This window comes from Algoriphagus sp. (assembly GCF_039969895.1).
GTDB lineage: Bacteria > Bacteroidota > Bacteroidia > Cytophagales > Cyclobacteriaceae > Algoriphagus.
On sequence record NZ_JBDVMZ010000026.1, the window covers coordinates 1 to 230686 of the forward strand.

Annotated in this window: 192 protein-coding genes, 2 tRNA genes and 3 pseudogenes (1 of these 197 cut by a window edge); 83 read left to right on the forward strand and 114 right to left on the reverse strand. The window is 41.9% G+C overall.

All coding sequences use genetic code 11. From position 1 onward, the window contains the following. Positions 1-193, forward strand: a pseudogene (locus ABJH64_RS18305) (hypothetical protein); the annotation flags it as partial. A 207-nt stretch (positions 194-400) separates the two neighbouring features. On the opposite strand, the gene ABJH64_RS18310 reads toward ABJH64_RS18305, so the two are convergent. From ABJH64_RS18310 to ABJH64_RS18320, 3 genes are all read right to left on the reverse strand, one after another. Next, positions 401-2236, reverse strand: a complete 1836-nt coding sequence (locus ABJH64_RS18310) for a PQQ-binding-like beta-propeller repeat protein (RefSeq protein WP_348275659.1) — start codon at positions 2234-2236, stop codon at positions 401-403. Between the two features lie 97 nt (positions 2237-2333). Beyond that, positions 2334-4040, reverse strand: coding sequence for a RagB/SusD family nutrient uptake outer membrane protein (locus ABJH64_RS18315; RefSeq protein ID WP_348275660.1), 1707 nt, complete (start codon positions 4038-4040; stop codon positions 2334-2336). A gap of 103 nt (positions 4041-4143) precedes the next feature. Further along, positions 4144-7395: a TonB-dependent receptor gene (locus ABJH64_RS18320; protein ID WP_348275661.1), complete on the reverse strand. Its 3252-nt coding sequence runs from the start codon at positions 7393-7395 to the stop codon at positions 4144-4146. A gap of 466 nt (positions 7396-7861) precedes the next feature. On the opposite strand from ABJH64_RS18320, the gene ABJH64_RS18325 reads away from it, so the two are divergent. From ABJH64_RS18325 to ABJH64_RS18345, 5 genes are all read left to right on the forward strand, one after another. After that, entirely contained in the window at positions 7862-8497 is a 636-nt protein-coding gene (locus tag ABJH64_RS18325) for a response regulator transcription factor (RefSeq protein ID WP_348275662.1), read from the forward strand. Positions 8498-8676: 179 nt separating this feature from the next. Further along, positions 8677-9534, forward strand: coding sequence for an N-acetylglucosamine kinase (locus ABJH64_RS18330; protein ID WP_348275663.1), 858 nt, complete (start codon positions 8677-8679; stop codon positions 9532-9534). A gap of 258 nt (positions 9535-9792) precedes the next feature. Further along, the gene (locus ABJH64_RS18335) at positions 9793-13908 is read left to right on the forward strand and encodes an AAA family ATPase (protein WP_348275664.1); all 4116 of its coding nucleotides are present in this window, start codon (positions 9793-9795) and stop codon (positions 13906-13908) included. A gap of 590 nt (positions 13909-14498) precedes the next feature. Next, a complete protein-coding gene (locus tag ABJH64_RS18340) occupies positions 14499-17663 on the forward strand; it encodes a PAS domain S-box protein (RefSeq protein WP_348275665.1) in 3165 nt (1054 codons plus the stop codon). Continuing rightward, positions 17632-18024: a response regulator gene (locus tag ABJH64_RS18345; RefSeq protein WP_348275666.1), complete on the forward strand. Its 393-nt coding sequence runs from the start codon at positions 17632-17634 to the stop codon at positions 18022-18024. The genes ABJH64_RS18340 and ABJH64_RS18345 overlap by 32 nt, the downstream gene beginning before the upstream one ends. Positions 18025-18251: 227 nt before the next feature. Here ABJH64_RS18345 and ABJH64_RS18350 read toward each other — a convergent pair. Beyond that, positions 18252-18325: transfer RNA gene (locus tag ABJH64_RS18350), tRNA-Arg, on the reverse strand. 38 nt (positions 18326-18363) lie between these two features. Further along, positions 18364-19578, reverse strand: a complete 1215-nt coding sequence (gene sucC / locus ABJH64_RS18355; RefSeq protein ID WP_348275667.1) for an ADP-forming succinate--CoA ligase subunit beta — start codon at positions 19576-19578, stop codon at positions 18364-18366. A gap of 244 nt (positions 19579-19822) precedes the next feature. On the opposite strand from sucC, the gene ABJH64_RS18360 reads away from it, so the two are divergent. Further along, positions 19823-20473: an ABC transporter ATP-binding protein gene (locus ABJH64_RS18360; protein ID WP_348275668.1), complete on the forward strand. Its 651-nt coding sequence runs from the start codon at positions 19823-19825 to the stop codon at positions 20471-20473. A gap of 170 nt (positions 20474-20643) precedes the next feature. On the opposite strand, the gene ABJH64_RS18365 is transcribed toward ABJH64_RS18360, so the two are convergent. Beyond that, positions 20644-21093 carry a peroxiredoxin gene (locus tag ABJH64_RS18365; protein WP_348275669.1) on the reverse strand — a complete coding sequence of 150 codons (450 nt, stop codon included), beginning with the start codon at positions 21091-21093 and terminating at the stop codon, positions 20644-20646. A gap of 142 nt (positions 21094-21235) precedes the next feature. Between ABJH64_RS18365 and ABJH64_RS18370 the strand changes: the two genes are divergently transcribed. The 5 genes from ABJH64_RS18370 to ABJH64_RS18390 all read left to right on the forward strand — a co-directional run bounded on the left by ABJH64_RS18370 (position 21236) and on the right by ABJH64_RS18390 (position 25882). After that, on the forward strand, positions 21236-22051 hold the full coding sequence (locus ABJH64_RS18370) for a DMT family transporter (RefSeq protein ID WP_348275675.1): 816 nt from the start codon (positions 21236-21238) through the stop codon (positions 22049-22051). A gap of 53 nt (positions 22052-22104) precedes the next feature. Further along, entirely contained in the window at positions 22105-23601 is a 1497-nt protein-coding gene (locus tag ABJH64_RS18375; RefSeq protein ID WP_348275670.1) for a nicotinate phosphoribosyltransferase, read from the forward strand. A gap of 55 nt (positions 23602-23656) precedes the next feature. Further along, complete coding sequence (pncA, locus tag ABJH64_RS18380) at positions 23657-24298, forward strand: bifunctional nicotinamidase/pyrazinamidase (protein ID WP_348275671.1); 642 nt, start codon at positions 23657-23659, stop codon at positions 24296-24298. 108 nt (positions 24299-24406) lie between these two features. Further along, positions 24407-24916: an acyl-CoA thioesterase gene (locus ABJH64_RS18385; RefSeq protein ID WP_348275672.1), complete on the forward strand. Its 510-nt coding sequence runs from the start codon at positions 24407-24409 to the stop codon at positions 24914-24916. A 381-nt stretch (positions 24917-25297) separates the two neighbouring features. Then, positions 25298-25882 carry a copper resistance protein CopC gene (locus tag ABJH64_RS18390; RefSeq protein ID WP_348275673.1) on the forward strand — a complete coding sequence of 195 codons (585 nt, stop codon included), beginning with the start codon at positions 25298-25300 and terminating at the stop codon, positions 25880-25882. A gap of 118 nt (positions 25883-26000) precedes the next feature. On the opposite strand, the gene ABJH64_RS18395 is transcribed toward ABJH64_RS18390, so the two are convergent. Both ABJH64_RS18395 and ABJH64_RS18400 read right to left on the reverse strand, forming a co-directional pair. Beyond that, positions 26001-27245 (reverse strand): ADP-ribosylglycohydrolase family protein, encoded by a 1245-nt coding sequence (locus ABJH64_RS18395; protein WP_348299639.1) that lies wholly within the window; start codon positions 27243-27245, stop codon positions 26001-26003. Further along, positions 27242-28243 carry a phosphotransferase gene (locus ABJH64_RS18400; RefSeq protein WP_348276370.1) on the reverse strand — a complete coding sequence of 334 codons (1002 nt, stop codon included), beginning with the start codon at positions 28241-28243 and terminating at the stop codon, positions 27242-27244. The genes ABJH64_RS18395 and ABJH64_RS18400 overlap by 4 nt, the downstream gene beginning before the upstream one ends. 134 nt (positions 28244-28377) lie before the next feature. On the opposite strand from ABJH64_RS18400, the gene ABJH64_RS18405 reads away from it, so the two are divergent. Both ABJH64_RS18405 and ABJH64_RS18410 read left to right on the forward strand, forming a co-directional pair. Beyond that, on the forward strand, positions 28378-29535 hold the full coding sequence (locus tag ABJH64_RS18405; protein ID WP_348276369.1) for an acyl-CoA dehydrogenase family protein: 1158 nt from the start codon (positions 28378-28380) through the stop codon (positions 29533-29535). 157 nt (positions 29536-29692) lie between these two features. After that, the gene (locus tag ABJH64_RS18410; protein ID WP_348276368.1) at positions 29693-31378 is read left to right on the forward strand and encodes an AMP-binding protein; all 1686 of its coding nucleotides are present in this window, start codon (positions 29693-29695) and stop codon (positions 31376-31378) included. A gap of 100 nt (positions 31379-31478) precedes the next feature. Here ABJH64_RS18410 and ABJH64_RS18415 read toward each other — a convergent pair whose 3' ends face one another. The 3 genes from ABJH64_RS18415 to ABJH64_RS18425 form a co-directional block, all read right to left on the reverse strand. Beyond that, positions 31479-32342: a PfkB family carbohydrate kinase gene (locus ABJH64_RS18415; RefSeq protein ID WP_348276367.1), complete on the reverse strand. Its 864-nt coding sequence runs from the start codon at positions 32340-32342 to the stop codon at positions 31479-31481. Positions 32343-32345: 3 nt separating this feature from the next. Next, positions 32346-33677 carry a sugar porter family MFS transporter gene (locus tag ABJH64_RS18420; RefSeq protein ID WP_348276366.1) on the reverse strand — a complete coding sequence of 444 codons (1332 nt, stop codon included), beginning with the start codon at positions 33675-33677 and terminating at the stop codon, positions 32346-32348. An 86-nt stretch (positions 33678-33763) separates the two neighbouring features. After that, positions 33764-35056 (reverse strand): acetyl-CoA hydrolase/transferase C-terminal domain-containing protein, encoded by a 1293-nt coding sequence (locus ABJH64_RS18425; RefSeq protein WP_348276365.1) that lies wholly within the window; start codon positions 35054-35056, stop codon positions 33764-33766. Positions 35057-35287: 231 nt separating this feature from the next. Between ABJH64_RS18425 and ABJH64_RS18430 the strand changes: the two genes are divergently transcribed. Genes ABJH64_RS18430 through ABJH64_RS18450 form a run of 5 tightly spaced genes read left to right on the forward strand, consistent with a single transcriptional unit; the run spans position 35288 to position 43234 of the window. Next, complete coding sequence (locus ABJH64_RS18430) at positions 35288-38665, forward strand: methylmalonyl-CoA mutase family protein (RefSeq protein ID WP_348276364.1); 3378 nt, start codon at positions 35288-35290, stop codon at positions 38663-38665. A gap of 31 nt (positions 38666-38696) precedes the next feature. Further along, positions 38697-39110, forward strand: a complete 414-nt coding sequence (locus ABJH64_RS18435) for an OsmC family protein (protein WP_348276363.1) — start codon at positions 38697-38699, stop codon at positions 39108-39110. After that, on the forward strand, positions 39110-39349 hold the full coding sequence (locus ABJH64_RS18440) for a hypothetical protein (RefSeq protein ID WP_348276362.1): 240 nt from the start codon (positions 39110-39112) through the stop codon (positions 39347-39349). The genes ABJH64_RS18435 and ABJH64_RS18440 overlap by 1 nt, the downstream gene beginning before the upstream one ends. A gap of 22 nt (positions 39350-39371) precedes the next feature. Then, positions 39372-40379, forward strand: coding sequence for a cysteine protease (locus ABJH64_RS18445; protein WP_348276361.1), 1008 nt, complete (start codon positions 39372-39374; stop codon positions 40377-40379). Next, a complete protein-coding gene (locus tag ABJH64_RS18450) occupies positions 40379-43234 on the forward strand; it encodes an ATP-binding protein (protein ID WP_348276360.1) in 2856 nt (951 codons plus the stop codon). Before ABJH64_RS18445 ends, ABJH64_RS18450 begins: the two co-directional genes overlap by 1 nt. Before the next feature lie 80 nt (positions 43235-43314). On the opposite strand, the gene ABJH64_RS18455 is transcribed toward ABJH64_RS18450, so the two are convergent. The 7 genes from ABJH64_RS18455 to ABJH64_RS18485 form a co-directional block, all read right to left on the reverse strand. Beyond that, positions 43315-44613 (reverse strand): dihydrolipoamide acetyltransferase family protein, encoded by a 1299-nt coding sequence (locus ABJH64_RS18455; RefSeq protein ID WP_348276359.1) that lies wholly within the window; start codon positions 44611-44613, stop codon positions 43315-43317. Positions 44614-44708: 95 nt separating this feature from the next. Continuing rightward, complete coding sequence (locus ABJH64_RS18460) at positions 44709-45959, reverse strand: competence/damage-inducible protein A (protein ID WP_348276358.1); 1251 nt, start codon at positions 45957-45959, stop codon at positions 44709-44711. Positions 45960-45963: 4 nt separating this feature from the next. Continuing rightward, the gene (locus ABJH64_RS18465; protein WP_348276357.1) at positions 45964-46749 is read right to left on the reverse strand and encodes an SDR family oxidoreductase; all 786 of its coding nucleotides are present in this window, start codon (positions 46747-46749) and stop codon (positions 45964-45966) included. Then, positions 46742-47251 (reverse strand): dihydrofolate reductase, encoded by a 510-nt coding sequence (locus ABJH64_RS18470; RefSeq protein WP_348276356.1) that lies wholly within the window; start codon positions 47249-47251, stop codon positions 46742-46744. The genes ABJH64_RS18465 and ABJH64_RS18470 overlap by 8 nt, the downstream gene beginning before the upstream one ends. 113 nt (positions 47252-47364) lie before the next feature. Further along, positions 47365-48294, reverse strand: a complete 930-nt coding sequence (locus tag ABJH64_RS18475; RefSeq protein ID WP_348276355.1) for a DUF4412 domain-containing protein — start codon at positions 48292-48294, stop codon at positions 47365-47367. 97 nt (positions 48295-48391) lie between these two features. Then, positions 48392-49318, reverse strand: coding sequence for a methionyl-tRNA formyltransferase (gene fmt / locus ABJH64_RS18480; RefSeq protein WP_348299218.1), 927 nt, complete (start codon positions 49316-49318; stop codon positions 48392-48394). Between the two features lie 48 nt (positions 49319-49366). Next, a complete protein-coding gene (locus ABJH64_RS18485) occupies positions 49367-50554 on the reverse strand; it encodes a DUF1343 domain-containing protein (protein ID WP_348299219.1) in 1188 nt (395 codons plus the stop codon). 39 nt (positions 50555-50593) lie between these two features. Between ABJH64_RS18485 and ABJH64_RS18490 the strand changes: the two genes are divergently transcribed. After that, entirely contained in the window at positions 50594-51811 is a 1218-nt protein-coding gene (locus ABJH64_RS18490) for an FtsX-like permease family protein (RefSeq protein ID WP_348274089.1), read from the forward strand. Here ABJH64_RS18490 and ABJH64_RS18495 read toward each other — a convergent pair. Continuing rightward, positions 51795-52541, reverse strand: a complete 747-nt coding sequence (locus ABJH64_RS18495) for a polyprenol monophosphomannose synthase (protein WP_348274088.1) — start codon at positions 52539-52541, stop codon at positions 51795-51797. The genes ABJH64_RS18490 and ABJH64_RS18495 overlap by 17 nt on opposite strands. A gap of 100 nt (positions 52542-52641) precedes the next feature. Between ABJH64_RS18495 and ABJH64_RS18500 the strand changes: the two genes are divergently transcribed. Next, a complete protein-coding gene (locus tag ABJH64_RS18500) occupies positions 52642-53520 on the forward strand; it encodes a glutathione synthetase (protein ID WP_348274087.1) in 879 nt (292 codons plus the stop codon). Here the strand turns inward: ABJH64_RS18500 and ABJH64_RS18505 are convergent. From ABJH64_RS18505 to ABJH64_RS18535, 7 genes are all read right to left on the reverse strand, one after another. Further along, positions 53517-54329: a tetratricopeptide repeat protein gene (locus ABJH64_RS18505; protein WP_348274086.1), complete on the reverse strand. Its 813-nt coding sequence runs from the start codon at positions 54327-54329 to the stop codon at positions 53517-53519. The two genes, ABJH64_RS18500 and ABJH64_RS18505, sit on opposite strands and share 4 nt — an antisense overlap. Before the next feature lie 119 nt (positions 54330-54448). Further along, positions 54449-55546 carry a bifunctional histidinol-phosphatase/imidazoleglycerol-phosphate dehydratase HisB gene (gene hisB, locus ABJH64_RS18510; protein ID WP_348274085.1) on the reverse strand — a complete coding sequence of 366 codons (1098 nt, stop codon included), beginning with the start codon at positions 55544-55546 and terminating at the stop codon, positions 54449-54451. Positions 55547-55549: 3 nt separating this feature from the next. Further along, positions 55550-56617: a histidinol-phosphate transaminase gene (hisC, locus tag ABJH64_RS18515; RefSeq protein WP_348299556.1), complete on the reverse strand. Its 1068-nt coding sequence runs from the start codon at positions 56615-56617 to the stop codon at positions 55550-55552. Beyond that, entirely contained in the window at positions 56614-57909 is a 1296-nt protein-coding gene (gene hisD / locus ABJH64_RS18520) for a histidinol dehydrogenase (RefSeq protein ID WP_348274083.1), read from the reverse strand. The genes hisC and hisD overlap by 4 nt, the downstream gene beginning before the upstream one ends. Positions 57910-57951: 42 nt before the next feature. Next, positions 57952-58812 carry an ATP phosphoribosyltransferase gene (gene hisG, locus ABJH64_RS18525; RefSeq protein ID WP_348274082.1) on the reverse strand — a complete coding sequence of 287 codons (861 nt, stop codon included), beginning with the start codon at positions 58810-58812 and terminating at the stop codon, positions 57952-57954. A gap of 454 nt (positions 58813-59266) precedes the next feature. Continuing rightward, complete coding sequence (locus ABJH64_RS18530; RefSeq protein ID WP_348274081.1) at positions 59267-60352, reverse strand: hypothetical protein; 1086 nt, start codon at positions 60350-60352, stop codon at positions 59267-59269. A 116-nt stretch (positions 60353-60468) separates the two neighbouring features. Next, positions 60469-61626, reverse strand: coding sequence for an alpha/beta hydrolase-fold protein (locus ABJH64_RS18535; RefSeq protein WP_348299555.1), 1158 nt, complete (start codon positions 61624-61626; stop codon positions 60469-60471). 562 nt (positions 61627-62188) lie between these two features. Between ABJH64_RS18535 and ABJH64_RS18540 the strand changes: the two genes are divergently transcribed. Next, positions 62189-62776, forward strand: a complete 588-nt coding sequence (locus ABJH64_RS18540) for a hypothetical protein (RefSeq protein WP_348275953.1) — start codon at positions 62189-62191, stop codon at positions 62774-62776. A gap of 90 nt (positions 62777-62866) precedes the next feature. Here the strand turns inward: ABJH64_RS18540 and ABJH64_RS18545 are convergent, their stop codons facing one another. From ABJH64_RS18545 to ABJH64_RS18555, 3 genes are all read right to left on the reverse strand, one after another. Further along, positions 62867-63508 (reverse strand): DUF2306 domain-containing protein, encoded by a 642-nt coding sequence (locus tag ABJH64_RS18545; protein WP_348275954.1) that lies wholly within the window; start codon positions 63506-63508, stop codon positions 62867-62869. A 62-nt stretch (positions 63509-63570) separates the two neighbouring features. Then, positions 63571-64149, reverse strand: a complete 579-nt coding sequence (nudK, locus tag ABJH64_RS18550) for a GDP-mannose pyrophosphatase NudK (RefSeq protein WP_348275955.1) — start codon at positions 64147-64149, stop codon at positions 63571-63573. A 207-nt stretch (positions 64150-64356) separates the two neighbouring features. Further along, the gene (locus ABJH64_RS18555; RefSeq protein WP_348275956.1) at positions 64357-65463 is read right to left on the reverse strand and encodes an alanine racemase; all 1107 of its coding nucleotides are present in this window, start codon (positions 65461-65463) and stop codon (positions 64357-64359) included. A gap of 404 nt (positions 65464-65867) precedes the next feature. Here ABJH64_RS18555 and alaS point away from each other — a divergent pair, with 404 nt between their 5' ends. The 3 genes from alaS to ABJH64_RS18570 all read left to right on the forward strand — a co-directional run bounded on the left by alaS (position 65868) and on the right by ABJH64_RS18570 (position 71254). Then, positions 65868-68492 (forward strand): alanine--tRNA ligase, encoded by a 2625-nt coding sequence (gene alaS, locus ABJH64_RS18560; RefSeq protein ID WP_348275957.1) that lies wholly within the window; start codon positions 65868-65870, stop codon positions 68490-68492. A 190-nt stretch (positions 68493-68682) separates the two neighbouring features. After that, entirely contained in the window at positions 68683-70140 is a 1458-nt protein-coding gene (gene gatB, locus ABJH64_RS18565; RefSeq protein ID WP_348275958.1) for an Asp-tRNA(Asn)/Glu-tRNA(Gln) amidotransferase subunit GatB, read from the forward strand. 16 nt (positions 70141-70156) lie between these two features. Further along, positions 70157-71254: a TlpA disulfide reductase family protein gene (locus ABJH64_RS18570; RefSeq protein ID WP_348299553.1), complete on the forward strand. Its 1098-nt coding sequence runs from the start codon at positions 70157-70159 to the stop codon at positions 71252-71254. A 280-nt stretch (positions 71255-71534) separates the two neighbouring features. Here ABJH64_RS18570 and proC read toward each other — a convergent pair whose 3' ends face one another. Next, positions 71535-72338, reverse strand: coding sequence for a pyrroline-5-carboxylate reductase (proC, locus tag ABJH64_RS18575; RefSeq protein WP_348274758.1), 804 nt, complete (start codon positions 72336-72338; stop codon positions 71535-71537). A 204-nt stretch (positions 72339-72542) separates the two neighbouring features. Here proC and ABJH64_RS18580 point away from each other — a divergent pair, with 204 nt between their 5' ends. The 6 genes from ABJH64_RS18580 to rfbB all read left to right on the forward strand — a co-directional run bounded on the left by ABJH64_RS18580 (position 72543) and on the right by rfbB (position 77172). After that, on the forward strand, positions 72543-72959 hold the full coding sequence (locus ABJH64_RS18580; RefSeq protein ID WP_348274759.1) for a hypothetical protein: 417 nt from the start codon (positions 72543-72545) through the stop codon (positions 72957-72959). A gap of 17 nt (positions 72960-72976) precedes the next feature. Further along, the gene (locus ABJH64_RS18585) at positions 72977-73429 is read left to right on the forward strand and encodes a hypothetical protein (RefSeq protein WP_348274760.1); all 453 of its coding nucleotides are present in this window, start codon (positions 72977-72979) and stop codon (positions 73427-73429) included. Next, entirely contained in the window at positions 73426-73626 is a 201-nt protein-coding gene (locus ABJH64_RS18590; protein WP_348274761.1) for a helix-turn-helix transcriptional regulator, read from the forward strand. Before ABJH64_RS18585 ends, ABJH64_RS18590 begins: the two co-directional genes overlap by 4 nt. 146 nt (positions 73627-73772) lie before the next feature. After that, complete coding sequence (locus ABJH64_RS18595; protein WP_348274762.1) at positions 73773-74939, forward strand: glycosyltransferase family 4 protein; 1167 nt, start codon at positions 73773-73775, stop codon at positions 74937-74939. A 126-nt stretch (positions 74940-75065) separates the two neighbouring features. Then, positions 75066-76118 carry an NAD-dependent epimerase gene (locus ABJH64_RS18600; protein WP_348274763.1) on the forward strand — a complete coding sequence of 351 codons (1053 nt, stop codon included), beginning with the start codon at positions 75066-75068 and terminating at the stop codon, positions 76116-76118. Position 76119: 1 nt separating this feature from the next. Beyond that, positions 76120-77172: a dTDP-glucose 4,6-dehydratase gene (gene rfbB / locus ABJH64_RS18605; protein ID WP_348274764.1), complete on the forward strand. Its 1053-nt coding sequence runs from the start codon at positions 76120-76122 to the stop codon at positions 77170-77172. Positions 77173-77279: 107 nt separating this feature from the next. Here the strand turns inward: rfbB and ABJH64_RS18610 are convergent, their stop codons facing one another. Further along, positions 77280-77882 carry a hypothetical protein gene (locus ABJH64_RS18610; RefSeq protein WP_348274765.1) on the reverse strand — a complete coding sequence of 201 codons (603 nt, stop codon included), beginning with the start codon at positions 77880-77882 and terminating at the stop codon, positions 77280-77282. A gap of 10 nt (positions 77883-77892) precedes the next feature. Further along, positions 77893-80199, reverse strand: a complete 2307-nt coding sequence (locus ABJH64_RS18615) for a TonB-dependent receptor (RefSeq protein WP_348274766.1) — start codon at positions 80197-80199, stop codon at positions 77893-77895. Between the two features lie 353 nt (positions 80200-80552). On the opposite strand from ABJH64_RS18615, the gene ABJH64_RS18620 reads away from it, so the two are divergent. Then, a complete protein-coding gene (locus tag ABJH64_RS18620) occupies positions 80553-81917 on the forward strand; it encodes an exonuclease domain-containing protein (protein WP_348274767.1) in 1365 nt (454 codons plus the stop codon). A 5-nt stretch (positions 81918-81922) separates the two neighbouring features. On the opposite strand, the gene ABJH64_RS18625 is transcribed toward ABJH64_RS18620, so the two are convergent. Further along, on the reverse strand, positions 81923-82822 hold the full coding sequence (locus ABJH64_RS18625; protein ID WP_348274768.1) for a neutral zinc metallopeptidase: 900 nt from the start codon (positions 82820-82822) through the stop codon (positions 81923-81925). A gap of 97 nt (positions 82823-82919) precedes the next feature. Here ABJH64_RS18625 and ABJH64_RS18630 point away from each other — a divergent pair, with 97 nt between their 5' ends. Next, entirely contained in the window at positions 82920-83693 is a 774-nt protein-coding gene (locus ABJH64_RS18630) for a DUF1080 domain-containing protein (RefSeq protein ID WP_348274769.1), read from the forward strand. A gap of 422 nt (positions 83694-84115) precedes the next feature. Here ABJH64_RS18630 and ABJH64_RS18635 read toward each other — a convergent pair whose 3' ends face one another. Then, positions 84116-84583, reverse strand: a complete 468-nt coding sequence (locus tag ABJH64_RS18635; protein WP_348274770.1) for a histidine phosphatase family protein — start codon at positions 84581-84583, stop codon at positions 84116-84118. A gap of 155 nt (positions 84584-84738) precedes the next feature. On the opposite strand from ABJH64_RS18635, the gene topA reads away from it, so the two are divergent. Next, positions 84739-87066, forward strand: coding sequence for a type I DNA topoisomerase (gene topA, locus ABJH64_RS18640; RefSeq protein ID WP_348274771.1), 2328 nt, complete (start codon positions 84739-84741; stop codon positions 87064-87066). Between the two features lie 50 nt (positions 87067-87116). Further along, positions 87117-88283: a carboxypeptidase-like regulatory domain-containing protein gene (locus ABJH64_RS18645; protein ID WP_348274772.1), complete on the forward strand. Its 1167-nt coding sequence runs from the start codon at positions 87117-87119 to the stop codon at positions 88281-88283. A 6-nt stretch (positions 88284-88289) separates the two neighbouring features. Here the strand turns inward: ABJH64_RS18645 and ABJH64_RS18650 are convergent, their stop codons facing one another. The 3 genes from ABJH64_RS18650 to ABJH64_RS18660 form a co-directional block, all read right to left on the reverse strand. Continuing rightward, positions 88290-90686: a 7TM diverse intracellular signaling domain-containing protein gene (locus ABJH64_RS18650; protein WP_348334704.1), complete on the reverse strand. Its 2397-nt coding sequence runs from the start codon at positions 90684-90686 to the stop codon at positions 88290-88292. A 92-nt stretch (positions 90687-90778) separates the two neighbouring features. Next, on the reverse strand, positions 90779-91657 hold the full coding sequence (locus ABJH64_RS18655; RefSeq protein WP_348274774.1) for a 3-hydroxyacyl-CoA dehydrogenase: 879 nt from the start codon (positions 91655-91657) through the stop codon (positions 90779-90781). A gap of 242 nt (positions 91658-91899) precedes the next feature. Further along, positions 91900-92667 carry a glucose 1-dehydrogenase gene (locus tag ABJH64_RS18660; protein ID WP_348274775.1) on the reverse strand — a complete coding sequence of 256 codons (768 nt, stop codon included), beginning with the start codon at positions 92665-92667 and terminating at the stop codon, positions 91900-91902. 479 nt (positions 92668-93146) lie between these two features. Between ABJH64_RS18660 and ABJH64_RS18665 the strand changes: the two genes are divergently transcribed. The 3 genes from ABJH64_RS18665 to fabF all read left to right on the forward strand — a co-directional run bounded on the left by ABJH64_RS18665 (position 93147) and on the right by fabF (position 96000). Continuing rightward, entirely contained in the window at positions 93147-94127 is a 981-nt protein-coding gene (locus tag ABJH64_RS18665; RefSeq protein ID WP_348274776.1) for a zinc-dependent alcohol dehydrogenase family protein, read from the forward strand. A gap of 71 nt (positions 94128-94198) precedes the next feature. Beyond that, complete coding sequence (locus ABJH64_RS18670) at positions 94199-94621, forward strand: hypothetical protein (protein ID WP_348274777.1); 423 nt, start codon at positions 94199-94201, stop codon at positions 94619-94621. Positions 94622-94743: 122 nt separating this feature from the next. Beyond that, positions 94744-96000 carry a beta-ketoacyl-ACP synthase II gene (gene fabF / locus ABJH64_RS18675; protein ID WP_348274778.1) on the forward strand — a complete coding sequence of 419 codons (1257 nt, stop codon included), beginning with the start codon at positions 94744-94746 and terminating at the stop codon, positions 95998-96000. Positions 96001-96476: 476 nt separating this feature from the next. On the opposite strand, the gene trpS is transcribed toward fabF, so the two are convergent. Then, entirely contained in the window at positions 96477-97451 is a 975-nt protein-coding gene (gene trpS / locus ABJH64_RS18680) for a tryptophan--tRNA ligase (protein WP_348274779.1), read from the reverse strand. Positions 97452-97521: 70 nt separating this feature from the next. On the opposite strand from trpS, the gene ABJH64_RS18685 reads away from it, so the two are divergent. After that, positions 97522-98616 carry a DUF1573 domain-containing protein gene (locus tag ABJH64_RS18685; RefSeq protein WP_348274780.1) on the forward strand — a complete coding sequence of 365 codons (1095 nt, stop codon included), beginning with the start codon at positions 97522-97524 and terminating at the stop codon, positions 98614-98616. Between the two features lie 201 nt (positions 98617-98817). Further along, complete coding sequence (locus ABJH64_RS18690; protein ID WP_348274781.1) at positions 98818-102585, forward strand: T9SS type A sorting domain-containing protein; 3768 nt, start codon at positions 98818-98820, stop codon at positions 102583-102585. A 175-nt stretch (positions 102586-102760) separates the two neighbouring features. Here the strand turns inward: ABJH64_RS18690 and ABJH64_RS18695 are convergent, their stop codons facing one another. From ABJH64_RS18695 to ABJH64_RS18725, 7 genes are all read right to left on the reverse strand, one after another. Beyond that, positions 102761-103105, reverse strand: coding sequence for a hypothetical protein (locus tag ABJH64_RS18695; protein ID WP_348274782.1), 345 nt, complete (start codon positions 103103-103105; stop codon positions 102761-102763). Continuing rightward, complete coding sequence (locus tag ABJH64_RS18700; protein WP_348274783.1) at positions 103080-103811, reverse strand: serine hydrolase domain-containing protein; 732 nt, start codon at positions 103809-103811, stop codon at positions 103080-103082. Before ABJH64_RS18700 ends, ABJH64_RS18695 begins: the two co-directional genes overlap by 26 nt. 700 nt (positions 103812-104511) lie before the next feature. Then, the gene (locus ABJH64_RS18705) at positions 104512-105279 is read right to left on the reverse strand and encodes an SDR family oxidoreductase (RefSeq protein ID WP_348274784.1); all 768 of its coding nucleotides are present in this window, start codon (positions 105277-105279) and stop codon (positions 104512-104514) included. 574 nt (positions 105280-105853) lie between these two features. Then, complete coding sequence (locus tag ABJH64_RS18710) at positions 105854-106228, reverse strand: DoxX family protein (protein WP_348274785.1); 375 nt, start codon at positions 106226-106228, stop codon at positions 105854-105856. Next, a complete protein-coding gene (locus ABJH64_RS18715) occupies positions 106225-106734 on the reverse strand; it encodes an SRPBCC domain-containing protein (RefSeq protein WP_348274786.1) in 510 nt (169 codons plus the stop codon). The genes ABJH64_RS18710 and ABJH64_RS18715 overlap by 4 nt, the downstream gene beginning before the upstream one ends. Beyond that, positions 106731-107051, reverse strand: a complete 321-nt coding sequence (locus ABJH64_RS18720) for a metalloregulator ArsR/SmtB family transcription factor (protein WP_348274787.1) — start codon at positions 107049-107051, stop codon at positions 106731-106733. Before ABJH64_RS18720 ends, ABJH64_RS18715 begins: the two co-directional genes overlap by 4 nt. Positions 107052-107500: 449 nt before the next feature. After that, a complete protein-coding gene (locus ABJH64_RS18725) occupies positions 107501-108706 on the reverse strand; it encodes an acyl-CoA dehydrogenase family protein (protein ID WP_348299460.1) in 1206 nt (401 codons plus the stop codon). A 119-nt stretch (positions 108707-108825) separates the two neighbouring features. Between ABJH64_RS18725 and ABJH64_RS18730 the strand changes: the two genes are divergently transcribed. From ABJH64_RS18730 to ABJH64_RS18755, 6 genes are all read left to right on the forward strand, one after another. Then, a complete protein-coding gene (locus tag ABJH64_RS18730) occupies positions 108826-109785 on the forward strand; it encodes a tryptophan 2,3-dioxygenase family protein (RefSeq protein ID WP_348276088.1) in 960 nt (319 codons plus the stop codon). A gap of 250 nt (positions 109786-110035) precedes the next feature. Then, complete coding sequence (locus tag ABJH64_RS18735) at positions 110036-111424, forward strand: MATE family efflux transporter (protein WP_348276089.1); 1389 nt, start codon at positions 110036-110038, stop codon at positions 111422-111424. A 259-nt stretch (positions 111425-111683) separates the two neighbouring features. Further along, the gene (locus tag ABJH64_RS18740; RefSeq protein ID WP_348276090.1) at positions 111684-112397 is read left to right on the forward strand and encodes a 6-phosphogluconolactonase; all 714 of its coding nucleotides are present in this window, start codon (positions 111684-111686) and stop codon (positions 112395-112397) included. 114 nt (positions 112398-112511) lie between these two features. After that, positions 112512-113891, forward strand: a complete 1380-nt coding sequence (locus ABJH64_RS18745; RefSeq protein WP_348276091.1) for an MATE family efflux transporter — start codon at positions 112512-112514, stop codon at positions 113889-113891. Positions 113892-113953: 62 nt separating this feature from the next. Beyond that, the gene (locus tag ABJH64_RS18750) at positions 113954-114238 is read left to right on the forward strand and encodes a hypothetical protein (RefSeq protein ID WP_348276092.1); all 285 of its coding nucleotides are present in this window, start codon (positions 113954-113956) and stop codon (positions 114236-114238) included. Positions 114239-114426: 188 nt separating this feature from the next. Beyond that, entirely contained in the window at positions 114427-114867 is a 441-nt protein-coding gene (locus ABJH64_RS18755; RefSeq protein ID WP_348276093.1) for a VOC family protein, read from the forward strand. A gap of 146 nt (positions 114868-115013) precedes the next feature. Here ABJH64_RS18755 and ABJH64_RS18760 read toward each other — a convergent pair whose 3' ends face one another. After that, positions 115014-115559: a fasciclin domain-containing protein gene (locus ABJH64_RS18760; protein WP_348276094.1), complete on the reverse strand. Its 546-nt coding sequence runs from the start codon at positions 115557-115559 to the stop codon at positions 115014-115016. A 171-nt stretch (positions 115560-115730) separates the two neighbouring features. Between ABJH64_RS18760 and ABJH64_RS18765 the strand changes: the two genes are divergently transcribed. Next, complete coding sequence (locus ABJH64_RS18765; protein WP_348276095.1) at positions 115731-116213, forward strand: DUF1456 family protein; 483 nt, start codon at positions 115731-115733, stop codon at positions 116211-116213. Here ABJH64_RS18765 and ABJH64_RS18770 read toward each other — a convergent pair. From ABJH64_RS18770 to ABJH64_RS18790, 5 genes are all read right to left on the reverse strand, one after another. Then, a complete protein-coding gene (locus tag ABJH64_RS18770; RefSeq protein ID WP_348276096.1) occupies positions 116203-116901 on the reverse strand; it encodes an SCO family protein in 699 nt (232 codons plus the stop codon). The genes ABJH64_RS18765 and ABJH64_RS18770 overlap by 11 nt on opposite strands. A 4-nt stretch (positions 116902-116905) precedes the next feature. Then, on the reverse strand, positions 116906-117556 hold the full coding sequence (locus ABJH64_RS18775; protein WP_348276097.1) for a formylglycine-generating enzyme family protein: 651 nt from the start codon (positions 117554-117556) through the stop codon (positions 116906-116908). 125 nt (positions 117557-117681) lie between these two features. Next, positions 117682-119136 carry a copper-containing nitrite reductase gene (nirK, locus tag ABJH64_RS18780; protein WP_348276098.1) on the reverse strand — a complete coding sequence of 485 codons (1455 nt, stop codon included), beginning with the start codon at positions 119134-119136 and terminating at the stop codon, positions 117682-117684. 201 nt (positions 119137-119337) lie between these two features. Continuing rightward, positions 119338-119547, reverse strand: a complete 210-nt coding sequence (locus ABJH64_RS18785) for a YwbE family protein (protein WP_348276099.1) — start codon at positions 119545-119547, stop codon at positions 119338-119340. 106 nt (positions 119548-119653) lie between these two features. Then, positions 119654-119902 (reverse strand): acyl carrier protein, encoded by a 249-nt coding sequence (locus ABJH64_RS18790; protein ID WP_348276100.1) that lies wholly within the window; start codon positions 119900-119902, stop codon positions 119654-119656. A gap of 267 nt (positions 119903-120169) precedes the next feature. Between ABJH64_RS18790 and ABJH64_RS18795 the strand changes: the two genes are divergently transcribed. Then, the gene (locus ABJH64_RS18795; RefSeq protein ID WP_348276101.1) at positions 120170-120766 is read left to right on the forward strand and encodes a hypothetical protein; all 597 of its coding nucleotides are present in this window, start codon (positions 120170-120172) and stop codon (positions 120764-120766) included. A 146-nt stretch (positions 120767-120912) separates the two neighbouring features. On the opposite strand, the gene ABJH64_RS18800 is transcribed toward ABJH64_RS18795, so the two are convergent. The 7 genes and pseudogenes from ABJH64_RS18800 to ABJH64_RS18830 form a co-directional block, all read right to left on the reverse strand. Further along, positions 120913-121179 (reverse strand): hypothetical protein, encoded by a 267-nt coding sequence (locus tag ABJH64_RS18800; protein WP_348276102.1) that lies wholly within the window; start codon positions 121177-121179, stop codon positions 120913-120915. A gap of 198 nt (positions 121180-121377) precedes the next feature. After that, the gene (locus tag ABJH64_RS18805; protein ID WP_348276103.1) at positions 121378-121611 is read right to left on the reverse strand and encodes a hypothetical protein; all 234 of its coding nucleotides are present in this window, start codon (positions 121609-121611) and stop codon (positions 121378-121380) included. After that, entirely contained in the window at positions 121598-121819 is a 222-nt protein-coding gene (locus ABJH64_RS18810) for a hypothetical protein (protein WP_348276104.1), read from the reverse strand. Before ABJH64_RS18810 ends, ABJH64_RS18805 begins: the two co-directional genes overlap by 14 nt. Then, positions 121820-122416 (reverse strand): annotated as a pseudogene (locus ABJH64_RS18815) (sodium:calcium symporter); the annotation flags it as partial. A gap of 162 nt (positions 122417-122578) precedes the next feature. Further along, positions 122579-123055: a hypothetical protein gene (locus ABJH64_RS18820; RefSeq protein WP_348335146.1), complete on the reverse strand. Its 477-nt coding sequence runs from the start codon at positions 123053-123055 to the stop codon at positions 122579-122581. Positions 123056-123142: 87 nt separating this feature from the next. Continuing rightward, positions 123143-123487: a hypothetical protein gene (locus ABJH64_RS18825; RefSeq protein WP_348276106.1), complete on the reverse strand. Its 345-nt coding sequence runs from the start codon at positions 123485-123487 to the stop codon at positions 123143-123145. A gap of 65 nt (positions 123488-123552) precedes the next feature. Continuing rightward, positions 123553-125040, reverse strand: a complete 1488-nt coding sequence (locus ABJH64_RS18830) for a glycoside hydrolase family 32 protein (RefSeq protein WP_348276107.1) — start codon at positions 125038-125040, stop codon at positions 123553-123555. Positions 125041-125160: 120 nt separating this feature from the next. On the opposite strand from ABJH64_RS18830, the gene rfbA reads away from it, so the two are divergent. After that, a complete protein-coding gene (rfbA, locus tag ABJH64_RS18835) occupies positions 125161-126021 on the forward strand; it encodes a glucose-1-phosphate thymidylyltransferase RfbA (RefSeq protein ID WP_348276108.1) in 861 nt (286 codons plus the stop codon). Between the two features lie 6 nt (positions 126022-126027). Here rfbA and ABJH64_RS18840 read toward each other — a convergent pair whose 3' ends face one another. The 5 genes from ABJH64_RS18840 to ABJH64_RS18860 form a co-directional block, all read right to left on the reverse strand. After that, positions 126028-127050, reverse strand: coding sequence for a hypothetical protein (locus ABJH64_RS18840; protein WP_348276109.1), 1023 nt, complete (start codon positions 127048-127050; stop codon positions 126028-126030). Between the two features lie 2 nt (positions 127051-127052). Beyond that, entirely contained in the window at positions 127053-127370 is a 318-nt protein-coding gene (locus ABJH64_RS18845) for a DUF3817 domain-containing protein (protein ID WP_348276110.1), read from the reverse strand. Beyond that, positions 127370-127936 carry a hypothetical protein gene (locus ABJH64_RS18850; RefSeq protein ID WP_348334546.1) on the reverse strand — a complete coding sequence of 189 codons (567 nt, stop codon included), beginning with the start codon at positions 127934-127936 and terminating at the stop codon, positions 127370-127372. The genes ABJH64_RS18845 and ABJH64_RS18850 overlap by 1 nt, the downstream gene beginning before the upstream one ends. A gap of 97 nt (positions 127937-128033) precedes the next feature. Further along, positions 128034-128555 carry an acyl-CoA thioesterase gene (locus ABJH64_RS18855; protein WP_348276112.1) on the reverse strand — a complete coding sequence of 174 codons (522 nt, stop codon included), beginning with the start codon at positions 128553-128555 and terminating at the stop codon, positions 128034-128036. 116 nt (positions 128556-128671) lie between these two features. Continuing rightward, entirely contained in the window at positions 128672-129334 is a 663-nt protein-coding gene (locus tag ABJH64_RS18860; RefSeq protein WP_348276113.1) for a protein-L-isoaspartate(D-aspartate) O-methyltransferase, read from the reverse strand. 110 nt (positions 129335-129444) lie between these two features. Here ABJH64_RS18860 and ABJH64_RS18865 point away from each other — a divergent pair, with 110 nt between their 5' ends. Next, positions 129445-130041 carry a riboflavin synthase gene (locus tag ABJH64_RS18865; RefSeq protein WP_348276125.1) on the forward strand — a complete coding sequence of 199 codons (597 nt, stop codon included), beginning with the start codon at positions 129445-129447 and terminating at the stop codon, positions 130039-130041. Positions 130042-130198: 157 nt separating this feature from the next. Here ABJH64_RS18865 and ABJH64_RS18870 read toward each other — a convergent pair whose 3' ends face one another. The 4 genes from ABJH64_RS18870 to ABJH64_RS18885 form a co-directional block, all read right to left on the reverse strand. Next, positions 130199-131296: a formylglycine-generating enzyme family protein gene (locus ABJH64_RS18870; RefSeq protein ID WP_348276114.1), complete on the reverse strand. Its 1098-nt coding sequence runs from the start codon at positions 131294-131296 to the stop codon at positions 130199-130201. Between the two features lie 73 nt (positions 131297-131369). Beyond that, on the reverse strand, positions 131370-132380 hold the full coding sequence (locus ABJH64_RS18875; RefSeq protein WP_348276115.1) for a hypothetical protein: 1011 nt from the start codon (positions 132378-132380) through the stop codon (positions 131370-131372). A gap of 202 nt (positions 132381-132582) precedes the next feature. After that, positions 132583-133125 (reverse strand): ferritin, encoded by a 543-nt coding sequence (locus tag ABJH64_RS18880; RefSeq protein ID WP_348276116.1) that lies wholly within the window; start codon positions 133123-133125, stop codon positions 132583-132585. 98 nt (positions 133126-133223) lie between these two features. Continuing rightward, complete coding sequence (locus ABJH64_RS18885; protein WP_348276117.1) at positions 133224-134570, reverse strand: M28 family metallopeptidase; 1347 nt, start codon at positions 134568-134570, stop codon at positions 133224-133226. 68 nt (positions 134571-134638) lie between these two features. Here ABJH64_RS18885 and ABJH64_RS18890 point away from each other — a divergent pair, with 68 nt between their 5' ends. The 4 genes from ABJH64_RS18890 (at position 134639) to ABJH64_RS18905 (ending at position 138312) form a co-directional block, all read left to right on the forward strand. After that, the gene (locus ABJH64_RS18890) at positions 134639-135154 is read left to right on the forward strand and encodes a DinB family protein (RefSeq protein WP_348276118.1); all 516 of its coding nucleotides are present in this window, start codon (positions 134639-134641) and stop codon (positions 135152-135154) included. A 93-nt stretch (positions 135155-135247) separates the two neighbouring features. Beyond that, positions 135248-136042: a PhzF family phenazine biosynthesis isomerase gene (locus tag ABJH64_RS18895; RefSeq protein WP_348276119.1), complete on the forward strand. Its 795-nt coding sequence runs from the start codon at positions 135248-135250 to the stop codon at positions 136040-136042. Further along, positions 136043-136744 (forward strand): potassium channel family protein, encoded by a 702-nt coding sequence (locus ABJH64_RS18900; protein WP_348276120.1) that lies wholly within the window; start codon positions 136043-136045, stop codon positions 136742-136744. Between the two features lie 86 nt (positions 136745-136830). Further along, entirely contained in the window at positions 136831-138312 is a 1482-nt protein-coding gene (locus tag ABJH64_RS18905) for a carboxypeptidase (protein WP_348276121.1), read from the forward strand. 240 nt (positions 138313-138552) lie between these two features. Here the strand turns inward: ABJH64_RS18905 and ABJH64_RS18910 are convergent, their stop codons facing one another. Then, entirely contained in the window at positions 138553-139431 is an 879-nt protein-coding gene (locus ABJH64_RS18910) for a glutamate--tRNA ligase family protein (RefSeq protein WP_348276122.1), read from the reverse strand. A gap of 36 nt (positions 139432-139467) precedes the next feature. On the opposite strand from ABJH64_RS18910, the gene ABJH64_RS18915 reads away from it, so the two are divergent. Together ABJH64_RS18915 and ABJH64_RS18920 are read left to right on the forward strand one after the other, a co-directional pair. Beyond that, positions 139468-140139 carry a DUF6503 family protein gene (locus ABJH64_RS18915; protein ID WP_348276123.1) on the forward strand — a complete coding sequence of 224 codons (672 nt, stop codon included), beginning with the start codon at positions 139468-139470 and terminating at the stop codon, positions 140137-140139. Between the two features lie 85 nt (positions 140140-140224). Then, positions 140225-140959 (forward strand): carboxypeptidase-like regulatory domain-containing protein, encoded by a 735-nt coding sequence (locus ABJH64_RS18920; RefSeq protein WP_348299099.1) that lies wholly within the window; start codon positions 140225-140227, stop codon positions 140957-140959. On the opposite strand, the gene ABJH64_RS18925 is transcribed toward ABJH64_RS18920, so the two are convergent. Beyond that, positions 140956-141462 carry a DUF4442 domain-containing protein gene (locus tag ABJH64_RS18925; RefSeq protein WP_348275806.1) on the reverse strand — a complete coding sequence of 169 codons (507 nt, stop codon included), beginning with the start codon at positions 141460-141462 and terminating at the stop codon, positions 140956-140958. The genes ABJH64_RS18920 and ABJH64_RS18925 overlap by 4 nt on opposite strands. 82 nt (positions 141463-141544) lie before the next feature. On the opposite strand from ABJH64_RS18925, the gene ABJH64_RS18930 reads away from it, so the two are divergent. Beyond that, the gene (locus ABJH64_RS18930) at positions 141545-142336 is read left to right on the forward strand and encodes a M48 family metallopeptidase (RefSeq protein ID WP_348275805.1); all 792 of its coding nucleotides are present in this window, start codon (positions 141545-141547) and stop codon (positions 142334-142336) included. A 120-nt stretch (positions 142337-142456) separates the two neighbouring features. Here the strand turns inward: ABJH64_RS18930 and ABJH64_RS18935 are convergent, their stop codons facing one another. Beyond that, positions 142457-143260 carry a 3'-5' exonuclease gene (locus ABJH64_RS18935; RefSeq protein ID WP_348275804.1) on the reverse strand — a complete coding sequence of 268 codons (804 nt, stop codon included), beginning with the start codon at positions 143258-143260 and terminating at the stop codon, positions 142457-142459. A gap of 3 nt (positions 143261-143263) precedes the next feature. Next, on the reverse strand, positions 143264-144619 hold the full coding sequence (locus ABJH64_RS18940) for a Mur ligase family protein (RefSeq protein ID WP_348275803.1): 1356 nt from the start codon (positions 144617-144619) through the stop codon (positions 143264-143266). A 143-nt stretch (positions 144620-144762) separates the two neighbouring features. Between ABJH64_RS18940 and ABJH64_RS18945 the strand changes: the two genes are divergently transcribed. Continuing rightward, positions 144763-145467 carry a DUF2927 domain-containing protein gene (locus ABJH64_RS18945; protein ID WP_348299102.1) on the forward strand — a complete coding sequence of 235 codons (705 nt, stop codon included), beginning with the start codon at positions 144763-144765 and terminating at the stop codon, positions 145465-145467. Between the two features lies 1 nt (position 145468). On the opposite strand, the gene ABJH64_RS18950 is transcribed toward ABJH64_RS18945, so the two are convergent. Next, the gene (locus ABJH64_RS18950) at positions 145469-146593 is read right to left on the reverse strand and encodes a hypothetical protein (protein WP_348274282.1); all 1125 of its coding nucleotides are present in this window, start codon (positions 146591-146593) and stop codon (positions 145469-145471) included. A 301-nt stretch (positions 146594-146894) separates the two neighbouring features. Here ABJH64_RS18950 and dnaB point away from each other — a divergent pair, with 301 nt between their 5' ends. Both dnaB and ABJH64_RS18960 read left to right on the forward strand, forming a co-directional pair. Next, positions 146895-148475 (forward strand): replicative DNA helicase, encoded by a 1581-nt coding sequence (gene dnaB, locus ABJH64_RS18955; RefSeq protein ID WP_348274281.1) that lies wholly within the window; start codon positions 146895-146897, stop codon positions 148473-148475. Positions 148476-148658: 183 nt separating this feature from the next. Beyond that, positions 148659-149657, forward strand: a complete 999-nt coding sequence (locus ABJH64_RS18960; RefSeq protein WP_348274280.1) for a zinc-binding dehydrogenase — start codon at positions 148659-148661, stop codon at positions 149655-149657. A gap of 5 nt (positions 149658-149662) precedes the next feature. On the opposite strand, the gene ABJH64_RS18965 is transcribed toward ABJH64_RS18960, so the two are convergent. Further along, complete coding sequence (locus ABJH64_RS18965) at positions 149663-150148, reverse strand: hypothetical protein (protein WP_348274279.1); 486 nt, start codon at positions 150146-150148, stop codon at positions 149663-149665. Between the two features lie 328 nt (positions 150149-150476). Further along, a complete protein-coding gene (locus ABJH64_RS18970; protein WP_348274278.1) occupies positions 150477-150809 on the reverse strand; it encodes a tetratricopeptide repeat protein in 333 nt (110 codons plus the stop codon). 74 nt (positions 150810-150883) lie between these two features. On the opposite strand from ABJH64_RS18970, the gene ABJH64_RS18975 reads away from it, so the two are divergent. The 4 genes from ABJH64_RS18975 to ABJH64_RS18990 all read left to right on the forward strand — a co-directional run bounded on the left by ABJH64_RS18975 (position 150884) and on the right by ABJH64_RS18990 (position 154856). After that, positions 150884-151621 (forward strand): electron transfer flavoprotein subunit beta/FixA family protein, encoded by a 738-nt coding sequence (locus tag ABJH64_RS18975; protein ID WP_348274277.1) that lies wholly within the window; start codon positions 150884-150886, stop codon positions 151619-151621. 35 nt (positions 151622-151656) lie between these two features. Next, positions 151657-152625 (forward strand): electron transfer flavoprotein subunit alpha/FixB family protein, encoded by a 969-nt coding sequence (locus tag ABJH64_RS18980; protein ID WP_348299019.1) that lies wholly within the window; start codon positions 151657-151659, stop codon positions 152623-152625. 6 nt (positions 152626-152631) lie between these two features. Further along, positions 152632-153228, forward strand: a complete 597-nt coding sequence (locus ABJH64_RS18985; RefSeq protein ID WP_348274275.1) for a bifunctional nuclease family protein — start codon at positions 152632-152634, stop codon at positions 153226-153228. A 341-nt stretch (positions 153229-153569) separates the two neighbouring features. Continuing rightward, a complete protein-coding gene (locus ABJH64_RS18990; RefSeq protein WP_348274274.1) occupies positions 153570-154856 on the forward strand; it encodes a nucleoside transporter C-terminal domain-containing protein in 1287 nt (428 codons plus the stop codon). A 281-nt stretch (positions 154857-155137) separates the two neighbouring features. On the opposite strand, the gene ABJH64_RS18995 is transcribed toward ABJH64_RS18990, so the two are convergent. The 4 genes from ABJH64_RS18995 to ABJH64_RS19010 all read right to left on the reverse strand — a co-directional run bounded on the left by ABJH64_RS18995 (position 155138) and on the right by ABJH64_RS19010 (position 159894). Next, on the reverse strand, positions 155138-156610 hold the full coding sequence (locus ABJH64_RS18995) for a M28 family peptidase (protein ID WP_348274273.1): 1473 nt from the start codon (positions 156608-156610) through the stop codon (positions 155138-155140). 164 nt (positions 156611-156774) lie between these two features. After that, on the reverse strand, positions 156775-157494 hold the full coding sequence (locus tag ABJH64_RS19000) for a pseudouridine synthase (protein WP_348274272.1): 720 nt from the start codon (positions 157492-157494) through the stop codon (positions 156775-156777). Between the two features lie 238 nt (positions 157495-157732). Next, on the reverse strand, positions 157733-158947 hold the full coding sequence (mnmA, locus tag ABJH64_RS19005) for a tRNA 2-thiouridine(34) synthase MnmA (protein WP_348274271.1): 1215 nt from the start codon (positions 158945-158947) through the stop codon (positions 157733-157735). Between the two features lie 272 nt (positions 158948-159219). Next, positions 159220-159894 carry an ROK family protein gene (locus tag ABJH64_RS19010; protein WP_348274270.1) on the reverse strand — a complete coding sequence of 225 codons (675 nt, stop codon included), beginning with the start codon at positions 159892-159894 and terminating at the stop codon, positions 159220-159222. 249 nt (positions 159895-160143) lie between these two features. Here ABJH64_RS19010 and ABJH64_RS19015 point away from each other — a divergent pair, with 249 nt between their 5' ends. The 3 genes from ABJH64_RS19015 to ABJH64_RS19025 all read left to right on the forward strand — a co-directional run bounded on the left by ABJH64_RS19015 (position 160144) and on the right by ABJH64_RS19025 (position 167022). Beyond that, a complete protein-coding gene (locus ABJH64_RS19015) occupies positions 160144-163488 on the forward strand; it encodes a transglutaminase family protein (RefSeq protein WP_348274269.1) in 3345 nt (1114 codons plus the stop codon). 40 nt (positions 163489-163528) lie between these two features. Then, the gene (locus ABJH64_RS19020; RefSeq protein WP_348274268.1) at positions 163529-166069 is read left to right on the forward strand and encodes a circularly permuted type 2 ATP-grasp protein; all 2541 of its coding nucleotides are present in this window, start codon (positions 163529-163531) and stop codon (positions 166067-166069) included. 71 nt (positions 166070-166140) lie between these two features. Next, complete coding sequence (locus ABJH64_RS19025; RefSeq protein WP_348274267.1) at positions 166141-167022, forward strand: transglutaminase family protein; 882 nt, start codon at positions 166141-166143, stop codon at positions 167020-167022. 25 nt (positions 167023-167047) lie between these two features. Here ABJH64_RS19025 and ABJH64_RS19030 read toward each other — a convergent pair whose 3' ends face one another. The 9 genes and pseudogenes from ABJH64_RS19030 to ABJH64_RS19070 all read right to left on the reverse strand — a co-directional run bounded on the left by ABJH64_RS19030 (position 167048) and on the right by ABJH64_RS19070 (position 174820). Further along, complete coding sequence (locus ABJH64_RS19030) at positions 167048-167935, reverse strand: EamA family transporter (protein WP_348274266.1); 888 nt, start codon at positions 167933-167935, stop codon at positions 167048-167050. A 12-nt stretch (positions 167936-167947) separates the two neighbouring features. Next, a complete protein-coding gene (locus ABJH64_RS19035) occupies positions 167948-168298 on the reverse strand; it encodes a DUF1801 domain-containing protein (RefSeq protein WP_348299129.1) in 351 nt (116 codons plus the stop codon). A gap of 82 nt (positions 168299-168380) precedes the next feature. Further along, on the reverse strand, positions 168381-168731 hold the full coding sequence (locus ABJH64_RS19040) for a translation initiation factor (protein WP_348274264.1): 351 nt from the start codon (positions 168729-168731) through the stop codon (positions 168381-168383). 154 nt (positions 168732-168885) lie between these two features. Beyond that, positions 168886-169737, reverse strand: coding sequence for a universal stress protein (locus tag ABJH64_RS19045; protein ID WP_348274263.1), 852 nt, complete (start codon positions 169735-169737; stop codon positions 168886-168888). A 62-nt stretch (positions 169738-169799) separates the two neighbouring features. Beyond that, positions 169800-170720, reverse strand: coding sequence for a 1,4-dihydroxy-2-naphthoate octaprenyltransferase (menA, locus tag ABJH64_RS19050; protein WP_348299127.1), 921 nt, complete (start codon positions 170718-170720; stop codon positions 169800-169802). An 18-nt stretch (positions 170721-170738) separates the two neighbouring features. Next, positions 170739-171326 carry a glutathione peroxidase gene (locus ABJH64_RS19055; protein WP_348274261.1) on the reverse strand — a complete coding sequence of 196 codons (588 nt, stop codon included), beginning with the start codon at positions 171324-171326 and terminating at the stop codon, positions 170739-170741. Between the two features lie 202 nt (positions 171327-171528). Beyond that, positions 171529-173319, reverse strand: coding sequence for an arginine--tRNA ligase (gene argS / locus ABJH64_RS19060; protein WP_348274260.1), 1791 nt, complete (start codon positions 173317-173319; stop codon positions 171529-171531). A gap of 63 nt (positions 173320-173382) precedes the next feature. After that, a pseudogene (locus ABJH64_RS19065) lies at positions 173383-173778 on the reverse strand (GxxExxY protein). Positions 173779-173869: 91 nt separating this feature from the next. Further along, entirely contained in the window at positions 173870-174820 is a 951-nt protein-coding gene (locus ABJH64_RS19070; protein ID WP_348274259.1) for an arginase, read from the reverse strand. Between the two features lie 358 nt (positions 174821-175178). Between ABJH64_RS19070 and ABJH64_RS19075 the strand changes: the two genes are divergently transcribed. The 4 genes from ABJH64_RS19075 (at position 175179) to ABJH64_RS19090 (ending at position 181631) form a co-directional block, all read left to right on the forward strand. Next, a complete protein-coding gene (locus ABJH64_RS19075; protein ID WP_348274258.1) occupies positions 175179-176327 on the forward strand; it encodes a methionine aminotransferase in 1149 nt (382 codons plus the stop codon). 132 nt (positions 176328-176459) lie between these two features. Continuing rightward, the gene (locus tag ABJH64_RS19080) at positions 176460-176894 is read left to right on the forward strand and encodes a hypothetical protein (protein WP_348274257.1); all 435 of its coding nucleotides are present in this window, start codon (positions 176460-176462) and stop codon (positions 176892-176894) included. Between the two features lie 118 nt (positions 176895-177012). Next, a complete protein-coding gene (locus tag ABJH64_RS19085; RefSeq protein WP_348274256.1) occupies positions 177013-178398 on the forward strand; it encodes an arginine decarboxylase in 1386 nt (461 codons plus the stop codon). Positions 178399-178868: 470 nt separating this feature from the next. Further along, complete coding sequence (locus ABJH64_RS19090; RefSeq protein ID WP_348274255.1) at positions 178869-181631, forward strand: TonB-dependent receptor; 2763 nt, start codon at positions 178869-178871, stop codon at positions 181629-181631. Between the two features lies 1 nt (position 181632). Here the strand turns inward: ABJH64_RS19090 and ABJH64_RS19095 are convergent, their stop codons facing one another. Beyond that, positions 181633-182193, reverse strand: coding sequence for a DUF664 domain-containing protein (locus tag ABJH64_RS19095; RefSeq protein WP_348274254.1), 561 nt, complete (start codon positions 182191-182193; stop codon positions 181633-181635). Between the two features lie 233 nt (positions 182194-182426). Continuing rightward, positions 182427-183509 (reverse strand): serine hydrolase domain-containing protein, encoded by a 1083-nt coding sequence (locus tag ABJH64_RS19100; RefSeq protein ID WP_348274253.1) that lies wholly within the window; start codon positions 183507-183509, stop codon positions 182427-182429. 207 nt (positions 183510-183716) lie between these two features. Between ABJH64_RS19100 and ABJH64_RS19105 the strand changes: the two genes are divergently transcribed. Then, complete coding sequence (locus ABJH64_RS19105; protein ID WP_348274252.1) at positions 183717-185795, forward strand: DPP IV N-terminal domain-containing protein; 2079 nt, start codon at positions 183717-183719, stop codon at positions 185793-185795. A 332-nt stretch (positions 185796-186127) separates the two neighbouring features. On the opposite strand, the gene ABJH64_RS19110 is transcribed toward ABJH64_RS19105, so the two are convergent. The 4 genes from ABJH64_RS19110 to ABJH64_RS19125 form a co-directional block, all read right to left on the reverse strand. Beyond that, the gene (locus ABJH64_RS19110; protein WP_348274251.1) at positions 186128-186940 is read right to left on the reverse strand and encodes an amidohydrolase family protein; all 813 of its coding nucleotides are present in this window, start codon (positions 186938-186940) and stop codon (positions 186128-186130) included. Between the two features lie 459 nt (positions 186941-187399). After that, positions 187400-188818 (reverse strand): ectonucleotide pyrophosphatase/phosphodiesterase, encoded by a 1419-nt coding sequence (locus tag ABJH64_RS19115; RefSeq protein ID WP_348335564.1) that lies wholly within the window; start codon positions 188816-188818, stop codon positions 187400-187402. A gap of 123 nt (positions 188819-188941) precedes the next feature. Beyond that, complete coding sequence (locus ABJH64_RS19120) at positions 188942-192112, reverse strand: carboxypeptidase regulatory-like domain-containing protein (RefSeq protein WP_348274059.1); 3171 nt, start codon at positions 192110-192112, stop codon at positions 188942-188944. Between the two features lie 136 nt (positions 192113-192248). Further along, entirely contained in the window at positions 192249-192872 is a 624-nt protein-coding gene (locus ABJH64_RS19125; RefSeq protein WP_348274058.1) for a Crp/Fnr family transcriptional regulator, read from the reverse strand. A 527-nt stretch (positions 192873-193399) separates the two neighbouring features. Between ABJH64_RS19125 and ABJH64_RS19130 the strand changes: the two genes are divergently transcribed. Together ABJH64_RS19130 and ABJH64_RS19135 are read left to right on the forward strand one after the other, a co-directional pair. Continuing rightward, the gene (locus tag ABJH64_RS19130) at positions 193400-194512 is read left to right on the forward strand and encodes a hypothetical protein (protein ID WP_348299321.1); all 1113 of its coding nucleotides are present in this window, start codon (positions 193400-193402) and stop codon (positions 194510-194512) included. A 57-nt stretch (positions 194513-194569) separates the two neighbouring features. Next, positions 194570-194926, forward strand: a complete 357-nt coding sequence (locus ABJH64_RS19135) for a hypothetical protein (protein WP_348274056.1) — start codon at positions 194570-194572, stop codon at positions 194924-194926. Positions 194927-195030: 104 nt separating this feature from the next. On the opposite strand, the gene ABJH64_RS19140 is transcribed toward ABJH64_RS19135, so the two are convergent. The 3 genes from ABJH64_RS19140 to ABJH64_RS19150 are packed head-to-tail and all read right to left on the reverse strand — an operon-like array spanning position 195031 to position 196926. Further along, positions 195031-195612: an NAD(P)H-dependent oxidoreductase gene (locus ABJH64_RS19140; protein WP_348274055.1), complete on the reverse strand. Its 582-nt coding sequence runs from the start codon at positions 195610-195612 to the stop codon at positions 195031-195033. A 59-nt stretch (positions 195613-195671) separates the two neighbouring features. Then, positions 195672-196238 (reverse strand): Crp/Fnr family transcriptional regulator, encoded by a 567-nt coding sequence (locus ABJH64_RS19145; RefSeq protein ID WP_348274054.1) that lies wholly within the window; start codon positions 196236-196238, stop codon positions 195672-195674. 28 nt (positions 196239-196266) lie between these two features. Further along, positions 196267-196926, reverse strand: coding sequence for a metal-dependent transcriptional regulator (locus tag ABJH64_RS19150; RefSeq protein WP_348274053.1), 660 nt, complete (start codon positions 196924-196926; stop codon positions 196267-196269). Between the two features lie 111 nt (positions 196927-197037). On the opposite strand from ABJH64_RS19150, the gene ABJH64_RS19155 reads away from it, so the two are divergent. Next, on the forward strand, positions 197038-199320 hold the full coding sequence (locus ABJH64_RS19155; RefSeq protein WP_348274052.1) for a TonB-dependent receptor: 2283 nt from the start codon (positions 197038-197040) through the stop codon (positions 199318-199320). 105 nt (positions 199321-199425) lie between these two features. Here the strand turns inward: ABJH64_RS19155 and ABJH64_RS19160 are convergent, their stop codons facing one another. The 7 genes from ABJH64_RS19160 to ABJH64_RS19190 all read right to left on the reverse strand — a co-directional run bounded on the left by ABJH64_RS19160 (position 199426) and on the right by ABJH64_RS19190 (position 208311). Continuing rightward, entirely contained in the window at positions 199426-199983 is a 558-nt protein-coding gene (locus ABJH64_RS19160; RefSeq protein WP_348274051.1) for a DUF3347 domain-containing protein, read from the reverse strand. Positions 199984-200009: 26 nt separating this feature from the next. Beyond that, the gene (locus ABJH64_RS19165) at positions 200010-201797 is read right to left on the reverse strand and encodes an efflux RND transporter periplasmic adaptor subunit (protein WP_348274050.1); all 1788 of its coding nucleotides are present in this window, start codon (positions 201795-201797) and stop codon (positions 200010-200012) included. 25 nt (positions 201798-201822) lie between these two features. Next, positions 201823-202278 (reverse strand): DUF305 domain-containing protein, encoded by a 456-nt coding sequence (locus tag ABJH64_RS19170; protein ID WP_348274049.1) that lies wholly within the window; start codon positions 202276-202278, stop codon positions 201823-201825. A gap of 2 nt (positions 202279-202280) precedes the next feature. Further along, entirely contained in the window at positions 202281-203510 is a 1230-nt protein-coding gene (locus ABJH64_RS19175; RefSeq protein WP_348274048.1) for a TolC family protein, read from the reverse strand. A 2-nt stretch (positions 203511-203512) separates the two neighbouring features. Next, entirely contained in the window at positions 203513-207331 is a 3819-nt protein-coding gene (locus ABJH64_RS19180) for an efflux RND transporter permease subunit (RefSeq protein WP_348274047.1), read from the reverse strand. Between the two features lie 95 nt (positions 207332-207426). Beyond that, complete coding sequence (locus ABJH64_RS19185) at positions 207427-207843, reverse strand: hypothetical protein (protein ID WP_348274046.1); 417 nt, start codon at positions 207841-207843, stop codon at positions 207427-207429. A 39-nt stretch (positions 207844-207882) separates the two neighbouring features. Then, positions 207883-208311 carry a CHY zinc finger protein gene (locus tag ABJH64_RS19190; RefSeq protein ID WP_348274045.1) on the reverse strand — a complete coding sequence of 143 codons (429 nt, stop codon included), beginning with the start codon at positions 208309-208311 and terminating at the stop codon, positions 207883-207885. Positions 208312-208651: 340 nt separating this feature from the next. On the opposite strand from ABJH64_RS19190, the gene ABJH64_RS19195 reads away from it, so the two are divergent. Then, a complete protein-coding gene (locus ABJH64_RS19195; RefSeq protein WP_348274044.1) occupies positions 208652-209869 on the forward strand; it encodes a DUF2254 domain-containing protein in 1218 nt (405 codons plus the stop codon). 717 nt (positions 209870-210586) lie between these two features. On the opposite strand, the gene ABJH64_RS19200 is transcribed toward ABJH64_RS19195, so the two are convergent. The 3 genes from ABJH64_RS19200 to ABJH64_RS19210 form a co-directional block, all read right to left on the reverse strand. Then, positions 210587-210796: a hypothetical protein gene (locus ABJH64_RS19200; RefSeq protein WP_348274043.1), complete on the reverse strand. Its 210-nt coding sequence runs from the start codon at positions 210794-210796 to the stop codon at positions 210587-210589. 202 nt (positions 210797-210998) lie between these two features. Continuing rightward, positions 210999-213221: a heavy metal translocating P-type ATPase gene (locus tag ABJH64_RS19205; protein ID WP_348299320.1), complete on the reverse strand. Its 2223-nt coding sequence runs from the start codon at positions 213219-213221 to the stop codon at positions 210999-211001. Between the two features lie 570 nt (positions 213222-213791). Beyond that, positions 213792-214370: a YceI family protein gene (locus ABJH64_RS19210; protein ID WP_348273811.1), complete on the reverse strand. Its 579-nt coding sequence runs from the start codon at positions 214368-214370 to the stop codon at positions 213792-213794. A gap of 228 nt (positions 214371-214598) precedes the next feature. Here ABJH64_RS19210 and ABJH64_RS19215 point away from each other — a divergent pair, with 228 nt between their 5' ends. Beyond that, entirely contained in the window at positions 214599-215369 is a 771-nt protein-coding gene (locus ABJH64_RS19215; protein WP_348273810.1) for a cupin domain-containing protein, read from the forward strand. A gap of 334 nt (positions 215370-215703) precedes the next feature. Here the strand turns inward: ABJH64_RS19215 and ABJH64_RS19220 are convergent, their stop codons facing one another. Both ABJH64_RS19220 and ABJH64_RS19225 read right to left on the reverse strand, forming a co-directional pair. Next, positions 215704-216816, reverse strand: coding sequence for a site-2 protease family protein (locus ABJH64_RS19220; protein ID WP_348273809.1), 1113 nt, complete (start codon positions 216814-216816; stop codon positions 215704-215706). Beyond that, entirely contained in the window at positions 216809-217438 is a 630-nt protein-coding gene (locus ABJH64_RS19225) for an HAD family phosphatase (RefSeq protein ID WP_348273808.1), read from the reverse strand. The genes ABJH64_RS19220 and ABJH64_RS19225 overlap by 8 nt, the downstream gene beginning before the upstream one ends. 99 nt (positions 217439-217537) lie before the next feature. Here ABJH64_RS19225 and ABJH64_RS19230 point away from each other — a divergent pair. Continuing rightward, a tRNA-Ile gene (locus tag ABJH64_RS19230) sits at positions 217538-217611 on the forward strand. 215 nt (positions 217612-217826) lie between these two features. Here ABJH64_RS19230 and ABJH64_RS19235 read toward each other — a convergent pair. The 6 genes from ABJH64_RS19235 to ABJH64_RS19260 form a co-directional block, all read right to left on the reverse strand. Continuing rightward, positions 217827-218123, reverse strand: a complete 297-nt coding sequence (locus ABJH64_RS19235; protein ID WP_348273807.1) for a rhodanese-like domain-containing protein — start codon at positions 218121-218123, stop codon at positions 217827-217829. A gap of 4 nt (positions 218124-218127) precedes the next feature. Beyond that, positions 218128-219969 carry a T9SS type A sorting domain-containing protein gene (locus tag ABJH64_RS19240; RefSeq protein WP_348273806.1) on the reverse strand — a complete coding sequence of 614 codons (1842 nt, stop codon included), beginning with the start codon at positions 219967-219969 and terminating at the stop codon, positions 218128-218130. A gap of 4 nt (positions 219970-219973) precedes the next feature. Further along, the gene (locus ABJH64_RS19245) at positions 219974-220630 is read right to left on the reverse strand and encodes a PASTA domain-containing protein (RefSeq protein WP_348273805.1); all 657 of its coding nucleotides are present in this window, start codon (positions 220628-220630) and stop codon (positions 219974-219976) included. A 230-nt stretch (positions 220631-220860) separates the two neighbouring features. Further along, positions 220861-223938 (reverse strand): M43 family zinc metalloprotease, encoded by a 3078-nt coding sequence (locus ABJH64_RS19250; protein ID WP_348273804.1) that lies wholly within the window; start codon positions 223936-223938, stop codon positions 220861-220863. Between the two features lie 14 nt (positions 223939-223952). Beyond that, entirely contained in the window at positions 223953-224201 is a 249-nt protein-coding gene (locus ABJH64_RS19255) for a NifU family protein (protein ID WP_320902480.1), read from the reverse strand. A 5-nt stretch (positions 224202-224206) separates the two neighbouring features. Continuing rightward, a complete protein-coding gene (locus tag ABJH64_RS19260) occupies positions 224207-225301 on the reverse strand; it encodes an Mrp/NBP35 family ATP-binding protein (RefSeq protein ID WP_348273803.1) in 1095 nt (364 codons plus the stop codon). A 150-nt stretch (positions 225302-225451) separates the two neighbouring features. Here ABJH64_RS19260 and dnaG point away from each other — a divergent pair, with 150 nt between their 5' ends. From dnaG to ABJH64_RS19285, 5 genes are all read left to right on the forward strand, one after another. Then, positions 225452-227389, forward strand: a complete 1938-nt coding sequence (gene dnaG / locus ABJH64_RS19265) for a DNA primase (protein WP_348273802.1) — start codon at positions 225452-225454, stop codon at positions 227387-227389. 85 nt (positions 227390-227474) lie between these two features. Beyond that, complete coding sequence (locus tag ABJH64_RS19270) at positions 227475-228686, forward strand: bifunctional 3,4-dihydroxy-2-butanone-4-phosphate synthase/GTP cyclohydrolase II (protein ID WP_348299871.1); 1212 nt, start codon at positions 227475-227477, stop codon at positions 228684-228686. A gap of 91 nt (positions 228687-228777) precedes the next feature. Further along, the gene (locus ABJH64_RS19275) at positions 228778-229419 is read left to right on the forward strand and encodes a hypothetical protein (RefSeq protein ID WP_348275603.1); all 642 of its coding nucleotides are present in this window, start codon (positions 228778-228780) and stop codon (positions 229417-229419) included. Positions 229420-229425: 6 nt separating this feature from the next. After that, positions 229426-230211: a 5'/3'-nucleotidase SurE gene (gene surE, locus ABJH64_RS19280; protein WP_348275604.1), complete on the forward strand. Its 786-nt coding sequence runs from the start codon at positions 229426-229428 to the stop codon at positions 230209-230211. A 79-nt stretch (positions 230212-230290) separates the two neighbouring features. Continuing rightward, positions 230291-230686, forward strand: partial view of an ATP-binding protein gene (locus ABJH64_RS19285; RefSeq protein ID WP_348275605.1) — the 5' portion only. Its footprint extends 1554 nt past the window's final position; the window shows 396 of its 1950 coding nt (coding positions 1-396); its start codon is at positions 230291-230293; the stop codon falls past the right edge of the window.

Below are 230686 nucleotides of genomic sequence, written 5' to 3' on the forward strand. Positions count from 1 at the left end.
ATACTTGAATGCAAGAGGTATCGAAGACAGCAGAATGGAAGAGACCTGGTTTGGGGAGACCAAGCCGATCAACGACTGCAACGTAGTATCCTGCACCGAGGCCATGCATCAGCTCAACAGACGTACCGAACTCAGAGTAGGTAAATCCTCCTACACCTACTCAGGCAGAAAAAAGAAAGTAGATACCCTCTAATACCCACTTGATGTGAATAGTAGAATGCAAAAAGAGGCTGCCAATTGGTAGCCTCTTTTGTGTTTAGAGTGCTTGAAGTAGATTTTTAGTGTCTAATGTAGTTGATTTTTCATGACCTCATGTGCACCAAAATTGAACTTATATTAGTCTGTGAACTTACCCCAAAACGACTTCAACTTATGAAAATTCACAAAGAATAGATCAGGCTTAGAAATCCAGCCATTCCACTTTTCCATCCATAGTCGCTACTACCAGCGATTTATCAGCTAACACATTCACTGTGTTGGCCATAGAGTTATCGATTTTATGCGCCCAGTTTATTTGTTGCGTTGTGGGATTGATACTATAAACCGTAGAGTTTTTCGTTCCAAAATAAACACTTCCATTTTTCTCAATCAACATAGAGGGAACATGCTCATAGCCGAAGCCCACGTTCATTCTCCATGCTATTGGCGACTTAGTACTTCCCGCGTTAAATGCTACAATCTCGTCATTCATGGTCTTGCCATAAACCAATTTTCCATCCGCCGAAATACCTATAGATTCCCGCACAGTTACCTCGTTACTTCGCCATAATTCCTCTCCTGAGTCTATAGCTAGCGCAGTAATGTATCGGTCTGGGGCAACTATATATACTATTCCATCAGCTGTAACTGGTATGCACATCGCCGGAGAAAACATCCGATTCGCTGAGCCATTGTCCCAGCTCCATTTTAACTTTCCCGTTTCCTGATCCAACCCATACAACTTGGTGTCCCAAGCTCCAAATACCACCACTCCATTTGACACCAAGGGCTGACTGACCACGGGGCCTTGAATACCTGAAAACTCCCAACTCACACGACCGGAAGAGGCGTCAAGAGCCCTGAATACGCCATCGCTACTGCCAATATAAAGTTTATCTCCATCCAGCACAGGAGAGCCCAGCACCGCAGCATTGGTGACAAGCTTCCATTTCAGTGAACCATTTTCTGAATTCACCGCATATATGGAACCATCTCCAGATCCGAAAATCACTAAGTCTTGATAGGCAACAGGAGAAGAAAAGATCCCACCTTTGGTTTGGAAGTCCCACTGGGATTTTCCGGTACTCGCGTCCAATGATTCAAATTTCCCTAGGCTATTCCCAAAAAACACACTGCCATTTTTCACTAGCGGAGTGGAGATTACATTCGCATCTGAGTGGTAGCTCCACCTAACTTTTACTTGTGGGTATTGGTCATTTATGCTAAAATCAGGACGTTCATAGCCCGCTGATGCTGTATAATCTCGCTTCCCTAAGGCAATTTCTCTCCATGGAGCAGCTGTTTTTATTCCTGGAGTTCTCTCTGAGAAAAGCGCTTTGTCACCTGTGATCTCAACAATAGTAAACCCTCCAACGTCATCTTTCGCTCGGAGATTGGATCTTCCCATTGTTCCAGGGATTCCTTCAAAATTATAGGCCTTGTTGGTATGCCCATGCCCACAGATCGAAAATTGAGTATTGCGAGTTTTCAACCGATCTGTCATCTCAAACCAATTGTCCAAACTGTTGTCTAGGGGATAATGGTTCGCATTGATTATGGGTTGATCGGCAGGGGTAGCGGCAAGTACGGAATCTAACCAAACTACTGCATCTCTGGGAATATGTCCGTCAGACATACGGACATAGGGACCAGATGCTGTTCCAATAAATTTGAAACCCTTGTGTTCGAATACAAATTTATCGTACCCAAAGGTTTGGATGAAGCTCACTCCTCCGGATTCGGACCAACCGGTATCATGATTGCCGGGAGTGACATAGTAGGGGATCTCAAGCTCATCCAGTAATTCCTTAGCTTTTTTGATTTCCTCATTGGTTCCCATTTCGGTGATGTCACCGGTGATGATGGCAAAGTCTAATCCTCCGAGAGAATTGATGTCTGCTACTGTCCTCATTAAGTCTTCTTCTGCAACTCCATTCGGTGAACCTATGTGCGTGTCTGTAATGAAGGCAAATTTGAAATTCTGAGCAGATGCTAGACCTATTTTCAATAGGAAAATTAGTAGGATTAATTTCTTCATGGTAGGGTGAAATTTCTGTGAGTAGGATAGTTTCTTAAAAAAATGTCCCTCTCTCTAGTGAAGAAAGAAGGACATTTTTAAGGAAATGGTAGGTTGCTTACCAACCTGGGTTTTGGGTCAACGTGACACCATTTTGCTCATAGAGCGTGATCTGATCCAACGGTACAGGATCCAGGTACACCTTAGGATCTACAAATAAACGCTGCGATACTGCTGCTGTGGATGGTATGATGTATCCCTCTTCTCCATCTGTCAGCGTCACACTGCTCTGTAGTTTAGGATAATCAGATTTTTTGATCCAAGCACCTCTGTTGATATCTGAATTTGCCTCGGTATCTGAGTATTCCAGTTTTTCCCAACGCATCAAATCATCAGTTCTAAAACCTTCCATCATCAGTTCTATTCTTCTCTCACGGCGAATTTCCCAGATGATCGGAGATACTTCTTGATCTCTTGCAGGATCGTCATAGACCATGCCGTTCACTGCTGAGGCTTCACCTACTACTTCCAAATGTGGAAGCTTAACACCTGGTCGATCTCTAAGCACGTTGACAGACATGTCTAGATCTGCTTGAGTAAGTGCAGGTCCACCTACGGTAGCCAGTTCAGCTACAGCTTCAGCATAGTTGATCAATACCTCACCAAATCTCATCACAGGTGAATCTGTATAGTTTAGGTTAGAACCACCTTCTGGCTGATTTTTGATTACTTCATTTAGGAATTTCAAGGTAGCATATCCGGTCGTACTGTAATTAGAAGCAATACCGTTCAATCTCAACTCATCTGTCACTAAGGTTCCAACGATACGAGGATCTCTGTTGGCCATCACGTTTTCAATCCCTCTGTCTCCTTGATAAAGAGAAGAAAGACCGATTGGCAATCCGTCGCTTAATAAATAGGATTCTACAGCATCTTTAGATACACCCGTCTGAGGCTCCAGGTTGTTGTAGGAGTTAAGCGCATGGGTAAGAATTCCTGGCTCATAGTGTCTGTATAGAATCACTTCAGGGTTGCCTGCTAAATTCAGTGAGTTGAAAACTTCTCTATAATTCCCAAGAGAAAATCCACCTGTATTCATCAGTTCAAGTGATGCTTTCTTAGAAGCTTCCAAGTACTGCTTGGCTTTTTCTGAATTGCCTTTGTGGTATTTCTGCCAAGTGCCTTCATACAAGAATACTCTTGACATAAAAGCTAGAACTACTGCACGATTTACACTCAGACCTTTGTTTCCGTCATTTACCCGCACATTTTTCATGGCAAATTCGAAATCTTCTAAAACTCTATCCATCACAAACTCTCTAGAATCTCTAGGTTTGTAAAGTGCTTCTGGATCTGTTTCGCTGAGTTCTTCATCATACCAAGGCACATCACCAAACTGCTTTACTAGCTCGTGATATTCCAATGCTCTGAAGAATCGAGCTACACCTGACCAGTGAAGGATTGCTTCATCACTCATGGGCACTGTCTGAATTCTATCAAGGAAAATATTGGCCTTTCTCACATAAGAGAATGTCCAATAGCTACTTGTAGCTGCAGTTGGGACGGTTCGACGGAACTGTGTAGGGCTAGTGGGAGCGAAGTCGTCATTGAGGGTTTGCCCGGAGAAGAATTTTCCCCAAGTAAAACCAGAGCCATATCCACTGAAATAGGCTGTGTAAAATCCCCATGAGAAGCTTCTCACATTATTTTCTGAAGACCAATAGGTCTCATCAGTAAGGCTGTCTAAAGGCGGTTTTTCCAGAAAGTCTTCACAACTGGAAAGCGCAAATATGCCGAGAGCGAGTGCTATTATTCTTAGTTTCATTTGTTTATAATTTGATTTTTGAGGACAAATGGAATCTCGCATGGTTGATAGTCATTTCAGTCATTGAAATAAATGCCACGCTCGATTTCATTGTTCTATCAATTTAGAATGTTACCTGTAATCCAAATGACAGGGTTCTGCTGTATGGGTAAACTCTACCGAAAGTATTTGAGTCATTTCTACCCGCAGACGTATAATCTACTTCTGGATCCAATGGGATGTCTAGCTTGTCAAACTCAAATAAATTCTCACCACTTACATAAACTCTTACTTTGTCCAGGCTGATCTTTGAGATTAGAGACGCAGGTAGCGCATAGCCCAACGTGATATTTTTCATCCTTACATAGGAGAGATCAAGTAGGTAGCGAGTCTGAGGAAGGAAGTTTCTGGAGTTGTTAGAAGCGCCTGCATCTGTAGGACGTGGATAGAATGCATTAGGATTGTCTTCAGACCAGTAATCCAACTGATGCTCAAACCATGCTTCACCTGGTCTGTAACCTGGAATCATGATTGGGCCGTTAGCCCATAGGTCTCTTTTACCTACACCTTGCACGAAAAAGCTCAAGTCGATTCCTTTGAAGTCCATTCCTAAGCGCACTCCGTACTGATATCTTGGCGTGGAATTACCGATTACTTTCAAATCTCCATGATCGTCCACGGTGTTTTTACCGAAGGTGATTTCACCATCACCATTCAAGTCCTTGTATTTCACGTCACCAGGACCATAGTAGAACCAGCCGCTTTCGTACAGTTGCTGAGATGGAATTCCTTCATTGAGGACATATTTACCTTTGTCCAATACAAACTCTCCGTTTGCATCTTTCACGAAGTCATCGCCAGTGAACAGTCGATCTGTTTCATAGCCCCAGATGTCTCCGATCACTCTTCCCGGACGATTTGAATTGATTCCTTTGTTGTCTGCGAATTCAGTGATCGTTTCTGTGTAATCAGATAAAACCACCGTTGCATTTAAGTTTAGCCCATTGTTGAATTTTTGATTATAATCCAAAGCCAATTCCCAACCCTTCGTCTCTAGCTCACCGAAGTTTTGCTTGGTAGCAGATGTACCATAGGAAGCAGGTAGAACCTCACCCGCGCTGTGCATGTCACTCGTGGTACGATTGTACCAATCGAAAGCAATTCCAAAACGATCCTTAAAGAATCTGGCATCAAAGCCTAAATCCAGCGTGGTCACTGTCTCCCAAGTCAACGAGGTAGGAAGTGCACCCGGCGTGCCGAAGGTCAATTGATTGTTTGCACCAAGCAACCAGCCTGATGAGTAGGAATTCATAATTCTATAAATGTCACTTTGGAAGGCATTCTGATTGCCAATAGCTCCCCATGATCCACGAAGTTTGAAGAAGGACATCACACCTACAATAGGCTCGAAGAAGGATTCTTCAGAAATCACATATCCTGCAGACATAGAAGGGAAAAACGCCCATCTTTCAGTAGGAGAAAGTCTGGATGAGCCGTCATAGCGTCCGTTCACCTCCAAGAAATATTTGCCTTTGTAGTTGTAGTTGATTCGACCAAAAGCACCGGCGGTTGACCACTGATTTCTGGCTCCATCTACGAATTGGTCGCCGGAGGCAAGGTCTAATTCACCTCTGTCCAAATCCATCAACTCTCTTCGCTGAGAGCTTTGATACCAAAACTCATAGGTCTCAGCATCGCCACCTATCATCGCTTTCAGGGAATGATCACCGATCATTTTGTCGTAGGTAGCAAACACTTTCCCTACATTTCTATTGCTCCAGGAGGATGCATACTGTACTCTATTATAAGATGCACTGGTGTAAGGGGCATATTGAAGGTTAGCTCCCGTGGACCAGAAGTTATAGGCAGATACCACACCACCAGTCTGATGATCGTGAGAATTTTGAGAATCAAAGGTGTAATTAGCTACTATAGAGAGGTCCTTAATCGGAGTGATTGTCGTCCCAAGATTTATTCTGGTCAAGCCAGTGGTTTCCTCGTTCATTTTGGCCTGCTGTACTTCTGTGACCGCACTTCTGAAAGGATAGCCTTCGTATGTTCCGTATGGGTAGGTTTTTGGCCATCTCATCAGGTAATACCATGGATCATAAGTCTCACTTGAGAAATAGAACGGTCTTGTGAATTTGGTATTGCTGAAAAGCACGCCGCCTCGCATCTCTAGCCATTCCGTCACCTGAGTACTCAAATTCAAATCTGCTGAATAACGATTGAATTCGTCTGGATTTACTTTTAAAACTCCGTTCTGACCTAAGTAACCAAGACCGAGTCTATAGGTAGTTTTATCAGTTCCTCCAGCTACAGAGAGGTCATGCTTTTGTTGTGGAGTCCAGTTTTTCATAAACTTGTCCCCAGCATCCCATGGACGATAGAAGAAGAGTCTTCCAGATCTTATTTCGAAATCTCTGCCCAAGACCATTTCGTCGCCAAGGTCTTGACCACCATATTGTGCTTCCCAATCACGCATTTTTTGTATTCCCTCTCTATCGAAATACATACCTACCACACCAAAGACATTGGTAGATGGATTGGTGCGCTGAAGTGCCTGGAAGGCCATTTCTGCACCATCTGCAGCTCCAGCTATCGTAGGTGTGACTGTGGGAGTAGCCCAGGCAAAGTTGTTGGAGTAGTTGATTTTCGGAGCTTCTCCTTTTTTACCTTTCTTAGTGGTGATCAGAATTACGCCCCAAGCCGCTCGTGAACCATAAATCGAAGATGCTGCCGCATCCTTCAGTACTGATATAGATTCTATATCCTCTGGATTTACTAGCTGGAGATTAGGGATCTCTACGTTATCCACCAAAATCAATGGTTGCGCACCTCCCGAATTACTCAAAGTTCCTACTGATCCACGAAGACGAATAGTTGGATTCTGACCAATCTGCCCACTTGGGGTAGTGATCGTCAGACCCGGAGTAGTTCCTTGAAGACCGCGACCCACGTCTGTGATAGGTCTAGACTCCAAGACTTTGGTATCGATGGTGGACACAGCGCTGGTCACATCATTTCGTTTTTGGGTACCATAACCCACCACAACTACTTCATCCAGCGATTGAGCATCTGGTTGAAGCGCGATATTTAGCGTTTCATTCGCATTGACTGTATGCTCTTGGCTGAGCATTCCAATAAAACTAAAAACTAGCACCTGGCCTTTTTCTGCAGTTACCTGATACTTTCCATCGATGTCTGAAGTGACACCTTTCGTAGTTCCCTTGATCAAAATGCTCGCTCCCGGCAAGGTCAATCCATCTTCAGTACTGGTGATCGTACCCGAGACAGTCAGGGTTTGAGCACTTACTTGAAAATGAAAAAGCAGAAAGCACATCGTTGCAAAAGAACAATGTAGAAGTTTTTTCATGTTGTGATTAAAGTTTGTTGTGATGAATAGAAATGCGTAATAACTAGTGATCTCCGCAGCTAGCCTAACTCCTTGAAAATTGGCCAATGCACATGTCCCCATTTATTAACTCTCAAATCTTTTTAAAAATGCAGCCTATTCAATCCCTGAAAACAGGGATATTTACAAATCACTAATGCTATTTAGTTCAAAGCTTCCTATTTTAGAGTAACCACTTGCTTTATAATCTATTGCTGCTTGGATGACGAAATACATGCTTTTAAAAGTGATAGGAAGCAAAAAAGTAAGTTTTGCCATGGGATGAAAAATACCTTCGGAAGGCTTTTCACCTGAAAAGAAAAGAAATCCTTATTTCTAATTCAGACTAGTAATGCTCCATTGATGGAATTTCTGACAGTATAATTGATAGCAGTAGCCACTTTTGTAAAGTGACAGCTTAGTAAACCATAATATAAATCCCACGCATATGATTAATGTCCTTATAGCCGATGACCATCAGATGTTCATAGATGGTATAAAAGCCTTACTTCGAGATATTCCTGGGGTAAAAGTGGTCGGTGAAGCTAGCAATGGCAAAGAAGCTATTTTGCATTGCAACTCCACAGCGGTCGATGTGGTAATCATGGATGTGAATATGCCGGAAATGGATGGGGTGGAAGCGACTAAAGAGCTCTGCAAAACCAATAAGAAAATCAAGATTCTGGGATTGTCCATGCATAGAGACAGACATTTTATAGCGGATATGCTAAAAAGTGGTGCGAGTGGGTACATTCTGAAAAATACGGGTAAGAAAGATCTCGTAGATGCAATTCACACCTTGCATAGTGGTGAAGCTTATGTGAGCGAGGAAGTTAATCGGATTTTATTGTCTAGTTTTTTGAAGGATTCGGCAAAGTATGAATTGAATGAACGACTCTCTGGCAGGGAGACGGAGGTTTTGGAAAGTATTGCCATTGGCCTGACCACCCTGGAAATAGGAGAGAAACTTTTTATTAGTAAAAACACAGTGGAGACTCACCGCAAAAATCTGCTGTATAAGTTAAAAGCAAAAAACACAGCCGAACTGGTCAACAACGCATATAAGCGAGGGTTGATTAATTAAGTGCCACTTTTTCAAATCCTTTTTTATATAATTTCCACTGCATACTTGGGGCTAGTATTGCCATTGGTGATTATGACAAATCCCTATTTTCAGGGATAGTGAAAGCATTTTTTAAAAACATATTTGTAGCAAATAAAGCATTGGAATAACCAAAGCTCTCCCTATTAAAATGATGTTGAATGCTTTTATTGGCCGATAGTGGATCCACTAAGACAGACTGGAGATTAGTAGATAAATCTGGTGAAGAGGTGATTGCCCTTAAATCAAAAGGGTTAAATCCTTATTTTCTCGGTGCCGAGGCTATCAAAAAAGAACTAGCCAAAAAACTACTGGGCAATATTTCTGACGTAGATCAAGTGATTTTCTATGGGGCAGGTTGTGGTCATCCTGAGAAGGCGGCAGAGGTCGCAGCCGTATTGGATGCGATGTTTCCCGGCGAGATTCCTGCCGAGGTAAATGGAGATATTCTTGGTGCTGCTCGAAGTTTGTTCCAAAATGAGCCAGGAATTGCATGCATTTTGGGTACAGGAGCCAATTCTTGCGCTTACGATGGGAAAAAAATTGCGGGGACGGTTCCTTCTTTGGGATATATTTTGGGAGACTATGGCAGCGGAACTGTTTTGTGCAGAGATTTGATCAGAGAATTACTGCAGGGTAATCTAGGAGAGCAGCTGAAAAGCGATTTTTTGGAAAAACACAATCTTGACCAGCGGATGATCTTGGACAAGATTTATAATCAGCCATTGCCCAATCGTTTTTTGGCGTCATTTACCCCGTTTTTATTGGATCATGCTTCATGCCCAGAGATTCAGCATATCATCCTGTACAACTTCCGGAAGTTTTTTGAGTACTACATTTTACCATTTAGGAAAAGGGGATTGGCCACACCGATTTCTTTTACTGGATCTATCGCTTACCATTTTTCACCTTTCTTAAGACAAGTATCCAATGAATTTGGAGAAACGATCCAGGCAATCGAGCAACATCCAATGAACGGGCTTGTGAATTATCATAGCCATACCTTCGCCAGAATTTAAGCATTGCTTCTAAGTAAAACTGCTGGATATTTCTGCAATTGAATAGGTAGCTGCAGCGGAAATAGAATTGTTTGACCGCATGTAACCAAGGTCATTGGCTTATTTCTTCAGTGCATAGACCTATTTTAGGTCAGTTCCCATGATTCCTTGAGGAGATTTGTAAGGGACTTAGGGGCTTTGGAAAGGTAGTTTGTTATTTTAGCGAGGAAGTAAAACTCTTTGCTCTATAGCTCTTAAAATCACCACACCTAGTTTCCCATGAAAAGTAAGACAGTAGCGGAAGTCTCCATCCATAAGTTGCTTCTGGATCAGCTTGACGGCTATCTGAAAAAAATGCTTCACTCTACGAATACGCAGTGGACAGGAGCTGTGATCATCGGGAAAACAGGTGCAGGCAAAACGTTTTTGATCGAAAAGTATCTGAAAAACACGCCCTTCGATGTTCTGATCAGCAATCAATCCCAGCAATTGCAAAACGTACCTTATGCGGGTTTGAAAATGGCTCTTGGGAATTACCTGAGGGAGAAATTCAGGGCGATGGACTCGGAAACCTTCGAAAAATTTTCGACAGGACTCACCACCATATTGGGCGATGATTATGCCTTGCTCTGCGACTACGTGCCGGAGTTGACCGTCCTTCATAGGCCTGTCACTTCTCCAGCCAATTCCAGGTTACCAAAAATTGAGAATCAACTCTACTCTTTATTCAAAATTCTCTTCGAATTCATCAGTGATTTTTCGAATCAAGTGACCATCCTTTTTACAGATGATTTACAGTGGATGGATGGGTCCACAGCCAATTTGTTGGAGTATTTACTCACTCATTTGCCACCTTCCAAATTGCTGTGGTTTGGTGCCGTACGCGATACCAAGGAGGATCTGGGTCAAGTAAATCAGCTGATTAGTTCGTTAGGTTTTGACCAAAAACACATTCAACGCATAGAATTGGATGGATTGAATTGGCAGCAAAGCAAGCTTTTCGTAGAGCATATCCTTCAAGGAACCTGTGATCCGCAGTTAGCTTCTCAGCTTCACGAACTCGGTAAAGGTAACCCAGCCTTACTCACCTCCCTGGTGGAAGCACTGGTTCAAGATCAATTGCTGATAGAAAAAGATGGCAAATGGGTAGGGGACCAAAAAGAGATCCGTGCTCGCTACCAAGGTGTGAATCCCACTCAGTTCCTATTGGAACGATTTCAGTCTTTGGATTCCTCCAGCAAAAAGCTGCTTCAACTCATCGCCTGCGCAGAGATTATTACTGAAAAAGACTTGCAATTCCTTAGCGAAAATAGGAGCGAGTATCCTGATTCGTTGATTCTGCTGATTTCAGCAGGGATTTTGGAGCGGAATGGAACCAGTTATTCTTTCGCTGAAGGCTCATTTGGAGAGTTTGTCTATTCTCTACTCAGTCCGGAAGACCGATCGACAAACCATTTCCAGCTTGCTACCTCGCTACTTTCCGCTGGATTAGAAGAACTTACTAATTCTCAGAAAGTCATTATTGCGCAGCATTTGCAAGCATCTGTTGAACATCCTAGGAGTAAGGAAGAGCTTATCCAAGCTACCGAATTGATTTTGGAAGTAGCTCGCTTCCAGAAATATGAACAAGCCTTCGGTCAGGCCAAGTCTTTCATCAAAGTAGCGCACTCGTTTATCAAGGGGCTTCGATGGGATGATGCCGATGAGGTGTTTTTTCAGGTTTATTTGGAGGGAGCAAAAATTGAATATTTAATGGGTGAGTATGACCTAGCAGAAGTGCAATTGGACTTTTTGATTGAGCATTTGGTGTTGGAAAATCAGCGCGCCGAGGCATTTGAATTTAAGCTTGTCATCAACAATCACTTGGGTCGCTATAGAAAAGCGTTGGTTATTCTCAAGGAAATTTTATTGGAGCTTGGCGTGTCCTTACCCGTGGATGAGACTCAGTTGGGAATGGAAATTCCATCTTTGCAAAGCGCAATTTCCAATGATCAGGGAAATTTATCGCTGGTTTTTGGGAATCAAAACTCGAACAATCAAGCTGCTATTTTGCGCTTGCTCTATGTGGGAGGAATGGCCATGCATCATACGTCAGAATCACTGATGACTTGGGCGGCACTTCAACTCATTTTGCGATCCCGCCATTTTGATCTGCAAAACGTCAGTACCATCGGATATGTCAGTTATGGCCGGATGCAGATCATTGCCGGAAATCTAGACGAAGGAGTTGAGTTTGGTAAAAAGGGAGTTGAAGTCAATACCTCTCTTCATGATCTTCAATACCGATGCAGGGTATTGGGGGTTTTTGCATTCTATATTCAGCCGTGGAAAAAAGCTTTTGAGGAAAGTGCCTCTTTGCTATTGGAAGGAATGGAAGTGGGTCGGAAGTCCGGAGATTTGATAGGCTTGTATATTTTGAAAACCCACCTGTTTAACTTACACTTCATAAGTGGGAAACCTATTTCAGGGTTGTTGTCCTTTGAGTTTAGAGAGTCATACCCAGGCATGGAGTTGACGTACTATATCACGCACTATCAGAAGGAGTTGATTCGCTATTTGACTACTGAGAGTCCATTTTTGTCTTTGCCAAAGCATGAGCCCGGCGGACTGGCGGGGACGCTTACCCTTCAAGAGGAAATTTTCTATCGCCACTACGTGCTGGCGAGGTACTATTTTCTATTTGGGTATTATGGCTTAGCATGCCAAAGTGCTCTGATCGCAGACCGCAATAAAAACCTGCAGCAGGGCTCTCCTTTGGTCCCAGCTAATTTGCTGACTTTAAGCTTTGCTATAACTCAGAATTGGCAAAATTTCAATGAAACTGAAAAAGAGGAAAATAAAATTCAACTGGATAAGATTTTTGAAAATCTAGGCGTTTGGTACAGGTATGCACCGGTCAATTATGCCAGTGATTATTGGTTGCTCCGAGCCGAACTGGGAAGAATCAGCGGGCATGAATCAAACGAATTGATCTCTGCCTATGATAGTGCACGTCAAGCTGCCGGTACTAACTTATACCAGGCTGCACTAAGCCAGGAGCTTACCGGTAAGTACTATCTATCCATCGGAGACTTGAAGAATGCAAAGGATCACATGGCTGAAGCGGTGAGGTTTTATGAGCTTTGGGAGGCAAAAAGGAAAGCAAGACAACTTATCAGGCAGTATTCCTTTCTTTTTGATTCTAAGACTAGAATAAGCAATCCTGTCGATATTGAAAACGTCCTGAGAGAATTGGGCGGTGATATGGATGCTGAACTAATCACCAAAAAGCTACTGACTATTCTCATCAGAATCTCTGCCTCCAGTGGGGCTGCCATTCAATTGATGGAGTCTTCCGGCCAGCTCGGAGTCAATACTAAAATGCAGCTACTTTGTCCTCCTGCAACTAACTACCCAGATTCGAGCAAAGTGGATTTATCAGGGTTGTTCTTGATGGCCCTTAGAACAAAATCTCGGTTCGTTTATGAGGAATTGACGAGTGATACGGGGTTTCCAGAGATTGTGCAACTGAGACAATCGGGGGTCAAATCTTGCTTGATTTTTCCAGTTGGGGTTTCGGAGTCACTTTCTATGGTCGTCTATTTGGAGAGTCGTTTTACTGAGAAAAATTACCCTGCTGAAATTGTCCGATGGATCAGAATCATCGCAAGCCAGGGTGGGATTATTTTGGAAAATGCCAAGATCTATCAAAAAAGTCTGCTGCTCAATGAAGAGATCAAATTAGAAGTGCAGCAAAATCGAGAATTGGTCAAGCTCATCGAGCAACAGAAAAATGCCTACAGCCTCGATCTACTGAAAGTTCAAGAGCATGAAAGGGAAAGAATAGCTGGGGAATTGCATGATAGCCTAGGCTCTCAGCTCTCTACGATCAAGATTCGCCTGGCCAACTTATTTGAGAAATACGACGCTACAGAACTCACCACTGAAGGAGGAGAAACTTTGGACAAGTTAGACAATGCGATTAGCGAAGTAAGGCGCATCGCTCATCACATGTCCCCTGTTTCCTTGAGGCGCTTTGGGTTGGCTATTGCGTTAAAATCGCTGATTGAGGATATCAACGATTCTACCAAAATTAGCGCTGATCTGCAGATTCTTGGTTTTGAAGGACGATTGGAAGATCAGCTTGAGCTTACCACGTATAGAATTTGTCAAGAGCTCATCCAGAATGTACTTAAGCATTCTCAAGCTTCACAGCTTCGTCTTCAACTCATCCATCATGGGGATTCACTCAATGTCACTTTAGAGGATAATGGGATAGGTTTGCAAAAAGAAAGGAGGCTTTGGGGGATGGGACTGCTAGGAATAGAGGCGAAAGTACAATTGCTCAATGGTACTTTCGAGATCGAAAGTCAGCCTGGAAAAGGCTTTTTGGCAGTAATTGATTTTCCTGTTTAGAAGTATCTTAAATCCTAAGTAAGCTTTGAAAGGCTTTTAAAAGCTTAATCAATTCAGAATTACTAATCCATTTGGAGAAAAGCGTAGCTATAATACCAAGAGCTGGTATTTCTCACTTTTATGGAGTTTTTGAATATTTGAGGATCAGAAGAAACTCTTTTAGGGCATTTGAGGGCTGGAAAGTAGTTGCTTGTAAACTACTCCAAAGTCCAAATAAGCGCTTTAATTGATGCTTCTTATTAGAAAGGATTTTTATACAAAAGCTTTCCCTTTTTATCTGGAAAGGATAGGACCTAGAATTAACTCTTCTTCTTCACAAAAGCTCGGGGAGCGTCTATTTTGAAAGGTTCCTGAATAAGGGGAATGATCAATGCAGGGTTTTTTAAACTTGAAAATTGAGGATGCCCTAGTCATCTGTCTTCAAGGTATATAAATAAAGAATCCAAGGTGACTGGCACTCGTTTGGATTGGCAGAAAGTAATAGAATGATAAAAAAATACTACTGGAAGCCGCTTTTTGGTCTAACGGTTTAGTTGTTTTTTTCTGATATTTTAGTTGCTTTAGTCCAATTGAAATGCTACATAGAAGAAATGACAGCTTTGCAATCTTCTTTTTCAAACCAAGATGTAGATAAAGTAATATTCGATCTTGTTCCATTTCCCATGTGGATATATGATCGAAATACGCTCACTTTTCTGGCTGTAAATCAGGAAGCTATATCCCACTATGGTTATAGTAGAGATGAGTTTTTGAAGATGACGCTGATCGATATTAGACCAGCAGAGGATATTCCTTTATTAAAGAAATCTGTAGCAGAAATCCGTCAAAATGCGCCTGTTATGGATAAGGATCGACTTTTTCGCCATCAAAAGAAGGATGGAAGTATTATCTACGTTCATATTAATAGCAACCAGATAAATTATCAGGGAAAAGAAGCTCAGATTGTCACTGCGGTTGATTTGACTGACAGGCATGAAAAACGGGAAGAAATTGAAAGGCAAAGAGGAGTCCTGGCATTAGTAGGAGAGATTAATCAGATTTTTCTTAAATCAGATAATTATAAAAATGCATTGGAAGATAGTTTCCTGCTTCTCGGGGATTATCTGCAAGTTCACAGGCTATGTTTTTATTTGAAGTCACCGAGAAAGGCGATTAGGTCAGCAAAAGTCACCTGGTGTAGCAATGATGAATCGAGTAATGGCTTGATTGAATCTAATATTTTTGAAGTTCTGCTGGAAGAATACCCTCGATATAGGGATGACCTACTGTCCGGCCATGTTGTTGATTTCCTAGTTGAAGAATTGCAAGCGTCTCAGACTAAATCAGAATTCATGGGACAAAGCGTAAAAAGTTTCTTGGCAATCCCACAGAAAATTAATTCAGAATTGGATGGTTTCCTGACGTTAGAGGATGTTCTTAATAATCGAATCTGGAAGTCCAACGAAATTCAGGTTTTGAAAACTATCCTTTCCAATTTGTCATATAAGATCAATCAGGATAAGGCGCAGCAGAAATTGAAAAATAGTGAGGCTAGGTTTCGCTCTCTGGTCCAAAATGGTTCTGACCTTATTGCCATTATCGACCTGAACGGTAATTATTCCTACGTGGCACCCACTTCCAAGAATGTTTTGGGTATTCCTGCCGAAGAGTTTGTCGGTAAAAATGCTTTTAGTTATATACATCAGGATGACATTCCGCGAATTGCGAAGGATTTGGAACTGCTAGCTTCTACTACCAGGGTATCCATAGAACCCTATCGTTTTTTGGATGGAGAGAAGAAATGGCGGTGGATACAAACTGAATTAACCAATCACCTCCAGGATCCCAATATTTCAGGTATCATCGCTAACACCCGGGAAGTTACGCTTGAGGTGGAAAAAAGATTGTCAGTGACTATGCTGGCAACATTGACCAAAGCTATCTCCCAACCAGCTTCACTTACTTTTTGTCTTACTGAGGCTATGAAGGAAATCAGCGAGATGTGTCATATCAGTGTTGCTGAAATTTGGCTAGTGGCTGAGGATAGATCCCGACTGGATTTGATCGCTAAATCAGGTAAACCCACTATTTTAAAACGATTTTATGAAGGTGTGAACATTCATTCTTTGAAAAAAGGAGAGGGACTTCCGGGGAAAGTTTGGGAGACAAAAAAATCCCAAACCTTAGAAAATATTCATCAGAGTGAGGAGTTTTTACGCACTTACCAAGTTAAGGACACCATTTTGACAACTTCAATTGGAATTCCAATTTTATATAATAAGGAATTTTTAGGGTGTATTTTATGCCTGTCTGATTTGCCAAAAAATGAACTCATCACGCAGGTAAAAATTCTCAGCGATTTGGGAATTCAGCTTGCGGCCGTACTGAAACAAAAAATCACCGAAGAACAATACAGGAATTTCTTTACAATTTCTCCGGATCCTCACGGTATTTTGGGTTTTGATGGCTACTTGAAGAAGGTAAATTACGCCTTTGCTAAAATTTTGGGATATGATAAAGATGAGTTGTTAAGCAATCCAATCTTTAAATTTCTACTTGAAGACGATGTTCCGGTTGCCCGGAAAAGGTTAGGTGAACTCACCAAAGGAGCAGAGACAGGATCATTGGAAATCAGGTTTGTCACCAAGAAAGGCAAAATTATCTGGTTAATTTGGAAAGCAACTGTCGTAATGGAATCTCAAATTATTTTTGCCGTTGCTAAAGATATTACAGCCCAAAAACTAGCTGAATTAAAGCTGAGTAATGCTAATGAAAGACTCATGCGGGCGCAAAAAATAGCCAAACTTGGGTATTGGTTTAGGAATTTGAACTCAGACCTGACAGAATGGAGTGAAGAAACCTATCAGATCTATGGTTGTGAACCGGATGTTTTCATTCCTACGATAGAAAATGTAAAGAAAACCTTCCATCCGGAAGACAGATATCTGCTAGAAGATGATCCTATAGCCCATCTTGAACCCGGTAAAGTAAATAGTTTTGAACATAGAATTATTACCTCTTCCAATGAGGTTAAATGGGTTCATCAAGAAATCCGTTTGGTGTTGGATAAAAATGAAGTCCCTTTTAGATTGGAGGGTACCATACAGGACATCACCGAAAGGAAAGAATATGAATTACAGTTGGCTTTAAGTAATGAACGTTTCCAGTTAGCCATCAAAGCTAGCAACGAAATGATATGGGAAGTAGATCATCAGAAGCAGACTATTTATAGAGGCAAAGGCTATAGTGAACTCGTGAATTACAAAGAAAATGAGCGGTTCACCATGGATAATTCCTGGTGTAGAAAACTTCCCTCTGATGAGAGGGATAGAGTATGGAAATCTCTCGAGAAAGCTCTTGAAAACAAGAATGTTTCATTCTGGTCAGCTGAATATAAAATTTGTGCTCAAAAAGGAAACATCGCCTACTTCGTGGACCGATGCTATATCCTTCGCGACAAATATGGAAAGCCTTTAAGGTCAATTGGATCAGTTTTGGATATAACTAAATCAAAGCAGCAACTTGAGCGGATCAAAAATCAGAATTCTAAGCTGAGAGAAATCGCATGGCTGCAGTCGCACGTAATTAGAGCACCCTTATCGCGGATTATGAGTCTGATCTACCTGAAAAGAGAATACGATGGAGGAGGTAAATCTAATGAAGAAATTTTTGATCTGATTTCCGTCTCTGCTGAAGAGCTGGATCGGGTGATCCTCGAGATCGTTAATAAAACTGAAGCAGTGAATGAAGAAGTTAACACAAATCCTATTAATTGATGATGACCCAATTATAAATTTTGTTCACACAAAAATTATTAATAGGAGGTTTCCTCATATACCATTAGTAGTATTTGAAAACGGGCTAGAAGGACTTAACTATATTCAATCTCATCCATCCAACTCCTATCTTGTTTTTTTGGATTTGAATATGCCAAAAATGAATGGATGGGAATTTTTAAAAGCTATCTCATTGGATGAGCATGAATTAGATTTTCAGGTCCATATTGTGACCTCATCAGTAGATCCAGAAGATCGAGAAGCTGCGCAAAAGAATGAAAATGTACAATCTTTCTTAAAAAAGCCTTTGAAAGATGAGGATCTGGAAAAGATTATTTTACCAACTTTAAAGTTCCATTGAGTTGGAATATCCGGTTTTACTTGCTCAAACCAGTAGAACAATTCAGTAGGAGTAGGGAAGAAATAAGCATTATATACATTTCGAGGTAAGCTCATTTAGGAATTCTAAACTTCCAATCCTTTAGAATTTTTTTCAGCTAAACCAATATGCAAATGGTAGAACCAATTTTTTTAGCATAAACTAAAGGTATAACATGGAAAAAGCTCAGACTTACGCCTGAGCTTTTGTGCACTCGGAAGGATTCGAACCCTCAACCCTCAGAGCCGAAATCTGATATTCTATCCAGTTGAACTACGAGTGCATGATGTACCGAGGATTGCTGTTCAGTACACTTAATAATTATCCCTCTAGGACAGACTTAACTTTGTCAGCAGCTTCTTTCAGAGTGATCGCAGAGAATACTTTTAATCCTGAATCATCAATGATTTTTGCACCTTCCGCAGCGTTTGTTCCCTGAAGTCTTACAATTATCGGCACTCTGATGTCACCGATAGATTTGTATGCCTCTACCACACCGCTCGCAATTCTGTCGCATCTTACGATACCACCGAATACGTTGATTAGGATTGCTTTTACATTTGGATCTTGAAGAATGATTCTAAAACCAGCCTCAACTGTAGTGGCATTTGCTCCTCCTCCCACATCTAGGAAGTTAGCAGGTTCGCCACCTACCAATTTGATCATGTCCATAGTAGCCATTGCAAGACCAGCTCCGTTCACCATGCAACCTACGTTTCCGTCAAGCTTCACATAGTTCAAACCTGATTCGCCAGCTTCTACTTCCAAAGGATCTTCTTCAGCTACATCTCTCAATTCAGCTAATCCTTTTTGTCTATATAGTGCGTTGTCATCGATGTTCACTTTAGCATCTACTGCCAAGATCTTATCGTCAGACGTCTTCAAAACTGGGTTGATTTCAAACTGAGAGGAGTCAGTTCCTTCATAGGCAGCATACAGTGCCGTGATGAATTTCACCATTTCTTTGAAAGCATTTCCAGAAAGGCCAAGAGCAAAAGCTACTTTTCTAGCCTGGAAAGGCTGAAGACCAACTTTAGGATCGATCCACTCTTTCATGATTTTCTCAGGAGTATGCTCAGCTACTTCCTCGATGTCCATTCCACCTTCTGTTGAGGCCATGATGACATTGCTTCCTGTAGCTCTATCCAATAGAATAGAAAGGTAAAATTCTTTCGGCTCAGAAGCACCTGGATAATAGACATCCTCAGCGATCAACACCTTATTTACAACTTTTCCTTCTGGGCCAGTCTGGTGCGTAACCAAAGTGCCACCAAGGATATTTTTAGCTTTTTCAGCTACATCTTCCAATTTCTTGGCAAGCACAACACCGTTTGAACCAGTTTCGTTGACTTTACCTTTTCCACGTCCACCTGCGTGAATCTGAGCTTTGATCACATACCAGCTAGTACCGGTTTGCTCGTTCAACTTAACGGCTGCTTCATGAGCTGCCTCAGGTGTGTCGGCGACTATACCTTCCTGAATGCGAACTCCGTAACCCTTTAATACTTCTTTAGCTTGATATTCGTGAATATTCATATATGTATGATTTTTTTCTCAAATGTCACACCTGCCTATCGGCAGGAATCTCGCATGATCGGGGGTGTTTGCCCTCTGACTTTTCAGTCATGCGTGATTTCATCCTTTGGAAATTTTTGTGCGAAGTTAAGCCCTTCAAGTCTATAAATCAAACCGGGCTTTTTCCTTTTTCGGTAAAAAAAGCTGTTAATTTCCTGTTGAGATAGGCATTTGTTCTATTTTTGACTGGATAAAAAATGTTAGCATGCTGAAAGCCAATGGAATCCATAAATCTTATGGAAGCCTTCAAGTTTTGAAAGGAGTAGATCTAGAAATTTTAACTTCTGAAATTGTTTCTATAGTCGGTTCATCGGGGGCAGGAAAAAGCACCTTGCTTCATATTTTAGGTACGTTGGATCATCCAGATCAGGGTTCTTTGGAGATGGATGGGAAAAAGCTGCTCGATCTGAAAGGCGACGAATTAGCCAAATTTAGAAACGAGCGGATTGGCTTTATTTTTCAATTTCATAACCTACTTCCTGAATTCACAGCTCAGGAAAATATTATGATACCGGGATTAATAGGGAATGCATCCCCTGAGAAACTGGCAAAGAAGTCAGGTGAACTGGCAGAACTGCTTGGTATCTCACATCGCTTGGACCATAAGCCATCCACACTTTCCGGTGGAGAGCAGCAGCGAGTGGCTGTTGCACGAGCATTGATAAATAGTCCAGCCGTAGTTTTCGCTGATGAGCCAAGTGGAAATTTGGATACTCAAAATGCAAAAAGCCTCCATGAATTATTTTTCACCCTTCGCAAAGAGTTGGGTCAGGCCTTCGTGATCGTTACGCACAATGAAGAGTTGGCTGAGATGGCTGATCGGAAAGTAGTGATGAAGGATGGGCTGATTTTATAAGATATTAGAAGCTAGATTAGGAAGGGAGATTTAAGAAAAGAGATTTCTAAGTTCCCGAAAAAGCTGGATTGAAAGTTCCTCCATAGAAATGATTCCTCATAGCATTTCAAATGTTGCGCCTTGGCGCCTTTGCGGGAGATTCAAATACGTCGAGTAGCCCTAAGAAATCCTTACTTCTCCAGTTTCTTCAGCATCGCTTCAATATGTCCTTTCGATTCGAACATATCTGAAAATACAGCTGCGATCTTATGGTCTTTATCGATCAAATACGTGATCCGCTTGGGCATTTTTATCAAAGGAATCAAGGCATCGTAGGACTTACATACCTTCCCTGTGGGATCTGAAAGCAACTCGAATGGAAGTCTGTGCTCTTTTTTGAATTTGTCGTGAGTGGGTATATCGTCCTTACTCATTCCATAAACGGGTATGTTCAGCTTGCGAAATGCTTCGAATTGATCTCTGAATTCGCAGGCTTCAGCTGTGCAGACTTTGGTGAAATCCTTTGGATAGATATAAAGTATAAAAGCCTTTCCTTTAAGATCTTTTGCAGTGTTCAGTAGAGTGATACCAGTACACGCCAAGGTGAATTCAGGGGCGATACTTCCAGTTTTTAGTGCCATACCTACTAAAGCATAAGTACTATGGAATGGTTCGGACTGTTTTTGAAATTTTGAAAAATATTTGAACTATTGACAATCGTAATGGCTTAGAAATAGATCACTTCCAAAAGCTACTATTTTGAAGATTAACAGTGTCCAGGCCATGCTTTTGGCTGGTGTATTTTTCGCTCTGATGAATGTCTCAGTCAAGTACATTCCTCATATTCCAGCCATAGAGATCATTGCATTTCGATCTGTTATTTCATTGGTAATTAGTTATATATTTCTTCGAAAGCAGAAGGTCAATGTTTTTGGGAACAACAAGAAATGGCTTGTTATCCGAGGGATTGTGGGTTCTATTGGGTTGATTTCCTTTTTCTACACCTTACAAAACATTCCGCTGGCGAGTGCTGTGACTATCCAGTATTTGTCTCCTGTTTTCACTACCATCTTCGGAATTTTTCTTTTGAAAGAAAAAGTGAAGCCGATTCAATTCCTCTTCTTTGCCATTTCCTTTGCTGGAGTTCTGGTGATTCAAGGAGTCGATGCGCGAGTAGATACATTTTGGGCGGTGGTTGGGATTATTTCTGCGATATTTTCAGGTCTAGCTTACAATGTCATTCGCAGGTTGAAAAATACTGAACATCCATTAGTTATCATTTTCTATTTCCCGCTGGTTACCTTGCCTTTTGCGCTGATCGTGTCAGCTTTTGGCTGGGTGAATCCTGAAGGTTGGGATTGGGCGATTTTGCTATTTATAGGGATTTGTACACAAACAGCGCAGTATTTTCTGACTGTGGCCTACCAAAACGCCAACGTTTCGAAGGTTGCCAGCCTCACTTATATAGGGATTGTTTACGCTTTGATCTTTGGTTTCTTCTTTTTCGGAGAAACCTTTAATGCTTTGGCATATGTAGGAATGGGGCTGGTGTTGCTAGGAATTCTCTTAAATATGAGGATAAAGCAAGTTTCATCTTAGAATTGGATAGGAGCCTTTAGGAGGTTATTTTTGAAGGAAGCTAACTACTCAAAATGAAAATCACGAAAGACCTATATCAGGGCTCTCTAGCGCTGCTGACAGATTTTTACCAGCTCACGATGGCTTATGCTTATTGGAAGTCGGGTAAGGCTGAGCAGGAGGCTGTATTCAACCTGTTTTTCAGAAAACATCCATTTCAAGGCGGATTTACCATCGCTGCCGGATTGAATTACATCGTAGATTATTGCAAGAACTTTAAGTTTTCCGAAGAAGACCTCAACTACCTAGCTACCATGAAAGGGAATGAAGGGCAGGTTCTTTTCGAAAGTGGATTCTTGGATTACCTCAAGCAAATGAAGTTCAGCTGCGATATAGACGCGGTAGAAGAGGGGACAGTAGTTTTTCCAAATACCCCTTTGATTCGCGTGAAGGGCCCATTAATCCAATGCCAGTTGCTGGAAACTCCACTTTTGAATATCATCAACTTCCAGAGTTTGATCGCCACCAAAGCTGCCCGAATTAATTTGGCGGCACAAGGTGAACCCGTATTGGAATTTGGGTTGCGTCGGGCTCAGGGAATCGACGGGGGACTGGCAGCATCCCGAGCTGCATATATTGGAGGTTGTTCTTCTACCAGCAATGTGATGGCGGGAAAACTCTTTGGAATTCCAGTGTCAGGAACTCATGCGCATAGCTGGATTATGTCTTTTGAGACGGAAATGGAAGCTTTTGAAGCCTATGCAGATGCTTTTCCTGATCAGTCCATCTTCCTAGTCGATACTTATGATACCGTCAATGGAATCAAGAATGCCATTAAAGTGGGCAATGCTTTGCGAAGCAGGGGAAAAGAGCTGGTAGGAATACGCATCGACTCCGGAGACTTGGCTTACTTCAGCAATGTCGCGAGAGAAATGCTCGACGAAGCTGGATTTGTAAATGCTAAAATTGTCGCGTCCAATGACTTGGATGAGCATATAATCACTTCTCTTAAAGGTCAGGAGTCATCGATCAATGTGTGGGGAGTTGGAACCAAACTGGTGACGGCATTTGATCAACCTGCCCTTGGGGGAGTTTATAAATTGTCGGCGATCAAGGATGATAATGGTCAGTGGATTCCCAAAGTCAAACTTTCCCAGCAATCGCTGAAGATCAATATTCCAGGTTTGCATACGGTAAAGAGGTTTTTTTCCAAGGGAAAGGCTGTCGCAGATATGATCTACCTGGAATCTCAGGAGCTGAATCCTCAGGCTGCATTGATTATTGACCCAATTGATCCGACACGGAGAAAGCGATTGATGCCGGCATTCTATCAGGAAGAAATACTACTTAAAGCAATTTTCGTCAGAGGCAAGCTCGCCTATACACTTCCGACTATTCATCAGATCAGGGAGAGGGTTCAGGTTCAGCTAGAATCGCTTGACAAGACTCATAAACGATTGGTGAACCCTCATCTTTATCCTATAGGCTTGGAGGAAAATCTACATCGATTGAGAATGGAGTTGGTCTTGAAAGCGAAACCAACTGATACCGGTAATGATACTGAAAAATAATTCGCTTTAGCAGGGAGCAAAGACACTTCATAATGCAGTACTAAACAAACAATCCATGGCAATAAATCTAAAAAATGGGGCGCTGATAATCGTAGATGTGCAAAATGACTTTATACCTGGAGGAGCTTTGGCAGTAAGGGAAGGCGATTCTATCATTCCCATTATCAATGCACTTCAGCAAAAGTTCACCTTTATTGTAGCTACCCAGGATTTTCACCCTGCGGATCATGGAAGTTTTGCTGCTAATCATGAAGGGAAAAACCCAGGGGAATTCATTCAATTAGCTGGACTAGAGCAGATTCTATGGCCAGTCCATTGCGTGCAAGGTACAGAAGGTTCAGAATTTCATAACGACCTGAATCCGATTCAGTGGAAGGCCATTTTCCAAAAGGGTAAAAATCCTGACGTGGATTCTTACTCAGGATTCTTTGACAATGCCAGAAGAGAAGATACTGGATTGGGAGATTTTCTGCAAAATGAAGGAATTATGAATGTTTTTGTAACTGGACTGGCTCAGGATTACTGTGTGAAATTCACGGCTCTGGACGCTGTCAGTCTAGGTTTTAATACTTACCTGATCACGGATGCTACCAAAGCTGTCAATCTTAATCCAGAAGATGGAGACAAAGCTTTGGAAGAGCTGAAGAGTGCAGGAGTGAAGCTTATTGAAAGTTCAGCTATTCTCGCTTCAAGTTAAGTTGGTTTTTCACCAGTCAGACTCTCCACTACGCTTGAATTGGCAATTGTAATGTCACCTTAAAAGAAATCTAACGCTCAAGTTACTCTCAGAATAAACTAATCAACCATGTTTGAATATAACCCAGAGAAGAATTACCCAAAAGAAACGGAAAGCCGAGTACTGATCCGCTTTCAAGATTGTGATCCGCTTCGTCATCTAAACAATGCGAAGTATTTCGATTACTTTTTCAACGCTCGGGAAGATCAGGTTCCCAAGCTTTATGGGGTAGAAATGATGGATTTCATCAAAAAGTATCAAGCCGCCTGGGTGATTTATAATCATAATATTTCGTATGTGAAACCTGCCCAGGTTGGTGAATGGGTGCGGATTAAGAGTCGTATCATTTGGCATAATCATAATACGGTGATCCTGGAATATTACATGACCGATGATAATGAGACGCAATTGAAAACACTGCTATGGACTACCATGCGCTATGTGACGCTGGCGGAAGGCAAGTCCACCGATCATACCGGAGCAGTCAATGAGTTCTTGATGGCTACCTCCATGAATGAGGATATCTCAGGCATACAGATCAAAGATCGCGTGAAATCATTAGCTCAGGAACTCAGGTAGTTTTGATATTTATCAAAACTTTGTATCTCAGCGAACAAGACCTGTACACCACCGTACAGGTTTTTGTTTTTTAAATAATTTAATTTCAAGGACTTACATTTTTTCAAAAAATTAATTTTTCCTAACAAAGTCAAGAAGTTGTAACCTTCAATTTTTATCCCATACCCCGAAACTGTACGACTTCAATACAGGATACTCCTAAATCGATCGATTTCTATACAGGAATTCAAGTGATGTGCTGGTTTAAACCAAATAATATATTGCGTTTGTGTTAATTTTTATCAGACAGATTAGCGGTGAAAGCTCCGCTAAAATGCTCTTATGGCACGGTTGGTACGCGGTTAGCAACTGGGAGAAGCATAACTCTAAACCAACATTATTATGAAAACTCTAATCACTTTCGCACTTGCCGGACTTTTAGCCACTAGCGCCTTTGCTGTTGATGCTGAGGATCTTAAAGCCAACTCATCAGTCCACACGAACTACAAAAAAATCTCTGTTCACCTGAATGAAGGCGTGGGCAAAGCTAAAATTGCCATTTATGACATGAACGGAAAGAAATTACATCAACGCTCAGTAAAGGCCAATGAAGACCTTCGGGTTCCTTATGACTTGAATAGCCTTCCTACGGGGAAATATCAAGTCTTTATTAGTACCGACGCGGAGGAAGTTATGTACACCGTAGAGACTGTTGAGGAGGAAAAGCCAACTCCAGCGTTATTGCCTTTGATGGCCTACGGCAAAAAAGTGGATCATTATACAGTGAATCTCCTAGTAGTGGGCTTGGACCAAGCTGGCACAGAAGTGAAAATCAAGCGTATAGCTGATGACAGAGTGGTACATGAGGAGACCGTAGAGCAAGCTGAAGGTTTTCGCAAAAACTACAGATTAAATGGATTGGACGCTGAAGAAGTTTACATGGAAGTGACAGATACACAAGGGAGAAGCCGCACGATTTATTTTTGAATTCTATACCAACCCTTAGTGCCAAAACCCTGAATCGAAAGATTTGGGGTTTTTTGTGGTTATTTTTTCTGCATGCAAAGAAATTTCTACTGAACGTTCATACAGGGATATTTCTCGATCACCTCATCCGCAATCTATGTGCGGTCAATTCCTCAGCCACCTGCTCTAAGTCTATGCCTAGCAACTCCTTGTTGACTTTCAATACTTTTTCCCGCTCGAGCTTTGGTAAGCTGTCAAAACCATAATAGGCTCCCAGAATTCCTCCAGCGATAGCTGCAGTCGTATCATTGTCCCGGCCATAATTTACCAGAAACATAAGCGTTCCCATAAAATCAAAATCTGTATAGATCATCGCTGTAAGCGTTTGAAGCCATATTTCTCCGGCATGGAATGGCATGTCTTGCAGTCGTTGGTCTAGCTGCTCAAAGGCAAATTGAAGGGATTTACTCTCTGGATGAAGTTGATTTCCCAAGCTGTCTTGTTTTGAAGCATCAGCAGAGATTGCCAGTGCATTCATCAAAATACCGTGGGCAGTTCTTCCTACCAGCCTACTCTCAAAGTAGTTGGCAGGATCTAATCGTAAGGAAGCGAGCAAGTCATCGGAATCGGCATCGATTTTCATACCAGCAGCTGTCATGGCTGCGGATAGGGCAGAGATATCTTTGGCGTAGCCAATATCGAATAGGGAAAGTCGGTAGGCTTCCTGATATGCTTTTTCTGGATTTCCGGGAAAATATGAACCCAGGGCTGGCGCATAAAGTAATCCGGCGCAAACCATTTCACCTCCATAAAATTTTCCCAGGGAATCAGCATAGCCCACTAAGTTGTCATCTATGAATGGCTGACTAACCTTGGCCCATTCTTGTAGCCACCCTAATTTTAAAGAAATAGCCTCAAATGGCTCTGGATCAGTGGCTTCTATCTCCTTAAATTCTTTGGCATAGGACTCGTAGTTCTTAAGAATGTGATTTGCAAAGTCTTTGGCATCCAATTGATTTGACTTCTGGGAAAGTAAAAATTCAGCCGTCAACATCTTCCAACGGGTATCATCAGTAGTTCCACCGGCAGGCAGATTTGCAATCCAAATTCCCTCAGGAGATACTTCTCGAATCATAGAATCTAGGCTCTCCACAAATCCATATTCCAGCTTAATCTGGTCTCTAGCCCACATTTCTGTTGGCGCTCCCATGGCATCACCTATCGCCGAACCAACTAGCATACCCAGGATTTTATCATGCAGTTGCTTCTCGGTAAGTCCTAGTTCGGGGACAGGCTCATCTGAGAAATCTATTTTGTCTGTGGAAGCAGATGGGTTGCAAGCTGCAACAAGAGCCAGTAGAAATATAAGAGGAAGGTATTTCATTGGGATAAAATAAGTAGTCTAGCTTTCTCCAAAAGGGATTTTTTCTCCTCTAAAGTTAGAGATAAAGGGAGCTGGGCAATGCCAATAAGTCTTCTCATGATTTCCATGCCTCGGTAGGCATCCACTAGCTTTTCTGAATAAGAATGTCGGTAAAGCTTCAGGAAATTCGACTGGCAGCTAGTGTCCTGCTGGGCCAAATCAAAATGAGCAAATAGCACTCCTAGATCAAATTCACAGTCTCCCATGAAAGCAAATTCTGTATCAATGAATTTCACGCCATTCTCCGTTTTCAGCCAAGAGGAAGGGTGAAAATCACCGTGTAACAGAATGGTGCCTTGGGACAAATAGCGCTTTCCTAAGGCTTCAAGAGCTGATTTTAAATCTAAATCTCTTTTGTAGGCTAAACTTAGCCCCTGCAATCCTGGCTGTATGCTGTCCAAATCAAACCCATTTTCTTCTTCAAATGGAAATTGAAAAAGGTGTTCATGATTAAGTTTTTTCATTTCCAGATTATCTGGGAAATTGCTAACCTGTAGCTCGTGCAGTGCATTGAGATACTGACTGAGTGCATTAAAATCACTGGAATCCCACGTGTAATCTTGCCCGTACATCGCGCTAAAGTCCGTTCCATTCCCAAGATCTTCTATGAGGAGGATGTGATGTTCTGCATTGTAGTTAAGAGGCCTGGGACTAAAACTGCTGAGTATTTCGTCATCTTCTATAAGCTGGTAATAGCAGAGTTCGATCTCAATTCTATCAATAGGAGCTGGGATCTGAGGGAATTTTCTTACGAACGGTTTGGATTGCTTTAGAATAACTGATCTTAAGTTGGTTTTCACACGTAAAACCAAATTCATGTTGCTTTCTCCGGCTGATGCTATCGATTCCAGTTTCTCATTTTCCTGCCAGATAGGGAGAGATTGGACGAGATGAAGGCTAGAATGCTCATTTAGGTCGATCATAGAACTTTTTGTGTTAGTAGCTTCGAAACTAGACATAAGTTTTATGACCCCGAAATGATTTTACATAAGATCGAACAGAAGTCTCCTGTGGTCTTTTCCGAATCAAAGCCGAGGTGTAAGCAGTTAATTTCTTAATTTCGAAGCGAATTAAACCCTAAAGTATAAATACCATGTTTGGATTACCCCGAACCCTTTTTACGGAACAGCATGAGCTTTTCAGAGATAGTGTCAGAGATTTTATAGCAAAAGAAATTACCCCTTATAACTCCCAGTGGGAAAAAGATAAGATGGTGTCGCGTGAAAGTTGGCGCAAGCTGGGAGAAAATGGCTTTTTGGGTATGCAGGCTCCAGAGCACCTCGGAGGGATGGACGTCAAAGATTTTCGGTACAATGCCATTTTTATTGAAGAGTTAGGATTGAGCGGATGTTCTGGCCCTGCGATAGGTTATCCGCTCCACAATGATATAGTGATGCCGTATATTTTACATTATGGCACACAGCAAGCCTTGCAAAAATACATTCCTAAAATGGTCTCTGGTGAATATATAGGTGCAGTGGCAATGACTGAGCCTGGAGCGGGAAGTGATCTGCAAGGAATGCGTACCAGCGCGATAAACAAGGGAGATCATTACCTGGTGAATGGAAGCAAAACTTTTATTACTAATGGCTATTTGTCAGATGTGGTGGTGGTAGCGGTGAAAACCGACCCTAAGAAAGGAGCCAAAGGGATAAGTTTGGTTCTGGTGGATAATTCTATGAAGGGCTTTACCAAAGGACTACCATTTGAAAAGGTGGGTTTACATGCGCAGGATACCTGCGAGCTGTTTTTTGAGGATGTCAAAGTTCCTAAGGAGAATTTGCTAGGCAAGGAAGGAGAGGGCTTCAAATACCTGATGACGGAATTGGCACAGGAGCGCTTAGTGGTGTCGCTGGCAGCAGTGGCACTTGGAGAATACATGCTAGAGGAGACAGTAAAGTATGTGAAGGAGCGAAAGGCGTTTAACCAAGCTATCTCTGAATTTCAAAACACCCGTTTCAAACTAGCAGAAATGTGCGCAGCCTTGGAGCAAGGTAGAATCTACTGCGATCATTTGGTTCAGCTGCACAATGAAGGAAAATTGGATTCTGCGATGGCATCAGCGGCCAAATACAATATGACTGAGCTGCAGTGCAAAGTAGCTGACGAATGTGTGCAATTGCACGGTGGATACGGTTATATGTGGGATTACGGTGTGGCGAGAGCCTATGCAGATGCTAGAGTTCAGCGTATTTATGCAGGGACGAATGAGATAATGAAGGAATTGATAGCAAGAAAAATCTTGAAATAGTTAAAGTTTCTTTTGACCTAAGCCGAGATTTTGATTACTTCAAAGGGAGAAGGTAGTTCGGAGATTGAAGACGAAATTCCGCGACTGAAATCTGATCACCTCGACTACAAATTAGAAATACCCAAAAAATAATCATCACCCAATAATAACACTCATCATGAAGGATTTCCCTTGGTTTGCCCATTATCCTAAATCAGTACCTCAAGAAGTAGATTGTGCCGCATATTCCAGCGTGGTTGAGCTTTTCGACGAAAGTGTAAAGAATTTCGGTGATGCAGTAGCCTATGAATGCATGGGAAAGACGATGTCATACCATGAACTCAATAAAAAAAGCGAAGACTTCGCTTCCTATTTGACCAACGTTCTCAGACTCAAGAAAGGAACTAGAGTGGCGATTCAAATGCCAAATACACTTCAATATCCGGTAGCGATGTTCGGTGCTTTGCGAGCAGGGATGATCGTAGTGAACACCAATCCGCTTTATACTGCTTCTGAGATGAAGCATCAATTCCAGGATTCAGGTGCCGAGCTTATCATTATCATGGCCAACTTTGCAGATAATCTGGAGAAAATCCTGCCAGAGATTGCTGCAAAGCATGTGATAATAACGGAGATTGGGGATTTGCTTGGGGGCTTGAAAGGTACCATTGTGAATTTGGTGGTTAAGTACATCAAAAAGATGGTTCCAGCTTTTTCGATACCAAACGCCGTTTCGTTCAAATCTGCGCTAGCGCAAGGTGCCAATCATAAATTCAAGACTGTAGAAATTTCCTTAAAGGAGACAGCTTTCCTTCAATATACCGGAGGAACTACAGGGGTGTCCAAAGGAGCAGAATTGTCTCATGGAAATATCGTGGCGAATATGCAGCAGATCTCAGCATGGATGAAGCCTAAGCTGAAGGAGCGAGAGGAAATTGTCGTTACGGCGCTGCCATTGTATCACATCTTCGCACTGACGGTAAATTGCCTCGCTATGCTCAAAATCGGCGCACATAATCTCCTGATCACCAATCCTCGGGATATGCCGGCATTCATCAAAGAGCTATCTAAAAAGCAGTTTACGGTCTTCACGGGTGTAAATACATTGTTTAATGGATTGCTCAATCAGGATTTGTTTAAGTCTTTGGATTTTAGCAAGTTAAAAATAGCAGTTGGTGGGGGTATGGCGGTGCAAAAATCCACAGCTGAAAAATGGCTTTCAGTCACTGGCACTCCTTTGGCCGAAGGCTATGGCCTTACAGAAACTTCCCCGGTGGCGTCTTGCAATCCTATTGATGGTACCGAAAGAAATGGAACCATTGGCATCCCACTTCCTAATACAGAGATGATGGTCATTGATGACGAGGGAAATATTCTTCCAGTCGGTGAACGAGGAGAGATTTGTATCAAAGGGCCCCAAGTCATGAAAGGCTACTGGCATAGACCTAAGGAGACAGCAGAAGTGATGATGGGAGAGTGGTTCAAGTCGGGCGATATAGGAGTGATGGATAAGGACGGTTTCACCAAAATCGTCGATCGAAAGAAGGAGATGATCCTAGTTTCCGGGTTCAATGTGTATCCCAATGAAGTAGAAGATGTGATCGCATCCTATTCAGGAGTTTTGGAGGTAGGAGTGATTGGTGTTCCAGATCCTAAATCAACTGAACGTGTGGTCGCTTATGTGGTGACAAAAGATCAGGGCATTACTGCCGAGCAAATAAAGGCTCACTGTCATGAATTCCTTACCAACTACAAATGTCCTAAAGAAGTACATTTCACAGATGAATTGCCCAAATCAAATGTGGGTAAGATTCTGAGAAGAAAGATCAAAGAAGCGCATTTGGCAAAGGTGGGGGAAAAGTGATTGGGATTCAGTTTTCAGTCTCAGGGATAAGTTTTAAGCATTCCTCGATAAAGAAACGGCGACCGAATACTGCGACTGAAAACTTTAAAAATTGAATACGCTATAAATCAGAAATCGCAAACCTCGGTGTACCCCCTTTCTTACTAGCCACAAATGCACCGAGTTTGCAGGCAAAATCCAGCACCTGCTCTAAAGGTTCATTGTCGAGATAAGTTTTGATAAAGCCACTGAGAAAAGCATCACCGGCACCTATGCTATCAGCGACCTTTACTTGGTAGCCCGGGTGGCGGATTATTTTTCCTGCCTTATAGAGTAAAGCGCCTTTCGAACCCTGTGTCACGCAGATCAAATCCATAGGATAGTGCTGGTCTAAATGAGCACAAACACGCTCTACGCTTGAGTCTATGTCAAAATAGTCAGCAAAAATATCCAACTCATCTTCATTGATTTTCAGAATGTCAGTGAAAGCAAGTAGGGTCTCAATAATCTCAAAGTCGTAATAAGGAGGGCGGAAGTTCACATCAAAAATCCTTAGGGTTTTGTGGTGAAGCAATTTGAGAAGGGTAGTGAGGCTTTCAGAATTCCGCACGCCTAGCGTTCCAAACACAAATGCGTCAGCGACCGCAACTGCCTTGTCCATCTCTGTGTTCCAATGGATAAAATCCCATGCCACCGGAGAGACAATGGTGTATTTAATGTTTTCAGGGTCATCGTCATTCACCAAGACCTTCGATGTCTCATGCTCCTCATTTACCTGTATGAGATCCAAAGGAAGATCAAACATTTTTAAAAAATCGATCAGCTTTTCACCGTCACTGTCATGACCAACGGCTGAAATCAGTCTGGAATCCAGTCCTAACTGGTGAAGATTCAAGGCGACGTTCATGGGAGCTCCACCAGGTACAGCACCGGCGGGCAAGCAATCCCAGAGCATTTCTCCGAATATGACGGTTTTCTTTTTCATTTGTTAGTGGATGTTCTGATGAATTTCTTCCAGAGATTTCCCTTTGGTTTCCGGCATTTTAAATCGAACCCAGAGTAACTGCCACACCATCATCACTGCAAAGAAGGAGAAGATATAGCCTGGCCCAAATTGATTGGCGAAGAAAGGAAATACATTCGCAATGACAGCGGCCAAAATCCAATGGGTAAATGATCCTATGGACTGCCCATAAGCGCGAAGGTCATTCGGGAACATCTCTGAGATAAATACCCAAATCACTGAACCCTGCCCAATGGCATGGGAAGTGATGAAGGCAAAGACGAAAAATGGAAGCCATGAGGATGGAATTCCTGTCCCGAGGAAATTGTACGCCATCAAGGAAAGGGAAATGATGTATCCGACGGAACCTATGTACATCAGTTTTTTTCTACCAATTCTATCGATTAAATACAGGCCGAGAAAGGTAGCAAACAGATTCACTACACCGATCCCAATAGTAGAAATCAACGCATTTTCTGTAGAGATTCCCGCCATTTCAAATACCCTTGGTGCAAAATAGATAATGGCGTTAATGCCTGAGACTTGATTGAAAAATGCAAACATAATCGCGAGCATAGTGGTGGGGAAAAAGCGCTTTGCGAAAATAGCTTTGAAACTGCCTCGTTCATTGATTTTCTTCTCCTCAGCTATAGCCAATCGTATTGCTTCATCTACACCTTCGGGATCAGTGCGCGTGAGTATAGCTCTAGCTTGTTCTTCATCGTTTTTCTTTGCGATCAGCCATCTAGGACTTTCTGGGATTCTGAAAATCAGAACACTGTATATCAATGCAGGAATTCCTTCCACAGCAAGCATCCATCTCCATTCCTGTGCGATTTCTGCTGTACCAATAAGGTAATTGGATACGTAAGCGATTACGATACCAAAAACGATATTGAATTGATAGAGGGCCACCAGAAGTCCACGGTTTTTGGCAGGAGCGATTTCCGAAATATACATAGGTGCGACCACTGAAGAAGCTCCTACTCCCAAGCCTCCGATGAAACGAAACACCGTAAAGGAGGTCACGTCCCAAGCCAGTCCTGATCCCACAGCCGAAATCAAATAGAACAAACCAATCCAAAGCAGACTTTTCTGCCTGCCCCACTTATCTGCTGGAATTCCGCCAAACAAAGCTCCTATCACGGTGCCATAAAGTGCTGAAGCTATAGCAAGTCCGTGCATCCAGTCACTCAATTGCCATACTTCCTGAATCGCTCGCTCAGCGCCAGAAATTACAGCTGTATCGAAGCCAAAGAGGAACCCGCCCAAAGCGGCAGTCAATGAAATGAAGAAGGCGTATTGTTTGGATGACATAAAATTTGGGATTAATGAAATTAGACTGCGCTAAACTAAGTAGAAGCCCAACAATTCAAACTATTACCCAAGGATTTGATGCATTTTTATCTAAATGGATAGATAAAGCTTCCAAATCTTTCTACTATCGCTCGTTCTAAAGTTTCTCTGTGATCTGGGTGAGCTATTCTCATGAGTTCGTAGGCACGTTGACGCAAGTTTTTCCCATAGAGATTGACCATTCCATATTCTGTGACTACATAGTGCATGTGGGCTCGGGTGGTTACTACTCCAGCGCCTTTTTTCAGAAATGGGACTATTTTGGATGTTCCCTTGCGAGTAGCGGAAGTCATCGCCATGATTGGCTTTCCACCTTCAGACAGGGATGCTCCACGCATAAAATCCATCTGTCCGCCCACGCCGGAATATTGGTAACTGCCTATGGAGTCTGCACAGACTTGTCCCGTGAGGTCCATTTCCACACAGCTATTGATCGAGATTACTTTGGGGTTTTTTCTGATCACCGCGGTGTCATTGACATAGGCTGCCTCGTGAAATGAGAACTCAGGATTGTCATGAATAGTGTCGTACAGTTCTTTCGTTCCAGTGACGAAAGCTGACACTATTTTTCCAGGATGCTTTTTCTTGTATTTGTTGGTAATGGCGCCAGACCGAAGAAGTCCCAAAATGCCATTAGAGAACATTTCAGTATGGATTCCCAAATCCTTATGTTGCTTGAGTGAATCGAGAACAGCGTCTGGAATTGCGCCAATTCCCATTTGTAAAGTAGATCGATCTTCGATCAGGGCCGCACAGTGATTTCCGATTTTACGTTCGGTGTCAGTGATTTTTTCCCCGTAATCAACAGTAGGAAGTGGTTCATCTACATGGATGGCAGCATGAAACTTCGATACATGTACCTGACCGTCTCCATGCGTTCTCGGCATTTGTTTATTGACCTGGGCGATGATAATCTTAGCCATTTCTACCGCAGGTTTGGCCACATCTACAGACGTTCCAAGAGAGCAAAAACCATGAGAGTCTGGTTCTGATACCTGTATGATCGCAACATCTAGCTGTAGGATATTCTTTCTGAATAGATGTCCAATTTCACTTAAAAAAATAGGGACATAGCCACCATGCTCTGAATTGACAGCTTGTCGTACATTTTGTGAAACGAAAAGTGAATTCATATAGAAACTTTCACAGCATTCATCCGAAACTAATGGCATTTCTCCTAGTGTCGTGATTGCTACGATTTCGACATTGCTGAGCTCATTTTTCCTTGCCGCTAAGGCATGCAATAGCACTGTAGGAGTAGCTGCGCTTCCATGAATGAAAACACGCTGATGACTTTGGATGGAAGAAACGGCAACTTCTGGGGATACGTAGTTAATCATAGGGATAGAATTGAAGGTTTACTCAAGGCCACAAAGTTCGTAAAAAATCCTCAGAACGATGGAATTAAGCCAAAAGTAGGTATCTGAGGCGGCCAAATTTTATTTTGTTTTTCGTGTAATAACGAAAGTGAAGCGTCTTTTTAATTGCTATATTTGTGTTTGAAGTGAATAACTGACATAAATCATATTTGCTTCTGAAGACTATAAACCAATATAACAATCCCCAACTCCATGACTACCATTCCTGAGAGCTATAAACCCAAAAATCACATTAGAATAGTTACTGCCGCTTCACTTTTTGACGGGCACGATGCAGCCATAAACATCATGCGCCGTATCATCCAATCCTCAGGATGCGAAGTAATTCACTTAGGGCACAATCGCTCCGTGCAAGAGATCGTAGATTGTGCCATTCAAGAAGATGTGCAAGCTATTGCGATCACTTCCTATCAAGGTGGGCACGTGGAGTTTTTCAAGTACATGTATGATTTACTTCTCGAAAAAGGAGCTGGTCATGTGAAGATTTTCGGTGGAGGAGGAGGTACTATTCTGCCTGAGGAGATCAGGGAACTGCAAGAGTATGGAATCACCAGAATCTATGCACCTGACGATGGGCGATCCATGGGATTGCAGGGCATGATCAACGACTTGGTCAGTCAATGCGATTTTCCGCTAGGAGATGAGTTGCCTGAAGGGTTTGAACTTGGAGTAGAAAATAAACATCATGTGGCACGAGCTATTTCTGCTTTTGAAAATTTCCCTGAAAAAGCCACGTCACTTTTAGAAAAAATCAGAGAGCAAAGCAAGGCATTGAAAATTCCCGTTCTGGGAATCACCGGGACAGGTGGGGCCGGAAAGTCTTCCTTGGTGGATGAGTTGGTTCGTAGGTTTTTAATGGATTTTGAGGATAAGACACTGGCTATCATTTCAGTAGATCCCTCCAAAAGAAAAACCGGAGGAGCCTTACTTGGAGATAGAATTCGTATGAATGCCATCCATCACCCTAGAGTTTACATGCGCTCTTTGGCTACACGGCAATCTAATCTTGCTCTTTCGCGCTACGTACAGGATGCCGTGGATACAGTGAAAGCCGCTGGTTTTGACATGGTAATTTTGGAAACTTCAGGAATCGGACAGTCAGATACAGAAATTATTGAGCACTCGGATCTTTCACTCTATGTGATGACTCCGGAATACGGAGCTGCATCTCAGCTCGAGAAGATAGACATGTTGGACTTTGCAGATGTGATTGCGTTGAATAAGTTTGACAAAAGAGGAGCATTGGATGCGATTCGTGATGTGAAAAAGCAGTTCAAGCGTAATCATCAACTCTGGGAAACCAAGGACGAGGACATTCCAGTTTTTGGAACTATAGCTTCCCAATTCAATGATCCGGGGATGAATCAACTCTACCGAACGATCATCACCAAAATCTCAGAAAAACATCCTGAACTTGGAAGTACGACAGAACTGACCTCCGGTAGCTCTGAGAAAATCTACATAATTCCTCCAGCTAGAACCCGCTACTTATCTGAAATTTCGGAAATCAACAGGAACTACGACGTCTGGGTGGAAGAGCAGCGCGAGATAGCGCAGCAGCTTTACAGTATCACGAAGTCTATTGAAGCGATAAAAGACCTGAATGTGGCCGATAAGGACCGCTTGATCAAAGAACTTCAGGAGGTTTATGCTCAAGTCGAACTTGAATTTGACCCGAAAAACAAAAAGTGGTTAGAAGACTGGTCTTCAGAATCGGCTAAGTATTTAGAGGATTTTTACGTGTTCAAAGTGCGCGATAAGGAGATCAAGATTAAGACTTTTTCTACCTCGCTTTCAGATACCAGAATTCCCAAAATATCCTTGCCGAAGTATGAAGCTTGGGGAGATTTATTGAAATGGGGATTGAGGGAAAATGTACCAGGTCAATTTCCCTTCACCGCAGGAGTATTTCCATTCAAAAGAGAAGGCGAAGATCCTACGCGTATGTTTGCTGGCGAGGGCGGACCAGAGCGTACCAACAAGCGTTTTCATTATGTGTCAAAAGACATGGATGCTAAGCGATTATCCACGGCATTTGATTCGGTGACCTTGTACGGAGAAGATCCTGATCACCGTCCGGATATTTATGGAAAAATCGGTAATTCTGGCGTCAGCATTTGCTGTTTGGACGATGCCAAAAAACTGTACTCAGGGTTCAATCTGGTAGATCCTATGACCTCCGTTTCTATGACCATAAACGGCCCTGCTGCTACGATGACGGCATTTTTTATGAATGCGGCAATTGATCAGCAATGTGAAGTATATATCAAAGAGAATGGGTTGGAAAGAGAAGTTGATCAGAAAATTGATCAGCTCTACAAAAGCAAAAACCTGCCAAGACCAGCTTACAATGGGAAAGTCCCAGAGGGTAATAACGGCTTAGGTTTGATGCTTTTGGGCGTGACCGGAGATCAGGTCTTGCCAGCAGAAGTGTATCAGAAAATTAAGTCTGACACGATTTCTAAAGTAAGAGGAACAGTGCAGGCAGATATTTTAAAAGAAGATCAAGCTCAGAATACCTGCATTTTTTCTACTGAATTTTCACTCAGATTAATGGGGGATGTGCAGCAATATTTCATTGAGCAAGGCATCCGAAACTTCTATTCTGTATCTATCTCTGGCTATCACATAGCAGAAGCGGGAGCCAATCCGATTACCCAGTTGGCGCTGACCTTATCCAATGGTTTTACTTACGTTGAATACTATGTGAGCCGTGGGATGGACATCAACAAGTTTGCTCCAAATCTATCTTTCTTTTTCTCCAATGGAATCGATCCTGAGTATGCGGTAATCGGTAGAGTGGCGAGAAGAATCTGGGCCAAAGCCATGAAGCTGAAGTACGGTGCAAATGAGCGTTCGCAAATGCTGAAGTACCATATTCAGACTTCGGGTCGATCGCTTCATGCGCAGGAAATTGACTTCAATGATATCCGAACTACGCTACAGGCATTGTATGCGATCTACGATAATTGTAACTCACTTCATACCAACGCCTACGATGAAGCAATCACCACACCTACTGAAGCATCAGTTCGTAGGGCGATGGCTATACAGTTGATTATCAATAAGGAACTTGGATTGGCGAAGAATGAGAATCCTATTCAAGGCTCATTTATCATCGAGGAATTGACAGATTTGGTAGAGGAGGCGGTGTATGTAGAATTTGATAGAATCACCGAGCGAGGTGGGGTGCTGGGAGCGATGGAGACCATGTATCAGCGTGGCAAAATTCAGGAAGAAAGTATGCACTACGAAATGCTAAAGCATACCGGGGAATACCCAATTATCGGTGTGAATACCTTCCTTTCTTCGGATGGATCTCCTACTGTCACTCCTGGCGAAGTGATCCGTGCTGAGACGGAGGAGAAGGAAGCTCAAATCAAAACTTTGCAAACCCTACACGCTGCAAACCCTGATCTGGTGAAGAAGCATTTGCAAGCCCTCAGAAAAGTGTCAGTGAACAATGAGAACATTTTTGAGGAACTAATGGAAGCAGCTAAATATTGCTCACTTGGTGAGATCACTCATGCGCTGTACGAAGTGGGGGGTCAGTATAGACGAAATATGTAAGCTAATTTTAAGAATGAAAACTTTATAAAAAATGGCAAAAAGATATGTAACGGTTCGCATGAAGGCGGATCACGAGTACGAGGCTGTAAATGCGCAAGGCAATGTCGTACAGATTGACATGTATGATCCGCAGGACAAAAAGGCGCAATCTCCAATGGATTTGTTGCTTTCTGCAGTTGGTTCATGTGCTTCAGTAGATGCGGTGTTGATGATGAAAAAGAAACGCAAAACGGTGAATGACCTCATCGTAGAAGTAGAGGGTGAGAGAAATGAAGGCGTTCCGGCTTTTTATACGGCTATTCATATGAAATTCATTTTGATTTCTCCAGATGCCAAGGAGGAAGAATTTGAAAAAGTAGTGGCGCTCTCTGTTGAGAAATATTGCTCTGTTGCCTCCTCGCTTAAGGCTGCTATTTCTTATTCTTCAGAAGTAAGAACTGCCTAATGAGAGTAATTCAGGAATTTGTCCAGGAGGATGTACGAATCAGTGTATTCTCCTGGAATAATAAATACATCATCAAGTTTGAGCTGGGCCCAATGGAGCAGACATTCAAGCTTTCCGAAATGGATGTGCTGGAAGAAGCCGATTTACAAACTTTTTGGAAGGGAGAATTCTTTGAGAAAGTGAAAGCAAGGTTTAAGGAAATGGGCCAATCATTTCGTGCGGAATTGGAAAATCTATAATTTCCAGATTAGCGCATACAACATGAAGTCAACTCTAGTCTGGACCTTATTATCTCTACTTGTTTTTTGTTCTTGTACTTCTTCGCCCAAGATGGCCGTTGATCATAACCTGGTTTTTGACCAGCCCATCATCATGGAGATGGAGTCTGAGCTTGCATTGCTGAATGATGAGATCATTTTTCTGAAAGATCAATTTGAGTTTTTACTGGCCAATCGTGACAGTTTGCTAGCGTATGTCGATCGAAACAAGTATAGTTTTGACGGTCCCTTCTCTACTAATACGCCCAAAGATTCAGATCAGTTAAGCTCTGTAGTGATACTAAACACCACGCGTGATTATGATAAATCACTAGAGACTGCCTGGCTCACTAATAGTATGGATACGCTTTTCAGTCAGTCCTATGAAAAGTACGGAATGCTAGCTCAAATCTATTTTAACACTGCGGATCAAGTGTCCCGAGTTTATCCAGCATACGATGCTGCGGCTTTACTTGATCCTGGGCTTGATTTGACGACCTTTAATTTTTTTTATAAAGGAGATTTGGAGCATAATCCCGAGCGTGGGCCAGTTTGGATACCAGAAGTGTATGTGGATCCTGCAGGACGAGGATGGATTCTCTCCTTGATACATCCCGTATATGAGGGAGAGGAGTTGTTTGCAGTCTTAGGAATTGATATTACCGTAGATGAACTTATCAATAGATACTTAGCTGACCAAGAAGGGGATTTTTTGATCGTAAATAATAAGGGAGATATCGTGGGAGGGAATGCTGCGGCAATAGAGGCTTTGAGTTTTCCACCTTTGCTGAATCATGTTTACCGCGAAACGATACTAGCTGATAATTTTCGTATTTCGGATTTCAATCTATTCAATAGTAAGAATAGTGAGGTAAGGGAAATGGCAAAATTTATACTTTTGGAGAAGAAAAGTCATTTTTTCTTTGAGGATGAATTTAGCCCTGAAGCAGCCTACGCTGTTCCTTTTTCTTTACTTGATTGGTATTTGATTGAAATCGAGATCAGATCCTAATGAGAACTCGAAGTATATATCCTAAAGATTTTTGGCTAACGATAATTAGCGGAGCTGCATTGGTGACCTTAGTGATCAGTCTGGGCATAAGTTTTTTCCTATCCATCACTGATGCAGAAGTTACGTCCAGAAAGAGTTTTTTGAGAAAACAAACAGAACTGGCAGCCACAGAAATAGAAATAGCTATAGATCGCTTTGAGGCCAATTCTAATGAAATTATGGATTACCTCGAAGATGAAGATTTGGATCCGGATGATTTCAGAGCTGATTTAACCAAAACAGTAAAGAAGGTTTTCAATAATTACCCCGGACTCATAGACACAGTCTGGGTGCATCTTCAGGATTCCACTATTTACATGACAAGAACGGATAGAAATGACTTCATTCGTAGTTCATTTAGTGGTGAAGTCCCTTCGGTTTTTTCCAGGGATTTTATATTTAATTCTAAAGGTCAGGAAAAGGGATTTGAGGTTACTATTTCATTGAATCCCGTTCGTTTCTCCAAAGATTTTGTTAGTCATTATTACCTGAATCCTGCAGGTGCCAAATTTCTTTTGTTGGGAAATGATTTGGAGAATTTGGATGAGGGATTTGATCAATCGCCCCCTCTTAAGATAGATCAAACATCGTTTGAGCAGATCCAAAACGATGTGGCGATTGGGGTAATTGGAATTTACGAAATCATCTGGAACAAGGGAGAAACCAAAGGCGCGGGAGTGTTGGTACAGTATCCTTTTGACTTTGGGGATTTTTATGAAAATGCTGCGCTGCTATTCATCATCGAGTCTGAACTTACCAATGGGATTTATAGCACGTACCTGTTTCTATTCATTGGATTTGTCTTTTTGCTGATAGGGATGGTAGTATTTTTTACCCTTTCTCTCCAAAACAGGATGAAGTCTCAGAAGCTACTGGAGGAGAATGCTAGTGAGATTTCGGAGTTGTTTGATCAGCAGAATATCCTGTTGAAGGAGTTACGCGGATTTGTGTTTTTTCATAATTTCAAAGGGGAAATCACCAGAGTCAGTGATGAAGTAGAGGAGATTCTCGGACATTCTAAATCAGAATTTCTGGAAGCATTCAAAGGAGAGGATGGGCATTATGATGCGTTGAATGTGAAGGGATTAGTTAAACTCGCACTGAGTCAAAATAAGTCATTCATCGATTTGGAGTATGATTTCAAAAAGCCGGACGGATCAAATGTACGTCTCAGAGTTTTTGAAAAACTAGTCTATGATGAGCTTGGAAGGTTCAATGGCGGCTTGGGAATTTGCACCGATATCACCGCACAGTTTGAGAGCAAGCAGGAACTAATAGAGAGTGAGGAACGACTTCAAAATCTGATAGGTAATATTCCTGATATCATTTTTACTTATTCCAACGATGGGGTGGTTTTAGACGCACACATTGGAGATCAGAAGTTCTTGAAAAATGTCAGTGGCTCATTCCTCGGGCAATCTTTATTTGATTTGGTTCCTGCGCAGCAAAAAGAGCAAACCCAGTTTTCATTTAATCTAGCTCGAAAAACAGAACAAATCCAAACTGTAGATCTGAGCATTGGCGATAGATACGAAAGCCAATATTTTGAAGTGCGATTTTTCCCGCTGGATGCCAATCACATGATGTCCATCGCCAAGGATATAACAAGTCAGAGGATATGGGAAAAAGGTCTGGTGGAGGCGATGAATTCCGCTGATCAGGCTAGCAGGGCTAAATCTGAATTCTTGGCCAATATGAGCCATGAAATCCGAACGCCGATGAATGGGCTATTGGGGATCATTGATTTGCTGGACCAAACTCAGCTGGATTCCGAACAACAACAATACTTGGAAATCATCAAAAATTCGGGCAATTCCCTGTTGAGCATCATTAAGGATATACTGGATTATTCTAAAATTGAAGCTGGTAAAATTGAGCTTAATACCCATGTGTTTTGCCCTGCTGACGAGTTGAACAAACAGGTTCAGATTTTTTATGGGTTAGCTCAGAAAAAAGGAGTGATCCTAGAAACTAGCTTTGATCCGCGAACCCAAGAGCTGATGGAGGGGGATGTGGAGAAAATCAATCAGGTGATTTTGAACCTCGTGGGTAATGCGGTGAAGTTTACTTCGAAAGATGGAATAGTAGCAGTTAGACTTGAGATGGAAACTATCTCAGGTGACATTAATTTCCTACGTTGCACCATTCGGGACAGTGGAATAGGGATTCCTGCTGAAGAAATCCCCAGGCTAACAGATCCTTTTTATCAGGTGGAAAGCTCCAGTAGCAGAAGTTATCAGGGAAGTGGATTGGGTTTGGCTATCGCAAAAAAAGTGGTAGAATTGATGGGCGGAGAATTGACTATTTCATCAGAATTAGGAAAAGGCTCTGTGTTTAAGTTTTCAGTAATCCTAAAAAAAGCAACTGAGAAGGATCCAATTTTGCCTTCTTCTGAGAAGCACATCCGCACAAGCTGGAACGGTATGTCCACGGAGTTTCCTGCCCGTATCCTTTTGGCAGAGGATAATGACCTGAATCTTCAACTGATGACCTTGATGCTCGGGCAATTGGGTTATGAATTTGAGTTGGCTAGAAATGGGCAGGAAGCTGTAGAGCATGTCCGCAGGCAAGAGTTTGATATCATCCTGATGGATGTACAAATGCCAGTGCTGAATGGTTTGCAGGCTGCTATTGAAATTAGAAAATTGGGTAAGAAAGGGGAGGTTTTTATAATTGGACTTTCGGCGAATGTGTTTGATGAGGATCATAAGAAAGCATTAGATGCGGGCATGGATTCTTACCTCAATAAACCTATTCGATTGAATACGCTAGCAGAGAAAATACGGGATTACTCGCTGAAGCTAAGCAGTAAATAACCAATCTGCAGCCAACGCAACAACGTTTTAGAAGTCAATCATTCAAATGAAAAAAGCCGGTCGAGAGACCGGCTTGATATTTACAGAATGGTATTGATATCGAAAGCTTCCAAATAATCCGAAACTCGCTTGACAAATTTTCCGCCAAGAGAGCCATCCACCACTCGATGATCATAGGAGTGGGAGAGGAACATTTTGTGTCTGATCCCAATCACATCGCCCGTTGGGGTTTCGATCACTGCAGGTTTTTTCACAATAGCTCCTACGGCCAAGATTGCAACCTGAGGCTGAGGAATGATGGGAGTACCCATTACATTTCCGAAGGATCCTACATTGGATACAGTGTAAGTGCCACCAGCCAGATGATCTGGAGAAAGTTTGTTGTTTCTGGCAAGATTAGCCAGTTCATTTACTTTTTTGGAAATACCAACCAAGTTGAGTTGATCTGCATTTTTGATCACTGGAACTATCAAGTTTCCACTAGGCAAGGCAACAGCCATTCCCACGTTGATGTCTTTTTTTCTGATGATTCTCTCTCCATCCACTGAGATATTGATCATCGGGAAATCACGAATAGCTTTTGCCACTGCCTCTATAAAGAACGGAGTGTAGGTGATTGACTCTCCAAACTTGGCTTTGTATGCTTCTTTATTTCGCTCGCGCCATAGTACGATGTTCGTCATATCAGCTTCTACGAATGAAGTGACATGCGCAGAAATACGCTTAGATTCCACCATTCGCTGCGCGATCATTTTACGCATGCGATCCATTTCTATGATCTCATCTGATCCAGAAATACTAACTGGAACTTTTGGGGTAGAGATTGAAGGTGCTGGGGTAGCTGCAGCACTGACCACTTCGGATTTCTTAGCGAGGTAGGAAAGCATGTCCTGCTTCGTCACGCGGGAATCTTTTCCGGTACCAGGTATATTGGCTAGTTCGGCTTTAGAAATTCCCTCCTCCTTTGCAATACTGAGCACTAATGGAGAGTAAAAACGATCATCTCCTGAGTCCTCAGACTCTTGCTTTTCGGCTGAACTTAGGATTGCTGCGGTGTTTTCAGGAGCTAAATTTACGAGCTCATCTTTCTCCGTACTAGGAGCTGTTGCTGCGGCAGGCGCGCTACTTTTAGCCTCACCGGCAGTTTCTATAATGGCAATAGGAGCACCGACGGCGATTACATCTCCTTCCTTCGCAAGAATTTCTTTCAAAACACCTGCGTGAGTGGATGGCACTTCAGTATCTACTTTATCTGTAGCTACTTCCAGTACAGATTCATCCTGCTCTATGGTATCACCTATTTTTTTCAGCCAGGTAAGTACTGTGCCTTCTGTGATACTCTCGCCCATTTTGGGCATTAGCATTTCTACAATCGCCATGGTTATGATTTAATGATTTATTGGGTTTATATTCAAGATTTAAAATTAAATTTTATAAAACTCGATCCCAAACCTTTTAATAGAAATTTTATTCGTTATTTCTCTAAAATACAAATTCTTAGCAAATTCAAAACCGCAATTGCAGTCAATTGAATATTCAACATTCGATCCTGCGTGAGTTGAAGTTTTTTAGTTTCTACAAAACCTTCTCCAGCACATGCGATCCAAATCGTGCCTACCGGCTTTTCTTCTGTTCCTCCATTTGGCCCGGCGACTCCACTACTCGCCAATCCAAAATCTGAGTGAAATAAAGCTCGAACTCCAGTGGACATTTCTTTGACAGTCTCTTCACTCACCGCACCAAATTCCTTTAAAGTTTCTGCCTTCACCGCTAGAATACCTTCCTTGAACTCATTTTGGTAAGGGATAACTGCTCCCTGAAAATACGAACTACTGCCCGAAATACTGGTGATCAAGTGAGAAATATACCCGCCTGAACAGCTTTCCGCTAAAGCAACCGTTTTATTAGTTGCTTTCAATAACTTGCCTATAGCTGTCTCAAGTGACTCGGAATCATAGCCATATACGTATTTTTCTATTTTGGGAAGGACCAGATTTATTTGTTGTTGAATGTCATTTTCGATCTGCATCTTGTCCGTCCCAAAGCCTGTCAGGCGAAGTTTCACATGTCCCAAAGAGGGTAAATAGGCCAATCTGATGGTGGAAGGAAGTGCGTTTTCCCAGTCTCTGATCAAATCTGCCAGCCAGCTTTCACCGATTCCCACGGTCTTAATCATTCGGTGAACGATTATTGGAAGAGGAAAAAGTGTAGGAAGTTTGGGTAAGACAAAGTCTGACATGAGCTTTTTCATCTCATGCGGGACGCCAGGCATGGACATCCAGTAGGTTCCGTTCCTCTCAAACCACATTCCTGGTGCCGTTCCTACTTCATTTGGCACATATGTACAGCAAGCTGGTAAGTGACCTTGAAGTATATTCAAGGGGGTCATCTCTCTGCCACGCTTTCGGAAAAATTCTGTCACGGCTTTCACGGCAGCTGGATTTTCCACGATAGGGCAATCAAAGTATTCTGCCATTAAGGGCTTGGTGAGGTCATCCTGAGTAGGGCCGAGTCCGCCCGTGATCAGGACAAGATCAGCTCGGGCCTCAGCGGAGGCAAAAGCCGCAAGTATATCTTTTCTATCATCGCCTACGGTGGTTTTGCGAACTACTTTTACCCCCATCAGATCCAGCTCCTGGCTGATCCAATGGCTATTTGTATCGACTATTTGTCCATAGAGAAGTTCGTCTCCAATGGCTATGATCTCTGCTCTGACTACTTTCATCTGCTTACCTTACTTCTGATTTTCGTAGAATCTTAGTGAAAACTGTGGGAACGAACCGTTTTAAATAAATTCCCATCGTTTCCTTTCCTCCGATATAAACTTCTTCTTTTTTATTCGCTAGTGCTTTGAAAATTTGATTAGCACATTCTTCAGCACTCATTCCATTTTCCTGTGCTTTGTCCATTTCGTTGAGTGGCGTGCCATCCGCAGTTAGGGCATTTTTGGACACATCTGTTTTGATAAAACCAGGGCAAATCATCGTCACCGAGATATTATCCTCAAAATGCTCTAACCTCAGAGATTCAAAAAAGCCGTGTAGTGCATGTTTGGCAGCGGCATAGCTCGAGCGATAGGGGGAACCAAACTTTCCGACTAAAGACGAAATCACTCCAAATTGTCCAGATTTTCTTGTGATGAAATGAGGGAGAAGATGCTTGGTGAGTGCTACGGTTCCAAAGAAATTTACCTCCATCAGTTTGCGATCTACTTCTATCGGAGTTTCTCTGATCAGTGAGCGCTGACTGATCCCGCCATTATGAAGGATGATATCTATTTGTCCAAAGGCTGCAATGGCTTCTTTGGTTTTTTCTTCGAAAGAAGCTTGATCTAGCAAGTCTAATGGAATCACCGTGCAGTTGGCTGGATGAGCGCAGGCAGATTTTACTTTTTCTAATCCTTCCTGATTCCTAGCAGAAAGAATGACCTGATAGCCTTCCTTGACGAATTTATAAACCGAAGCTTCACCGATTCCTGACGATGCACCAGTGATCCAAATTACCTTTTTAGACATGGTCCTTGTGAATTCTTTTGTAAGTAATGTAAGTGAACGCGTAGGGATGACGCTCATCTGCTGGGTGAAATTCCGAGGAGGTGACTCTCCAGTTATCTTTATCAAAAGCTGGGAAATAAGTGTCCCCTGTAGGACTCGCTTCTACTTCAGTGAGCTCTAATTCGTCGGCCATGGATAGTGTTTGCTTATAGATTTCACCGCCGCCTATGATATACAAATGATCGACTTGCTTCTTCTGGCAAAAGATGAATGCTTCCTCTACGCTTTCAAAAACGTGATGACCGGCTGGGACTTGGTAGTTTTTATTTCTGGTGATGACCAAATGGGTGCGGTTGGGTAAAGGCTTTCCAAGAGATTCGAAAGTCTTTCTACCCATCAATATATAATGACCCGAAGTGATGGATTTAAAACGCTTGAAATCGTCTGGCAACCTCCATACCAGGTCATTACCTTGGCCGATTACGCGGTTTGCCGCTACAGCTGCTATTAGTGATATCTTCATGCAAAATGCTTCTTGGCATGAAGATAACAGGCCTTATCCTCTGAAAAAATAAAATGGAACAGAATTCCTCCTGTTCCATTTTATTTGTTTTCTTTTTGAATTGAAGGGTTGATTTACTTCTGACCAGCCTGAGCCATGATGTTTGGATATTCCGCCATGGTAAACGATTTGGCCGCTGAATCATTAATTTCAGTTACTTTCATCTCCATTGTTCCAGAATCAGCAGAGGTGTAGGTAAGCTCCATGAAATTCCCTTTAGGCAAATTGCTAAAGTGATCTGCATATTTTTCTTGGGCTTTTGAAGACATCAACGGGCTGTTGCTGCTCCAGAAGGAGGAATAGCCGCCGATAGGCTCTTCGGTGATCCAATAGTACCCTTCTCCATCTTCATTTTTGACATGATACTCTTCACATTCATATCCTAAGATGTCTTTGGTTTTGCCCGTTTTCTCCAGCGTGAAGTCCATATCTTCGATTTGATCAGCCATCTCCTCGTCTAGCGCTTCGTCCATTCCATCTAAATCCAACTTGTAAGCAAAACTTGACTTTTCCCCTTTGTTATCCAGAAATACGATTGACGCTTCATTCTTTTTGTCAAAAACTAGAGCAGTGATTGCTTTAGGGTTTTTAGGATCGATGAGCTCCATGCCTGTGATGTCTGAGGATTTAGCTAAATATGATTTCATCAGAATTGGATCAGCGACTTTGCCCTTTTCGTCAGTGCTTTTCAATTCGAAAACAATATGTCCGGAAAAGTCATAAGAAGATTCTGTATCGACAGGCTCGCCTAGACCCTTCATGATCTGGTTCATGTCTATTCCGCTTGCAGTCCCGTTTTCACTAGTGCCATACATGTCGGTGAAGAGCTTCTCCAACTGTTTTTGCGTGATTTTAGTCGCTTCTTCTTCCACCTTCTGCTGTATGGCATTCTCTATGCCTCTGTTTGCAGCATTCTGGATTTTCTTGATGAACTGGGCTTCTGCTGAAAATGAAATTGTGATCAGAGAAAGCAATAAAGTGAAACTAATTCGAAGATTTTTCATGAGTTCAATGTTTAAAAATAGTTCTAAAATATAGTCTCAAGTTCCTTAAAATCAGGCTAAAAATGAAATTTATGAATGATTAAAAAATCGAAATTGCTTAGGAGAACTTATATCCCCGTAGCAAATCATCCACCTTCATTCGCTTTTTTCCTTCCAGCTGAAGCTCCAATATCTCTACTATTCCTGCACCGGTTTGGACTTTCAAATAAGTTTTATTGTCAGTTTCTAACTCACCTATAGCTTTTTTGATTTTCTGATTTGGGAAAAAATTGGTTTTGTAGATTTTGCAAATCTTCTCATCAAACTTGGTCCAGGCGGCAGGGTAAGGAGATAGGCCACGAACCAGATTATGAATGGATTCAGCGGAATTATTCCAATTGATTTCCCCTGTTTCTTTAAAAATTTTAGGAGCATGATGAATTGCTTTGGACTCGTCCTGAGGTTGAGCCACTACCTTATCCGCAGCGATATCTTCTACAGTTTTTAGCACGAGCCTCGAGCCTATTTTCATTAATTTTTCATAGATAGTTCCCAGAACATCGTCTTCGAGTATCGCCACTTTTTCCTGATGAATAATGCTCCCGGTATCGATCTCATGCTTTAGGAAAAAGGTCGTCACCCCAGTCTCTTTATCACCATTGATGATCGCCCAGTTGATTGGAGCAGCTCCCCGATAGTTGGGTAAAAGTGATGCATGAAGATTGAATGTGCCCAGCGGCGGCATGTTCCAAACGGCTTCAGGAAGCATTCGGAACGCCACCACGATCTGCAAATCAGCATTGAGTGCGCGAAGTTCTTCTTGGAATTCCGGTGATTTGAGATTGGTTGGCTGGAGAATTTTCAGGCCTAAATTCAGCGCAGCTTCCTTCACCGGTGAAGGAATCAGCTTTTGTCCTCGACCTTTTGGCTTGTCCGGCGCAGTGATCACGCCCACGATATTCCAGCCATTTTCCACCAATACTTCCAAAGCAGGCACTGCAAACTCTGGCGTGCCCATGTAGATAATTCTCAGATTCTTGTTCATCAATCGGTTTGTTTGAGGTTTGAAATTAGGAATTTGAAATTTTCAAACTCAATCGTAAATAAGGTACTTTGTGCGTAGAACTTTATATTTTTCTAAGTCACTTTCCCAGCTTGCAGTGATTTCAGCCTCAGTTTTCCCTTCCATTATCATTTTTTTGAGTTGATCTGTACCGGCTAGGGTATTGAAGAAGTTATTGAAAAATGACTGACCCTTTCCTGATTTCTGGTAAGCGTCCAGGAGATATGCTAAGGTGAATTTATGAGTCATGGATTCATTTCTCAGATCTACCCCGTAGCATTTCTGGTCCTGGTGAGGTGGCGTTTTGGACATGCCGTCAATACTCACTGGGGTGAAGGTGAAATCTCCAAAATTTGGGTCGGGATAGCCATACACCTGAAATGGAAAATGCGTGCCTCGGCCTAGAGAAATGATCGTTCCTTCGAAAAAGCAAGTACTGGGATAAAGTTTGATGGAAAGGTCGTTGGGTAGATTTGGGGAAGGTTTTATGGGTAAGCTGTAGGAATCCTGATGGTCCCAATTTGCCACGGGAATCACTTCTAAATCAGCTTTTATTCCAGCTTTCAGCCATTTTTCTCCATTGATCATTTGTGCCAGTTCACCTACGGTCAGTCCATGTACAATGGGGATGGGATGCATGCCCACAAAGCTTTCATAACCTTCTTTTCGTACTGGTCCTGCGATGTAATTGCCGTTAGGATTTGGTCTGTCAAAAATGAGAACCTTCTTGCCGTTTTCCGCGGCCGCCTCCATCAGGTAATGCATTGTACTGATATAGGTGAAAAAGCGAATGCCTACATCCTGAAGATCAAAAATCAATATATCGAGATCCTGAATTTGCGCTGGCGTAGGTTTTTTGTTGTTGCCATAAAGTGAAATTATAGGTAGGCCAGTTTTGGAGTCCACGGTATTGTCCACTTTTTCGCCAGCATCCGCATTTCCTCTAAATCCATGCTCTGGCACGAATACTTTTTCCACCTGCACACCTCTTGACAAAAGATAATCAACCACATGAGTGTTGTCACTTTGGGGAAGGATGCTGGTTTGATTGGCTACTATCCCAACTTTCTTTCCTTCAAGTAGCTTTAAGTAAAGCTCGGGACGTTCTGCACCTGTCAGTAGGGAGGACTCCTGCGCCCTAGTGGCTAGAGAATTTCCTAGAATTAGAATGGCTATGTTCAAAAAGTAAATAAAGGGCGAAAGTTTCGTTTGCTTCATGCTATTTTGCGGTCTGAATGAACAAATAAAAGCAGTCCTTTGAACCTTTCCTATTTCATCGCCAAAAGAATCAGTTTTAAAAAAGCTGGGGGATTTTCGGCCACCATACACAAAATCGCAGTAGGAAGTCTTGCCTTGGGCTTGGCCGTTTCGCTTGTTTCCTTCATGGTTTTGGGAGGTTTTCAAAGCACGGTGTCGGAGAAAGTCTATGGGTTCACAGGGCATTATCAGGTGCAGCGATTCACTATGAGCAATGCTTTTGAAGAAGCACCCTTTTCCCTAAATTCTGAATTCTATAACACCTACAAAGAACTTCCATTCATCACCAAAGCACAGGCATTCGCTCACAAAGCGGCCTTGATCAAAGGCGAAGATGAAGTGGAAGGCATACTGATGAAGGGTGTGGGGCAGGATTTTGATTCCGCTAGTTTCAAAAAATATGTGATTGAAGGCCGTATGCTTCAGATTCCTGATGAGGGAACTAGCAACGAAGTGATGCTGAGTCAGCATATTGCTAACAAGCTCTTACTAAAAGTAGGGGATAAAATCACGTTGTATTTTGTACAAGATCCCCCACGCTATAGGCGAGTGGAAGTGGTGGGGATTTTTCAAACCTACCTAGAAAACTTCGACGAAAAAATCATCATTGGTGAACTACAGACGATCAGAAATCTGAATGATTGGACCAAAGATCAAATCGGAGGCTTGGAGATTTTCGTGGATGATTTCACCAAAATAGAATCCTATACTCCAAAAATGGAGGAATATATGGACTATGACCTGAAGCTAATTAGCAGCGAAGATAAGTTCGTAGAGATTTTCGATTGGCTGAAACTTCTGGATAACAATGTGTATGTTTTCATAGGATTGATAGCCTTCGTTGCGATCTTCAATATGGGCGCGATACTTTTTATTCTGATCATGGAGCGTACTCAGATGATCGGCCTTCTCAAAGCCCTAGGCTCAACAACTAGTCAAATTCGAAGGATTTTCTTTTGGAATGGAATGAATATCCTGCTGAGAGGTATGATGATCGGGAATGTGCTAGGTTTGGGAATAGGCATGCTACAGGATCAGTTCAAACTCATTCCGTTAGATGCGGCTAGTTACTACATGAGCTATGTGCCTATAGATTGGAATTGGCCAGCTTTTGTACTGATAAATCTGGGAATCGTCGCGCTGACAGCAGCAGTATTGCTGATCCCTGTGATGGTGATCTCGAGAGTAGATCCTATCCGGTCTATACGTTTTGATTGAGTTGATACGGGCTGAAAATGCTTTTAATTTTCATCCAAATCACACCAAAACCTGCTTCTTTGAAAATTCCAGCACTCATTTTTGAAGTTCCTTTGGTGCGATCAGTGAAGATGATAGGTACTTCCACGAGTTTAAATCCAAGTTTCCAGGAGGTAAATTTCATTTCAATCTGGAAAGCATAGCCCACAAATCGAACTTCGTCCAACTTAATCCCAGCGAGTACAGATTTATGATAGCACTTGAATCCCGCTGTGGCATCTTTCACAGGCAGACCAGTGATGAATTTGACATAAACACTGGCAAAGTAAGACATCAAGACTCTTCCCATCGGCCAGTTTACCACGTTCACTCCGGTGATGTATCGGGATCCAATTGCCACATCGAAGCTACCATCTGCACAAGCTTCATAGAGTCGGATCAGATCAGATGGATTATGTGAAAAATCAGCATCCATCTCAAAAATAAAGTCGTAGTCCTTTTTCAAAGCCCATTTGAAACCAGCGATGTAAGCCGTTCCTAAGCCCAGCTTCCCTTTGCGCTCTATCAAGTGAAGCCGGGATGGAAAAGCGATTTGCTGGCTTTTCACCAAGTTTCCCGTTCCGTCTGGACTTCCATCATCAATTACCAAAAGTTCAAAATTTCCTTCCAGATTCATCACCGCATGGATTATCTCTACGATGTTTTCTTTCTCATTGAATGTAGGAATGATGACGAGTTTTCGATGGGTCATATTTTGAATAAAGGCCAAAAGTAACGCTAATGACCGATTTTAGGAGAATTGAGCTTGATAATTTTGGTTAAAGTATAGCTTTGCGGAAAAAAAATAAGGGATGACACCACACATTGCAATAGTCAGTTACTTTTCTACTGGGGCCTACGATACCAATACTGTTGACGAGAACCTCCTCCTCTCTTCCATTCTCGAAAAGCTAGGTATTTCGCATCAAATCGTAGCCTGGTCTGATCCTGCTGTGGATTGGTCGAGCTTTAGCTGTTTGCTCATTAAATCCACCTGGGATTACTTTGATTTTTATGAGGAGTTTAAAAGTTGGATGAAGGCGATGCGTAAGCTTGGCGTTCCCGTGTTGAACAGCTTGGATACGCTGGAGTGGAATTCTTCGAAAAGGTATTTGTTGGAAATAGAGGCTAAGGGATTTCCGGTGATTGCTGGGTTGATTTTGGAAAAAGGAATGGAGGTTTCTACTTCCACGGTTTTAGAAAAAATTACTTCTGAAATTCTAATAGTCAAGCCATTAGTGAGCGGAGGTGCCAAAAACACATTTAAGATAGCCAAGAAGGATTGGGCTAGCAATCAAGTCAAAATCCAGAACCTTGTAAATGAAGAAGCTTACCTGGTTCAGCCCTTTGTCAAAGAAGTGCAGGAAGTGGGAGAGTACTCACTTATTTTTTTCAATGGAAAATTCTCTCATGCTGTTCTCAAGACGCCAGCAACTGAGGATTTCAGAGTGCAGCATTACTTTGGAGGGACGATCCATGCAATTGACCCTACCAGCCAAATGCTTGATTCTTGCCAAAAGTTGGTAGCTAACTTTGGTAAAGATTCCCTGTACGCACGCGTGGATGGCGTTGTCTGTGGTGGTGAATTTTATCTGATGGAATTGGAAATGATAGAGCCTTACTTATTTCTGACTAGTTCCACCGAAGCCTTATCAAACTACGAAAAAGCCATTGCAAGTCGTTTGCTTTAGGAGTTGCAGAATTCCAGTTGTGATTTTGCATAATCACTTCCCTTGTTGGCGGCAGTTTGGATAAGCTGGCACCCTTCCATATTTCCAAGAGAAGCCATGCATAAGCCTTTACGAGCCAATGCTTCCAGGTGATTTGGGTTTTGCTGTAGTACTGCATCGAAATCTTCTAATGCCCACTCCAAGGCTCCTGGTAAAAAATTCACATTCATCAAGGCAAAACCTCGGTTATACCGTCCTACCATGTTGTCTGGTTCACGATTGACATACGAATTAAAAAGAGCGGCACTGCCTAAAGCATCCCCTTGATAGGCAAGGGCTATACCGGTATAAAAATATACCTTAGCATGATCGGGATTTAAATCTGCGGCTAGCCTTAGGAATTCTTCAGCTTTTCTGAATTTTTTGGTCATGATCATCGTGCGACCAAGCAGGTATATGATGTTAAAGTCTTCTGAATCAAGCGTAGCAGCCCTGAGCAGTAGCAATTCTGCTTTTTCGTACTTCTTTTGCTCAAACAATAATTTGCCCAAACCAGCATAGGCCTGGGCATACTGATCGTCAAGCATGATAATTTTTTCATAGTCTTTTTTAGATTTTTCCAGTTCGCCTATTTCCTCATAAGATCGTGCACGGAGGTGGAGTGCTTTGACGTCAGCGACGTGGAAAAAAAGGTACTGATTCAGTTCTGAGATTACAGTTTCATATTTCTGAGCGATAAAAAGTTGCTCAATAGACTGAATACTACTGGAGCAGGAGCTAGCAATAGATATTAATAAGACAATAGTGAATGTACGTAAAAGTCGTTTCATTACTAAAAGAACAAAAAAGTAGGGATTAGGAAAAATAAATCTACTATTATTTTCCTAATCCCTACGAAATTTTCATAAACATCCTTTTCTAATGAGAAAAGGACTTAATCAATTGAATTTTAAAGCACTCCCTTCGTGCTTGGAAGTTGATTGATGTTTCTAGGATCACGCATGACAGCCATTTTAATAGCCCGTGCCAAAGCCTTAAACATCGCTTCGATCTTGTGATGCTCATTTGCACCTTCGGCTTTGATATTCAGGTTGCATTTTGCCGTATCTGAGAAGGACTTGAAGAAATGATAGAACATCTCCGTTGGCATATCGCCTACTTTCTCCCTCTTGAATTCAGCATCCCAAACGATCCAAGGTCTTCCACCAAAATCTATCGCTACCTGCGCCAGGACATCGTCCATGGGTAAAAGAAACCCATAACGGTATATGCCTTTTTTATCACCCAATGCTTTCAAATAAGCCTCTCCCAAAGCTAGCGCAGTGTCCTCGATCGTGTGATGCTCGTCGATATGCAAGTCACCTTTTACTTTGATTTCAAGATCTGTGCTGCCATGCTTGCCTAGTTGCTCCAGCATATGGTCGAAGAAGTGCAATCCAGTTTGAATATCACAGTGCCCATTTCCATCCAGATTTAGCTTGATGAAAATGTCGGTTTCAGATGTTTTTCTGCTTACTTCAGCTGTCCTAGGAGGCATTTGCAAAAACGAATAAATCTCATCCCAATCCCTAGTACTCAATGCGGCTCTATCCGTAGGTTCACCAATGAAGATTGCTTTGGCTCCCAGATTCTCCGCCAACTTTACGTCTGTCATACGATCCCCGATCACGTAGGAATTGGCCAGGTCATATTCCTCAGAGAAGTACTTGGTCAGAAGTCCTGTTTGTGGCTTTCTGGTAGGGGCATTCTCATGCTCAAAAGTCCTGTCCACCAGGATTTCTGAGAAGAAAATATTCTCCTGCTCCAGGGTTTTCAGCATTTTATACTGAGCTGGCCAGAAGGTTTTCTCGGGAAAGGAATCCGTTCCCAAACCATCTTGATTAGTCACCATCACCAATTCATAAGCTGCTTCCTCAGCGATTTTGCGAAGGTTAGAAATTGCTTTTGGCAAAAACTCTAATTTTTCCAAGCTATCTACCTGAAAATCAGTTGGTGGTTCCTTGATGATGGTTCCATCCCGATCTATAAAAAGTACTTTCTTTTTCATGATTTATAGGTTAAAACTTTCAGCGTAGATTTTTTTCAATGCTTGGATAAATGCCTCATTTTCAGGGCGAGTTCCCACGGTAACTCTCAGGCATTCTTCACAAAGCTGTACTTTGGATCTATTCCTGACAATGATTTTCTCTTCGATCAGATCGTCATACACATGGCTGGCATTTGGCATTTTGATCAAAAGGAAATTAGCATGCGTGTCATGTATTTTTTCGATATAATCGAGCTGAGCAAGTTCAGTTCTCAAGTATTCCCGCTCCTGAAGAATATCTGCGATCATCGCATTGACTTTATCTACATTTTTGATAGCAGCCAGCACCGTCTGCTGAGTCAATCCCGAAATGTTGTATGGAGGCTTGATTCGATTCAGAATCTTGATCAGTTCTTTGCTTGCAAAGGCCATCCCCAACCTCAGAGAAGCCAATCCCCACGCTTTGCTGAAGGTCTGCATCACCAGAAGATTCTTATAGTCGGATAGATGTGTGGTGAAGCTTGGTTCATCGCTGAAGTCTATGTAGGCCTCATCTACGACCACCAGTCCATTGAATTCCCGAATTAGCCTCAGGATGTCTTCTCGATGCACCTTGTTGCCACTTGGGTTGTTAGGCGAGCAGATGAAGATAATCTTCGTGTGCTGATCCACAGCCTCCAGAATTAGATCTGGCTGGAGCTGGAAATCCGCAGTGAGCGGAATCTTTCTAGTTTCCACATCATTGATTCCTGCGCTTACTTCATACATTCCATACGTAGGCGGGAGGAGGATGACATTGTCTTTGCCGGGATTGCAAAAAGCTCTGAAAAGCAAGTCTATTGCTTCGTCTGAGCCATTTCCCAGAAAAATTTGGGAAGTTTTTACTTGCTTTATTTTAGCTATTTCAGCTTTGAGTTCTAACTGATAAGGATCTGGATAGCGATTGAAATCCTCGTCAGTGACAGAACCGTAGGGGTTTTCATTGGCATCCAGAAATATGCCCTCCTTGCCGGTATATTCATCGCGTGCGGATGTGTAAGGCTGGAGATTCACTAGATGTGGGCGAAGTAGCGGAGTTAGGTCAAACTTCATTTTTTTTGTTTTTTGAGGTAATTGAGTCGGATAGTAACTGCGTTTTTGTGCGCATCGAGCAACTCATTTTCAGCCATGATTTCTATCGTAGGGCCTAGATTTTTAAGGCCTTCAGAAGAGATTTTTTGATAGGTGATTTTTTTCAAAAAGCTATCAAGAGACACGCCACTGTAATTTCTGGCGTAGCCGTAGGTAGGCAAGGTGTGATTGGTACCAGAGGCATAATCGCCCGCTGACTCAGGGGTGAAGTTGCCAATGAAAACTGATCCGGCATTAGTAATGGCGTTGACCGCTGCGTCTTCGTCTCTCACATTGATAATTAGGTGTTCCGGCGCGTAGAAATTGATCAGCTCTATTGCCTCTTCCGGATCTTCCATGATCACCGCTTTGGAGTTGGCCAAAGCTTTCTTAGCGATATCTTTTCTAGGAAGTTCTTCCAGTTGCTGGTCAATTTCATTGATTACCTGCTTCACAAATTTCTCTGAATCACTGACCAAGATAACCTGACTGTCCACACCATGTTCGGCCTGAGAAAGTAAATCCGCCGCTACAAAAGCAGCGTTGGCAGAGTCATCCGCATAGACTAACACTTCAGAAGGACCAGCGGGCATATCTATCGCCACGCCGTATTTGGTAGCTGTTTGCTTGGCCGCGGTCACAAATTGATTTCCAGGACCAAAGATTTTGTCCACCTTGGGTACGCTTGCTGTCCCAAAAGTCATGGCCGCAATAGCCTGCGCCCCGCCCGCTTTCACGATTTTGGTAATACCGACCAAACTAGCGGTATAAAGTATTGCAGGATGGATTTTTCCTTCTTTATTGGGAGGGGAGCAAAGCACGATCTCCTTGCATCCTGCCAATACAGCAGGAATTCCAAGCATTAGCACTGTACTGAAAAGTGGAGCCGTTCCACCAGGAATGTACAGGCCTACCTTTTGAATTGGGACACTTTTCCTGCTGCATACCACACCAGGCATTACTTCCTCTATCAATTCAGGGGTAGTTTGCGCGATATGGAAACGCTCAATGTTGGCTTTAGCTATATGGATCGCTTCTTTCAATTCCTGAGAAACTGAAGCTGCGGCTGATTGAATTTCTTCTTCCGTTGGAAAAAGCGATGTCAACTCTACGTGATCGTATTCCATCGCAAATTTGAAAAGGGCTTTATCGCCATTTCTTTTCACCTTTCGAAGGATAGGCTTCACGATCTTATTGATTTGTTTGGTTTTGAATGTCGGCCGGGCCAACTTCTTTTCCCAAGTTTCCTTTTTAGGATTATCTAGGATTTTCATCAGAGTTCTATTCTAGGTGGGTTCAACTAGCTTGTGAGAGGATTACAATATCATCTTTTCGATAGGCACTACTAAAATGCCTTCTGCTCCAGCTGCTCTGAGTTCTTCTATGTTTTCCCAGAAAGTATCCTCGTTCAAGACAGAGTGGACGGAGGACCAGCCTTTCTGTGCAAGTGGCAATATGGTAGGGCTTCGCATGCCAGGGATCAGGCTAGTGATTCTTTCTATAGATTCGTTGGGAGCATTGAGGAGGACATATTTGCTGCTTTTACCTTGCTGCACGGCATTGATTCTGAAAAGCAGTTTTTCTGCGATTTCTTTTTTCCAGTCTGGAAGTTCATTATTAGCGATCAAAACTGCCTCGGATTTGAAGATTTCTTCGACTTCCTTAAGTCCATTCATCATCAGTGTGGAGCCGGAGCTTACGATATCGCAGATTCCTTCTGCCAAACCTATACTAGGCGCAATCTCCACAGATCCAGAAATTTCATGGATATCTGCATTGATATGTTGACTTTTCAGGTAATCTCCGAGGATTTTCGGGTAGGAGGTAGCGATGCTTTTTCCTTCAAAAAACTGAACCCCATCGTAGGCTTGGCCTTTGGCAACGGCCAAGGATAAGCGGCATTTGGAGAATCCCAGAGCTTTCAATGTGGTGACATCTTTGTCTTTCTCTACCACCTCATTTTGGCCGACAATTCCGAGATCAGCGACTCCATCGGCCACATATCCCGGAATATCATCATCGCGGAGAAACAAAAACTCTATTGGGAAATTGGTGGAAGTGGATTTGAGTTTACCCGTTCCATTATAAAATTTGATGCCACATTCTTTGATGAGGCTGAGTGAATCGTCAGATAGTCTGCCGCTTTTTTGCACGGCAATACGTATAATTTTTTCCATGATCGTAAGTTACGCTAAGAAGTAAAATGTAAATGAAATTGTTGGCAAAAAGCGGAATCCCTATCATCGGCTTCACCGGGTATGTGCAACTATTCCTCAGGAGGAATGATGGAAATGGTGCACCAAGTTGCCTTGCTGTGCAGTTGCTAAAAAGTCAATATTTCTATTGGTGTTTTCCATTGTCGTTGGCAAAGATAGAAGGTGAGAAAGAATATGCAAATTGAGGGTTAAATTTTTAAGTATTAACTTTTTTAACCACAGAGATGCTCAGAGTTTTACGCAAAGAGCGCGGGTTTCTATTCTATTGATGCCATTCATGAGATATGTATTTGGCGTAGCTCTTAGTTTATGTTTGTTCATTTATTCATACCTGTCTCACATTAGACAGGCTTGGACAGTATTTGCATTGATGACTGGAAACTGGGACTGACAACTGCCAATGCTTATTTGAAACTTATTTAAACATCTTTTCCAAATCGCCCATATTTCCATCTAATGCCTTGCTGATGGCTTGATTCCATATCGCTTGCTTAGTGGTGTTTATCCCATTATTAGTATCGTCATCGTACGCTTCTTGAAACCTGTTCATTTCTCGATAGGCGTCCAAATAGATGTCGTTGAGGGTTGCTTCGAAAAGTCTAGGCTCCAATTCTACAGTTTTCAATCGCTCAATCATTCGATCCGCTGCAATCCTCGTGAGGTCAAAATGCCTTTGCTCATGGTTGCTGGCATAATCATCAGCTTTTTTTACCCACGATTGATCTGGGATCATATAGACTTTGATATCAATGGTTTGTACTATTTCTCCATTTTGCACAGAGGCATTTCCCTGAATGGACATGCTGCTGTAGATAGTAGCATTGTAGGTACTCGTGCGATCTGGGTTATCTGTAAAGTCTTCCCAGGTGAGCGGTCTGTCGCGATCATAGAAAACGGTGTCTTTTGAGCTTGGGCGTATGGGGTCGAGGATCTGTAATTTGACTTTTTTTGTTAGAGATCTATTGCTGAGATATTGGCTATTGAGCCAACTATCGAAGAATTCCCAGCTATTTTCAAAGAGATTTTGAATAGAGATTTCTACATTTTGCTGTTGAGTTGCTGGTCGCCCATAGGTTGCTTTTCCATTAAAATCCACCAGATGTACTGGCTCATTTTGTCCCAACAGGAATAAACCCAAACTTAGCTGTACTTCTCCTTTGTAGCCTTTTTGTGCTACCTGGTAGATTTCCTTCATATCAAGGTTGTAAATTTTTACCTCAAAGCTATAAGAGGGTTGAGCACTAGAAGTGCTACGGGATTGATAGAATGAAAGTGCCTGCTGAGGAAGTTTTTGATTGTAGCTGGCAGAACGCTTGGTTCGGTCGGCATCATAAATCTGACCTATCGCCTGCTGTACTCGAGCGTCTTTTACTATTTTGTAAGTGTAATCACGGATTTCCGTTGCTTTTTTACTTGGGTTCAGTTTCAAAATCACCTCTTGCCCAGACACAGTGGAAGCATACAGGAGAAAAGTTGAGAAAAGGAAAATCCATAGTTTCATGAGGTGAAAAACGATGAAGTATTCAAAAAGTTAATTTGTATCCTCAGCGATAGCTGGTGAAAGCATAAAAAAAGCGCAGCTTTTGGCTACGCTTTCAAAGAATCACGTTTGCTAGGCTAAAATAACTGCGGAGCAAAAATAACCAAGTAGTCCCTCCAATTTGCCCAAGTATGACCTCCTTCACTTTCATGGTACTCGTGGTCAAAGTTTGTTTTGTCTAAAACCGCTAGCAATCTTTTGTTTGAAGACATGAGAAAATCGTCTTTTCCGCATCCCACCCAATAAGTATCCACACCACTATTTTTCAAGGTAGTAAACTTTTTCTCAAGCTCTACCATGTCGGCATTCGCATCAAAAATCCCAGAGCTAAACACGCCGATGTAGCCAAAGGTCCCTGGGTATTCGAGGGAAGCGGTGATGGTATGAGCTCCACCCATGGATAATCCGGCTAGAGCACGACCTTCTTTGTTAGCCTGCACTCTATAGTTTTTTTCGATGTACGGGATCACATCTTCCACCAGACTCTTTTCGAATTTCCCTTGAAACTGTGCTCGGCTTTCCCGCGTCATTGCTCCTATGCCAGGTATATCCTGAAGCGTACTGCTTTGCCAGGCATTGCCATTGGTCATGACCACCAGCATAGGTTTTGCTTTACCCTCGGCAATGAGGTTATCCAAGATATAATTGGCTCGGCCAAGCGCGCTCCAGGCATCCTCGTCGCCCCCAGATCCATGCAATAAATAAAGCACGGGATAGGAGTCCGTCCCCGCTTCATAGCCAGGAGGTGTGTACACGTACATTCTTCTGTTCATATTCAGGGAAGGAGATGGATACCAAACTTTGGAAATATTACCATGCGGCGTATCGTTCATTTCGAATACTTTGGCCTGATCACCAGGAACCATCAGTAGGCTAGCGTAGCGAACCCCATCTCTTAGCGCGTGAGCATTGGCAGGATCGATGGCCGTGACGCCATCTATGAGGAAGTTGTAGTGATACATATTCGAGGCTAACGGCTCAGTGGACGCAGACCAAACGCCTTGATCGTCTTTCTGTAAAGTCAGTGATTCTCCATAATTCAGCCAGCTACCATTTACAGCGATGGATTCTGCGTTAGGTGAGAATACCCGAAAAGTAACTGAGTTGTCAGCAGAGATTTCTGGAGAGATTACCGTGGGCGCTTGCATGGCACTTCGCTCTTGTGCTTTTGCGATAGTTACGAATGCTATCAGTGACAAGGCCAATAGTCTTGATTTTAGGTTTGAAAGATTCATAGAAAAGGGTTTGATTGCTTGAAAAGCTACTAGGTTATAGATCAATTGGTAAGTCAGCGTTCTTTATTGTGTCCTGATGACAATTACAGTAAAAATGAAGGGGATTCCAAAGATAGGTTTGGTGGAAGGGGCTGATTTTCTATTTTAAAAGAGATGGTTTATGTATTGCCAACTTATTTTCCCTACATGTGATCTTCAAAATGATTCTTTTCGGACGTAGTATGTACGGATCTGTACAGAAAGTATTCAGGCCTCATTGGCATTGATTTTTTCCTGATAATTTTTCTGAAATAAAACCTGTAGCACCGATAGAAATTGGCGCAGTGATTGAAAGTTCGTCTCAAAACTAAAAACTGTTCGGTTACAATACATTCAGCAAAGCAGGTGGTCAGTATTTGTACAGGTTTGCGTGATTATTTAGCGTTTTTTTAGACTTGGGAAAATGTGCCTTTGGTAAAAATTGGCCCGGATATAAAATTTTACAATTTGGTAACTAAGGTGATTTTTGAGTTGGTATGCGCTTGGCAACAGACAAAACACAACATACCTAAACCAACAAGTCATGAAAACTTTATTCACAGTAGCATTAGCCAGCGCATTATCATTCAGTTCATTAGTAGCCAGCGCCAGCGAAGATTTGAAAGCACTTTCGGCAGTAAGTGCAAAACATAAGAAGATCAATGTCACGCTCAACGAGGGACTTGGCAAAGCAAGAATTTCGATTTTGGACGAGAATGGCAAACACCTAAAAAGCACGAATGTGCAGGTAAAAGGTGAGAACCTGATGGTACCTTTCAATATGCAAAGCCTTCCAGCCGGGGATTATCAGGTCAAAATCGCAACAGAACAGGAGGAAGTTACTTACGAGGTAGTTACGACGGATTTTTCAGCGCCATTGACTTCCGCTCCATTGATGGCTTACACTACCACAGTAGATGAAAATACCGTGAGTCTATTGGTAGTAGGATTAGAAAAGCCAGGCGTGGAAGTAGAGGTGTTTTGGAAAGAATCTAACCAACTGCTCTACAGAGATCAAATCGACGAAGTGGGCGGTTTTAGGAAGGCTTATTCCTTTGGAAAAAAGGAGTTAAAGGATCTCTATTTCAAAGTCAGTGATGCCCAAGGAAGAACAAAGACCCTCTATTTATAAATATGCCACTTCGCATTCAGAGCCTTGATTTTCGGATCAGGGCTTTTTTGTGGAGAAGTGACAGGGTGATTTCGTAGAAATGTTTGGACCTCAGTTCTTTTGTATCAAAAAAACTGGCGACTTCTTACTCTTTACCATCCAATAAGCCACTATCATGTTTGGAACCCAGCAAAGCCATGCGACTATTTGGTAGGCCGGAATGAATTCGCCTTGATGAAGAATAATCAGGATAGGCAGCCAAATTCTAAGTGTAACAGCTGCAAAACATGCCGCATAACTGAAAATCATCCAGTCTTCGTGAGCCTCGAAATTATGTTTTTTTGCAGTGAACCAACCCATCATGGTGGTGAATAACCAACTAATTCCCAAGGATAGGAAGCCGAGCATACTGACTATGCCTCCCGTGGCATAAAAGCCAATGTAGATTCCGGCCAGGCTACTAAAGAATGCGGCCGTGACGTATGCCATGCCGATTTTCTTGTGAAGCTTCCTGTTTCTTTCTCGAAATCCTTTCGGAAATTGTGTCCAACCTATAAGCAGTGCAATGCCTCCAAGGATGATGTGCGTGTAGAATCCCGCATTCCAGAGATTCGCATTGAGAAGTTCATCGGACTTGGATTGCAGCAGGCCGAACCTTCGGTCAATCAAAAAATAGATCGCTGGATAAAGTCCAATGATGGAACACAAAATCCCAAACACCCACCAACTGATCCTCTTAATAGCACGAGTCATAATCCTGTCTATGTGAAAACCTAAACTATAATTTGCCTTCTGTAAAGGCTTTCGGGTGCTCTTTAAAGAATTCCCTGCAACCTCAGATGCTGAATTAGCATAATCGTTTTGGCGTCTTTGATTTCGCCAGTTCTGAGCATCTCTAGTACTTCTTCAAAAGGCAACTCCAATACTTCTATATTTTCCTCCTCATGATCCACTCCACCACCCTCGCTGACTTTCATGTCATGGGAGTAAGCTGCGATAAAGAAATACAGAATCTCAGTCACTGAACCTGGAGACATGTAGGCTTCAAAAACCTTTTTTACGTGTTGTATCAAATAGCCAGTCTCCTCCTCTGTTTCTCTTCGAATGCAATCCTCCGCATTATCCTGATCCAGAAGTCCAGCGCATGCTTCGATCATCATACCAGTTTCATTGCCGTTGGTATAGGTAGGAAGGCGAAATTGCCGCGTGAGAATCACTGATTTTTTTTCCTGATTGTACAAAAGAATAGTAGCTCCATTGCCTCTATCATAGGCCTCCCGGGTTTGGCTGACGACCTCTCCGTTTTTCTTTTTGTATTCAAAAGAAATTTTGCGAAGCGTGTACCAATTGTCTGACAGGACTTCTGTTTTGGTGATTTTTACGTCTTTGATCATATGATTGAAAAGAATTGGAAATTAGCTTAGCACTTTTTTCATCAGATCTTCGCTGATAAAAAGTGCTTTTGCGCAAAGTAGAATGTATGAAGTTCGCTCAAAAGGAGCTAAGGAATCGTGACTTTTTTGATGATTGCTGATTATCTCTTGGCAGATCGTGAGGATACAAAATGCGGAGAGGGAAAGTTGACTGCAAATAGAAACTGCCTACCTAACTCTGCCTTCAGCGTGATCTACCATTTTTCCATCCAGTGTCATGTATTCACCCATGCAATCGGCCGTCATGCAGGAATGCACAGGTAGAATGCCCAACAGATCGCCAACTTTTACTTTAGCCAGTAATTCTTCCGAAGCTTTTATAATGCCATGCTCTTGAGAAATGCTTTTTAAGAAGGATTTTTCTACAGGGATTGTCCAACCATTATCATTAAGGTAAACTACCTCACCGAAGTTTTTTAAGCCATTTTCTCCGACCAGAACGTCTTTTGCCAGGTGGACACCGCCGCCATGAATTAGAATTTCCTTTCGATCTTTTTTGATATCCACTACAGGCACAGCTAGACAAACTGCGATATCCTCTCGGTCACACCCGCCAAGTTCAGCTTGCATCAAATCATAGAAAACAAAATTCCCAGGCCCCATCTCATCAATATCGCCAAAGTCTTCCATCACGGCGCAGCCCGGTGTATCTCCCGTTCTTGTGACCAAATTCGGGTATTCAGAAATGTACTTATGCTTTAGCATGCTGAGGGCATTTCGCGTTTGCTCATAAAGCGCCGGGATATCCGGCATATAGTAGGAGTGACCCGCATGCAGATAAAAGCCTTTGAAGTTAAGTTTGTCGCACTTTTTTGCGATCAGCAAAATCTCCTCGATCAAGCCAAAATCTGATACTTCCACACCAGTTCTTCCATAACCCGCATCGATTTCTATGAAAAACCCTACCGGATGCTCCAATTGGTCAGCAAGCATTTGGGTAGTTTCAGCATTGATCAACTGAACAGAAATAGACTGTCGCTCCGCTATAGTATTGAGTTTGGGGATTTCGAGTGGATTGAAAGGAAAAGCGATATGTATATTGACCCAGCCTTGGCCAGCGAGATATTCTGCCATTTTGATGGAAGAAGCAGTCACTTCTGTGATGTTATATTCCTTGGCCCAGTCGCCAATTTGGTGAGATTGAGCAGTTTTGAAATGAGGAACCAGCTTCATGTGGTGGCGGGCGGCCTTGTCAGCCATACGTTTGATGTTTGCGCGGCAGATTTTTTCGTCGAGTAAAAGTGTAGGGGAGGTTATCTGATCTAGGTAGCTCATGAGTAGGGTTTGAGTTATTTAAAATTTTTATGAAAGTAAGAAAGATTTACGAAGTGAGAAATACGATTTACGAGATTCCCGAGGAGTTGAATGGGTTTGGTTTTGCTCGCGGCGGCGCAGCGGCGCAACGAGAATAGACATTAGTGAAAACCTCAAAGTTTATATTTAAGAAATTCGAGTTACGATTTACAAGATTCCCGAGTAGGTGAGGTATGGTTTTAAACTCCTTCATTTTTTAGGCAATAGAGATTAGAAAATTGCGCCTTTGCGCCGTTGCGGGAGGTATGACCTTAGAGAAATTCTCACCGCAATGCAGGTAACACCACCAATTCTATTAATTTTGTCACCCAACAAAAACGGTCAAAATTGGCCGAAATAGCATTCTTAATTGCCTCAAAATCTTCATGGAAGCAAAGAAAATACGGAGCACCTTTATAGAGTTTTTCCAATCCAAGCAACATCACTACGTTCCATCATCACCTATCGTGGTCAAAAATGACCCCACACTGATGTTTACCAATGCGGGTATGAACCAGTTCAAAGACGCATTTCTTGGGAATGAAATAGCCAAGTATCCCCGTGTTGCTAACTCCCAAAAATGCCTGCGCGTCAGTGGTAAGCACAATGACCTAGAGGAAGTGGGAGTAGATACCTATCACCACACCATGTTTGAGATGCTAGGTAATTGGTCCTTTGGAGACTATTTCAAAAAAGAAGCAATAGAATGGGCCTGGGAATTATTGACAGAGGTTTATGGTCTGGACAAAGATAGGTTGTATGTTTCTGTATTTCAGGGTGATGCCGGGGACAATCTCGGCATGGATCAGGAAGCGTATGATCTTTGGAAAGCCATCGTCCCAGAGGATAGAATCATCATGGGTTCCAAAAAGGATAACTTTTGGGAAATGGGTGATGTGGGACCTTGCGGCCCATGCTCTGAAATCCATATAGACCTCAGGTCTGATGCGGAGCGTGCTCAACTAGCTGGAAAAGACTTGGTGAATAATGACCACGAGCAAGTGATCGAGATCTGGAATCTGGTCTTCATGCAGTTCAATAGAGTTTCGGATGGATCATTGAAGCCGCTACCAGCTACACACGTAGATACAGGAATGGGGTTTGAGCGCTTGGTAAGGGCAGTTCAGCACAAATCCTCTAACTACGACACTGATTTATTTGCACCGTTTTTGGCAGCTTTAGCTAAAAAATCTGGCAAGGTGTATGGCGAAGATTTGTCCACTGACATTGCTTTCCGCGTGATCGTGGATCACATCCGTGCCATTTCATTTACTATTGCCGACGGACAATTGCCTTCCAATAACAAGGCAGGATATGTGATCCGAAGAATCCTCCGACGAGCTGTTCGTTATGGATACACATTTCTAGGTTTTCACGAGCCGTTTTTACATGAACTGACACCGCTTATTGCGGCTAATTTTGGAGATATTTTCCCAGAAGTAAGACAGCAGCAAGAATTTATTGCTAAGGTGATTTTTGAAGAAGAAGCTTCTTTCCTTAGAACACTGGATAATGGTTTGAAAATGCTTGATCAGATCAAAGCAGACTTGAAGGCGACTAATGAAAATGTTATTTCCGGAAAAACTGCATTTGACTTATATGACACGTTTGGATTTCCGCTGGATTTGACCTCTTTGATTGCTCGGGAGAACGGACTTTCGCTGGATGAAAAAGGTTTTGCGGTAGAAATGGAAGCTCAAAAAACACGTTCCAGAGCTGCTTCAGAATCTGAAACAGGCGATTGGGTAATGGTGAATGAGGATCAGGGAGTTGAATTTGTAGGTTACGACTACCTCAAAGCGCATTGCCAGATCATCAAATACCGAGTGGTTTCAGACAAAAAAGGAGATAAATATCAACTAGTTTTAGATAAAACGCCTTTCTATGCTGAGAGTGGTGGACAGGTAGGCGATACGGGTTGGTTGATTTCTGAGACTGAAAAAGTCAAAGTTATCGACACCAAAAGAGAGAATGATCTGATTGTTCATTTTGTGGAAAATCTTCCAAAAAACCCAGAAGCTCAGTTTGGGGCGGAGGTAGATGCAGCGAAGAGATTTGCTACGGAAAATAACCACACGGCGACGCACCTGCTTCAAGCCGCTCTCAAAGAAGTGCTAGGAGACCACATTCAGCAGCGTGGATCATTGGTGAATCAGAACCTGCTTCGCTTTGATTTTTCACATTTCAGCAAATTGTCTGATGACGAAATCACTAAAGTAGAGGCTATCGTGAATGCTAAAATCCGCGAGAATATTGCTTTGTCCGATCAGCGTAATGTACCAATCGAAGAAGCAAGAGCTCAGGGAGCTACTGCGCTTTTTGGTGAGAAATATGGAGACTTTGTGCGTGTAGTCACATTTGATAAAGATTTCTCAGTAGAGCTTTGTGGAGGTACACATGTTCCTCAAACAAGCAAAATCGGTTTGTTTAAGATTATTTCAGAGGCTTCGAGCGCATCTGGCGTTCGTAGAATCGAAGCCATTACGGCGCAAGCGGCTGAGAATTACTACCGCGAACAGGAGGTTTTAGTGAAGGAAATTCAGGAAATCCTGAAGAACCCCAAGGATTTGAAAAAGTCTATTGAAGGATTACTTCAGGAAAGAAATGAGCTAAAAAAAGAACTAGAAGCTGTTCATCTAGAGAAAGCTTCAGGAGTGAAAGTGGAATTGCTCAAGCAGTTTGTAGCTGGAGATGGGATCAATACCTTGATCGCCCAGGTCGAACTTCATAATGCAGATTCATTGAAAAAGCTAGCCTACGAGCTCAAGAATGAAAAGGAGAATGCTTTCGTTATTTTGGCAGCAAAAATCGAAGATAAGCCTCAGATCGCAGTGATTATTGAAGATGAGTTAATCAAAAGCAAGAATCTAAACGCCGGTCAAATCGTCAGAGAATTGGCCAAAGAGATACAAGGCGGAGGCGGGGGACAGCCGTTTTTTGCTACTGCAGGAGGAAAAAACCTAGCTGGACTAGAAAATGTAGTGGCAAGGGCAAGAGAAATGTATCTTTAAAACTACCTTTTGGGCGGGGAATTAACAGAACTCGGTAGTGCTCACAGGTAGCAGTTAGAAACTGCATTGTTGAGATCAAGCCTGCCTATCGACGGACAGGTGTGAAGATTTGATCCAAGTGAGTTGTGTACTCCGCCTTATCCTTTGCGTCCACCAAGGTTAAATAGGACTTTTAGAAAAATAAACGCGAATGCTAAGCGAAGAATTAAGGAATAAGTATCAGTTGATCATCGGACTTGAGGTTCATGCACAGCTTTTGACCCAAAGCAAGATGTTTGCTGCTGATGCAAATGAGTATGGCAAATCGCCAAATACGCAGATCTCAGCGATCACTCTAGGTCATCCGGGCACTTTACCGAAGGTTAATAGAAAGGCGATTGCTTTTGCAGTTAAGATGGGATTGGCCTGCAATTCTGAAATTACCAGATACAATGTCTTTGCTCGTAAAAATTACTTCTACCCGGATCTTCCAAAGGGGTATCAATTGACGCAGGATAAAGGTCCGATTTGCGTAGGAGGAAGGGTTCCAGTTCAATTGCCTGACTGGACTAAAAAGGAAGTAATTCTGAACCGTGTTCACATGGAAGAGGATGCGGGAAAGTCCATCCACCTGGCAGATGAGCCGGATACCTTAGTTGACTTCAATCGAGCGGGAACTCCTCTTATTGAGATTGTAACAGAACCTGTTCTGACTAGTCCAGAGGAAGCTTATGCATTTCTATCAGAAGTGAAAAAGCTAGTCAAATACCTTGATATCTGTGATGGAAATATGGAAGAGGGCTCTCTTCGCTGTGATGCCAACGTATCTGTGATGCTGAAAGGCTCCGCTGAACTGGGCAAAAAGGTAGAAGTGAAAAACATGAATTCTTTCCGAAATGTGTTTCGCGCCATCGAACATGAGCACGAGCGATTGGTAGGATTACTCGAGGCCGGAGAAGAGGTGGTTTCTGAAACACGAACTTTTGATGCCGATTCTGGCACCACTGCCAGCATGCGAACCAAAGAGGATTTGAATGATTACCGCTATTTTCCCGAGCCAGATTTGAGTCCCGTGGTGATCTCGGATGAATGGCTGAATGCGGTGAAAAGCACCATGCCTTTATTGCCAAGAGAGCTTTACAAGAAGTTCGTGGAGGAATTCGGATTACCTGAATACGATGCGAGTTTTTTGACGGAGTCTAAGGACGTGGCGCTTTGGTTCAATAAGCTTTGTACCAAAACCCAAAACTACAAAGCCGCGTCTAACTGGATGATGGGTCCTGTGAAATCTACTTTAGGTGACTATAGCCTGTCGGATGATTATCCAATTAGTCATGAAATTTTGGCTGAGCTGATTGCTTTGGTAGAAGATGGCAAGGTAAGTTATACCGCAGCTTCGCAAACCCTATTTGCTGAGCTTATGAAGAGTCCGGGTGAAAGTCCGATGGACCTCGCAGAAAGGTTAAATCTAATCCAAGAAAGTGACGAGTCTTCACTTAGGCCAATTGTAGAAGAGGTGTTAGCATCCAATACCGCTAAGGTGAAAGAGTATAAATCGGGCAAAAAAGGCCTTATGGGGTTGTTTATGGGGCAGGTAATGCAAAGATCGCATGGCAAGGCTGACCCTAAAGTTGCCACAAAATTATTGACAGAATTACTTGAAAAATAAATCTATGTTGAATCGAATGAATGCAATCATTTTACTCGTCCTCTTGTCTTTTTTTTCCTGTGAGGAAAAACAATCTGCGGACGGAAAAGTGGAAATATCCGGAAAAATAGAAAATCCTCCAGCTGGAGCTATCATTTTGTCCCAGTTTACTGAAAGCCGTCCCAAAGTATTAGATACGCTTCAATTAGACGACCAAGGTAAATTCAACTATGAAGTTGCTGTGGATTCCCCGACGTTTTATGAGTTGAATCTCTACGGGCAGAGATCTATACGTTTAGCGCTTTTGAATGAAGATGTGGAAATCTCCTATGATTTCTCCGATCCTGAAAGCTTAGAGATAGAAGGATCGAAGGATACTCAGGAGATGGTGAAGATTGAGAAATTGATGGAATCGTATCAGACTAAGGTAAATGCACTCAATGAGGCTTATTATAAAGCGATGAGCGAAAATAATACAGAAACTATCAAGCAGATTCAGACGGATGCGATGGCTTTGGAAAATAACCAGGCCAATGAAGTGAAAAATGTAATCAACAGCATGGGAGATAGTTTTGCTTCGCTCGCTGCTATTGGCTTGTTGAATCCCAAAAATGAATTTCAGTTTATGGATAGTTTGATAGCCAAACTGGACGAGAATTATCCTAACACAAAATCTATCGTGCTGATGAAGCAACAGCTGGATGAAATGAGGGCACTTTCTATGGGGCAAATAGCACCTGAGATAACGCTACCCAATCCTGAAGGGGAAATCATCAAGCTTTCTGATTTGAGAGGGAAATACGTAATGATTGATTTCTGGGCGGCATGGTGTAAGCCTTGTCGTGAAGAAAATCCAAACGTAGTCCAGTTATACAGTGAATACAAGGCCAAGGGATTTGAGATATATGGAGTGTCACTGGATCGCACCCGTGAAGCTTGGGTGGAGGCTATAGCTGAGGATGGGTTGACCTGGCCACAGGTATCCGACTTGCAATATTTCAATTCTGAAGCAGCCGTGTTATATCAGATTGCAGCTATTCCAGCTACATACCTTATTGATCCAGATGGTAAAATCGTAGGCAAAGACCTTCGGGGTCCAAGTTTGAGAGCGAAGTTAGAGGAGATTTTCGACTAAAATCTGATTTTATACCTCATCAAAAAAGCCTTTCCGTTTAATTCGGAGAGGCTTTTTTGATTTATGGTTATAAAAGGAAGGAAGAAAAAGTACCAAACAGTCCTTCCTTTAAAAATCGAGTCTTTGAAAAAGGAATAGTAAAAGTTGTTTATCACCCTTGACAAAACTACTAAAAAGATTCAAAAGAAAAACAATCTTAAAGTTATTCTCACGGCTTTAAATATTAATTTTTTCTGATTTAAATTTAATATTCCTTGAAAATCCATAATGGTTTTTCAAATCAATTTTTAGCTATTTTCTCGTAACTGGCGAGTACTCCTCTTACCATAGCGGAACTGAAGCCTTGGTGTTCCATCTCATTTAAGCCCACGATTGTGCAGCCTTTTGGCGTAGTGACTTTGTCAATAGCAGCTTCTGGATGCATGTTTTTTTGAATCATTAATTCAGCAGCTCCTTTGACAGTTTGATTGACGATCTTGCTGGCGGTGACTGAGTCAAAGCCAATCTGAATTCCACCCTGGATCATGGCTCGCATGAATCGCAGCACATAAGCAATTCCACAGGCTCCAAGTACAGTAGCAGCTTCCATGAGATTCTCGTCTATGGGGATAGTGAACCCAATTCCGTCAAATAGTTCGGAGACCAGCTGAATCTGATCCAGATTCGCATGTTGAGAACACACACAAGTCACGGATTCCTGGATATCTGCTGCGATGTTAGGCATAGCCCGGAATGCGATACTAATCGGGTCAATCACCTTATACATTTCTGCTAGGGTTATTCCTGTCGCCAGCGAGATGATGATTTGTTTGCTGGGCTTTAGGTTTTGTTTGATTTCGGCCAGGATAGGAGTGATGTTATAGGGCTTCACACCAAGGATAATAATGTCAGCATGTGCTGCCGCGGTGGCATTGTCAGTTTGTACTTTGACTCCCAAAGCGGCAAAATCACTAAGACTTTCCAGATGTCTCTTAGTTAGCGTTAGATTCTTTGGGTCAAAATCATCCCGTTTCAATAGACCGTTTGCGATGGATGCTCCTAGATTACCACAACCTATGATGGCAATTTTTACTTTCGAAATCATAGAAAATATAATTTTTGATTGGATTTGTTGCTTAAAGGTAAACAAATAGCCTGTTTTTCTGTGAATTCATAAAATATTGTATCAGTATCGTGTCTATTCTTAAAGATAATGCTCAAATTAATAGACAAAATTTTTTGACAAAAGGACAAGTTTACTTTACATTTGGTAAAATATACTTTGCCATAAAAATTAATCTTTGTACACATGAAAGAGAAATCAATTTTAACGGTGCCCTTACTTTCTCCTGGATGGAAGAAGTTGGCTATTGTGTTTTTTCCACTTCCAGTATTCCTGGTTATAGGAATGGTAATGGTACGAATGGATATCAGCCCGGATGAATCCGCTCAGATAATTTATGGATTTTGGGCGATTGGCTTGGGTTTGTTGAATTTATCTAGGGAGAAAGAGGAAGATGAGATGATCAAATCTTTCAGACTTCAGGCATTCCAAACTGGTTCATACTGGTTGATTTGGGGCTTGGCGGCTTTGATGCTGATCAATTATGTGAGATTTGAAAGAATTACCTCCGAGATATTTACGGCCTATCTAGTTCTCTTTTTGCTAAACGCCTACATCTACGCTGCATTTCAGTATCAGAAGTACATGGCTACAAAAGACTAATCTAAACCGACTATACCATGCTTACTAAAATACTTTTGCCATACCAATTCCAGAAAATAGGATGGCTTTTATTTGTTCCAGTTGCTTTGTTGGCATTTTTGGCTCTTTCTATTGAATTCGAATTTGCCTGGCTTCAGCTCAATGGAATCAGAGAATCGAGTCTATTAGATAGTGCTGATGAAAACTTCACGAATGAACTTGCCATCGTAGGCTTATTTCTAAGTTTGTTTTTTATCGCTTTTTCAAAAGAAAAATTGGAGGATGAATATATCCAGAAAATACGACTGGATTCTATTCTTTTTGCTTGCTATGGCTATTTTATTCTCAATGTAATAGGAGCGGTCGCATTTTATGGATTGGGATATTTCTCGTTTATGTTGTTTAACATGTTTTCCATTCCTGTCCTATTTATCGTTCGGTTTCGCTGGATCATGTTTCGTCAGCGAAGCTCTTTGTCTTTGGCAGTATGAAAAACACCATCAAAGTCGAGCGGGCTAAGAATAATATGACGCAACAGGATCTGGCAGAAAAAGTCAGCGTTTCCAGACAAACGATAAACAGCATAGAAGCAGGAAAGTATGTGCCTTCTACAGTCCTTTCGCTCAAGATTTCTAAGGTTTTTGGAGTAGGATTGGAGGAGATTTTTGAGTTGGAGGAAGGGGATTAAGCAATTTCAGATTTGAAATTTCAACTTGCTCAATCCCTTGGTTTACTAGTGTTGCGTTAAGCTTTTTTGGAATACCATTTGCATTTTATCAGGGATAAAATACCCAAAAGTCGTACCTTCGGCGTTTTAGAATGAACCCCTTTTTAATGCCTAAACTTATTCGAATCACTACCGTTCCGATTTCTTTGAAATTATTGCTAGCAGGGCAAATGAAGTTTATGCGAGAGCAGGGATGGGACGTCTTGATGGTGAGCGCTGATGGCAGAGAGCTTCCCCAAGTGGTCAAAGCGGAGGGAGTACGACATGAAGTCATTCCTTTTACGCGCAAAATCACTCCCTTTCAGGATCTGAAATGCCTCTGGTTATTATACCAATTGTTTAAAAGTGAGCAGCCCGATATAGTGCATACACATACCCCAAAAGCGGGACTTCTGGGGATGATAGCTTCAAAACTCGCTGGCGTCAAAGTGCGAATTCATACCCTGGCAGGAATTCCTTACATGGCTGCTGAGGGGGGAAAGAAAAGCCTTTTGGAAAATATGGAAAAGCTTACCTATAGCTATGCTACACATGTGTGGCCAAATTCTAACGGCCTTAAAAACTTTGTAGTAGAGAATGAACTTTGCGCCTCCGAAAAACTAACTGTGATCGGAAAAGGCTCATCCAATGGGGTAGATCTGGAGAAGTTTAATCGGGGAGTTTTGAAGGAAAATCACTTAGTAGCGGCTACGATGCGTATTCTTCCGGGGGAGGAAGATTTTATTATTTTGTCAGTAGGTAGATTGGTGAAGGATAAAGGAATCCAGGAATTAGTGGATGCATTTTTGGGATCCAAGATTGTCAGTAAGTCGAAGCTGGTTTTGCTAGGAAGCTTTGAGCAAGAGTTGAATCCTCTTTCGCCAGAAACTATAAAAATAATCAACGATCACCCGAGAATCGTTCAGATTGATTGGTCAGATCACGTGGCGCATTACTTAGCATTAGCAGATGTCTTGGTTCATCCGTCGCATCGTGAGGGTTTTCCAAATGTTCTATTAGAAGCGGGAGCGATGCATCTTCCTGTTATTTGCTCAGATATAATTGGCAACACAGATGTGATCACACAGCAGAAAACGGGGTTGATTTTCCCAGTCAAAAACGTGGAAGTGCTCAAAGAAGCGATGGAGTTTGCCTACGTGAAGCGAGATAAAATGGCGGAGCTAGCAGATAATCTCTACAGGGAAGTTTGTGACAATTATGAACGAACTCAAGTTCAACAGGAAATTTTTGCGCATTACCAGCAGGTGTTAAAGGCCGCTAGTACCACAGAATGACTTATATTTGGGCTCAAATAAACTTAAATTTTACCCATGAATTTCAGCATAATGCATGGCATACCTTCCTGTGTGACTTTTAATTTTGCGAAACTCCATTAGACTAAAAAAACTAATTATTAATAGATGAAATACCTAGTTACTGGAACTGCCGGATTTATCGGATTTCACGTTGCACAGCAACTTTTGGATAGAGGAGATGAGGTAGTTGGACTTGATATTATTAACGACTATTACGATGTCAACCTGAAATATGCCCGATTAGAGCACATGGGTATTCGTAGAGAAAATATTGTTAAGGGTGAATTGAGTCAGTCGGAATCTCTACCAGCTTACCGATTTATACAGCTAGATCTTTCAGTTAAAGAAAGCTTGTTGGAGTTGTTTTCTACTGAGAAATTTGACAAAGTAATCCATCTCGCAGCGCAAGCTGGAGTTCGTTATTCATTGACCAATCCAGAAGTCTATATTGAAAGTAACATTGTAGCTTTTCTCAATATTCTGGAAGCCTGTCGTTTTCATCCCGTTCAGCATCTGGTTTATGCGTCTTCGAGCTCGGTATATGGGTCAAATGAGAAAATGCCATTTTCTACCTCAGACTCAGTAGATCATCCGATTAGCTTGTACGCTGCCTCTAAGAAATCCAATGAGCTGATGGCTCATACGTATAGTCACTTGTTCAATATCCCGACAACTGGCTTAAGGTTTTTCACCGTTTATGGTCCATGGGGAAGGCCTGATATGGCATTGTTCCTTTTTACAGAAGCAATTTTAAAAGGTGAGCCTATTCAGGTGTTCAACTATGGCAATATGAAGCGGGATTTCACTTATATAGATGACATAGTAACGGGTGTGATCAAAGTAGCTGATAGAGCAGCTAGTCCAAACCCAGATTTTGATGCACAGAATCCTGACCCTGGAAGCTCAAAATCCCCCTATAAAGTTTACAATATCGGAAACTCAGCGCCGGTGCTATTGATGGATTATATCCATGCGGTAGAGAAAGGCTTGGGCAGAGAAGCGAAGATGAACATGCTTCCTCTGCAGCCGGGTGATGTGCCGGCCTCCCATGCTGATGTGTCTGATTTGGTGAGAGATACAGGATATCAACCTGCCACTCCGATAGATCAAGGAGTCAAATCATTTACCGACTGGTACCTAGATTATTACAAGAAATAAGATGAAAAAGTCACTTTTGATTACCGGTGGAGCCGGATTTATTGGTAGCCACGTAGTACGATTATTCGTAGAAAACTACCCAAGCTATAAAATTGTCAATTTGGATGCCCTGACTTATGCTGGGAACCTGGAAAATTTGAAGGAGGTAGAGGGAGCCTCTAATTATGTGTTTGAAAAAGCAGATATTCAAGATGAGGCGGCACTCCAGGCTATTTTTGCGAAGCATCAAATCTCTGATGTAATCCATCTCGCTGCGGAGTCTCACGTAGATCGTTCGATCTCAGACCCGTTGGCTTTCGTCAAAACAAACGTATTTGGTACAGTAAATTTGTTGAATGCCTCTAAGGAATTCTGGAAAGATGACTTGGATTCGCATTTATTCTACCATGTCTCTACGGACGAAGTCTATGGTTCTTTGCACGATGGAGGCTTCTTTTTGGAAACAACCCCGTACGATCCTCAGTCTCCCTATTCGGCTTCGAAGGCATCTTCAGATCATTTCGTACGAGCATATGCGAATACGTATGGTATGAAAACGGTGATTTCTAACTGCTCTAATAATTACGGGCCGAATCATTTTCCTGAGAAATTAATCCCACTTTGTATTCATAACATCAAGAATAATAAGCCTTTGCCTGTGTATGGAAAAGGTGAAAATGTACGGGATTGGCTGTTTGTAAAAGATCATGCGAGAGCTATCGATACGGTTTTTCATCAAGGAAAATCCGGAGAAACTTACAACATCGGTGGATTCAATGAGTGGAAAAATATTGACATCGTGAAGTTGCTCTGTGCTAAAATGGATCAAAAACTGGGGCGAGAGGCCGGTAGCTCTGAAAAACTAATCACCTACGTGAAAGACCGAGCCGGACATGATTTGCGCTATGCGATCGATGCTACCAAGATTCAAAAAGAATTGGGCTGGGAGCCAAGTTTGCAGTTTGAGGAAGGAATAGAGCTGACGATCGATTGGTATCTGGCCAACCAAGATTGGCTGGATCATGTCACTTCAGGAGCGTACCAAGCGTATTATGCTCAACACTACGATAATTAACCAATAAAAAAACCCGATGATGAATCGGGTTTTTTTATTGGTTAAGCTTAGGTTCTTCTAGCCATTACCTAGATGAAACGTAAAGGGCAGAAGAATCAATAATTAGCTTAATTGCTAACTACTACCGGGAATGTGATGTCCAAATCAGATTCACCACCCGCCATAGCGAAATCCTGAAAATTTGGATTGTCAGCACCTGGATAATTTTTGTCCAAATCATGTCTTAGAATCACGCGCATATTTGCGTTGTTAACTCCAGGATTTAATTGTACAGTTACTATTCCTTTTAGTCCGATCAATTCACTTCCTTCGTCATCATACACATAAGTCATGAATGGAGAGCTGGTTAAAGCTGAACCCAAGAAATAGAACTGATGCTCGTCTGCTTCCTCTCTTATTTCCTCAGTGATGTCTTCTCCTTCGATGGAATTGAGTACATCGATCGTCATCTGATAAGTTTTTCCTTTAGTTAATTGTACAGTTTCTATAGTCGGAGTTGTTCCAACTTCTATTCCTTCTGAATCAGAAGCAGTGAAGTCAAATGCAGTTCCTACAGGGTTTCCACTTGCATCGAGTTCCTGAAAAGTAAGTGTGACATCGGTGATTAATTCTCCATCATTTTCCGGAACTGGATCATCACTGTCGCAGCTGGCGAAAGAAAATGAAACTAATGCGAGTGCAATGAGGTAGAGTTTGTTTGTCGTTTTCATAAGTAATTGGTTAGAATTCATAGTTTATTTTAAGTAGAAGATTTGTTCCCATATCATAGGTGAAATATCTAAAGCGATTCATATAGTCCTTATATCTCGTATTGAAAAGGTTGTGAACCTGCAGGCCTATATTGAGCTTGTCCTCAGCCACGTTGAATTGCTTTTGATAAGACAAATTGAATAGTGCATACGCCGGCGGAGGTGGCGCAATATCGAAGTCAGGCTCTCTGTTTTGCTGGGCTACGAGTACATTACTCAGCGTGATTTTATTTGTCAGGGCAGCTGCATTTTTGGATAAATCATAAGAAATGCCCCAGTCCATTCTGTTGGCTGGGATGAATGGGAAGTAACTATCCTTATCCGTATTTTTAGCCTGCACGATAGATCCCTTCAGATACCCACTAAGTCTATCTGTGAATTCATAACTTCCCGCAAAGTCAAACCCGTAGAAAAATGCATTTGCCTGCAAGTATTCATAGACATTGAAGGTGCCTCTCAGGCTGACAAACACTTCACCGGTAGGATTTAGGTAGATGTAATCATTGATTGGATTGAGGTAAGCAGTGAATTCCAAATGGGTTCTTCGACCGTCGTATTGTAGCTCATTGATCCATTTGAGAGATTTTTCAGACTTCAAATTTGGGTCCCCAATCTCCACAGCCGCAGCTCCATGATGAAGCCCCTCACTGAATAATTCATTGACGTTTGGCGGTCTCCACGCGGAACCTAGGTTGGAGTTGAAAGTCAATTCTGGGGTAATATGGTAAAGACCTCCTATAAAAGCAGAGAAATTCTGATAGTCCAATTCCGCAGTTTGAAGCTCTTGACTAATGTATCTTGCCGTACTCACATTTCGTAGATCGTATCTTATCCCTGCTTCAACTTCCAATGGCCCTTTGGAGTATTTTTCCATGACATAGAAACCCACATTTAGCATGTCGTAATTTGGAATCAGCGGAGTCACGCCTGTGCCGGGTACATTACTATTGGCCTGTTGAATCAGGTTAAATCCCCATGTGCCACTGAATTCATTTTTGTGGGTGTGGTTCATAAATAAGTCCACAGTGTTCGTATAAAGCTCCAAATCCAAACTTGCTTTCTCATTCAAATCACCACGTCTTTTGTCAAATTCCTGTCTGTGGTTGAGTTGAAAACCATACTGGAAGTTTACTTTCCAGTTTTCTGAGAGATGGTAGTGGGACTTCAGCTTTGCCAAGTGATGCGTGACACGTTGCTTCGGATTTATGATGTCATAGGTGAATTCTCCATCACTGAAGGGTCTGCCGTTGGCTATGATAGCCTCCAAATCCGAGAGATTGCCGGTATGGGATTCAGTTAGAATTCCTAATTCCGTATGGAAAAGACTGTAGTAGGCCTCTACACCTAGTTTTTTATTACTGTACCCAAGAGAGCTGCTCAAGTTAAGCTCGCTTACACCTGTATTTCGCTGAAAGTATCCTGGCGATTTCACGTTGCCGGATCGCTTTGCTGATCCTTGAATTCTATATCCCAGGCCTTTGACCTTTTCAGAGCCTCCTACATGCGCTACGTTAATGTTGCCCATTCTTCCATTGGACGCTCCTATGACACTAAGGCTGGTTTTACTCGTTTTGCTCGTTGGCAATGGCGCTGGATTGACTAATATCAGGCCTCCCATAGCCTCAGGCCCATATCTGACGGTTTCAGCACCTTTGACAACTGTTATTTCATCTGCAAGAAAAGGATCAATTTCCGGTGCATGCTCAGCACCCCATTGCTGCCCTTCCAGTCTGATTCCATTATTCATGATCATGATCCGGTTACTGTGCATACCATGAATGACAGGTTTTGCAATACTATTTCCTGTGGAAAATGTAGATACGCCGGAGATTCGCTTCAAACTTTCGCCTAGATTTTCACCTCTTGCCTCTAGCAAAGCTTCCCCATATAATGCAGAAACCGCAGTAGTGGTCGTCACCGCATCCCGGTGACCATGCACTTCTATGCTTTGTAGCCCAAGGGCTTCTTCTTCCAGCCTATACGTCTTGGTATAGTTGCCCGAGGTTAATTCGACTGTATCTCTTATTGATTGATGTCCTAGGTATTGGATGGTAAGTGTGTAGGTACCTGGACATAGATTTTTTACCACGAAGTTGCCATTCTGATCACTCACAGCACCTTCTTCGGCCTCAATCACCCATATATACGCAGCCTCTATCGGTTCATTATTTTCCAAATGAATGATCTTTCCCCGAATGATAAGTTTGCAATCCTCAGCTTGTACTACATGCCCGATCAGCAAACTAATCAGTAAGAATATTCCTGTTTTTAAATTCACAATGCAAAAATAGAAGGCTTTGAAGTTTTAAACCAGAATAAATGAAACAAAGTTGCATTAATAGGATGAGTGGTCAAAAAATGAAACGAGTCAGTCTATTTGTCGAGCCTTGAAGCAAATAAATTATCTGAAATGGGAGCGTATTCAAGACCGAAGCGGCTTCAATTCTTAAGTTTAACATTTGCTAATTACTTATTCCACCTTACTGGTAGAAAAGCGGATAATCATAAAACATATACGTACAATTCCTTTTCTTTGAATTGATTTCATGTAGGGAAGGTGTATCTCATCTAAAGTTTGTCATTCTCTGACAAGCATGCCCATGTCAACATCCTAATTCCTATTTTTGAGCAATGGAATTTGCCATAGTAGATATAGAGACCACCGGAGGCGCACCCAAATACGGTGGGATTACAGAAATAGCTGTTTTGATTCATGATGGTGAACAAATCATCAGAGAATACGAAACCCTCCTCAATCCTGAGCAGGCAATCCCCACCTACATTACCGGTCTGACTGGTATCGACAATTTCATGGTCAGGCATCAGCCTACTTTTTCAGACATTCAGGATGAGCTATGGGAACTGTTGAACGATAAGGTCTTCGTGGCTCATAATGTCAGCTTTGATTTTGGCTTTATTCGTGAGGCATTTTTGAAGGTAGGGAAGGAGCTGAAAAGCCCGAAACTTTGTACGGTTCGATTGAGTAGAAAAGTATTTCCAGGTATGAAATCCTACAGTCTTGGACGGCTTTGCGAAAGTCAAAAAATTCCTATCGAAGCACGTCACCGGGCAATGGGCGACGCGAGAGCTACAGCAATTCTTTTCGATCGAATGATCAAATCGAATTACCAACTCATCAATCAATCGCTCAAAAAAAACACGGGTGAGGCTTTTCTTCCTCCCAATTTCCCTCATTCCAAATTCAAAGAAATTCCTGACAGCTGCGGCGTGTACTACATGCTGGATGAGCGAGGTAAGGTGATCTATGTAGGGAAAGCTATCAATATCCGGGAGCGATTTAAGAATCACTTTTCAGGCCAGGTTCTGCCTAAGTTGAAGTCCAAACTCAAGTCGGAAGTCTTTGATCTGCGGTGGGAATTGACGGGAACTGAATTTATGGCACTGCTATATGAGGCATTGGAAATCAAAAGATTATGGCCAAAATATAATTCTGCCTTAAAGCTGCCCAAGCAACTGTATGGTTTGTTTCATTATGTGGATAATTCAGGGTATGGAAGATTTCAGATCTCGAAAATCACGAAGCTTTTCAAGCCACTCGAATCATTTTTTTCCATGGAAGAAGCAAATCTATTTTTGAAAACAGGAATCATAACCTACGGTCTTTGTCCCAAATTATGTGGACTTAGAAAAGTAAATTGTTCCTCCGAAGATGAATTGCCCTGCGAAGGAGCCTGCGATTTCTCTGAAGAGCCTAAGTATTACAATCAGCGCGTGGCTGAATTCATGCACAAAATCAAGGATAGCCAACAAGAAATTTTAATCAAATTGGACGGGCGGACTGATTCAGAATATGCCTATTGCCTGTTTGAACAAGGGATGCTGAGTAAGTTTGCCTATCTAGAGGAAGGTCTGATTTCAGCTGCAATTCCAGCTCTCCTTGAGCCAGTGCCCCAAGTCCCTGAGACGTATTACCTGCTGAGGCAATACATCCATCAGATTAGTTCAGATCAGATTTTGGTGCTTGAACCTAGTTAATCTAGTCATAGATCAGTTGCATTGAAGGTATCGCCTTGCGAGATATCGCCAGTTTCAAAGCCTTTCCTGAACCATTTCATCCGCTGAGCAGAGGTGCCATGCGTGAATGAATCTGGCATCACACGACCCGTTGATTGCTTCTGAAGTCGGTCATCTCCGATAGCATTGGCGGCGTTTAGGGCTTCTGCTAGGTCTCCTTTTTCCATCCAACCGACTGATTTCTGACTGTGATGTGCCCAAACTCCCGCTAAAAAATCAGCTTGTAATTCTAGTTTCACCGAAAACTGATTGTATTCTTTTTCGCTTACCTGACCTCTCAGCCTGTCCATTTCTGAGGTGATTCCCATGATTTTCTGGATATGATGACCTACCTCATGAGCGATGACATAGGCCTGAGCAAAATCGCCTGGAGCTTTTAGCTTTACTTCCATTTCTTTGAAAAAACTTAAATCTATGTAGAGTTGCTCATCACCGGGACAATAAAATGGTCCTGTAGCACTCGATGCCATACCGCACGCAGAAGATACCTGACCACTGAAAAGCACCAGAGTAGGTTCACGGTAATTTTCCAAAAGTGCATTCCAAACGTCCTCCGTGTCTGCGAGGATTGTCTCACTAAATGCAGCCAGGCGATCTTCCTCAGCAGTAGGTGTGTAATTGGTCTCGGTGGTGAAGCCTTGACTGCCACCACCCATGAAATTGCCTAAGAAGGTAAGTGGGTTGGTGCCGGTAAATACTGATATCGCTATGACAATTCCGACGATAATAAGACCTGTTTTCGAAAAAAGTATTTTTATCAGCGGACCGATCAGCATAGGGTTAAAACCTCCACCTCGTGAACCGCCTACTCGTTGACCCCGTCTATCATCTACATTCGAACTTCTTCTTCTACCTTCCCATTTCATATCATAAAAGAGTTTATTTTGCCTAAAATTAACCAAATTGAACTATCGTAAATTGCTTAAGAATTCATTTTATAAGAAAAACTTAAACCTAAAATCTATGAACTACAAAACAATTCAAAGACTATCACTTAGTCTCGCATTAATCGGAGTTGTCTCTTTAGCGCAAGCACAGACTGGAGTAGGAGCCAAACCCGAAAAAGGTGCCAAGGTCTATTTAGATGGCTCAAAAAAGTCTTTGGACAAAAATTGGGAGTATTGGGAAGGCCCACGCTTCTCTGCTGAAAACCCTATAAAATGGCCGGAAGTGACCGATCCGGTGACTGGTGGAAAAGCAATCAGCAGTAACGATCCAGCAGGAGCGGGAGGAAAGTACGGTGCAGCTGATATCGTAACTAAAGAGAAATTCGAGGATTTTCGTGCCCATGTAGAGTTTTATGTAAAGGATGAAGGAGGTAACTCTGGAGTTTATCTTCAGAATCGTTACGAAATTCAAATCTTAGATGGTGACTACGGAGACCATGGTTTGGCGGCGCTGATCAACGAGCATGTTCCCACTTCTGAGGAATATTATGGCATTGGCAAATGGAATGCTTATGATATCGTCTTCAAAGCAGCGCGATTTGAAAATGGAAAGCTAGTAGCTAAGCCTCGTGCGACTGTTTATTTTAATGGAGTGAAAATTCATGAGGACAAGGAAATACAGCAGGTTTGGGGAGGACCAAATTCAGGTCTTGACGGCGGTAATGATGGTGGAAAAGGAATAACCGACACTCCGGGCGGACTCAAGCTTCAGGCTGAGGGGCACGATGTGTTTTTCAAAAATATCTGGATCAAAAAACTTGACCTGGATGGGAAATCAACAGATTTCTAAGACTAACACTAAGAATACAAAAAGCCCAGAATTTTAGAGTTCTGGGCTTTTTGCTTTTCAATTCTCTTTTTTTTTCGGGTCACTAGCTCAGAATCGTAAAGATTACTGGGATAATCAAAATTTGGGTTGGTATATTCTCAAAAGGGTAATCAATGCCCGCACTAGGAGACTTTTTTAGCAAGGGCTTTATTCGAACATTTTGGGCTAGGCTTCGGGGTATGGGTCCGAATAGTGAGCGGGTTATTTACAATCGAAGAAAATTGAAAATAAGAAATACTGGTTTCTAATCTTCGAAAATTTCTTGAATATTGTGTGAATATAGGGATACTTGGTTTTTATTTTCATAGTATGGGTAAGGTTTTTAGGAGAAATTTACAAATAGGGTTTTAATCCCTGTTGAACAGTTAATGCCAGTGAAGCACCTATTGAAGAATTTCCTTTAAGATACCCGTTCCGAATCCGATCATTTGCCAATCGGAAAGTTCAAGGTCAAGTATCGCCATCATTCCTGGCTGCATTCCAATATAATTTTCCCCCGAAATATGAGAAAGTAAGAGACTAATCGTAGGATTATGTCCTACCAAGAGACAAGATGTGACCGTATTGGTAGTGTTTTCCAAGAGAGAAATCAATTTCTTAAGGTCTCCATCATAAATATCTTTAGTAAAAAAAGTATCCTCTATAGCAAGATGATTTCCGAGAAGTTCAGCTGTCTCCCGGGTACGCGTGGCAGTAGAACAGTACATCAAATCAACAGATTTTAATTTCCCTTCTAAGGTTTTACCCAGCCTAGAGATAGCATCTCTACCTTTTTTGGTGAGTTGTCTCTGAAAATCGGACTCTCCAGAAAAACTTGCTTCTCCGTGTCTAAGTAAAATCAATTGCTTCATGATAAGTGATTTAGCTACACTCAAATCTCCCCAACTTTAATCAAAAATCCATCCAAATCAGCTCTGTGCTTTTTTAATTATTTGGACGAGAAAACAATGCCGTCTATTTTTAGCTTTTCTAAACGGGCTTTAAAACCCAGAAAATTCGCCTTTCTATGTCAAAAAACCTTGTTATCGTCGAGTCACCTGCCAAAGCCAAAACCATTGAAGGGTATCTGGGCAAGGACTATAAAGTAGCATCCAGCTACGGTCACGTGCGGGATCTTCCAAAAGGCGATAAAGCAATCGATATTAAAAATAGATTCAACCCAACCTACGAGGTCACTGCTGATAAAAAAGAGGTGATCAAAAATCTGAAGGCACTGGTGAAGAACGCTGAGACAGTGTACCTAGCAAGTGACGACGACCGGGAGGGGGAAGCTATTTCTTGGCATCTCAAGGAGGTTTTGAAACTCAAGGATGATACTACACGAAGAATTGTTTTCAGAGAAATCACCAAAAATGCGATTACCAAAGCGATAGAAAATCCCCGAGGGATTGATATTGACCTGGTAAATGCCCAGCAGGCAAGACGTATTCTGGATCGTTTGGTAGGTTTTGAGCTTTCACCTATTCTATGGAAGAAAATCAAGACGGGGCTTTCCGCAGGTAGAGTTCAGTCTGTGGCAGTACGGTTAATCGTAGATCGAGAGCGCGAAATAGAGCAGCACAAGGCCAAATCTAGCTTTCGAATTACAGCGATTTTCGAAGTTGAAGGAAGAACTTTTCAAGCCGAACTTCCAAAGAAATTCGATACCAAAGCTGAGGCAGAGGAATTCCTAAAGAATTGCCTAGCGGCTACTTTCTCTGTAGCCAACCTTGAGAAAAAGCCTGGAAAAAAGACGCCAGCGGCACCTTTTACCACTTCTACACTTCAGCAAGAGGCAAGTAGAAAGCTGTATTTCTCAGTGGCTCAGACCATGTCAGTTGCCCAGAAGCTATATGAAGCGGGTAAGATTACTTACATGAGAACGGATAGTGTGAATCTATCGGATGATGCTATGGCTTCCGCCAAAAAGGCTATCTATGATTCATACGGAGAGAAATACCATAAATCAAGAAAATATAGTTCTAAATCCGAAAGTGCTCAAGAGGCTCACGAAGCCATCAGGCCTACGGATTTTGCCAACTCATCTGTGGGTGGAGAACGTAACGAACAGCGGCTCTATGAGCTGATCTGGAAGCGTGCAATTGCTTCGCAAATGGCCGATGCAGAATTGGAAAAGACTGTGATTACCATCGATATTTCCAATCAGCCTCAAAACCTAGTCGCAACAGGTGAGATCATCAAGTTTGATGGCTTTCTAAAAGTGTATCTCGAAGATACAGATGACGAGCCTGAAGAGGATGATAGCAACGAAGGCAAAGCGCTGTTGCCTCCATTGACTATAGGACAAAGCTTGGCGCTACAAGAAATGAAAGGTCGGGAGACATTCTCCAGAGCCTCGCCTAGATACACAGAAGCTTCCCTTGTGAAGAAACTAGAGGAACTGGGAATCGGTCGTCCTTCTACCTATGCGCCTACGATCTCTACCATCCAACGACGTGAATATGTAATCAAGGAATCCAGAGATGGAACTCCGAGAGATTATGTGGAAATGCTGATCAAAAATGGCTCCTTCAAAGACACGACTAAAACTGAAAATACAGGAGCAGAGAAGCAGAAGCTTTTCCCTACCAACATCGCGATGGTGGTGAATGACTTCTTGGTGGAGCATTTTCCAAATGTAATTGACTTCAGCTTTACCGCTAGGGTAGAGAAGGAGTTTGACGAAATCGCGTCTGGAGGACAAGTGTGGCAGGATATGCTGGATTCTTTTTATGGCAAATTTCACAAGAATGTAGAGGATACGGAGCAAATAGCCAGACAGGACATCAACTCAAGCCGAGAGCTGGGTAACCATCCGGTGAGTGGCAAGCCGATGATCGTACGTCTTGGGAAATTTGGGCCATTGGTTCAGATCGGTGATTCAGAGGACGAAGAGAAGCAATTTGCCAGTTTGAAAAAGGGGCAATTCATCGAGAATATCACGATGGAAGATGCGCTTGAATTATTCAAATTGCCGCGTGATATCGGGATGTTTGAGGACAAAAAGATGGTGGCGGCGATCGGTAGATTTGGTCCTTATGTACGACACGACGGTAATTTTGTCTCCCTTCCAAAGGAGATGGATCCATTGAGCATCACTGAGGAAGAAGGGATTCAACTGATCAAGGATAAGCGAGAGGCAGATGCAAAGAAGCATATCAAAACCTTTGATGAGAATCCTGAGATCCAAGTTTTGAATGGAAGATGGGGGCCATACATTAAGATGGGTAAGAACAACTATAAAATCCCTAAGGATAAGGAGGCTGAAAAGTTGACTTATGAGGAGACGCTTCATATCATTGAAAATCAGCCTGAGCCCAAGAAAAAAGGGGGGCGATTTGCGAAGAAAAAATAAGGATGAGAAGTTGATGCGTTAGGGCGGAAGTTGATTCGCTAGGGCGAAAAATGTTTCGCCCCTACTTATTTGCACTGATGAGTTTGAACAAGGCAAGATCTATTTTGTTACTACTAATTATAGGATTCTTCTTGCTGGGAGGAGGCGTTTCTACCCATGCCCAGGCAACCTTCAAGGGCACTATTGTTGATTTAGAAACAGAATTACCCATTCCCAATGCCTCGGTTTTTTTAGCAAACACTACTTTTGGGACCTCTTCAGATGAGCAAGGGAAATTTACATTGACTATCCCTGATGGGAATTATGAGGTGATTATTCGGATTTTAGGGTATGAAGGACTCACATTTAATCTTCCTTCTTCCATGGTTCAGCCGCAGGGATACCGATTTAAGCTGGTGGCTGTAGAGGAAGATTTGGAAGAAATGGAGGTGAGTGACGTTCGTGATCCTTCTTGGTATAGAAATTTGGATGAATTCAAACGGTATTTCTTAGGAACTTCTGAGAATAGTATGAAGACGGAAATCTTGAATGAGTTGTCTATGATCTTGGACGATCAGTCCGTCCCAGGTTCGCTGATAGCTTCCTCAAGGGATATTCTAAAAATTGATAACATCAATCTAGGCTATCGACTGGAGTATTTGCTCGATCATTTTCAAAATGATTATAAAAGTGGGATAGTGACTTACAGCGGTTTCCCACTTTTTATTCCTGATTCAAAACTTTCCAAGGGAAAACTTCGAAAGGTGGAAAGAAATCGTCAGGAAGCGTACTATGGGAGTTTGCAACATTTTTTGAAAGCTGTATATCTTGGAAAAACTGTCTCGGAAGGATTTGAGATGAGGAAATTATTTAGAGAAGCTGACCCTGACCGTCCTGGTAAATTTAAAGATAGAGTCGATACCATTCCGATTACCTCAGTTGCTATCCTTGAAAACAGGGAAAAGAGAGAGTTTTTGGAGTTCTCGGATTATATTCTAGTGACCTACCTCAGAGAAAAAGAGAGCTTTTTATATGCGAATGGATTGGGTAGAGGGCCTCGTGATGTCCAAACATCAATCATAAGAATGATGAATGATTCTGTGGAGATTTTTGAAAATGGAAGCCTGTCCGATCCTTTTGGAATTGTAGTAGAAGGCTACATGGGCTGGGAGCGAGTTGCTGACCTTTTGCCTATAGATTATGTCCCATCAGTGGAGCCAAACAAGGGAGTGCAGTAACTCTTATCACTCTATATTCAACTTAATTTTTTCCAAGTAAAGGGCTTTTTCTACGCTTGCATAAAGTAACTCTGCATCAATAGGCTTAGTGATATAATCGTCCATTCCTATGGCAAAAACCCGCGATTTCGTCTTTTCCGTAGTGTCAGCTGTCACCGCAATTATGGGGATATTCGCTGAATTAATTCCTGAATTTCCGGCACGAATGAGCTCGGTTGCTTCGTAACCATCCATTTCGGGCATTTGCAGATCCATGAGAATGAGGTCGTAAGGTTTTATCTTCACAGCCTCTAATGCTTCCAGCCCGTTATTCGCAAAGTCAAAACTAACACCTTGCCATTTTCTCAAGATGGATTTGATCACCAGTTGATTCACGGTGTTGTCTTCTACCACTAGGAAATGTCTGCCTTTCATAAGCTTCTCAGCCTGTGCAGGCGTCATTAATTCCTGAGGTTTTTGGGATGAAATTGCCTTGTCCAGTTCTAGGCTGATGTGAACCACAGTCCCTTCATTCTTCGCACTACTTACTTTTATAGTGCCTTGGTGCAGGTCCACTAGGGCTTTTACGATACACAATCCAATTCCAAATCCTCCGTAATTTCTTTTGTCATTGATCTGCTCCTGGCTGAATGAATCGAAAATTCGGTTGATTTTTTCTTTTGCAATACCTACGCCTGTGTCCTCTACATCAAGAGTCAATAGAAGTTTGTTACCCGCTATCTCTTCTGTATTGACTAGTAATTTCACCTGACCTTTTTGGGTGAATTTGGTAGCGTTGTTCAGCACATTTGATAGGATCTGTTTTAGCCGGATAGGATCACCCACCAGTTTTGTATTGATCGTGTTTCGCTCTTCATAGATAAACTCCAGCCCTTTCTCACGAGATTTTTGATTGGTGATGAGCTTCAATTCCTGGATTATTTTCTGAAGATCAAAATCTACCTGTGCTAGTTTGAGCTCTCCTTTTTCTATTTTGGAATAATCCAAGATATCATTGATTGAGCCAAGAAGCGACATGGATGAATATTGAATGACTTCCAGATTATTTTTGATAGTGGTATCATCCGTGTTGCTCAGGATAGATTTGGAAAGCCCCAAAATGGCATTGAGGGGAGTTCTCAGCTCATGACTCATATTGGAGAGAAAGAATGTTTTGATGTCATTGGATTCCTCCGCTCTTAACAAAGCGATTTCTTGCATTTCTTCTTTTTCGCTTTTCAGCAATCTAATTCTATTTGCCATGGACAGGGATAGAAAAATGATCTCAGCTCCAGTGCCTAGTTTGGATGCGTTGGAAGTCAAAAATGAATTAGGAATCAGGGAAAAATTATTTAGTATAAAAATCACGAAACCTAAAGTCAGACAGGCTATACCGACGCTGAAGAAAATATCTACCCGTTTGCCGGATCGGTAGCTTTGGACTATCGTGAGAATGATGAGAATAAGCAGAAGAAAACCTAAAGCATTGACAATAGGGTAATAATACGCTTGTCCTACGGAATAGGTCAGAATAAAAATCAGGAGTATTACATTCGCACCAAACATAAACTCGTAGGATTTTTTGATAAACCTGGTGGTTGTGACTGCCTTCAAGTAGAAATAAGCGTAAGCAGTGAGGGCCAATGAACTGAAGGTGGCAAAGATTAGTAAGGAGCGGTTGGCGAACCAACCTGGTTCTTGGGTGATGAATTGAAAAAAGTATCCATCAAGATTCATGTGAAGAAAGGCTATTGACACCACGTATGCGACATAATAGAGAAAGCTCGACTCTTTCATTCCAAAATAAAAGAACAGATAGGTAGCCCCTGCTAAAAATAATACTCCATAGAAAAAGCCAAAAATCAACTGGTTGAAGAAGGAAGTAGCTACTAGCGAGGAGGTGTCATTGAGCTCCAGCGGGATACTGATGACCTCTCCATCACTTTGGTATTTGATGTAAAACTGAGACGAAGAGCTAGCCGGGATGGTTATAGGGAAAATGATTTTTCGATGATTGAAGGGTCTATCGGCAAAGTTTACCAGGTCTCCACTCAGTTGATCCGAGATGATTTGACCGTTATGGATCTGAAAGAGATGGACTACATCTGTGATAGGACGGGCAGTTTCCAAATAGAAAGTCAGAGGCAACTTGGAATCATTAGAAAGGGCAAACCTGAGCCAATACGTTTGGTCGGTAAACCCCAAGTCGGTGATGGGGTTTTCCAGAGCATTATATTCCAGTGAATTCCCTTTTTGAATGATATCCTCCAAGGTATATTCGGAAGAATCTACCTGCACGATTTCAGCGATGGAATGCAGGGAATAAGGCAAGTTTAATTTTTGATCAACAGAAATCTGTGAAATGCCTTGATCTACTTGTATAAAAAACAAGCTCAACGTAATGCATAAATACAATGGATTCATGGGTTGGATTAAGCGTGAGGTAATCTTTAGGGCATCGTAAAATACGAGTTACTTATCGCTCGTAGATCATTCGAGCATGGAGTTTTCTGAATTTACTTCAAAAAGTCTGAGTCTTTGTATTTCGGGTGAGGATAGGTGTAAAAGCCTTCACCTGATTTTGTGCCAAGCTTACCTTGATCCACATAGGTTTTGAGAAGTGATGCAAAAGCCCGTGAAGCTGGATTTCTTCTTGCATTGGTGATGTGCCAAGCCGTATCAAGACCCACATTATCCAGGATGCCAAAAGGTCCAGCCGACATCCCGAAGTTGATCATCCAGGATTTGTCAATTGCTTCTACCTCGGCAATTTCCCCAGTAAGTAATCTGCCGGCTGCATCTATCCAAGCTATCAATAATGTATTGAAAATATACCCGGAATGCTCCTTCTTGACCAAAATTGGGACTTGATTCAGTCTTCTGCCCAAGTCCTCCAAAAGATCTAGTACTGCATCGGATGTTCCTGCATGCGGCATTATATCGACGACTCTGGAGTGGAAAACGTCATGAAAATGAAAGGCGCAAAACTTCTCTGGTCTGCCGGAAATTTCAGCAAACTGAGAAGGAAGAAGATAGGAAGTATTGGTGGTGAAAATAGTAGGTGCTGGTGCAAGTTCGCCGATTTTCTTCCACACGCTGGTTTTGATAGCCGCATCTTCAACCACACTTTCACTGACTAAATCAGCGTATTCAAGTGCTTCCTTTAAACTCAGCGTAAAAACCACCTTTTCCAATGCTCGCTCGCCTTCTTGCTCCAAGATATAGTTTGTCCGCACTAAATGAGCTAGAAGTTTTTTCATAGCAGCAAGAGATCGTGTCAAACTCTTTTCATGAATGTCATAGACCTTCACTTCAAAACCTGAAATGGCCGCCTGAAGGCCTATTCTTGTTCCAAGATTTCCAGCCCCTATGATCGTTATTTTACGAATTTCCATGCGTGTAAAAATTTCTGCCTTGTAGTGTTTAAGTATATCTCTTGCTCTATTTTCCTTGCTTGATAGGCTGGGAGACCGATGAGCGATGACCGATGCGACTAAATTTTATGAGTTTGTCATTTCTTCAGCTGCTTCGAATACGTGCTGACAGAGAAGTTGATAATCAGAATTTTTATTTTGATTACCAGCCACACTTTGGTCGCTCATTATCAAACATCGGTCATCCAGCACCGGTCATTTTCTTAAATAGTAAAGCCACCATCAGCTGTGAAGACTGAACCCGTCACGTAGGCTGCGGCAGGAGAGGCGAGGAAAAGTGCCATTGCTCCGATTTCCTGAGCAGAACCTACGCGTTTGATTGCCAGCTTTTTCATGACCATGCTCATGATTTTTTCATTGTTCCAAAGTGGCTCAGAGAACTTAGTTTCGATCAAACCCGGACAGATAGCATTGACGCGAATCTCAGCTTCTCCCCATTCTTTAGCGAGTACTTTGGTCAAGGAAATCAAAGCAGCTTTGCTCACGCTATAGATACCCAGTCCATGTTCTGGAGAAATTCCGCCTATGGAGCTGATGTTGATTACGGAGGCATTTGCGGATTTTCGGAGATGCGGCCGACAGAGCTTTGCGAGTTCGAAAGGTGCTTTGAGGTTCACATTCATGATTTTATCGAAGGCATCGGGGCTAGTTTCATGCACTGGACCGAAGACAGGACTTGTAGCCGCATTGTTGACAAGGATGTCCAATTGTCCGTATTGGGCTACAGTTTTGGCTACCAAATCGGGAAGTTCATCCATGTTTCCCACATTGCAAGCAATGCCTGTCGCTTCATAGCCTTTGGATTTCAGTTGATTAGCCATCTCATCGAGCGCCTCTTGTTTTCGACTACAAATCACCACTTTTGCGCCAGCGGCTGCAAAAACTTCTGCGATACTAAAGCCAATTCCTTTACTTGCACCTGTGATAAGCGCGACTTTTCCTTCTAAGGAGAATAATGTGGAGAGATCCATACGTAGGTTAGTTTTCTAGCTTCAAGATAAAAAAAGAAAGATAGTATGCCCGAACGATTGCAGATTATTCTTAGTTAAAAGATTGTTGTCGGATGTTGGATGTCGGGTGCCGGGTGTCCGATGATAGATGTCCGATGGTGGATGTTAGGTGTCTGATGCTGGATGTTAGCTGTCTATTGATTAATAATGATGATAATTATCCAAGCGAAACTATATTGTTGCAAAGCCATCGTCCAAAGAATGATATCCGGTAACATGTATTTTGTCAAGCTGCTTTACTATTGGAAATTCATATTAAACTTATATGATTATCCGCAATAATGCCATTCACCTTATATTCCTTGCTTATCTGGTTGGAAGTCCGGTGACCGAAGCGGCCTCAATTCTTAAGTTTAACATTTGCTACATTGCTTGTTCCACCTTACTGGTAGAAAAGCGGATAATCATATAAACTTATTTAAACTAAATAGCCACACACGATGATAGAAGTAATTTTTGAAAAAACTGGACTACCTCAGGATGTTTTACAGGTAAGAGAATCTCCTGCGCCTGAACCAAAAGCGGATGAAGTTCAGATCCAAGTAAAAGCTAGAAATATTAATCCATCTGACCTGATGTTTATCCAAGGTAGGTATGGGATACAGCCTACGTTACCCAGTAGTGCAGGTTTTGAAGCGGCTGGAGTCGTGAGTAAGTCGGATGCTGACGGCAAAATCCCGGTGGGTACTCGCGTGATGTTTACTGCTCAAGGAACCAATACAGGGACTTGGAGAGAGTACATTACCCTTCCTTCCAAGCAGGTGATTCCTATGCCGGATGGGATGTCATTTGAAGTAGCTTGCCAGGCATTTGTCAATCCTGTGACAGCGGTGGCGATGGTTCAGAAATCTAAGTTGAAGGCAGGAGAATGGCTTTTGTTGACTGCTGGAGCTTCGGCTTTTGGTAAGTTTGCCATACAGGTAGCCAAATCAAAAGGTATCAAAGTAGCCTGTACCGTTCGCCACGATGAGCAGAAAAGCTACCTAACCAACCTAGGTGCTGATTTGGTGATTAATACTGAGAAAGAGGACTTGAGAAAAGAGATATCCGATCAAATCGGCGAAGGAGTTTCGGCTGTGTTTGATGCGGTGGGAGGTGTGCTAGGAGCCAAAGCACTGAATTGCCTAAAGCAATCAGGAACCATGTACGTCTTTGGATTATTGAGTATGCAAAACATGCCTGTCAATACAGGAATGATGATTTTCAAGGAAATTACGATAGAGGGATTTTGGTTGACTAGTGAGTTGCAGCGAATTTCGAAGGAAGAAAGAGCGCAACTTTACAAAGAAACTCAAGCCTTCTTGATGAGTGATGATTCGACTGCGGAAGTGGCTGAAACCTTCCCTTTGACAGAAATCAAAGCTGCCATAGAGGCTTACAATACTCCAGGTAGAAATGGAAAAATCCTTCTGGTGAGTTAATTTCTCTGAAATAGTTCTTCATAAAAAAAGGGAATTGCCATCTTTGCAGTTTAAATCAAAAATTAAAAGGAATGAATTGGGATACGCTGGATAAGGAGCTTACCGAAATAGTAGAAAAACGAAATCAATTGGCCGCAATGGATTATAGCGACGCCAGCTACGACGATCTGGAAGAAGCACTTCATGATTTGGAAGATGATTTCAATGATAAATACGAGGACAGGCTAGAGGCGGAAATTGAAAAAATTCAAGAGAAGTTGAAGTCTGATACAGATATTTTGTTGCCTACAGCTTATATCGCTAATGCCTACAAACCACTTCTTCCTGATGCCAATGGTGTCATCAGCTACGAAGTCTCTGGAAGTCAGGGCGTTCCTATTGAGTCCGAGCAATTTGATAAGCAAGACGTGAGGATAGTCTTAATTCCCAATCCAGCGCGATTTGTGATGCTGATCAACGGAAGACAGCTGAAGGATCTTTGGAGAAGCAGGTAGTTTTTCAGTAAAAAGATATCAGTAGTAAGACATTAGATTTTTATAGTTATCTATAGAAAAAACCCGGTGAGTAGCTGGGTTTTTTCATGAGAATGGGAGTTTTTTCCCCTGAATAAAAAAAAATGATAAATTCAAGAAGAGTGGTAATCACTGGTTTGGGAGCTTTGTCTGCTCTTGGGAATGATGTGAAATCTAACTGGCAAAACGCCAAAGAAGGAAAAAGTGGAGCAGCAGCAATTACCTATTTCAATACTGAGAAATTCAAAACTCAGTTTGCCAGCGAACTTAAAAATTGGGACCCTAGCCTGAGATTGGACAGAAATGATATCAAGCGATCAGATCTTTACACCCAATACGGTTTGTATGTGGCTGCTGAAGCTATGGAAGACGCAGGTTTGGATGTAAGTCAACTTGCATCACCATTTGATGGGGGAGTGATTTGGGGTTCTAGCCAAGGCGGAATGGGTACTTTCGAGCAGGAGATGAAGGAATTTGTGGGGAATGACCTCAATCCACGATTTAACCCGTTTTTTATCCCAAAATACCTGGTGAACATGGCATCTGGAGTGATCTCAATGAAGCATGGCTTTATGGGAATCAACTACACGCCTGTCACAGCTTGTGCTTCTTCGAACTCCGCGATCATGGATGCTTTCAATTACATCAAGTGGGGAAAAGCGAAGGTAATTATTACAGGAGGCTCAGATGCGCCGATCACGGAGGCCGCTATGGGAGGTTTCAGCGCCTTGAAAGCACTTTCTACCAAAAATGAAAATCCTGCGTCCGCTTCTAGGCCATTTGATGCTGAGCGAGATGGTTTTGTAATGGGAGAGGGAGCAGCAGCTTTGATCCTGGAGGAATATGAGCATGCGAAAAAGCGTGGTGCCAAGATCTACGGAGAAGTGGTAGGTGCTGCGATGACAGCTGATGCGTATCATCTCACTGCAACACATCCTGAGGGCGAAGGAGCTTACATGTGTATGAAGTTTGCACTTGAGGAAGCTGGTCTTAGTATTCAGGAAGTGGATTACCTCAATGCCCATGCGACTTCCACTCCAACTGGAGATTTGAGCGAGATTAAGGCTATTTCTAGGCTTTCGAAAGGCGATCAGAAGAATCTTCATATCTCTGCGACTAAGTCCATGACAGGGCATTTGCTGGGAGCGGCAGGTGCGATAGAGGCGATTTTCTGTACGAAAGCTATCAATGAGGGGGTTATTCCACCTACGATCAATACGGAGAATTTGGATCCTGCCATTCCTGAAGGAATTCAGATTGTGACCAAGCAGGCGTTAGAGAAAAAAGTGAAAGTGGCCTTGAGCAATACCTTTGGTTTTGGAGGACATAACGCCACGGTGATTTTTAGGGAGTTTGTGTAACCTTTGGGGTCTCTGAGACCCCGAAGGTTTTACTTTTTTTTACCGCAAAGTCGCAGGGGTCGCAAAAGGATTTAAAACCCTGAGATACTATATCGGAATTGCGAATCGCTAAATCCAATATTGATCGTGCCTTTGGCACTTTCTCTTTCTTTACTAATTGCAAGCTTACCCAGAATCCAGATAGCTATCACAGACATTCTGGGCTCTTACCGGCCTTACCTTTGGCAAGTAATATTAGAAATCCTCTGGTAGTCCTTCAGGATTACCAATCCCGAATAGCTAAAAAAGATAATCGAGAATGCTTCCTGGTTCCTGCAAAGACGAAAGGTGGATTTCTCTACGAAAAATATTGCGCCTTCGCGCCGTGGCGGGAGTCTTTTTTTTCAAAACCTTCGAGGAGATTTCTCCTTCGTACCTCTGTCGAAATTACACCTCAACCGTTATCAAACGCCGCGTCGTCGCGTCGCCGCGAGGATTCACCTAAACCCCAGCTTCACTCGGACCTTATCCAACAATTCCGCCCCTACAGCTTTAGCCTTTTCTTCTCCAGCTGCCAACTTCTTTTCTACTTCTTCAGGATGACTCATGTAGTAATCAAAGGCTTTGCGTTCCTCTTTATACTTTTCCATAATCAGTTCCATGAGCTCCTTTTTGGCATGGCCATAGCCATAATTCCCTTCTTCGTAATTCCTACGCATCTGTTTCGTTTGCGCTTCGGAAGCGATTAAACTGTACAGTTTAAACACATTATCCGTTTCTGGATCTTTTGGCTCTTCCAATCCTTTGCTGTCCGTCACGATGCTATTTACATTTTTCTTCAGGGCTTTTTCAGGAAGGAAAATATCAATGAAGTTATTGTATGACTTGCTCATCTTCTGCCCGTCTGTGCCTGGAATGGTCTTTACTACTTCATCAACCCTGGCTTCAGGAATAGTCAAAATATCTTCTCCTACGATTCTGTTGAAAGTCGATGCGATATCTCTAGCCATCTCTAAGTGCTGTATTTGATCTTTTCCCACAGGAACTAAATCTGCTGAATACAGCAAAATGTCTGCAGTCATCAATACCGGATAGGTGAACAAGCCTGCATTGACATCGGAAAGTTTTTCCGCCTTATCCTTGAAGCTATGGGCATTTGCCAGCATGGGGAATGGAGTGAAGCAGTTTAGATACCAAGTCAACTCAGCTACTTCTGGTCTTCTGGATTGGCGATAAAAAGTCGTTTTCTCAATATCCAAACCAAAGGCTAACCAGGCTGCAGCCACCGCGAGGGTGTTTTGCTTGCGGAGCTCACCGTCTTTGGAAGTGGTGAGTGAATGCAAGTCTGCGATAAAAATGTAGGACTCTTCTTTGTTCTGTTTGATCAAATTGATAGCAGGGACGATCGCGCCGAGGATGTTTCCTAAATGTGGTCTGCCGCTGCTTTGAATGCCTGTAAGTACTCTTGCCATTGGTTTGATTTTGGCGCAAATTAAGTAAAACAGCCTGTAATACGTTTGAAATTATGCGTTAATTGCGGGTATGTTTAGAATTGAAAAGATCCTTTGTATTCTCTTATTCCTTTGTTTATTCGCGCAACTTGCACGCGCTCAAGAGCCTATCTCTCCCAAATTAATATGGGCAGTGAATAAGGTGGATTTAGGGACGCTGCTGGAAGAACAGGGAATTCAAGTGGCAGAATTTCAATTTACCCAAACCCAGGATTCTCTTTTTTATATTGAAAGTGTCGTGACAGATTGCGGTTGCACGACAGTAAATTATACCCGGGATACCTTGCAGTTAGGTGAAAGCGGCACCTTACAAGTTGCTTTTGACCCTTCCTCAGGAGCTGGATTTTTCTCCAGAATGATCGTTGTTAAAGGCAATTTAATGGGGGTTCAGGATACGCTTTATATTGAAGGGAACGCCATCCCGAGAGCTAGTGATCCAGTAGGGACTTATAGAACCAGAAAAGGGAATTTGGGCTTCCGGCTTGCCAAAGTTAACGTAGGTGAGGTGTTCACAAACGAGCCAAAGGTAAAACAAGTGGAAGTTTTTAATTTTGGTAATAAGCCTTTTTATAAAGATAGTCTTCAGTTTTCAGCGCCTGAATACATACAGGTGATGCAGCTGACAGATTCTATTTTACCAAACGATCGTGGATTGCTTCAGGTGGTTTATGATGGAGCGAAGAAAAATGACCTGGGCTATTTCGAAGATCAAATTTCAGTGAATTGGAAAGATAGCACCACATTTATACAGCTGGATGTTTTGGCAGATGTGTTTGAATATTATGCCCCTTTTGCCAAAGAAAACTTAAACCTGGTACCTCAGCTCGTCATCACTCCAAAGGAAATCGATCTGAAGACGATTAGCTCTGGAACCATTCGTGTGGAAAATGTAGTCCTGAGCAACCGTGGAAGACAAGTGCTCGAAATAAAGAAAATACAGGGGAACTGTGAATGCCTGAAATTGGAACTACCAAAAACTTCTTTGGACCCGGGAGAGTCTATCCAACTCAAAGTGGTTTTTGATCCGAAAGGAAGACAGGGTATTGATCAGCGGAACATCTATATTTTCACTAATGACCCAGTAAATCCCGTGCAAATGTTCTTGCTGAAAAGTAGGGTCGAGTAAGCTCAATCACAATCGTTTAACATTTTCGCTGATACAATCCGACGATATTGAGTATTAGACTAATTGTTTGGTCTAATAATCAGCTTTTGTTTATGTAAATATTCTTTGAGTTAGCGGTTTACTGAGTTATTTTTATTCCTACACTGCTTAGGGTTTTCAAAAATAGCAAGTCATTTGAACGTGATTTTTTTTGAATCTGAAATGAAAAAAAACCTGCTTATCCTGCTTTTTTTAGTTTGTACGCTGCCTACCCTTGCAGCAAAAAAGTATGCGTCTCCAAGTGGAAGCGCTTCAAATTCCGGGAATTCACTTTTAGAAGCCTGGTCACTTGAATTTGCTTTGGGCACTTCTTCACCATTACTTCCAGGAGATTCTTTGATGATGGCAGATGGGACTTATCCGGGAAATTTTATTTCTGAATTGTATGGGACTGCTGAAAAGCCTATACGAATCATGCCACTGAATGCGGGAAAGGCCATAATTGATGCAGGAAGAAATAGAAGCGGGGAATCTGGAATCCTCGTTAAAGGTAATTATACTTGGTTTATAGGTATTCATGTGACCTCATCGAGTACCAACAGAAATCCCGACGCCAGTAACGGTTTTGCTGCCATTGAAATAGAAGCTGGAATTACTGTAACTGGTGATCACAATAAATTGATCAATTGTTGGATTTATGATGTAGTGGGAGGGGGGCTGCAGTTATGGAGATCAGGGTTGAACCTGGAGGTGTATGGCTGTGTGGTTTTCAACAACGGTTTTCAAGAAGTGCCTCGAGGATATGGGCATGGGATGTATATACAGCACGATGAGGTTAATTTCCCTAAGGAAATTGTGAACAATATCGTCTTTCAAAATGCCTCTCAAGGCATAAACATCTATACTACCAATCCTATCAATCGAGGGTTAATTGTTGACAAAAATGTGTCCTTTAATACTGGGGTTTTTGCGGACTTCAATCCTATCTTATTTCGGCCACCTCATAACTTGAGTATAGGATCAAGGAATAACCTGAGTAGTGATATAGTGGTCACTGGAAATATATTTTATTCCGATTTGCAAGGAGGAAGGCTTGAGCCATCGGGAGTTAGTAATGTGACGTTAGGAAGAACTTTTTACCCAAATTTGAATTTCAAATTCACAGGTAATAAAATTTATGGCGGTCGCAATCAAGTGGAGTTACTACCAGCATCACGCTTATCATTTACTGAAAATTTGTTGGTTAATACGAGCGGGCAGTTCATAAGTGTTTACGAGGATTACTCTTCCTATACAGAGTCCACATGGAAATCGAATGCCTATATTAATTTCTCAAATAGTACCAATGTATTCAATGGGTTGAGTTTCTCAGATTGGAAACTTACCTCTGGGTTTGATGGAAATAGTAATCTTTTGACTATCCCACAAAAGCCAGCAGAAATTCTAGTTGTACAGAATAAATACGATTCGAATCTGTATTATGTGACTATTTTGAATCTAAGTGATCAGGAAGTTATTTCTGTAGATTTTTCTCAATATGCTATTGAAGCTGGGATCGATTACGTGATCAGGGATGTGCAAAACCCCTTTGATGAAGTACATCGGAAAGTTGGAAAAAAAACTGGGGAGATGATTTCATTTCCTATGAATTGGACAAATTCGATGCAGCCTAAAGGCAATATTCCGCATCAGGTAAAGCATACAGATAAAACATTTGGCTCATTTATTTTAGAATTTTCCAAAAGAGCGGAATCAGAACGTCGAGAAGTGAAAGATTCAGTCGCTATTTATCTTAATTATGAAGGCAAAGCTTTTTTAAAGTCGGATGACTTTTTGGAAGGAGCGCTTGAGGACGGTGAGCCATTTACCTTTACCTCATCCAAAGGATTTGAATTCGATTGTGAAAATTTAGGCTTTAATGAGGTTACGATTACTTCCAAAAATACCGATACTAATCAGGAATGGGTTGATGACATCAGGTTGTATGTGTTAGATACTATCGCTCCCAAGTTTGAAGCAGCCAATGCTTACTTTCTTTTTGATCCGGTGGTTGGAAAAATTTCAATTTCCATAGCAGATTTTGATGTGGTGGATTTTAGAGACAATTGCTCTTCCAGTTTCTGGAATATCACGATGGATATAGCTGAGCTGATTAATGAAGATGAAGTTACCTGTGCTGATATTTATCAAAATCCAGATCAACCTATTTTTAAATTTCCTGTCGTACTCACCGCAACCGACCCTTCTGGGAACTCCTTTTCTAAAAATGTCAACGTAATAGTTGGAAATGTACAGGAGTCTAAAAAAGTGTCACTAACTCAAGTGACTCCCCTTTACGAAGGTGGAGAAACTGAAATCAAGTTAGGCGATGAGCTTCAGTATGAAGTTTTGGGATGGTACAGAATGGGCGGGCTCATCAATGAATCTCAAAATAGAGCTATAAAAATAAGTAAACCAGAGGTGTATTATGCGCTTCTCATGCTGGAATCTGGGTGTACTGTAAAATCAGATTTTCTAGCAGTACAGTATTCCTCAGCGGATTTCCCACCCGTTAAAGCTCGTATAGAACTTCTTTTGGATGGTGAAGGAAAAGCAGAATTGACACTAGAGGACGTCTTCCAGTCTTGGCCTTCGTCAAATCCCAGCTTCACTGCCACGCTGAGCAAGTCAGCATTTAACTGTGAAAATATAGGCGCTCAGCTAGTAAATGTGATTATCAAGGATGATATCGGCAATACCTGGGAAGAGAAAATTGAGGTTGTCGTGCAGGATAAATTGCCACCAGTTTTGAAAGTTAAAAACATAGAAGTTGAGCTAGATCTGACTGTGGACGGATTTGCACTAAAGGCTGAAGATTTCATTGAGTCGATAAGCGATAATTGTAGCATTACAAGTCTTACAATCAATAAGCAAAACCTGACCTGTATGGATGTAGGCAAGGAGGTGACAGTTGAACTTCGAGCTGAGGATGGCGCTGGAAATGTAACCGAGAAAACAGCTAAGGTCTTTGTCACCTCTAAAAATGCTTCCCCTGTTACGATAACTGGTAATCCTGCAATTTGTGCCGGAGAACAGCAGACGCTTACCTTAAAGTCTGCTGCTGAATTCGAAGTGCTGAGATGGAGAAGAAATGGTACGGAGATCACTGGAGCAAAAAATAAAATCTTGGAAATCACACAAGGAGGAAGCTATCAAGCTGTCATTCTCTATTCGGGAGGTTGTCTTTTTGAGACCAACACCTTTGCTGTTGAGACAATTACCACCAAGCCAGTGATTATTCAAGGTTCAGCCACTCTTTGTGCTGGGCAGAAGCAGACACTAGCATTAGTATCAGATGAAGCCTTTGAAGTAGTCAGGTGGAGAAAAAATGGAACGGAGATTCCGGGAGCAAAGGGCACGACTTTGGAGATTTCGGAGGGAGGAAGTTACCATGCTGTTGTTCAAAATACTGGGGGTTGCCTAATTGAAACAGCTAAGTTTGAAGTGGAAATAAGCCCTGAACCAACTGGAGAAATTACTGTGGATGGAAATATTCTCAGTGCACCTGATGGTAATTTCATTTACCAATGGTTTAGAAATGGAGATAAAATAGCAGGCGCTACCCAGCGAACATTGACCGTGAACCAAATGGGAGAATTCGCGGTGGAATTGACAAATGAGGCGGGTTGTATGGCCAGGTTGAAGGCTGTGACTTTAATGATATCGGGAATTTTCAACCCTAGCATCTTGGTAACTGAGGAGTTGAAAATCTATCCAAATCCCGCTTCTTCAGAAGTGAAAGTCCAAGCGCTAGGAGATTTGGAATTTGCCGGGAATTCCATGAGAGTCTTTAATTCTACTGGTGCTGATGTCAGTTCAAGTGTGGAGGTCATTCATCAAAGTCCGAGAGAGATAACGCTGGCGATTTCTCGCTTGGCCGCAGGAATTTACGTGATCATGCTTGAAAGCCCCGATAGCCGTGTGTTTGTTGGGAAGTTGGTTAAGAGGTGACATATTGAATAGAAATCAAAACCTGTCGTGAATTGAATTTTACGAGAGGTTTTTTGTAAATAAACTATTCACGCTTAAGATAAAAGGGGAATAGCTTACGTTGAACCGCAAGCCTTAGATTCCAGCTCTTACTTGTAGCTATCAGATTAGACATAAGAAGTAAAGAGCATTTTTACTATTTTCTATCTCGCTTCACAATCTTCACCACACGGGCATAGATGATCTCTGCTAAACTCCATTCATAGCCATCAAAGTCAGTGGTATTATTGAATTGGATAATGACTGTGTCAATGTCTCTGTGGTATTTGGCAATACTCTGATAGCCGGGAAGGAGACCTGTGTGCTCGTAAACATAAATGGAAGAATAGATCTCTTGTTCGCCTTCGTTGAACACAGAACCATCATTCAATGCCCGGATGAAAATGCCCACATCTTCTGCAGTGGCAACCATAGATCCGGCAGCATTGATGAATTCATTATATCTCAAATCCTCTTCATACCCGACATAATATCCGCTCATTATCATCCAAATCATCCACATCACTAACCAAGCTGTAGGTATTATTCAGTCCCAGTGGATTTAAAATCTCTTCCTTGATATACCGATGATGGTTATATCCTAGTGCCTTATCAAGTAGCTCACCTATCAATAAGTAATTGGTATTGGAGTACCCGTAGCTCTCATCAGGAACAAAATCAGCAGACTTATCCAATATCAGTTCAAGATTGTCACGATTGGCTATAGGCGGATCTACCCAATAGTTAGGTGTACGGGAATAATCAGGAATTCCGGATCTGTGCTGCACCAGCATTCGGAGTGTGATTCTATCTGCATTTTCTATTCTTCCTTTCAGATCTGGAAAGTATTCGCCCAGCGTTTTATTTAAATCCAATCGTCCATCATTGACTAATTTAGCTACAGCAACAGCGATATAAAGTTTGCTTATGCTGGCGATCTTAAAAAGTGCTCCTGAGTAGGCAGGTTTTTTCTTGTCCCTATTGTGCCAACCAGCGGCATAGAATTCAGCTGGCTTTCCACCCTGATCCACGTAAACAATCATACCATCAAATCCCTGTGCTACTCCTTCCTCTACCTGTTCCTGCACCGAATCGGGTAGGGGAAGTATCCACGCCTTTACCAACGGCCAGGGAACAAAATAAAGTGAACCTATACTAGCGAGGATAAAGAGGATTCGGAGGGTTTGTTTGAGATTAGGTGAGGGCATGTGGTTTTGGGAAGTATAAGCAAATGGCCCTGCTAGTAAACGTGTCCCGAAGGAATTGTTTTGTAGCCATTTGATGTGCTTTGAATGTTGAATATAGACCAAAAAGATGATCGTTTCAACCTGAAAAGTAACTCAAATACTGAAACTGGTCTGCTGCAATGTATCAAAGAATCATACTGGGAACCACAATTACACTTTCCAAACTGAGAAGTAAAGGCTATTTAAGAATGCTGCACTATTACGCTAAATCAAAACTTGAGATTCAGTGAAGCGCCGTACCTCTCTGCCGATAAGGCAGGTACAGCTTGTCCCGATTTTTATCGGGAAGCTCCCTATGTGCGATGGCGTTAGAGGTGCACCGTGGGCTTAAGTCTCACGGCCGCTAATCGATTAGCATTCCTATTTTGGTAGATCTTAACTTGGTACACTGACCGCAAATAATACGTTCATTTTAAACCTTCAAAACGACGAGTTGAATAGTAAAATTAAAGAGGGCGGATTAACTCTTTAAGCGCTAGTGCGGCAGTTTTTCCGCTCTTTCTTTTGTGTCATTTTTCCTGACTGTCAAATGTCTTCGTCTATAGAATAAACGTGGTGGTGAATCGATCAATTTGAAAGTTGAATCGGGAATTACCACCAACTGAAAAGATATCAGTCGGTGGTAATAATCGCTAGTATTACCAGCATGCAACAAGGAAATTTATGCAGTCATTCCACCATCTATGGGGTTGACGGTACCGGTAATGAACTGACTTTCATCGCTGGCTAAAAACAGGGCAAGATTGGCAATTTCTGATGCTTCGGCATAGCGACCCATTGGGATGAGACTCTCTAGATTTTTCTGAGCTGCCTCTGCTTCTTTGGGATTGTATCCCGACTCGAGAGAGCGCATCATTCTGCCATCTACGGGCGAAGGGTTAATGGAATTGACCCGAATCTTATCCTTGGCTACTTCGACGGCTGCGGTGCGCATAAGGCCAGTAACGGCATGCTTAGAGGTGCTGTAAGCTACGGCGCGTTTGGTAGCCTGCATACCAGTAATAGACCCTGTAACAACAATACTACCGCCTCCCGCAGCTTTTAAGGCGGGAATCGCGTGCTTGATAGATAGGTACACTCCTTTCACATTTACTTTCATCACCAAATCGAAGGTATCGTCATCATAATCTTCAAAAGAGCCTACTTTACCTTCGATACCCGCATTGGCAAACATAATATCGAGCTTACCAAAAGTGTCGATGGTTTTTTGAATGTAATTTTTGGTGTCTTCGGCACTCGATACATCGGCTTTCACAGCCAATACTCTATCGCCAGCGTCTAACTCTTTTACCGCCTTGTCCAGGGCTTCTTGATTCAAGTCCACCAAGGTCACGTTTGCACCTTCTTCTAAAAATCGCGCAGCGGTAACCACACCTATTCCTCCTGAACCTCCTGTAATGATGGCCGTCTTATTTTCAAGTCTTTTCATTTTGTTTTTATTTAGTTAGGGATAATGACACTTGTTTTCAAATGTTTATAATAGCTCTATTTTTTCTTGACTCCAATCTTTTCTGAATATATCTACTGCCACGAGTGCATCTTCTGTCTCGCTCATGTCATCTGAAAATGTATTGTGCTACTTCACAAAGGTTGTTAAGTGAATTATCCTTTAATTACTACTCTAGGCCTATTTTTGCCATGGTTAAAAATGGGGCTAATAAATTTTTACCCTTACTTGATTTTACTCACTTTGACGTAGTTTTAAAAGTCTTTTTTTGCTTAAAGGTTTTAGTTTATTGGTTTGTAGATCTATCCTCATTTAAATGAAGATTGTTTTAAATGCTAAGTTCGTCCGTGCTTATAAATAAGCATCACTTAAACTGTTTTCGTAAGTATCTAAATTATTTGAAAGCCAAATCAAAAGAGTAGACGGCTTTGTAAGCTCCCCCGAAAACTGGGCCTATCAGAGGCGCACCTCAGGCCTGTAGCTCATGCCGATTCACTCGATTTGCAAGAGTTTTTCTATATTCTAAATTCAGTAGTTGTAGGATAGTCGGTCGGAATTACTTATTAGAATTTAGTTTTTTGTTATAGATATATGAAACTGCAAGAATGCCTAAAAACGCCAATGGCATAAGCATAAACCCAACGTTTTTATCCACCATGAGATGGCTTATAAATGCAAAGATTAATGTAAACGAAAGTCCTGCATAAGCCCATTCTTTCAGTATTTTTGGTGTCTTTGTAGTAATAATTGCAATTACTCCCAAAACTTTTGCTATCGCCAATGTGAACGCAAAGTAGTCCGGATAACCCAATGCTTTAGTTCCAATGGTCATGTATTCTGGTGCTAAAATCCATGTTACCAAAGGCATTGCGGCTTCCCAAAGAGCGATAATGATAGTAGCTGTCCAGAAAATTATTTTGTTCTTTTTCAACCTCTTATTTTTTTAAGTGTGGCTAATAACTTTTCAAGTTCATTTAAGGTCATTGTGAATCCTTCTCTGAAGCCCATTTGAATGTGCATTTCTATGTCGGCAAGTGTTTTGTGTTTTATTGCAATGTTCACTTTTGTTATTCCGTCTTGCTCGGTAAAATTTAATTCCCAATTGGAAGTTGGAAATTCTTCGTTGATATTTTCATGTTTGTCAGCAAAGGATGACGCCCAGTGTAAATTAGTTTTAGGGTTAATAGCCGTATATTGTTCAATCGAATAATGTTCTTGGCCTTCGGGACTTACCATTGCGTAAAAACGTTTTCCGCCCACTTTGAAGTCCATTTTTTTAGTTTTTGAAACCCAAGGTAGTGGTGCCCACCATTGGTCAAGTAGTTCTGGTTTTGTAAATGCGTCCCAAACCAATGGCAGTTCGGCTGCAAATTCTTTGTTAACCAATACTGTGTTGGTTGCTTTGTCAACCGTGAAGTTAAATAGTAGATTGTTCATTTTTTCTGGTCTTTAATTGTTAATAATACTTGATCTAATTGATTGAATTTAGTCTCCCAAATCTTTTTGAATTGTTCTAACCACTTTTCTATTTCTTTCATTTTATCAATCTCAAGTGAGTAGTAAATTTCTCTACCCTTTTGTTCTTTTTTTACAAGTTCGCATTCCGTCAGAATGCGTAGGTGCTTTGAAACAGCTTGCCGTGTCGTGTTGAAGTTTTCGGCAATGGCGTTGGGTGTCATTGCTTGTAATGCAATTAAGACGATAATAGCTCGTCTTGTAGGGTCTGCAATTGCTTGAAAAATGTCTCTTCGCATGAGTCTGTTTTACAAGTTATGAAACTAAACGGTTGCAAGTAAATACACAATTTCTTTGTTCAATTTTTTTGAATTTTTTTTAGAATCTTACAAATACCAGTCGGAATTGTCGGTTTGGTGAGCCGTCCTAATCTTGCTGCTAACGGGTTGGATATGGCAAGTGCAGTATTTGAAAGCCGGAACTGACAGCCACTATAATTACAATTAATTAAGACATAATATAAGTTAGATTTATGTCGGTCGTATCATCTTTTAGGTTAAGGCATAATGATCTTATACCCCTAATCGGTAACATCTACCCAAATCGGGCTTATATCCACAAGTACTTGGTGATATATCTCCTTTAATTTGTGGTTAGTAAGCTTAGTTAAATTTCCGCACAAACAAATTTTTCCTACACTATTGCCGTTTATACTCGTTTACTTTTGCGCCCACTCGGTGGAAAAACCTCAACCAAAAGCCGGAATCCCTGTAATCTCCTGACCCAAGATCAGCAAGTGAATATCTTGCGTACCTTCATAAGTGACTACAGATTCTAAGTTCATCATATGGCGCATGAGAGGGTATTCTCCGGTAATTCCCATTCCGCCATGAATTTGTCTAGCTTCCCGGGCGATGTTGAGTGCCATTTCCACATTGTTCCGTTTGGCCATGGAGATATGGACTGTTTTGGCTTTGCCCTCATTCATCATCTTGCCGACTTTCCAGGCTAGAAGTTGGGCTTTGGTGATTTCGGTCAGCATCTCGGAGAGTTTCTTCTGTACCAGTTGAAAGCTCGCGATAGGTTTGCCGAATTGGATACGCTCAGCAGCGTATTTTCTTGCAGACTCATAACAGTCCATCGCAGCACCAATCGCTCCCCAGGCAATTCCAAATCGTGCAGAATCCAAACACATCAATGGGGCACCCAAACCTGATTTGCCAGGTAGCAGGTTTTCTTTTGGCACTTTCACATTATCAAAAACCAATTCTCCAGTGCAGGATGCGCGAAGCGACCACTTCCCGTGAGTTTCTGGAGTAGAGAATCCTTCCATTCCTCGCTCTACGATCAGGCCGTGAATTCTTCCTTCTTCATTTTTTGCCCAGACTACTGCTATATCCGCCTCGGGAGAATTGGAAATCCACATCTTGGCGCCATTCAGTACGTAGTGGTCGCCCATGTCCTTGAAGTTGGTGACCATGCCACTAGGGTTAGAGCCATGATCCGGCTCAGTCAATCCGAAGCAACCTAGCATTTCGCCAGAGGCTAACTTTGGAAGATATTTGTTCCGTTGCTCTTCTGATCCAAACTTGTAAATAGGGTACATCACTAGTGAGCCTTGCACGGATGCCGTTGAACGCATGCCAGAATCTCCCCGCTCAATCTCCTGCATGATGAGTCCGTATGCGATGTAATCCAACCCTCCCCCTCCGTATTGCTCAGGGATTTGCGGGCCAAATGCGCCCACATCACCGAATTTTTTCACTATTTCACTAGGAAAATGAGCCTTTTGAGCCCAGTCTTCTATGTAGGGAGAAATCTCTTTTTTGACGAAATCCCGTATGGAAGTCCTGATCAATTTATGCTCATCGGTGAGCAAATCATCTAGGTCTAAAAAATCAACTCCTTCAAAGGTATCTTGTTTCAGAGACTTTCTGATTTCAACTGAGGCCATGTTATTTTTGGTTTATAAAGATGAATCTGTGATTTTTGTCGAGAATTTTATCTTTCTCCTGGCTTCTAAATAACCAGAAAAGGGGGTAAAAAACTATCATTTCCTTTAAAATAAAACTCATGCAGGAATCTCATTTTGATCCTAAGATATTAGATAAAATAGAGCAACTCCAACGTAAATTTAAAGCTTCAGGTCAGGATATGCTTTCTTACCTGGAAGGCTTGCACTACGCTAATTACCTGACTTATTGGGACTATATCAATTTAGATGTCTTGCTTTCCCTTCAGCAGCCTAAGACTTCTTTCAAAGACGAGAAGATTTTTATCATTTATCATCAGATCACGGAGTTGTATTTTAAGTTGATCATCTCTGAAATGGAGCAGATTTCTGATAATCAATCGCTTAATCAAGTATTTTTTGTCAATAGGCTGGAGCGAATTAATATGTACTTTGACCAGCTGATCGGTTCCTTTGCCCTGATGTGGAAAGGGATGGAGCAGGAGCAATTCCTCAAGTTTCGGATGTCTTTGCTCCCAGCCAGTGGTTTTCAAAGTGCTCAGTATCGAGAGATCGAGCTGATGGCCGCTGATGCTTTTAACCTGGTGGCGTTGAACAAGCGTGTAGGGCCGGATTATCATACTCCTACGGATGAAATTTTTGAGGATTTGTATTGGCAGCAAGGAGCCATTGAATTGGCTACTGGCGAAAAGACACTATCGCTAAAAAACTTCGAAGATAAATATCGAAGGAAGTTGATGGATCTGATCGATGCCTATAGACGCAAGAATATCTGGCAGAGATACCTAGATATAGATGAGCCGTCTCAAGAACTGACCGAGCTGATGAAGCAGTTTGACCTCAAAGCAAATGTTTTTTGGCCACTGGCCCATTATAAATCTGCGGTGCGTTTTCTGCAAAGAGATCCTGTAGATATCGCGGCTACCGGCGGTACCAATTGGCAGAAATACTTGCCTCCTCGCTTTCAGAAAGTGATTTTCTATCCTGAGCTTTGGACTGAGCAGGAGAGAGAGGACTGGGGAAAAGGCTGGGTGGTAAAGGAGATTTTCGGCGAAGAGTAGGTTTTTAAGTCTTAAGAATTGTGAATCAAAAGAGGCTAAAGTCAAGATGCTAGAGTAATTACCCGGGGTTTGAATAGGTGTTCTATTTTTTGGATTTTCAGGTTGAAGGAAAGCTACTCGTAAAGAGCCAAGGTATTCTTCAAAACACCCCTTAAATGTAATTCTTCTAAATGCGGCGAATTAATTTCTGATTTTCGAATATTACGGGCATCTTGAAGAGAATGGACATTTCATTTCAATCAAACCAAGCATGAGTAAGAAAAATCCACTAGCGCAAGACAGTTTGGTTCGTAGCCTATTTACCCTCGCTTGGCCGATTATTATGGCTAATGTGTTGCAGACTGCCTACCAATTGATTGATACTTTTTGGTTGGGACGACTTGGCGCCAATGCGGTGGCTGCAGTCAGTATTAGTTTCCCGATTCTATTTCTGGTTTTGTCGTTGGGAGCAGGATTGACACTTGCCGGGACGGTGATTGTCTCGCAGTTCAAAGGTGCGAATGATCAGAAAATGATTGATTTCAGTGCTTCCCAAACCGTTATGGTTATTTTTCTGGTATCCATTGGACTGGCTATTCTGGGTTATTTTTCTGCTTCTCCATTGATGAATCTAGTAGGAGCAGGGCCTGAGATTCTGGACGATTCAGTGACTTATTTTGAAGTTTCCTCTTGGGGCTTCGTCTTCTTGTTTATGTTTTTTGTGTTCCAATCCTTGATGCGAGGCATCGGCAATGTGCTGCTTCCCATGTACATCGTGTTGGGTACTGTGCTTCTTAATTTGGTGTTGGATCCGCTATTTATTTTCGGATATGGAAGTATTGAGGGCTACGGTGTGGCTGGAGCAGCGATAGCGAGTGTGATCACCCAGGGGATTTCTGCGTTGGTGGGAATCCTGATTCTTTTCCGTGGAAAACGTGGATTAAAAATCAAGTTGTCACACATGCGACCTCAGTTCAAATGGGTGAAGCGCATGGTGGAGCTCGGCATTCCTGCCAGTTTGGAGCAATCTTCCCGAGCTGCTGCCATGACCGTGATGGTCATGCTGGTGACTAGCTTTGGTTCGGAAGTGGTGGCTGCCTATGGGATCGGAGCGAGGATCCTGAGTTTGGTGATCGTGCCTGCGCTGGGATTGGCCATCGCTACGACCACCTTAGTTGGCCAGCAAGTGGGCGCAGGACATATACGGGGAGCAGAGAAAGTAGGGGATTTGAGCGCGAAGATTGCCTTCTTTGGATTGACAGGAATTGGCCTTTTACTTTTTGCTTTTGCGGAGCGACTAACAGCTTTTTTTGTTCCAAATGACCCTCTGGTAATTCAGGATGGAGCTAGATTTATACGGATTATGGCTCCGAGTTTTGGACTTCTGGGGGTTCAGCAAGTCTTAAATGGCTTGTTTAACGGCACTCGATTCACTCAGGCTTCCCTGTTAATTTCTGTGTTTAGTCTTTGGATGGTTCGCTTTCCGTTGGCGTTTGTGCTTTCTCAAAAGACAGAATTAGGCTTTGAAGGAATATGGTGGGCTTTTCCGCTTTCCAATCTTGTGGCTGCTTTAGTTGCCTATGTTTATTATAAAACTGGTTACTGGAAAATCAGAACTTTAAGGAATAGGGGAGATTGGCTGGAGACGGGAATTGGTTGATTTTTTTTAACCACCGAGATTGACGAAGAGAGCGCAGATGCTATGGTTGACCTGCTTTTCCCAAACCTCGCTTTATTTAGTATCATTTCTGATAGACGAATAGAAGTGAATCCTTTTTGTTGATTTTGCCGCTAGAGTACACGGAGTTATCGTAGCAGGTAGAGGTCAAATTATTAATTCGATAATTAAGCATACGAACTGATCTTTGGGTTCAACGCTGAAAGCTCATTACCTTTAAAAAAAATCACTATCCAATCCTATGAAAGTACATTACTGCAAAGATTTCGATGAAATGTCTCGTTTAGGGGCCAAGTTGGTTCATGCTGAAGTAGAGATTAAGCCTGACTTACTTTTCTGTGCAGCGAGTGGCAACTCACCTTCAGGCCTGTATGCATTGATGGCCGAAAAGCATACCAACTCTCAGGATTTTTTTGACCGGATGAAGGTTGTCAAACTGGACGAATGGGTTGGCTTGAAAGCAGATTCTACCTTTACTTCCGAATATGACATTCAAGAAAAGCTCCTCAAAAAGATTGATTTTGCGTCTGAAAGGTACATTTCTTTTGAGGTGGAGACTGCCGATCCGGTAAATGAATGCAACAGAATTAAGCAAGAAATAGCCGAATCTAATGGGATAGACATCTGCATATTGGGCATAGGAATCAATGGACATATTGCTCTGAATGAACCCGCAGCATTTCTTCAGCCGAATTGCCATGTGGCCAAGCTACATCCTGTGACGCTTTCTAGCGGTATGATAGAGCAAGTAGGGATCCCTCTCACTGAAGGGATGACCTTGGGGGTCGGTACTATCATGGATTCTAAAATGGTCATTCTTTTTATCACGGGAAAAGGGAAAAAGCCTGCATTCGATCTGCTTATGGAGGGCAAAATAAGGACTGATTTGCCAGCTTCTTTGTTGTGGCTTCACCCAGATGCGCATGTGATTGTAGATGAACAATCACTGAGGTAATATGTGACAAAATAAGATGGAGGTTCGTTTTTTAAGTCTAAAGTCTTCTTGCTGGCTTTTTGATGCGCATAATTTTCACTTTATTTCGCCCCTCATATTTTTTCTAACCATCCTATGACCTGGCAATTAATTAAAGATGCCCTACGGGGTAAAGAGCAGGACTTTACTAGTTTGTCGCTCAAAACAGCCATTTTCGTACTTGCTATTCCCATGATCTTGGAGATGATGATGGAGTCAGCCTTTGCAGTGGTGGATATATTTTTTGTGGCTAAACTGGGTGAGCACGCCATCGCTACCGTCGGATTGACAGAATCTGTGGTGGTCTTAGTCTATGCCATGGGTTTTGGGATTAGCATGGCTGCCACGGCGTTGATTTCCAGGAGATTTGGTGAAAAGGAATTCAAAGAAGCAGGTGCTGCCGCTTTTCAATTGCTGCTAGTTGGAGGGGCTATTTCAATTTTACTCGGAATACTGGGCTGGATTTTCGCGCCGGATATTTTGGCACTGATGGGAGCGGAGGCTACAGTGATCGAAACTGGGGTGAACTACACACGAATTATCTTTGCGGGGAATACTGCGATTATGCTGTTATTTCTGCTCAATGGTGCTTTTCGTGGGGCTGGTCAGGCACATCATGCCATGCGTTCATTGTGGATTGCCAATGGACTGAATATGATTCTCGATCCGCTGTTGATTTTTGGATTGGGAAACTGGGAAGGTTTCGGACTGGAAGGCGCAGCTATTGCCACGACTTTTGGTAGAGGAATAGGCGTAGTGTACCAGCTTTATCACCTTTTCAATGGAAAGCACAAATTGAAAATCCTGAAGGAAAACCTGGTGATTTCATGGGAAATCATCAAGAAAATCATGGAAATCGCAGCCGGAGGAATGGGGCAATTTTTGATTGATTCAGTTTCCTGGATTGCACTTACGCGTATGAATGCAGAGTTTGGATCGGCTTCTTTGGCTGGATTTACGATTGCGTTTAGAATATTGATTTTCACACTTTTACCCGCTTGGGGCTTATCTGGTGCAGCATCTACCTTGGTCGGTCAAAACCTAGGAGCCAAGCAGCCCGATCGTGCCGAAAAGGCGGTTTGGATGACTACCCGATATACGGTGGTCTTTATGGCTTCGGTCACGGGAATCTATTTGCTATTCAATCAGCAGCTAGCGGGGATTTTCACTGACATCGCAGAAGTGCGGTCTGTAGCCGCACAAGGGCTTTGGGTGGTGGCACTTGGTTATGTTTTTTTCGCTGTTGGGATGGTGCTGACCCAGGCATTCAACGGTGCCGGAGATACCAAAACTCCCGCTTGGATTAATATTGGCGTGCTTTGGTTTTTAGAAATTCCTCTAGCCTACGTACTCGCTTTTCCTCTGGGAATGGCTCATTTAGGGATTTTTATCTCTATTGCATTCAGCCATAGCTTTCATTCTTTAGTTTCTCTTTATTTCTTCAGAAAGGGGAATTGGAAACTTACGGAAGTTTAAACCTGAGAATTGGTGGATATTTTTTTCCTAGGCTGATTTTCCTTGTAAATTGAAGTGCTCGAATGGAACTAGAAGAGGAAATACTGGAAAAGCTTCATCATGCCCTCACCGAGGCATGCATATCGCCTATGCCGGATCCTCAATTTCTGAAAAGCAGAATAGCTGTCCTACGAAAAAATCAGCTGGCGAAGTACACGGGGAAATTGGAGTACGCAGAAACTGAAAGGGCCGGCTATTCATCCGTTTGCTTTGCACAAAACCCAGAGGTGCAAGATGCCTATAAAAGCGAGGAGGAAATTCTGAAGCTTATTGATGAGAGGATAATTCAATTACTTCAACTAATATGATTATCCGCGAAGATGCCAATAATTAAAATCCCCTTGTTCAAGCGGAATGAAGCCCGGTGACCGAATGGGCCTTAATTCTTATGCTGACCAAATTACAGTGTACTTATGGCTCTTTCCAGGTATTAAAGCGGATATGCATGCTAAATAGAATCCAATCAATTTTACCTAACATTTTAACCCTTTATACCATGACTACTTTAAACACTTACCTGATTTTTGATGGAAATTGTGAAAATGCCTTCAATTTCTATCGAACTGTTTTTGGTGGAGAATTTGACCATGTGGGAAGATTTTCTGACATGCCCGATGATCCGAGGTATCCTATTTCGGATGAGATCCGCAATCAAATTATGCACATTAGTTTACCGATCAGCAAGGATTGCATACTAATGGGAAGTGATTCTGGGGGTAAGGGAGAGGTGATTGTAGGTACTAATTTCTCCATTTCAATCACAACAGACTCCAAGGCAAATGCTGATTCTTTTTTTGATAAGCTTTCTACCAATGGAAAAGTAACTATGCCTATGGAGAAGACTTTTTGGGGAGATTATTTTGGGATGCTCACAGATCGATTTGGAGTGAACTGGATGATAAGTTTTGCAGAGGAGGCACCACAGGCGAAAAAATAGCTTAACATATAAAGAGGCTGCCTCTAAACTTTTATTTGTCCAAATGATCGAAGCCGCAATACAATCCTATCTAAAAGATCTTTTACTTCGTTCAAGCGGACAATTTCAGTTTGTTTTGAGACAGCCTCTTTTATTCTTTCATGAATTTAAGGCAAAAGCACCGCGTCGATCACGTGTACTACACCGTTGGAACCCGCAAGGTCAGCTGCAACTACAGTTGCGTCACCGATCATTACTTTTCCATCTTTGATACTTACTTTAAGTTGCTTACCGTTTAGGGTTGTCACCATTTGTCCATCAGTCAAATCGCCAGACATTACATTTCCAGCCACCACGTGTAGCGTAAGAATATTGGTCAAGTCATCTTTCGCTTCAGGCTTCAATAGACCTTCGACAGTTCCTTCTGGCAAAGCAGCAAAGGCAGCATTGGTAGGTGCAAATACTGTGAATGGACCTTCGCCTTGAAGTGTCTGTACCAAGTCAGCAGCTTGAACTGCAGCCACAAGTGTAGTGTGATCTGGAGAACCCATAGCGATATCCACCACCGTGTTGGGTGCTTGCATGGCAGGAGCTTCTTCTACTACTTCCACTTCTACTTCCTCAGTTTCGGTAGTTTGTTTTGAGTCACAACTCATTGAAAATGATGCAACTGAAGCAGCTGCTGCTAGAGAGAGTAATCTTAATTTTTTCATTTTGTATTGGTTAGTTTTTTTGAATCTTTGTAACATGCAAGTGGCTAAAAGGTTTTGATTACGCTTGAGCTGTTTTTTCAGATGCCCTGAATTTGATTTTCCTTTTTTTAATGGAAGTGTCATTTCTCAGATCATGCTTACCTTTGAGTACTATAAACTAACCGTTGAATCATGATCAATTCCGATATACTGAGGACCATCCGTTATATTTTTAATTTTAAAGACCCCCAGATGGTGGAGATGTTTAAAGCCGGAGGATTAGATATTAAGCGTGAGGAAGTGGCTAATTTTTTGAAAAATGAAGAGGAACCTTTCTTTAAGCCTATCGTGGATAAAGACCTCGCAGCTTTTCTCAATGGATTTATCATCGAGAAAAGAGGTAAAAAAGAGGGGGAAGATCCCAAGCCAGAAAAAACCTTGACTAATAATATTATTTTCAGAAAACTAAGGATTGCCTTGAATCTGAAGGAAGATGATGTGCTCGAAATTCTATCCTCTGTGGGAATGCACATCAGCCCACATGAGCTGAGTGCATTTTTCAGAAAGCCGACCCAATCCCAGTACAGACCTTGTAAAGATCAAATTCTCCGGAATTTCCTAAATGGTTTGAAGAAGAAATACAGACCTAGCGATTCGCAAGCGCTTACTTACTAAGCTCACTTACTGCCTCAACCAGTTTTTCATTACTTACTCCCAGGCCTTCTTGCTGGTAGTGAAGTACTCCATTTTTATCAAAAACAGAAATGATATTGGTATGGGAAAAATCAATCGGAGAGATTTTCTTGTACTTCATAGAAAGCACATTGGAGAATTCCCGTACATCGTCCATTCCACCCTGTAGCAAGATCCATTGATCTCCCTGTAGGTGTTCTTCCGCGGCATATTCCTTTAATCTCTCTGGTGTATCTTTCTCAGGATCAATGCTGACAAGCAAGTAATCAACGTCTGGGTTATTCACTTTCTCATTAATGTTGCGCATATCGGCAACTAATCGAGGACAGGCTGCCTCGCAGGAAGTATAGATCATGACTACCACCATCACGCTGCCTCGAAGATCGCTCAGCTGGATAGTCTCGTTATTCTGCGTTTTCCACTCAGAGGTGAGGTTGAAGATCGACTCATCGGAGATCCCATCTTCGTCCACTACTGGAGCTTCTATGCTGCTGACTTTTACCAAATCCATCTTACAAACAGGACAGGAGCCTGGTTCTTCGTAGGTTTTGTGTCCCTCGCACTTCATCGGGCAGCTGTAATGATCTGTGGCCTCAGTTTGTTTTTGGCAGGCAAAAATTCTTAGCAATAAAAGTAAACTAAGGAGCTGGAATATATGCTTGAATTTCATAGTGTTAGTTTGATTTGGCACATCTAAAACCTAGGTTTTTGATGTTGTAATTTGCTTTGATACTTCCTCTGAAAGCATAGCGCATGAAGGCGGCATAATCCCTGAGGTCATTTGCAGTGATGGCAGCACCGGCACAGAAAAGATTTCTGTCGGCATCTCCATCTTGACGGGATTCACCGGATATCAGGACACTGTTGAAATCACTGGTCCATTCCCATACCAGACCATGCATGTCATAGACGCCCCAGTAATTTTTATAAGTGCTTCCAACGGTCTTGGAATAGGTCTTAGGCGTCTCGTAGGATTCAATAATCCGCTGATTGAACGTACTGTCATTTTCGGCATTTGGCTTGGTTTCACTTGCTTTTGCCGCCAGTTCCCATTCATCTACTGAGGGAAGGCGTTTATCTTGACAAGCACAATAGGCTTTGGCAGCGAACCAGGACACATTGGTGACCGGGGAGTTGGGATTCATATTTTCTCCCAACTCTAAATTTCCTTTCCAGTCCACCAAATAATTACTATCAGCGAAAATTGACTTGATGTTAGATCTTTGCCATTCTGGATTTTTTTTGACGAAGTCCAGAAATTGCTGATTGGTAACTGCATATTCATCCAGTTGGAAATCATCCACCCAGACTTTTGCCGAGTCCAAACCATAAAGGGGGGCTAATGTCCCCCCTTTAATCTGTTTCAGAGCTGTCGGGGTTTGGCTATTTCCTGCTAGTGAAAAGCAAATTATACACAGACACGCGATGAGATATTTCAATTGATTTTTATTTAATGCGAACTCTTCACTTTGGTCACCATCGTAGGTGTAACCTCAGTGCCATTATTTCCCCAGCTGTTATAAACGTAGGTCAATACGTTAGCTACTTGCTCGTCAGTGAGTGTTTGAGCGGTCATCACCGAGTTGTAAGACTGACCGTTAACGGTGATTTCTCCTGTTTTACCGTGAAGTACTATAGAGATAGCTCTTTCCACATCAGCGTTTAGGTAATCGGCTTTGGCAAGAGGAGGGAAGGCATTCGGAATACCTTGACCTTCTTCTTGGTGACATGCCAAGCAGGTTCTAGCATAGATCTGCTTACCCAGTTCTATTCTTTCTGAAAGTGATCCTGCAGTTGGAGCTTCTGGAGCACCTTGATCACCTGGCATGGTTTGAATTGACCCACCTTCAGGTTGGTAGATTCCTTCTTGGATAGTACCAGAATACACAGTTGGATTCTCTTCACCGGTCACTTTCAGCATGCCTAATGCACCTTTATTGAATGCTCTGAAGATCGCGTGGTCCACCAGAACTAGCGTCCCCGGAGCTTCTACTTTGAATTCTACTATTGCTGCTCCTCCGGCAGGAATCAAGGTAGTTTGTACATCATGGTTAAGTAATTTACCACCTTCTACATACACTTTATCAAAAATCTCCCCAATCACGTGGAAGGATGAAGTCAGGTTTGGTCCACCGTTGCCCACAAAGAGACGAATTGTTTCGCCGACTTCAGCAGTGATAGCATTATCTCCTGTCAAGGCATCTGTGCTACCATTGAATACAACATAATCTGCATCTTCGTCGATGGCTTTTTGCATATCAAAAGGCTGTAAACCTGGCTCACCATTCTCGCCTTTAGTGTAGAAATCACCTTGCATGATGTAGAATTCTTTATCCACTTTTGGCAAGCCTCCGGCTGGTTCCACTAAGATCAAACCATACATTCCGTTGGCGATGTGCATCCCTACTGGTGCAGTGGCGCAGTGGTAAACATACAATCCTGGATTTAATGTCTTGAAGGAGAACGTGATCTCATGACCTGGCGCAACGAACGATGAAGATGCTCCGCCTCCAGGACCAGTCACTGCGTGAAGGTCAATATTATGCGGGAGTTTATTATTTGGGTGATTTTTAAGGGTAAACTCCACTTCATCACCTACTCTTGTACGGATGAAACTACCGGGAACAGTCCCTCCGAATGTCCAATAGATATAACTTACGCCATTGGCCATTTGACCTTCTTCTTCGAGGATTTCCATGTCCACGATCAATTTTTTGGCAGGGCGACTACCTACTGGATCAGGTACAAAAGGAGGGCTCGTCAGCTGTGCGGTCATGTTACCCTGCACTTCTATATCCATGGCGCTTTCTCCATTATCATGGCTGCTTCCGCCACACCCTGAGAGGGAGATCATTGCTCCTAGAATCAGGGTTTTTACTAAGTTACTCACTAATCGATAGCTCATAATTGATCGGTTTTAATTGAACTCTTTGAAGAAATAAGAGACAAATTCAGCAATTGACTGGTAGTTAGTTTTTAACTCTAAATCCTGCTTTCGCTTGACTATTTATTGCTCTTATTAAAGGACAAAAATATCCGCTATTTAATACCCGAAAACCAATTATACCCATCTTCCAACATGATTATAGTCATGTTCTAAATGCTACTATTCTGACTCGAAAACTTCAACTACACGTCCGACTTCTCCAGTATCCAGCATCACTTTGATTCCGTGCGGATGTGAGGGTGAGGAAGTCAGGATTTTCTTTACAAACCCTTCGGTAAGCTCTCCTGATCGCTGATGATGTTTTTGAACGATAGTGACCTCACTAGCGATCTTAATATTTTTTCGAATAGTTCCTGAGGCCGTTTTCACTTATATTTTGGTTTTTTGGACAACTTCAACTTACTGTTTATTCCAAAAAAATCCACAAAAAAAGCCATTTCATTGACGAAATGGCTTATGATTGTTAAGAATCAGATTAATTGTGTTGCGGAATATGAAGTAACAATGAAATCAAATCCTTTGGGGTATGAACAGCACCGAGTTTTTCATCTTGGAAAATAATCTGTAGCTGATATTCCAGCTCAAAAATAAGTCCGTTGATAAACACGGGGTCCATTCTTAATTGCTGGACAAAATCAGCATTCTTATGTGGACCAATTAATGTAATTCCATACGAGTGGAATACTGAGATTGCTTTCTTTAGTAGAGTAAAGTGTTGGTTCATAGTAGAGAAGTAAAGTTGCGCAGATCTAGACAGGGAATTATTATTGTGCTAATCGTGACAGAAAGCATAAATAGTATTACTTAGTTCCCGATGTTTGAAATAACGTGTTTGTTAGAAAATTCGCTACAAAATGGTGCAAACTTAACATTTAATAGCATTGTTAAAATTTCTAATCTATTAGCTAGTAACAGCTTCAGCTACAGCAGATTGTTAATCCAATCCTACTACAGTGCAATAACTTTTAACTAGATATTTTGTTTTTGATTTATGCGAAACCCCATCACGATCCTCATTACTGTAAGCGCCGCCTTATTTCTCGTTTTTTTCCCTACGGATATTTTTGCTCAAAATATAGCTCAACTTCATGAGTTCAATCAAACCAGATTAGTTTTCAATCAGCGTGGAATGCTGATTTTGGGTGCCTGGGCTATTGGAAATATGATTTGGGGTGGGATAGGGGCGAGCCGAAGTCTTGGAGTGAAGAAAGGTTTTCACCAGATGAACCTCTATTGGAATACTGTGAACTTGGCGATAGCTGCGTTTGGCTATTATCAGGCTATCAACGATTCGCCTGATATAGATTTTTTGGCTACGATAGTTGCCCAGCATGGCATCGAGAAAATCCTACTTTTCAATGGAGCATTAGACATAGCCTATATGACTGGAGGTTTATTTATGCTAGAGAGAGGACGGAGAAAGGACGATGAACGATTGCTGGGTTTTGGGAAATCTGTCATCCTTCAAGGTGCTTTTTTGATGGTTTTTGACGCTATTTTATATGGTTTTCATGTTTCAAATGCCAAAGAATTGCCGGAATTGATGAAAAATCTAAACTTAGTACTAACAGGAATATTTCTTCCCTGAAAATTAAACTCAGTCAGTTGACTGAGTCTAACTTTTAAATTTTGGGTTTTTTCAAAACTAGGTAAAAACAGTATCCTGAAATACACATAATACTGAGTTGTGTAAAAATTAATACTACTACTGCGGATCTGTTCATATCGTGGTTTTTAATCTCTTTGTTGTGGAGTACCAAACAACTCAAAAGATAGCAATGAAAAGCGTGAGTAATTGGAGTCTTGCAGCTTGGGAATAGAAATCTTTTTATTGATTTCGGAAGCATCAGTTTTTGGATCAGCCAATTGTTCATAAAATTCACTGTGGAGTAATTTGACGATCAGCGAACTTTGATCCAAGGTCCAGCCACTTCCAGATGTAAATAAATTGAAACCGGCTATCCAGTCGTTATTTTCAGGAGTAATCAAGTCGGCTACCAAGACCAATGAAAGTTATACCGGAGTAATGAATTGGATGATAAATTTAAATACTTTCGGTATTCTGATATCAGCACCTCTAGTGAGCTCATCCCAGCCTTTATTGATGCCGAATACCCAGGCAAAAAGGATAGTTTCTATAAAAGCAAAAATCACTAAAATCACGGTTCTTCTCCAATAGTCATATTCATCAAAATACCCCTATTGATAAAACAAAATTGTAGGTAGGCCCATAATTAAAGCCATGACTCCTAAGGAAATTGCACCTTTATTTTTGCCCCAACCAAACTCATCCTTCATAAAACCCATCCAAGGCGTTTCCATTGCAAGCGAAGAGGTAATACCAGCGAAGAATAGCAATCCAAACCAGCAGATGCCTGCAATATTCCCAAAAAACATTCCCAACTGCTTGAAAACCCATTCAGAAACCAGCATTTTCCAACACCCAGTTCAAATCAAGAAATCCAGCTGCCATAGGATTTACAATTGCGCTTTCCACTAACCCTTCCACAAACTCCTTTGTAAATCCTGCAGCAAGGGAATTAAGGGCGATATCTTCGTTTTCTTGGATGTATGAAGCGTAGCATTGAATACTCCCCATTCCCACCGAGAGGGTAAATAAAATCTTACCCGCTGTGGCCAATTAAACTTTTGGATTGGCTAAGAAATCATATTGAGGAGTCCAGAGTAAGTTTATGCCATCCCAAGCAGTTGCCATTGGGAATTCTACACTAGCATTCTCTGTTTCCATCGTCCCACCTTTTAAAGCTAGGATTACCCCAAAAAGAATCAATAAGAGCATTCCGATTTTCGCTACCTTCTCTATGCCCGATAGCCCTCGAGATAGAGTGTAAACATTCATTCCCAGTAAGAAAATCAACACCAGTACTGGGAAAAGTGGGATTCCGAAATCAGACTCGGTGAAGTTTATATAGTCTGAAAAGTACAAGGTAATTTCATGCTGACTCAAACTAGTAAAAGTACCTGAAAGTGTATATATGACATAAATCAACGTCCATAGTTCTGTATAAGTGTAATACGCCACCACTACGAAATTATTGAAGACCCCAAACACACCTATATACTTCAAAATTGGTCTCTTAGACATACTGTCCAAAATATAAGTGGTGCGGTGGTTTCCTGATTTGCCGCCATATCTGCCTATGGACCACTCAATAAATAGTAGTGAAATTCCCATTAATAGGAAGCAAATCAGATAAGGGAAGATAAACGCTCCACCTCCATTTTGAACTGTTTATAAGGGGAATCATAGAAAGTTATCTAGTCCTACAGCATTGCCTGTCACAGCCAAAATCAACCCCACTCTTGAACCCCAAGATTCATTGGTAAAGCTCATGTGAAAAGAGTAAGGGGAAGGCATTGCCTTCCCCAAATTTAAGCGTTAGGCCATAAGGAGTTTTTCTATTTTCTGTTTCCATCTTTCGGTCAGTCCTCTCTCACCAGCCATATCGCTGTAAAGTTTACCGTCATAGGTTTCGATAGTTTTTGGAGAATGGGAAGGATCTTTGAAATGGAATTGCAAGGCTAGGTAATCGATGATAAATCGCTTTTCCTTACCTACTACCACAACTCTGTTTTTTTCTTGGAGACTTACACTTTTTATGTCATTAAGGTCAATTACACTTTGCTCAGGATAGCTTCCAAAACGGTGATAAATAACTTTTTTTGCTTCAGTGTCAACCCCTAAGTGATAGTGATTTCTCCAATGCTCATGTTGCGTTGGTTTAACATTGTTGCTTGCAGCAAATTCTGTAAATGTACCTTGCTGCAGCATTAAGCTTTTTTTGTTTTTTAGAGCTTGATAAATAAATGGTGCAGTAAAAGCCATAAAGCATACTGCAGACACTAGTAGTGTCATAGGATTGATGTGAGACATGATAAAATTGATATAAAGTTGAATTGAATAAAACTTGAGCTATGAGCTCAACTCGAAATCAATTCCCTTCTACCAAGGATAGAAAAAATGAATAAAGGTGATTTTAATATCAAAAAAGACAACTTGCTTCTTGAAAAAAGAAGTCGTTAAACTTCCCAAATCAGCAAGGTTTACAAAACTACAAAGGTCTGAATTAAGCTTTCCATCAAGTCTCCAATCCACTTTAAAACTAGGAACTTCAGGATTATTGCTTAATTCAAAAAAGTTTAATTCTGGAAGTACAGACAAATCTGAAAACACAGAAATTGAAGTCTCTGAAACTTGAATTTGCTCTGATCCATAAAAATTAAAAACAGCTATAGACCAGATGCCCAAACTTAGGGAAATCATAAAGGCTGAAAGCTGTTTTTTCATTGTGATATCGTATTTCGTTTCAAAGCAAGATTTTTATTTTTGATAAAGCAAGAGGATGGTTTAAGTTATTTTTCGAGTTTGAAAATTTCCACGGAAGTTAGCATTTCGGATACTTCTAGTGTTTTCCATGGACTAGTCGGAAATAGGATAGAAGTCATCACCAACTCACCATTATTTACAAAAAGTTCTACAGAAGAAGCATCTAGAAATAGGCGAATCTCATTAGCTTCCCAGCTCATAGGAGCAGAGTGAATCGCTGCAAAATCACTATTGAAATCGCTTTTTCCGGCATTTCTGCGATCTATACTTACCAGACCGTTTTCTTTGGAGATCACCACCTTTTCACCCAACTCGTTTGCCAAGGTGAGTGTAAAAGTATCTGAATTCACTTCGGCGATAAGTTCTGTAGCTTCTGATGGCAAGGCTGAGATTTGTTGATTCAAATCGTATTCAGCAGCTCGTAAGCTTTCTAACTCTTTTGCAGGAGCAGATTTCAGGAGCAACGTACCGTCCACATCAAACAAACTCAGCTCTCTTGGGACAGTCATCGCAGATCGCCATGCCTCTGTAGGAACTACGTTCCCATACAGCCAATTGCTCATCCAGCCAACAAAAAGAGTTCTGTTCTGTTCGGCAGGCAAATTACTCCAGGTGACTCCCGCGTAATTATCCGGACCGTAATCTAGCCAGCGAATCATTGTATCGTCAGGAGTGAATTGACCATTCTCGAAGTCTCCTATGAAATACTGAGTTGCAGAGCCTTTCTGTGGCCCACCGGGATTGATGCTCACCAGGAGCACCCATTTGTCTTCGCCTGCAGGAGTTTTGAAAGGGAGTAGATCTGGACATTCCCAAACTCCCCCATGAGCGCCGACATTTTTACCGAATTCGCCCATCAATGTCCAACTTTTCAAATCTGAAGAGCTGTAGAAATTGATATGATCTAATACGGCCAAAGTCATGAGCCAAGATTTGGTACCGTCTGCCTTGGTGATTTGTGATACTTTAGGATCTCGGAAGTCCCTAATTCCAGGATTGGGTAGCACAGGATTTCCTTCATATTTCTCCCATGTTCTGCCTTTGTCTAGGGAGAAAGCTAAGCTTTGATATTGATAGGTAAGGGATGAAGTGTTGGCTTCTTCAGCATTGTGATGGGTGAAAATTGCCACCATCGGAGGATTGTCGGGGCTTCCTAGCCCAGAGCTATTTTCAGCATCGAAGACTGCACTTCCCGAGAAAATATATCCCAAACTATCCGGATAGAGCGCTATAGGTAAATGCTCCCAAGTAACCAAATCTCGGGAAACAGCATGTCCCCAGTGCATAGGTCCCCAAACCGTGCTATCAGGATAGTGCTGATAGAAAAGGTGATATTCCCCATCAAGATAGATCAGACCATTTGGATCATTCATCCAGCCAGATTCAGGAGTTAAATGATAGAGAGGACGATATTTTTCTCCTCCAGTTTCCTTAAAAACGATTGGCTCCTGCTGGGTGCAACTGTAAAAATAAAGGGTAAGTAAAATTGCGAAATAGGATTTCTTCACTGTCATATCAGGTTATTTTCCTGCAATATAAAAATGATGCATCATTTATGATCTTGCTCAGTTTTATGTTTTTATTCTTTGATTGTAATGGTAGTTTTACATTCGATAAACGTATAGCTCATTTTTATGAAAGGAATTATTCTTGCCGGAGGATCCGGAACCCGACTTTACCCTTTGACGATCTCTGTCAGTAAGCAGTTGATGCCTGTGTATGACAAACCAATGATTTATTATCCGCTTTCTGTTTTGATGATGGCTGGTATCACTGAGGTGCTGATTATCACTACGCCAGAAGATACAGACGCTTTTCAGCGACTATTGGGAGACGGTTCCCAAGTAGGATGTTCGTTTGAATATGCAGTGCAGCCAAGCCCTGATGGACTGGCTCAGGCCTTTATAATCGGTGAAAAATTTATTGGAAATGAGAAAGTTGCTTTGATCCTAGGAGATAATATTTTCTACGGTTCGGGTCTTCATAAGACTTTACAGGAATACACCGAAACTGATGGTGGGGTAGTTTTCGCGTATCACGTGAACGATCCGGAGCGTTACGGCGTGGTTGAATTTGATGAGAATCAAAAGGCAATCAGTATTGAAGAAAAGCCAGAAAAGCCAAAATCAAATTATGCAGTTCCTGGTCTTTATTTTTATGACAATCGAGTAGTAGAAATTGCTAAAAAAATCAAACCTAGCCCACGTGGTGAGCTCGAGATCACAGATATCAACAATGAATATTTGAAAATGGGAGAGCTTCAGGTGGCTATTCTAAATCGAGGCACTGCTTGGCTAGATACAGGTACGCATCAGTCTCTCTTGCAAGCTGCTCAGTTTGTAGAGGTGATAGAAGAGCGCCAAGGTTTGAAAATCGGATGTATTGAAGAAATTGCTTACAGAGCTGGTTTTATTGGCAGCGAAAAATTGCTGGCGGCTGCGGATAAATTAGGAAAAAGTGGCTACGGGGTTTATTTGAGGAGATTGCTGAACTAGCGTTCGCTATTTCTTGACCAATTCTTCTAGGCTAGTACGCATGATTTGACCCATGTTTTTGCATTCCAAAAACTTTTCATTTCCATAGTGTTTGGCAAGGTCAGCTTTGAGGGAGGCTATATTTTCCGGAAGAGAAATCGTGTCATGCTCCATGGATCGAAGGATGTCGAGTATGCCTTGACGGGAGGATTTAAGGCGAGTGGCTATAAGTGCTCGCTCTTCTTTTTGGTACTGCAGCATAGATTCGGGGGTGATGTACTTCATCCCCAACTGAATCAAGGCATTATTTTCCTTGAAATATTGGGGTAAGTAGATCGATTTTTTCCCCTCGTATGATTGCTGGTCAAAGTCAATCGCTCTGATTCGATAGTGGGTTTCCTCAAAGTCAGGCGTGACGTCGATCACAAAATTGGATGAGTGCATGTCTCCTAACAGTCTCACAAAGCATCGCTCATTGAATTTGACGAATTCCTTGGCTAATCGAATAGGGTTCAGGTGCGGATCATCCATATGGGATCGCATGAATTTGTCACCCGGAATTCCTGCTATATGCTCCTCGATCAGCGTATTTTGATGTACGAGGTAAGAGATTCTATTCGGAGACAGGAGGTGCTCGAATTCCAAACCATACACTCGAGATGCATCGGCATTTTTCACATAGAAGTAATCGAAGTTATCATTGATTCGATTCACTATCCTGACGCGAAATGGTTGCGTATTTCCATAGACACACAAGTCAATTCTATCTACATAGAGATGCTCCATCACGGACATATCGCCTCCAGCCTTGAGTAGGGCGTAGATCATCTTTACGTTAAGGTGAATTTCTTCCCGGTCAGATTGCTCATAGAATACCGTCTCCCAGAGGGTGTCCTGATCCTTGGAATCATACAATGCGATGGAACTTGAGTATCGTAATAATTCGAAATAATGAATGGGAATATCTACCTCTCGGGCATATTTAATCAGATAGCGTCTAAGCCCATTACTAATTGGAAAAATCCGCTTTTTCTTACTGATTAATGCCATTGTTATAGGTCCACGTGCTGACTTTTTTTCAAATTTCTATCAAAAATAAACGGACCAAAAGGTAGAATGGAAGCTACTAAGGCAAGGAAAGTTCTGCTAAAAGTCCATTTTAATTGATGAGCTGTAGGAAAAACTGTTGCGATATAGATCAGAAATAGTGCTCCATGCGCTGTGCCTACATAAGTTACAGCCAGCGGGTAGTCAAACACATATTTGAGCGGCATGGCGATAAAGAATAATACCAGTGTAGAAATACCTTCGATAAGAGAAATCCAGCGAAAGCGCTTTGCCCAAGTTTGTTGTTGAGGGGTGAGGCTCATTATTTTTTAGCTATGTTAAAGAGAATTTTTAATGTGTTCCAAAGTTTTCCTTTGAGCGTTTTGTCTTCGGAGATTATACTTAGCGCATCTGCGAAAAGATACTCTGTCTCACCTTCGGTGTGAATCTGGTAATCGGAAGCTGGAAGTGCATTGATGGGGTGTTTGACCCGGCCAAATTTCAAGACAATGTGTGCATTGAGATCATAAAGATCAGATAGGCTTCTGCCTTCTAGTTCACTCGAAGAGAGTAACCCTATCTCATTCATAGAATGTCCCACTGCGTTGACCATGTTGCCGAGCATTTCCAGCACTTCTGGTTTCAGCTCTTGTTCTTCGTGCAACACCAATATTCCTTTTTCAAAATTCCCTCGAACTTTCAATGGCTCCGATTTAAGTTCTTCCTGAGGCGGTGGTGATCCTTCCAAATGTACAGTTTTCGGAAGAGTCTTTGGCTTTTCTGTTTTTACAGAAAGATTCGTGTCCTCGGTGCTCTGATCTGATTTAGAATCTTTTTCGAAGAAAAAAAGCTCTTCTGTGATGATATGCTGGAGCTCCTGGATGCTCATATTTTCCATGGTGGGAAATTGCTCAAAAATCGCCTGAACACAAAAAAAAGAGGGATAATAACTACATTATCCCTCGCTTTTAGTAGAAAGTCGATTCTTATCCTTGCAGGTTGAAAATAGATTTCAGCTCTACGGCATCTTCTGGCTTCATTCGTTTTGCCAACACCAATCTTAGCTGTCTTCTTCTCAATGCGCCTTCGAAATTCTCGATTTCTTCAGCCGTTTCTGGCACCAGCTCCGGAATACTAGACGGCTTATTGTCTTTATTTACAGCTACAAAAGTAAAAAATGCCCGATTGGTAATGATCTTTTTATTGGCGGGAATGTCTTCAGCTATCACTTCTATGATTACTTCCATGGAAGACTTGAATGCTCTTGTTACTTGAGCTTTCAGCGTCACTACATTTCCAAGTGCGATAGGTTGCTGAAAGGAAATATTATCAGCAGAGGCTGTCACTACGATACTATTGGAATGCTTCTGAGCCGCGATGGCTGCCACTACATCCATCCAATGCATTAACTTGCCTCCCATGAGGTTGTTCAACGTATTGGTGTCATTGGGAAGGACCATTTCGGTCATGATCACTGCCGACTCTTTTGCAAATTTCTTGACGCTCATAAATCTAAATTTTGACAAAAATAGAAATATAATTTGGCTGAAAAATTAATGTCTGAATGAAATCGGAATTTAATTTCGAATTATGAGAAATTTCAACTTTGAAATATCAAATTAACTCATCCCCATCCATCTTTTCCCAAAAGTGGCACAAAAGCAAAACCCTCGAATTCCTCCCGATCCACCTTAGTAGTCGAGCGCTTAGTGATTTTGAGCATGGCTTGTTTTTTCTTATCACCAACTGGGATTACCAGAATGCCGCCGATTTTCAATTGCTGAATCAGCGCTTCTGGAACCACTGGAGCTCCAGCGGTCACAATTATTTTATCATAAGGTGCATAAGCTGGAAGTCCGCCGGTTCCGTCACCATAGAAAAGATGCATTTCTATTCCCAATCTCGTGAGGAATCGCTTGGTTCCTTCAAATAATTTTTTCTGGTATTCTATGGTAAACACCTCTGCGCCAAGTAAATGAAGAATGCTTCCCTGATAACCAGAACCAGTTCCTATTTCGAGCACACGGTCACCTTCTTTCAGCTCAAGTAGTTCAGTTTGAAAAGCGACGGTGTAGGGTTGAGAAATAGTTTGACCTTCACCGATAGGGAAGGCTTTGTCCTCGTAGGCATGAGAAATGAGTGCAGAATCAAAGAAAAAATGCCGGGGTAAGGTGTTGATAGCCTGAAGGACACGCTCACTTTTGATTCCTTTTTCCCGTAGTAAAGTCACTAGAGCGCGTCGTTTTCCTTTATGCAAATACGTGTCTTCGAGTTTGAGTAGGGGCATGGATTTTTGTAGTTCTGCGATCGAAGATAAAGGAATATTTGGCTTAATTTGAACTTGAATAGGGCATTTGTTGCTTACTCATTGAAACTTTGAAAGTTAAATTCAACGCTATGTTTACAGGAATTATTGAGGCTTTTGGCACCATACGAGATATTACTCAGGACGGTACGAATGTGCATTTTGATTTGGAGTCCACGCTGGCTTCTGAGTTGAAAATCGATCAGTCTTTAGCTCATGATGGTGTATGTCTGACTGTGGTTCAGACTACTCCTGATTCCTATCGTGTCACAGCAATCAATGAAACAATTCAGAAGACAAATCTTTCGCAATGGAAAGTAGGGAAGAAGGTGAATTTGGAGCGCTGCATGCCTGCAAATGGTCGTTTTGATGGGCATATCGTACAAGGCCATGTGGATCAGGTCGGTAAGGTCAAAAACATATCTGATCAAAATGGGTCATGGGTGTTCGATCTGGAGTTTGATCATGACTTGGGAAATGTGACGGTGGAAAAAGGCTCGATTACCATCAACGGGACGAGTTTGACCTGCTTCAATTCTGGGCCTGGGAGATTCTCCGTAGCGATTATTCCTTACACGTTTGAGCACACCAATTTTCATCAGTTGAAGCCGGGTGACTTGGTGAATCTGGAGTTTGATATTCTGGGGAAGTATATTCAGAGAATCACAAAAGGGTATGAATTTCCTTGATTTTTTTTAACCACACTACGCAAAAAGTAAACCCACAAGAAGCTACGTTCATAACTTATTGTGGGTTTATTACCTGTTGAGGATTTTGGGCTTCTTGATTAGGTGAAATCCTAGTGATCTTCCTCCCTAGAACTCGTAGTAATTAGCTTGTGCGGTCTTACTTCATACTGACCGTCTTTTCCTCAGCATCTTTTACCAGTCTGAAACCTACATTGGAAGTGCCACTGTCGAATGCTTGACCTTGGCGGGCAGAAGGGCGATAATTCACACAGTAATTATCCGCGCAGAGGTAAGAACCACCTTTAATGACACGCTCCATAGCGTATGGATTGTCTGGATTGTAGCAAGGGTTCATGCCTGCGTCCAGTTTGGGAGCTTGTCCAGCTATCCTAGCATATTTCAGTGCATCATACCAGTCGCCTGTCAATTCCCATACATTTCCGATCATATCATAAAGGCCAAAGGTATTGGGAGCAAAAGATTTTACTGGAGATGTGCCGGTAAATCCATCCAAGCCCTTGTTGTCATTAGGGAAATTTCCCTGGAAAGTATTTGCCAAATATTGCCCGTTTGGAGTCAACTCATCACCCCAAACAAACCTTCTGCCATTAGCGCCACCTCGTGCTGCAAACTCCCATTCCGTCTCAGTGGGAAGACGTTTTCCCGCCCATTCGGCATAGGCGACTGCGTCATCGTAGGCGATATGTACTACAGGATGGTTTTCTTTTCCTTTCAAATCCGATCCAGGACCTTCTGGATTTTTCCAACTAGCCCCATTTACCCATTTCCACCAAAGTGAAATATCTTGCTTCGGGACAGGGTAGGGCGGAGGACTAAATACCATGGATCCTGCTTTCAGGTCGGAATCAGGCAACTTCGGCGTGCCAGGCGGAAGCTGTACTTTTAGCTCTTCCCAATCTAGATCTTTTTCAGCTATCGTAATGTATCCGGTTTCCTCTACGAATTTGGCAAATTGTGCATTGGTAACTTCGTGAGTGTCCATCCAAAAACCTGTGACTTTGAGATCTACCGCAGGCTTTTCGGCCGCGTAAGCGTCCACTTCATTGGTACCCATTACAAATTCTCCACCGGGGATCCATACCATTCCTTCGACTTTCTCTTTAGGTTCTGGCATAGTGGCGATGATCATTTTATCTTCATCGATGACCTGTTCGGTGGGTTTTTCCTGACAGGAAATTAATGAACTACCAAGCAGAACAAGGCTAGCTAAACTGTTTTTTATTGAATTTTTCATAAGTAGATTCCTTCAAGGTTAAAAGTAGTGGAAACTATTCTTTATCCGAAAGAATAAACGAAGTAAAGAAGGATTACTCTTCTTCCAAAGGTATCGCATTGATCCTTTCGGTGACTTTTTTACGCAATTTGTTAAAGAATTGCTTTCGCTCTTTCTCACATACTACGCTGATTTGTGTTGACTTTTTGATGAGATTTTCAAGGTTTCTGAACATGGCATTGTTAAAAGCTGGGTCAGAAGTCCCATGAAAGTAGATAACGCTGTGATTGAGGTAGGTGACTTTATTTTCGTCCATCGTCGCAAAAAAAGTATTGTCACCAATGATAAATTCATTTACAAAAAAGTTGTAATCAGCTCCTTCACTTTCAGGGTGTGCAGGAATGATTTTCTTGCCTTTCTCCGCCATTCTCTCCAGATTATCAATCACCTCCAGCATGCAATTGTATAGAAATAAGGTGTCTTCTGAAGAGGTCATGATCCCCATTTCATGGTATAATTCGATCTGCCGAATCGTGACACTTATCCCCTCAATGTTCCAAATTTCTGTGGTAGGAATTTTATGGTAGGCCTTTAAGATTTTTTCGGTGATCTCTGCAAACTGATCGTAGGAATTGTCTTTAATCGAAAACTTGGTGTCTTTGAGACTATCGTTGAAGAGAATTGATTTTCGCCAGAAAAAGAACTTGAAAGCAGCTAATTCCTTGTGGTAATAATGGTGAAATGGGGGCATATCTTTTACCAGCCAATAGATATGCTTTTTGGAGAAGCTATTTACCAAATTCAATTGTGCATATACGTCCTCCATCCACTTCATGAAGCTATTCTCCTGATAGTCATTTTGATTTCCTTGAAAAAGTATCCTATTGTTATTGAGATTGAAAAATGAGTCAACAGAGGTGTTGAATCGGTTGCAGAGAATTTCCAACTCTTCAAAGTCCAGAAGTTTTTCACCACGAATCCTTCTGTATGCGCTATCAATGCTGATACTTAGAATTTCAGATATCTCATCTACCAAAGAAGTATAACTTGGAATAGATGATTTGAGTGCCTGAAAAAATGCCGCTTGGCTTTTGTTAAAACTCATGGCAAAAAGGGTTTTTAGGTGGTTTTGAGGGGGTTTTTCACCATCAAGTTATATGAAAGTAGGAAAAGAAAAAATGAATCTATTTTAAAATAATCATTCTAAACGCTTTAAAATCACCTATATAATTAACTGAATGAGCAGAGAGTCTGGGCTGCTAGATCAATTAGGGCGTAAAAAAAGCGGCTGTTGAGCCGCTTTATTTTTAAGCTTGTGGATGGGCAGCTGCATGGAGCTTGCCGAGTTCCTGATCTATGGTCCATAGTCCTACGCCTTCTTCTCCAATAATATCGAAAAGTTCAAGGGCTCTTCTGGACATAGTCTCCTCTTCACGCTGCTCAGTGACATACCACTGCATGAAGCTGAAGGTTGCAAAATCCTTTTTAGTGAAGGCATGATCTACGATATTATTAATGGATTTGGTGACTGCGATTTCATGCTCAAGAATCAATTCAAAGATTTCTCTCAATGAATTAAAATTATGCCTGATGCCAGTGATTTCCGGCTGAATGGCATGTCCTCCTGCTTCGTTGATGTATTGAAAAATCTTCATCATATGCATACGCTCTTCGTCTGCATGGGTGTAGAGGTATTTGGAGGAATTTTCGTAGCCCATCATGTGGCACCAAGACGCCATCGATAAGTAGTAAGCGGAGGATTTACCTTCCATTTCTACTTGCTGGTTTAGTAATTTCTCTGTATCGACTAGCAAGGAACGCTGTAGCGTTACGATTTCTTTAGCTTTCATAGTTTTAGTATTTGCAATAGTTAACCGAATATACGTGTAGTGGTTCCATAAGCCTCATTTTTTCAGGAATTTGGAATTGATTTAATTAAGAACTGGGATCACCTGGAGAGTGGAGTAGGGAACACAGGAAGACTCTCGGCACCGGATTCGGAGACTGCTTGTACGGCAAAGAAATAGTTGTCTTTAGAATAAGGTAGCGTCAAGGTGGTCTCGGTAGTCCAGAATTTTCGCTCCCACATTGCTTCGGAAGTTTCTCTCATCAAAACATAGTATCCTGCCACTTTTCCGATCTCTGGGGCTTTCCAAAGCAAAGTTGATTTGTTGCTCAATCCACGTACATCAATTCTCACATCTTTAGGCTGATCTGGGGAATTAGCCAAAGAAGCCAGAGAAGCCAGGTTCACTGCTGACACTTTTCTCAGGTATTCGAAATCCATAAACTCAGGTAAATCCCCATATTGAACACCATCTTCTACTCGTACATTCTCATGCTGGTGTAGAAAATTTTCATTCATTTCGGACATCCTGACAGCGGTGAAGGCATTTCTGGCAAAGGCAGTTTGATCCCCACCTCTCAAGAACCGATCAGAACGATAAATTAATTTCACTTCAAGTTGATCTACATACCGCTCTCCAAGTTCCTTGATATAGCGAGCGAGTTGTCTGGATTTGCTGTCATTCTCAGCATTGATATACCTTCTGATGTTGGCTTCCTGCTCTGTTTCGGCGATAGGGATACTTTCCGAAAAGACGCGCAATTTCAAATTGTCTTTGATCAAGGTTTCGGAAGAACTGCTGTTTCCCATAATATCATTATTCAGCACTGCTGCGAGGTTCCATCCTTCAGCCTTTGCTTTGTCTGCCATGTAAGTTGCGCCTTTGAGACCTTGCTCTTCACCTGTAAATGCAACAAATAGTATAGTCGCAGAGAATTCATGGCTTGCCATCACCCGTGCCAATTCAATCACAGCAGCCGTTCCGCTTCCGTCATCATTCGCACCTGGCGCACTACCTTCTGCATCCATGACGTCTTTATTTCTACTGTCCATATGACCAGAGACGATGAATATTCGGTCGTCTTCTGGATTTGTACCTTTGAGTGTAGCTAGGACATTTGCGCCGGGAGAATCTTCAACTATTCTTCTTTTATCCCCTGGAATTGTGAATTGCTCTATTTTGGCAGTCATTCTCCCTCCAGATTGCTTCGCAAAAGAGTTGAATTTTGAAAGTACATACTGCTGAGCTGCGGGCATACCATCCTTCGCATTCGTATTTAGGGTGTGGCGAGAAGTGAAGGATGCCAAACTTCGCACATGATGTTCTAGAGAATCGGAAGAAATGGCTGCTACCATTTGAGCTATTTCTGGATTTCTGATTACAGTCGTTTGTGAAAATGCGGTTTGGCTACCTAGCGCCAAAAAGAGAATTAGTAATTTTTTATGCATGTTATACCTGTGTTTTATACTTATGACTTAAATTTATTGCATAAAATTTCAAGCCAAAGCTTTTTTACATGAAAATACTTGACCAGCCCAAAGTAGGTGATTATTCAGCTTTTTTCTCCACTTACCTCAATCTCGTCTCTGGAAATAACTACGAAGAACAGATTCATCAGCAAACGGATTTATTGACTTCTTTATTCAAGCAAAAAGGAGAAAACTGGTCCGAGACGGCGTATCAAGAAGGAAAATGGACGCCTAAAGAAGTACTGGGACATGTGATCGATACTGAACGTATCATGACATTCAGAGCACTATGTTTTGCTCGAGGTGAGAAATCCTCTCTACCTGGCTTTGATCAAAACCCTTATGTGCTCCATGCGAGATTTGGTCAGGTACCTGTTCATTTTTTGTTGGATGATTTCGTCGCCCAACGAATCGCTTTATTATCTATGATTAGAATCTTACCGGAAGATTCCTTAGACTTGGTGGGTACTGCCAGTGGTAATCCTATCACCCCAAGATCTTTATTCTGGATTATACCCGGACATTTCATACATCATCTGAACATACTTAAAGAGCGCTATTAGCCTTGAAATCGAAAAGCTTCCTAGCAGACCAAAGATGACATTGGTGCGCTTTTGAGTGTTTTCAACTGTACAATACCCAACTTAACTAACGTCATGAAATTGTCCATAACCACGCTTGACTCCTTTACCAAGACCCCGTTTTCAGGTAATCCTGCGGCTGTTTGCTTATTAGATCAGGAACTCACACCGGAACAAATGCAGGCTGTTGCTACGGAAATGAACCTCAGCGAGACGGCTTTTGTAGCTAGAACAGAGGAATCTGATTCGTTTAGTTTGCGCTGGTTCACTCCGCTGCTGGAAGTTGATCTTTGTGGGCATGCCACCTTGGCTTCAGTTTTCTGGATGGTGAAGGCCGGCTGGGCACAACCTAACGAGACGATCCGATTCCAGACGCGTAGTGGTGAACTTAGGGTGAAAAGTGATGGGGACTGGGTAGAGATGGATTTTCCGATAATTCCCACTGAGAGAGCTAAGCATCCCTTTTTTGAAAAGGATTTCTTTGGAGCTAAGATCATTCAAGCTGCCAAATTGAAGCGGAATTGGATAGTGGAGCTGGCTAATGCCGCTGAAGTAAAGTTTTGTGTACCTGATTTTGCCTTGGTGAAAAAACACAGTGAAGAAGGCATGATCATCACAGCTGCAGGCGATGATGACTATGATATTGTAAGTCGTTATTTTGGGCCGGGTGTTGGCATCGATGAGGATCCGGTGACGGGATTTGCTCATTGCGCCTTGATGGATTATTGGTTTCAGCGCTCCGGAAAAACTAACTTGAAGGCCTATCAGGCTAGTCAAAGGGGAGGGGAACTGTACTTAGAACGAAGAGAAAATCGGGTGATTATCCGAGGCCAAGCGGTGAAGGTGATGTCAGGAGAAATGGAATTTTAGATGAATCAATTTGTACATAAGAAAAAGCGACAGGTAAGGTACGCTTTCAGGTCATTTACCGAGTATTGGTTGACGGATGCAAGCTTCGCGGTGTTGCTACTCATTTTGCTATTCACCGTTTTTGCACTTCCTATTCTGATAGAATATGGTCATGTCCATGCCTTTTTTGTCAATGCGGTATTTTTATTTCTTTTTTTTACGGGTATTTGGTCTTCTCGACATAAGCCGCTAATTGTGGTCACTTCTATACTTTTCATAACCCAATTTGGGTTGAGGATTTTACGCTTTTCTAATTATGATTTTGAGTTCTATTTGGCGGAACGTATCGTCGGAATTCTGAATATGATGGTCTTTATATTTCTGAATATCAAATTATTATTTAGAAACCATGAAGTGAATATCTATCGGGTCATTGGAGCGATAAATGTCTATTTGCTCGTAGCAATCTTTGGGGCTTTTCTATTTGAAATTATATATCTCACCACTGGATCTGGCATAGGAGGAGCGCAGCAGTTGGAAGGATTAGATAAGGATTTTGCACTCTATATTTACTTTAGTTTAGTATCACTGACGACGGTTGGTTTCGGGGATTTGTATCCTATTCAGGTGATGTCCAAGATGCTGTCAGTTTTTCTCTCCACCATCGGAATCTTATATCCAGCAGTGGTGATTGCCAGGTTAGTTTCTACTAGTAAATCCTAGCTTTGACTCTCCATCTATGTAATAATTCCCACCGTTTTTAGTAAGTATTTGTAGCTTCAAAATCGAATTATAATACCCCATACTTTATGAGAAAAATAAGTTTAACGCTACTCTTTTCCCTCTGCATTACCATTTTGCTGGCGCAAACGGAAAGACAAATCGAAGTGGAATCGGCAGTGGTCACCACTCATTCCACTACCATCAAAGGCAAGAAAGTGCCCTATACTGCTACTGCGGGTACTCAGCCAGTTTGGAATGATAAGGGAAAACCGATCGCTTCTTTGTTCTATACCTACTATGAGCGTACAGACATTACAGATAAGACTACCCGCCCGCTCGTAATTTCCTTCAATGGAGGCCCGGGTTCTGCATCTATTTGGATGCATATAGCCTACACCGGTCCAGTGGTGTTGAATATTGACGATGAGGGCTATCCGCTTCAGCCTTACGGAACCAAATCAAATCCACACTCTATCCTCGATGTAGCGGATATTGTCTATGTGGATCCAGTGAATACAGGTTTCTCGAGAATCGTAGATGAAGAGGTGGATCGATCTACTTTCTTTGGAATCAACTCGGATATTAAATACCTCGCAGATTGGGTGAATACCTTTGTGACACGTAAGGAGCGCTGGGCTTCGCCAAAATATTTGATAGGTGAAAGCTACGGAACTACCCGTGTGGCAGGCCTGGTAGCTCAGTTGCAAAATTCTCATTGGATGTATTTCAACGGGGTGATATTAGTTTCTCCTACTGAAATGGGTATAGAGCGAGGTGAACCTATTCATACCTCCAATTACCTTCCGTATTATGCCGCGACAGCTTGGTATCACAAGGCACTGGATGCCTCTTTGCAAAGCAAGGATCTAGACGAAATACTTCCAGAAGTGGAAGCGTTCACCATCAACGAACTAATTCCTGCCGTGGTGAAAGGCGGAATGCTATCTGCTACAGAGCGTGATGCTATCGCTAGCAAATATGCTTTGTATTCAGGATTGAGCAAAGAGGTAATACTTGAGCATAATTTGATGATTCCTACTAATTTCTTCTGGAAAGAACTGCTACGAGACAAAGGCATGACTATCGGTAGATTGGATAGTAGATACAAAGGCTTTGACAATGCAGGCACAGGTTCTAGACCTGATTTTGATCCGGCGTTATCTTCCTGGAATCATGCCTTTGCGCCTTCTTTTCAGATTTATGTGAGAGAAAACCTCAACTACAAAACGGATTTGACTTACAATCTTTTTGGTCCAGTTCATCCTTGGAACCGAACCAATGAGAACACAGGCTATGCCTTGGCAGATGCGATGCGTCAAAATCCTTACCTGCACGTAATGACTCAATCGGGCTATTTCGATGGCGGAACTGACTATTTCAATGCAAAATATAACCATTGGCAAATGGATCCATCCGGTAGAATGGCAGATCGATTATCCTGGAAGGGCTACAGAAGTGGTCATATGATGTACTTGAGAGCTGAGGATCTGGAGACTTCAAATGATGACATACGGGAGTTTATCAAAAAATCAATGGTAGCGCCAGACATGCCAGCGAAGTATAATTAAGCTGGAAGATAGGAGACAGGAGACCGAAGTAGCGCTAACGCTCGTGTTTTCCTTTTATCTCGTGTTTTCCATTTATAAAGACACTCTTGCCTTGTACACATCAAACTAGAACCAAAGCCGGAGATATTCTTCGGCTTTTTTCTGACTTAAACATTCGATTGAAAATCTGTCATTTGGTAGTTGGAGGGAATTGTCAGACCGAGCGAAGTCGAAGTCGTTTACCTTCGGAAAATCCCATGGTTATAAAACCAGAAAACCCTTAAACTCCTCAAAATTCTTAATTGGCTCATTAGCTCCAAGCATTTCTCCCAGAATTCGATAGACATCCGCAGGATTTTTTCCTTCATTTCTTAGAAACTGAATGGAGGTGGCCCCTTCGGATTTTGACAGTTTTTTGTTTTTTGGGCCTTTTAAAAGCGGATGATGATGGAATGTAGCCTGTTGAAAAGAATCCAGCTCAAGTCCCTGTGCCAGAATCAGCTGACCCAAGGTCGAACCAAACAAGTCATTTCCCCGCACAATCAAGTCAACTCCATAAGTTACATCATCCAGCACTGAAGTCAGCTGATAGGCAGGGAGTTTGTCTTTTTTTCTTACAATGAAAAAAGCAGAATCTTCAGGAAGCGTATAAGATTTTATGCCCTCACTATACGTGTTGACTTTAATGAAATCTGTGTCAAATGTGTCCATCCGCCAGCAGGTTTCATTCCTTTCCAAGGGAATATTTCTGACTTGACAATGTCCCAGATAGTAACCGGAAGAGTCCAATTGCTGAATTTTCTTACGGGTACAATCACAGGCGAAAACAAGTTTTCGGTCTCTAATCTCGTCCAAAGCCTCCATGTAAGTGTTCATTCTGTGGATTTGAGACCATTCCTGCTCAAATTCATGCAGGTTTTTAGGCCCCATGTTAAAGCCAATCTCCATGAAGTCCAACGTGTCAAAAATATCCTGAACATACTCCGGTCGGTAGCGATCACGATCTAAGTCATCTATTCTCAGCAGAATTTGAGCTCCGGTTTTATCTGCCAGCGCTTTGGTGATCAGGAAAGAATAGAGATTTCCCAGATGCAAAAATCCACTGGGCGTAGGCGCAAATCGTGTAAGCTTGAATTCCATGTGGCGAAATTAGTCAGTTTACGCTAACTTATTGAGATGAAAAACACCTTAGTCTTAGCTTGTACAGTTTTGCTGATCAGTTCATGCGCATTAGAGAAATTGCCTTCAGACCTCACAGGACCAGAATTGATCGAAAAATCAATTGCTTTTCACGATCCAAAAGGAACCTGGAAAGACCTCAAAGCTACATTTGTTTTAGAAGATAGTTTGCCAGCACCGAGATCATCGAGGAGCTATAGTTTTTCGCTGGATAATTCTGAATCAATAATGACTTACAGGATTGACGGAACAAATTACCAGGTTCATCATGATTCGCTGCAGGTGGACTTAGGCGAGATTACCCTAGAACGAGCACTGCGGAGTAGGAATTATTACACCTTTTTGTGGGGACTTCCGATGAAGTTGCAAGACGATGGAACTACCATAGATCTCTTGGCAACTATGGAGGAGCTAAATGGACGTGAGTATCATGTAGTTCGTGTCCCCTATGAAAAGGATAGTTGGTATTTCTATTTGGAACCCGAAACCTATAGAATGGCCGCCTATAAATTCTATCAAGATGAGGCCAATCAACTAGGTGAAATCATTTATCTGGAAGGTTTAGTTGAATTTGATGGGATGAAAATTCCTGCAAATCGAAGCTGGTATAGAACCGAAAAGCCAGAATTCCTGGGAACGGATAAGTTGGTTAGGATTGAATCACTTTGAAATTGAAGACATTTAGGTTAGGCTTAAGTTTCTTTAACTGTTTGATATCCCAAAGCTGAGGAAACCCTTCTTATTTTTGGTCTGTATGAAATTTAGGCTTCTAATCCTTATTTATTTTGCTGTTCTCCCTTCGCTATTGGCTCAGAGATCCTACTCTGGCAATGTGTTGGATTCAAATGATAAGAAGTATTTAGAAGGAGTTTCGGTAGAAGTAATTGGGACGGATCAGCGACAAATCACCAATTCACGTGGTTATTTTTCTGTCAAGGGAGAATTTGGAGACACGTTGCTTGTGTCATTTCCTGGGTTTTTGGAGCAAAAAATTGTGTTAGCAGAGGAGACTTTTCTGCTCATTCTAATTCAGGACAAGGCGAGATTTCTCCCCACATTTGAAGTCAAATCAGAACCTTATGCCTTTCGATTCAAAGACGGCAAACTTGTGCTAATCGATCCTAATGAAGAAAAAAGCCCCTCATCCAGGAGTGGAATTAGTGCAGGATACCTTAATTCTCCAAATCAAACAGGAGGGATTGCCATAGCAGGAGTACTTTCTTCACTTACCAAGAGAGCCAGGCAGGAGCGCGCTTATCAGAAAAAATTGGAATGGGAAAGGAGAAGAGCAGGATACTACGCGGTCATAGAATCTGACACGATCAGGCAAAACCTAATGGTGAAATATCAGTTGCAGCGCTCAGAATGGGATAGAATCATCATCCGATTCAATGAAGGAAATGCCTATCATGAGTTTTTGGATTGGCCCAAAGACAGGGTTTATAACACGCTGAGCGAATTTATCAAGAGAGAAAGCGGATGGAATTAAGACTTTCGCTTGAATGACCATGTGACGTAAAATCTGGCAACTTCTTCGCCTTGTGGATTTTTACCGCTGGAAATCATCCTCAATTTAGCCGTATCATCTGGTGATAAAGGTTCAAGCAGCTCGATCAGTTCTTGCCCTTGATCACAGGTAAAAGTGATAGTTTGATTAGCCTTCTTGAAGTATTCCGCTCTAAAATCCACCACCAACATGGAGTATTTCCCTAGACCACTGATGGCCAATTGACATAATGCCCCCGTACTCAACTCTGCCGCTCCTGCCATAGCAGCAAAATAGATGGAGTTAAAAGGGTTTTGAGTTCTCCATGTAAACGGTATCGTAACGACGCATTTATCAGCATCCAATTCCTTTATTCTAAACTTCCAGAATATAGCTGAGGGAAGTTTGACGAGCATCCCAAACCAAAAATAGAGCGGATTGCTCATTTTTTTTTGGTAGGCCAATGCTGCTGGTTTTAAAGTGTTTTGGGGCTCGAGAATTTCCATAGTTAGTCCAATTGAAATCTTAAAGTAGTAAAAAATGCATTCTGGTATTTAATTTGGAACAATTCAAGAAAAATAAGCCACCATGAAAAAGATAGCATTACTATTCAGCGCCGGATTACTTATGTATGCCTGCGCGAAAGTTCCTCTGACAGGGAGAAATCAGCTCGCATTAGTATCGAATGAAGAGATTCAACCATTAGTGAATGAACAATACGACCAAGTACTAAAAGAAGACAAGGTAGTCACAAACACCCCTGACGGGCAAAAAGTGCTCAAAGTGGGGAATCGCATGGCAAAGGCAGTTGAGAGTTATTTGATTTCTCAGGGATACCAGGAATTAGCTAATTCATTCAACTGGGAGTTTAACTTACTTCAATCGGATCAGGTGAATGCGTGGTGTATGCCTGGCGGAAAGGTCGCATTCTATACCGGAATTATGCCCTTGACTCAGACAGAAACGGGTATTGCTGTGGTCATGGGCCATGAAATAGCCCACGCCGTAGCTTCGCATTCTGCCGAGCGAATGTCTAACGGGATGCTTACAGAGCTAGGAGTAGGGGTTTTGTCCTCTGCGATCGGCCAGAATCCCACCATGACTCAAGCTATATTCCTGCAATCTGTAGGTATAGGAAGTGAGTTGGGAATGTTGAGCTTCTCCAGAAAACATGAGTTGGAAGCAGACGAATTGGGTTTGACCTTTATGGCGATAGCAGGATATGATCCTCGTGAGGCTCCGGTATTTTGGGAGCGAATGCTGCAAAATGAAAATGGCCAAGCACCACCAGAATTTCTTTCTACTCACCCTGCTTCCAAAACCAGAATAGACAAACTAAATAAGCACATGCCTAAGGCATTGGAATTTTATAAAGAGTAACAAAAAACCCGGAGAAGCCTCCGGGTTTTATTTTGATTAGAAAATTGAAAAGCATTTCAGCATCAACTCCAAACTGCTACTTGCTTCAATCATCGGTCGCTAGTCTTCCAAACAAAAAACCTATCTATTGAATTCTCTCAATTTGATCTGGGTAAGTTTCCGTTTGGTGTCGAGCGGGAAATCTCCTCGCATCATCCAATCATAATATCCAGGTTCATCCTTGAGCACTTGAGATACCGGAGTTCCTTTTTGCTTGCCAAAGTTAAAAACCTCCACACCGTCGTTATTGAATACAAAACGTCCGGCTAGATCCACCATCTTTTCGTTGAGCAACTCATGAAGTTTCTTCATGTCATTTTCGAAAATTCCTACTTTATTTCCTTGAAGGTCTTCCATTTCCTCACCCAAGTATCGCTCAACTTGTGCTCTAAAAACGTCCAAAGTCGCAAGCGTGTCTGCTTCAGCAGAGTGCGCATTTTCAAGGTTTTTGCCACAGTAGAACTTATAGGCTGAGGTCAGGTTGCGCTTTTCCATCATGAAAAAGATCTTCTGCGCATCGAGTAGGTTGCGCTTTTCCACGTCAAACTCAATTCCAGCTCTAAGAAACTCTTCCACCAACAGCGGAATGTCATACTTCAAAATATTGAAACCTGCCAGATCAGATTGACCGATAAACTGAACGATCTCTTTTGCCAGCTCCTTGAAGGTACTAGCTTCCTTCACGTCCTTGTCATAAATCCCGTGAATCAGCGATGCCTCCAAGGGGATAGGAATGGTAGGGTTGATTTTTTTAGTATAGATTTCTTGTCCACTATCAGGATTTACTTTCACTATAGAAATCTCCACTATACGATCGGTGGAGATATTTACACCTGTTGCCTCTAGGTCAAAAAATGCGATTGAATTCTTTAAGTTTAATTGCATGGGTTAGTTGAATTTAGCTTTAATCGGCTCCAGGTCCATTTTATCATAAGATCCTGAACTCATCAAAAGTAGGTTAGAATTAGTGTAATCTTGTTCCAAAAGGTATTCTTTCAGGCTTTTGCTATCGGTAAATAATTTTAAATCTGCTCTTTGGAAGCCTGCTCTCAATGTCTCTTCGTCCATTAATTCCAGCTTTTTTAGCGCCACAGCGTGAGGATCGAGATATACAATGGCTACATCAGCAGCTTCCATGGATTTCGCGTAGTTTGGTAAAAACTCCTTGTTCAAGGAGGAATACGTATGCAACTCCTGCACGGCGATAAGCTTTCGGTTTGGAAACTGAGTTTTCACTGCTGATACAGTTGCTTTCAATTTAGATGGCGCATGGGCAAAGTCACGGAAAAGGCTGGAATTATCAGTTTGCACCAACAGCTCCTGACGTTTTGCTGCGCCTTTGAATGTCTGGATACTTTTGTAGAACTGCTCTTTCGTTAGACCCAAAGCCAAGCAAATGTCTAGTGCACCCTTAAGGTTTTGCAGATTGTGCTCTCCGAAAATGAAGATAGGGACCAGTCCGTTCTCCGTTTCCAGAAATGTTTTTCCATCAACAATACGTGCTGGATGAGCCCTGTAGGCGGTTTTCTTAGCAGCTATGGTGCTTTTCTCTGCTGCCTCTTTCACCAAAGGATCCGCTTCGCAGTAGATCAACTCTCCATCCACAGGTGTGAGATTCATCAGCTTGCTGAACTGTTCTTTGTATTCCTCAAAGTCTGGAAAAACATTATAATGATCCCAGGCGATTCCGCTCACCAAAGCAATATCATGCTTGTAATGGAAAAATTTCGGAGTTCTGTCAAGTGGAGAGGTGAGGTATTCGTCACCTTCAATGATGATGACAGGAGCATCAGATAGCTTCACCATCAGGTCAAATCCTTCGATCTGCGCCCCAACCAAGTAATCAAAATCTACATTTTGATCCTTCAGTACGTGCAGAATCACAGAGGTGATAGAAGTTTTGCCATGTGAGCCAGCTACGATCACACGCTTTTTATTTTGACTTTGGTTAAAGATAAACTCAGGGAAGGAGTAAACAGGGATACCGAGTTCCTGCGCTTTCACCAGTTCAGGATTATCTATTCTAGCATGCATTCCTAGAATTATTCCATCTAGGTTGGAGGTGATTTTTTCAGGAAACCAGCCATAATCTGCAGGTAAAATTCCCGCTTTTTCTAATCTCGTTCGAGATGGCTCGTATATCTCATCGTCTGAACCAGTTACCTGATAGCCTTTTTCCACTAGAGCTAAAGCCAGATTGTGCATCACAGCTCCACCGACGGCTATAAAATGATAGTTGTTCATGGGGAAAAATAATTGGATTGAATTATTCTGTAAACTTAAAAATAATAATTGGCTGCTAAGGATTGGTCTATGTTTATTCGACATTTTTAAACAGAAACTCAATTTAATACCTTAGCAAAATAAAGCAAATTTATAGTTGTCACATGAAACTGATCAAGTACCTGCCGTTTCTCACCTTGTTGATTTTCTCCTGTCGCGAAATGGAAGTGCCTATCGTCACCTGCGACGCAGTGGATTACACTCAGCTTTCACAGAACGAGTCAGATTTTGTAGAAGTGGTATTTGGATCAGAATTTGGCGAGGAGGTAGATCGAGTCCGAAAATGGAATAAAGATATACTTATCTACCTTCCTAATGCGCCAGACCAAGTCCTTCAGGAGATTTTGAATGAGGTTATTGATGAAATTAATTTTTTAAGTGAAACTATATCGCTTCGTTTAGTGAATAGTGTAGAGCGAAGTAATTTCATCTTATTTTTTGGCTCCGGTGAAGATTATGTCAAACAATGGGAGCCTTCTGCTGCGAATTTAATAGCATCGAATAGAGGGCTCTTTTCTATAGATTATAATTCAAGCTCTTATGAAATAGTCAGTGGAAATGCTTGGATTGATGTCACGCTTGTTGCGGACTATGCTTGTTTAAAGCATTTGTTGAGGGAGGAGATGACTCAGTCTTTAGGTATGATAAACGATATCTATTCTGACCAAGAAAGCATTTTTTATGGTAACTACAGATGTTTTACCGACTATACAGCTAGAGATAAGGTTTTCATTGCTGAGTTTATGTCTGAAAAGATAAAACCTGGCCAATGTATTAGCCAGGTTTTAGAAAGAATTACTATTGATTAAATCAAGGAATTAAAGTTATTGGCTCAGGTTTTCCATCTCCAAAATAAGGATTGCCATAGAATACTCTAGCATTGATAGAAGTTCCTCTAGGTTCTGTAGTTCTAAATCCAACAGTGAAATCTTGAATGTTTCCTACAGCGACACCATATTGCAAGGCGCCTTCACCGCCAATTGCAAAATCACTGAATTGTGAAGTTGAATACCTGTTATCGATGTCTCTGTTTTCAGCTAGTTTTGTCCAGTTTTTATGGTTACCCACGTACACGTCAATATCTCCTCCAGGACCTCTTCCAACCACGACAAAATTGTCATTTGAAGGGTTGTATTCTACTGCATATGCTTCTTCTAAGTCACCAATTGCTTCAGGTTTTCCATCTCCAAACCATGGATTATTGTAGAATGATCTTGCATTGATAGAAGTTGCTCGTGGCGCTGTTTGTCTAAAACCGATTTTAAAATCTGCAACATTTCCTATGGCTACCCCATATGCTCCGTCAGCTGCCCCAAAAGAAACACCAACGAATTGTTCTGGCGAATATCTATTATCGATATCTCTATTTTCTTGAAGCTGTGTCCAATTATTGTGGTATCCCACATAGACGTCGATAGATCCGCTAGCATTTTTTCCCACAGCTATGAATTTGTCGTTTGTTTGATCATACTCTACTGACAATACTTCTGTCAAGCTACCAATTTGCTTGGGTGCACCGTCTCCAAAATAAGGCTTGTCATAAAATACCCTTGCATTGATAGAAGTGCCTTTTCCATCTTTGTTTCCAACTGCTAGCCCATAGCCTGCTTCTGCCGAGCCGAAAGCTAGAGATACAAATTCAGAGGGGCTGTATCTATTGTCGATATCACGGTTCTCCGCAAGTTTCTCCCATCCGGCTGCCTGAGAACCTGTATATACGTCTATATCTCCAGATTTACTCGTTCCTACGGCTACGTAGATGTCATTAATAAAATCATAGGATACAGATGCCACAGAAGTTAATTCTGTATCGGATCCACCGCCTCCAAGATCATTAGAGATTGGCGTTTCTTCTGCAAGATCTTGGCAGCTGAATGCTACGCTGGCAATAGCAAGTGTTGCCATGATCGACTTTCTTTTCTGACTACTTTTCATTTTCATAATAGTTTAAATGTGTTTGAAATAAAAATAAATGCATTTGCAATTTTAATTGTGTCAGTTTTTTTTCAATTAAAAAAATGTATGAACGGGTATATCTATGGATTATTGGTTAGTGATAACATAAGCTAGGGGTGAATGAACAGTAATGAAAGAAAAACATCTTAGTGAGGAGAACTGAGCTGAATATTTTTGAGTGTCAATTTTTGGACACTACTTTTGATTTTTGAATTTACATGTGAATAACGTGGGCAAAAGTTGTTTAAAACTCTTGCCTATTTCCGAATACATTTGTTCTATGACCGAGAAAAGCAGCAATCCACGAATTACCAGAAATAAACCTACGCATACCAATACAAATCAACTTGGAAAAGTACCGCCTCAAGCCATAGATCTTGAAGAGGCTGTGCTCGGTGCATTGATGCTTGAGAAAGATGCGCTCACTAATGTGATAGATATCCTTAAGGTGGAGAGTTTCTACAAGGATTCTCACCAAAAAATTTTTCAGGCGATTTTAGATCTTTTTACAGAAAGTCAGCCGATTGATTTGCTTACCGTGACTTCTCAGCTTCGCAAAAGCGGTTCGTTGGAAATAGCAGGTGGTGCATTCTATGTCACTGAATTAACTTCAAAAGTAGCCTCGGCTGCCAACATCGAGTACCACGCCCGAATCATTACCGAACAATCCATCAAGCGGGAAATGATCAAAATTGCTTCGGATATTCAGAAGGATGCGTACGAGGAGACGACCGACGTTTTCGAGTTGTTGGATAAAATGGAGCAGAATCTCTTTGAGATATCTGAAAAGAATATCCGAAAGAACTACTCCGATATGAAGTCCATCATGCGGGAAGCGATCATAGAGTTGGAAGCCAGAAAAGGCCAAAAGGATGGTTTGACTGGTGTTCCCTCTGGGTTGACAGCCTTGGATCGGGTGACTTCAGGATGGCAAAAATCGGATCTGGTAATTATTGCGGCTCGTCCAGCGATGGGTAAGACTGCCTTTGTACTTTCTGTGTTGAGAAATGCAGCGGTAGATCACAGTCGTCCTGTGGCTATTTTTTCCCTAGAAATGTCCTCCATCCAGTTGGTAAATCGATTAATTTCTTCTGAAGCTGAATTGGATTCAGAGAAAATCAAAAAGGGTTCTTTGGCCGACCATGAGTGGGCTCAGTTGGTTCACAAGACTGCCAAACTCTCCAAAGCCCCACTTTTCGTAGATGATACCCCAGCACTTTCTATTCTTGAGCTTCGTGCAAAATGTAGAAAGCTAAAAGCGCAACATGACATCCAAATGATCGTGATAGATTACTTGCAGCTAATGTCAGGTGACTCTAAAAGTGGTGGAGGAGGAAATCGAGAGCAGGAAATTGCCAGTATTTCCCGGGCGCTGAAGAAAATCGCAAAGGAATTGGAAGTTCCGGTGATTGCCCTTTCGCAGCTTTCCAGAGCGGTGGAGACCAGAGGAGGGGATAAGCGTCCACAACTTTCGGATTTGAGGGAATCAGGAGCGATCGAGCAAGATGCCGATATGGTCATGTTCCTTTACCGTCCGGAATATTATGGAATCACCGAAGACGAAGACGGGAATTCTACCCAGGGCGTAGGGGAAGTAATTATTGCGAAGCACAGAAATGGTTCTTTGGATAACGTGAAACTTCGATTTATCGGTAGATATACCAAATTTCAGGATTTGGATGGCTTCGGAAATATGCAAGATCCTCAGGGTGGAAATGCTGTTTACAGACCAACATTTGCTGCTCAATCCAGTGGTGTTTCTGAGTTTGACTCTGGAAATACCATCAAGCTTCAAAGCAGAGCCAATAGCGATGATGGAGACGACTTGCTGAGCAGAAATAACTCCGAAGACGCATTTTAACTAGTGTATTGAATCTCTTGGAAGCCATTTAATGAATCACATTGAATAATCTGTTGGGAGACGGAAGATCGGAGACCGGAGACCGAGTGATTTCACTACTAAAGTTAACCATATGATTAGTCGCTTTTAATCTTTACTGATCCATTCTTACTTAACCAGATTATTGAACATCAAAATACCCCTATGAAGGCAATTACATTGGATAGAACTCAAGATTCCAAACTACTTCTTACTGACCTTCAGTCACGAGCCTTGCTTCCAGGTGAAGTAAGAGTTCAAATTAAAGCAGCAGCCTTAAATCATCGTGACGAATGGTGTAGAAAAGGTTTGTATCCTAATATCCAGGATGGAATAGTACTTGGATCTGATGGAGCTGGAATAGTAGCTGAAATAGGAGAGGGAGTAGATGATGAGTGGTTGCAAAAGGAAGTGATTATCAATCCTGCCTTGAATTGGGGAGAAAATCAAAAAGTGCAAAGTGCCTCTTTTGAAATTCTTGGAATGCCTAGAAACGGGACTTTGGCTGAGTCGGTGGTTGTTCCTGTGGATAGACTTCACGATAAGCCTACCCATATGACATGGGAAGAAGCTGCTGCATTGCCACTGGCAGGCTTGACTGCTTTTCGAGCGCTTTCCTATCAGGGTGACATTCAGCAGGGAGAAAATATATTAGTCACGGGTTTTGGTGGTGGCGTGGCTCAATTTGCGGTACAATTTGGGCTCGCACTGGGAGCTAAAGTTTCCACAAGTAGCAGCAGCCCTGAGAAATTGGAAAAAGCTAAATCCTTGGGTGTTGATTATACCTTTGATTACAAGGATGACAATTGGATTTTAAAAGCGCTGGAAATTACCAGTGGCTTTGATGTAATCATAGACAGTGCAGTAGGTGACACATTGAACCATCTGACGCAAGTAGTAAAACCTGGTGGAAAAATTATTTTCTACGGAGCTACTTTGGGCAACCCAAGTAAATTGGAAGCAAGACGAATATTTTGGAATCAAATAAAGATCATCGGAACTACGATGGGTTCAGATCTGGACTTTGAGAACATGCTTTCCTTGGTTTGTGAAAAGAAAATCCATCCGATCATAGATCATGTTTTCAAATTTGAAGAGGCAGAAAAAGCTTTTGACAGAATGCGAGATGGCAAGCAAATGGGCAAAATAGTGTTGGTTCCTTAGCCGGACTAAATCTCCACGTAGGTCTCTCCAAACTCCTTTTTCGCAACGCGATAGATTTCATTCTTTTCTGTCGGGACTACCAGCATGTCACCGGTTTTACAAATCATGCTGTCCTTCCATGGCGCCTGAAACTCCAGGATAGTTGTTGCACCCAGCTCCTCAAAATGAGCCTCAGTTACCACCATGCCAAGTATTTCTCCCTTCGGCTGATAGCATCCCCAGCCTTTTTCCAATGCTTGAACGATTGTGTATTTCTTTTCAAAAGTCTCCGCTTTTACAAGATACAATTCATTGGTGCTCGTCTGGTTTTCTACTAACCAATCTCCTGATTCGGCGGTGTTTTTGGTTTCTTCCCCATCTGAAGTCTTCGTCACCACCACTTGTCCTGGCTGAGCCTTTTTGGCACGAATCATACGTTTCTTTTTGTAATGTTTTCCACTTTTTTCCAATAGAGGGAGAAAATGAGCAAGCATTTCTTTTTGGCTGATCATCAGGTAGTGGGTTTGGAGTGAAGGATCAAGATAAGAAAATGACTATAAATCTTCTTTCCAGTGATTGAACTTGACTTGAAAATTTTGTTATCGGTCAATTAACCTTTTGGAAGAAGAATAGCTCACCGCTTAGTTACCGATGTTTAAGTTGCGCAAAGTTTTAATTTCTTTCTTATTTTTTACCAACAGCGAAATGGACTAGCAGTCATTTTCTTTTTTGTGAAATCATAAGTCAAGGGATTAAATAATTTGATCTAGATCATATAAGCTCGAGACTAGTTTCTCGAATTATGCCGATATCTATGATTTTTGAAGTAAACATCCGCACTCAATCCATATCATTTTCGAAGAGAAAGTTCTGATAAGCATTCTGAAGTTCTTGCAGTGCTTTGGTATTCTTTTGCTCCCGAGCTAGTTCTATTCCACTTTCAAAAACCACCTTTGACTGATCCAATTCGCCCATTTCAGCAAATAGATGAGCTGCCGGGAAGTAGGTTGCTAAGTAAGTTGGATGCTCCCTTAGCAATTTCGAAAAGAGTGTATTTGCCTCATCTTGATCTTTTTCTCGGAACTCTAGAGCCAAAGCATACCAGTTAAAGGGGTTCTCGGGTTCTTCTTGGGTAAATTGTCTTAGGAGTTGTATCCTGTCCAGATTGCTCATCAATAGTTTTTTTAATTAAGTGCTTACTGTTAATTTCACGAGAAATAAATCTAAACTAATCTAATTCTAAACCAATGAAGATTCTTGTTTGTATCACCCACGTACCCGATACTACCTCTAAGATTCAGTTTACAGCCGACAATACCAAGTTTGATTCTACGGGAGTTCAATATATTATTGGTCCTTACGATGATTATGCCTTGGCTCGCGCTGTTGAATTGAGAGATCAAACTGGAGGCAAATTAACCGTTTTAAATGTAGGGGAGGCGGATTCAGATCCGACTTTGAGAAAAGCCCTTGCAATTGGTGCTGATGATGCTATCCGAGTGAATTCCGTCCCTAAGGATTCCTATTTTGTATCTCAACAGATTGCACATTATGCGAAAGAGGGAGCTTACGATTTGATTTTGATGGGTAGAGAATCCATTGATTTCAATGGAGGAATGGTCCATGGAATGGTTGGCGAACTGCTTGGCATGCCTTCATTTTCTCCAGTAATGAAACTAGACCTAGATGGATCTGTTGTGAAAATGGCTAGAGAAATCGAAGGCGGAAAAGAGATGCTGGAAGCTACTCTTCCGCTAATTGCTGGTTGTCAGGAGCCGATTGCAGAATGGAAAATCCCAAATATGCGTGGAATTATGTCTGCTAGAACGAAGCCTTTGAATGTAGTGGAGCCTGTTTCTCAGGATACGCAAGCTGAAGCCAGTAAATACGAGCTTCCTCCGGCTAAAGGTGCTGTAAAGTTGGTTGATAAAGACAACGTAGCAGAGCTGGTGAAGCTTTTGAAGAACGAAGCAAAAGTACTTTAGAATTAACCCAATAACTTATTATAAATTAAGATAGTATGTCAATTTTAGTATATATAGAACAAGCTGAGGGTAAGGTAAAAAAGACCAGTCTTGAGGCAGTCTCTTTTGCGAATGCTCTCGCAAGACAAACAGGAGAAGGAGATGTAGTTGCAGTAGCTCTTGGTACCATTGGTAACGAAGAATTAGCTGCTATAGGAAAAGCAGGAGCGGCGAAGGTTCTTCACGGCGCAGATAGTAAGTTGGATGCAGGAGTGATTCAAGCGCATGCTTCGGCGGTAGGTCAGGCTTTTGAAAAGGTAGGAGCAAAGACACTAGTCCTAGCCAAATCCTCTTTAGGGGATGCTGTAGCTGCAAGACTTGCCATCAAATTGAATGCAGGCCTAGTTTCCAACGTAGTTGAGTTACCAAAAACTGAGGGTGGATATGTAGTTAAAAGAAGTATTTACACTGGAAAAGCTTTTGCAGAAACAACTGTAACTACTGAGAATAAAATCCTGGCAGTAAAGAAGAACGCGATTGATCTCAAAACTGACGGAGCTGACGCGCAAGTAGAGACTTTCGATGTGACACTAAATGAAGCAGACTTTGCGTCCAAAATCACCTCAACCGAGCGAGCAACGGGCGATGTGCTTCTTCCTGAAGCGGACATCGTAGTGTCTGGTGGTCGTGGATTGAAAGGCCCGGAGAACTGGGGAATGGTGGAAGAAATGGCCAAAATTCTTGGCGCTGCTACCGCGTGTTCCAAGCCAGTTTCTGATATTGGATGGAGACCGCATCACGAGCACGTAGGTCAAACTGGTGTAAAAGTGGCGCCTACCTTGTACATAGCAATAGGAATTTCAGGAGCTATTCAACATCTTGCAGGTGTTAACTCTTCCAAGTGCATCGTGGTGATCAATAAGGATCCAGACGCACCTTTTTTCAAAGCAGCTGACTACGGCATCGTAGGAGATGCTTTTGAAGTTGTACCAAAACTAAACGAGGCATTTAAAGCTGAATTGTAAATTTTTGTGGAAAAACTCATAGAACTTGAGATTTTAGGATTATCGTCCAATCACTCCCAATCCGGGTCATTTACCTTGGTGCTAGGGGAAGTGGGTGGGGCTAGACGTTTGCCGATTGTGATCGGTATGTTTGAAGCTCAGGCGATAGCCCTTGAAATCGAAAAAATCGTTCCTAATCGTCCCATGACGCATGATTTGTTTAAGTCCTTTGCGGCAGGATTCAATTTTGATATCGAAAGAATAGTGATCACAGATATGAAGGAGGGCGTCTATTATGCTAAAATCCAGTGTAAAAGTGACCAACTCGAATCAGATGTGGATGCTCGTCCGTCGGATGCGATTGCGATTGCAATACGATTTGGAAGTCCTGTGTATTGTACTGAAAAAGCTATGTCCGAGGGGGCAGTTGAGCATTATGAAGTAGATAGAAAGGATGAGAAAAATGAGCCAAAGCCTTCCACTCAAAAATTTACAACTAAAAAAGAGCCCTCTTTGAAAGATTTCAGTTTGGATAAACTCAATCAGATGCTCGATAAAGCGATTAACAACGAGGATTATGAGCGAGCAGCCCGTATCCGAGATGAGATCAATAAAAGGAACTAATACGTAATGAAGCCTGAGATTTTCTCGGGCTTTTTTTGTATTTACCACAGAGTTCCCGGACTTTTTCGCAAAGAGCCCGGTGTTGATTTAGTTGAAGTCTGATTTCCAGTTGTCCTGCTTCTCCAGAAGCTGGACTTATAATTACAACATTCTAAGACTGCAATGTTATAAGTTCAAATCAGAAGGCATGAGCAACTTTCGTCACTACCGCTAAATCTGATCACTGAAAACTGAACACTTTTATAACTCCAACATTCACTTTTCACTATCATCTACCAAACCTAGATTGTTTTCTGTGCTAGGGTTACTTATTTTTAGGCCTTATTCGCACTACTTACTGAATGGATTATTTAAGAGGAGTCTTTGGTCTGGCAGTCATCGTTTTGGTGGCTTTTGTTTTTTCAAGTAACAAGAAGAAAATCGACTGGAGATTGGTTGGGATTGGAATACTTCTTCAACTTGTTTTTGGGTTTTTAATTACTCAAGTTCCAGTGGTAGAGTCTGCGTTTGCAATGGTTTCTAGAGGTTTTGTGAAGTTCCTGAGCTTTAGTCAAGACGGAGCTTCCTTTATTTTTGGAGACCTAGCTGGAGATGGCTTTGGTTTTATTTTCGCTTTTCAGGTATTACCAACTATCATTTTTTTCTCTACAGTTTCAGCAGGGTTATACTATTTGGGAATTCTCCAGAAAGTTGTATTTGGTATTGCATGGGTGATGTCAAGGACGATGCGGCTCTCAGGGCCGGAAAGTTTGTCAGCAGCTGGAAATATCTTTTTGGGACAAACAGAAGCACCTTTACTCGTTCGTCCCTTCATCCCTCAGATGAGTAAGTCAGAATTGATGTGCCTGATGACGGGAGGAATGGCGACAATTGCTGGTGGAGTCTTAGCGGGATATGTGGCTTTTCTGGGAGGAGATAGTTTGGAGGAGCAAAGTAAATTTGCTGCCTATTTGCTTGGCGCAAGTATTATGAATGCTCCGGCAGCGATCGTAATGTCCAAGATGTTTATCCCTGAGGTGGAAAAGGAGCGAGTGCAAGATAAGCTCGAGGTGAACGAAGAGGCGATGGGTGTAAACCTGATCGATGCCATGTCGATAGGCGCTTCGGAAGGCTTGAAACTAGCGTTGAACGTAGGCGCGATGCTTTTGGCGTTTATAGCCGTGATCGCAGCAGTTAATTACCTATTGATGGGAATCTTGGGTGATGTTACTGGCTTAAATGAATTTGTGGTAAGAACCACTAATGGACAGTTCCAAGGGTTTTCTTTGGAATATCTCTTTGGACAGGTATTTAGATTATTTGCCTGGGTGATAGGAGTGGAGTGGGCTGATACGCTTCAGGTTGGATCTTTACTAGGACAGAAAACCGTCATTAATGAATTCGTAGCTTATTTGAGCCTTTCTGAAATGAAGGAAATGGGGAGCCTCAGTCCCAAGTCTATTGTGATCGCCACTTATGCCCTTTGTGGATTCTCTAACTTCAGTTCCATAGCAATTCAATTAGGTGGAATCGCCATTATCGCTCCAAATCAGCAAGCAAATATTAGCCGATTAGGGCTGAAATCATTACTTGCAGCATCGCTTGCCTGTCTGATGACAGCTACGATTGCGGGGATGTTGTTTGGGTAGGTTTTTGGAGTTCCTACGATTTTTACAAGGTAAAAAAAGCACCTCGCTCTTTCAGTGCTTTTATTCCAACCAAATCATTCTAAAACCCATTCCTGAAGAGTTGGGCTTTGCTGTTCAGGGCTTTCAGTCCTTATACTCCAGATGTTAGCTTGTGACTTCAGAATGGAATTCATTTTTAGATTTTCTATCTAGGACTATCAGAAAAAAGAGGTGAAAAATGAGATGCATTTACATCCCACTTTTCACCTCTTACTTTTCACAAATTTTACAACTTACAACAGTTACTTATCTCCGTAAAGTTTTTTCCCAGCTTCCTCATACTTATCACCTGCAACCCACATAGGTTGTTCGGCAGCATTTGCGATGTTTTGCGCAGCTAGAATATACGATTTCCAGTATAGTGTCACATAATCCAGATCCATGGAATCCACATGGTCACCTGCTTTGTGATAGTATTTGTTGATCTCATCATCAAATGCGGTAAAACCCAAGCTGAAAGTAGGAGCTGGGATACCTTCTTTGGCGAAGTTCACATTATCCGATCTGTCGTAAAGTCCTTGTTCCGGAGCAGGGTCAGCGATTGCTTTCAAACCGAAATCTGAAACTGCTTCTGCTACCAAATCATCAGCAGTAGTTCTTCCCAAACCGATTACGGTAATAATAGATGTGTCATTGTAACCAGCACCATCTATATTCAAGTTGTAAACTATCTGATTTAAAGGGATTAGCGGATTGCTTGCAAAATATCCACTACCCAACAATCCTTTTTCCTCAGCCGTCCAAAGTGCCAAAAGAATGGATCTTTTTGGTGGATTTTTGGCGAAAAACTTAGCTGCATTCATTACGGCCACAGTTCCAACGGCATTGTCCCGAGTTCCATTGTAAATAGAATCGCCAGAAGCATCGGGAGTACCAATTCCTACGTGATCGTAATGTGCAGAAAGCATAACATATTCATTTTTCAGGTCCTTGTCCGTTCCTTCAATCCAGGCAAGTACATTTTTGCCGTCAACTGAGGTGTTGATTTTTCCTTCTATAGAAAGTGTAGCGTCCACCTTTCCAGCTGTCAATTGCTCTTTGAAGGTGTTTTTCACATCTTCGATCCAGATGTAAGGCATTTTGCTGGATTCTCCATTATCTATTACCAACTGAGTGCGATTCAAATAATTGGAAATCAATGCCCATGGAATAGAAGGAATGTTGAATCTCTCAATCACTCCCACAGCACCTGCAGCTTCAGCCAATTTTGCTTTCTCAGCCCCTAGGCTGAACAAATCCGCTGGACTCATTCTATCTGGCGCACCTACGTTGGTCAATAGAATTTTGCCTTTTAGGTCTTTTCCTTCCAAATCAGCAGCCATTCCAAAGCCTACATCTACTAACTCATAGGTACCAGATATAGCGTCTCCATTGATCACGAGCATGTTTTTTCCTTGAGAGTACTCAGTCTCTTTCACCTTGATTTCACCTCTGCTAGGTGGGGATGACTTCATAAATGGAATATTCTGAAAATACCCCTCGCCTCCAGGAACTGGCTTTGCACCAGCTGCTTCTAGCTCTTTTGCAATAAAGTCATAGGCTAAGGCCATTTCTGGTGTGCCAGGATCCCTGCCTTTCAGTTCGTCAGAAGCTAGGTAAGTCAAATCAGCAATTGCATCTTTTTCGTCAAACTTCTTGTCAATTTTCTTCTTCTGTGCTTCAGCTACGATAGTCACTGATAGCATTAGGCTGAGACCTAAAAGTAATTTTTTCATGTGCTTACTAGTTGTTTTGGATAGGATGAATCCAACCTTAGAGTGAGTAAAACCAATGAGTGATGCACTACTTTGGTGAGGTTAGTTTGGATTAATCTCATTTATTTTGACTTCTAAAGTAATTCAATTTTAGGAAACAAATGGCTCTAATAAGTTGAATGGAGTTATTTCCAACCAAGATGTTTCATGGTTTTTAGGAAATGAGTTGGGCAATCTGCATACACAATAATCTTTTGTTTGGTAATGGGATGTGAAAATTCAAGACTTCTAGCATGCAAAAGCAAGTTTTCCATCCCAAACTGCTTCTCAAAAAACTGATTTTGCTTGTTGTCTCCGTGCTTTTTGTCTCCCAAAATGTAATGTCGAATATGTGCTAAATGCCTCCTGATTTGATGCGTTCGGCCAGTTTCTGGTTTTAACTCCAGCAAACTGTAGCGACTCGTTGGATATCTGCCTGTGGTGTCAAAAGGAATCTCGGCTTCCTCCAATACTTTGTAATGTGTTTGGGCTTCCTGAAGTTTGTTTGAGCGCTCACTTGTCAGTGGATGGTCTATCAAGGCTAATTTGTTAGCAGGAATTCCTCGTACAATGGCTAAGTATGTTTTCCGAACAGACCGATCAGCAAATTGCTCCTTCAGCAGGGGTAGTATTTCCTCCTTTTTGGAAAAAAGCAAAACTCCGCTCGTAGGCCTATCCAGTCTATGCACAGGAGAAACATGCTGCCCAATCTGATCCCGAAGCATTTGCAAAGCAAAAACTGTCTCCTCCGCTGCGATCGAAGTTCGGTGAACCAATAGTCCCGAAGGCTTATTGATAGCGATAAGATGTTCGTCTTCGAAAAGTATTTCTAAAGCAGGGGGATTAGGAATTATTGGATTTGGCATTTAGTATTTAGCATTTAGGCTAACTATTTGTAAATAAAGATCAAAGTAAAGATTTGGCGAATCAACCTATTTTCAACTAGTGTAAACAGGATTTGAATTTGGTTCAAAAAAAGCTAATGAAATGAACTTTGGAAGCCAACCTCATTAGCAATCGAAGCAGAATTATTGATTAAATGAGATTGCTTCCCCGATTCATCGGGGAAGGCTGTTCCTCGCAATGACGTAAAACTCGTAAATCTCAGAATATCGTCCCCGAACCTATACACTCCTCTCCATCATACCAAGCGACAAACTGTCCTGAAGCCACGCCTTTTTGAGGTTGCTCGAAGATGACATAGAGTCCATTTTCTTTTTGGATTAGCGTAGCTCCGCTGAGTGGCTGACGATAGCGAATTCTAGCTTCATATTGGGCAGCCTCTCCAGTAGCAAGTTTCAAGTCCTCACGGATCCAGTGGATCTCTTCCTTTTTGACAAAAAGCCCATCTCTTAACAAGCCAGGATGAGTTTCTCCCAAGCCTGTGTAAATAACATTCTCTTGCGTGTCCGTAGCAATCACAAATAGTGGTTTTCCGGTTCCTCCCACGTGAAGGCCTTTTCTCTGACCTACGGTAAAGTAATGAGCTCCATTATGCTCACCCAATACTTTTCCCTGATCCTGAGTATAGTGAGTGGGTAGTGAAATAGCATCCAAAGTTTCCTGATCGTAATCTTCAGGAGAGATTCCGGCGGGGATTTGTTGCTTTTTATAAATTGCCAAGTCCTCCCGGATCTGTATGATTTGCCCTTTTTTAGGTTTTAGTTGCTGCTGTAGAAAATCAGGCAGCCTCACTTTCCCTATAAAACAAAGCCCTTGACTGTCTTTTTTGTCAGCCGTGATGAGATCCATTTGTTTGGCTATGGCCCGTACTTCTGGTTTTTGCAAATGTCCGATAGGGAAGAGCGCTTTCGCCAACTGACTTTGGTTCAGTTGACATAAGAAATAGCTTTGATCCTTGTTTGGATCTGCTCCAGCTAGCAATTGGTAGGTTTTTTTACCATCAGCTCCCATAGTCTCACCTTTCTGGCAATAATGCCCCGTGGCCACAAAATCTGCTTTAAGCTTCTCAGCAGCTTTCAGGAAAATATCGAATTTGATCTCTCTGTTACAAAGGATATCCGGATTGGGAGTTCTACCTGCTTTGTACTCAGCAAACATATAGTCCACAATTCTATCCTTGTATTCTTCACTGAGATCTATCGCCTGAAAGGGAATTCCCAGCTTCTCTGCCACGAGCATGGCATCAGTGGAATCTTCCATCCAAGGGCATTCATTGGAAATCGTGACGGACTCATCGTGCCAGTTTTTCATGAACATCCCGATGACTTCGTAGCCTTGCTCGATGAGAAGTTGAGCAGCTACGGAACTATCGACCCCTCCGGAGAGGCCGACTACTACTCTAGGTCTTGTCTTCATATGATGTAATAAGTAATGGATTCAAGGTCCATTAGGTTACAATGATGCCAGAACAGTTTTACTATCTAAAATGGTTCTGAATGGGACAAAGGTAAGGTAAATCTCGCGAGCTGTGTTTATCCTTAGCGCCTACAGTTTGAATTGATAGGGCTAACGTATGTTATTAACAGGTCGTTCGTGAGACACGAACGACGGCGGAAAACATGAAAATCTCCAAGTAAAATCATCTCTTAACTTAGCGCCTTCTTTGTGTGCTTAGTGGCTGAAATAACTTACAATTTAAAATCCTCTTCCCAAAGTTTAAAACCCCCTTTAAACGCATTCTCATTGGTTCCCAATCTGCATCCTTCTGGTACTGTGGTGAGCAATTTGGAATTGCCTCCACCCAAAAGAATATCGTCTGGCTGAAACGCTGCACGGAATATTTCTACCGTTTTGAGCACGTTTTTCTCCCATCGCTTCGAACCACTCTTGGTTAGGTATTCCTTGCTTACATAGTCCTCAAAAGTTTTTTTCTTAAAAGGGAGATGTCCACCTTCTATTGGTAAAATAGTATTGTGAACGACCATAGCAGTTCCCAAACCAGTTCCCAAACCTAGAAAGAGCAGCTTTTTACCTTCATAACTTCCTAGAGCTTGCATAGCAGCGTCATTTATTATCTTCAGCGGACGATCGAAAGCAGCTTGGAAATCGAATTTGTTCCAGCCCTCGCCAAGGTTCACGGGCTCGGAAACTATTTTATTTTCTTTGACCACTCCCGGAAAACCCATGGTGATCATATCGTAATCCCACTGTGCTGCATGTTCTTTTACTAACTCAACCATCACTTCGGGCTTGAAATCCGCTCCAGATGGGATTTTAATTCTTTCCGCGGCACCTGTGGCCAGGATTTTAATATTTGAACCTCCGATATCGATTACGAGGATTTTCTTTTTGCTTTTTTCCATTCATTGAAACTAATTAGAAATGTTTACTTACCGAAGAAGAAATTGAATCATTTGACATTTTTAGCTGAAAAAATGCCTTACGTTAATGCAACTATATTTTTTGCTCAAAATGATTTTTCTTTCTACAAATGCTGTGTACTCTCAATACTTACTTTAAATTACATGAACTACTTACAGCCCATCTAACCCAAATCATTTAATCATTTGAAGTGATTTGTCCTTTTTGAACCAGAATTCCCAACCTATCCTATGTCTATCAAAGTTGCTATCCGGCACTATACCAAATACGAATATGATCGTCATATCGTATTGAGTCCACAGGTAATTCGCCTGCGTCCAGCCCCTCATTCGCGCACGCACATCAAGGGATATTCCTTGAATATTAAGCCCGAAAATCACTTCATCAACTGGCAGCAAGATCCATTCGGTAATTATTTAGCACGGATAGTTTTTCCAGATAAAGTGAAATTCTTTGAAATCGACGTGGAAGTAATCGCCGATATGGTGGTGATCAACCCCTTTGATTTTTTTGTGGAAGATTATGCCGATAAGTTTCCTTTCGAATACGATGAAAGTGTCAAAAAGCAGCTTGGACCGTATCTAGAACTCAAAGAAGCTGATCCCATGTTGATGAAATTGGTGGAAAAAGCGAAGCGATTGATTACCAAGGATATCATTACGGTGGACTATCTCGTCGCGATCAATGTGATGATCAATCAAGAGCTTCGGTACAATGTCCGCATGGAACCAGGTGTGCAATCTTGTGAAGAAACGCTGACTTTGGGGTCTGGGTCTTGTCGTGATTTTGCATGGCTATTTGTGCAGGTTTTAAGGCATGTAGGGTTAGCATCTCGTTTTGCTTCTGGGTATTTGGTGCAGTTGAAATCAGATGAGAAATCCCTCGATGGTCCATCAGGTCCTGAGGAAGATTTCACCGATTTACATGCTTGGACGGAGGTTTATGTGCCTGGAGCTGGATGGATAGGTTTGGATTCTACCTCAGGTTTATTTGCTGGAGAAGGGCATATTCCGCTGGCTTGCACGCCAAGTCCTCAGGATGCAGCGCCTATTTCTGGGATGTCCGAACCTGCGGAGACTGAGTTTTTCTTTCAAAATGAAGTGACCAGAATAGAGGAAACACCCCGAGTGACCAAGCCTTACTCGGAAGAGCAATGGGAGAAAATACTCGCTGTGGGTGATCGAGTCGATGAAGATTTAGAGGCTAACGACGTGCGTTTGACGATGGGTGGTGAGCCTACTTTTGTCTCGGTTGACAATCAGGATGCGCCCGAATGGAATACTGACGCGGATGGGGAGCACAAGCGCAGTCTTTCCAACACCCTTTTTCATAAGCTAAAAGGAGAATTCGGTGCTGGCGCGCTCATGCAATACGGCCAGGGGAAATGGTATCCGGGTGAGCCTTTGCCAAGGTGGAAACTCGCTTGTTTTTGGAGAAAGGACGGTAAACCAATGTGGCATAATGATGCATTGATGGCTGATTTGTCTAAAAACTATGGGATGGTTGATAAAGATGCGAAGCTTTTCATGGACGAACTTCTGTCTCAGCTTAATCTTGTCAAAAACAATTTGACCCCGCTATATGAGGATCCTTTCTATTTTATATGGCAGGAGGGGAAAGTTCCTGTAAATATCGATCCTTACAAATACGATCTAAAATCCCCACTTGAGCGTCAAAAATTAGCTGAACTGCTCAATGAAGGTTTAGATAAACCCGTTGCCTTTAGCATTCCATTAGAATGGAACTATGAAGAAAAGTTATGGCAAAGTTGCAAATGGGAATTCAGAAGAAAAGATTTGTTCTTGGTGCCAGGAAATTCTCCTGCGGGATTGAGATTGCCTCTGGATTCTATTGAGTTTACTCCCCCCGAAAAAGAACCGATGAAACCAGAAACTGACTTGTTTGCTGAGGTTTCTGCTTTGCCGGATTCAGGACTTAGTGCAGCTTCTTTCAAAAATGCTCCAAAGAATTCGAAGCGAATTTTCAAGACAGCTTTAGTGGTAGAGGTAAGAGAAGGTAAGCTCTTCATTTTCTTTCCTCCGCTCAACCGTATTGAAAATTATCTTGATCTAGTTTCAGCAGTGGAGCGTACCGCTGAGAAGTTGAAAATGCCAATTTTAATTGAGGGCTATGATCCTCCAGCTGATAAGCGCATAGAGAAATTGATGATCACCCCTGATCCTGGAGTGATAGAAGTTAATGTGCAGCCAGCGAAAAGCTGGAAAGAAGTCACGCATATCTATAAGGTGATCTATGACAAAGCCCGTGAGTCTAGATTGATTTCTGAAAAATTCAATGTGGATGGAAAGCATACCGGAACAGGTGGCGGGAATCATATTACCCTGGGAGGTTCTTCCCCAGAAAACAGTCCTTTGCTCAGGAGACCGGATGTTTTGAAGAGTTTTATTACCTATTGGCAGCATCATCCGGCCTTGTCTTACCTTTTTTCCACCCAATTCATCGGCCCAACTAGCCAGGCGCCGCGTGTGGATGAGGGTAGAGATGACATGTTGTATGAATTGGAGCTGGCGTTTCAGCAGGTGCCTAGCGGCAAAGAGAATGAGATTCCATTCTGGATGGTAGATCGGGTGTTCAGGAATTTATTGGTCGATATTACCGGAAATACGCACCGGGCGGAGTTCTGCATTGATAAATTGTATTCTCCTGATTCAAGCAGTGGACGGTTAGGAATTTTGGAATTTCGTGGTTTTGATATGCCACCGCATTACAGGATGAGTATGGTGCAATTACTCTTGATCCGTGCGCTGATGAGTTGGTTTTGGAAAACTCCCTATGATCATAAACTGGTGCGTTGGGGAACTTCATTACATGATAAATTTTTGCTTCCACATTATTGTCAAAAAGACATGAAAGAGGTGGTCAATGACTTGAAAAGCGCAGGCTATGATTTTGATTTAGCGTGGTTTGATCCTTTTTTCTCGTTTCGTTTTCCATTTATTGGCGAGCTGCAGGCAGAAGATATTCATATCAATCTGAGTATGGCGATAGAACCTTGGCACGTATTGGGTGAGGAGATTTCAAGCTCAGGAACAGCACGTTATGTCGATTCTTCTCTGGAGAGACTTCAGGTGAAAATCACTGGTCTGACAGATTCCCGCTATTATTTGCTTTGCAATGGACATAGAATTCCCTTGAAGAATACAGGAGTTCAGGGTGAGTATGTAGCCGGAATTCGATATCGAGCTTGGCAGCCTTATTCGGCCTTACATCCTACTATAGGAATAGACACTCCGCTGGTGATTGATCTATTTGATAATTGGGCGAAAAAATCAGTGGCAGCATGCCAATACCATGTAGTTCATCCTGGAGGCAGGAGTTATGATAATTTCCCCATCAATAGTAATGAGGCAGAATCCCGTAGAATTTCACGGTTTTTTGATTTTGGTCACACCATCAATCCCACTCCAGACCTCTCGGCCACTTCGCAAGAAGATCATAAAACAGGAAGGTATATCACTAAAATGACATCGAAGTCAACATATGATGAAGCGCCCGAAATGGTTAATCCAGAATTTCCACATACGATGGATCTTAGGCGATATAAAAAACGCTAATTGTTTATTATTTAACAGCCTTTAAGTTCATTTTTGCGGAATGATTGAGTCTTATCTTATTGACAAAATGTTCAATAATGCTCCGTTTCTAGATGAAATGGCTACCGATCAGGGCAAAATACAGCCCCATTGGGAGCGGGTGGCCAAATACTATGAGCAGATAGGCAGTGAGCGTATGCGGCAATTCCATGAGGAAGTGGGCCGTCAGCTTCGAGAAAATGGCGTGACTTACAATGTCTATGGTGATCCTAATGGCATGAATAGACCATGGATTCTCGATCCTGTTCCGATGATTTTCAGTAGCGAAGAATGGGAGGGAATAGAACAAGGATTGGTTCAGCGAACAGAGCTTTTAAATCTGGTTTTGAAGGACTTGTACGGAGATCAAACGCTGATCAAAGAAGGTCATATTCCGTTCGAATTGATCTATAATCATGGTGGTTTTTTGCGTCAAGCTCATCACGTCAAACTTGATGGAGACCAGCAACTCATCCAATACTCGGCTGATTTGGCTCGAGGCCCTAATGGCAGGATGTGGGTTCTTCATGATCGTACGGATGCTCCCTCGGGGTCTGGCTATACCTTCGAAAATAGGGCAGCGATGACCCGGGTTTTTCCTGAGTTGATCAGAGAAAATCACGCTCGTAAAATCACTTCCTACTATCAGACGTTCAAAAACACCTTGAGTAACCTCACGATCAATAATAAGGAAAACCCACGGGTCGTGTTGCTTTCTCCTGGACCTACCAACGAAACCTTCTTTGAGCATGCCTACATCTCTTCATTTATGGGGTTTACGCTTGCTTTTGGTGAAGATCTGACCGTGAGTGATGGTTACGTTTGGCTGAAAACGATCAAGGGCCTTGAAAAAGTAGATGTCATCATTCGCCGTGTGGATGATGTTTTTTGTGATCCACTGGAATTCAAAAATGATTCTCACTTGGGCGTGGTGGGCTTGATGGAAGCAGTGCGACAACGAAAAGTATTGGTGATTAATCCACTGGGATGCAGAGTGTTGGAGAATCCGGGTTTAATGGCTTTTTTACCTAAAATCAGTAAGCATCTGCTAGGTGAAGAGCTGAAATTGCCCTCAGTGGCTACCTGGTGGTGCGGTCAGCCTTCAGAATTGAAGTACGTCTTTGAGCACATGGAGACGTTGGTGATTCGTAATATTTACAGAGGAAATCAGAAGAAATCTGTTTTTGGAGGTAATCTTTCAAAAACCGAATTGGAAGAACTCAAGCGTGTGATTCGCCGAAATCCATTCATGTATGTAGGCCAGGAAATGGTGGATTTCTCTACTACTCCAGCTTGGATCAATAATAAACTGGAAGCCAGAAACGCAGTGGTAAGAACCTATGTGGTGGCTGACTCGGAGAATAAATGCTATAAAGTAATGCCTGGAGGTATGTCTAGAAGTTCTCCAGATAAAGGAGCCTTTTTGATTTCCAACCAAACCGGGGGAATAAGCAAGGATACCTGGGTGTTAGGTAAAAGTAAGGAGGTTGCTGCATCTGTAGTGAAAGCCGTCAAAACTCAACCTTTGGTAAGGAATGTGCTTCCTAGCCGGGCAGGTGAGCGTTTGTTTTGGTTGGGGAGATACCTGGAACGAGCGGCTTATTCAGTGAGACTCATGCGGATGACACTTCTTTCCTATAATGAATCAGATGAGGATATTCATATTCACGAAAACCCGGTTTTGAGCACGTTGCTTCAGACGCTAACCGTGATGACGGGTACTTTACCAGGTTTTTCAGAGAAAAAGAATTTAAAAAATCCAGAGAAGGAACTATTAATCCTAGTGCATGATGTCAAGAAAGTGGGAAGCTTGGCCCATTGTATCCAATCATTTCTCACCAATGCCTATGCAGTTCGGGATCGATTGAGTTTGGATACTTGGAGGATTTTGGATAGTATCTCTGAAGAACTCACCAGAATGCAAAAATCTGACTCCACCCTGATGCAGGCCTATCAAAGTCTTGATAATATGGTGATCAAGCTGATGGCATTTTATGGTTTGAATATCGATAATATGACTCGGGAATCTACCTGGCACTTGTTGAACATAGGTCGATTCATAGAGTCGGCAGCTAATAACTGTCTCATATTGAAAGGAATGCTAAGTAAATCCTATGATTCGGAATCTAACAAAGAGCTGATGGAGGATACTTTGCGCTGCAATGAAAGTTTGGTCACGTATAGGTATCGCTACCGATCCAACTTAGAAATGCACGGCGTGTTAAGCTTGTTGATCTTGCATGAAGACAACCCGCGATCGGTGATTTTCCAATTGACAGAGATAGATAACCATCTCAAAACACTTCCAAACCAGAATGAAAAGGAGCTTTTTAGTCCTGAGAGAAAAAAACTTCTTGAGGCAATCACCAAAATCAGGTTGTGCGATATTGATGCTGTTTCGACGCCAAGTGAGCTTACTCAGGAATATGAGGAATTGAGAGCCTTGTTAGATCAAATTATTGGTCTGCTGCATGAGACTTCTGATGCTATCTACGAGAAGTATTTCAGTCATACAGACTCCCGCTATAGCATGATTCAATCTTCGGTAATTCCAGAAATATGATGATAAATCTTTCTGAGAATAGAGGGAAAAGTTTTAACAAGGAAGAGGTAGAAATAGCATAATAGAAACTCATGAACTATAAGGTTACGCATATTACCGATTATATCTACGATTTTCCGGCGACACTCTGTCACAACCTGATGTTTCAGATTCCACCTGAGCTTGCTTTTCAACAAGTTTTGGAATATTCCTGTGAAATCAACCCAAGACCAAGTTCAGAGCTTGAGCGAGAAGATTTCTTTGGGAATAAGTACTTGTATTTTTCTGTAGAAAGACCGCATAAAAACTTGACAGTCAAATCAACAAGTGTAGTCCAACTCAGTACACCAGCTTGGATGTCGGTGAAGCCAGCTTTTACTTTGCCTTGGGAAAAAGTGGTGGAATTACTTCATTCTACTCAGACATCCACCGATATAAGGCAATATTACCTGGAGTCGAAACACGTTCAATTTGTAGAAGGGATTCAGGAATATTCATTGAAGTCCTTCACGCCCAATCGCCCAATTATGGAGGCCATGATGGATCTGAATACCCGGATTTTTGAAGATTTTACTTTTACGCCCGGTTTTACAGATATCAGTACTCCGCTGGAAAAAGTATTCAAGCACAAGAAGGGCGTATGTCAGGATTTTGCGCATTTTTCACTCGCTTGTATACGCGCGATAGGACTTTCTGCGAGATATGTAAGTGGTTATTTGGAAACCCTTCCTCCTCCGGGAAAGCCAAAGTTAGTAGGAGCAGATGCTTCCCATGCTTGGATAGCAGTCTATGTACCAGGACATGGATGGGTAGAATTGGATGCCACCAATAATCTTTTGGTGAATGATAAGCATATTCGGGTAGCTGTAGGGAGAGATTTCGCAGATGTAACACCTTTAAAAGGAATAGTGTATAGCGGTAGTAAGCAGGAAATGAAGGTAAGTGTAGATGTGAGGAATATAGAGGAAGGATAGGAAATCTTCACTTGAGGTAGTGGCTTTATGAACTTTTCAATAGTATAATCATCACAGATCCAGCTATCATAATTGCAGAACCGATAATCTTTTTCTTAATATCCTTTTCTTGAAAAACTCGATAACCGAGAAGCACACTCACCAGAATGGAGAGTTGAAAGAGGGATAGTGCGTAACCAACATCCATTTTTTCGAAAACGAAGTTGGTTGACAGCTGCATAGTCCCAATACAAACAACCAAGAAAGTAAGCTTGCTGATCGTGTTCGACGTTAGATTTGAAATCTGATTTTTTTGATCAACTCTGAAAAGGAAGACCAAGAAATACGAGAATATTGCTCCAAAAATACACCATGAGATAAAGGCGATTGCCGGTGAAGAAGCTAGGATGACTTTTTTTACAAAAACGGCTTCAATCGCTGTAAGAACCATCGCTCCAATCCGATATTGTATTTCTTTGTTTTTCAGCAAAGCAGGAGTAAAACGCTCTTCTGTAGTATCTAGAACCAAAGAACTTCCGAAGATGATGATTGCGACTCCAATAATTCCCCAAATATTTGGGATTTCTCCCAGTAGAATAAAGCCGAAAATCAAACCTACAATAGATTTATAGGAGTTGATTGGGCCTAGAATAGAGAGGTTTCCCTTTTGAAGCGCTTTGACCAAAAGTCCATTTCCTAGGGCTCCAAATATTCCTCCGAGTAGAGAATAAAACCAAAAGTCATAACCAAGTTTATCAACTTTCACATAGCTGAAAGCAAATAGGCAAATGCAAGAAAGTAGGAGGTAAGTCAGAAAATTGACCCAAAGCGGATGAGAACCTTCTTGAGTGATTTGTTTTTGAAATACATTTCCAACCGGGTTTGAGACAACCCTTAGAAAAACCGCAAGTGAAATGAGTAGTATTTCAGCCAAAAAGTTCTCAGTTTACCTAGATACGTGTTCATTAGAAGCTTTAATCCAATCGCTGCAGATACGAATTAACTCAGGTGACTGGGCGATTATTTCTGCCTTATTATTAAAAGTTAGTACAGCCCTATCATTTGATTTCCAGGACATCAACTTGGTGGGATCTTCGACTAGTCTATTTTTAGGATGGTTCAAAACTTTTGCTCCCCGGTGGAGTATAAGCTGAATTTTAGTGGATGGATGAATTTTCATCGTGAACCTATCCAGTCCTTCATGCATGAAGTTTGGGCCATTCCATTTGATGTTTTCTGATAATCCTAAACCCGATTGAAGAAATAGATTCCGCAAATAATCGATTTCTTCTCTCATTGGATGATTTAGGGAATCCAGGAAATCCGTAACATCAGAATTAAATTGCATGAGAAGATTCGTTGAAAGTTATATCAGGATTTTATCCCCCAGACTTTTTGGCTTTGTAGCCTGCGGATTGAAGGACTTGGACTACCTTGTCTCTGTGGTCACCCTGAATAAGGATTTCCCCTTCCTTTGCAGATCCACCTACGCCACATTTATTTTTGAGCATTTTTCCCAATTCCTTAAGATCATCATCACTACCGACAAAACCTTCAATTAGCGTGACTTTTTTACCGGCACGTGCTTTTTTGTCTAGTAAAACTTTGAGATTTTGCTGATTTGGAGCGAGAGTATCTACGCTCTCAGTGTCGCTGGTCTGAAACTCAAAATCATCACTTGTGGAATAGACTACACCGTCTCTCTTTTTCCAATCGTTGTTCTTAGCCATATCAAATAAAAACGAGGCTGTCTCATGAGGGACTGGAATTGTCAGGATGATCGGAGTCGTAAGTCATCAGCAGTAAATGCTGCGGCATTTCGACTTTGCTCATTTTGACAAGCAGTAGTTTTGAGTCAGCCTCATTCTGGTTAATATCTCAAAATTATTTAATCTTAAAAGTCCAGACTGGACGCTTTGCGTGATTCACCACATCTTCGGCGATGCTTCCTGTAAATAGATGAACCAGACCTGTACGCCCGTGAGTCGCCATCGCGATCATATCTGCATCTATATCTTCGGCAAATTCAACTATTCCCACTTCTTCGGAAACGGAATTGTAGATCTCTGCTACAGCATGTTCTATCGCGTATTTTCGAACAAATGTCTTAATCCTAGCCGTTGACTCTCTGGTAGTTTCAAAGTTGCCAGGGGTATTGATAAGCACGAGGTATAGATCTGCGTCAAACCATTTTTGGAGATTTTTCAGTCTTTGTGCCAACTCATCTTGATCTTCTCTAAAATCATTAGCAAAAACAATCTTTTTGAATGAATCCGGATTTATGTTAGCCTTAACTGTCAAAACTGGACAATGGGAGGTACGTACCACTTTCTCGGCATTGCTACCGAGTAATACTTCCTCCATACCACTAGATCCTTTGGACCCCATGATTACCATGTCAGGATCTTCTTCGACTATCGCTGAGGAAATATTTTGAAAAGCATTTCCCAATACGATTTTGGTATTCAATCTATATTTATTACCAGCGTATTTGTTCTCCATATCTTTGAACTGCTGCTTTCGCTTATTCATGAGCTCTATGAAGAAAATTTGATTTTCGTATTCAGGAATCATTTCTCCGCCACCCATCGTTCCCATTCCACTTGTAGATGGGACTTCAATGACGTGTAAAACTGTGATTTCCACATTATCAAACTTACTTGATAGATGGGTAGTCAAATCAAGAGCATTTTGAGCTTGCTCTGAGAAGTCGAAGGGGACAAGTAGTTTAATCATAACAGCGCTTTGTTGGTTTATGCCAAATTAGCCCATTTTGAAGGATTACAAAAGAACTTATTTCAGCTTTTTCCTAAAAAAACTAAACCAATGCCGAATAGAATAACCCAACCTAAGGTGCTTAGAGCCATTTTTTTCAAATTCGGGTCAATCTCCTGAGAAGTCGTGCCTCTTTGTACACTCCATCCAATTTTAACCATAAATGGAAAAAGACCAAGTGCCAGAATAGATGTCCATTCCTGAGTGATGAATGCAAAAATAATCAGGCAGTAATTCCCTCCTAAAATCAAAAACCAGTTGTAAATAACCGCCGATTTTTTTCCTATTCTTACTGGGATTGATTTTTTGCCTGCGGTGGTGTCGGAGGCTATATCTCTGATGTTGTTGATATTCAGCACAGCGGCGCTGAATAACCCTAAGGCTATTCCTATCCAGATGACAGAATCATCCCAAGCCAAACTGTGAAGAAAATAGGTGCCGTAAACGCCCAGTAATCCAAAAAAGGCAAATACAGAGATGTCGCCTAGGCCAGCATAGCCGTACGGGTTTTTGCCTGAAGTATAGGAGACAGATGCCCAGATAGCAGCCAATCCCAAACCAAGAAAAACTCCAAAAAGAACCCAATCCTGAACGGCTAAAAACAGCAATATCAAACCTGAAACTAATGACAATGCTCCAAAAATATACATGGCTCTTTTCATCTCCGGAAGCGATATCAAGCCAGATTGTACCGCTCTTACCGGACCTTGCCGTGCTAGGTGATCTGCACCATGAATGGTATCGCCATAGTCATTGGAAAGATTAGATAGGATCTGAAGAAAAATGGTGGTCAGTGCTGCAAAAAGGAGGATTTCCCAGCGAAAGACATTTTGATAAGCTGCCAAAAAAGACCCCGCGAAAATACTTGCGAGTGCCAGTGGTAAAGTCCGAAGCCTGACCGCATGCAGCCAGGCTTCTTTTTTGGTTTGAATTACTTGTTTCACTCCGTTGGATTGGTTGGATTAGGAGTTGATGATGTCCAAAATCTGTTGATCCATGGGAGCTACTTTTGAAGGGAAGAAGTTGATCAGTTCACCTTTTTCATTCAACAGGTATTTGCAAAAATTCCAGCTTGGTTCCTCATTGTTCCAACCGTTCATAGAAGCGTCAGAGAGCCATCGGTAAAGTGGATCTTTGTCGAAGCCCTTCACGGATATTTTCTCAAACATGGGGAAGGTCACTCCATAATTTTCAGAGCAAAAGGATTGAATTTCCTCGTTGGAACCAGGTTCCTGACCGCCAAAGTTATTGGCGGGAAAGCCAAGAATGACCAGCTTATCGCTATTTGCTTCGTAGAGTTTCTGCAAGGCTTCGTATTGTGGTGTGTAGCCACATTTGGAAGCTACATTTACAATCATAATCTTTTTGCCTTTGAACCTGCTGAAGTCAACTTCCTGACCATTTAGGTCTTTCATTTTAAAATCATAAAAAGATTTTGCCATAAGTTCTTCTGTTGGTTGTGATTGACGTGATGTTTCGCTTGGTGATTTGCTGATAGCAAAAGCACTGATCAATAAAAGCAGGCAGCCAAGAAATAATAGATTTTTCATGTGTTTATAATTTTTCTTTAAGGTCATCTGGAATCTCGCATTTCGAACAATCTTCCCAATGTGTGACTTTCTACTCATGCCTGTTTGCCTCAGGCAGGCTTGATTTCAAATGAATTAGTTTCTATGAAGAATCAAGTTAATCTCAATGATTCAAGAGCCTGTTGTTCTCTGTGTTCAGATCAATTTGAGTCTAACTTGTTTATTACATCCGTTCAGGAACGTCAATTCCCAAGAGTTGCATCCCTCGTTTTAGCGTTTTGGCGGTATGAGCCGATAAGGCCACGCGGAAGGCAAGGATAGAAGCGTCACCTTCCAGAAATATAGGAAGATCTGCATAGAAACGATTGTATTCCTTCGCCAAATCGAAGAGGTATTGTGCCAAAATAGCTGGTGAATAATCTGCTCCTGCCTGAGCGATTTTCTTGTCAAAATCATTGAGCAAATAGATCAAAGTCGATTCAGATTCTTCGATTTTAGAAACTCCAGAGAAGTCTGCTTGTTTAAAATCAAGGCCAATTTGTTCGGCTTTTCTCAGGATTGAAGCTATCCTCGCATGAGAATATTGAATAAAAGGGCCGGTGTTTCCCTGGAATTCTATGGATTCCTGTGGGTTGAACAACATACGTTTCTTTGGATCTACTTTCAGAAGGAAATATTTCAAAGCGCCCATTCCCAATGTCTCATAAAGTTCTGCGGCTTGTGCTTCATTGAATCCATCGATTTTTCCTAGCTCTTTTGTGTGCTGAGCGGCGGTATCTACCATCTCCTGCATGAGTTCATCCGCGTCCACTACGGTACCCTCTCGAGACTTCATTTTGCCACTAGGAAGATCTACCATTCCGTAAGACAAATGATATAAGCCATCTCCGTAGGATCTACCTAGTTTTCTCATGATTTTAAACAAGACATCAAAGTGGTAATCTTGTTCATTTCCAACTACATATACGGATTTGTCAATTCCAAAATCATCGTATTTTAAATCGGCCGTCCCCATATCCTGAGTGATGTACACAGAGGTGCCATCTCCACGCAAGACCAATTTTTCGTCCAGCCCCTCAGCCGTCAAATCCACCCACACAGAGCCATTTTCTTTCGTGAAAAAGACGCCTTTTTCCAATCCTTCAGTTACGATATCCTTACCCAATAAATAGGTGCCAGACTCATAGTAGTATTGATCAAAGGTAACGCCCATGCGTTGGTAGGTTTTTTCAAACCCTGCATAAACCCATTCATTCATCTGCTTCCAAAGAGCAACCACTTCCTCGTCATTAGCTTCCCATTTGCGAAGCATATCCTGAGCCTCTAGTAAGAGTGGAGCATTCTTCTTGGCCTCATCTTCAGTTTGACCATTTTCCTGTAATTCAGCAACTTGCTTTTTGTATTCCTGGTCGAAAATCACGTAGTATTTTCCCGCCAAGTGATCTCCTTTGAGTCCCGAAGACGCTGGAGTTTCTCCATTTCCAAAGTGCTGATAAGCTACCATGGATTTGCAAATGTGGATTCCTCGGTCATTTACCAAGTTAGCCTTGATGACTTCATAGCCATTTGCTTCAAGAATATTAGCGACCGAAAAGCCAAGGAAGTTGTTTCTTAAGTGGCCGAGGTGAAGCGGTTTGTTGGTGTTAGGCGAGGAATACTCTACCATTACCTTTTGGCCGTTTGCTGGAAGCTGTCCAATGTTCTCGTTAGCATATAGCTTCTGGAAGACATCTACCCAGATCATGTTGTTCAATTCCAGATTCAGGAATCCTTTTACGACATTGAATCCGGCGACCTCAGCTACGTTTTCCTTTAGATAATCACCGATAAGTGTAGCTGTAGCCTCAGGTGTAGTTTTGGATATTTTAAGGTATGGGAAAACCACGAAGGTATAGGTGCCTTCAAATTCCTTTCTCGTGGGAGCAAGGCTGATCTGATCCAGAGGAAGATCGTGGTTGAAGATATTCTGAAAGGCAAGCTGAATGCCTTGGTTGATTGTTTCTTGTATTTCCATATAAATTGACCACAGAGGGCACAAAGGGGAACACAGAGGCCGCTGTGAATTTATTAAGTGTAATTATTTAGTATTTATTACTCTTCTGATCCCAAGCTTTAGTCTGGGAACATTGAAATTAATTAAGAGTCCTAATTTGAATTTCCCAAGTTTGAGGTAATTAAGTGTTTGTGCAAAATGAATATCTGTAGTTCTCTCTACAGCTTTCAGTTCCAAAACTAGCTTTCTTTCCACTAAAATGTCAATGCAGTAACCATTTTCTAATTTGACTCCGTCAATAATCAGTGGCATTCTCTTTTCTACTTAGATGGAAAGACCTTCATTTTTGAGCTTGAATGCTAAACCTTGTTTATAGGCATTCTCTAATAGTCCAGGTCCCAATTGGGTATGCACTTCCATAGCGAATCCTATCACTTTGGTTGCGAGGTCATTTTCAAAAGCCAAATCATTATTTTCCATAATCCTAAGGAATTTGTCAAATCAAAATAAGGATAAAATAATTCATTGTGCTCTCTGTGTTACCCTCTGTGACCTTTGTGGAATAATAAACCTAAAAATTATCCACTAACGACTTTACTGTTGCTTCGAGGACTTCGAAGGCGTTTTCGGCCATGACATTCTCAGAATCGAGGGTAGGATTGACTTCTACGATTTCCCAGCAGCAGACGCGTTTGTCTTGGATAAGCTTCACGTTGAGTTCTATCGCTTCTTCCACCGTCAGTCCATCAGGAACAGGTGTACCAGTACCGACAGAGATAGAACTGTCCAAGCTGTCCACATCAAAGGAAATATAGATTTGGTGACAATCCTTAAGTACTTCCAGTGCCTCGGTAGCTATTTGGTCTATTCCCTTCTCCCGAACTTCAGCAGTAGGGAAATTCTTTATTCCAAAGTTTTTTATGAGATGATCCTCTGGAGCTTCCGTGTCTCTCACGGTGATAAACACAATGTCTTTGGGGTCGATTTTAGGAGATTCTCCTCCTATGACCTTGATCCTCTTCCACAATGCCAGCGTTTCCTCTGTAGGTTCATTTACCTGGCAATCCAAATTGTCCAATTGAGATACCATGGCTAGCGGCATGCCGTGCATATTTCCCGAAGGAGTGGTGTAAGGCGTGTGTAGGTCAGCATGAGCATCTATCCAGATCACGCCGAGACGTTTGTCCGGATCTGCAGCTTTGATTCCCATGATGGTACCCGCTGCGGTGCTATGATCTCCAGCAAGTACAATAGGGAATTTCTTGTCCATTCGCAGGGATTCTATAGTGGAATAGACGTTTTTCAACACTTGGTACACGCCATCGATGTATTTGGCATGTGGGAAATTGTTTCCCTTCCAGAGGTAATTGTTAGCGTCCGGAACATTGATTGGGTCAAATTGGGTGAAAAAATCTGATTTTTTATCCAAGCTGGCAATCTTCAATGCATCTATTCCAAGGCTTGCTCCTCTGGTTCCTGCGGCGATTTCAGACCGTACCTCTACTAATTTTATATCTCGCATTTGAGTGGACTTTAAAGTTAAATTGGGTTGTAAATCAAGCTGCGAAAATAGTCAAAAATGCCTAAAAAGAGCTTAAATGATCAATAATCAGAGATCGTTGTTTGTGCAAGGCAGTTTATCAAATTCATTGGATTTTCACTTAGATTGACGTAGAAAGGGTTCGCAGATTCCTGCAGATCATCTGGCGCTAGTCTTCCAACTTTTGTTCATCGTAGTGCAGTCTTCGGACTACCGCAACTATTCCAAGTGAAAGTAGTTCTATAACATTCTGAAGATTTGAACCCTGCATTTATGTGCAAATCTGCGGGAACGGAAGATGAATTAGAAGATATTATCTCAAAATCAATAGTTTTGGACTATGCCTATTTCATCCAAACTCCCCCAAGTAGGGACAACTATTTTCACCACGATGTCTAAGCTTGCCACTGATTATGGAGCGATCAATCTCTCGCAGGGGTTTCCAGGTTTTGACTGTGACCCTGCGCTCGTAGATCTAGTGACTAAATACATGAAAGCCGGCCATAACCAATATGCGCCCATGAGCGGAGTGCCTGTTTTGCGGGAGCGGATAGCAGAGAAAACCAGATTAATTTATGGTGTTGAATTGAATTCAGAAACTGAGGTAACCGTTGTTTCTGGAGCTACCGAGGCGATTTATGCTGCTGTGACGGCTGTCGTGAAGCAGGGGGATGAGGTGATTTTATTTGACCCAGCTTATGACTGCTACGCTCCGGCGATTGAGTTGAATGGCGGAATACCCATTTATGTTCCTCTAGTGATGCCAGATTTTTCGGTCGATTGGGATAAAGTCAACTCTGCAATTTCTGACAAGACCCGCTTGATCCTGGTCAATACGCCACATAATCCATCTGGCTATGTGTGGACTCCCTTTGATCTAGCTACCTTGGCTGAGTTGATTCAGGACAGGGATATATTGGTTATCAGTGATGAGGTTTATGAGCATATTATTTTTGATGGGCGAACACATTTATCTCTTTTGACTCATCCTGCTTTGAGAGAAAGGACGTTCGTGTGCGGATCATTTGGCAAAACTTTTCATGTGACAGGGTGGAAGATTGGGTATTGTTTGGCACCGCCTAGGCTATCAGATGAATTCCGGAAGATTCATCAGTTCTTAACCTTTAGTACAGCCACGCCAATGCAGTATGCGTTGGCAGATTATTTAGCAAAGCCAAATCACTATTTGAACTTGCCTACTTATTATCAGCAAAAGAGGGATCTTTTTTGTGAAGGACTGAAAACGACAGCCTTCGAATTTATACCTGCTCAAGGAAGTTTTTTTCAGATGGTATCTTATGGGCATCTTTCACAAGAACCTGATAAGGAGCTAGCAGTTCGTCTGACCAAGGAAATAGGTGTGGCCAGTATTCCCATTTCAGTTTTTTTCTCTGATCAAAGAGATCACAAGATCTTGAGGTTTTGCTTCGCAAAAGAAGATGAGGAGCTGATGAAAGCACTAGATAAACTTCAAAATTTAGATTTATAAATCTTTAAATCAGTGTGTTATCAAATTGGAGTACATGACTTCAATAAATCCCTATAAATATTATAGGGAATATAGGATAGTGTTTATTTCACTTCTATATTTGTCACATCCTAAATTTCAAAACTCACAAAAATGAGCGCAGTACTCCAAACAATCCATGCTTCAAATGAACAGCAGATTGGTTTAGCAAATGGCTTTTCTAACGTATCAGTCAATCAGCAGGAAGTCGTTAAGATCTTCAGTCAGCCAGCTGGGATGGTTGTGCAGGGCCTGTGTAAATTTGAAGAGGAGTTCCAATTTTTGTATCCCTTGTTCAAGGGTTTGAGCGAAGCTGGAAAACCAAAAGATTTGAATTTGAGCTTTTCTTCTTCTGATAGGATTGCCTATTTCTATTATCCTACCACCAGTCATCCAGAGATTTCACTGTTTTTCTCTCAGTTGATAGTCTTGCTGCAAAATGAAATAAAATTCAAAAAAGTGTTGAAAGAGGTGATTACGAACAGAAATCACTTTTTGACTGAGCAATCCTTGCTCCATCGTGCGATGCTGGGTAAAGTTGACAATTAAAAATTTGTTATGATTTCATCCTATTAGGGACAGTCCTCAGGGATTTGTCCCTTTTTCATTTGAATTCCCCTCAGAAAAAGCAATTTTTGCAACGCTTTAACATCAATAATTTTTGACGATGAATACATACAAGGACCTGATTGAGCAGACTTTCGACTTTCCTACCAAAGAATTTTCTGTAGAAAATAATGAATTGCATTTCAATGGAGTAAACATGATGAAGATCATAGAGACTTATGGTACTCCTCTAAAACTTTCCTATTTGCCTAAAATCTCTGAGAATATTCAGAATGCCAAGTCGTATTTCAAGAATGCGATTGAGCAGCATGACTACAAAGGCAATTATACTTATTGCTATTGCACCAAATCTTCACACTTCAGTTTTGTGCTGAATGAGGCGCTGAAAAACGATATCCATATTGAGACTTCATCGACTTTTGATATTCCTTTGGTTCGTAGTCTCTATGCTCAGGGAAAAATCACTAAGAATACTTTCATCGTCTGCAATGGCTTCAAGCGTGAGCTGTATAAGAAATACATCACCGAGTTATTGAATGACGGTTTTGTGAATTGTGTGCCCATTTTGGATAATTTAACGGAGATCGACTACTACCTGGAGCATGTGAAAGTTCCCTTCCAAGTTGGGATCAGAATCGCTGCAGATGAGGAGCCAAAGTTTGGTTTTTACACTTCTAGATTGGGCGTGAGATACAATGATATTGTACAGCTTTACGAAGAAAAGATCAAGGATAATCCAAAGGTAAGCTTGAAGATGCTTCATTTTTTTATCAATTCAGGGATCAGAGATACGGCCTATTATTGGTCTGAATTGACTCGTTTTATCCAGAAATATGTGGACTTGAAAAAGATCTCACCTACGCTTGACTCCATGGATATTGGAGGAGGCTGGCCGATCAAAACCAACGTCTTTTTCGATTATGACTACCAATACATGGCTGAGCAGATCGTCAAAAACATCAAGTGGATGTGTGGCAAAAATAATACCGAGGAGCCGAATATTTTCACTGAGTTTGGAAGCTATACAGTAGGAGAGAGTGGAGCGGTATTGTATTCTGTGCTAGAAGAAAAGCTTCAGAATGACAAGGAACTTTGGTATATGATCGATGGATCCTTTATCACACAACTTCCTGATAGCTGGGGTCTTAATCAGAAGTATATCATGCTAGCGGTGAACAATTGGGATGAGGGATATCACAACATCAACCTAGGTGGATTGACTTGTGATAGTATGGATTACTATAACTCTGAAGCTCACCAGTATAATCTATACCTTCCAAAACCTGAGGGCAAAGTTCAGTATCTTGGCTTTTTCCATACAGGTGCCTACCAAGAATCCCTTGGTGGCTACGGAGGGATTCAGCATTGCTTGATTCCAGCACCTAAGCATGTACTGATAGAAAAAGATGATGATGGAAATATCACTCATCGACTCTTTGCAGAAGATCAGACTGAAGAGAGTATGTTAAAAACTCTGGGATATTAAAATTTAAAACCGCTCCCGAAAGAGAGCGGTTTTTTTGTGCCTATTTTTCAAAACCCGAGTTGTCCTGCTTCTCCAGAAGCTGGACTTTTTTTGGATTCAGCTGCTTCTGGAGAAGCAGCATAAACAAGAGAAGCAGCATAACATGGAACTGTCCCTTTAGGGAAAAACTTTGGGTAGGTATTAATGCATGTGCTAAACCTGCCGTGCCTTTAGGTAAGGCGCTATTATTAGATTTGGTTTTAGGGCTGTACCTGACGGCACAGCAGACTCATGAAAAATCAATTTTCTACCCATAGGTAGCCCCGATAGGGCAAATCAAAAAGTTATAATTATTCAAGTTGATTGTAATAGTTTCCGAGTGCTGTAGTCTTGCTACTCCACATGCAAGACGGTTTTGCACAGATTATCAGATGCTATATATTTTTTTCTCCAAAACTTCTACCTTAGTAAGCCAACCCAATTTTAATTTAATGAACTCATACGCAGCTAGATTTCTATGCTTTTTGTTGGTGTTGGTTTCATTAGGTTTTTCTTTAATCGCACAGACCATTTCGGGCACCGTAAAAAATTCAAAAACCGGTGAGCCTATGCCTTTTGCTAATGTTTTTGTCAATAATACGACTATAGGTAGCACCACGGATAAGCATGGGATGTATCTCATCACAGGAAATCTCCCCCGAAATATAGAACTCGTAGCTTCCTTTGTTGGGTATAAAACCGAGACCAAATCTTTTAGACTTTCGGCCACCAACAAGGTGGATTTTAAGTTGGAGCCCTTGGAAGCTATGCTATCTGAGGTGGAGTTGAAAACTCGTAGAGACAAGAAGTGGGAGCGGGACCTGCGCCGTTTTAAAGATGTGTTTTTAGCAGTTCCGGATGATCCCTTTGCTTCCCAACTTGAGATAAAAAACCCTTGGGTATTGGACTTCGAGACAGTAAAGGAAGAAGGGCCCAACTACGTTCATGCTACAGCACAGGAGCCGTTGTACTTAGTAAATGATGCATTGGGATATGATGTGACCTACTATTTGAAGGATTATCGTTTTTATAAAAATCGCTCCAGTTACGTTGGTTTTGTGTTTTTCGACCCAAAAGACATTAGCGACTCTACGAAGTTAGCCATGACTGAAGCCAATCAGGAAACAAGCTATGTAGGTTCTATTCGCCACCTATTGAAGTCAATATTGCTCGCAAAAACTGCGGAAGAAAATTTCGAGATCTTTAAAGTGTTGCCAGCAGATATGCTTCGAAAGCGGACCAACCTTTATCTTGAAGAACTTGACAAATCTGTCAAGCATGTCAATCCAGATTCTATTATCAGATTGCCACTCAAAAACGGTAATTACAGAATTTTTTGGCCGAATGATACAGAAATTCATTTCAGAGGGAAACGCTGGAGAAACGATTATTACTCAGATGTTTATTATCCAGTTAGCTGGATTTCGGCTCCTTTAGGGTATTTCGACATTGATCGAAATGGGATTCCTGTTGTGCCTTCGCAGGTGGTTTTGTCGGGTTACATGGGTAGGCAGCGGATGGGGAGATTTTTACCCCATGACTATGTGCCTTCGGAAAGCTTTGAAAAATACCTGGCAGAAGTCGATAGCAGTCAACTGAACTATCTGCGATGGAATAATCTTCGCGAAAAACCTTATTTCAGTACCAATAAACCCTATTACTATCCTGGTGAAACGGTTTGGCTGGGAGGGCAAATGCTCTATCAAAATAAGGTAATGTCGGATACGCTCAGCCGTGTACTCTACTTAGACGTGATGAATAAAGATGCTGAAATCATCCAGTCTGAAGCATTTCCGATTAAGGAAGGGAAAATTTCAGCTGCTTTTATCTTACCCAAACTACTTGAGTCTGGTGACTATTTTCTGAGATCTTATACAGAATGGATGCGTAATTTTTCTGAACAAGATATTTTTCTGTTGCCACTTCCTGTTTTAGAAAAAGAAGAAAATATCAAGGGAGTAGCTATTTCGAATCCAGATCTGTTTGGAGACCTAACGATCAATTTGAAAGACTCTGTATTTTTCCGAAATTCTTTCAAAGAGATAGAATTAAGTTTATCGTTTTTGGATGAAACGGAGGAGCTGACAGATGCGGAGTTTATGGTGTCTTTGACAGATGCGGATAGGGTGTCCACTGTCGCCAATCAGAAGACGCTAATAAATGCCATGGATTGGCTAGATGAAATGCAGACAGCTGAAAATCATGCACTTGGCGACCATCAAATTGAGTATGGGATTACTATAGCGGGGCAATTTACCCGAGATAAAAAGCGAGACCCATACATCAATCCTATTACCATAGTTCGTGATGACTTGGCAGATTATGGCATCGTTCAAACAGATTCTTCCGGCTATTTCCGCGCTACGGGTTTGTATTTCACAGATTCTGCGACTATTTCAGTTGCAGCCTTGGATGCTAAGCAAAAGCAGTATGGGTCAGTTGATTTAGGTGTGAAAACCAAGCCGTTTTTCAGTGGGTCTTATCCCAAACTCAGCTATGAAACATATCCAAGAGCAAACGATGAATTGAGATTTGACATCACTGAGGACTATATTTTGTTGGAGGAATTTGTAAAGGAGGATGAGAAAATTGAAACCATGGAAGATCGAAACTATGGGTATGGGACGCCTGATAGAGAGATTGGTGAAGATAAATTGGCCACGATTTCTCCTGAAGCTTTAGCTGGATATTTAGGGCTCAAAGGAGGAGGAAAAATCGGGAACTACAATTATGGTTTCAATACTCCTAATCCATTATTAATTATCGATGGAGCTCAATATGCTTATTTAGATAATGAAACATATGGTGTTTTGATTAGCTCTTTTATTCCTGCAGAATTAGAATCAATTAAAGTTTATACGTACAATTCAACTACGTTTGGAATGGCTGGAGTTGGTGGAGTAATTATGATCACGACCAAAAAAGGTAAGCGAATCGACCCAAGAAAAGAATCAGCTTTTGATGCCACGGAGTTTCAGCAATTTAGAATTCGTGGTTTTTCCAGAGATATTCCATTCCCAACCAAGCAGGAAGATGATCAAGCCGTGGAGATAAAACCAACCTTGTTTTGGAATGCGAATGCAGAAAGTCAAAGTGGAGTTTACACTTTCAATGTAAAAATCCCTCAAGTTCTCAAGCGTGTAAATCTGAGAGTTGAGGGATTGACCAAAGACGGTTTGGCGTTTGAAAAGACTTTTGAAGTAACAGTGAAGTAGTTTATTGTGGCAATCTACTTTTCAGCATATTGATCTGCCCCATGTGGTTTGCCTGATGCTCCATCACATGAAACCAAGCCCATTGGTTATCGAATTGTCCACCTTTTGCCATTTTCGAAAACCATTTATCATCTTTTTCTTTAAGCATTTCCAAAGTCTTTTGACGGACTTGTGCCCAGCTATCCAAGTAATAGTGGATTGGTTTTCCTACAAACTCGGCTCTGGCTTCATCTCCGAGGTTCAAGGCAGTTTCCCATTTTTTCTTTTCCTCCTCATTGAATCCTCTTCCTTCAAAAGTATAGGCTTGGTAGTAAACCTCTGTAGCCGCTAAGTGCATGATCATCGCACCAATACGGTTGGCTTGTTCATCGAGTAAAAAATCGGTCTGTTCCTGATTGAGTTCCTGCGTGCTGTAGATTATTCTTGCTCTAAGGTTTTCCAGCATGGACACCATAGTTCCAATGTCGTGATCATAGCCTTTGGGAGGGTTCATGGTGTTTTGTGCAAAGAGCAAGGTTGAGCTAAGCAAAAGCAAGGAGAATAAAAAAGAAAGTTTTTTCATAAGGATAAAAGTTTGTGAGTCAGTAAAATACCTATCAAATGAGAAATCCTAGAATGGAAAGGTCCAAACCAGTGTTTCCTAACTTTCTGGATTCCATATATGGGGTTATTGTAGGGTTTTTTACTTTACAAGTCCAATATATGGAGATTTTTTTAGGAGGGAAATTCAATTCATTTGGATCAGGGAGTTGGTGCAGGGATGATCTTAATAGATCATCTAAACTAACCTGGAAGCTAAAAATTCTCCAAGGTTAGCTGAGCAATATCTCCAGTCAAAGTTGTGGGCGAATTGCAGTCGCAATTGCTCAATCCGATCACATAAATATCTTCTTCGGGTAAATAGACTCCCATGGATTTGAAGCCGAAAATGCTGCCACCATGCTCTAAACTTGGGGAGTTAGCTATATTGCTGATATGCCAGCCGTAACCGTAATTGATCTTGTTGCCGTTGTTCAAGGTGTGATTTTCAAAAGCACTGGCCTTGGTTTCTGCTTTGATAAGCGCATTGTTTTTGAGCGCTTCATTCCATTTGAGCATGTCATCTACTGTGGACATCAGCGAGCCGGAAGAATAAGGCAAACTCAAACTGATGTAATTCTTATTTACATAATAATCTTTTTGATGATAACCATAGGCTCGGTTTTCTATGACTTGAGAATGGCTGGCGTATTGGGAAGAATTCATTCCGAGTTTTTGAAAAATATTGTCTTGGACAAAATCAGCATACGTTTTTCCCGATAGCTTTTCGATGATATATCCCAAAACCACATAGCCTGAGTTGTTGTATTTGAACTCCTCTCCGGGCTCAAAATCCATCGGTTCGTTTTTGAAGAAATCAACCAGTTCGGTAGGGGTAAGATCTTGCCTTTCGATAGCTCTTAAAGACTTCATACTGGTGAAGCTTTTTATTCCAGATGTGTGAGTTAACAGATGATGGACTGTGATTCTTTTTCCTTGAGTAGGGTAGTCTGGGATAAATTTTGTGATTTCATCATCAAGCTGAAGCCTTCCTTGCTCCATTAGCATCAAAATAGAAATGGCAGTAAACTGCTTAGTCATGGAACCAATTTCGAAGACATTCTCAGGAGTCATGGCGACATTGAGTTCTAAGTTTGCCTTCCCAAATGCTTTTCTATAAATAGGTTCGCCAGCTTTTGCCACCAAGAAAACTGCTCCTGGACCAGCTGGTGTAAAAGTGGTTTCCAGCAAAGAGTCAATCTTAACTTCTAATGATTGAGAAAAAGCAAATGGAGAATTGAGTTGTAAGAGAAAAAATATTCCTAAGAATAGCTTAAATGCTGAATTAAAGGGCTTCATAATGAAAGTCAGTTGATTATCCTTAGGATGCATAATGTTCCTTATTGGTTACAAATTTGTAAGCCGGGTAATCAGATTTTACCTGAATGACATTAGCGTGAAAAGTAAAATTTAATGAGTCCTAGCAACCTATCGTGTATTTATCTCTGCTTTTTCCATCTAAAAATGGTAACATCGCAGCTAGAATAAACTTAACCCGAATAGTATATGAAGAATAAGTTCTTCCTTACGCTGGCTGCAGCTTTGGCAACTACCCTATCTGTATCGCAGGCTCAGGACAAGCTCAAAAACATGCCCGGATATGAGCAGTACCAAAAAATGGCACCTCAATACAGGTCGGCTGTAAAACCAGGAAGCCTCAATGTAAAATGGGCAGACGATAGTCAATCTTTTGAATTCGTAGAAAATGGCAAACTTCAATCTTTCTCTGTAAAGACAAAGAAAATCACCGAAGTAGGCGAAATCCCTAAGCCTGAACGTAGGGCTTGGAATCGTCCCGCTCGCGGTCGCCAATTCGAATCGGCAGAGTCTCCGGACGGGAAATTCAAAGCCTTCACCAAAGATCGCAACATGTACCTCAGTAACCCGGACGGCAGCAATGTGGTCGCGATCACTACCGACGGCAACGAGGAAAACCAGGTAAAATACGGTATTGCAACTTGGGTATATGGTGAAGAATTGGGTCAGAACACAGCCATGTGGTGGTCTCCTGATGGTAGTAAAATTGCCTTTTACAGATTTGTAGAAAAGGATGTGAAAAAATATTATGTCCTGTTGAATCAATTGGAACTCTACGATTCTCTCGAAATAGAGGCATATCCTAAAGTGGGAGAACCTAACCTTCCAGTGGATCTAATGGTCTATGACTTGGCAACTAAGAAAGTCACCGAATTGGATATCCGTGATGGAAAGCCTTATTCGGATGGAGAGCTCGGCACTTACATTTATGACATCTCCTGGACTCCAGACGGTAAAGAGTTGCTGTATCACAGTACCAATAGAAGACAGAATATCATGGAACTCCGCGCTGCCAATCCTGAAACGGGTAAAAGTAGAACGGTAGTTCGTGAAGAATGGCTTCCAAGTTTTGTGGAAAACTCACCAGAAATGATGGTGCTGGAAGATGGCGAGCATTTCATCTGGGCATCCGAGAGATCAGGTTTTAATAACTATTACCTCTATAATTTTGACGGAACTCTTGTCAATGCCATCACATCTCACCCCTTCGAAGTAGCTAACATCGTGAAGGTGGATGAGGATAAAAAACTTCTGTATTACATGGCTAGAAGTGGTGACAACCACATGCTGATGCAGCTTCACCGAGTGCAGCTGGACGGAAGTAAGGATACCCGATTGACAGATCCTGCCTACCTGCACTCCGTGAATATCTCGCCAGATGGTAAGTATTTCGTAGATATCGCACAGACGCATGATATTCCTCCTTTCACCAATTTGCTAGATGCCAAAGGAAAAGTAGTGGCAGAATTGGCGAAAAGTGACATGAGTAAGTTTGAAGAACTAGGATTGAAAAAAGTCGAGGTTTTCACTTTCACTTCGAAAGACGGTGTGACCAAATTGCATGGAATGATCCATTTCCCATCCAATTTTGACCCAAGCAAAAAATATCCAGTCATCTTGAATAATTACGGTGGACCAGCTACTAACGCTTTCCGCGAGAATTTCACCACTCCAGATCCCATGACCGAATACGGTTTCTTAGTATTGAATATTGATGGAAGAAACCTGAAAGGCGGCGGGAAGAGATTATTGGATCAATTGTATGGAAACTTAGGTTTGGTAGAAATGGATGATTTTGCCGAAGGCATTAAGTCCCTACATAATCGTCCATACTTTGACAAAGATAGAGTAGGAGTGTACGGAACTTCCTATGGAGGAACCACTGCGGCGTCTATGTTGCTCAGATTCCCGGAATTGGTACACGCAGCAGTGGCGAACTCTTCTGTGACTGACTGGAGATTGTATGACAACATCTACACGGAGCGATTCATGAGTACACTGGATAATAACGAGGAAGGCTACAACCGATTCAGCTTGATGAACAAGGCTGACCAATTGCAAGGAGAATTGTTGATTTTCTTCGGAACAGCCGATAATAACGTGCATCCTGCTAACTCATTGATGCTGATCAAGGCATTCCAAGATGCTGGCAAAAGCATTGAAGTACAAATCGCACCTGACGGAGGCCATACTGCTTTGAATAGAGAAAGAATGATGGAGTTTTTCATCGAGCACCTAGTGACCGATTACAAGAAAGAAGTCCGTTAATCAGAAGTTTATCTTCCTAAAAAACCACCTGCTGAGCGATCGGTAGGTGGTTTTCTTTTTTTTAACCGCGAATTTCTCTGAGTTTTTGGTAGTGAAGGCTCGGAGAAAAAGGATTTGGCTTCGCCGTCTTGAATGTCCCCTCTAATGACTCTCAAAACAATAAAATAAAAGAGTGAGGACATTCACATGGTCTAGTAACTTATGCACAAGTAAAACGAGAAATATGTCCTATCTAGTTGATAAACAGTTGAATTAAAGCAGCTTCGGTCGCCCGTCTCCCTGCCTGTTGAGCAAAGAAATAATGGTAGTGGTTAGTTGAATGGATAATTATATTACTTAAAACTGCTCACATCGATTTTAAATAATTCGGCGGCATTTTTCCAAAGGATTAATTCCTTCTTTTCCTCAGGAAGATCCAGGTTTTTCATGAAGTTCAAATAGGATTTCATGGAAGAAATAGGCCAATCAGTTCCATAAAGCAAATATTTCGGATTACCGGCATAAGTGATCATCTGCTCCAGTTCGTGCTTCATCCAGCGCTCGAATTTCTCTGAAAAGTCACCTAGTACCAAACCAGAGAAATCGGCATGTACATTTTTATTTTTGTAGGTAACTTCCATACAGTCCTTGATCCAGGGATTTCCTACGTGACAAATCACAATTTTCAAATCCGGATAGTCCACCGCCAAGTCATCATGATGGATAGGGTGGGAATATTTTACCCGACCTGTGGGCGCGTACGTATCGCCGGAGTGAAACATCACCGGTACGTCAAATTCTATTGCCATGTCATAGACCACTTTCATTCGTGTGTCATTTGGATAGAAAGGCTCATAACCTGGATAGAGTTTCAGCCCTTTGATCAGACCAGATTCGAGGTATTCAGCGATCTCACTTAGATCACGGTGATTGTAATTGAGGTAGCTGATTCCTGCTACTACGCCAAGATTTTTCCTGTTTGCGATCGCTTCGACGACTTTTTTGGTACTTGGACGGTGTTCATTGACCTTGTATGAGGTGAGGACAAGGGAATAATCCACCTTATTTTCCTCCATCGTTTCGGTCAGTTTATTGAGACATTCGTCTAAAGAAACAACTCTTTCTTCGTGATAATTATTGATGTGGGTGTGTACGTCTATGATCATTAGTCAAAAATTGGTTGACCTAAAATGTAACAATTATTTGACCAAGGGTAAAATAGTCAGTGAATTCCTAGAAATAGCTAGCCTAAAAAAAATCAGCATGCTAGGGTTTTGGCCAGCTGAAAATAAGAAACCGGAGAACTGCAAAGCTCTCCGGTTTTCTCCTAATTAATTTTTATAATAATCTGTAAGGATGCCAGTATCCAGAATTCTTTTGCTCAAGCGGATAGAAGCCCGGTGACCGGTGACCGAAGTGGCCTCAATTTTTAAGTTGACTAAATCCTAGGATGCTTGTGACTATTTGCCGGTAGCAAAGCGGATTTACATGTTATTTTTAAGTAAAACTCTTTTCTAACAGTTTTGAGGAATGAAGAACGTAAAATTAAAGTTCGAGTCCGCATAGGTCCATCCAATAGCTATGCAAGAAAAGTAATGCCCCTGGCACAAATAGGGATACTCACATTATTTTTTAATTCCTGGATACAATGTGCTCTGAGGGAGGTCGATGGACAAGTCCAGGAGGTACTTCACTACGGATGCTACATCTACTAAGCCCATTTCCTGAATTTCAACATTCTCGCGAATTCCTGCGCCCCAAGCGATAAAACCTGTCTCGATCTCATCAAAATCCGGGAAGTAGCCATGGGTTCCACCTTTTGCGGGTTTCAACAGGTCACCGCTAGTGGACCCGGAAAAGGAGATTCCCTGAATGGGAGCAAGAGCCAATACGGCATTTGGATCGGCTCCGACTTCGTCCAATTCTTCTCTGTTTACCACCCTGAAAAGCTTTTTGATATTTTCTGGCAAGTCACCGAGGATTTTCTCTACCTGAACGACCGTAGTGGTGTCATTCTTATCTTTTAGATGTAGAAAAGCTGATGCTCCGCTGGTATGAAATGCTGCCTTCCAGTCTCCACGATCGTCTCTATTCTCCATCAGACCGGCATTGACCAGCCAAATGTTTGGGCTTAAGGAACTGTGAATATTCACAAACCCATGGTCTCCCGTGATGATGAAGGTGGTTTTGTCTAATACACCAGCGCGCTCTGCGGCTTCCATGATTTTACCTATAGCTCTGTCGGTTGCGGCGATGGATTTATACACCATAGGGCCGTCTCTCCCTTCGCTATGCTGGAAGTGATCCGTCGCGATGAGGTGAAGCGTAATTAGGTTTGGCTTGTAAGTTTCTAGAATGTAACCAGCCATATCGCCGATTCTATCTTCCCGGTTCAGGAAGTCACCGTTGAACGTCTTTTCATTGAGTTTTCCAAGTACGTTGAGCTCCATTTCAGCCAATAATCCCTTGGGCGTTTCCATTTCTCGCATGGGTTCTATTCTCCCATAGCCTTCCAGACTCCAATATTCTGGTAGATTATAATCTATGGGTGCGTTGACAGATACTGGCCAAAGAAAACTGGCGCTGGTCATCCCGTCGTTTCTTACCGCTTCCCAGAGCGTAGAAACTTGGATCAGCTCATTCTCCCAATACCATCTGCCAGTTTGCCCCTCAGGCTCAAAAGGCGCATTGTAATATATTCCATGCTTGTCAGGAGTGGTTCCAGTGATTACGGTAGTGTGCGACGGATAGGTGACGGAAGGAAAAACTCCGGTTACGCCTAGCGATCGAGCTCCTTCTTTTGCCATAGTTTGCAGGTTGGGCGCGGGCCATTTTTCCTCCAAATAGAAATTAGGCCTAAAGCCATCAATCGAAATCAACACCACATGTTCAGCAGGCTTTGCATTTTGCGCAAGCGCTGTAAAATAGCTGCCAAGAGCTAGTGTTAAAAGGAATAATAGGTTTACTTTTTTTGATAAAAAGGTAGAAATCATAAGTGTATAGTGAGTGTAAAGAGGCTGTCTCATAAGTGCTGAATGTCTCATTGAGGGAAACCATTAGATGTCATAAAATGCGAAGTCGAAATGGTTCAGCTTATCTGAAAATGGACTTGCAAATCGCTCAGTCAGACATAAATCAGATGTTAGAGACAGCCTCGTAAGTTTTAATTAAAAGAAGATTTTGCCGGAAATCTGCATTTGGTAGGGAGTTCCGCCTGGAGTAGTGACACCCACATTTGGATTTACTTCATAGACATAGGCTTCTTTCACTGGATCAAAATTCCGTATAGTCAGGAGATTTTGATTGCCTAAGTTCTTGGACGTTCCCCACTCTTTGTTGAGTAAGTTGGCTACATTGAATATATCTAAGCCAAGCTCGAATCCTGATTTCTTTTCTCCGGTGAAGAAGAATTTCTTGGCAGCTCGAATGTCCCAGTTGCCGAAATAGCCATTTTCCCCACCATTTCTCACTGCTACTTTTCCTAGACTTTCTCTGATGTAATCTGAAGCAAGGTTATCTGGATTTGCCAATACTTCATTCATGCTTGTAGCAATACTTTCAGATAAGCCAGGCGTGGTCGGATCAAATACAAAAGCAAGATCATTGGAGTTGACAAAGTCACCATTGACGTTACCATTTACTCGGAGAGAGTAGCGGGTTCCGCCGATACCAGAGTATCTCACACCTACAGAGATTCCTTTCCAGGTGGGTAATGTGCCGTATAGTACCACTTTGGTTCTGTATTGACCGTTGGAGTAGCTCATTTGCGAGAGGTCCCTTGGATCATCTACTACCATCTGGAATAGGGTTGCGCTGTTAGCGACATTTCCATTGTAGGAGGTGTTGTCCTTGCTGTCATTCCAAGTGTAGCTAGCTGTGATTTGACCGTCTTTGAAGTAGCGATAAGTTCCATCAATCACCATCGTGTAGGTGTTGTTTCTTCCTTCACTGTTTAGTTCTAATACTCTACCGATTTGATCTGTTTTTCTGCCTTTGGTCCAGTCAGCATTTCCATTGGAAGTACTGATCGTGGCAGCGGGTACAAAGACACCTCTGCCTCCTTCTTCATCCAAAGTGAAGTAGGGTTGATCTACCATGTTTCTATCGACATACATGTAGTTGTTTCTGGCGATCGATGCGATGAAATTGACGCCAAGTCTTAAGCGATTGTTGAAAATTCGGTTGTACATCACGTTACCTTTATAAACCGTTGGGACTTTCAAGTCCTCGCTGTTCATGTTGATCGTGGTCACGGGGGTGATGCCCGGCTGATTCAATAAATCTACCCCTGGAGCCGTGGTAGGGTCATTTCTATAGGAAACGAAATCAGGCACTGGTACATTTTGACCAGTGATATCTACTGCGAAAATCTTGGTGCCATCAAATTGAAGGTTGTTTACATCTGAGTAGTTGTTCAACGCAGATCCAAAAATACCTCCCCCAATTCTCAGGATGTCCTGCTGCTTTTCGTTGATGTCCCAAGTAAACTGAACTCTTGGCTGTACCTGAAATCCACCAGTTTTCACATCAGTTCTCAAACCTAACTCATCAAATACGATTTGATTGAACGTAGGGCTGTTTTGGTAGCTTGTATAATCTCCTCTTAGACCTAAGGTCAAATTCATACCTCTTCCGAGGTCTGTTTCGGATTGTGCATAGATTCCTCCGCCGAAAATGCTTTGCTCTACCGTTGGATCCTCTGTAGCCACTTCTCTAGCATAGCGGTAGGGCTTGAGGTTGTCGAAATTATCTAAACCTGTGAAATAGAATCGTCCATTGAATTCACTAGTGGCCAGTGAGTTAAGGTTGTTCAGCAAAAGGTCCATACCGAACGTAAAATTCGTCCTTCCTTTGGTGTAGTATAGGTTATTTACCAATTGATATACATGGGACTCGAATCGTTCTGGCAGGTAACGCTGACCTCCCAATTGGATAGTTGTATTCACATTTCTTCCATCTACTTCAGATTCCACCCGTTGAACTATGGCTCTTGGAATGTTGCTGCTGGGAAGTTGTGCATTTGGTGTACCGTCATCAAGCGTATAGAGGTACTGAAGCTTCAGTTCGTTGGTTAGTTTAGTATTGATCTCAGTTCTCAAGGAGGCCATTAAGCTGTTGGCAGTGGAAAGGTGATCGCCATAGACTTCGTAGAGGTTGATTGAGCTATTATCGGATACACCTTGGTTATTTAGATCTCTGGAAAAATTGTTTCGAATAGAAAGCAAATTAGTCTTGTTGATCTGATAGTCAATTCGTGCGAAGGCGGTATGAGAGTATCTTTTCTTATCAAAACTTCCTGTTTGAGGACTTTCTGCAACGCCGTATTCTCCACGGGCAATCTGTAAGTAACGATCCAAAGATTCCTGGGAAAGATTGTATCGGTTTTCATCCTCTGGAGTTCTGATATCAGCGATAAATAAGGGTCTGGCGTCTCGCTGTCCATCGTAGGCAAGGAAAAAGTGAAGCTTGTCTTTGATGATTGGTCCGCCGAGTGTGACGCCATATTGCTGAATAGCAAACTCATCCTCTCTCACATTTCCTCGAGTGTCGTATTTGCTGCTCAGCCAATCAGCTCTATTGAATAAGAAAGCTGAGCCCTGAAACGTGTTTGTACCAGTCTTAGTCACCGCACTGATGATTCCGCCACCGCTACGTCCATTCGTTACGTCGTAGTCATTGGTAGAAACCTCAAATTCCCGGATGGCTTCCATGGAGATGGAGAAAGGACCGCGGTTAGTAGATCCGCTGGAAAGAGGGCTTCTATTCGTCATGCCATCTATTGTATAGTTGGTGGAAGAATAAAGCTGGCCGAGGAGGTTGTTGCCATTAGAAACTGGGGAGAGGTCAACTAAGCTATTGAAGTTTCTACCGTTTACCGGAAGGGTAGCCATGTCTTTAGCAGTGACGGCAGTAGCACTACCCAAGCGATCGATGCTATTACTGAGTGAATTAGCTACCACGCTCACCTCGTTTAGCGACTGAGCCTCTTCGCCTAGGACGATGTCAAGTTTAATCTGATCTCCTTGACTGAGCGAGTATCCTGTAAATATCTTAGTGCCATAGCCTAGATACGTACAAGTAACTGAATAATCAGTAGCCAAAGGAAGCTGATTAACGATGTAATTTCCAGTGAGATTCGTGACGGCAGAAGCCGTAAAACCGGTTAGCTCATTTTTGATAAGCAGCGCAGCTCCAATGAGTGGCTCACCGGATTCATCTAAGACCTGACCGGAAATAGAAGCATTGGTTGCCTGAGCATAAATCTGGGATTTTAGACCCAGAAGTAGGAGTAGAAAGAGAATTCCTAATCGTAATTGGGTAAAAGTTTTTGACCTCATAGTCTTTGGATAATGGTTTAATTTTATCCAAAACTAGATTTCAGGAAATCTATCAAATGTTAAAATTTAACATTGAAAACAGACGTAACATAAATTTAAAAAGGGAAATATTGAGCTAATATGATGGTAATGATTTCTACCTATCTCCGTTATTTTTGGAGGAATTGGCTACTGTTTGTCTGGTGGCTCCAATCAGATTTCCTCTGTCTTTCTGTGTTAGAAGATCCAAAATGATGTATTCTACCCCTTTTGCATCTCTTATTTTTAGGTTGAAAAATGAGCTCAGGAAAGAGAGTTTATCTGTGACTTTTTTCTCTTGGAGTTTTTTCAGTTTTTTTTCAGCACTACACCAGCGCTTGACTAAATAGGACATAAACCATTCAGATACCTGAGGATTGTGGACAACCATTTTTTTGAAAAAATCTCGGCTGTAGATGCGCAGTCTAGTGTCAACCAAGGCTTTGGAAAACTCAAAAAATTGATTGTTTAGGTATTTCAGATCTCCAAAAAAGTCATCTTTTATAAGTACGTCAAAAGTAAATTCTTCACCTTCATCGGTGTAGCTCCCCAGCTTGACAGCTCCATCCACAATCTCATAGATGTACATATGCTCAGAGGAGGGATTGTAGATGTATTCATTTTTTTTGACTACGATCTCCTTTACATTTCCAAAGCGCTGATTTAGGGGTAGGCCACATATGAGATCAAAGAATTTGAAACCACTGTAGGAATTATTTTCAGGACGTACAGGTATTGTCATATAGAAGGATTTTTATTCAACGCTAAAATAAGATCCCACTATTAGTTGAAAGTTAATGCAACATGAAGTTTTAAAATCCTTCCTTTTTTAGGGGGCAGGGGAAAATGGTTTGTGTTTAATTTATTTGATTATCTGTAAGACTGCCAGGATCCAGAATTCTTTTGCTCAGGCGGATAGAAGCCCGTTGACCGAAGTGGCCTCAATTTTTAAGCTGACCAAATCCCAGGATGCTTGGGACTATTTGCCGGTAGTAAAGCGGATGTAGATGTTATTTTAAATGAGTAAGACTTTTTGATTTGTTGATGAATTCAAATTTTGTTTACAATTAAATTCCCCTAAAAACCCTGCTTAAAATCAGTAAAAATTGAAATTGAAAATTCTACGGTTTTTCTACATTTGAACTTGTACCGCGATACAAAATTTTTGAGTAACTGATTAATTTTTAACTAAATACGATTGATAAATCCATTTAGAATCGGATAGCCGAAACCGATAATAGTAGGCGATAACTCTTATACAATAGCAGCATGAAAACAGTCAAATTAGGCAAGCTTTCCCTTCCGGAATTTGCCGCAGAAAAAGCAATTGGTGTACGTGGCGATGGTGCGCTGATGTACGCAAAAGAAGTAGTATCAGGGAAGCTTCCACCTAAGTTTGGGATGGATCTCACCTCAATGGACAACAAAGTCAAATTGGCCATTCAGCGAATCAAACAAGAGCCAGATTTGAAAATCGGCGTGATCAATGCAGGTACGTACAGCAAGGCGGAGATTATTTCTCACATAGAAAACCAAACTTCCTTCGGTAAGCAGATAGCAGATGCTGAAGTAAAGTATGCAGAGTACATGCTCAATCAGATGCTAGGTAAAATATCAGTGGCACCTATAAGATTTGTGATGCCAAAAGCCGAAGTTTTGCCGACCATTCCCACAGAATGGAAAATCATTCCTAAAGCAAAATGGAAGTTGTTTTCAAATAAGGTTTTGTTTTGCGAAAACACTACAGACAGCGTCACTAACGAAGTGGCAACTTACCGGCAGGCCAATGTTCATCCGGTATTTGAATCGCGAGGCTTCGAATTGATTAAGCTCATTGGAGTAAATGACAACCGAACCAATTTTGCAGCCAGAGCAAAGGAATCACGGGTAGTGTATATCAGCGGAATAGGACATGGCAACTATGACAATTACACTGGCCACGCCAATGCTAGTCTGATCCGAGTGGGTGCTTATGACCCCACAGAAGTCGATAATAGTTCGATACACTTTTTGAGCTGTAGAACAGGCAGAGATTTAGGGCCAAATACAGTCACCAAAGGAGCGGTTTCATACATGGGTTACACGGAGAATTTCACCTTCACTTGGGCTAACTCCACACTTTTTTGGAAAGCCGATTCACAATATGATATTAGTATGGCACTGGGACGAACTGTACAGCAGGCTGTCTCGGATTCGGTTGCTCAGTTCAATGTGGGCATGGCGTCCGTTCCAGGAACTACCACTGCGGCCTTGCTGATGCAGGATCGCGATCTCATGCGTTCGGCCATGTCAGGAGCTGCCTGGGGTAGCAAAACTGCCACAATCCAGCCTTATGTTTTCTATAATATGACATTGGCGGATTTTACAATCAAGCGTTTGTAGCCATTTTATAGCAGTTGTTTTGAGAAATAAACAACTGCTATAGTTAACTTTATTCCTATGGAAAAGCTATCTCTACCTCCTATAGCCCTCGAGGCCAAAGGAAAACCTCTCAGCTATAATCCTCAGACTAGTGAGTTTGCCTACTACGATAAGGTAGCTAGCGGTGAACAGAAAATTTACCCGGTAGCCAAATGGACTAAGGATTCACGGACCAAACTTGCGATCAAGCGCTATCAGACTTCGGAGGAAAATATGATGGTTTCTACCCTCAATGGGGAGCACTATTCTAAAGAAAATATTGTGAAAGAGATTGAGCTTGGCTCAGCCGTGGGACAGAGTTTTATGTCGCTTGATTTGAATTACTTGGAGTATTACCTAAGTACTTTTCCGGAAAATGCTTTTGGGGAAAAGTAGCTGTGGGCTGCCTAATCAGAATTGCGTAACGAAGATATAAAACCAGAAACCGAAGCGACGTCAATTCTTAACTTAACCAACTCCTATAAAATCAATCTGAAAATTCACCTCAGTTTTTGGCCTATCAACTCTATTTTTTTCAGCCATTTTGCTCTTTGGGTTGGACTAAATGTTTTTAGTGGACCTATATAAGTCACTTTTACAGGACTTACGCCACAGAACTCCAACGTTGTTTTTTTCAATTGATTAACACTTGGCCGACCATAAATAAGCCAGTAATACCACGATGGCTGATCCATTGTAGTAATGATGTGGGCGGTTTTTCCTTTAAGTAATTTGTCCCACCAAAGGGAATTTTCCCGATACTGAAATGCCATTCCAGGAAGAAAAAGGCGATCAATAAAGCCTTTCATGATAGCGGGATAGCCACCCCACCACACCGGGTGAATCCATACGAGGTGATCAGCCCATAAGATTTTGTCCCAAGCCTCCACTAAATCTGGTTCGAGCGTGGTTCTTTTTTGATAACCAAATTCCAAATTGGGATTGAAGTTTAATTCTGCGATTTTGATTTCCTGAATAGTCGCTCCAGATTTTTCAGCCCCAGCTCTATAGGAAGATGCTAAACCGGAATTAAAAGAATCCTGATTCGGATGCCCATTGATGATTACTAGTTTTTTGCTCATAGCTCCTTTTTTGTAAGGTAAAACTATCGCAGAACGAATCGGCTAAATAGGACATTTGTCTAAAAGTAAACTTCTTTCCTGATTCTACTCAAGTGTCTTTGGGTGATTCCCAAATAACTAGCGAGATACTGCAAAGGGATCTGTTGAAGGTATTCAGGTTGATCCTTGGTCAACATGTGATACCGCTGGCTGGCATTGTTTTTCTGCATTTGAAAAAATCTTTTTTCTAGGTAGATGTAGTTTTGCTCGGCAGCTATTTTCAAAAATCTGATCCAACTGGGATTATTTTGCTCCATTGCTTTGATTTTATCCTTTGAAATGGAAAGAAACTGAGTAGGAGTGATGGCTTGGATGTTTTCTACGGACGGTAATCCCGTAATAAAAGAAGAATAGGCTGTCATCATCGTGCCAGGAAAAGAGAAACAATAGGTGATTTCATCGCCATTTTCGGCGAGATAATACGAGCGAAAAATACCAGAAAGCAAAAAAACGACTTCCTTGCTAGTCTCGCCTTCTCGAATCAAAAAATCTGATTTCTCCAAGGTCCTTGGTGTAGTTTGAAGGATAAAATCTTCAATATCAGCTTCCTGTAAGATCTGAAATGATTGGAGAAATGATTTGAGCATATTAGAGATTTTGTGTTTTGGTGAAATTTTATTCTACCACTTTTACTAAAAGCTTTTCACAAACTTTCTCAGAAAGCGTCTCCTTACTATGATTCGGGTAAGTACATACGATGCTTTTATCATAAGCTTCCTTTGATATGATTTTTAGCTCAGTGCCCAAGCTGAGGTCTCTACCATTGAGAAACTCTAAAAACTCAGTAGAAGAATTGGTGAGTGCTGCGAGAATCACAGTTTGTCCAGCTTTGCAATCCGAAAGACTGAGGTAGTTGATTTCCTGAACTCGACCTTGGTTGTCTGGAATAGGTGATCCATGCGGGTCAATGGTAGGAAAACCCATCATCTCATCCATTCGCTCAAAAAACTTTGGTGCGTGAATATGTTCTACTTGCTCGGCGATTTCATGAACTTCCTCCCAGCCGAAACCCATTTTGTTAACCAAAAACATCTCTGTTAAGCGATGTTTTCTGATGATGAGTGCAGCTTCCTTTTTTCCCTTCGGAGTGAGGATGACAGGTTTATATTTTTCATAAATCAACCAGTCATTTTTTTGAAGTGTTTTCACCATGCTGTTCACTGTTGGCATGCTGACCTGCATCTGTGCAGCTAGTTCAGAGATGTTCACCTCATTTTTTTCATTGGCTAGATTAAAAAGTGACTTGAGGTAATTTTCTTCTGTTTGTGAAGCCATGTTTTGTTGCTTTAGTCTTCAAATATGAGAATAATTTTCAGAAAACAATTTTGTTAGACAAATCTAACAAGGTAGATTTGTCGTATCTAATTTGAAAATCGTACCAACTCCATGAAATTTATTTATTCTTTAATTCTCGTTTTAGTCCTTCTGGCGCATGAGTCCATTGGTCAAAATCAAAAACTAAGAGGAAAGGTTTTTTTTAATGGATCGCCAGTTGAGTTCGCTAATGTGTATGTGAAGGGGCTGTCGATTGGTGCTGTCACGGATGCTGAGGGATCTTTTTCCATTCAGCTTGCAGAGGCTGGTAATTACACTGTTCAGGCATCCATGGTAGGCTATCAGACTGCCCAAAAGCAAGTGAAAATTCCACAGGCTCAACTTTCTGAATTGGTTTTTGAGCTCGAAGAAATGGATGGAGGACTAGACGAAGTGGTCGTGAGTGGGACGATGCAAGAAGTATCAAAGCTCGATAGCCCGGTGCCTGTAGAGGTATATACTGCTAACTTTTTCAGAGCTAACCCTACACCTTCAGTTTTCGAATCCTTACAGAATGTAAATGGCGTGCGGCCGCAGGTCAATTGTAACGTCTGCAACACCGGGGATATCCATATCAATGGGTTGGAAGGACCTTACACTATGGTATTGATCGACGGTATGCCGATTGTGAGTGGTTTGGCAACGGTGTATGGTTTGACCGGAATTCCACAGGCGCTGATCGATCGAGTGGAAGTGGTGAAAGGCCCGGCATCTACGCTTTATGGTTCTGAAGCCGTTGGAGGATTGATCAATGTGATTACCAAAAAACCTGAATTAGCTCCCTTGGTATCAACAGACTTCTTTGCGACAGGGTGGGGAGAAATGAATTTGGACTTAGGATTGAGATCGAATTGGGGTGAAGCTATTCAGTCGCTTACAGGTGTAAATGCTTTCTATTATGACAATCCCATTGATAATAATGGGGATGGGTTTACGGATGTCACCCTTTCTAAGAGGATATCTTTTTTCCAAAAAATCAACGTTCAAAGATCAAATAACAAGCTTTTCACTATGGCTGGAAGGTACGTATATGAAGACCGCTGGGGTGGTGAGATGAATTGGACTAGTGCGGATCGTGGTGGAGATCAAGTGTATGGAGAAAGTATTTATACTAGCCGCTGGGAGACTTTTGGTACCTGGCAGTTGCCAGGCTCTGAGCATGTCAATTTCCAGTTTTCAGCTAATGGGCACAACCAAAACTCTGTTTATGGGACGACCATTTATAAAGCTGATCAGTACATTGGTTTTGGTCAGTTGACTTGGGCAAAAACTGCTCAAAAGCACGGCCTATTACTTGGAATGGCCTATAGATACACTTTTTATGATGATAACACAGGGGCTACCTCTGATCTACTTTCTAGGGAAAACAACCCTTCTGTTATTCATTTGCCAGGAATTTTTATCCAAGATGAAATTAAATTTAATTCCAATCAAAGCTTATTGTTAGGTGCTCGATATGATTATAACTCCATACATGGATTTATCTTTTCACCACGGTTAAATTACAAACTCTCCTCGGATGACAAGAGCCTGGTTTTTAGGTTATCTGCTGGAAATGGCTTTCGAGTAGCCAATGTTTTCACGGAAGATCATGCAGCGCTAACTGGAGCAAGAGAAGTGATTTTCGAAGAAGAATTGAAGCCGGAGCAAAGCTGGAACCTCAATGCAAACTTGGTGAAGAAAATCTATTCAGATAAGGGCGTTTTTATTGGGCTAGATGGTTCAGCATTTTACACTCATTTTACTAATCGTATTGTGCCTGATTATGAGACCAATCCCAATCAGATTATTTATGCAAATCTAGATGGGACGGCAGTTTCAAAAGGAGTTTCGCTAAATGTAGATGCTGCTTGGCCAAATGGTTTTACTGTAACTGCTGGAGGAACACTTATGGATGTGAGTATAGAAGAGGAGGGAATCACAAGGCGACAATTGCTTACAGAGCGGTTTTCAGGGGTTTGGTCAGTGGGTTATGAATTCTTTCGCTTAGGACTCACGGTTGATTACACCGGGAATGTGTACAGTCCTATGCGACTTCCATTACTTGGTGAACTGGATGATAGGCCTGAATATTCTCCTTGGTACAGTCTTCAGAATATACAGTTAACAAAATCGATAGGAGAAAAGTGGGAAGTTTTTGGTGGGGTGAAAAACCTGTTGAATTTCACGCCTGCGGCAAATTCTATTGCTAGAGCTTTTGATCCATTTGATCGGGGAGTTGACTTTGCGCCTGATGGTTCGGTAATTCCTACTCCGGGAAATCCAAATGCCTTGACTTTTGACCCAACTTATGTATATGCACCTAATCAGGGGATCAGAGGGTTTTTGGGAGTGAGGTTTACGGTTTTGGATTGAGAGTAATTTGCCACGGAGATTCACAGAGGACTACTGAGAGAGTTACACAGAGATTAAAAACAGGAAAGGGGCGAAAAATCTTTCGCCCCTTACTTTTTATCTAAATCAAATCTTCTCAGTTACCGAACCACATTTCAGCATTTTGTCACCGAAATAAGGGTTTCTGATTTCTTCTGAAAGACTCAGCCAATTTGCTCCCTGATTTCCATTAGCCATTGGGCAATGCTGTAGGAATAAGTTGCCAGAAGTTAATTCGCTGTTTTTTGCTAGTGTGATCATTTGCTCAGAAAGATTGTCAAATGAATCTCGCTGCACTTTTGGGTCGGTGCTTGCCGCAATTTTCTCTACCTCTGCTTTGATGGAAGTATGGGCATCATCCGTCAAAAGGGCTGCTAATTTCTTGGCCTCGGTACTTACTTTTTCACCATCAGTAGCTACCAAAGCATCTTTTAAAGCCAAGTACGCATTGAAAATTTGCGTAGTAGATTCCTCTTTGAAAGCAATTGTGACAGTGGGTACTTCTTCTTCGTTTGCAGTTACTTCCTTGATTTCAGGATTTTCTACACTTTCCAGTTGTGATTGATCATCAGTGGGTTTACTGGAGCAGGCAATTGAAAGAGCGATTACTAGGCAAAGGGCAAGTTGTGTTCTAAGATTTTTCATGTTTAGGAATTGTTTGTTGTATGAAATTAATTGATGGTTTTCGTTACTTCTCCGCAGGTCAGCATGGCTTTGCCAAAATAGGGATTCACTATTTTTTCATCTAAGCTCAGCCAATCTGCACCTCGGTTACTAGCTGCCATGGGACAATGCTGCACGTATATTTTGACCGACAAAGGATTGAAATTCTCAGCCATGTCAAGCATTTCATCTGAAATACCCAGGAATGATTTTCGGATTTCAGCCAGGTTTTTTTGAGATTTGATTTGACCAAGTAAAGTTTTGATCTTAGCTTGGTAGTTCATCCATCCTAGGAAGGCATCGCCTTTGAACTCGGACATAGTAACTTTTTCCAGGGATCTAAGCATCGTTGTCGCGGTGGATTTGGCCCCTGCCAAATCATCTTGAGCCAGCGCATTTTTGAGCTTGAAATAGTTTTCAAAAACTGGTTTTAATTCATTTTTAGATTTGGAAGATAGTTCCACAGAACCTGAAGAAATTTGTCCTGTCATTTCCATTTTCACTTCAGACATTCCTCCATGATTATGTCCTGTCATCGCTGCTCCTCCATCAGGAGACATCATGCTTGGTTTTCCTGCCAGCTGAGCCGCTGCATCGATGCTGAAGGTTCCATTGACCGCGATTTCTTCTCCTGATTCTAACCCAGAAGTGATCACATATCCTTCACCTAAGGCTGGGCCAAGGGTAACTTCCCGAAGTTTGAATGTAACAGCTTGATTGGTCACGTTTTTCACATACACCACAGATCTCTTTCCTGTCCACATCACAGCCGTTTTTGGCACTACGATGCTGTTGGCCTTGAATGATCCTTTGGTTCTTACGTTTCCAGAAACAAACATTTCTGGCTTAAACTTCAGATTAGGATTACTGACTTCCAGCCTTGCTTTGGCAACTCGGGTTTGTGGATCTATCATCGGATCGATGTAACTCAGCTTTCCTGAGAAAGTCTCTCCAGGAATTGACTGCACAGTAAAGTCTATCTGATCACCTTTTTTCACCCATTGCAGATCTGACTCATAGACATCAAATAGCACCCAGACTTGGCTAAGATCTGCGATCTGATAGATAGGTTCTCCGCGATTTACATAGTCTCCCAGATTCACCATTTTTTCAGTTACGTAGCCAGAGACATTAGCTAAAATTGGTAGTTGATCGGTCACTTTTCCTGTAGTAAGAATTTGTGAGATCTGAGAATCAGTCAGCTTCCAGTTTTTAAGTTTTTCTTTAGCTGCATTGAAAAGCGCAGGCTGAGTGTCTTTGATCTTTTCTGCTTGAAAAAGCTCCTCCTGAGCGGTAGCCAATTCTGGTGAGTAGATTTGTCCTAATACCTGTCCTTTTTGGACATATTCCCCGGTAAAGTTGACTGACAAATTCTCTATCCTACCAGGAATATGAGCGGATTGGGTATAATTCTGACGTTCGTCTTCTTGGATTTTTCCATTTAGACGGATGGACTTAGTCGCAACCCCATTTCCTACGACAAGTGATTGAACCCCTGCCAACTGCATTGCAGTAGGGGACATGCTGATGGACATGGGATCGGCGTCATTCGATTCATTTTCCAAAGGAATCAGATCCATACCGCAGATGGGACAATCTCCCGGCTCATTTTGGCGAATCTGCGGATGCATAGAGCAGGTGTAAGTAATAGGGATTCCTGCTATAGACTCTACGTGATCATGTTCATCAGTTTCCACAGTTGGAGCTGAAGAAGGCTTGATCAACCAACCGATAGTTAGCCCCACCAGCAATGTGATGGCTATCAGGACAAATTTGCTCTTGAGTAAATTATTCATTTCGAAGGTTCATTTAAGAACATATTTAGTTTTTCTGGAGCCTTTTGATCATAGCCTCCATCTGTGCGATTTCTTTCTTCTGTGCTTCTATGATATCCTGTGCTAGTTTTTGCGCCTCTGGATCTTGAAGATGCGCTTTTTGGCTTACCATGATTGCTGAGGAGTGATGAGGGATCATGGCTTTCATCCACTGTACATCTGCGATCATAGTTTGATTTCTCAGCATGGTGAGTGTGCCGATGAAGATGATTACCGCAGAGGCCAAGATTATATAGTTGGCCTTTTTGTTTTCATACATTTCCCACATAAACAGCATCATGGAGATTGCCATTGGAGCAATCATCAAAATGGTCATGTAGGTTCTGGTGGTACTAAGCATCACATGCTCGAATACGTCTGCATTCAAAAACATGACTCCATACATAATGACAAAGGAAACTGCCATCATTGCTGCGAATTTTACATAGCTCTTGCTTTTCATAATTAGTAGGTTTTAGCGGTTACATAATTTATTTGAGCCAGGGAAGTCTGGTAGGCTACCATGGCTTTGAGTTTCATTTTTTGGAATTCCAGCAGTTGCTGCTGTACTCTTAATACCTCTTCGAAGTCTTTCCCTGAATTGCTATAGCCAGTATAAAGTAGCTGTAGCGTTTGCTCTGAAGTCAGGACTTGCTTCTCATAGAGTGAGATCAAATTCTCCTGGATCTGCAAATCTGAAGAGTAGCGGTAAAAAGTGCCATAGAGCTTGTTATTAAGCTCTGCCTTCTCCAGTTCGTAGGATTCCTGCATAAGTTCTGCTTCCTTCTGAGCTCCCTTATATTTCCCTCGGAAAATTGGCAGGCTCATCGTGACCATTGGCATCAAGACATTCTGCCCGTTATCTGGTATGGCCATGTCTGTTCTCTCACCAACGATTACATAGTCTATACCAGCTCCAAGCTTTGGCATGCCCTGTTTTTGGGCAACCAACACAGAGGCTTCACTGGCTTGGATTTTTAGGTTTATGCTCTCTAGCAAGGGATTTGTTTGGATAGAATCGGGTAAAATCATCCGATCAATTGTCGATATTTCCAGTTTTTCCGAGATCTCAATTGATGCATCATGGGATCTAGAAAGGAGAGAATTGAACCATGAATTGCTGCCTATTATTTTCATTTTCAGCACCTCAATATTCGTCTTCGAAGCTTCGATCATGATATCTACTCGTAGCGCATCTGCCAGGGAACCTTGACCATTTTCGAATTTGGAAGTAGCAAGTGAATAATAGGTTTGCAAAATCCTCAAATTTTCCTCCTCAATAGCAATCAACTCGTGAATCTCAAGCAGGGGATAGTAAACGGCTGCCAATTGATTATATAGCTGATTTTTAGCATCCAGAAATTCCTGATACTTTGCCTCGGCTAGTAAGGATGCCACATCTTCATGTGCACGTAAGGTGCCAAACCATGGAAACATCTGAGTTAAGGAAAAACGTGCATTCTGAGGACCAACTCTGGTTTCAACTGGAGATATGAAATATCCAAAGCTTAGATTAGGATCTTGTAATGATCCAACTTGTGGGATTTTTTCCAAGGCAGCTTCGAATGCCTTGTACTTGGCTTGAAGGCCGGGATTATTCTCGGCGCCTATTCGGAAATAGTCTTCTAAGCTTTGCGGAGCAGCTGAGAAACTAATCCCAAGCAACAGAAGAAAAGAAAGTGTGATGGTTCTCATGATCAGCTTTTTTTAAGTTTTCTTTCTTCCCGAATGGAATACAGCACGGGTACGATAAAGTAGGTGATAGCCGCGACGATCATTCCGCCGAAAGCTGGAATAGCCATAGGAATCATGATGTCAGATCCTCTTCCTGAGGAAGTGAGAATCGGTAGTAGCGCGATAATGGTCGTAGCAGAAGTCATGACTGCCGGCTTAATTCTACGCTGCCCAGCTTCTACGATTGCCATGCGGATTCCCTTGAGGTTGTCGGTTTTGTTGCGTTTAAAGCTTTGATCCAAGTAAGTAGCCATCAGCACCCCATCGTCTGTGGCGATGCCAAAGAGTGCAATAAAACCTACCCAAACAGCCACACTGAGGTTGATCTGATGAACTTGGAAAAGGTCCCGCATATTTGTCCCAAAGAGATCAAAATCAGCGAACCAGCTTTGTCCATAAAACCAAAGTGTGATAAATGCGCCCGAGAAAGCCATGGCGATCCCGGTGAAGACCATGAGGGTGGTGGTGACCGATTTGAACTGAAAGTACAGGATCAAGAAGATGATGACCAAAACGGCCGGCACAATGATACTTAGGCGTTTCTCGGCACGAACTTGGTTTTCATAGCTTCCAGAGAATTTGTAAGTAATTCCAGCTGGCACATCCAGCTCACCCGAATCGATTTTACTTTGAATTAACTGTCTAGCATCCTCGACTACAGTCACTTCAGAATTTCCTTCGCGCTTGTCAAAAAGCACATAACCCACCAAGAAAGTCTCCTCACTTTTGATAGCCTGAGGCCCCCGCACGTATTCAAAATCAACGAGTTGACCCAAAGGGATTTGAGCTCCAGTGGGAGTAAAGACAAAGATTTTGGCCAAGCTCTCAGGATCATCTCGTAATTCTCTAGGGTAGCGAACACGAACAGGGAATCGCTGACGTCCTTCCACTGTGGTGGTGACGTTCATTCCTCCTATAGCTGTTTCTATGGTTTGCTGCACATTTTCGATCGTCAGACCAAATCGAGCTATTTGCTCCCGGTTGATATTTAGCTGTAGGTAAGGTTTGCCTACGATTCTATCTGCGAAAACAGCTTCTTCTTTGACAGATGGCACCTGCTTTAGAATATTTTCCAGTTGTATGCCGAAGTTTTCGATAGTCTGCAAATCTGGGCCATAGACTTTGATTCCCATGGGTGCTCGCATACCCGTCTGGAGCATGACTAATCGAGTTTCTATGGGCTGAAGCTTCGGTGCGGAAGTGATTCCCGGGATTTTGGTGACAGCGATGATTTTATTCCAGATGTCATCCGGAGATTTGATTTGCTCGCGCCAGTTTCGGAAATACATGCCGTTTTCATCAGGAATCAAACCTTTTGTAGGCATGTTTTGAGCGATGGCATCTGCATTGGACAGCGTGTCTCCAGTAGAGAAAATGAATCTATTCTCAGCATCAGTTTTAAATCGTTGTTTGTGTCCCTTGGTATTGAGAAGATACTCTGGTTTGTAATTAATGATATTCTCATACATGGAGATCGGAGCGGGGTCCAAAGCTGATTCTGCTCGTCCAAGTTTGCCAACTGTAAGTTCTACTTCAGGGATATTTGTCAGAAGCATATTTAATTGCCCCAGCACTTTTCTGTTATACTCAATACCCGAATGAGGCATGGCAGTAGGCATCAGTAGAAAACTTCCTTCATTCAAAGAAGGCATAAATTCCTTTTGCATACCGGGGAAAGTATGAACTAGACTTGACCAAGGTTTACTTGATTGAATGTCCCAACCAAGTAGATTTGTGGACTTTGGTACAAAGCCAAAAATGGTATTGAATCCAAGCCAAACGGTAGCCCCCACGAAAATGAGGACAGCTGGAATAGTCAGGAAAATAGCTTTGTGATCCAGGCACCAAGTCAATACCCGTTTGTAGTTGTATTCCAGCAAGGTGAATGATCCTAGTATCAAACTGACCAGTATGGCTACGAAAATCACATTGGAAATAAGAGAATGTGAAGCGCCAAGTGGCAACCAATAGGTCGCTAATAGCCAAACCACACCAACAATTGCCAGAATAATTTCCAATTGGTTGTATATAGAACGGATGCGAGTTGGGATATCAATAGACTCTTTTTCGACATAGATTTTGGCGAAGGAAATAAGGCCAAATAACACCAACATTATACCCGCCCAAGTGTAACCATAAATCAGTGCTACAAATCCTAGAATTAGCACTAAACCATTTCCCATAAGCTTGAAGCGGTTTTTTTTGATTTGAAAACCAAAGAACACATGAGCCAGCATTGGCAGTATAAGCAAGGAAACGATCAATGCAGCGATAAGGGCAAAAGTCTTGGTATAGGCTAGAGGTCCAAATAATTTTCCCTCGGCTGCCTCCATGGTGAAAATGGGAATAAAGCTCACGATAGTGGTGGACACGGCGGTGAGAATAGCGCTACCTACTTCGGAAGATCCCTTGTAAATGGTAGTAATTAACTTCTGCTCGGGAGGAGCTTCATCTATGTGCTTGATAATATTTTCGGAAAGTATAATCCCCAAATCCACCATGGTACCGATCGCGATTGCGATTCCTGATAGTGCCACTATATTCGCTTCTACACCAAAAAACCGCATGGCTATAAAGACCATCAGAATAGCAATGGGCAATAAGCTGGAGATCAAAATGGAAGCACGAAGGTTGTACACCATTACAATCACAACCAGAATAGTGATTAGGATCTCTAAGGAAAGGGCTTCCTCCAGCGTTCCCAACGTTTCCTGAATCAGGGTAGATCTATCGTAAAATGGAACAATGGTCAATTGGCTTACACGACCATCTGCTAAGGTTTTTTTAGGAAGTCCAGGTGCTATTTCTGCGATTTTATCTTTCACCTTGTTGATGACCTGAAGTGGATTTGACCCATAGCGTGCGACCACTACACCGCCGACTACCTCAGCGCCGTCCTTATCCAACAGACCTCTTCGGTTGGCAGGACCTAGGCTTACTACTCCTATGTCTTTTATCCGGATCGGGACATTTTGCTCCACAGCCACTACGGCCTCTTCTAGATCTTCTACCTTTTTGATGTAACCCAAGCCTCGTACTAAGTATTCAGCTTGGTTGATTTCTATGGTTTTTGCACCTACATCCCGATTGGACTGCTTGACCGCTTCCATGACTTTCATCAAGGGAATATTGTAAGCTTTGAGTGCGTCGGGATTTACATCGACTTGATATTCCTGTACAAAACCACCGATGGAAGCCACTTCTGAAACTCCCTCTACGGCATTCAACCCATATTTCACAAAGAAATCCTGAACCGTTCTGATCTCATGAAGATCCCAGCCCCCAGTTGGATTTCCTTCTTCATCCCTTCCTTCTAGCGTGTACCAATAGACTTGACCTAGTGCTGTAGCATCTGGGCCAAGCCCTGGCTGAACAGCTTCTGGAAGTAAACCCGCTGGTAAAGAGCTGAGTTTTTCGAGAATTCTTGATCTAGACCAATAAAATTCGGTGTCTTCGTCAAAGATGATATAAATACTAGAAAACCCGAAAATGGAGGAACTACGAATGGATTTCACTCCGGGAATTCCAAGTAGATAAGTAGTAAGTGGGTAGGAGATTTGATCCTCAATATCCTGAGGAGACCTTCCTGGCCACTGGGTGAAAACGATTTGCTGATTTTCACCAATATCCGGAATTGCATCCACCGGAACTGGGCTAGAAGGAAGAGCGCCTACTTTCCAACCGAATGGAGCTGTTACTATTCCGCCTACGATCAAAGCGATCAGTAGAAGTACAGCAACGAGTTTATTTTCAAGAAAAAACTTGATAATTGAGTTAAGCATCATTTAATCCTGGTAAAGGAGAAACTAAAAAGAATAGCTAAGTGGTTGACTACCATTAGCTAGAAAAGGTCGCATGACCTACTTACCAGAAAGTATTAAATCAAAAAAGACTGATACAGCACTGTATAGTCTTGGGGTATTAACGGGGGAGAAGGCGAAGGGGAACTGGCATACGCTGCTGGAAGAGTCTCTACTCCAAAGATAAAAACCTGCGTGAAGGCAGCTATAAAAATAAGTTGTGGAGCATCGACGCTAAGATTTTTAAGATTGCGTTCTGTCTCCTGATGAAAGAATTCAAATTGATCCTGACAGCACTCTAGGGGGTCAATACCTTTGGAGGACTCAGAAGCGTCGTCCGAAGTATCCATTTTCATCCCACAGTTGAGGTGCTTGGTAGCAATTCCAAACTTAACCAACATTTCCTCACCCATGCAGATATGGCTACTTTTTGCCAAACCGATGTTTGCAAAAAGTAGTACTACTGCGAGCGCTATGGAAAACGATTTTTTCAACTTCGTAAAGTTACGAAATATTCTGATTGAGGGTTTTGCTTACTTTTCATCTCCATCCGTTTCAAAATACAGATGATAATGCTTGCTGCATCCGGGGTTGAAAGCTGCGGTACATTTTGGACAAGTATTTCCGCTGGACTGATATTCTGAGATGGTTAATTCTGAACCACAGACGCCACAAAGAATCGCTTTGGAATCAAATTCAGCTTTCGGCCATACTTGAGGTTTGTGGTCTGCTTCTTCCTCATGACAGGAAAAACATGGATAATACTTCTCACAGCATTTAAACTTGATCGCAATCACATCCAGTTCAGAGTGCCAGTGCTGACAGCGGGTCTGGTTGTCCACTGTTTTCCCATACACATTCACACCTTTGATGGTCGATTTCACGATGGGCAAAAGTGGCGTTTGCTGAGACATGGCTTGGCTTGAAAATAATAAGAGTAGGGCAAAGAGGAGAGTTTTCATCAAGTAATTACGGGCGATTGAGCTTCTTTGAAAGTGGAAAGTTATACATTCAAGTTGCTAATTTTAGGATTAAAGCACCGATTTTGAAAAATTGGCTACTCTTATTGAGAAATTTAGAGCGTAGTTTGGCAGTAGGTTTCAAGTCAAAACTTCCAATTTCATGTTAGATTTTTCAATACGCTTTCTGAACAATCAAGTCCAAAAAACAATATGGGATTAGGTTTACTTATAATTTTAGGCTGCTTCGTTCACCGATCTTCTGACTTCTGCCCGTATATCCAAGGGGATTCTGGTTTTGGGCAAGATTGGGGATAATCATAAAAATTAATACCTTAATTAAATGGATAAAATAAGAATTTGGCTGATCTCTAGGTATGAGACTATTGTGAAAAGTATCGCATTTATACCAGGATTGATTAGCATGAGCTTTTTAGTTTTGGCGTTTATGGTGATCACTTTTGATTTTTCTGAGGCGGGTTATCAGATCAAATCCGACATCCCATGGTTATCCATAAAAGACCCATCCACAGCGAGAAGTATCCTGGGGGCAATTGCCGGAGGGATTATTTCGCTTACGGTTTTTAGCTTTTCTATGGTGATGATAGTGCTCAGTCAAGCCGCTTCCCAGATGAGTAATCGGGTGCTGGACAAGCTGATCGGTAACAGGTTTCAGCAGGTGGTATTGGGAATTTACATCGGTACTATCATCTATACTTTTTTTCTTTTTAGTACGATTCGAGAGCAGGAAAACTCCTTTCAAATTCCCTCCCTGAGTATTTTTCTTCTGACCATTATTACCGTTCTGGATATTTTTATCTTCATTTATTTTCTTCATTACATCACGCAGTCTGTGAAGTATAATGTCATCATTGATCGAATCAGATCTTCCACTTTTGATGGGATGAGGGATTTCTGTACGTCAACTGTTGAGGTGGAAGGTCAGCCTGATTTTGCCTCTCTTTCTGTGATAAGAGCATCTACATCCGGGATTTTTGAGGGTTTTGACACGAAGGAAATGAAGGATCTTCTATTCGAAAATAAATGCAGTATGCTGGCGATCTACCCCATGGGAACTTATGTATTGCGAGGTCAACCTATTTTGAAATGCAGTCGAAATCTCGATGATAAGCAGCTAGAGCAAGCAGTTCTGGGGTTATTACTTAGTGATCAGGAATCCACTAATCGCAATTATGAGTACGGATTCAGACAGCTGTCCGAGATAGCGCTGAAAGCACTCAGCCCTGGAATCAATGATCCGGGTACTGCTATTCTCAGTTTGAGGGCCATGATAGATTTGTTTGGATATAGAGCGCATCACTTCCCGCCATCGGTGCTCACTGTGGAGGATACTGATTTTGTGCTACATCGAAGCGAGTTGAGCTTTGATACCTTATTTGAAAAAGGCGTGTATCCAATCTGGGATTATGGAAAAGAGGATAGGATGCTCAGAGATGAATTCAAAGTACTATTAGATCAGCTATTAATGATTACTGTCTCTGTTTCTGTCAAAAAACTGCTGGCTGAGGTGGAGGAAAAAATGATAGAGCATCAGCGCTAATTAGGCTATATGATTATCCGCTTTTCTAACAGTAAGGTGGAATAAGCAAAGTAGCAAATATTAAACTTAAGAATTGAGGCCGCTTCGGTCATCGGTCTTCCAACCAGATAAGCAAGCACAATAAGGTGACTGGCATTATTGCGGATATCATATAGGCTATTTACAAATGTCTCATGAAGGAAGCTGGGTTGTTAGGGGAATTTTTGTGAATAGTAAAATTCTCAGTCTCTACGTAGAGTACTTGTTGGTTTTGTTCTCCAAACTGGAAGATTGTCGTGTTTGGATGCAGCATTAATATAGGAGATTGAGTGGCTTTGATGAACTGGCATTCGCGGTTTCAGTCGGATTTTTAACCAAAGAAAAAAGAACCACCTGCCGTTGCGGAGCTAGTGCCGCTTCAGGTTCATCGATTAAGTAGATACCCTCTGCCTTCAACCTTCCTGCCAGAAATTTCATCGATAGCGCTTTGAGCAAAGTAGATTTCCCAGCGCCAATTTACCCCACCAACGCAGAGAGAGGCTTGTCAAATGATATGAAATCTAATTCCTGAATAGGTTTAAACAAAATGAGAAATTGTCGATCTGAGCCGGAAAGGTGGTAGGATGTGACAGAGGCAGTACCTTTTAGAAGATGAAAGACAGGAGAAATAAGAAGAGGAGAGTGGTGCAGGTGAATAGGGATTTACGCAATTTCAGTTCACTTTTCAGTTTACCAATGTCACAAGGGTTTAGCAATAAATCCTGCTTTAATCACCGTTCTGAAGACTTCATCAGCTGTGATGTCATTAGATACTACGGTGAGGATTCTATCGTCGCTCTGCAAGTCCACTGACCAGGAATCGATTTTTGGTTCAGAATCTAGAAGCGGAGTGACCTTTGCCAGGCAATTGCCACAGGCAATATTGGTTTTGAATTTTTGAGTTTTCATTTGATAGGGATTGGAAGATTTTAAAATTGTAAAATTTAGGTTGTATTTGTCAGGCTGAGCGAAGTTGAAGCCAATTCCGTTATAGCGGGTCCACGACTTCGTTCGGACTGACAGAAATGGTTTGAGTATGTATTGTAATGTATTGCTACTTTTTACTCTTTTGAATTTAGAATGAGCAATGTTGAATTTTGAATAATGACGTTTAGATAGGTTTGCTTTTCAGTCTAAGGCTGTTTAAAACCACCGAAACCGAACTGAAAGCCATAGCAGCTCCGGCAATCATGGGGTCAAGTAGGAAGCCATTAATAGGATAAAGGACTCCTGCTGCTATCGGTATTCCGATCAGATTGTAAATAAAAGCCCAAAAGAGATTTTCTTTTATGCCTTTTACCGTCTGATCTGACAAATTTAACGCTTTGGGAATTACCTCCAGATCTGAGGATATGATGGTCATTTTGGCTACGTCCATGGCGATATCCGACCCGTGCCCCATGGCGATGCTGACATTGGCTTGCGCCAAAGCTTCTGAATCGTTGATGCCATCTCCAACCATCGCTACGATTTTCCCCTTTGACTGTAGATTTTTGACAAAGTCAGATTTGTCTGATGGCATTACCTCAGCTTTGAAATCCGTCAAACCAACTTCTTTGGCTACTGCAGCAGCGGTTTGTCGGTTGTCGCCGGTTAGCATATAGACCGCTATGTCTTTGTCTTTCAGCTTCTGTATCGCTGATTTGGAGCTTGGTTTTATTTCGTCAGAAATCGCCAATATGCCAAGGACTTCTGTCTCATTGGCAAAGAAAATCACTGTTTCAGCTTGCTCACTCCAGGTTTTGGCCAGAGTTTCCAGTTCTGAATCCAGCGCTAGTTGTTTTTCGAGCAATAGCTTTCTATTTCCAACTGAGAACTTTTGTCCCGCTTGATTCTTGGCCTCCACACCTTTTCCAGTTAAGCTTTGGAAATCCTCACAAACGGCTGGTTTTACACCGTTTTGAATTAAATTCTTGCTAACGGCATCTGCTAAAGGATGCTCTGACTTAGATTCAATACCAAGCAAAACGGGAGCAAATTCAGTTTCGATTTCCCTACTTTTCCATTTGATGGTTGAGACAGTAGGTTTGCCAGCGGTGATGGTGCCTGTTTTGTCCAAGATGATTGCATTGACTTGATGGGCTATTTCCAGGCTTTCAGCATCTTTTATCAGGATGTTGTTTTCGGCACCTTTTCCTATCCCAACCATAATGGCAGTAGGGGTAGCTAATCCCAACGCGCATGGACAAGCAATCACTAGCACAGCGACGGCATTCAGAATGGCATGGGAAAGGGCATTTTCCCCTCCAAAAACCATCCAAATGATGAAGGTAAGTATCGAAATAGCGATGACTGTTGGGACGAAAATAGCAGCTATTTTATCCACGAGTTTTTGAACTGGCGCTTTGGAACCCTGCGCTTCCTGCACTCGCTTGATGATCTGGGAGAGCAAAGTTTCACTTCCCACTTTTTCAGCTTTGAATTGAAAACTTCCCTTTTGGTTTATCGTGCCGGCAAAAACCTTTTCCCCTGTTGATTTCTCAACTGCAATAGGCTCGCCACTGATCATACTTTCATCTACAAAGGATTTTCCTGAGGTGACTTGGCCATCTACTGGAATTTTTTCTCCGGGGCGAACTATGATTTCATTCCCTTTTTGTACCTCAGAGATTGGGATTTCCTTTTCCCCATGCTCTACTACTATCTTCAAAGTCTTGGGCTGAAGCCCCATGAGATTTTTGAGCGCTGAGGAAGTTTTGGACTTTGCTTTTTCTTCAAGCATTTTTCCAAAAAGAATAAACGTGATAATCACTGTAGCTGCCTCATAATAGACGTGCGGATCAAAACCACGACTGATCCAAAACTCTGGGAAGAGGGTGTTGAACAAGCTGAAAATAAAGGCGATGCCGGTGCTCAACGCCACCAGGGTGTCCATGTTGACAGTTTTGTTTTTGGCTTGCTTCCAGGCACTGACGAAAAATCGGCTACCAAATACTGAAAGTACAGGTATGGCTAAGGCAAGAGAAATCCACGAACCCGGGCCCCAATGCATGAAAAACATCCCGATAACAAAAATTGGAAGGGTCAAAACTGCTGCACCTAGGGTGTCTCGCTTCAGTTTTCGATAATGGTTTTGCTGGTTGCTTGTGACTGTTTCCTCTACATTCTCTGAGGCTGTGATCAATCCATAGCCCACGGCTGAAAGAGCTGCGCTTAATCCCTCCGGGTCAATTTCGTCTGTGTATTCAATCAGAACTGTATTGGAAGCGAAGTTCACCTGTGCGGATTTGACGCCATCGGTGTAGGTAAGAATGGTCTCTACACTGGACGCACAGGCGGCGCAGGTCATTCCGGTGACTGGAAAAGTTTCTTTATGGATGCTCAAGTTTGTCATCAGTTGGTTAGTCTTGTTTTGACATTACAAACTTAAATAGACTAGGACAGGGAACTGTCATGAAATTTTGTGTAAAAGTTATAAGATTTTGATGTTTAAAATTTATCTATTTAGTTGTAGGAAATGATATCGGGCACTTTAGATTCTTTGCTTACCTGGCTATAGTGTAGGCTGTCGGAGCTTCACCAATTCTTGAGATTATTTTTCCTTTCACAGTTTGTCCCATTTTTAAGTAAAAAAATAAATATGATTATCTGCAATAATGCCAGTCACCTTAGATTCCTAGCTTATCTGGTTGGAAGCCCGATGACCGAAGCGGCCTCAATTCTTAAGTTTAACATTTGCTACATTGCTTATTCCAACTTACTGGTAGAAAAGCGGATAATCATAAAATATGTTAGTCATAGTTGAAAAAGCTTCATGGGTTACCAAAGAGTTTAGATTTTACTCGAGAAAAAACGGAGCTAAAAAGCTGAGATTTATTAATGAGTTGATGAGGTTTTTTCAAAGTTGATCTCAACTAGAAAAGGCCGGGATGTCCCGACCTTTTCTGCTTGAAGAGAATCCAGTTTACTCACTGGCAACGAGTTTTACATCGAGTTCTACCTCATCGTAAATGAGCTTATCTGCCAAGTTTTCAAAGTAGGTGCCAGATCGGAATTTGATATCATAGTGCGTACGATCAAAAGTCAACTTTCCATAAGCTGTTATTTTTCCATCTTTGACATTCACGGTAGCGGGGAAGGTCACTGGCTTTGTGATTCCTTTGATCGTCAGATCTCCGGTCAGCTCGTAATCTTTGCCGTTGCTGGTTTTTGCGTTGGTTAATTTAAAAACTGAAATTTTGTGTTTTTCTACAGAGAAAAAATCATCTGATTTCAGGTGATCGGTTAGTTTTTTATTGGATCCTGGATCTGTGATGTCTTCCACCGTTAGGCTAGTCATGTCCATTTCAAAGGTTCCTCCTATGATTCTACCATTTTTGTAATCAAGCGAGGCAGCTGTGATCGGCACTTTTCCGTGATGTTGACCTGTTACTTTTTTTGCTGTCCAAGTGATGGTGCTTTCTGCAGTATTCACGTTTGCGGATTCTTTTGGAAAAGAAAATGCAGTAAAAGCAGCCGCGAGGATGAGAGATAATATTTTCATGAGCAGTGAATTTGGTTTAATGAGTAAATTTCAAGGAAATGTACGTCTATAGACGTTCCTAGACTTATAAAGTTCTTACTTATTAAAATCTGACGGTAATTTATACTATTGGTATTTTACTTATTTTATTGGTAATTGAAGACTAGTGAAGCGGGTATTTTCGAAGTTAAGCCATCTAGATATTAATTTCAATTCTCTATATTTATCAAGATCCCTCTAGATTTTTGTATGAAAAATTTCCTTCTTTTTCTCTTTTGCTGTATGTCACTTTCTGCTTTTGCTCAACTCCAACCCATCCAATCTGGTGTTTTTCACTGGAATGATCTTGATGCAAAAACCAACGGCGACCGGATTTCAAGACCCATTCTGAAAGGTGTTTCTACTCATTTGGAATATTTGTCGATGCATGCCACTACTCAGGCTGTGGGCGCAGCACCCAGCGCGGCTCATGCTAATGCCGATATTGAAGAATTGCTTATCGTGAAAGAAGGGTTGATGGAGGTGATGATCGATGGGAAAGGGATTCTATTGGGGACAAACGGTGTGTTTTCACTCATGCCGCAGCAGATGCATTCGGTTAAGAACGCGGGTGATACACCGCTTACCTATTATGTGATACGATACCGCTCCAAGAAACCTATGAATATGGAAAGAGCATTGTTGTCGGGAGGTACTATGTTGTTCAATTCAGATTCGCTAGCCTATAAATCTACCGCAGTGGGAGGTGTGCGCTCTTACTTCGATAGACCAACCGCGATGTGCGAAAGGCTAGAGATGCACGTCACTACGCTCGATAGAAAAGTAGCGAGTCACGAACCGCATTCGCACGAGGAAACTGAAATAATTCTGATGATCTCTGGTGAAACTGCTCAGCTTATCGATGGCAAGGAATATACGGCCACTGCCGGTGATTTTTATTTCATGGAATCACAATCCATACATAGCATACGCAACACTTCTGATCTGCCGACCTCATACTTTGCATTTAAGTGGAAGTAGATTTCTCCATTCCCAACTTTAGAAGATAGACTGCTGCATCAGTTTTTCTGCTTGTTTTTTATTTCTAACCATCTTCTTGTATTGCATAAGTTTGAGTATTCTGAGGAATACCTTAAGGTGGATTGATTTTTTTTAAAGTCTTGACTTTTATGATGTTGTCAACAAATTCTGAATAATTAATATGATTATCTGTAATAATGGCAGTCACCTTATATTCCTTGCTTATCTGGTTGGAAGATCGAAGCGGCCTCAATTCTTAAGTTTAACATTTGCTACATTGCTTATTCCACCTTACTGGTAGAAAAGCGGATAGTCTTATGAATTTTCGATGAGATTACTCATTGAAAATAAATGGCTGAGGAGAGAAGCATAAAATGAAAATCAAAATAGCCAGCCATCCTAAAAGTTTTCTTTTCCCATCCAAGGCTTTAAATCCTGATACCTCTGGGTGCTTGATCCCCATGATTCTTCCAAGCAAAAATCCATAAAACAGCCAACCTTGATAGCCTTGCAGGTCAGGTTTGGCGAAGGATATTCCATACTGTACTGCGGCAATACATAGCACCAGGGCAACTCTATTTTGCATCGTCAAGCCAGACTTGCTGAAGCATATAAATAGAAATCCTATGTAGAGCGGTATCCAAAGTGCCAAATCCTCCACAGGAGAATAGGGACTGATCATTCCCATACCCGCATACAGTATAAACAAAGTGTAGGCAGCTAGAGAAATTTCCTTATGAAGCTTGGGAAAAAGCCCAAAAACCACATGCCCTCCATCCAACTGTCCAATCGGGAGAAGATTCAAAGCAGTGAAAAACAGGGCAAGAAACCCTGCAAACAGATAGGGATAATGGATGACTTCCGACATGGCTGGCATGCGATTAGGATCTGCGAAAATCTCGCTAAGCCCCCAAAAAAGTAGATTATTCCCAAGCTCAAAATCTAAAGAGCCTTCAGAGAAACCTTGAAAATCCGGATCTGCATATTCAGGATGAATGGTGTGGATATAGTCTAATTCAGGAAGAGTAGCAAAGCCATATATCAAGACTCCAAGTGCGATCACAAAACCTGATAATGGTCCTGCTACACCGATGTCAAAGAATTTTTTTCGGCTATTAACGAAGCCCTTCATCTGAATCACCGCTCCAAATGTACCGATGGTGGGAATTCCAATAAATCCTAACCAGCCCGGAATGAAATACGGTAGCGTGCATTTGACTTTATGATAAACAGCCAAGAAAAAGTGACCTAGCTCATGGATCAATAAAATTCCTATGAATGGAATGGAAAAGGCCATTGATTTCCAAAAATATTCCCAGGTGAGGAGACTTTCTTCTACGCCTAAAACTGACTTTCCATACACCCATTCTCCACCAGCCAGCGTAGTGGCAATAAGGGTAGTGATAAATAAGAGTCCGTGACGGAAGTATTCCTTATTGCTATACATTCTTGAAATAGTCGAAAATGACTTCAGGACCAGTCACGTGTACGGCTTTAATTCCTACTGCTCTTGCTCCTTCTACATTTGCCTGCAAATCATCGAAAAAAATCACACGGTCACCAGTAGTGCCTAAGTCTCCAAGCATCTTTTCGTAAATTTCTGGGGATGGCTTTGCTAGTCCCATTTCATGACTTAGAAACAACCAGTCCACTAGAGGACCGAAGTTTTCTATGCCATGCTCATTCTGCAAAATTCGATTTACAGCCTCAATATGGATCAAGTTTGTATTGCTTAAGACACCGATTTGAAAATTTTTTCTAAGTTTTGAAATTAATTCTAGCCTTTGAACAGGGATGCTTTTTAGCAAACAATTCCATAATTCATCCACTTTTTGGTCCGCCCATGACTGTTGAAAATAGCTCCTGACCTCCTCACGAAATTGACTGGAATTAATAATTCCTCTCTCGTAATCCTTGTGAAAATCAGTGATATAAAAGCTATCTACTCTGCTGTGAAAATCAGTTGAAACTTCTTCTTTGATGCGTTGGAGAGCTTTTGGATAATCAAGATCAATTATGACGTTGCCTAGATCAAAAATCAGAAAGTCTGCATCGGGGGCATTATTCATTCGAAAATTGGGTTGTGTATTTGCATTCAAATATGTAACATTGCACTCCGAAAACCAAGGTTTAAGGCAATTACAAGTCTAAATCTTAGGTTTTAGTTCGGGCCTATAGCTCATTCGGTTAGAGCAACTGACTCATAATCAGTAGGTGCCTGGTTCGATTCCAGGTGGGCCCACAAAAACCCTCATATAGAAATGTATAGAGGGTTTTTTTATGACCGAATAAAAAAACAACTGACTATCAAGATTCATCGTGACACTAGGTGCTTGGTTCGCTTCCAAGTGGGCACACAAAAACCCTGTTTGCAGTCGATAAACAGGGTTTTTTGTTTTTAACGTACAGTTTGACGTACGCTTTTAAATGAAAAAAACTCCCCGAAGGGAGTCTCGATTATAAATTTCTGTAGGCCAAAATCCCACCGGTTGTGTTTCTGACTTTCGAAAAGCCTTTGGACTCAAGGAATTTCTTGGCATTCATGCTTCTCGCACCTGAGCGACAATGAACCACGATTTCACTGTCTTTGTAGCTTTCTATTTCATCCAATCTAGTTGGAAGATCGGCCAAGGGAATATTTATGGCACCTAAGTTATCATCTTCGTATTCCCACTCTTCTCGGACGTCAAGAAACACGAATTTTTCATTTTTTTCCAATCTGGATTTCAGGTCTTCTACAGTTATATCTTCCATATGATTATTTGACTAAAATTCTATATGATTTCATTCCAGCTTCCGTGACAAGGTTCAAAACATATACGCCAGGTCGCTGTCCATTAAAATTAACAATTTCTCCCGTAGGTGAAAGTTGACGCTCAAGAAAAATCTCTCGGCCAAAAGAATCAAAGACTCTTGCCTCACTGAATCGGCCTTCGAGATTTAGATGGGTTTCTACTGGGTTAGGATAGATCCTTATATTTTCCTCTGGCACCACAGCTACTTCAAAAGGAGCAGTAAGGCTGATGTGCGGTCTAATCATCAATGAACCCTGTATTTCGGTATTTTGAGCCCAAGCACCTACCACATTGTAAAACAGCGTTTCTCCGGTATCATTTACCTTGTCGAGACCCACGTGAAGGAAGTCATCAGTAAACTGAGTAAATCCAATATAAAAATCACCATCCACCCTTAAGTTCGTGTCCAAAGAATAATAAAGAAACTCCTGGCCTGCTTCTTTCACAGAGATGAGATCTTCTCTAGTGAAAATAGGCGGCTGATCTAGCTCTTTCCACACATTAATATCTATGGCTTGATTGGCTTGTTTGGGGTTAGAGAAATTGATAGAAATCCCCTTGATGAAAACTTCTTTCGGCGCCGTGTATTTAACCGCTAATTGTCCTGATTTTTGATTAATCCCCGCTGCATAATCCGCTGATCCATTGTCATAAGCAAAATAGTCTAGGAGTGGGAGCGAAGTTCTCACAGTGTCATTCAGAGCGTAGTTTACAGTGCTATAAAATGTCGTATCCCTGGTCAATAAGTCAACTTCAAATAACAATTCGTCGCCCGTCGTGATAGAAGAAATTATCTCCAGAACAGTTTCGGTTGTAGGTACTGGGATGTTGTCAAACTCTCTACTTTCAAATACTCTTCGTTCTAGGGCGTTTGGTACAGGATTGAAAGGAGTATTTAGATTGATAGGAGTGTTGGTAAACGTTGATGAATCGGTGATAGAAATAGAGTATTCCATCGCTCGAAATCTGTTTTCCAGATTATAGAATTCATTTTGTATAGTGCTCCATGTACCAGATTGATTGCCTTCTAGCAGTTCATAGGGGTAGGCGCCATACTTCCCGATTCTAAGCTCATTCGTTCTAGTCAAGCTTCTGTCTCTATAGAATAAATCATTTGCAGACCTACCATCATTCAGATAGATGTAATCAAGCAACCAGCTGTCAAAGGGGCCAGATTGTCGTCCTTCTGCAAAAAATCTGAATTGGAAATTTGTATGTTGCCAGATAGGTAGAATTTTGATTATTTCCTGGGTAAAAACTTCTTTGTTCAGTTGCGGTCCACCGCGTTGTTGCCAAATAGTTAACCAACTTCCATCTGATTTAAGGATTTGTAAGGTCAATTGATCATTTTCATCAGGAAGCTCGGCCCTGCCCGCAGCCTGCCAATAGAAACTCAAAAAAAGGCTTTCAGTATCGGCTGAATTTAATCCCGTCAGGTCAAATGGCTTAGAGGTTAGGTAGTCGGTATTACCTTGATCAGTCTGAGTTAAAGAATAAGGATTGCCGTTTGCATCCACTCCATCAAGCAAAATCATCCCAAGTGACGGAGCATTCAGGCCGATTGTTTCAGAATATGAAGCTCCTGTTACCGTCCATTTCAGGGTGTCTATTCCTTGGGAAAAATCATCCCAAAACGGAAGCGTGTTTGCATTTGAAGTTCTAGTGTTGAGTAAGGATTCGCTGTGCTTTTTAAACTTTTGATGCTGGATAGGTGCTAACTCCACCAATTGGCCATGAGCCAAAGTCGAGATGAAAAGGGTTGAAATGATCCCTATCATTCGAAATTTATGGAGTGGTTGGAACATGTGCCTACAAATTATCCTTTGCTATCCAAAGGTCTATTAAATCACCTGTTTTCACTTGTTGACCTGCAGGAGGACCTTGTCTTAATACCTTCCCAACGGCTACTGAGTCAGTCTCAAGATAATACTTATTACCCACTCTAAGACTGGAACCCAAAATCAAAAATTCTGCTTCCACTTCATCCATTCCTCTCAGATCAGGCACAGCTAGGATTTGGTTGCCATTTCCGTCACCTACAACTAAGTCAATTCTGGCGCCTTTAGGGATTTCAAATCCTTCACGCACATTCACGCCTCTATATTTTTGTTCCAAAACAATATTGGGAGCGATATCTGGCACGTACACAATGTCTCCTCTTTCTAGTCCCATGTTGGCCAAAATGTCCTGAACATTTTTCAAATGTGTATTGACCAAATTTGGCATTTTAAGCATAGGTGGGTTCTTGGCATTTAGCGTTAGGTAAATAGTTTTTCCACTTTTTACTTGTGCGTTAGCTTCTGGAATTTGCTTTAAAATGGCAAAAGTCTTCAAGTCTGTATTGAATCCAGAGTCAAGAGAAACTTCATATTGAAGATTTGCCCGATCCAGAATGTCGATTCCTTCGTCAAAGGTATAGCCTGACAAATCAGGGACTGAAACCGATTCACCATGATTGGTGTACATAGGAAGGTAGATTTTCAAGAAAAGGAAACCCAGTAAAACTGTTATTCCAAAAATCACTAGGAGGTTAATTAATATCTTTTTCAAAAGTGCTGTTGAATGTAATACCTGAGAAATTAGAAGAGTTAAAGATAAGCGGGAAATTCAATCCTTACAACGAAGCTTTGCTCTAAAACTGATGAAATACAAAGGCAAAAAATAAGCCGAAGAGATTTTCTTCGGCCTATTTTTGATTAATTAATGATTATTCGCCTCGTTTCTCGAATAGTATTGCTAGAAATCGTCACTATAAATACTCCCTTAGAAAACAACTGAGTACTGAATGTATAAGTCTGGTTTAAGGTGCCAGGGTACTCAATTTCCTGTACCAAAGCTCCCGTGCTAGAAATCACCTGAATGGTCACATCTTCAAAGTCAGGTAAATTGAACGCAATATTGAAAACCTCTCGAGCTGGATTAGGATAAATCAGCGACATGCCAACAGCAGGAATCACCGGATTAGGGTTAGCATTCAGGAATAGCTCAATATTATCTAAATAAATAGGTGCATCAGTCAAATTTCCGTTTTCAACTACAAATGCTAGGCGTACGTCAGTTTTACCTGGTCCTGCAAATTCAGTTAGATTCACATATTTTCTAACATAATCTCCGGTAGTATTTGGATTGGCTTCACCTACCGGTACTGTTGATAAATCCGAACCAGTGGCAGTCCATACTTCGCTGTAATTAGTTCCTCCATTTGAGCTAGCCAATACTTTTAGCGTTGTAGTGGAACTCACTTGTCCCGCGGCCAGGTCAAAGAAAATACTTGCTTGTTTACTTACAGAAAGATCAAACTTAGGTGAGCCTAACCAGTAGGATTGATCTGGCGCAGAGGTGATTTGTCTGGCTACGTTATTAGGACCATCGCCTGCTGCTGCAGATTGAATTGTCCATGCACTAGCGTCCTTTTCAGGATTTACAGTCAGCCACGGAGTCAGTGAACCCGAGTTATTGAAATTTTGCCTCCAAGGAGCTTGAATAGAAGTAGCATCTTCTATAATGTATCGGGTAAGGCTATCTGAATTATTTCCGTTCTGATCAAAGTTGGGGGCAGAAGTTCTAAACTTCAAACTGTTCTTTCCATTTGAAGTGGAATTAGGTACGCTTACGTTGAAACTTTCGCCGGGATCTACCGATGTGCCACTTGCTACGAAGGCTTGTGTGGATGTGATATTTGTAGTTCGTGTGAACACAAAGCTAGAAATAGGCAAGTTACCAGTATTGGTCAAAGTGACTATTTCAGTTTCATTTGTCCCATCTGCTATGGGATTAGGTGCGACGAGCGCATCCACACTCATATCATAGAAGAACTCCTCATTAGGTAGAATTCTGATGTTTTTAATATATATATTATTCCCGTATGCATTCTCCGTTATAAAGGCCAGTCGTACGGCTCCCAAATCGGAATAATCATTCAGGTTTACTAACTCCGTCCTGAACTGATTATTATTCGATGGGACAAATTCATCTAAGGTGGCGGCTGTAGTTTCTAGCTGCTGACCTGATTTATTATAAGGTGCGTTTGCCAAGTCAAATGTGTTTCCGCAATCTTGAGAAACTGCTATAATAAGTTTATCTGAAAATCCTGCTTGCTCATATTGAGCGTACGCCATTTCAAATACAAGCTGTGCATTTGGATATTGGGACAAATCAATGATTGGGGAGATAAAATAGTCAAGTTCTCCTGGAGCTTCATATTCATAGTGCTGAATGTAGAGAACATCCTGAGGAACCCCGGAGAGAATTAAATTTCGTTTTTCCCAAGTAACCTGCTCATCGGGATTCGTAATTGTCCACGGAGCTGGGAACGTAGAAAGATTGGTGGTATAGGGCAGACCTACTGCTTGTTCTAGCATGGGATTAACTGTTTTAGAGTTATTTCCCACATTGGAATCCGCCGTGTCATTTGCTTGGGTGATTCTAAACTCTATGTTATTAGAACTAGGTAGCAGGGTGAAGTCGGTGAAGCTAACCGTGCTTCTTTCTCCCGTTTGTAGATTAAATGTGAATCTTTTTGATTCAAGTAGTGCACCGTTTCTTCTAAGTTCTACCACCCCTGATGTCAGGGTATTTTTCCCTGCATTTAGGACTACAATAGAAGGGCTAATCAAAGGATCGCACTCGAAAAGTCCAGGTTGTATGACCTGAGCTATTGCCAGGTCATTATCAGCGAGCACAGGCTCAACGGTCGCTCTGTTGTTCACCAAAGTCACTCTTCTCGGACTATTTCTCAATACCACTTCGAAGCGATCTACCTGACCTTTTGTAAATAAATTCATGCAGGCATCTGGCGTATAGTCCATGTAATTCTGGATCATATCGTCGGAACCGCAACTAAATCTACTGATCGTAGGGCTGCAGGAATTGTTTGAATTGTCTTGCAATGGTGTATCTGCAACGAAGTCATCCACTCCACAGCCACCGTCTCCCCAGATGTGTCGAAGACCAAAGAAATGTCCTACCTCATGAGTAGCAGTCCTACCTTTGGAAGCAGAGACGGCATTTCCTCCTGTACCAAAATACCTGTAATCAACAACTACCCCGTCGGTAATGGAAGAAGTGGGAGCTCCAGCAAGCCCGGGGAGATCTGAAATAGGAAATGATGCATAGCCTATAAATGGAGTTACTAACCTAGTGACATACATATTCATGTATTCATTGGGATCCCATTGGATCAACTGACCGATGACGGTAGCATCGGTATTGGGATCATAGGCAGATTTCGTTCCTTGTGTTCGGGTGATTCCATCGGTAGGTAACCCTGAAGGGTCCTGTTTGGCGAGTACGAATTGAATATTTATCATCCCGGCTGCTGGAAGGAATTGAGCAGGGGTGTTGATCCTATCTGCATTCAAGCGCTGGAAATCTTCATTCAGGATTCTAATTTGTTCCTCTATTTGAACGAGTGGCACGTTGACCGTCTGTCCTAGGGCTTCTCCATTGTGTATAACGTGAACTACAACTGGGATTAGAATAGGTTCCGCATTGAGTCGTGAAAGAATCTGCGGTTGTAAAGTGAGGTCTTCGATTTTATCGTTTATCCAGCTTTCAAAAAATGGTTTTGAACCAAAATAGCCCAATTCCTTTTCCATTTTTTCTTCCAAAATCACATGCCCACATTTTTCTCTATGAGTATGTGAGTTGCTTTGGTTGAGCTGATTTGTGATGTCAAAGGTTTGGAATTGCTGCGCAAAGCCAGTTGAAAACACAAAAAAAACTCCGAGTAGGAGCAGACTGGCTCTAGTGATATCCCGTAAACCTTTTTTCATTAAGAATCTATAAGTTAAGCAACTGTAAGGTTGACGGCTTCTACGCGTATGATTTCTGGAATTGCACGTTTGATTGCTTCTTCTACTCCAGCTTTTAATGTCATAGTGGACATGGGACAAGAGCCGCAGGAACCCAATAATTCCAATCTCAATACCATATCATCCGTCAACTCCACTATTCTTACATTTCCGCCGTCTGCCTCCAGATATGGACGAATGGTGTCAAGGGCAAATTCAATTTGTTCTCTAAGTTCTGGTTGCATAAATCTTAAGCTTTTACTTCTACTACCTCTGTTTTACCGTGAGAGGCATTTCTGATGGCTATTTGTCTTGCGATTTCCTCTGCTAGATTTTTGTATGATTCCTGGGTAATACCCTCTTTCAATACTGCTGGATAGCCCGAATCCCCACTTTCTCTGATACTTTGCACGATTGGAATTTCTCCCAAAAACGCAACATCATATTTCTTCGCCAAGTTTTTGCCACCTTCTTTACCAAATATATAGTACTTGTTGTCCGGTAGTTCCTCTGGCGTAAAATAAGCCATATTTTCAATAACACCTAAGATAGGTACGTTAATTTGAGGCTGGCGGAACATCGATAAACCCTTATTCGCATCAGCCAAAGCGACCTTCTGCGGAGTCGTCACGATGACCGCTCCTGTTACAGGTACTGTCTGTACCATTGTCAGATGGATGTCCGATGTTCCTGGAGGCAAATCAATTAATAAGTAGTCCAACTCTCCCCATTCTACATCACAGATAAACTGCTTCAATGCGGAACTTGCCATTGGTCCTCTCCAAACCACCGCACTGTCCACAGGGGTAAGAAATCCTATGGACATCAACTTCACTCCGTACTGTTCTATAGGAACGATGATATTTTTGTCACCTACTTTCTTGACTGCTGGCTGTTCTGCTTCTACATTGAACATAGTTGGGATAGACGGGCCAGAAATATCTGCATCGATCAGACCTACTTTTGCCCCAGTTTTCGCCAAAGAAACAGCAAGGTTAACCGCGGTTGTGGACTTACCTACGCCTCCTTTGCCAGAAGCGATCGCTATGATATTTTTCACTTGAGGTAAAAGAGGTGCTGCATCCCGAACTGTAGTGACCCGAGAAGTCATGAAAAGATCCCACTCAGGTTCTGTTCCGAAATCCTCCTCCAATGCTTCCAAACAATTGTTTTTGATCACTTCTTTGAGTGGGCAGGCTGGGGTAGTGAGGACCACGTTGAAGCTGACCTTATTTCCGTTGATTTCAATTTTTTGTATCATTCCCAAGGTGACCAAATCTTTTTTTAGATCTGGGTCTTGAACTCGGGAAAGGGTAGTTAGGATATTCTCCTTAGTTAACTGCATGAGGTGATCGTTGTAATTTTGCGCAATTTAGAGCCAAAAGACTTCTAAATGAAGTATGACTTAAAGCAATTCTATCACTGAACTAGTTGAAATGGAAGAAAGTTCTACTTTTTCGTAAGGAGCGATTAACTTTGCCTCATTCATTTTCCTATGGGCATCAGCAAACTTACTACGGACAAGGTCAAAGAACGCATGGACATCGAAGAGGTAATCGGTGATTACCTGCCCATGAAGAAAAAAGGCCAAAATCTATGGGCTAACTGTCCATTCCATGGGGAAAAAACCCCTTCTTTTTCGATCTCACCCGCCAAACAAATCTATAAGTGCTTTGGCTGTGGCAAGGCTGGTGATCCGATTCAATTCGTCATGGACATAGAGGGAATCGGATTCCAAGAAGCGATCAAGCATATCGCGGGGCGCTATGGTATAGAAGTGGAAGAGGACGAAACGCGAACTCCTGAGCAGAATGAAGCGCAAAATGAGCGAGAAAGTTTATTGATCGCCTTGGGTTTTGCTCGAGACTTTTTTGTGAAAAATCTACAAACTCCCGAAGGAAAGTCAATAGGCCTTAGTTATTTCAAAGAGCGCGGATTTACTCCTGCGATCATTGAGAAGTTCGATCTAGGCTATGCATTGGATGGGTGGGATAATCTGCTGAATGCAGCAAAATCTGCAGGATTCAAAGAAGAGATTTTGCTCAAAGCCGGTTTGATCCTTCAGAAAGAAGGCGATGCTACGCGCATCTATGATCGATTTAGGAATCGAGTGATTTTTTCGATTCATAACATCAGTGGGAAGCCACTGGGATTTGGCGCTCGCATACTCACTAAAGACAAGAACCAACCCAAATACATCAATTCCCCAGAAACCCCAGTCTATCACAAAAGTGATGTGCTCTATGGGATGTTTCAAGCCAAAAAAGCAATTCGGGATAAGGATAACTGCTACCTCGTAGAAGGTTATACCGATGTGGTCAGTTTGCATTTGTCGGGAATAGAGAATGTGGTGGCATCTTCAGGGACTTCCTTGACCGAAGGACAGATCAAGCTGATCAAACGATTTACCGATCAGGTGACAGTGCTCTATGACGGTGATGCGGCAGGGATCAAAGCTTCCCTTCGCGGGATTGATTTGTTGCTGGAGGGTGGACTGAATGTTAAGGCAGTTGTTTTTCCGGACGGCGAAGATCCTGACAGTTACTCGAGGAAAGTCGGGTCACAGGCATTTCAGGATTACTTGGAGAATAACAGCCGTGATTTCATTGGGTTTAAAATTGGCCTTTACAAGGAAGAATTCACCAAAAATCCGATCCGTAAAGCAGAGGTGATTCGCGAGGTAGTTCAGAGCATTGGCAAAATTCCTGATCCGATCATTCGATCCGTCTATGCCAAAGAAGCTTCTGACTTATTGAGCATAGAGGAGGACATCATTCATGCTGAGCTGAATAAGATCCTTATTAAAAGTCAGAAGGATCGGAATGCTAGTCAGAAGGATGAAGCTTTTGCTGAGCAGGCAATGGAAGAGTTAATTCCTGATGAAACAGCCACATCTTTCTCAGAAATTCTCAAAATTCAAGAACGAGAGATGATTCGGATTCTTGTGAATTATGGCTGGCATAAGTTGGCCGAGGAAGAAATGCACCTGTGCCAATATTTACTAGCTGAGACGGAAGATTTAGAGTTCACTACCCCCATTTATGTCAAAATCTTGGCGCTGTATAGATCAAGTTTGGCTCAAGGAGAGATCCCGACCTCGGAATATTTCATAGGATTGGGAGATCAGGAAGTACAAAAAGAAGTAATTGATTTGATTACTGTTCGTCGTGAAGTCTCTCAACATTGGGCGGATACGCATCAGATCATAATCAACACAGAATCAGATAACTTAACGCTCACTGGCTATAAATCAATTTTACGACTGAAGCGGAAGATGGTGCAAAAGCTCATGGAAGAAGCTAAAGTAAAAATAAAAAACGCAGAGACTGAACAGTTGGGCGATGACAAAGTGAATGAATTCATGGGAATCTATGTAGAGCTCAAAAATGTTCAACTTCTGATTGATAAGGAGCTTGGTATAGTCATCGGGTAAACCAAACTTTATTTGGCTTCCCCCTGTTTAGCATTTGAAAGCGTGTAAATTTGCCTTTCTAAAAAATAATCCAAACACAAATTTCGTGGAAAAATATATTCTAGATCCGATTGAAGAGGCTATTGAAGCTATCAAAAATGGAGAAGTAATCATCGTAGTGGACGATGAGGATAGAGAAAATGAAGGTGATTTTGTCTGTGCTGCTGAGACTGTTACGCCAGAAATCATCAATTTCATGGCCACGCATGGTCGTGGATTGATCTGTGCGCCATTGATAGAAGATCGCTGCGAAAAGCTTGGGTTAGAACTGATGGTGGGGAATAATACTGCAGCTTTTGAAACCCCATTTACCGTTTCAGTTGACTTGGTGGGTCATGGATGTACCACTGGTATTTCCACCGCTGATCGTGCCAAGACAATTAAAGCACTTGTAGATGACAGCATTGACCCTAGCGAATTAGGTAAGCCAGGACATATTTTTCCCTTAAAAGCAAAAAGAGGTGGCGTACTCAGAAGAGCTGGACACACGGAAGCGGCTATAGACCTTGCTCGTTTGGCAGGATTCTCTCCCGCTGGAGTTTTGGTGGAAATAATGAATGAAGATGGGACGATGGCTCGACTTCCTGATTTGGTCCATGTAGCTCAACGGTTTAACCTTAAATTGGTATCAATCAAAGATCTGATCGCTTATCGTCTGAAGCATGAATCACTTATCCAGAGGGAAATTGGCGTTGAGCTTCCTACCGATTTTGGAGATTTTGAATTGATAGCTTTCCGTCAGACGAATACACAAGAACTACACTTAGCGCTCCTCAAAGGAAAATGGGAACCAAATGAACCGGTAATGGTTCGTGTACATTCTTCCTGCATGACAGGGGATATTTTTGGTTCTTGTCGATGCGACTGTGGCCCTCAGCTTCATAGTGCGATGCAAATGGTAAACAAGGAGGGAAAAGGAGTGATTCTATACATGAATCAAGAAGGTCGAGGAATAGGGCTGATTAATAAATTAAAAGCATACAAACTGCAGGAAGAAGGAATGGATACCGTTCAGGCAAATCTTGCTTTGGGACTTCCATCAGACAGTAGAGATTATGGAGTAGGAGCACAGATCCTGCGCGACTTGCAGGTGAGTAAGTTGCGACTCATATCCAACAATCCTCAAAAGCGCGTAGGACTTTTGGGTTATGGGTTAGAGATCGTAGAGCAAATTCCTATTGAAATAGTGCCTAATAAGCACAACGAGCGGTATTTGCAGACCAAGAGGGATAAAATGGGGCACAATATTTTGAAATAAGCCTCCGTTCATTTCTTAACATTTGTCAATAATAGTAGAGCCAATCAACCTGACTTCTATTTGTTGCGTAAATAAAGCCATGATGAAAACCATGATAAAAGCACTATTCTCGCTAAGCATATTAATTCTGGGCATATCTACTTCATTTGCACAGACTGAATTTCCTTCCAGAGTATGGCATAAAGGAAATATTTACACTACCGATGGCAAGGCCTATGGAGGCGAAATCAAATACGATTTGGACAACAATGTCGTACAGCTGAAGGATCAAACTGTTGAAACGTTTACAGCGGCCAACGTCACTAACTTTGAAATCTACGATGAGGTCTATGGTGGAATTCGTAAGTTTTTCAGTCTTCCTTATGCAGTTGGATCTGACTACGCCACTCCTATATTCTTTGAGGTTTTGACGCAGGGTGATGATTTAGCGTTGCTTTGCAGAGAATACATAGCTACAGATACCCGGGGAATGGGCGGCTATGGCATGATGGGTGGCTATGGTATGAATCCTTTCTATGGGCCTCAATCCATGATGGGCTATAGGTTAGCTTTTAAGTATTATTTTTTGAAAAATGGAAAAATAGAACAATACAACATGAAGAAAAAAGAGCTTTTCGAAATGCTTCCAGGGCATGATGAAGAGATCTCACTTTTTATGCGGAAAAACCGCTTGGAATACGATAAGAGGGGAGATCTTCTTCGTATTACAGCCTATTACAACGAACTGAATTAAGATTAAATGTCTAAACCACTTATTCTCGTCTCAAATGATGACGGGATCACATCCAAAGGGATACGTGTACTCGTATCTGTCATGAAAAAACTAGGAGATGTGATCGTAGTAGCACCAGATAGCCCTCAGTCGGGCATGGGTCATGCGATCACCATCGGAGAAACGCTCCGATTGGAGGAAGAAGAAATCTTTGAGGATGTCAAAGCATTCAAGTCTAGCGGTACGCCGGCAGATTGTGTGAAGCTGGCCAAACATTACGTAATGAAGGATAGAAGTCCTGACTTGATTGTAAGCGGAATAAACCATGGTTCCAATACGTCGATTTCGGTGCTCTATTCCGGAACTATGTCAGCAGCTATAGAAGGTGCTATGGAGGGTTATCCGTCTATAGGATTTAGTCTTTGTGATTTTTCTTCCAAAGCTGACTTTTCACATGTAGAAGTTTGGGTGGAGAAAATCGCCAGACAAGTTCTGGAAAATGGAATGCCTAAAGGTGTAGCGTTGAACGTAAACTTTCCTCCAAAACAAAACGAAGAAATCAAGGGCATCAAAGTTTGCCGGCAGGCGGAAGCCAAATGGCAGGAAGAGTTCTCGGAGCGTTTTGACCCAAATGGTCGAAAGTATCTCTGGCTAGCTGGAAACTTTGTGAATTTTGATAAAGGTGAAGACAATGACGAATGGGCGATAGCTAACAATTACGTTTCTATAGTTCCATGTCAATACGATTTGACAGCGCACCATGCGATTTCTCAGATTCATAAAGACTGGGATTGGGAAAAGTTAAAGAAGTAGAACCTGATTGGTTTTGTTTTTACCTAGCGTGATTGACTGATTATCGTTATTATTGCCATTTATAAAAAATAAAAACCGTTTGAACCTGAAACTTACTTTTTTTGTGTTTTTCGTCCTGATAGGATCCACTGCGGTAGAGGCCCAAATCCCGAACATGGATAGTCTTAGGACTGCTCTTCCAACTGCCACTGGTAAGGATAGACTGTCGATTCTGAATGAATTGTCCACTTACCTTAGAGAAATTGAGCAACAAGAAGCATTTGATTATGCACTGGAAGCCGAGAAACTTGCTCAAGATCTTTCAGATAAATCGGGAGAAGCGATAGCCAAGGAGAATATCGGGTGGATTTATTACCGTAGGGGCAAGTGGCAGAAGACTTTTGATTACTCCAAAGAAGCATATTATTTGGCTATAGAAGGAAATGATCTAAAAGCTGCAGCACGTGTTTTAAATAGTATGGGGGCGCTTTATTTT

Coding starts and splice junctions, on each gene's coding strand:
- ABJH64_RS18630 (WP_348274769.1), top strand. CDS start 82,920: ATGAACTACAAAACAATTCAAAGACTATCACTTAGTCTCGCATTAATC.
- ABJH64_RS18740 (WP_348276090.1), top strand. CDS start 111,684: ATGAAAGTACATTACTGCAAAGATTTCGATGAAATGTCTCGTTTAGGG.
- ABJH64_RS19045 (WP_348274263.1), bottom strand. CDS start 169,737: ATGATTAAACTACTTGTCCCCTTCGACTTCTCAGAGCAAGCTCAAAAT.
- ABJH64_RS19220 (WP_348273809.1), bottom strand. CDS start 216,816: ATGTATAGCAATAAGGAATACTTCCGTCACGGACTCTTATTTATCACT.
- argS (WP_348274260.1), bottom strand. CDS start 173,319: ATGGAAATACAAGAAACAATCAACCAAGGCATTCAGCTTGCCTTTCAG.
- ABJH64_RS18600 (WP_348274763.1), top strand. CDS start 75,066: ATGAAATACCTAGTTACTGGAACTGCCGGATTTATCGGATTTCACGTT.
- ABJH64_RS18410 (WP_348276368.1), top strand. CDS start 29,693: ATGAAGGATTTCCCTTGGTTTGCCCATTATCCTAAATCAGTACCTCAA.
- hisD (WP_348274083.1), bottom strand. CDS start 57,909: ATGAAAATCCTAGATAATCCTAAAAAGGAAACTTGGGAAAAGAAGTTG.
- ABJH64_RS18610 (WP_348274765.1), bottom strand. CDS start 77,882: ATGAAAACGACAAACAAACTCTACCTCATTGCACTCGCATTAGTTTCA.
- ABJH64_RS19000 (WP_348274272.1), bottom strand. CDS start 157,494: ATGCCAAATCCAATAATTCCTAATCCCCCTGCTTTAGAAATACTTTTC.
- ABJH64_RS18940 (WP_348275803.1), bottom strand. CDS start 144,619: ATGAACAACTATCATTTTATAGCCGTCGGTGGAGCTGTGATGCACAAT.
- hisB (WP_348274085.1), bottom strand. CDS start 55,546: ATGAAAAAGAAAGTACTTTTTATAGATCGGGATGGAACCATCATCAAG.
- nudK (WP_348275955.1), bottom strand. CDS start 64,149: ATGATCAAAGACGTAAAAATCACCAAAACAGAAGTCCTGTCAGACAAT.
- gatB (WP_348275958.1), top strand. CDS start 68,683: ATGCTAAGCGAAGAATTAAGGAATAAGTATCAGTTGATCATCGGACTT.
- ABJH64_RS19205 (WP_348299320.1), bottom strand. CDS start 213,221: ATGACAAACTTGAGCATCCATAAAGAAACTTTTCCAGTCACCGGAATG.
- ABJH64_RS18370 (WP_348275675.1), top strand. CDS start 21,236: ATGCTTTTGGCTGGTGTATTTTTCGCTCTGATGAATGTCTCAGTCAAG.
- ABJH64_RS18405 (WP_348276369.1), top strand. CDS start 28,378: ATGTTTGGATTACCCCGAACCCTTTTTACGGAACAGCATGAGCTTTTC.
- ABJH64_RS19250 (WP_348273804.1), bottom strand. CDS start 223,938: ATGAAAAAAGGTTTACGGGATATCACTAGAGCCAGTCTGCTCCTACTC.
- ABJH64_RS18415 (WP_348276367.1), bottom strand. CDS start 32,342: ATGAAAAAGAAAACCGTCATATTCGGAGAAATGCTCTGGGATTGCTTG.
- ABJH64_RS19115 (WP_348335564.1), bottom strand. CDS start 188,818: ATGAGACATTCAGCACTTATGAGACAGCCTCTTTACACTCACTATACA.
- ABJH64_RS18645 (WP_348274772.1), top strand. CDS start 87,117: ATGTTTCGCCCCTACTTATTTGCACTGATGAGTTTGAACAAGGCAAGA.
- fabF (WP_348274778.1), top strand. CDS start 94,744: ATGATAAATTCAAGAAGAGTGGTAATCACTGGTTTGGGAGCTTTGTCT.
- ABJH64_RS18880 (WP_348276116.1), bottom strand. CDS start 133,125: ATGAAAGCTAAAGAAATCGTAACGCTACAGCGTTCCTTGCTAGTCGAT.
- ABJH64_RS19095 (WP_348274254.1), bottom strand. CDS start 182,193: ATGAAAAAACTTTCTTTTTTATTCTCCTTGCTTTTGCTTAGCTCAACC.
- pncA (WP_348275671.1), top strand. CDS start 23,657: ATGGCAATAAATCTAAAAAATGGGGCGCTGATAATCGTAGATGTGCAA.
- ABJH64_RS19110 (WP_348274251.1), bottom strand. CDS start 186,940: ATGATCATAGACGTACACACCCACATCAATAATTATCACGAAGAAAGA.
- ABJH64_RS18435 (WP_348276363.1), top strand. CDS start 38,697: ATGGCAAAAAGATATGTAACGGTTCGCATGAAGGCGGATCACGAGTAC.
- ABJH64_RS19225 (WP_348273808.1), bottom strand. CDS start 217,438: ATGAATAATGCCCCCGATGCAGACTTTCTGATTTTTGATCTAGGCAAC.
- ABJH64_RS18365 (WP_348275669.1), bottom strand. CDS start 21,093: ATGGCACTAAAAACTGGAAGTATCGCCCCTGAATTCACCTTGGCGTGT.
- ABJH64_RS18655 (WP_348274774.1), bottom strand. CDS start 91,657: ATGGAAATTCGTAAAATAACGATCATAGGGGCTGGAAATCTTGGAACA.
- ABJH64_RS18850 (WP_348334546.1), bottom strand. CDS start 127,936: ATGAGCATCCAGGAGCTCCAGCATATCATCACAGAAGAGCTTTTTTTC.
- hisC (WP_348299556.1), bottom strand. CDS start 56,617: ATGAAGTTTGACCTAACTCCGCTACTTCGCCCACATCTAGTGAATCTC.
- ABJH64_RS18805 (WP_348276103.1), bottom strand. CDS start 121,611: ATGCTGGTTTCTGAATGGGTTTTCAAGCAGTTGGGAATGTTTTTTGGG.
- dnaB (WP_348274281.1), top strand. CDS start 146,895: ATGACCGAGAAAAGCAGCAATCCACGAATTACCAGAAATAAACCTACG.
- ABJH64_RS18325 (WP_348275662.1), top strand. CDS start 7,862: ATGATTAATGTCCTTATAGCCGATGACCATCAGATGTTCATAGATGGT.
- ABJH64_RS18535 (WP_348299555.1), bottom strand. CDS start 61,626: ATGAATCTTTCAAACCTAAAATCAAGACTATTGGCCTTGTCACTGATA.
- ABJH64_RS18485 (WP_348299219.1), bottom strand. CDS start 50,554: ATGAAGCAAACGAAACTTTCGCCCTTTATTTACTTTTTGAACATAGCC.
- ABJH64_RS18870 (WP_348276114.1), bottom strand. CDS start 131,296: ATGAAAAATTCAATAAAAAACAGTTTAGCTAGCCTTGTTCTGCTTGGT.
- ABJH64_RS18320 (WP_348275661.1), bottom strand. CDS start 7,395: ATGAAAAAACTTCTACATTGTTCTTTTGCAACGATGTGCTTTCTGCTT.
- ABJH64_RS18465 (WP_348276357.1), bottom strand. CDS start 46,749: ATGTCTAAAAAGGTAATTTGGATCACTGGTGCATCGTCAGGAATCGGT.
- ABJH64_RS18670 (WP_348274777.1), top strand. CDS start 94,199: ATGAATTGGGATACGCTGGATAAGGAGCTTACCGAAATAGTAGAAAAA.
- ABJH64_RS19195 (WP_348274044.1), top strand. CDS start 208,652: ATGGATAAAATAAGAATTTGGCTGATCTCTAGGTATGAGACTATTGTG.
- ABJH64_RS18745 (WP_348276091.1), top strand. CDS start 112,512: ATGACCTGGCAATTAATTAAAGATGCCCTACGGGGTAAAGAGCAGGAC.
- ABJH64_RS18420 (WP_348276366.1), bottom strand. CDS start 33,677: ATGTCATCCAAACAATACGCCTTCTTCATTTCATTGACTGCCGCTTTG.
- ABJH64_RS18960 (WP_348274280.1), top strand. CDS start 148,659: ATGAAGGCAATTACATTGGATAGAACTCAAGATTCCAAACTACTTCTT.
- ABJH64_RS18730 (WP_348276088.1), top strand. CDS start 108,826: ATGCAGGAATCTCATTTTGATCCTAAGATATTAGATAAAATAGAGCAA.
- ABJH64_RS18440 (WP_348276362.1), top strand. CDS start 39,110: ATGAGAGTAATTCAGGAATTTGTCCAGGAGGATGTACGAATCAGTGTA.
- ABJH64_RS18395 (WP_348299639.1), bottom strand. CDS start 27,245: ATGAAATACCTTCCTCTTATATTTCTACTGGCTCTTGTTGCAGCTTGC.
- ABJH64_RS19120 (WP_348274059.1), bottom strand. CDS start 192,112: ATGAGGTCAAAAACTTTTACCCAATTACGATTAGGAATTCTCTTTCTA.
- ABJH64_RS18755 (WP_348276093.1), top strand. CDS start 114,427: ATGACTACTTTAAACACTTACCTGATTTTTGATGGAAATTGTGAAAAT.
- ABJH64_RS18970 (WP_348274278.1), bottom strand. CDS start 150,809: ATGAGCAATCTGGACAGGATACAACTCCTAAGACAATTTACCCAAGAA.
- ABJH64_RS18625 (WP_348274768.1), bottom strand. CDS start 82,822: ATGAAATGGGAAGGTAGAAGAAGAAGTTCGAATGTAGATGATAGACGG.
- ABJH64_RS18425 (WP_348276365.1), bottom strand. CDS start 35,056: ATGATTAACTACGTATCCCCAGAAGTTGCCGTTTCTTCCATCCAAAGT.
- ABJH64_RS19210 (WP_348273811.1), bottom strand. CDS start 214,370: ATGAAAATATTATCTCTCATCCTCGCGGCTGCTTTTACTGCATTTTCT.
- ABJH64_RS19190 (WP_348274045.1), bottom strand. CDS start 208,311: ATGAAAACTCTCCTCTTTGCCCTACTCTTATTATTTTCAAGCCAAGCC.
- ABJH64_RS18595 (WP_348274762.1), top strand. CDS start 73,773: ATGCCTAAACTTATTCGAATCACTACCGTTCCGATTTCTTTGAAATTA.
- ABJH64_RS18875 (WP_348276115.1), bottom strand. CDS start 132,380: ATGAGTTTTAACAAAAGCCAAGCGGCATTTTTTCAGGCACTCAAATCA.
- ABJH64_RS18945 (WP_348299102.1), top strand. CDS start 144,763: ATGAAACTGATCAAGTACCTGCCGTTTCTCACCTTGTTGATTTTCTCC.
- ABJH64_RS18735 (WP_348276089.1), top strand. CDS start 110,036: ATGAGTAAGAAAAATCCACTAGCGCAAGACAGTTTGGTTCGTAGCCTA.
- ABJH64_RS18315 (WP_348275660.1), bottom strand. CDS start 4,040: ATGAAACTAAGAATAATAGCACTCGCTCTCGGCATATTTGCGCTTTCC.
- ABJH64_RS18530 (WP_348274081.1), bottom strand. CDS start 60,352: ATGAAACTATGGATTTTCCTTTTCTCAACTTTTCTCCTGTATGCTTCC.
- ABJH64_RS18930 (WP_348275805.1), top strand. CDS start 141,545: ATGAAAAAGATAGCATTACTATTCAGCGCCGGATTACTTATGTATGCC.
- ABJH64_RS18885 (WP_348276117.1), bottom strand. CDS start 134,570: ATGCATAAAAAATTACTAATTCTCTTTTTGGCGCTAGGTAGCCAAACC.
- ABJH64_RS18385 (WP_348275672.1), top strand. CDS start 24,407: ATGTTTGAATATAACCCAGAGAAGAATTACCCAAAAGAAACGGAAAGC.
- ABJH64_RS19275 (WP_348275603.1), top strand. CDS start 228,778: ATGATAAAAGCACTATTCTCGCTAAGCATATTAATTCTGGGCATATCT.
- ABJH64_RS18860 (WP_348276113.1), bottom strand. CDS start 129,334: ATGCCCCTACTCAAACTCGAAGACACGTATTTGCATAAAGGAAAACGA.
- ABJH64_RS19235 (WP_348273807.1), bottom strand. CDS start 218,123: ATGGAAGATATAACTGTAGAAGACCTGAAATCCAGATTGGAAAAAAAT.
- ABJH64_RS19070 (WP_348274259.1), bottom strand. CDS start 174,820: ATGCGAGATATAAAATTAGTAGAGGTACGGTCTGAAATCGCCGCAGGA.
- ABJH64_RS18825 (WP_348276106.1), bottom strand. CDS start 123,487: ATGAAAAAACAGCTTTCAGCCTTTATGATTTCCCTAAGTTTGGGCATC.
- ABJH64_RS19180 (WP_348274047.1), bottom strand. CDS start 207,331: ATGCTTAACTCAATTATCAAGTTTTTTCTTGAAAATAAACTCGTTGCT.
- ABJH64_RS18545 (WP_348275954.1), bottom strand. CDS start 63,508: ATGACTCGTGCTATTAAGAGGATCAGTTGGTGGGTGTTTGGGATTTTG.
- ABJH64_RS19255 (WP_320902480.1), bottom strand. CDS start 224,201: ATGCAACCAGAACTTAGAGAACAAATTGAATTTGCCCTTGACACCATT.
- ABJH64_RS19040 (WP_348274264.1), bottom strand. CDS start 168,731: ATGGCTAAGAACAACGATTGGAAAAAGAGAGACGGTGTAGTCTATTCC.
- ABJH64_RS18660 (WP_348274775.1), bottom strand. CDS start 92,667: ATGGATCTCTCCACATTATTCTCCTTAGAAGGAAAAGTCGCGCTTATC.
- ABJH64_RS18790 (WP_348276100.1), bottom strand. CDS start 119,902: ATGAACCAACACTTTACTCTACTAAAGAAAGCAATCTCAGTATTCCAC.
- ABJH64_RS18720 (WP_348274787.1), bottom strand. CDS start 107,051: ATGCGAAGAGACATTTTTCAAGCAATTGCAGACCCTACAAGACGAGCT.
- ABJH64_RS18665 (WP_348274776.1), top strand. CDS start 93,147: ATGATAGAAGTAATTTTTGAAAAAACTGGACTACCTCAGGATGTTTTA.
- ABJH64_RS18500 (WP_348274087.1), top strand. CDS start 52,642: ATGACACCACACATTGCAATAGTCAGTTACTTTTCTACTGGGGCCTAC.
- ABJH64_RS18495 (WP_348274088.1), bottom strand. CDS start 52,541: ATGACCCATCGAAAACTCGTCATCATTCCTACATTCAATGAGAAAGAA.
- ABJH64_RS19015 (WP_348274269.1), top strand. CDS start 160,144: ATGTCTATCAAAGTTGCTATCCGGCACTATACCAAATACGAATATGAT.
- ABJH64_RS18505 (WP_348274086.1), bottom strand. CDS start 54,329: ATGAAACGACTTTTACGTACATTCACTATTGTCTTATTAATATCTATT.
- ABJH64_RS18820 (WP_348335146.1), bottom strand. CDS start 123,055: ATGACACTACTAGTGTCTGCAGTATGCTTTATGGCTTTTACTGCACCA.
- ABJH64_RS18690 (WP_348274781.1), top strand. CDS start 98,818: ATGAAAAAAAACCTGCTTATCCTGCTTTTTTTAGTTTGTACGCTGCCT.
- ABJH64_RS18725 (WP_348299460.1), bottom strand. CDS start 108,706: ATGGCCTCAGTTGAAATCAGAAAGTCTCTGAAACAAGATACCTTTGAA.
- ABJH64_RS18590 (WP_348274761.1), top strand. CDS start 73,426: ATGAAAAACACCATCAAAGTCGAGCGGGCTAAGAATAATATGACGCAA.
- ABJH64_RS18700 (WP_348274783.1), bottom strand. CDS start 103,811: ATGCCCTCACCTAATCTCAAACAAACCCTCCGAATCCTCTTTATCCTC.
- surE (WP_348275604.1), top strand. CDS start 229,426: ATGTCTAAACCACTTATTCTCGTCTCAAATGATGACGGGATCACATCC.
- ABJH64_RS19100 (WP_348274253.1), bottom strand. CDS start 183,509: ATGAAGCCCTTTAATTCAGCATTTAAGCTATTCTTAGGAATATTTTTT.
- rfbA (WP_348276108.1), top strand. CDS start 125,161: ATGAAAGGAATTATTCTTGCCGGAGGATCCGGAACCCGACTTTACCCT.
- ABJH64_RS18445 (WP_348276361.1), top strand. CDS start 39,372: ATGAAGTCAACTCTAGTCTGGACCTTATTATCTCTACTTGTTTTTTGT.
- hisG (WP_348274082.1), bottom strand. CDS start 58,812: ATGGAAAAAATTATACGTATTGCCGTGCAAAAAAGCGGCAGACTATCT.
- dnaG (WP_348273802.1), top strand. CDS start 225,452: ATGGGCATCAGCAAACTTACTACGGACAAGGTCAAAGAACGCATGGAC.
- ABJH64_RS19105 (WP_348274252.1), top strand. CDS start 183,717: ATGAAGAATAAGTTCTTCCTTACGCTGGCTGCAGCTTTGGCAACTACC.
- ABJH64_RS18620 (WP_348274767.1), top strand. CDS start 80,553: ATGGAATTTGCCATAGTAGATATAGAGACCACCGGAGGCGCACCCAAA.
- ABJH64_RS19215 (WP_348273810.1), top strand. CDS start 214,599: ATGAAAAATTTCCTTCTTTTTCTCTTTTGCTGTATGTCACTTTCTGCT.
- ABJH64_RS19260 (WP_348273803.1), bottom strand. CDS start 225,301: ATGCAGTTAACTAAGGAGAATATCCTAACTACCCTTTCCCGAGTTCAA.
- ABJH64_RS18905 (WP_348276121.1), top strand. CDS start 136,831: ATGAGAAAAATAAGTTTAACGCTACTCTTTTCCCTCTGCATTACCATT.
- ABJH64_RS18330 (WP_348275663.1), top strand. CDS start 8,677: ATGCTTTTATTGGCCGATAGTGGATCCACTAAGACAGACTGGAGATTA.
- nirK (WP_348276098.1), bottom strand. CDS start 119,136: ATGAGCTATCGATTAGTGAGTAACTTAGTAAAAACCCTGATTCTAGGA.
- ABJH64_RS18570 (WP_348299553.1), top strand. CDS start 70,157: ATGAATGCAATCATTTTACTCGTCCTCTTGTCTTTTTTTTCCTGTGAG.
- ABJH64_RS18390 (WP_348275673.1), top strand. CDS start 25,298: ATGAAAACTCTAATCACTTTCGCACTTGCCGGACTTTTAGCCACTAGC.
- proC (WP_348274758.1), bottom strand. CDS start 72,338: ATGATTTCGAAAGTAAAAATTGCCATCATAGGTTGTGGTAATCTAGGA.
- ABJH64_RS18580 (WP_348274759.1), top strand. CDS start 72,543: ATGAAAGAGAAATCAATTTTAACGGTGCCCTTACTTTCTCCTGGATGG.
- ABJH64_RS19080 (WP_348274257.1), top strand. CDS start 176,460: ATGAGCGCAGTACTCCAAACAATCCATGCTTCAAATGAACAGCAGATT.
- ABJH64_RS19145 (WP_348274054.1), bottom strand. CDS start 196,238: ATGCTCAAATCATTTCTCCAATCATTTCAGATCTTACAGGAAGCTGAT.
- ABJH64_RS19085 (WP_348274256.1), top strand. CDS start 177,013: ATGAATACATACAAGGACCTGATTGAGCAGACTTTCGACTTTCCTACC.
- ABJH64_RS18400 (WP_348276370.1), bottom strand. CDS start 28,243: ATGTCTAGTTTCGAAGCTACTAACACAAAAAGTTCTATGATCGACCTA.
- ABJH64_RS18555 (WP_348275956.1), bottom strand. CDS start 65,463: ATGAGCTACCTAGATCAGATAACCTCCCCTACACTTTTACTCGACGAA.
- ABJH64_RS18890 (WP_348276118.1), top strand. CDS start 134,639: ATGAAAATACTTGACCAGCCCAAAGTAGGTGATTATTCAGCTTTTTTC.
- ABJH64_RS18635 (WP_348274770.1), bottom strand. CDS start 84,583: ATGAAGCAATTGATTTTACTTAGACACGGAGAAGCAAGTTTTTCTGGA.
- ABJH64_RS18910 (WP_348276122.1), bottom strand. CDS start 139,431: ATGGAATTCAAGCTTACACGATTTGCGCCTACGCCCAGTGGATTTTTG.
- ABJH64_RS19150 (WP_348274053.1), bottom strand. CDS start 196,926: ATGGCTTCACAAACAGAAGAAAATTACCTCAAGTCACTTTTTAATCTA.
- ABJH64_RS18770 (WP_348276096.1), bottom strand. CDS start 116,901: ATGAAATTCAAGCATATATTCCAGCTCCTTAGTTTACTTTTATTGCTA.
- ABJH64_RS19125 (WP_348274058.1), bottom strand. CDS start 192,872: ATGACAATACCTGTACGTCCTGAAAATAATTCCTACAGTGGTTTCAAA.
- ABJH64_RS18750 (WP_348276092.1), top strand. CDS start 113,954: ATGGAACTAGAAGAGGAAATACTGGAAAAGCTTCATCATGCCCTCACC.
- topA (WP_348274771.1), top strand. CDS start 84,739: ATGTCAAAAAACCTTGTTATCGTCGAGTCACCTGCCAAAGCCAAAACC.
- ABJH64_RS18585 (WP_348274760.1), top strand. CDS start 72,977: ATGCTTACTAAAATACTTTTGCCATACCAATTCCAGAAAATAGGATGG.
- ABJH64_RS18715 (WP_348274786.1), bottom strand. CDS start 106,734: ATGAACAATCTACTATTTAACTTCACGGTTGACAAAGCAACCAACACA.
- ABJH64_RS18830 (WP_348276107.1), bottom strand. CDS start 125,040: ATGACAGTGAAGAAATCCTATTTCGCAATTTTACTTACCCTTTATTTT.
- ABJH64_RS18965 (WP_348274279.1), bottom strand. CDS start 150,148: ATGATCAGCCAAAAAGAAATGCTTGCTCATTTTCTCCCTCTATTGGAA.
- ABJH64_RS19055 (WP_348274261.1), bottom strand. CDS start 171,326: ATGAAAAATCTATTATTTCTTGGCTGCCTGCTTTTATTGATCAGTGCT.
- ABJH64_RS18310 (WP_348275659.1), bottom strand. CDS start 2,236: ATGAAGAAATTAATCCTACTAATTTTCCTATTGAAAATAGGTCTAGCA.
- ABJH64_RS18340 (WP_348275665.1), top strand. CDS start 14,499: ATGACAGCTTTGCAATCTTCTTTTTCAAACCAAGATGTAGATAAAGTA.
- ABJH64_RS18845 (WP_348276110.1), bottom strand. CDS start 127,370: ATGAGCCTCACCCCTCAACAACAAACTTGGGCAAAGCGCTTTCGCTGG.
- ABJH64_RS18990 (WP_348274274.1), top strand. CDS start 153,570: ATGGATTATTTAAGAGGAGTCTTTGGTCTGGCAGTCATCGTTTTGGTG.
- ABJH64_RS18705 (WP_348274784.1), bottom strand. CDS start 105,279: ATGAAAAGACTTGAAAATAAGACGGCCATCATTACAGGAGGTTCAGGA.
- trpS (WP_348274779.1), bottom strand. CDS start 97,451: ATGGCAAGAGTACTTACAGGCATTCAAAGCAGCGGCAGACCACATTTA.
- ABJH64_RS18975 (WP_348274277.1), top strand. CDS start 150,884: ATGAAGATTCTTGTTTGTATCACCCACGTACCCGATACTACCTCTAAG.
- ABJH64_RS18685 (WP_348274780.1), top strand. CDS start 97,522: ATGTTTAGAATTGAAAAGATCCTTTGTATTCTCTTATTCCTTTGTTTA.
- ABJH64_RS19245 (WP_348273805.1), bottom strand. CDS start 220,630: ATGTACACCAATCATGGTGAATCGGTTTCAGTCCCTGATTTGTCAGGC.
- ABJH64_RS18540 (WP_348275953.1), top strand. CDS start 62,189: ATGAAAACTTTATTCACAGTAGCATTAGCCAGCGCATTATCATTCAGT.
- ABJH64_RS18470 (WP_348276356.1), bottom strand. CDS start 47,251: ATGAAGATATCACTAATAGCAGCTGTAGCGGCAAACCGCGTAATCGGC.
- ABJH64_RS18360 (WP_348275668.1), top strand. CDS start 19,823: ATGCTGAAAGCCAATGGAATCCATAAATCTTATGGAAGCCTTCAAGTT.
- ABJH64_RS19140 (WP_348274055.1), bottom strand. CDS start 195,612: ATGAGCAAAAAACTAGTAATCATCAATGGGCATCCGAATCAGGATTCT.
- ABJH64_RS18430 (WP_348276364.1), top strand. CDS start 35,288: ATGACTACCATTCCTGAGAGCTATAAACCCAAAAATCACATTAGAATA.
- ABJH64_RS19200 (WP_348274043.1), bottom strand. CDS start 210,796: ATGAAAACTCAAAAATTCAAAACCAATATTGCCTGTGGCAATTGCCTG.
- ABJH64_RS18760 (WP_348276094.1), bottom strand. CDS start 115,559: ATGAAAAAATTAAGATTACTCTCTCTAGCAGCAGCTGCTTCAGTTGCA.
- ABJH64_RS18455 (WP_348276359.1), bottom strand. CDS start 44,613: ATGGCGATTGTAGAAATGCTAATGCCCAAAATGGGCGAGAGTATCACA.
- ABJH64_RS19090 (WP_348274255.1), top strand. CDS start 178,869: ATGAACTCATACGCAGCTAGATTTCTATGCTTTTTGTTGGTGTTGGTT.
- ABJH64_RS18375 (WP_348275670.1), top strand. CDS start 22,105: ATGAAAATCACGAAAGACCTATATCAGGGCTCTCTAGCGCTGCTGACA.
- ABJH64_RS18920 (WP_348299099.1), top strand. CDS start 140,225: ATGAAATTTAGGCTTCTAATCCTTATTTATTTTGCTGTTCTCCCTTCG.
- ABJH64_RS18345 (WP_348275666.1), top strand. CDS start 17,632: ATGAAGAAGTTAACACAAATCCTATTAATTGATGATGACCCAATTATA.
- ABJH64_RS18855 (WP_348276112.1), bottom strand. CDS start 128,555: ATGAGCGTCAAGAAATTTGCAAAAGAGTCGGCAGTGATCATGACCGAA.
- ABJH64_RS18650 (WP_348334704.1), bottom strand. CDS start 90,686: ATGAATCCATTGTATTTATGCATTACGTTGAGCTTGTTTTTTATACAA.
- ABJH64_RS18925 (WP_348275806.1), bottom strand. CDS start 141,462: ATGGAAATTCTCGAGCCCCAAAACACTTTAAAACCAGCAGCATTGGCC.
- ABJH64_RS18915 (WP_348276123.1), top strand. CDS start 139,468: ATGAAAAACACCTTAGTCTTAGCTTGTACAGTTTTGCTGATCAGTTCA.
- mnmA (WP_348274271.1), bottom strand. CDS start 158,947: ATGAAGACAAGACCTAGAGTAGTAGTCGGCCTCTCCGGAGGGGTCGAT.
- ABJH64_RS18865 (WP_348276125.1), top strand. CDS start 129,445: ATGTTTACAGGAATTATTGAGGCTTTTGGCACCATACGAGATATTACT.
- ABJH64_RS18765 (WP_348276095.1), top strand. CDS start 115,731: ATGATCAATTCCGATATACTGAGGACCATCCGTTATATTTTTAATTTT.
- ABJH64_RS18475 (WP_348276355.1), bottom strand. CDS start 48,294: ATGAAAAATCTTCGAATTAGTTTCACTTTATTGCTTTCTCTGATCACA.
- alaS (WP_348275957.1), top strand. CDS start 65,868: ATGGAAGCAAAGAAAATACGGAGCACCTTTATAGAGTTTTTCCAATCC.
- ABJH64_RS19165 (WP_348274050.1), bottom strand. CDS start 201,797: ATGAATAATTTACTCAAGAGCAAATTTGTCCTGATAGCCATCACATTG.
- ABJH64_RS18840 (WP_348276109.1), bottom strand. CDS start 127,050: ATGGCATTAATCAGTAAGAAAAAGCGGATTTTTCCAATTAGTAATGGG.
- sucC (WP_348275667.1), bottom strand. CDS start 19,578: ATGAATATTCACGAATATCAAGCTAAAGAAGTATTAAAGGGTTACGGA.
- ABJH64_RS18980 (WP_348299019.1), top strand. CDS start 151,657: ATGTCAATTTTAGTATATATAGAACAAGCTGAGGGTAAGGTAAAAAAG.
- ABJH64_RS18460 (WP_348276358.1), bottom strand. CDS start 45,959: ATGAAAGTAGTCAGAGCAGAGATCATAGCCATTGGAGACGAACTTCTC.
- ABJH64_RS19130 (WP_348299321.1), top strand. CDS start 193,400: ATGAAAACAGTCAAATTAGGCAAGCTTTCCCTTCCGGAATTTGCCGCA.
- ABJH64_RS19075 (WP_348274258.1), top strand. CDS start 175,179: ATGCCTATTTCATCCAAACTCCCCCAAGTAGGGACAACTATTTTCACC.
- ABJH64_RS18935 (WP_348275804.1), bottom strand. CDS start 143,260: ATGCAATTAAACTTAAAGAATTCAATCGCATTTTTTGACCTAGAGGCA.
- ABJH64_RS18335 (WP_348275664.1), top strand. CDS start 9,793: ATGAAAAGTAAGACAGTAGCGGAAGTCTCCATCCATAAGTTGCTTCTG.
- ABJH64_RS19240 (WP_348273806.1), bottom strand. CDS start 219,969: ATGTTCCAACCACTCCATAAATTTCGAATGATAGGGATCATTTCAACC.
- ABJH64_RS18995 (WP_348274273.1), bottom strand. CDS start 156,610: ATGAAAAAATTACTTTTAGGTCTCAGCCTAATGCTATCAGTGACTATC.
- ABJH64_RS18795 (WP_348276101.1), top strand. CDS start 120,170: ATGCGAAACCCCATCACGATCCTCATTACTGTAAGCGCCGCCTTATTT.
- ABJH64_RS18450 (WP_348276360.1), top strand. CDS start 40,379: ATGAGAACTCGAAGTATATATCCTAAAGATTTTTGGCTAACGATAATT.
- ABJH64_RS18895 (WP_348276119.1), top strand. CDS start 135,248: ATGAAATTGTCCATAACCACGCTTGACTCCTTTACCAAGACCCCGTTT.
- ABJH64_RS18695 (WP_348274782.1), bottom strand. CDS start 103,105: ATGAGCGGATATTATGTCGGGTATGAAGAGGATTTGAGATATAATGAA.
- ABJH64_RS19170 (WP_348274049.1), bottom strand. CDS start 202,278: ATGAAAAGCAAGAGCTATGTAAAATTCGCAGCAATGATGGCAGTTTCC.
- ABJH64_RS19155 (WP_348274052.1), top strand. CDS start 197,038: ATGAAATTTATTTATTCTTTAATTCTCGTTTTAGTCCTTCTGGCGCAT.
- fmt (WP_348299218.1), bottom strand. CDS start 49,318: ATGAACAAGAATCTGAGAATTATCTACATGGGCACGCCAGAGTTTGCA.
- ABJH64_RS18900 (WP_348276120.1), top strand. CDS start 136,043: ATGAATCAATTTGTACATAAGAAAAAGCGACAGGTAAGGTACGCTTTC.
- ABJH64_RS19175 (WP_348274048.1), bottom strand. CDS start 203,510: ATGAGAACCATCACACTTTCTTTTCTTCTGTTGCTTGGGATTAGTTTC.
- ABJH64_RS19135 (WP_348274056.1), top strand. CDS start 194,570: ATGGAAAAGCTATCTCTACCTCCTATAGCCCTCGAGGCCAAAGGAAAA.
- ABJH64_RS19035 (WP_348299129.1), bottom strand. CDS start 168,298: ATGAGAGAAGAAATCGATTATTTGCGGAATCTATTTCTTCAATCGGGT.
- rfbB (WP_348274764.1), top strand. CDS start 76,120: ATGAAAAAGTCACTTTTGATTACCGGTGGAGCCGGATTTATTGGTAGC.
- ABJH64_RS19025 (WP_348274267.1), top strand. CDS start 166,141: ATGAACTATAAGGTTACGCATATTACCGATTATATCTACGATTTTCCG.
- ABJH64_RS18950 (WP_348274282.1), bottom strand. CDS start 146,593: ATGAAAAGTAGTCAGAAAAGAAAGTCGATCATGGCAACACTTGCTATT.
- ABJH64_RS19020 (WP_348274268.1), top strand. CDS start 163,529: ATGATTGAGTCTTATCTTATTGACAAAATGTTCAATAATGCTCCGTTT.
- ABJH64_RS19010 (WP_348274270.1), bottom strand. CDS start 159,894: ATGGAAAAAAGCAAAAAGAAAATCCTCGTAATCGATATCGGAGGTTCA.
- ABJH64_RS19160 (WP_348274051.1), bottom strand. CDS start 199,983: ATGAAAAATCTTAGAACACAACTTGCCCTTTGCCTAGTAATCGCTCTT.